Source organism: Halomonas sp. TP35, assembly GCF_052375975.1.
GTDB classification, from domain to species: Bacteria; Pseudomonadota; Gammaproteobacteria; order Pseudomonadales; family Halomonadaceae; genus Vreelandella; species Vreelandella citrativorans.
In genome coordinates, this window is record NZ_JBQSUZ010000001.1 from 1 (window position 1) to 230686 (window position 230686).

Below are 230686 nucleotides of genomic sequence, written 5' to 3' on the forward strand. Positions count from 1 at the left end.
GAGCCGCCTGCCTCAGCGAGGAAGGCGTATTCTACGCATTTCCTGTTGTTTGTCAACCGCTGTTTTTAGCGGGCGAAGCAAGCGATTAAAACTTCGCTAACCTCCTGACAAACCGAAGGTTTTCACCTTCACTCACCGCTGGTAACGCTGGGCGTCCCCGGCAGCGGATGCGTACTTTACGGATTCGCCGGACGTTTGGCAAGGGGCTTTGTGAAATATGTCTGAAAAACTTCAGTTCCCCCTTTAATCAGGCCGTGAAAGCACTTCGGCGAACCACGTATTGGCGGTTACACTACACGCAGCCACTTCATCTACCCACTTCGCCTTCTACTTCTAATATGAGGTCCATGATGAGCCCCCATCTGCTATCCGTTGACTCTTTAAACCGCGACAGCGTTAACCACCTTCTACGCGTTGCGGCCCAAATGGAGCCAATTGCCCAGCGCCGTCAGGTTACGCGCGTTCTTGAGGGCGCTGTCTTGGGCAACCTGTTTTTCGAAGCCAGTACGCGTACCCGGGTAAGTTTTCATACGGCGTTTTGTCGGTTGGGCGGCAGCGTATGTGATACCACAGGCTTTACTTTCTCATCCATGGCCAAAGGCGAGTCGCTTTACGATACCAGTCGGGTAATGAGTGGCTACTGCGATGCGATTGTCATGCGCCACCCGGACCAAGGCTCTGTTGCCGAGTTTGCGGCAGCGACCCATGTGCCGGTGATTAACGGCGGCGATGGCCCTGGCGAACACCCAAGCCAAGCGCTATTGGATATTTATACGATCGATAAGGAGTTTCAGCGGTTAGGCAAATCGTTTGGCGGAGCACATATTCTACTGACCGGCGACCTCAAGTATGGGCGTACGGTGCACTCTCTGATCAAGCTGCTTTCTTTATACGATCCGTTACGTATCACACTAGTATCGCCGCCCGGACTTGAAATGCCTACTGCACTGATTGACCTGGTCACATCACGCGGGCATCAGGTAGAAGTACGCGATCATTTAGCCACTGACTTCAGTGATCTGGATGTTGTGTACACCACGCGAATTCAGAAAGAGCGCTTTACCGAAGAAATGAACGAGAATTTCCAGGGCATCTCGGATGACTTTATAGTCAACAAGGTGTTTCTGGATCAACGCTGCAGTGAATCCACCATTGTTATGCACCCGCTGCCCCGCGATAGCCGCCCCGGCGCGAATGATTTGAACGTGGATCTTAACGGCGACCCGCGCTTGGCGATCTTTCGCCAGACAGATAACGGCATCGCCATGCGGATGGCCATCTTTGCCACGCTGCTGCACGTCGATTCTCTGATTGAGAAAGACCTTCGCTCGGTGCGCTGGTTTGTTCCCAGCCAGACCGGAACGCTGGATCGCTAAAGCCACTTATATACGCTAGAGAGCAGACCGCCCATCGGGAAGACCTTCCTGATGGGCAAACCAGCCTTCCAAAATCAACACCGCCGCAATGCCATCAACGCTCTCTTCGCGGTAGTTGCCTCGGTGCCCAGCTTCACGGGCAATCAGCTTGGCTTCGCGGGTAGAGCCACGTTCGTCTACCATCACGCAGGGTTTGCCGTAGCGCCCGTGTAAACGGTTGCCAAACTTGCGGGCACGCTTACTCATGTCCGATTCGCTGTCATCCATATTGAGCGGCAAGCCAACGACCAACAGGTCCGGCTGCCACTCTTTCAGCAGCTGCTCTACTTTATTCCAGTCGGGGATACCATCACGTGCAGTAAGTGGGGAAAGCTCGCGGGCGCTTTTTAAAAGCTCATTGCCCACGGCTACCCCAATGCGCCGCGTACCATAATCAAAGGCAAGAATTAAGCGTTGGCCAACCTCTGCCATTACGCGTGCCCTGCATCACGAGTCATCAGGTTTAGATCCACCCCTAACAATCCTGCAGCAGCCGTTAAGCGCTCAGTAGGTGGCGTGTTGAACAGCACTTCCGTCTGCCCCTCAACCGTCAGCCAGCTATTGTCCTTTAGTTCATCTTCAAGCTGACCGACTTCCCAGCCTGAACAGCCCAGGCAAATCAGAAAGTGCTCAGGGCCTTCACCATTGGCTAGCGCCTGCAGAATGTCCATAGAGGTTGTCAGTGCCACGCCTTCCTCTACCTGAACGCTGGAGTCCCACTCTTGGCTGTCACCAAGATGGAGGATAAAGCCGCGATCCTTGTGTGTAGGGCCACCGTAATAGACCGGAGCATTGCGGTGGGGGCTGTCTCCCCCCCCCAGCTCCAACTGATCAAACAGTGCATCCAGCGTAATATCCAACGGGCGGTTGGTGATAACCCCCATGCAGCCATTATGGTCATGATCACAGAGGTAGATCAGGCTGCCCACAAAGTCAGGATCATCCAGATGGGGCATCGCCATTAAAAAATGGTGTTTCAAACTTTGCATGCGTCTCCTACGATCTGCTGACATAGCCAGCAGACCTTCTATCATCAAGTGTGGATCAGGCGTATCAAGCAGCGCTCAAGCGGCGTTCGATGGCATCCAACAACAGGCCCGCGATATTCGTGCCGCGCTGGTCATCAATTTCACGCACACAGGTGGGGCTGGTAACGTTAATTTCAGTGATGTAGTCGCCAATCACGTCCAGCCCTACAAACATCAGGCCTTTTTCACGAATCATTGGCTGTACTTGCTCAATCAACCAGTAATCACGCTCAGTGAGATCACGTGCGACACCACGGCCACCGGCTGCCAGGTTACCGCGCGTTTCACCTGCCGATGGGATGCGCGCCAGCCCAAAGGGCACCGGCTCACCGTCCACCAGCAGGATACGCGTGTCGCCGTCTTTAATTTCAGGCAGGTAGCGCTGAACCATAATCTGGCGCTGACCACGCAGCGTTAGCTGCTCAATGACCGCGCCAATATTGCGGCCATCAGGGCCGATATGAAAAATACCGGTGCCCCCCATCCCGTCCAGCGGTTTGAAAATCACATCACCATGCTCGGCATGAAAGGCCCGCAGCACATCATCACGGCTGGCCACCATGGTGGGCGTACAGCACTGAGGAAACTGCTGGGCAAACAACTTCTCATTACACTGTAAAAGCGCTGAGGTTGGATTAACAATGAGCACGCCTTCACGCTCAGCAAAGCCCAAGAGGTGGACCGCATTGGTGAAGTCAGCATCCACCGGCGGGTCTTTTCTCATTAATACCACATCAAGCTCAGCCAGTGGCCGGGCAGCCGCTTCACCCAAGTCATACCAATGGTTAGGATCGCGATGCACGGTTAGTGGTCGCATTCGTGCGTAGGCTTGCCCCGCCTGTAAGAAAAGATCTTCCTGCTCCATATAATGCAGAGTATAGCCGCGTTCCTGGGCCGCCCACAGCATGGCTATGGTGGTATCTTTCTTGTAAGCGATGTCGCTGATGGGGTCCATCACGACGCCGAGATGCAGATTTGATTGACTCATCGGGGCACAATCCATACTTAAACAATAGGTAGGCAGTATGCCGTACTGCCCGTCAGGCTCCAACCATTGGCGCCGTTACGGGGCAAGCGCGCCCGGCACCAGCCGTATCGCATCAGGTGCCAGCGTAATCAGTTGCTGCTTATAAAGCCGCCCAATGGCTTGTTTAAACGCACTTTTACTTACCCCTAAGCGCGCCTTAATCGCATGGGCGTCACTTTTATCGCCCAGCGGTAGATAGCCGCCGCTTTCACGCAGTGCTTTCAGTATTTTATCGCCGACGACGTCTAATCGCGCCGAGCCTGGCGGCAGCAGAGAAATATCCAGCCGGCCATCCTCACGGCGCTGCTTGACGTAGCCTTTTAGCGTCTGCCCGCGGCGCAGCGGCTGAGAAATATCATCCTGATAGATTAGTCCCCAATAGCGGTGATCAACCGCTACTTTCATACCGAGGTCGGTGCGGTCAGCGACCACGACGCTCACCTCATTACCCTTTTCAAGCGCCCAGGCATCATCGGTTAAAAAGCGATCAAGGCGCATGGAGGCCACAGGACGCCCCTGATCATCTTCATACAGCATGACCAGCACCCGCTTGCCAGGGTCAGGCCGGAAGATTTGCTCGCTGTACGGCAAGAGAACGTCTTTGGGCTGCCCCCAACGCAAAAACGCGCCCGTGTTATTAACGGTCACAACAGTTAAATACGCCACTTCACCTAACCGGGCAGAGGCGTCGCTTGTAGCGCGAGGAGGAGTCGTTGATTCACGGACCATGGGTGCCGTCCTTAAAAAGTGAGTCTATAGTATGGCGCCTGAGGATCACCGAGCAAAGCAGCTGGCCCGCTACGTAGTGATGGCCGCTGCTTAACGCATGGCGGGCTAATGGCTACTCATTCACACTTGTGAAGCCTATAGCGAATGCTAACGCTAAAAAGCAGGCCATTGAGGAAGGGGATCAATGAAGATATTAGTAAGCGCTTACAAATCACCAAAGTAGTGCTGTAGAAGGGTCAAGGCAACCACCGGGGCTGTTTCCGTACGCAGAACGCGTGGCCCTAGCGTTAATGGCGTAAAGTCAGCTGCCTGAGCGGCTGCAATATCCGTCTCCGTTAAGCCACCTTCAGGGCCAATTAAAAGTGCGGCGGCCTCAGGGCGTTCCGGCTGATCAAATGCATTGCCTGTTGCCAAGTGCAGCATCAGGCGAAGCGGCTCCTGGCGGGCACTTAGCCACTCAACAAGGCTTAGCGGCGAGTGCACGGTCGGCACTACCGCCCGGCCACTTTGTTCGCAGGCGCTTGCCGCAACAGCCTGCCAATGGGCCAGCTTTTTGGCTTCACGGTCACCTTTTAAACGTACATCACCACGCTCTGTATACAGTGGCGTGATAGCAGCGACGCCTAATTCAACCGCCTTCTGGATCGCATAATCCATCCGGTCGCCTTTGGAGATCGCCTGGCCAAGGTGAACGGCAAAGGGCGATTCCCCCTCACCGGCCCAAACGGCGTCGATAACCGCCGTCGTATGCTTACGCCCTACGTCGGCCAAGCGGACGCCCGCTTCATTGCCCTGGCCATCGAACAGCACCAAAGGCGCGCCTTCACCCATGCGTAGCACGCGGGTGACATGGCGCGCCGGGCCTTCCGGCAGCACTATCTCCTGACCTACTGCAAAAACAGCCGGTACGTGGAGGCGAGGCATTTTGCCATGCAAGGCATACCAGTCAGCAGCGTGCATACTTAGTGTGTACTTACTTCGGCTTGGCTTTCCTGTTGCGCTTCGCGCTGCTTGCGCTGGGCGTACATGGCTTCGAAGTTCACCGGTGCCAACATCAGCGGCGGGAAGCCACCACGGTTGACCAGGTTATCGACACACTCACGCGCGTAAGGGAACAGCAGGTTGGGGCAGAACGCACCCAGTGTCTGCTCCAGCTGAGCGCCTTCGATGCCCGAAATACGGAATAAACCCGCTTGTTCAACCTCTGCAAGAAACGAGGTGGTGCCGGTTTCGGAATCGTTTACCTGAGCGGTGACTTTTACAACCACTTCATACTGATCATCAGCGATTTTAGTGCTGGTGGTATTAAGATCCAGATTCACCTTCGGCTTAAACGCCTGCTTGAAAACAGACGGTGAGTTAGGCGCTTCAAAGGAGATATCTTTTACATAAATACGCTGCAAAGAGAACTTCAGCTGGGGCTTATCGCCTGACGCTGCTGCATCAGCCTGCGGGGTGTTGTTATCTTCCGCCATGGGGAAACTCCTCATTGTTCATTGAATGAATAGTATAAAGGTGACAGCGCTTACTTCTTAACGACGGGGAGGCTATCGGCCTGCCACTGCGCCATGCCACCTTTCAATTTAGTCACACGCTCGAAACCTGCCTTGGCAAGCTTGGTTTGAACCGCGCCTGCACTTTGCCCATGCTTGCATACGACAATGATCGGCTGGTTTTTCACTTTATCCAGCTCGTTCATACGGTTATCAAGCTTGTTATGGGGAATGTTACGTGCGCCAGCAATATGCCCGGCTTTGAAGTCTTTGCTTTCACGAATGTCCAGCACAACCGCATCTTCTCGGTTGATGAGCTGGGTGGCCTGAGTTGAGGTCACCGCATTGGTTGAAGCACTACGCGTTTCATAAATAAGCCACGCTACTAGCACCAGCAAAAACGCCCCAACGAGCAGGGGGTGGTTCTGTACGAATTCGAACAGCTGATCGATCATCGCGAACACAATCTCTTGGTCTATGCAGAAAAAAGCGGCAACGCCGCCGTCAAAACGCGATAAGTATACACGTCACAGGGCACCCCGCGCAGGCCTTGCTCATGACGCCCGGCGGTCGCCTACGTTATGATGCCCCAAGCGTGCATCAGTCGCGACCCTGATCACAAGGTGTTGTTTGAAAATAACGTGAGTTGACTCACCTTTTTAAACCTCTTTACTTTCAAACAGCGCTTTCATTGCTGACTGTTTTACGCCGCTTGGATTACTCAACCGAACGAGGTTCTTATGGCTACGTCTACTCCGCGTCCCGTCGCGCTAATCATTCTTGACGGTTATGGACACAATCCCGATAGCGCCAATAACGCGGTAGCATCGGCCAACACGCCTGTGATGGATGCGCTTTGGGCGAATCGACCACACGCGTTTGTGCATACTGACGGCCACCACGTAGGCCTGCCCGATGGGCAAATGGGCAACTCAGAAGTGGGCCATATGAATCTGGGTGCCGGACGCATCGTTTATCAGGACTTCACACGGATCACCAAAGCCATTAAAGAGGGCGATCTGGATGTTAACGAAAACCTGACACAGCCGATTGATGATGCCGTGGCCAATGGCCGCGCCGTTCATCTGCTGGGCTTGCTCTCGCCTGGTGGCGTACATAGCCATGAAGATCATTTCATCGCGATGGCCGAACTAGCGGCTCGCCGCGGCGCGCAACGTATCTTTATTCATGCGTTCCTGGATGGCCGAGACATGCCGCCTCAAAGCGCGCTGGCTTCTATCGAACGTGCTAATGCCCGCCTGGCTGAGCTGGTAGGCGCTGAAAATGGTTTTGTTGCCTCCATTATTGGCCGCTTTTACGCCATGGACCGTGATAACCGCTGGGAGCGGGTAGAAAAAGCCTACCATCTGCTGACCGAGGGCCAGGCTGACATCTATGCCACCAGCGCCGAAACCGCGCTGCGCGACGCCTATGAGCGCGGCGAAACCGACGAATTTGTACTGCCAAGCTGCGTATTGCTCAACGACAAGTGCGTTACCTTGCAAGACGGTGACGCCGCCCTGTTTCTTAACTTCCGCTCTGACCGCGCGCGCGAACTTACCCGCGCATTTGTAGAGCCTGACTTCAGCGGCTTTTCGCGCAGGGCCTGCCCATCGCTGGCGGGCAAGGGCTTGGTCATGTTGACCCAGTACGCAGCGGACATTCCTGCACCGGCCGCGTTTCCGCCATTTGATCTCAATGACACCCTGGGCGAGGTCGTCGCCAAGCGCGGTTTGACGCAGCTGCGTATTGCCGAAACAGAGAAGTACCCCCACGTTACCTTTTTCTTCTCGGGTGGCAACGAAGCCGAGTATGAGGGCGAAGAGCGCATTCTGGTGCCCTCCCCTCGGGACGTGAAGACCTACGACGAAAAACCCGAGATGAGCGCTTACGAGATCACCGACAACCTCGTTGAGGCTATCGACAGCGGCCGCTTTGACTTCATCGTATGTAACTATGCCAACGGCGATATGGTGGGCCATACCGGCGACTTTAACGCGGCGGTAAAAGCCATTGAAACGGTCGATATCTGCGTTGGCCGCGTTATTGAAGCGATTGAGCGCGCTGACGGTGCTTGCCTGGTAACCGCCGACCACGGTAATGCCGAGCAGATGGTGCATCCGGTCACAGGCGCCCCCCAAACGGCCCACACCACCTTTGTGGTACCGCTGGTTTACGTGGGTGAGCGAGCCGGCACATTAAGCGATGGCCGCCTGTGCGACCTGGCACCCACACTCTTGGCCATGATGAATCAACCCGTTCCCGAGGCCATGACCGGGAACCCGCTGATTGATTTCACTTGATCATACCGTTGCGGCGTCCTGTGCGAACCGCGTTAGTACTTGGTGCGCTACTGGTCATTGTGTACTCACCGGCGGGTTTGGCCCAGTCGGATGAGCAGGCAACACGCCAGCAGTTAGATGCGCTTGGCCAGGAAATTGAGTCGCTTACGCAGCGGCTGAGTACAACAGGAGAAGCACGGGACAGCGCCGAACATGAACTACGCGAGGTTGAAACGGAGCTGGCCGACACTCACCAGCGCCTGGATGCCTTACAGGCCGAGCGGCGCCAGTTGGATGATGAAATGAACCAGCTGCGCCAGCATCGCGACCGCCTGGAGGACGAGCAAGCCAGCCAGTACGCCGCCCTCAGCCAGCAACTCGCGGCGCTTTACCGGCTAGGGCCGACGCCACAGCTCAAGCTACTGCTGAACCAGGGCGACCCGGCAGAGCTTGATCGTATGCAGGCTTACCTGAACCGCTTTACTCAAGCACGCAACGAACGTCTTGCCGAGATTGCCCGGCTGGATACCGCGCTTGCCGATACGGAGCAGGCCCTTAACGAGCGCCAAACACGCCTGGCAAGTGTCGCCACCGAACTGGATGCGCAGCGGGTGCGGCTTGCTGAGCGCACCACCAACCGGCGCAACGTCGTGGCCACGCTGGATGATCGCTATGGTAGCGAAGCTGATCGCCTAGCGGATCTTAACGATAACCGGGAGCAGGCCGAGCGTAAGCTGCGTGAAATTCAGGAGGAACTAGCACGCCTGGATGCCCCCACGCCCAGCACTCAGATTACCCGTACTCAAGGGGATTTGCCGTGGCCCGTGCAAGGTGCCATCACCACAACATTTAATCGTCGTGATGGCGTTCACTATAACGGTATCGTCATCCAGGCAAGCGCTGGTACGCAGGTAAACGCTGTGCACACCGGCCGGGTGGTGTTTGCCGACTGGATGCGTGGCTTCGGCAACCTGCTGATTATTGACCATGGCGACCAGATCATGACGCTCTACGCTCACTTGCAGCAGTTTAGCGTACGCCCTGGCCAGCAGGTCAGCCGTGGCGACGAAATTGGCCGCGTAGGCGACAGTGGTGGACAATCGAATAATGCGCTCTACTTTGAAGTACGTCAGAGTGGCAAACCAATTAACCCACAGCGTTGGATTGCGCGCCGCTGACGGGATAAGCTGAACCGTATCAGGTTCTGTCTGAAACGTTGCCGAACGCAGACACTTTTCAGACAGAACTGTAATGTCAACTTGGGGCAGTTTTAAACGCTGCCTAACGCCTTGCGGAGTCTGCATGACGCTATTTGTTAACGAAGTACCGGCCTCTGCCAAGCGCCTTCTGGTGACTCTGCTTCCTGTTGCGCTATTGTCGGCACCGCTACCGCTGTTTGCTCAGCCCGCCAGCCAGGCAACCGGCGATGAATTACCTCTTGAAGAGATCCAGACCTTTGCCGAGGTGTTTGAGCGCATCAAGCGTGGCTACGTTGAAGAGGTCGATGACCGCACGCTGCTGCGTAACGCCATGCGCGGTATGCTCAGCGAACTCGACCCTCACTCCGCCTACCTTGATGCGGAAGAGTATCAAAGCCTGAGAGAAACCACTCAAGGAGAGTTTGGCGGCATTGGTATAGAAGTCGGCATGGAAAACGGCCAACTACTGGTGATCACCCCGATTGATGATACGCCCGCCTCACGGGCTGGCCTGCTTCCTCGGGATGTCATCGTTGCCATTGATGGCACGCCGACTGAAAGCATGTCACTTCAAGAAGCCGTTACGCTAATGCGCGGCGAACCAGGCAGCCAGTTGCGTATGATGATTCTACGCACGGGTGAGGACGCCCCGCGTGAGTTCAACCTTACCCGTGAGGCCATCCGCAGCGAAAGCGTTAAACATGAGCTTCTTGAGCCCGGCTATGGCTACCTGCGAATTAGTCAGTTTCAGTCGCGTACGCCAGAACAGGCACGCCAGGCAATAGAGCGCATGACGCGCGAACAGCCGCTGGAAGGGCTGATTCTTGACCTGCGCAATAATCCCGGCGGTGTACTCCAAGCGGCGGCCGGTGTGGCAGACCTGTTTCTGGATAACGGCCTGATTGTGTATACCGAAGGCCGGCTTTCCGATACCGCCATGTCATTTTCAGCCTCACCCGCCACGCCCGCCAGTGATATTCCACTGGTCGTATTGATTAACAGCGGCAGCGCTTCGGCCGCAGAAATTGTGGCGGGTGCGCTTCAAGACCAACGCCGCGGCGTCATTATGGGCACAGACAGTTTCGGGAAGGGTTCCGTTCAGCAGGTCATGCCGCTGGGTAATGGTGAAGGTTTGAAACTCACCACCGCGCTTTACTACACGCCAAACGGACGCTCCATTCAGGCGCAGGGCATCGCGCCCGATGTAGAAGTAGTGCGGGGCCGTCTGGAAGTCGCCGAAAGCCGCCCGGAGCTTCGCGAGGCGGACCTGGGCGGCCACCTGGATGCACAGCAGCCCGCCACTCAGACACGTTCGTCCGCGACCGAGCGGCTACGTGATGACTACCAAATGAGCGAAGCGCTCAATCTTCTCAAAGCGCTTAATGTGGTCGACCGCCGCCGTTAGCGGCAGCTATGCGGCAAGCGCCCCCGCTCTCCGGTGGCCTGCCGCATAACGCTGCGTTTAACAGGGCTTAGCTGGTTCATACCGCTCATGCCGAGATTGCGGGCCAGTGTAAAGAGCGGCATTTGGGTACCAAACAGCTCCCTGAACCCTTTCATCAGCCCTAACATGGCACTGTTATCCAAGCGCCGCCTGCGCTCATAGCGTTTCAATGTGGTTAACTCACCCCACGGGGCGCCGCGCTTCCAGGCGCTAACCACTTCTTCAGCCAATACCGCGGCATCCATCAAACCGAGGTTAACGCCCTGCCCTGCCAATGGATGAATGCTGTGCGCCGCGTCGCCGATCAGCGCGAAGTGCGGCAATACATACTGCCTTGCATGACGCTGTACCAGCGGGAAACGATACGCACGATCACACACCTCCACCTCGCCCAGGCGATAACCGAATGCCTCGCCCAGCGCTTTCCCTAACTCGTCAGGCGTAAAATGGCTGAGCGCCAACGCGTGCTCGGGCGTGGTCGACCAAACAATCGAGCAGTAGCGTGCATCGTCCTCTAGCGTGATCGGCAAGAAGGCCAGCGGGCCGCTCTGGGTAAACGCTTGCCGCGCGGTGCTGCCGTGTACATGAGCACACTTGACGGTAGTGACCACAGCCTCTTGGCCCATATCGTCGCTGGTGATCTCTATGTCGGCCAGCTCCCGCAGGGTTGAACGCGCACCATCTGCCGCTACCAGCAGCGGTGCATGCAGCTTGCGCGCATCGTCCAGCACTAACCAACGGCCTGTCGCTGAGGTTTGTAGCGCCTGAACCCGGCAACCAAAAAAACACTCTACTCTGGGATGATCCAGTACCGCATCGTTGAGCGCCGCCTGAGTAATCGCATTCTCTACTATATGCCCCAGTACGGGCACCCCGGCTTCATCGGCCGAAAATTTGATTTCACCACTGCCTTCCGCATCCCATACCTGCATATAGCGATACGGCGTTACGCGACATTCGGCCATGGCGGGCCAAACGTCCAGATGGGTTAACAGGCGCTGAGATACTGGCGTTAATGCACTGACCCGGGGCGTGGGAAGCGTCTTGTTAACGGCTTTCCAGCACTGGGGTTCATGTCGCGCTTCCACCAGTGCCACACGCATACCGGCTTGTGCCAGCAAGGCTGTTAGCGCTGTTCCCACCATGCCTGCGCCCACGACAATAACGTCAAAATTTTCTGTCGGTGCAGTGTCTGTCGCGTGCGTATCCATAACGCTCCTATCCGAGCCCAGCTCTTAGAGCTTTGTTCCTGTTGAGCCAAATAGCTGGCTAAGCGTTTGGCATCTTTAATCTTAAACAGCGAGGCATGCCTAACGCTCCAGCCCCATCGCGCGGCGCGCCAGGCTGCGTCGCAACGGCCCTACAAGGTTAAGGCCGATAAGCCCGGCTGCCCGAGCGTGAGGCAGAAGCGGTAACGAGTGTCCGAACAGGCGCACCAACCCGTCGCTAAAGCGAATGACATTGCGGCGATCACGCGCACGCTTCTGCTCAAAGGCCTGCAGCGTCGTCATATCACCCAGTGGCAGCCCGGTCTGTTCGCCCTGCTCAAGCGCTTCAACGAGGTCCATAATACCGCGTAACGCCAGGTTAAAGCCTTGACCGGCAACAGGGTGCAGCGCATGAGCTGCATTTCCCAGGACCGCCAGCCCCGGACGAACCGGCTCTTCTGCTGTTACCAACGAAAGCGGGTAGCTGTAGCGTTTTCCTACGCGAGTGAAACGTCCCACCCGGTCACCAAAGGCGCTCTGTAACTGGGCAAGAAACTCACGGTCCGGGAGCGCCATTCGCGCATGTTCCTGACCGCTGGGGTGTGTCCATATCAGCTCCATTGCCTGGCCTGGCAAAGGCAACAAGGCAACCGGCCCCTCCTGAGTGAAGCGCTCATAGGCAATACCCTCGTGTGGTTGGCTGATGCCCACATGGGTAATGAGCGCTGTCTGCTCGTAGGAATTATGGCGACTGTTGATACCCAACTGCTCTTTAAGCCCCGAACGCCCTCCATCGGCCAGCACGGTTAAGGCGGCGCGCAGCTCGCTGCCGTCAGAAAGGCGCAGATAGTGCCCGCCACCTTCTGGGACAAGCTTTTCTACCTTGGCCGGGCAGTACCAATCGACCGGCAGCGTTTTAAGATGGTGGTGAAGGACACGGCCCATCCAGGCATTGGGGATAACATGGCCTAGCGCATCGACGCCTAATTCCTGAGCACTGAGCCGCGTCGCTCCCAAGCGGCCACGCTCACTGATATGAATATACCGAATAGGCGTTGCTTCGCCCTGCATCGCATCCCAAATGCCCAACTGTTGAAAACGCTGCGCTGAGCCTTCAGCAATGGCGCTTGCACGCGCATCAAAGCTCGGCTGCCAACTCTCTTCAAGCGGCGCTTCATTCATCGGCGTCGCTTCGATAATGGCGACTTTCCAACCATAACGCTTGATAAGCGGGGCCAGTGCACAGCCCAGGCTGGCGCCCACTAATCCGCCCCCCACAATCACGATATCGTGTGTGGTCGTCTTTACTGGCGTATCCGTCAACGACGGCATTAGCATCTCCTGTCACCTGGCGCACCGCCATATCGTAATGGCGTAACGTAAATTACATAATAGACATTCAGGCAATCAATGTGCGCTTATTATTTAACCATTAGCGCTTCAATGTCAGCCATGCCTTTAGGTACTCCCGCCGTCAGGTTTTCATACCCTTCGTCGGTCACTACGACGTTATCCTCAATCCTGATACCGATTCCACGATACGCAGGCGGAACATCCTCTGCGTCGGGAATGTAGAGTCCTGGCTCAATGGTTAACACCATGCCCGCGACTAAAGGTCGTGGCGTCTTTTCATCCAGCCGGTAGCTACCAACATCGTGGACATCCAGCCCCAGCCAGTGGGACGTAGAGTGCAGGTAAAAACGCCGGTAGCTTTCATCATCAATTCGGGCTTGAACATCGCCTTCAAGTAACCCCAACGCAATCAACCCAGCCGTTAAATCCTCAACGACGTTCTGGTGAACATCAACGAGCGTCGCCCCGGGTTTTATCGCGGCGACTGCGCGCTCCTGGGCGCTCAGTACGACTTGATAAAGGGCCCGCTGAGCCTCGCTAAACCGGCCATTTACCGGAAAGGTACGGGTAATATCGCCAGCGTAGAGTTCAAACTCGGCCCCGGCATCAATTAACACCAGGCTATCGTTGGTTAGCGCTGCACGATTCTCGATATAGTGTAATACGCATGCGTTCGCACCGCCGCCCACTATCGTACTGTAAGCAGGCCCGCTGCCGCCCTGCCAAACAAACTCATGTTCAAGCTCGGCCTGCAGCTGATACTCGTAAAGCCCGGGGCGCGATGCCTGCATGGCACGCACATGGGCCTGCGCTGAAATCGCCGCGGCATGGCGCAGCAGGGCAATCTCGGCCTCACTTTTTATTAGCCGCATCGCATGAATCAGCGCGCTGACATCCAGCCAGCCTTTGAGCGGGGCCCGCCCACGGCGCAGCCCCACTTGGGCGAAGGAGAAAGCCTCTTCGGCAATACCCAGCGCGTCGGGATTATCCAGGGGCACGTAAAGCAGTTCGCGGCCCTCCAGTAGCGCTGGCAGCTGTGCCTCGCGGTCAGCATTTTCAAACGCCTGGTCGATGCCATGCTCCGCTTCAACGCCCCGGGCGCCCAAACGGCGGCCTGTCCAGGCCTCCACCGTTGGGTCGCGGTCCTGGCAAAACACAATGCTCTGTCCGGCGTCATGACCGGGAAGCAGCACCAGCAGCGCATCAGGCTCAGTGATTCCGGTCAGATAGTAAAAATCACTGTTTTGACGAAACGTGTACTCACTGTCGTGTGAACGGGTAACCAGCGAAGCACCAGGCAGCACGACAGCGGCGTTTGCGGGCAACTGCGCGATCAAGGCGTCACGGCGAGCGCGATACTCTTCGTTGCCAATCGCAGGCGGCCGGGGAAGTAACTCAGGCAACATACAACCTCCGAAGAATTAGTGAACGGGCGCGTCGGCTTGCTCAACCTGGGGCTTGCCCGGGTGCTGCTCGGTATACAGCAGCATGGCTGCCATCCGCACGTGCTCCGTCAGAGCAAACAGGTCATTCTCATTTTCAGGGCTGTCGTCAATATCTGTTTCGATGTGGCCAATGCCTGCCAAATCGTCAATCGCCTCACTCAGCGTTTGTGACCAGCGCTCACGAAGCTCGCCATCCACCACTTCCTCGACGACTTCCATAAAGCCCAGCGTCCACTCTTTTAGCCCCTGGGCTTGCTCGCCCAGCGAGAACAGCTCATCGGGGAGTAGCGGCGCATAGTTCAAGTCGCTGGCGCTGAGCGCCTCCAGCGTTTGGCGCCGCCAACCCAGCAGGCGTTCTGCACTGGGCTGGTCACGCGGTTGCTCAACGCCCAGGCTTATGCAGACCTCTTCAAGCCATGCCTCGGCACTTACATCGCGCAGCGCTAAAAGGGCGCTTAAACGTCCGTCTAAAAAGGCCGGTGACTGCATACTTCCATGCAGCAAAAAAACATCGGCTACGTCAGAAAAGTCCTGGCGCTCATCAATCAATGACATAGTAATAACTCGCTGTGTAATAATGATTCATACGTTAATGCGCCCTGGACACTTGCGCGTTGACCCCGTACAAGCGCCTCTCTTATAGTGAGCGACGACTGTTTTCCTATGCCATGATGTTAACGCATTGGGCCCCTCGCTGGCCCGCGCTGGAGCTTTAAATGAGTAACGCCAAGCGGCCAACGAAAGAAATTACCCTTCTCGGGCGCAGCTATGTCATTGCCTGCGATACCGGGGAAGAAGCCAAGCTTGATCGTGCCGCTCGCTATCTGGACCGCGCCATGAACGGTATCCAAGCGCAAAGCGGCACCCTGGGCAGTGAGCGTGTCACGTTGATCGCGGCGCTTAATATCACTCATGAACTGCTTGAAGCGCTGGATGAGCACCGGGAAAGCGAAGCCAACTTGAACAAGCTAAATGACCGTCTTGAGCGGGCGTTGGAAAAAACCCGCCAGCCTTAGCCAACCTTTCACTCAATACTTTGGCATGGCCGCGGGCTCTGTTAGAATAGCGGGGTTCTCTGGGGTGTACGCCAGTCGTTATAGTCCCTCGAGCCTATGCGCAGTACCCAGGGGGCCAATTGCTAGCCAGACCCGTGTGCATGTCCGTGCGTCGGAAAGCCTGACGGTTTGGCTGCGGCCACCCACTCTGAACCAGTAGGTTCAGGGCCAGAATGACAGCGGCACTCTGGGGAACTCTTATTTATGGAAAGCCTGCATCATCCTGAGGCCAAGCGCACCCTGCGCCTTGCGTTACGCCGACAACGCCTCGCCCTTTCAAAACATGAGCAGCGCCAAGCCGCTCTACGCCTTTGCCAACAGCTCAAACGGTTGCCTGAAATTCAGCGCGCCAAGCGCATCAGCCTCTATTTACCGGTTAACGGTGAAATCGACCCTACGCTTTTACTACCCTGGCTCCGCCAGCGTAATGTCGACGTTTATCTCCCGGTTCTGCGCCCGCTAAGCGATAACTCACTGTGGTTCGTTAACTACCACGCGACGACGCCCATGGTAAAAAACCGCTTTGGGATTCTTGAACCGGATACCCGGTTTGGCGCTCACCGCCACAATCGGTTGCCCGCTTGGGCGCTGGATACGCTCATTGTGCCGCTGGTAGGGTTTGATGCCGAGGCGAACCGCATGGGAATGGGGGGCGGCTTCTACGACCGCAGTCTTGCGTTTATGCGCAGGCAAGGCCCGGCGCCTGCCTTAATTGGCGTTGCCCACGCCTGTCAGCGTGTCGAATCGCTGCCAGTTGAACCCTGGGATGTGCCGCTAACCGCCGTGGTTAGCGACGAGAGTATCGTGCGTGCTGGCAAAAAAAAGAGCTGACTCTCGTAAAGTCAGCTCACACTACCTTTTGGCAAATGGCTGCGATGCCTTAAGCGTTACGTTTAACTTCCCGATAACGCCTGTGCATAGCCAGTGGCGAGTACGCCTAACAAGAACACTACTGTTAATGCCATTACCATATCAGGCTTTTTCCGCCGCATGCCGATTCTCCAACGCCTTTCGCCAATGCATTAATGCATCACCCACCTGCGTTTTAGAAAGGGCGACGCACCACATAAATATCGTTGACGACTATAGGGCCATAAGGGCATCAATGACAACGACAAAACAGGCTGTTTTTTTGCTTATTTAGACATTTTGATAACTCATGAGCCCTTATTGGCCCTGAATTTTGCAGTTAGCGAGCACTTACCCACCTAGCAAAACACCCTAGGCCATGAACAGCTGGTAAGCCGGGTTGTCGCTTTCACGCCAGTAACGATAGCCAATCGCATCCAGATAATCTGCCACATGAGTTTGGTCACTGCCGGGAACCTGCATACCCACCAGGACGCGACCATAAGCCGCACCGTGATTACGATAATGGAACAGTGAAATATTCCAATCATGGGGCAGTTGAGTCAGGAAATTCATCAGTGCCCCCGGGCGTTCAGGGAACTCGAAGCGGTACACTTCTTCTTCAAAGCGCTCGCTGGGCCGGCCACCGCTTAGATGGCGAATATGCAGCTTGGCCAGTTCGTTATCGGTTAAATCTTCCACCTGATAACCACCATCGCGCAGCTTGGCGATCACGGCCTGACGATCTTCACCGCCCGGCTTTACTTGAATCCCTACAAAAATATGCGCGTCGCTTTCGTCCGCATAGCGGTAGCTGAATTCGGTCACCATGCGCTTACCCAGCGCCCGGCAAAACTTTTTAAAGCTGCCGGGTTTTTCATCAATGGTCACCGCTAAAATAGCTTCGCGCTGTTCGCCAAGCTCGGTACGCTCGGCAATATGCTGTAGTCGATCAAAGTTGGTATTAGCGCCGGAGTTAATACATAACAGCGTTTCTCCCTCAGCGCCGGTTTGCTGTACATATTTTTTCAAGCCGGCAAGCGACAGCGCTCCGGAAGTTTCAGCAACGGCACGGGTATCGTCAAAGATGTCCTTGACGGCGGCACACATCTCATCGGTATTCACCGTAATGACATCATCAACCAGGTCCTTCACCAGCGAGAACGGTGCCTCGCCAATTTGAGCAACCGCGACACCTTCGGCAAATACACCGACCTGGTCGAGCACGACGCGCTCGCCCGCCGCCAAAGCGGCTTTTAGACAGGCGCTGTCTTCCGCCTCTACACCAATAATCTTGATATCAGGACGCAAGTACTTCACGTACGCCGCCACGCCTGCAATCAATCCGCCGCCGCCGACAGGCACAAAAATAGCGTCCAGACGCCCGCTGTGCTGACGCAGAATCTCGACACCTATCGTGCCCTGGCCTGCAATCACATCAATGTCATCAAATGGCGGAATATAGGTGTAGCCGTGCTCTTTGATCAACTCGTGAGCATGCTCGGCAGCAGCGGCAAACGCATCGCCTTTCAGCACGACTTTTGCCCCTCGAGCACGTACCGCCTGGACCTTGATTTCCGGCGTAATACGCGGCATCACAATCACCGCTTTCACGCCCATCAGTTTTGCCGCCATGGCAAGACCTTGTGCATGATTACCCGCAGACGCCGCAATGACGCCTTTTTCCTTTTGCGCCTCGGTGAGCTGAGCCATTTTGTTATAGGCGCCACGAATCTTGAACGAGAACACCGGCTGTAGGTCCTCACGCTTAATCAGAATCTGGTTGTTAAAGCGACGCGACAAAAAGGGAGCGGGGGAGATCGGGGTCTCACAAGCGGCTTCGTAAACGTTGGCCTGGAGAATCTTTTTGACGGTAGCTTCAAGCATGCAGGTATCCAATGGAAAATCGTGAGTGAGAGTACGCGTTACGGCGAGGGGTTAAAACACTAACAAAGCCTGTATTGGTAGCAGATTACGCCTACTGACGTCTACTGTGTTTCCATCGGCAGCCAGCGCTTTGGTCGGTATACTAACGCAATAACCCTCCTCCTCTGACCTGGAAAAACACATGACTCAAGATGAACTCAAAGCCGCCGTCACAGATGCGGCAATTAAAGAGATTGAATCAGGATTGGAAAAGGACACCGTACTGGGCATTGGCACTGGCTCAACGGCTAATTTGTTCATTGATCGATTAGGGCCGTTTCGCGACCGTTTTAAAGGCGCGGTGGCAAGCTCAGAAGCCAGTGCCAAGCGTTTGGAAGGCCTGGGCATTGAAGTGTTTGAACTCAACAGCGTAGGCACCGTCCCCTTCTACATCGACGGCGCCGACGAAGTAAATGCTCACTTACACATGATTAAAGGAGGCGGTGCCGCACTTACTCGCGAGAAAATCGTGGCGGCCTGTGCCGAGCGTTTTATCTGCATCGCCGATGGTTCAAAGTACGTGGCAACGCTGGGCGATTTCCCTTTGCCAGTGGAAGTCATTCCCATGGCACGCTCTTACGTGGCCCGTGAGCTGGTGAAACTGGGTGTCGACCCGGTCTACCGTCAGGGCGTCGTCACGGATAACGGCAATCATATTATCGACTGTTTTGATTTTATGATTGAAGACCCGGTTGCCATGGAAGCGCGCATTAACGCCATTGTCGGCGTTGTGACCAATGGCTTGTTTGCCGCGCGCGGGGCCGATGTATTGCTGCTGGGTAAAGCAGGTGGTGTTGAGCGTATCGTGCGTTAAGGGCTTATCGTTCAGCGCGTGAGAGCGCCTCGAGGCCCTCCAGGGTGCGTGCAAGCGCACCCTGCTGCGCTTTGATAGCAGATTGGCCAGCCTGGCCTTCTTGAAGACAGCGCTTGGGGTCGACGAAGCGGCACTGCAAGGCATCGACCAGCGTATCGACATCCGCCACCAGAGTAAGTGCGCCAGCCGTTTCCAGCGGCTCGACCACATCAGCAAAGTTTTCGATAAAAGGACCGCTGAGCACGGGTTTACCCAGCGCTGCTGGCTCGAGCACGTTGTGCCCGCCTAGCGGCACCAGGCTGCCGCCAACAAATGCCACCTGGCCTGCACCATAAAGAACAGCCAGCTCACCCAGCGTATCGCCTAGATACACTTGGGTAGCCGGGGTAACAGGCTCGCCCTGGCTGCGCCGGCTTGTCTCCCATTTCTTTGCTTCACACAGTGCTGCGACCTCATCAAAGCGTTGAGGGTGGCGCGGTACAAGCACCAGCAGGGCGTCAGGAAATTGATGTAGCAATTGCCGGTGTGCTTCCAGCAGTAGCGCCTCTTCGCCATCGCGGGTAGAACCGGCGACCCAGACAGGTCGCCCTTCCCACTCTAAAAGTAAGCGCTCACTCTCAACCGACCCCCTTGATGGAAGACCTACTTCAAACTTTAACGACCCCACCACCGCCGTTTTATCGGGCGCAGCGCCTAGCGCTTCAAACCGCCTGGCATCATCAGCAGACTTGGCTGCCAGCCAATCGACATTGGCCAGTGTGCGGGCCATTAGCGGGGCAACTTTCTGATAGCGCTTGAACGCTCGAGGCGAGAGCCGCCCATTGACCACCGCAACCGGCGTGCCATGTTGCTGACATGCGTGAAGCAGATTAGGCCAAAGCTCGGTTTCAAACATGATGGCAAGCTCAGGCGCTACGCGGTGCACAAACCGTTTGGCCGCACCGGGAAAATCCAAGGGTAGAAAGCAGTGCGCGAGTCGGGGGCGGTGATCAAGCTGCTGTTCAATCAATGCCTGCGCCTGCTGTGCGCCCGTAGCGGTCATGGTGGTTAACAGCAGGCTATGGCGAGGGTAGCGAACGAGCAGGCCCTCTATCAGCGGGCGGGCCGCACGGACCTCACCTACCGAGGCACAGTGCAACCAAATACGCGGCGGCGTAGGCAGCTTACCAAGGCGCCTGCCCAGCCGCTGCCAACGTGAGTAAGTAGGTACTTGCTCACGCCAGATGCGCCAGCCAATCAGTGGTGAAAGCGCATAGAGCGCCGCAGAATAGCCAAGGCGCGGCCAGTTAATTCGCCCCATTATCCCTCGCGGTCCAAAATGGAGCTAATCATCGCCGAGGTGGATACGCCGTCCTCAAACCCGAGCACTTTAACGTCTCCTCCATTGGCTCGAACGGCGTCTCCACCGGCAATCTCGTCTGGGTGGTAGTCACCGCCTTTTACCAGGATATCGGGCAGAACGGTTTCAATCAGCGCTTGCGGCGTATCGTTACTAAACGGCACAACCCAATCGACCGCGCCCAGGCCAGCCAGCACCTGCATACGTCGATTAAGCGGATTAATCGGCCGCTTGGGCCCTTTAAGACGGCCAATGGAGGCATCGTCATTTACCGCCACAATCAGGCGATCACCGAGGCGTTTTGCCTGCTCCAGATAGGCCACATGCCCTGCATGCAGAATATCAAAGCAGCCATTGGTCATGACGACCCGTTCACCGCGTAGCTGTGCCGCACGCACAGCCTCAACGAGAGGCGCCGGCTCGATAACCCCAAACTCGGCGAGCCTATCGCCGTGTAGCGCGGTATAAAGCTCGGCTATTGAGAGTGTCGCGGTGCCTGGCTTGGCAACCACCAGACCCGCGCCCAGATTCGCCAGCATCATGGCTTCGGGCAAGGCATGACCCGCGGCTAACGCGAGTCCCATTAAGCCAATGACCGTGTCACCGGCCCCGGTGACATCAAACACTTCCTGGGCGCGCGTAGGTAAATGAATAGGCGGCTGGCCTTCGCAGATCAGGGTCATGCCTTTTTCGCTGCGGGTGACCAGCAGGGCTTCCAGCTCAAGCTCGGCGCGCAGTGCTTCACCGCGCTTGGCAAGCTCAGCATCGCTTGCGCAGTGGCCTACCACGGCTTCAAACTCTGCAAGGTTAGGTGTGATCAAGCTCGCGCCGCGATACTTACTGAAGTCTTGCCCTTTGGGATCAATCAGAACGCGCTTGTCATGCGCACGCGCTTGGGCAATCAGCCGCTCCACCTGGTTGAGCGTGCCTTTACCGTAGTCAGAAAGGATCACAACATCGCAGTCCGGCAACGCCCGTTCCACCTGGGCCAATAAATCGCCGGTGTCGATGTTATCCAGGCGTTGCTCAAAATCCAGCCGCAGCAGTTGCTGGTTACGACTCATCACACGCAGCTTGGTAATCGTGGGCACGTCGGGGCTGCGTTGAAAGTGAGTATTTACATTGGCTGTATGCAGCCGGTTTTCCAATAACACCGCGTTGTCGTCATCCCCGACAACGCCCGCCAAGGCTGCATGGCCACCTAAAGAGGCCACATTCAGCGCCACGTTGGCCGCGCCACCGGGGCGGTCGTCGGCCTCTTCAACACGCACGACCGGTACGGGGGCTTCAGGAGAAATACGCGACGTGCCACCGTGCCAGTAACGGTCAAGCATGACATCGCCGACGACCAGTATGTGGGCATGCTCTAACGCGGTTAAATCAACTTTCATGAGTAGATCCTGCAACTGTGTCTGACGCTGTATGCGCAAGAAGCGTATCCAGCTGGGCAATAACGGTCTCGGTTTTAATGAGCTGCATCGCATCCTGATGGCGCACCCGCTGCCCCCAGGCGACCTCGCCCACCGACTTATGTAGGTAGGCATGCACGGCATCCGGATACGCATTGACGGCGAAATCACGCCAGCAATAAGGCGCCGCCCGCTGCGGATTCGTGGTGGCGTACAACCCCAGAGTCGGCGTTCCCATCGCATTGGCCATGTGGGCGGGGCCGGTATCCGGCGCGATCACCGCACGCGCCTGGCCAATCAGGGCCAACACGCCTTTCAATGACGTGCCGCCTATCGCATTAATCACGCTGCCCGGCTGGCACAAGGCTTCAATCTGCTCGCCTATTTCGCGCTCAAGCGTACTGCTTCCCCCGGTCAGCACGCTTTTTAGACCATGGTGTCGCCAGGCGTGTTCGATAACGCTGGCGTAACCTTCCACCGACCAATTGCGAAAATTGCGCAAGCGGGCATTACTGCACGGGTTGATGACAAGATAAGGCGATTCACCACTGATGACGCGCGCCTCTTCATAGGCCATCGCGGGTACCGGCATGTTCCACTCCAGGTGGTCGTCCTTCACACCCAGAAGGCGAGCAAAATCCATAAAGGATTCCAGCACATGCGCCTTGGGATGCGGCGCCAGCTGATGCTGGGTAAACCAGTGCTGGGCATCCTTGGCGCGAGCCTTGTCATACCCTACGCGTACATTGGCTTTTAGGCCCAGAGAGAGCACGCTGGCGCGAATCGCCTGCTGCATATGCAGCAGTACATCAAAGCGTGTATCGGCAAGCTCGCGCCACAAGCGGCGCATTCCAGCAAGGCCGGTCGACTTGTCGTACACGACAAACTCGACCCCGGAAAGCCCCGCCAGTAGACTATGCTCCCCCTTACCGATAATCCAGGTAATACGCGCTCGTGGCCACTGGCGCTGCAATGCACGTACCGTCGGCACGAGATTGCACACATCTCCCAAGGCGGAGAGGCGCAAAATGGCAATGTGGTTGGGTTCAGCAGGCAACGAGGGCTTCATGCGCTTAACGGCACTCCGGCAAAAAAATAGTCTGATGTTACATGATGCAGACAGTTTAAGTGACGCACCGGGATCACACCAACTATCACACCCGATTGGGCCTGAGCTGTTCAGCGCGAATTACTGGCGCGGCAAGGACCTTGTGGTAGGTGAAGCGCCCGGCCGGGGCAGCAGCCTTTTCCTACAGGCAACGCCGACCCAGCAGTGGGTGCTGCGCCCCTATCGACGCGGCGGCATGGTCGCCAGGTTGAGTGAAAAGCGCTATCTATGGACAGGTGCCGAGCATACCCGCGCCTTTCGAGAACTGCGCTTAACCGCCACGCTGTTTGAACAGGGCCTGCCCGTTCCAGCCCCGGTTGCCTGCTGCGTCACCCGCTATGGCGTCACTTATGAAGCGGCGCTATTAACGGTAAGGGTCCCCGGCGCTCAGGCGTTAGCCGCGCTGCTTACTGAAAACAGCGCCGATAATGCGCTGCTTGCAAGGGTAGGCGCGATGATCAAACGCTTTCATGATGCAGGGCTTGATCATGTCGACCTTAACGCACGCAATATACTGGTCGATCCGGCAGGAGAACCGTGGTTGATTGATCTGGACCGCTGCCGCCTACGCCCACCAGGCAAATGGCAAACTGCTAATCTGGCGCGCCTCTCCCGCTCAGTGGCGAAGTTTAACGCACCTCACGCCATAACCCCTATCCGGCAAGGCTATGCTGAAGACGTAATAACGGATTAAGACTGCTAACAGTATTAAAGAATTTCGCAGACATAAGATGACACGAGCAATCATAGTGAATAAGGAAAATGGTTGATGGCGCGATGGAACAAGGCGCTTGGGCGCAGGCTGCTTGAACGCTGGTACGACTACACTCCCGACAGCTGGCAACCCGATACAGTCCGCAAGGCAGTCATTCTCTGCCCAAAATCGGTTGGCGACGGAATGGCTATTTACCCCATCATCAGGGCCTTACAGGCGCGCCATGTTGATTGGCTTTGTGTCGTAGCATCGCACAGAAACGCCCCGGTCTTCGAAACACTGAAAAGTGAGGGAGTTGAAGTTCAAACTGTACCCAGAGACAGGGACTATAAAGCGGTCAAAACGCTCGCGAGGAGCCTTCGAAAGCGCCATGGAAGTATTGATCTTTGCGTAGATGCAACGGGGCACGCCACCTCTCCCGGCATCTATTTTGTGGGCAAACTGAAAGCCCGTATGAACCTCACTTATAGCGCTTACAACATGCAGGCATTCGCTGACTTTGGCCAGCCAATCACGTATGACACATCGCTACCCACTCGCTGGTCCAAGCTGATTGAGGACGTCGGGTTAGGTAGTGTCGAAGGGCGCTTTGAGCTGCCGATCCCTGCCAATATCGATCAGGAAGTCCATCAGTGGGCGAGCGAGCTTGGCCCCTATGTACTGTTTAATCTTGATGGCGGCGCTGACTATCGCTGTATTTCCATGGCTAAAGCCAAGGCGCTTATGGATACTGTTCACAAAACCACAGGGTTACCGCTGGTTATTCCCTATGCCCCCAGTGGTGAACAAAAAGCCGTGCAGTTAGCCAAACAGTTTCCATTTGTTCACACATTTCCTGGCCCGTGCTCACTGTTGGTGTCAGCCGCTCTCGTCAAATATGCCGCCGTCGTTTTCTCACCCGACACCTCTATTGTGCATATCGCCAGCGCCTATAATCGCCCCACGGTGGGCGTGTATACGGTTATCGACAGCGCATGGCAACCCCAGGCAACACTCCATGAAATTATCCATTCAACGGATCATGTTGAGCAGGGGCTGACACCCGAGCGGCTGGCTGACGCATTCAAGCGGGTCTACCCTGCATCTGCCGAGATTTTGTAATACTCAATCAAGCGCTTTACATGCCGCTGGTTACTGAAATGCTGTTCAACACGCGCGCGGGCTGCCTTACCCATGGCATGACGCGTTGTTTCATCACGTACCATGGCCTCCATCGCTTTGGCCCACGCGTTAATATCGTGCGGGCCCACGAGCACGCCAGAGGCTTCATCGACCAGTTCGGGTAGCGACCCCGTGTTGGAGCCAATAATCGGCAATGCGCACGCCATCGACTCAATAATGGTCAAACCAAATGCTTCATTTTCCGAGGGGATACATACCAAATCCAGCGCGGGCAAGATCTCGGGTAGGTCACTGCGGTGGCCGAGAAAGCTGATTCTTTTCTCAAGCGGCGTGCCCGCAATCATCGCTTGCAGCTCGCTATAGAAACTTTCTTCCCCCCCGGACGCATAGTCAGTACCGCCTATCGACACGGCGTAAAAGGGCAACGCGGGATCAAGTTCCAGCAGTGCTTTAACCCAGACATCCTGGCCTTTACCAGGCGTCACGCGCCCAGGCAATCCGATAATAACGGCCCCTTCAGGCACTCCTAATTCTGCACGTTTGGTGTGAATAAAACGCTCATCATTGCAAGGGCGATACTTATTGATATCGACACCGTGAGGTAAGCAGACAACCCTTTCGCTGGGCAGCGGAAGATTGCGAATGTTACGAAGGTGGGTCGCCTGGCTAATCGACAGGACGCGTTCTACATTGGCATAAGCGAAGCGGTGGTAGAGACTTTTTTTGGGACGCTGCCCGCCCATGTGGTCGGTGTAGAACACTCGAACACTCGGCATAACCAGTTTTAAAAGTGCAGTTAAACGCAGGTCACTCGATTTATGGCAGTGGATAACGCGAACGTTCTCTTCGATCAACCATCGGCGGATGCGTAACACGTGCTTTAGCGCTTGGGTACTGCTTTTGAATGCCAGGTAAGGTATCTGATGACGCTGCATATAAGTATTAATCCGCGTGCCCTCAAGGCAGATGCCGATGACGTCAATCTGGGCCGCTTTTAAATCCTCGGTTATACGGTCAACATAAAACTCCATTCCGCCGTTACCCTTCGACAGACAAAGTTGCACCACCTTATTTACCATCGCATCCCTCACTTCGCCACGCACTGTTAAACAAGCCCTTCATTCTCTTGTAGTATACAGGCTGCAATTAACGGGGCACCCAAAATGGCGCAGAAAGTGCTGGTCGTACGTAATGATAAAATTGGTGATTTCATGCTGGCCTGGCCAGCGCTGGCCTGCCTAAAAAGCGCATCACCTACGCCGCATATTACGGTGCTGGTACCGGCTTACACTGCACCGCTAGCCAACGCGTGCCCTTGGGTGGATGAGGTCATTACCGACCCTGGTAGCCATGCTGACAAACACGCCCAGAAAGCGCTGCTTAAGCGCGTAAAATCCGCCCAGTTTGATGCGCTACTGACCCTGTTTTCAACGCCACGCATTGGCTGGCTAGGCTGGCGGGCAGGTATACCGCTTCGTGTTGCTCCTGCGACCAAGTGGGCTCAACTGTTTTACAACGTGCGCATTCGCCAGCGCCGCTCTCAATCGGCAAAGCCTGAATATCAGTACAACGTGGACTTGGCGTGCGAGCTGTTAGCCAAACTTTCGCTTAAGCTGACAGCACGGCCCGAACCGCCCTTTTGGCCACTGCCCAGAACACAAATGCAGGGCCAAACGCCGACAGAGGATATGACAGCCGAAGTATCTATCGTTGTGCATCCAGGCAGCGGTGGCTCGGCGGTTAATCTTTCAATTGATCAGTACGCGGGGCTTATTGCTCAAATAGACCAGCAGGTGAAAGAAGTGCCGCCTATTAATTGGTTGATCAGCGCCGGCCCCGGAGAAGAGGCACCTGCCCAAGCGTTAATCGACCGGCTTGCCAGCGCTGGCGTCACGGCCAGGCATCTACCCGAGAGCAGCAACGTTGCTGAGTTTGCCCACCGGCTTGCCGAGGCCGATATGCTGATTGCAGGCTCAACTGGTCCGCTGCATATTGCTGGATGCCTGGACATCGCCACCGCAGGATTCTACCCGGCTAAACGCTCGGCCACCCCACTGCGCTGGCAAACATGCAACAGCGCTGAAAAGCGGCTGGCCTTTAGCCCTCCGGCCACTGCAGGCCAGCAGGATATGTCGGCGATTGATATTGACGCTGCCGCTCAGCAAATTTCAGCGTTTATGCGGGGGTGATGTTCGGGTGCGGATCCATAAGTCAGCGTATTTGTTAAACGTAGAGTGCGCTGACAAAAGCGCTAGCAAGAACCCCTGCTTGCCATCCTTAAAGCCCGCTTTTAGCAGATACATCTTCACAAAGCAGGCAAGCCCATGTGTGAAACCGCTCGCCAGCGTGGCCGTTTTACCCTGAGCGGCCCGTTGCTCCGACCACGCCTGCGCATAGTGGGCAGATTTTTCCAGATAATGGCGCAAATCACGGTAGGTGTAGTGCAGCAAATCACCTGATAGGCGTTTGACCGCTAGACCATCGGGCACCACCAGTTTTTCATGTACCAGCGCTGCATTATAGGATGCCTGCCCTTTGGGATAGAGACGCGCGACCCAGTCCGGGTACCAGCCAGAATGACGAATAAACCGCCCGAAACACCAGGAAAGCCGCCCGAGACTAAAAACGGCTGGCCCCCCCTGCACAGCCTCCTGAATGCTTTTTTGCAGCGCTGGCGTAACGCGCTCATCGGCATCCACCATCAATATCCACTCGTGGCTGGCCAGCGCCTCGGCGCGCTGGCGCTGTACGCCAAAGCCCTGCCAATCCGTATTAACGCTTACGTTATCCGTATACTCGCGCGCAATCGCGCAAGTTTCATCCTGGCTCCCCGCATCCAGCACGACGATTTCGTCGGCCCAGGTGAGCGTATCAAGACATTCACGCAGATGGTGCGCTTCATTTTTAACAATCAACACAGCAGAAATTGGCAAGAGGATTTCTCAGCTTAAGAATTTTTCAAGGTAGCAGCATCATAGCTTTCACAAATCGCATGTGAAAATTAGCATCTTTTTAATTAGCATCTTGCTGTTTTCTAAACGACCTCTTCGTGGTGCTTCTTTATTTTTTGAGAGTATCTCAAGCTGTTTTTTTGCGGAAATCCACTTAGCATAGACAGGAACATTCTGACGCCCATTTTCTTCTTAAACATTCTAAAAAACAGCTTAAAGAATAATGCTATTTTAAGTAGAATCCGACCGGTGCGATTGTAGTGTTTATTTAGCAAGTGGTAATAGGAGATATAAAATTCTTGTTGCATCAGAAACCCTTGCTCTGTGCTACCACCCGCTTCATGAAATATCTGTGCTTCAGGAATAAAAAAAACTTTCCTATCAGATTCCCAAATTCTTTTAGCAATATCCTCTTCTTCACAGTAAAGAAAAAAGGCAGTATCAAAACCACCAATATCGCAAAAAGCATCTGCATTAAAAAACATGCAAGAGCCACTAACCACTTCAACCTGCGTGGGTTTATCTAACGTCACACGATTGCTTGGAAATTTAATCCTTGAAAATTTTCTTTGCACGCTGTTACCAAACAGCTGCTTTAAAAGATGGGGAAACTGTTTGTGCGAAGATGAATAATTGTTGTTGGCATCTACTATTTGAGCAGTTGCCAACGCCACCTCTGCGTTTGAATCCAGATACTCCTTTAATACGCCTGCCGTATTATTTAAAAGTTTGCAATCATTGTTAACAAAAAAGTAATACTGCCCACTCGCATGATTTACCCCTAGCATGTTGCCACTTGAGAACCCACTGTTGATGGAATTTCTAATTAATGTCACGTCATTTTTATCTTTCAGAAACTCTTTCAGACGTAAAAAATCTTTATCTTCAGAGGCATTATCAACAACAATAATTTCGTAAGATACGCTATCAGTATTCGACAAAATGCTATTAATTAACTCAGCTGTATATTGTGAAGAATTATAATTTATCGTAATAAATGACACTTCTATTTGTTTCATAAGGAACCACTGTGGTTGAGTTCAATTAAAAGAACACTTCATTACAATAAATGACGAATGCTTCTGATAGCGGTTGCAGATAGATGTATATAGTCAACCATTTAAATTCTACCGTAAGCCGCCATACTATTAAACATCGCTGCCAACCCGCCCTGGATCGATAAAGACCAACAGCTCACTCAGATAGCCACAGTAGGCTGCCTCAATGTGCTGCTATACAGCAAGCCAAACTTTCCCCCTGCCGACCAAGGGCATAAGACGGCAGATGGTTTTTCGGCGGCGCTTTAGCGTAACATTGCACTAGCACCAACAACGTTATTTTACCAAAATTGCAATAGCATTAGGATATGGCATGCCCTCTTCAAGGATACTGAAACTTACTCCCTGGCTGCCACTAGCGACCATTGGCCTTAGCCTGGGCTATGCCGCAACCGTGTTAACTCGCCTGCCCTGGTGGGCGCTCTTTCTCATCGCCGCTGGTTGGATCGGTACGGGGTTGAAGCTGAGCTGGGGTCGCCCAGCAAATGCTCGCTACCGCAAAGTATGGCCTTGGTCATTAGTGCCGCTAAGCTTGATGGGCGTGTACGTTTATTTAGCTGACAGCTTCGGCAATGTCGATTTAGGCGCTGTGTTTTTTCATTTACAGGCCGGTATCGCGGAGCACGGCGGCGCCAGCAAAATGGTGGTCGCGGTACTTTATACGCTGACTATGCTGGGCATTTTATGCTCCATTACGTGGCTTTCGCGCCATGACCAGCGCTGGCGACTAGCCGAGCGCTATTTTGCGATTATTTTGCTGGCGACCAACCCGTTACTTTATGGCTTGGGGCAACGCAGCGTTGCCGTCGTGGCTGATGATAGAGAGTGGTTAAATCGACGTTATATGCCGCCCATGACCGGCGAGCAGTCACACACGCCTAATCTGCTAATCATGTACCTGGAGAGCCTTGAGCGGACCTATAGCAACGAGGTTTTTGATGACGCTTATGCCGACTTGAACACGCTGGGCGAACAGGGTCTGGTTTTCGAAGGCATCCGACAAATGGAAAACACCGGCTGGACCATGGCGGGAATGATCGCCAGTCAGTGTGGTGTTCCGCTAATGCCTGCCGGGCTTTTACACGATACACAGTTTGAGCCATTGCAAAAGGTGGTGCCTGGCGTTGACTGCCTGGGTGATATTTTATCGGCTCAAGGATATCAATTAAGCTACCTGGGGGGCGCTAGTACACAGTTCGCGGGTAAAGGCCTTTTCTATCGCGGTCATCAGTTTAATAGCGTAAAGGGTAAAGAAGAGTTTTTACCCGACATGGAAGATCCAGAGTATTTAAATAGCTGGGGACTCCATGACGACACGCTTTATGATTTTACCGCTGATGAAATACGCCGGTTAAATGAAGAGGATAGCGGCCCCTGGGCAGTGGTGAATCTTAACCTGGCAGGCCATGCGCCGAGCGGGTTTCCGTCCCAAACCTGCCAGGACCGCCAGGGCACATTTGATGGCCAGGATATTCTGTATTCTGTGGAGTGCTCGGCTCATGAAGCACGGGTATTTATTGAGCAGTTACAGCGCGAAGGGCTTTTGGATAATACGTTGGTAGTTGTACTCAGCGATCACCTCACCATGCGAGTCTCCGTATGGGACCAACTGACAGCTCTGGACCGCGATAATACGCTGATTATGCTCGGCGACTATATTGCACCCCAGCGTATTCGCCGCGATGCCACGATGCTAGATGTGTTTCCAACGATATTAGAAGCACTCGGCTTTACCTTGAACGATCACCGAGCAGGACTGGGTGTCTCACTGCTCAGTGAAAAATCCACACTGGTTGAGGTGCATGGTATCGAAACACTCAACGAGCGCTTGCGTGAGGAAACCGCCCTGCAGCATCGCTTATGGGAAGGGCTAACGCCTCGACGCCGCGAAACAGAAGATACCCCGGCAGCTCAAGTGACAGAAACGCCAGCGGATCAGGCCGACGAAGTAAACATCACCCATTGATGATCAAGCCGCTGGCACGCTGCTGGTCGGCTCGCATCGCCTGATAGACCTGCTCTACCGCTAACTGATTAAGGCAGTTGGTATGTCCCAACGGGCAAACACGCTTAAAGCAGGGCGAGCAGTAGAGCCCCAAATAATGAATGACAGCGTTGTTGGTCAAGGGCGGCGTATAGTCCGGTGACGAAGAGCCGTAAAGCGCATGAATGCGCACGCCTACGGCAGCGGCCACATGCATGAGACCAGAGTCGTTGGTTACCACTTGCCGACAGTCGGCTAACAGGTCTACCGCATCGGCTAACTGCGTTTTGCCGCATAAATTATGCGCATGGGGCAAGCCTTTCACGATGCTCTCGCCTGCCGAATGATCTTTTGGCCCGCCCAGTACCCGAATTTCAAAACCATCGTTGATAAGCTGCGCGGCCAGGTCGTGAAAATAGGCCAGCGGCCACTGCTTGGCAGGCCCATATTCTGCACCGGGCATCATGCCAATGGCGGGCCGCGATGACAGCGCATGAGCCAAGCGCAAATTAACCAGGTTATCCCGGTCGATCATTAAACGCGGCTTGGGGACCGGAAAATCCCCGCTTAGCGCTTCATCAAGCGGCAAGCCCAGCGACACGAAGCGCTTTACAGTCTGATCCAGAACCTGCTTATCAAGCTTGCGACGCTCTTTTAAAAGCCCATAGCGATGCTCACCCAAAAAGCCTACCCGCTCAGGAATGCGAGCCATGAAGGGAATAAGGGCGGCTTTCCAGGAGCGTGGCAGCACAATGGCACGGTCAAAGCACCCTTTTAGCTGGCTGGAGAGTTCACGGCGATTAGCCAAACCAAACTCGCCGTGGCCAACGGCCAGAGGCAGCACTTCGTCGACCTCCGGCATACGCTCTAGAATGGGTTGTGACCACGCGGGCGCAACCACCCCAATGGTCGCATCAGGCTGACGCGCTTTAAGCGTCATAAAGAGGCTTTGCGCCATGACCATATCGCCCACCCATGACGGGCCAACCACCAGCAGACGCTTGGCGGAATTAGCCATTTAGCCACTCCAGGTAAGCGCCAACCCCTTGGGCCACGGTTTTGAACTCAACATCGCAGCCGGCTTCACGCAAATGACTGATGTCAGCACGCGTGTAGCTTTGATAACGGCCTTTCAACTCCTCAGGAAAATCGATGTAATTGATCTCGCCTTTGCCATAGAAGTCGATGACTGCTTCGCCAATCGCTTTAAAGGGCTCTGCTCGGCCAGTTCCCAGGTTAAAAATGCCAGACGCTTGAGGGTTATCCAAAAACCATAGATTGACGTCGACGACATCGCCCACGTACACAAAATCCCGGCTCTGCATGCCAGCCTCATAACCACCATAGGCGCCAAACAGTTTCAGGGTTTCGCCGTTACGGATTTGAAGATGGTTATGGTAGGCGACACTTGCCATCTTGCCTTTATGCTGTTCACGAGGGCCGTAGACGTTGAAGTAACGGAAACCAACGACCTGGGTAGTCAGCGACTCCCAGCGTGAGCGCACATGTTGATCAAACAGCAGCTTGGAGTAACCGTAGACATTAAGCGGTTTTTCGTACTCGGGCGCCTCTTTAAAGACGTCACTGCCGCCATAGGTCGCTGCGGATGATGCGTAGAGGAAAGGGATACCGAATTTCTCACAATAATTCAGCAGTACCTTCGAGTACTCGAAGTTATTTTTCATCATGTACTGGCCGTCCCACTCAGTGGTATCGGAACACGCCCCTTCATGAAAAATCGCCTCGATGTTTGGCAAGTCGGTGATCTCACCGCGCAACGCGGCCTCTATCTTGGCAAGAAAGTCATCTTTATCCAGGTAATCGGCCAGCGTACAGTCGGCTAAATTGACAAATTTAGTGCCGTCGCGCAGGTCATCCACCACCATGACATCATTACGGCCGCGCGCATTCAGTGCTTTCACGATGTTTGCGCCAATAAAACCGGCACCGCCTGTTACAACGATCATTTTGCTCTCCTTAACCAAAAGCGGTTCTGTTGGCTTATGTGCCTATAACCCATCTGCCTAGGATTGTATACTTGACGGCTTATGAATTCATGGCCAACGGTGCTTTCTGCGATGAGTGTCTCGACAAACCAATCGACACCTGATGTGTCGACCTTCCAAGGCTTGATCCTTGCTCTGCAACAGTACTGGGCAGAACAGGGCTGCGTCATTCTCCAACCTCTTGATATGGAAGTTGGCGCGGGCACCTTTCATCCCGCTACTTTCCTGCGCTCAATCGGCCCGGAAAGCTGGAACGCGGCCTACGTTCAGCCTTCTCGCCGCCCAACCGATGGCCGCTATGGCGAAAACCCCAATCGCCTGCAGCACTACTACCAGTTTCAGGTCGTCATGAAGCCATCGCCAAGTAATCTGCAGGACCTTTATCTTGGCTCACTAAAGCGTTTAGGCCTGGACCCACTGATCCACGATGTGCGCTTTGTTGAGGATAACTGGGAATCGCCAACGCTGGGCGCTTGGGGCCTGGGTTGGGAAGTATGGCTCAATGGGATGGAAGTTACCCAGTTCACCTATTTCCAGCAAGCGGGCGGTATTGAGTGCTACCCCGTTACCGGTGAGCTGACCTATGGTCTTGAGCGGATTGCCATGTATCTGCAAAACGTTGACAGCGTTTACGACCTGGTATGGGCGATTGCCCCGGACGGTAGCCAAGTCACCTATGGCGATGTGTATCTACAGAACGAGCGTGAGCAATCGACCTATAACTTCGAGCATGCCGACGTCGATCAACTGTTTGCCTCCTTCGATCACCAGGAGCGTGAGTGTACCAAGCTGCTGACCGCCAACCTGCCCTTACCTGCTTATGAGCAGGTACTCAAGGCATCACACACCTTTAACCTTCTGGATGCCCGTCACGCTATTTCGGTAACCGAGCGTCAGCGCTTTATTCTGCGCGTACGCACCATGGCGCGGGATGTTGCCCATACCTACTTTGAGTCGCGTAAAGCAGCAGGTTTCCCCATGGCTCCAGAAGCGCTTCGCCGCGAACTACTTGCCGATCAGGGAGATGCATAATGGCTGTTGATACGCTTTTATTAGAACTGGGCGCCGAAGAGCTGCCACCCGCGGCGCTGGATGCACTCTCTGACGCGTTTGCTGCGGGGATTGAAAAAGGCCTGCAAGAGGCCGAGATTCCTTTCCAGCACGTGACCGCTTACGCCACGCCTCGCCGTTTAGCCGTCAAGGTCAGCGAGCTTGCCGATAAACAGCCTGACCGCGAAGTAGAGCGTCGTGGGCCGGCGCTGGCCGCCGCCTTTAAAGACGGTGTTGCAAGCAAAGCAGCCGAAGGCTTCGCTCGTTCCTGTGGTGTTAGCGTCGATGAGCTAATTCACTTGGAAACAGACAAAGGCACCTGGCTTGGCTACCGCGAACAGCAGCAGGGTGAGAGCCTTCAAGCACTTCTGCCCGAGATTCTGCGTAAAGCCATTCAGGGCCTGCCTGTACCTAAAAATATGCGCTGGGGGGCATCACGTATTGAGTTCTCCCGCCCGGTACACTGGTTGGTCGCACTTTACGGCAGCGATGTCATTGCCGCAGAAGTGCTGGGATTACAGGCTAGCCGCACCACCTATGGCCACCGCTTCCACGCCCCCAATGCGATTCAGCTTGAGCACGCCGATGATTATCTGGCCACGCTCGAAAACGCTTACGTATTGGCGGACCGCAAGCTGCGTCGCGAACGCATTCGCGAGCAAGTACTAGCCGAAGCGGAAGTACAGGACGCCAATGCCGTTATCGACGAAACCCTGCTCGTTGAGGTCAGTGGTTTGGTGGAGTGGCCGGTCGCACTTACCGGCAGTTTCGATGAGCGCTTTTTGGAGGTCCCGGCGGAGTGTTTGATCTCCTCCATGAAGGCCAATCAAAAGTACTTCCACCTGCTGGATGACCAGGGCAAGCTCAAACCGCTGTTTATCACTATCTCCAATATCGATAGCGCTGATCCACAACAGGTAATTTCGGGTAACGAAAAAGTCATTCGTCCGCGCCTGGCGGATGCCGCCTTCTTCTACGATACCGACCGTAAGCAGAGCCTGGCTTCGCGCATTCCGCAACTTGAAAGCGTAGTGTTTCAGCAGCAGTTGGGAACACTAGCCGACAAAGCACGTCGTACCACCGCTATTGCCACTTTCATTGCTGAGAAGATCAACGGTGACGTTGCCAATGCACAGCGTGCTGTGGCACTTGCCAAGTGTGACCTTGTCACCGAAATGGTGCTCGAGTTCCCTGAGTTACAGGGCATTATGGGTCGCTACTACGCCGAGCAGGACGGCGAGCCTGCGGATGTTGCTCAAGCGATTGAAGAGCAGTACCTGCCACGCTTTGCCAGCGATGCTATTCCGCAAAGCCTGACCGGGCAAACGCTGGCCTTGGCGGATCGCCTGGACACCCTGGTAGGTATCTTTGGTATTGGTCAGCGTCCAACCGGCGCAAAAGATCCCTTCGCCCTGCGCCGCGCCTCAATTGGCGTGTTGAATATCCTGATCAAGGGCGAGCTGAATCTTGATCTGCGCGAGCTTTTAGATGCCGCCGCTCAGCAGCATCAGGGGCTGCCCAAGGCTGAGGGGCTGGTAGAGGACGTGCTGACCTATATGCTGGATCGCTTCCGCGCCTGGGGTCAGGAAGAAGGCATTAGCGCCGAGATGTACCTGGCGGTGCGTGCACGCCCGGTCACCAACCCGCTCGATTTCGCTCGCCGGCTGCGCGCGGTGAAAGCCTTTGCTCAACGTGAAGAGGCAGCTGCGTTAGCCGCCGCTAACAAGCGCGTGACCAATATTCTGAGCAAGCAGGATCACAACGGCAACCTTCAGGTTGACCCTAGCCTTCTGCAAGAGGAAGCCGAGCAGGTACTATTCAAGGCCGTTACCAGCCGCCAGGAGCAGGTAGCCCCGCTGTTTGGTACCGGTGATTATCAGCAAGCGCTGGATGTACTGGCGACGCTTCGTGAACCCGTTGATGCATTTTTTGATCAGGTGATGGTCATGGCGGATGATGAAGCAGTACGCAATAACCGTCTTGCTCTTTTGGCGAGCCTTCAGGCACTGTTCCTGGAAGTTGCTGATATTTCGCTGCTCCCCCAATAACGCTCTCTCGACCGTCTGCCGGTGGCTTTTATGCCACCGGCAGCACGCTTATCACTCCTTCCCCTACCTGCCTTTTAGCGCGCTCATTTCTGGCTGTGACGTATAATCGTGATGCTCCTCTTTGAAGGTCTCTTCACGCGCTGCTGGTTTGTTTCACGTGAAACACCGTGAAAAAATAATCGATTTTTACTAAAATAAAGTTTTCCTGATGCGTTAATTCCCCTTTATAGACGTAATGCGTGTTATTGCTTGGGTGCATAAGCACTCTGGAGTTGCCCTGTGTACGATCTCTTTCTACTGGACTCATTTCCCCAGCAACAGGCTAGCATGGCTTCCCATACGCTGAATGGCCAAAAGGTGTGGTTAAACCGTGCCGCCAAACGGAACTCGCAGCTTGCCTATGCGCCGCTCAAGTTATTGGCTGCATGGTTTAATATTGAAGCGTTAAAGCCGGTCCCCAACCTGGGCGGCGAGCAAAGTATTTTCACCGAGGCCCAACGGATTAGAGCCTTAAGTGAAGCAGGTATCTCCGTTCCCGTCATCCTGGCCGAAAATCCTCAAGCCCTTCTTTTAGCGGATGCAGGGTCGCCTGAACAACCCGCGGTGACACTGCTGGAAAAGCTCAAAAAGGCGAGCAGTGTTGAGGAAGTGGATAAAGCGCTTAGTCAAAGCATTCAGGCACTCAACGCGGTTCATGAGCGCAATTGCTACCTGAGTGAAGCGTTCGCACGCAATATCCTTATCACCCACGACCAAACTGTCTTTATCGATTTTGAAACGGATCCAGGTAAAGTACATACCCCAATCAACTGCATGGTGCGCGATTGGTACTGCTTTATCTTTTCACTCTATGGCAAACTCTCTAAATCACCGATGCAAATCGAACGTTTAACCCCTGCGCTGATTGATGGATTGCACAGCGCCCGGCAGGAAGTTCGAGAGCAGTTTAAAAAAACGCTGCCCAAACTACTCCGCTTGCAAAAAATCCCATTTAAATATCTGGGTAGTGATGGCCGCAAAATTAGCGTCACGTTGCAGGCGTTGGCGATGCTTAATCAGCGTCTTTAATGGAACGCGCAATGCCTATCTCCCCCGAGCAGCTGGTTATTCTTGATCGTGACGGCGTCATTAATCAGGATTCTGACGCCTATATAAAGTCACTCGAAGAGTGGCTGCCCTACCCTTCTTCCATCCATGCTATCGCTAAATTATCCCAAGCCGGTTACACCGTTGCGATAGCCACGAATCAGTCGGGCATTGGTCGCGGTTATTACGATGCAGGCGTTCTCGGTCAAATGCATGACCGTCTAAATGCGTTGGTCAATGCCGCAGGAGGAACCATTGCGCATATCGCTTATTGCCCGCATGGACCCGCCGATGATTGCGAGTGCCGCAAACCCTTACCGGGCTTGCTGCATGATATTCAGCGTGCGCTAAGTTTATCGAGCTTATCCGGCAGTTGGATGGTAGGTGATAGCCTGCGCGACCTGCAAGCGGGCGAAGCATGTGGCTGTCAGTCGGTATTAGTAAAAACTGGCAAAGGCGAGAAAACACTGACCAAGGGCGTGGGCCTGGAAAATGCCCACGTTTATACAGATTTAGCCGAGTTTGTCGATTGGCTGTTATCCCGTTCATCCGGCTAAATTTTATAGCTCAAAAAAATGCCGCTGGCTTTATAAGCCAGCGGCATTTTTCATTTCAAACAATGTTTCACGTGAAACATGTTATGCAAGCTTTCGCTCGGTGCCTTATACGTCCAGATTAGCGACCAAGGCATTGCTTTCGATAAAGTTACGCCGTGGCTCTACATCATCACCCATCAAGGTGTTAAACATCATATCGGCGGCGACGGCGTCTTCAACCGTAACACGCAGCATACGGCGGCTATCCGGGTCCATGGTGGTTTCCCAAAGCTGATCTGGGTTCATTTCGCCCAGCCCTTTATAGCGCTGTACCGAAAGGCCTCGCTGGCCTTCCTGCATTAGCCACTGCAGCACCTCAGAGAAGTGACCCACAGGCTTCTGACGCTCGCCACGGGAAATAAAGGCGCCCTCTTCAAGCAGCCCATTAAGGGTATCACCCAGCGCTGAAATAGCCCGATAATCCGCACTTTCAAAGAAGTCCAAGCCCCAGTCGTACTCGGTAGTCACGCCATGCGCAATAAGCGACACGGTAGGCAGTAACAAGCCACGCTCCTCATCTTCTTTCAGATAGAAGGTGTAACGCGGCCCGCCTTCATAGGCCACCATGTCATCCATGACTTTTTGCAGTTCAGCAATCCAGTTTTCCATGGTGACACGATCTTTAAGACTCGCCTCGCCCTGCAATCCTGTGACATGGATGATCTGCTTCAATACTTCAATCGGGTAAACGCGCGCCAGGCGATCGATACGCTTCATCACGTTACGATACTGGTTTACCAGGGCTTCCAGCTGCGAACCGGAGATACCCGGCGCGTCCGCATTCACGTATAGACCTGCGCCATCCAGCGCTGTCGTGGTCAAGTAATCGACCATGGCCTGCTCATCTTTAAGGTAGAGCTCTTGCTTGCCTCGCTTGATTTTATAGAGCGGCGGCTGGGCAATAAAAATATGGCCGCGCTCAATCAGCTCCGGCATTTGGCGGAAGAAGAAGGTCAGTAGCAAGGTACGAATATGTGAACCGTCGACATCCGCATCGGTCATGATGATGATGGAGTGATAACGGAGTTTATCGGGGTTAAACTCTTCGCGGCCGATACCACAGCCTAGCGCGGTGATGAGCGTACCCACTTCAGCTGACGAAAGCATTTTGTCAAAACGCGCTTTTTCGACGTTCAGGATTTTACCTTTAAGCGGCAAAATGGCCTGAGTGCGGCGGTCACGCCCCTGCTTGGCACTGCCACCGGCCGAGTCGCCCTCCACCAGGTAGAGTTCTGACTGGCTGGGGTCTTTCTCCTGGCAATCAGCAAGTTTGCCCGGCAGGCCTGCAATATCCAGCGCGCCTTTACGCCGCGTCATGTCCCGGGCCTTACGTGCCGCTTCACGCGCACGCGCCGCATCCAGCATTTTATTAACGATTGCTTTGGCTTCGTTAGGCTTTTCAATCAGGTAGTCAGAAAACAGGCGGCCCATTTCCTGCTCAACGGCTGTTTTCACTTCACTGGACACCAGCTTGTCCTTGGTTTGTGAAGAGAATTTCGGGTCAGGCACTTTGACAGAAACAATCGCCGTTAAGCCTTCACGAGCATCATCACCCGCCGTGCTTACCTTGGCTTTTTTGAGCAGGCCTTCCGCTTCGATGTAGTTATTCATCGTGCGCGTCAGTGCTGCCCGGAAGCCGGCCAAGTGAGTGCCGCCATCACGCTGAGGAATATTATTGGTATAACAGAAGATGCTTTCCGTAAAGACGTCGCTCCACTGCATTGCCACTTCGACTTCAACACCGTCCTCCCGCGAGGCAGTAAAGTGGAAAACAGGGTTCAGAACCGTTTTATTGGAGTTGAGGTGATCAACAAAGGCTTTCAAGCCGCCTTCGTAATGAAACAGCTCTTCCTTACCGCTGCGATCATCCATTAGCCGAATGGCAACGCCAGAATTCAAAAACGACAGCTCACGCAGGCGTTTGGCCAAAATATCGTAATGGAATTCAATATTAGCAAAGGTGTTCTGGGAAGGGCGGAAATGAACACGTGATCCGGTTTTTTCCGTTTTACCCACCACGCTAAGCGGTGCCTGAGGCACGCCATGGTGATAAATCTGCTCAAACACTTCGCCCTGGCGCCAGATGGTTAAGCGTAGCTCTTCAGAAAGCGCATTAACCACGGAAACACCCACACCATGAAGACCGCCAGATACTTTATAAGAGTTATCGTCAAACTTACCGCCCGCGTGCAACACGGTCATGATGACTTCTGCGGCAGAGACGCCCTCCTCTTCGTGCAGCTCGGTAGGAATACCGCGACCATTATCGCTAACGGTTACCGACTCATCGGCATGAATAACCACGCGAATTTCACTACAATGGCCCGCCAAAGCCTCATCGATGGAGTTATCCACCAACTCGAAGACCATGTGGTGCAACCCGGTGCCGTCGTCGGTATCACCGATGTACATACCAGGACGTTTGCGTACTGCATCCAGTCCTTTGAGCACCTTGATGCTTGATGAATCGTAAGCCTGTTCGCTCATTGACCACTCCGTCGTGAAGTCTGTCTTGTCCCGTATCGTCTACCCATCTTGTACCAACTGGCCAAGCCCTTGCGGGTCATGTTTCACGTGAAACATGCTAACCAGGGTTTTAGATTGCCACATAGGTTGTAATGCGGCGGGGTCGACGCTGGTAATAAATGCCTGACACTGCATCTCTTCAAGCAACTGACAGAAACGCTGTTGGTGTTGCACATCCAGCTCTGCTGGCAAATCATCAATTAAATAAATGCAGTGACGCTGTGCCGTTCTTTCCAGAAACCGCCCCTGGGCAAGCTTGAGTGCGCTTACCACTAGCTTTTGCTGGCCTCTGGAAAGTACTTCAACAGCAGGCTGTTTATTAAGCCTGATACGCAAATCGGCACGCTGAGGGCCTTGTTGGGTAAACCCCATTTGCTGATCGGTGACTCGGTTATCCTGAAGCACATCAGCCAGCGTTTTCTGTTTGTCCCATCCTCGAGCGTAGTTAAGTTTTAAGCCAGGTAACGGAAGAAGTACATTCAGAGTTTCTTCAAAGACAGGGAGAAACTCACTAAACCATTCAAACCGCAACCTATCGACTACCTCGCCCCATAGCGCCAATTCTTGCTCCCAGGCCGCCATTTCCTGTGGGTCTATTCTACCACGCCTGAGTAATGCGTTCCGATGTTTCACTGCTCGGCGTGTACGCTTCCATGCTTCCAGAAAGTGATGTTTCACGTGAAACACTCCCCAGTCAAGAAACTCGCGCCGTCCGGCTGGGGACCCTTCAAGAAGCCTAAAAGCGTCAGGATTGATTAGTTGCAAAGGCATCGCCTCGACCAGCTCGGCCAAGCGTACCCCCTTATCCCCACGCAAACGCAGCTCTAGTTCACGCTGAGCCCGTAACCGGCGCACCCCTATGGAAATCTCTGGTTCCCCTTCCAGGCGCCCGTAGAGCGTCATATGTGCCACATCAGATTGGATGGCATGCTTTAGCTGACGGGTACGAAACGAGCGCCCCATCCCCAAAACATGAATGCCTTCCAGCAGGCTGGTTTTGCCACTTCCGTTCAGCCCAGTGATGATATTGATCCCCCGAGAAGGATGCATATCCAGCGGCGCTAAATTCCGTAACCCTTGGAAGTTAAGCTGACTCAAGCTCATGTAAACACTCGGGTAAAAGGCGTAACCAACCCTCAAGAGAAAGCGGCGCCCCTGCTACCAGAAGCGCCGCCCCGTTTGGCATTTATGAAACGCTATATTACAACCGCATGGGCATAACAACATACAGCGCATCGCCACCACCCGGCTCTTCAAGCAGCGCACTGCTATTAGGGTCGGCCAGCGTTATTTGCACTCTGTCTTCATTTAGTACGCTAAGCACGTCAACCAAATAGCCCACGTTGAAGCCGACTTCCATCGCAGAGCCGTTATATTCGACGGCCACGTTCTCTTCGGCTTCTTCCTGTTCAGGGTTATTCGCCATGACCTTAAGGTTGCCCTCTTCCAGGTATAAGCGCACACCTCGATACTTCTCATTGGAGAGAATCGCCGTACGTGACAGCACCTGACGCAACTCGGCGCGTTCAGCAATGAGCACCTTATCGCCATTGCGTGGTACGACGCGCTCATAGTCAGGGAACTTCCCGTCAATCAGCTTGGACGTAAAGGTGAAGTCACCGGTATGAGCACGCACATGGGTTGAACCCAACGTCAGGCTTACCGGCTCATCGCTATCATCCAACAGGCGCGAAAGCTCAAGAATACCCTTACGAGGTACAATCAGCTTCTGCGGCTGGCTAACCGCGACATCAACAGGACGTGAACACATCGCCAAGCGGTGGCCGTCTGTCGCCACCGTGCGTAGCAAGTTACTTTGAATTTCCAACAGCATGCCATTGAGATAGTAGCGAACATCCTGCTGCGCCATGGCAAATGATGTGGTTTCAATAAGATGCTTTAACGTGCCCCGTGGAACGCTTAACTCCTGACTGCTATCGGCATCTTCAATATTGGGGAATTCAGCCACCGGTAATGTCGAGAGCGTAAAGCGTGAACGACCGCTGCGCAGCACCGCTCGGCCATCTTCAACGGTCAGTTGGATATCGGACTGATCAGGCAGCGATTTACAAATATCCATCAGCTTACGAGCAGGCACGGTTGCCGCCCCTGGCTGGTCAACCTGGCTTGCGACAGTACGCCCGATGAGTTCAACCTCAAGGTCCGTACCGGTTAGTGCGACCTGGTCACCTTCGACCTGAATCAGCACATTAGACAGTACAGGTAGCGTTTGGCGCCGTTCTACCACGCCTGCCACCAGAGTCAGCGGACGCAGCAATGCCTCTCGGGAAATGGAAAATTTCATCAACACTCCGGTTTATATCCTGAAAACCTGCAGACGGCAGGCCAATCCCATGGATGATTTAGCTGGTTAAAAGGCGCAACAGATTTTTGTAATCTTCGCGAATATCCGCGCTCTCCTCTTGCAAGGCTTTCACCTTGCGGCAAGCGTGAAGTACCGTTGTATGATCACGGCCACCAAACGCATCGCCAATTTCCGGCAAACTATGATTGGTCAATTCCTTGGCTAGCGCCATGGCCACCTGCCGGGGGCGAGCGACTGAGCGCGAGCGTCGCTTGGATAATAAATCTGCCACCTTGATTTTGTAATACTCGGCAACTGTGCGCTGGATATTATCTACACCCACCTGCTTATCTTGTAGCGCGAGTAAATCTTTTAGCGACTCACGAATAAAGTCCTGGGTAATCGGCTTACCCATAAAGTGTGAGTCAGCAATCACTTTTTTCAGTGCCCCTTCCAATTCACGTACGTTCGAGCGAATTTTTTGAGCAATAAAGAAGGCCGCATCATGAGGTAAATCAACTTTGGCCTGGTCGGCTTTTTTCATCAAGATGGCTACGCGGGTTTCAAGTTCGGGCGGCTCAATAGCCACCGTCAAGCCCCATCCAAAGCGCGATTTCAGGCGCTCCTCAACACCACTGATCTCCTTTGGATAACGATCAGAGGTGAGAATCATTTGCTGGCCGCCTTCCAAAAGCGCATTAAAGGTATGGAAAAACTCCTCTTGGGAGCGCTCCTTGCCAGCAAAAAATTGAATATCATCAATGAGTAACGCATCAACACTGCGATAAAAGCGTTTGAAGTCGTTGATCGCATTAAGCTGAAGTGCCTTGACCATATCGGCAACAAAACGCTCAGAATGCAGATACACCACCCGGGCATTTTCCCGGCGGCCAGCCAGCGCATTGCCTACGGCGTGCATCAAGTGCGTTTTACCCAGACCTACCCCACCGTATAGAAATAGTGGGTTATAGGCACCACCCGGATTTTCTGAAACCTGCCGAGACGCCGCACGCGCCAGTTGGTTGGATTTACCTTCCACGAAGGTATCAAACGTAAAATTGGGGTTCAGCCCACTGCCGTGCTTAAGACTACCTTCGACCTGGACCTGACGCTCGTTAGTCCGCCGGCGCGGCGTTTCTTCACGCTCACGCAGCTGATCAATTTCACGCTCATCGGCAATATCACCGCGCGGGGGCGTATGCACTGAAGGCGCCGAGGTTGAAGCGGAAACAGGATTACCCAAATCACGCGGCTGGGGGACTGCCGCTACTGGACGACGGCTACCTACGGTCAGGCTTACTTTGGGTGGTTTAGACGGCGCAAGCTCGCGGATCAGCTCACTGATTCGCTTGGCATACTTGTCACTCACCCAATCGCGCACAAAGCGATTAGGCGCCAGTAAGCGCAACTCATTGGACTCTCCTTCTTCTGCCTGCAAGGGACGTATCCAGGTATTGAATTGCTGAGAATTCAATTCGTCCTGCAGGTAGTCCAGGCACTGTTGCCAAAGCGCGAGTGACACTCATCTCACCATCAGTTGAAAACGGCCGACCATTGTAGCGCTCTAAAGCTTGGTTATCCACACGGGTTTGGCTAACAATTATGCCTGTGGACAACTTATCGTAAGCACGTGGGACAACCCGCTGATGGAGTGGGGACAGATCCGTTTTTAGCGTTTTTCCACATCTCTACGCACATCAAAACAACAGTTTATAGACCGCTTATACGACACTTATGCACATTGTTTTTATGATTTTATCATATTGATTAACCTATTTATTATTCACTTATCCACAAATAGTATCCCCACTATTAATAACAACAAGATTTAAAAACCTTATTAGTAATAATAGCTGTTTTGATTTTCGCGTAAAAAAGCCGGCAGGCCCCATGCCCACTGCCTTTTTGTTGGTTTTTATGCAAGGAAAAATTGCACCCGGCGCGGGAAGCCTCTACAATTTCCGGTCTTGAATTGAAACTCCCCGGCTAGTTTCCTCACTGGGCCGGGTCTTTTGGATTCACATCCGTCCTAAACCACGTGGGAATTACGAGTTATGAAACGCACTTTTCAACCCAGCGTTCTCAAACGCAAGCGCATGCATGGCTTCCGTGCTCGCATGGCAACCAAAAACGGCCGTGCCGTTATCTCTCGCCGCCGTGCGAAAGGCCGCAAGCGTCTGAGCGCCTGATCTCGGATTGCGTGTGCCGCCTCAAGGCTTTCCCCGGCGTTTGCGTCTTTTAAACGCTGGGGATTTTAGTCACGTGTTTGAACAAGCTGACCTTAAAGTTCATGGCAAAGGTATGATGGCGTTAGCGCGCATGACTACCCGAGGGCATCCTCGCATTGGACTAATCGTCAGCAAGAAAAATGCAAAGCGCGCTGTAGATCGCAACCGCTTTAAGCGTCTAGTCCGAGAGTCCGTCAGGCTTCGCCAGGATCACCTTCCCTCCATGGATATTGTGATATTAGCCAAGCGCGGTGTGCAGGATATCGACAATGAAACGCTTAGTCGGCAGTTGCATGGTATGTGGAAACGCCTTCAGCGTGACGCGCAAACGGTATCAATTGCACCACCGCTTGATGGCGTAACACGTGACACTTGACGACACACCTCGCCGTTCGACCTCGGCCTGCCGCTTGGCAGGCTTTCGTGTGTCATGGGTCGAGTAAATGACACTGCGCCATTAGCATGTTCATCACCCAGCGGGCAGAACCCTCATGGACGTAAAACGACTTCTCTTACTGATTCCAATGGCAGTACTTGCCTATCTACTGGTGATCCAGTGGAATCAGGATTATGGGCCGACAGATTACGACTCGACGCCTGAAATTACGCAAAGCAGTAGTGACGCCCCCTCAGCCAATGCTGAAAGCAGTAACGACCTGACGGTTCCGTCAACGTCGGCACCCAACAGTGCGGTAGACGACGGGCTGGCAAGCAATACTGAAAGCGAAACATCTAGCCGTGACTTTATTGCGGTGGCTACCGATGTTCTTGACGTGCGCATTGACCCGCACGGCGGCGACATTATTTATGCTGCGTTACCTCAGCATAAAATGACGCTGGATACTGAACGCAACTATGTGTTGCTCTCGGATAATTCAACGCGTAGCTATGTTGCACGTTCCGGCCTACAGCTAGACGGGCAAGCAAGTCGTATTGAATTTACCCCGGAAAGCAATGCCTATCGTCTGGCAGATGATGATGACCAGCTAGTCGTTGACTTACGGGCAGACGTTAACGGCGTTGATATTATCAAGCGTCTTACGTTCGAACGTGGGAATTACGCGGTCAATGTTGATTACTATATTGCCAATAATACCGATGCGCCGGTAAGTGCTCGTTTTATTGGCCAATTAGCGCGTGATAACAGCCCTGACCCGTCAAGCGGCGTTGCCATGGGTATGAAGTCCTATATTGGGGCAGCGTACTCAACGCCAGACGAACGTTATGAAAAGATCGATTTTGAAGACATTCAAAACCGTAACTTTGAAAATCGTGAAGCCCAGGGCGGCTGGATTGCGCTTATCCAGCACTACTTCGTTTCTGCCTGGGCACCGCCCCAAGACCAGCAAAACCTTTACTACGTCACCACTGACTCAAGTGACCGTAACGTGGTGGCGTTTGCTGGCCCTACCAGCAACATTGCGGCGGAAGGTGAAGCGACACTGGGCGCCACGCTCTACATGGGCCCCAAGGTTCAGGATCACCTTGAGCAAGTGGCACCCAACCTGCGCCTGACCGTTGACTATGGCTGGTTATGGTTTATTGCCAACCCACTGTTCTGGTTGCTGGATAAGATCCACGACATCGTGGGCAACTGGGGCTGGTCAATTGTTCTGCTGACGGTTGTGGTTAAGCTGGTGCTCTTCCCCCTGTCTGCCAAGGCTTATAAGTCAATGGCACGCATGCGGAAACTGGGCCCGGAAATGCAGCGTCTTAAAGAGACCTATGGCGATGATCGCCAGAAAATGTCTCAAGAGATGATGAAGTTCTACCAAAAGGAGAAGATCAATCCTTTAGGTGGCTGCTTACCCATCGTCATACAGATGCCGGTGTTTATCGCACTTTACTGGATGTTGCTGGAGTCGGTAGAGCTGCGCCATGCGCCGTTTATCTTCTGGATTCACGATCTATCGGTGAAGGACCCTTACTTCATCCTACCGATCCTGATGGGTGTATCCATGTATGTTCAGCAGCTGCTGAACCCGACACCTCCGGACCCCATGCAGGCGAAGATCATGAAGATGCTGCCCATTATCTTCACCTTCTTCTTCCTGTGGTTCCCGGCGGGTCTGGTGATCTACTGGGTAACCAACAACATCATTTCGGTCGCGCAACAGTACTTTATTACGCGCAGTATCGAAAAAGACCCCAGTGTGGGTAAAGGAATGCGAACCAAGTAATCCTTGTTAGCCATACTCCCAGACCCCCGCCCTTGAGCGGGGGTCTGGCGTTTTAGAGACGACAAATTCACAATGTACGCATCCATTAACGAGGCGCGCCATGGCTGAACGACTTTATACCCAAGATACGATTACTGCTCTGGCGACACCGCCTGGGCGTGGTGGCGTAGGGATTATTCGCGTCTCAGGGCCTGCCTGCCGCGATATCGCAGCGTCCGTACTCGGCCACTGCCCGGCTCCTCGCCATGCCTATCACGGCCCCTTTAAGGGCGCTGATAGCATTATTGACGAAGGCATCGCCCTGCTGTTCAGCGGCCCTCACTCCTTTACCGGCGAAGACGTACTGGAGCTACAGGGTCACGGTGGCCCCATTATCATGGACATGCTGCTGGAGCGCTGTGTGGCCCTGGGCGCGCGGTTAGCGCGTCCAGGTGAGTTTTCCGAACGCGCCTTTCTTAATGACAAGCTCGACCTTGCCCAGGCCGAAGCGATTGCTGACTTGATTGATGCCACCTCGCGATCAGCCGCGGAAAATGCCGTACGTTCACTGCAGGGCGAGTTTTCTACCCGCGTCTCCCATCTGGTTGAGCGGCTTATCGAGCTGCGTGTCTATGTAGAAGCCGCCATCGACTTCCCTGAAGAGGAGATCGACTTCCTGGCGGATGGTCATGTCGCCCAGCGTTTGGAAAGTGTTCAGCAAGCACTCAGCGATGTGCGCAAAGCCGCCGGTCAAGGAGCACTGTTACGCGAAGGCATGAACGTGGTCATTGCCGGTCGCCCCAATGCGGGTAAGTCCAGCCTGCTTAACGCGTTGACCGAACAAGAGACCGCCATTGTGACTGATATTGCAGGCACCACGCGGGACGTGCTGCGTGAGCACATCCATATTGATGGCATGCCGCTGCACATTATTGATACGGCGGGTTTACGCGATACCCCGGACGCCGTTGAAAAAATCGGTGTCGCCCGCGCCTGGGCCGAGATCGAGAAAGCCGACCGGGTACTGCTATTGGTGGACGCCTCTACCACCGAGGCGACCGACCCAATGATGATTTGGCCCGAGTTTGTCGCCCGCCTTCCCGATCAAAGCCGCTTAACGCTGGTCCGCAACAAAATCGATACCAGCGCTGAGCAGGCTGGAATTGATTTATCCACAGACACGCCCACGCTTCGCCTTTCCGCCAAAACCGGTGCGGGTGTGGATAACCTAAAAACCCATTTGAAAACCGTGATGGGTTTTGCAGCGACCACCGAAGGACGCTTCTCCGCACGTCGGCGCCACCTGGATGCCCTCGACCGGGCAATGGCAGCGCTTGATACCGGCCGTGCCCAGTTGGATGGCTACGGCGCAGGAGAATTGCTGGCCGAAGACCTACGCGACGCGCAGCAAGCACTGAGTGAAATTACCGGCGAGTTTAGCGCCGATGACTTGCTGGGCGAGATTTTTGGCAGTTTCTGTATCGGCAAGTAATACGCTCACTTTTTGGATCGGCGGGGGCGGCGTTGTAACCCCCGCACACCTTCCAGCACAAGTACCAAAACGGCCAACCAGATGGCGATATACGTTGGCCACTCTTCAGCGCTGATTGACTCACCGAGCATTAACGAGACGCCCAGTAGCAGTACGGGTTCAACGTAAACCAGCAAGCCAAACAGGCTTAAATTGAGCAGCGGGGCGGAGAGTGCCTGAAACCCCAAAGCAAGGGAGCTAAGCACTCCTAACCCCATAACGAGTCCGATCGTCTCGGCATTGAGCGCTTCCATCATGTGGCCGCCATCAAGAATAAAGTAAAGGCTGACCGGCAAGCTGAGCAGCATATCAAACCAGAGTCCACCAATATGGTTGGTATCCGTTTTACGCCGCAGCCAGAAATAGGCCGGATAGCCCAAGCACACCGCTAGGGTCGGCCAGGCCAGCGTTTGCGCTATGGCCAGTTGATTGATGATACCCACTACTGCAAACAGGCAAGCCATTTTCTGAAGGCGCGACAGGCGATCTCGGAAAGCGATTTGGCCAATAATCACCATGGTCATCGGCATTATAAAATAGCCCAGTGAGACCGCTAACCCATGGCCGTTGCCTGGTGCCCACATAAACAGCCACAGCTGAAAGCCCAACAAAAATGCTGATACTAAACGTGAAGCCCAGAAGCAAGGTTCGGCCAGTAGTCGACGCCCGATAGTCACTAGTTGCGCTCCGTAGCCTCGCCACAGAACAAAAACACTCAGGCAGGGAAAAGTCAGCAAGACACGCCAGCCGTAAATCTCCTCTCCTCCCATTACCGAGAGCAAGGACGTATAGGCAAACAGCAAAGCAAACAGCGCCGAGGCAATCACATTCAACGTGACGCCCAGTGTGGTGTGGTGATCCGTGCGCATAAATGACTTCTAGTCAGAAAATGTAGCGTTATTTTATTGCGGTATGCTTGATAAAGGCGCTTGTATTACCTACCGTCAGCGATAAATTTTCTCACCTGGCAGCGCAAATGATACTGGATAACTTTGACCAAAACCTGCTTGAGCTTCTGCAGAAGGATTGCCAGACGCCGCTTCGCGAGCTGGCTGAAACCGTTCATCTGTCAACGGCTTCTGTACAGCGGCGCATACAGAAGTTGAAAAGCAATGGGTTTATCCAGGCAAACGTAGCCGTGCTTGACCCAGACAAGCTGGGCCAGGTCATTACTCTTTTGGTGGAAGTACAAGCAGATAAAACCCACACCGCAGATCTAGAGCTCCTCAAGGCCCAATTTTCCGGGCCTGAAATTCAGCAGTGTTACTACGTGACCGGCGAGGCAGACTTCATGTTGATACTACTGGTGCCCAGCATGCGTCGGTTTCAGGAACTAAGCGACACGCTGTTTCACCATAACCCCAACGTTAAATGGTTCAGAACAATGGTGGTGCTGGAGCGTGTCAAAACGTCTCTAGAGGTGATCTAGCGGCAGCTACTCCTCAACCCACCACAGCGCATCAAAGTGGCTTTCACTTCCAAGGCAACGGGTTACCTCTACCATTGCGGTCTTTAGACGCTCATCAAGCCCCCAGGGCGGGTTAACGACCAACATACCGCTACCGTACATACCGTGCGTTTGCTTACCTGGCGCGCGCAGCAAAAGCTCGCTGCGCCATATTTTGCGTATACCGCTTGCCTTGAGCCCATCCAGTAGCACGTGGTGGTGCCCAGCGGGTAGCAGAGGGTACCACATCAGTAGTATGGCGTGGCGCGCCTTTTCAAGCGTGTATATCGCCGTATCAACCACTTCCTGGTACTCCGCTTTACGCTCAAAACTAGGGTCAATCAATACGCAAAGCCGCGGGGTAGACACCGGCAGCATGGCCGTTAAACCCGCTAAACCATCGCCATAGATACGTTTTGCCTGAGGAGGAAGAGACTGCGTGTTCAAGTGCTCATGCTCACCCGGATGAAGCTCAAAAAGGCGCAGCTTATCGTGCTCGCGCAATGATTGGCTTAGCCACCATGGGGAGCCGGGATAGTGCGTTAACGCACTGGTACTGGGCTGAACGCTGGTGACAGCATTTAACCAATCACAGAGTAACGGGTCGGTGAGTACCTCGCGTTCGTGCCATAGCGGCCAAATACCCTCACGATACTCCTGAAGCCGCTGCGTCTCTTTGGTGGCGAGTGGGTAAAGCCCTCTTCCCGCATGCGTATCTATATATGTAATGGGTGTTTTTTTACGTAATAAATAATCAACGACGGCGTAAAGCGTCAAGTGTTTGTGTACATCGGCAAAATTACCGGCGTGATAGGCGTGTTGATAAGACAGCATGGTAACTCGCAGATAAGTGAACGAAAAAAGCCCGCTATGGGATCATAGCGGGCTTTAAACGGTAATGCGCGGGGGAGTTATGTCTTACTTAGCCCTGGCCGTTACCGATTGGCGTCAGGGTGATTTCAACCCGGCGGTTTTGCGCCCGGCCCTGCTCGGTATCGTTGCTGGCAACCGGCTGGTTAGCGCCGTATCCCATGGTGTTAAGACGCGAGGAGGATACCCCGTTTTGACTTAAGTAGTTGCCCACTGACTGAGCTCGGCGCTCAGAGAGACGCTGGTTGTAGCTGGCATCCCCGGTGCTGTCGGTGAAGCCGGCAATATTAACCCGCGTATCGGTATACTGCTTGAGCACGTTAGCCACTTCATTAAGCGCACTGCGCGCATCGCCGGTTAGATCTGAGGAGTCAAACCCGAACGTCACGCTGCTGGGCATATTCAGTACGATGTCGTCGCCGCGACGGTCGATTTCAATGCGCGAGCCCTCCAGGTTCTGACGAAGCTGCTGTTCTTGACGGTCCATGTAAGCGCCAATACCGGCACCCGCAGCAGCACCCACGGCAGCACCAATCAAGGCACGATCACGACGGCTGGTACTTCCGCTACCCGAAAGTGCACCCGCAGCAGCGCCTACCGCCGCGCCAATCCCTGTTCCCATGCCGGTCGATGAACGTTGCGTCTGGCCACCATAAGGGTCAGAGGTGGCACAGCCCGCCACTAAGATCGCAGCAGCCAACGGGGTCAGTAGTCGAGAAATACGCATCACTCACTCCTTGTATATTTTTGCGCTTGAATTATTCGTCGCTGATAAAGGCCAGCAACTCATTCAAGAATAATAGACCTTGAGGCGATGCACGCAGCTTTTCGGGCATTTCCATCAAAAGTCCTTTTTTGGCGGCCGTGTGTAAACGCGCTAAAAGTGCTTCCTGCGGCTGGCCGGTATGCGCCGACCAGGCATGCATGGCAACCCCTTCGGTTAAGCGAAGCGCATTCATGGAAAACTCAAGCGGCAACTCGTCCGCCGCGATAGGCTGCTTGCCCGCCACGAAACCGCGTGGGTCATTATCACGCCGTAAGTAAGCATCCGGCTGGCGCGTTTTCCAGCGCCGTTCAATATGCCACTGCCCTTGCGGGTCAATCGTCGTCAGCTTACCGTGTGCACCGGCGCCAATGCCCAGATAGTCGCCAAACTGCCAATAGTTGAGGTTGTGCTGGCTCTGCTTGCCAGGTTTTGCATAGGCTGAAATTTCGTAGCGTTCAAAGCCCGCCTGCTCCAATCGCTGATGGCCAAGCTCCTGAATATCCCAAAGCGCCTCCTCTTCCGGCAGAACAGGTGGCTGTGAATGAAACGCGGTATTGGGCTCAAGGGTTAGTTGATACCAGGAGAGATGGTCCGGTGACAGCGCAAGCGCCTGGTCAATATCATCAAGCGCCAGGGAGGGCGTCTGGCCAGGCAAGCCATGCATCAGGTCGATATTAATATTATCAAACCCCGCCGCACGCGCCTGGCCTACCGCAGTAATAGCCTCTTCACCGCCGTGAATACGCCCCAAAGCCTTCAACTGAGCGGGCTGAAAGCTTTGAATACCCAACGAGAGACGATTGATACCCGCCTCACGGTAGCCCGTAAAGCGTGCCTGCTCGGTGGTACCAGGATTCGCCTCCATGGTGATTTCTATATTGGGCGCGAAGGGTAAGCGTCGGCGTATTCCATTAAACAGCCGTTCAAAGAACGTGGGCGACATCAGGCTTGGCGTACCACCGCCAATAAAGATGGTCTGAATCTGACGCCCAGCGGCTAACGCCAGATCGCCATCCAGATCATGAAGTAGTGCCTTTAAGTAAGTCGCTTCGGGTAACTCACCGTCAGGTTCATGAGAGTTAAAGTCACAATAAGGGCACTTGCGTACGCACCAGGGCGTATGAATATAGAGCGATAACGGAGGTAATGGCTTAGCCATGTGCCACCTTAAGTATATCAACCAACCCTTGAAGCGCCCGCCCACGGTGGCTTAGCCGATTTTTTAATTCACTGGGTAATTCCGCCACGCTCATTCCCTGGTCGGGTAGCCAGAACAGCGGGTCATAGCCAAAGCCACCCTCTCCACGTGGATGAGCAAGTAACTCCCCTTCCCAGCTGTGCTGAACAATAACCGGTACCGGATCAGCAGGATGGCGCAAATAGACCAGCACGCACCAGTAGCGACCGGTGCGCTGACCTTCTGCACAGTCACTAAGCGCGGCCAGCAGTTTTTCATTGTTACGCTGATCGCTTTTCGGCTCACCAGCGTAGCGTGCGGAGTAAATCCCTGGCGCCCCTGAAAGCGCATCGACCTCAAGGCCGGAGTCATCAGCAAGCGCCGGTAAGCCGCTAACCCGGCTCGCCTCACGCGCTTTTAACAGGGCATTTTCAACAAAGGTTAGCCCCGTTTCTTCAACATCATGTACCCCAAAATCTGCTTGTGGACGTACATCCAGCCCTAACGGTGCCAGCAGTTGATTGAATTCTTTCAGCTTTCCCGCATTGCCGCTTGCCAGAACAAGGGTATTTACCGTGACCATCATATTTTCTCCCGGCATAAATATGGCAGGCAGGCTGCCTGACTACATTATTGAGAAGGCTTTTTCTGCAGCATCCAACGTAAATTGGATATCCTCGGGCGTATGAGCACTCGACATAAAGCCTGCCTCAAACGCTGAAGGGGCCAGGTAAACGCCGTGATCCAGCATCGCGCCAAAGAAACGGCGGAACGCCTCCGGGTCACACGCGGTTGCCTGGGCAAAGTTATCCACACGGCGTTGAGAGGTGAAAAACAGCCCAAACATGCCACCCGCTGACTGTGTCATCATGGAGACACCTGCCGCATTAGCGCGCTCTTTCAGGCCGCTGCAGAGTGTTTCAACCCGCTGAGAAAGCGCGTCATGAAAGCCGGGGACCTGGAGCTTGGTTAATAACGCAATACCTGCCGCCATCGCCAAGGGGTTACCCGACAGCGTACCTGCCTGATAAACCGGCCCCATGGGGGAGATATTTTGCATAATCTCGCGCTTGCCGCCAAACGCACCGACTGGCATACCACCACCAACAATCTTACCCAGGCACGTTAAATCAGGCGTAATGCCGTAATGCGCCTGAGCCCCGCCCAGCGCAACGCGGAATCCGGTCATGACTTCATCGAAAATCAGGATGCTTTCATGCTCGTTACACACCCGGCGCAGTGTTTCCAAAAAGCCCGGCTGGGGAGGAATACAGTTCATGTTACCTGCAACAGGTTCAACAATAATGCAGGCAATCTGGTCACCGATTTCAGCAAAGCACGCCTCAACGCCTTCAATATCGTTATAGGAGAGCGTAATGGTGTGCTCGGCAAGTGACGCGGGAACACCTGGCGAGCTGGGTTCGCCATGGGTGAGCGCGCCAGAGCCCGCTTTTACCAGCAACGAATCTGAATGGCCGTGATAGTTACCTTCAAACTTAACGATCTTGTCGCGCCCGGTGGTGCCGCGTGCCAAGCGGATCGCCGACATGGTGGCTTCCGTACCGGAGCTGGTCATGCGCACCATTTCCATGGTGGGGATCATTTCGCAGATCAGGTCTGCCATGGTGGTTTCCACCGCGGTCGGGGTACCAAACGAGAGACCGTTGTCCAAACGAGCACGTACCGCTGCCAACACATCCTGGTCCGCATGACCGGTAATCATTGGGCCCCAGGAACCTACATAGTCCACGTAGCGGTTGCCTTCCACATCAAACAGATAAGCGCCCTGGGCGCGCTCCATAAATACCGGCGGACGGTGCAGGCCTTTAAACGCACGTACCGGCGAATTTACGCCACCTGGAATATGGCGGCTAGCAAGCTCAAACAGTTCAGCAGATGTGGTCATGGCGTCCTCAATATCAATGGCGTAGCGCGAATAAAATCAAAAGCGAACCGGCCGTGGCAAGCGATTAGGTAAACACTGCCCGCTAGGCGGCTGATATCCATGAGACAGACTCTCCCAGGTAAAGTGCTGAGCCTGTTCACAGGCCGTCGGCAAACGCTCACCGGCGGCCAGGCGTGCCGCAATGGCAGATGCCAAGGTGCAGCCTGAGCCGTGAAACGGTTCCGGCAGGCGTGGCCACTGCCATTGGCGCGTGGTATCCGGCGAGTGCAGTGTATTAACAACCTGCTGCTCGTTACCTGGAACAGGCTCATCGGTCGCGGTTACTAAAATAGCCTGGCAACCCTGGGATAAAAGTGCGACGGCGCGCGCCGTATCATCCAGGGGGCCGTCAATCTCTGGGGTGAGCTGCTTAAGCTCATAACGGTTGGGCGTTAAGATATCCACAAGCGGTAGCAGGCGAGCCGCATAGAGGCGTTGCAATTGGGGTGTGGATAACTCAGTACCGCCACCGGCTTTAAGTACTGGGTCGGCCACAACCGGGATGCCTGGGAAACGGCGAATAATCTGCTCGGCTGCTCTTAGCGTTGCTTCATCTGCCAACAGGCCCAGCTTGATCGCAGCAACCTGCATCCCGCTAAGCGCCTCTGCCATTTGGCGCATCAACGCGGGGTCGGCCGGAACGACATGGCTCACGTTATGGCAGTTTTGCACCGTTAACGCGGTGGGAATCGTCACTGCCCAACCGCCACAGGCGGCAATGGCTTCGCTATCTGCCACTAAACCCGCTCCGCCCGTCGGGTCATGGCCCGCCAGTACTAAAACAACCGGTGAAAGAGGTTGGTGCATCAAAAAGGTTTCACAACGGCAAGTAGAATAATCGCCACTAGCGCAATCACCGGCGCTTCATTGAACCAGCGAAAGAACGTGTGGCTTTTCGTACAGCGATCCTGGGCAAACTGCTTTAAGTAAATCAGGCAGACGTGATGATAGGCGATCAGCAATACCACAAAGGTGAGTTTAACGTGCATCCAGCCTTGGCTTAACCAGCCGGGCACCAGGTACAGCATCGCCCCGCCAAAGATAAGCACCAGTATCATGGAAGGCGTCATGATGCCGCGATAAAGCTTACGCTCCATGGTTTTGAAATAGGCGATAGCTTGATCGTCGCCTTTATCCCGTGCCATGGCGTGATACACATACAGCCGCGGCAAATAAAACAGGGCGGCAAACCAAGTCACCATGGTCATTAAATGCAGGGCCTTCAACCATAGATACATTGTCTCTCCTTATACGGGCGAATCATTCGCTTTCGGGTCAGTACGGGTATTTGGGTCAGCGTCGGTATTGGGATCAGAATAGTAATAATAACGCTCAATGGCACCACGGGTGATGATACCTGAAATTCGCTGCCGCTTTGGCCGATAACCGTGCACTACATAAAGCGCGCCCAAGGCATCGTCTTGAAGCTTTATAAACGCCTCTGACAGGGTGGCCTGTAGGCCAATCGGCGCAAGTTCCAGGCGCTGGCCCGGAATTTCAAGTAAATCGACGGATTCATTATCGGGAGGAGCATCGCCATCAAGCGCTTCATCGTGCTCCAAAAGCCACCGCGCCAGCGCCGACGCTTTTAACGCAAGTACCGATTTTTCTTCATTTGAACGCTCAATAATCAGCCAGACAGGGTTGGTTTCCAGTAGTTTGCGTGCCTGCTCAAACGTCACCTTGCGCTCAGTACGTACCAGGCTTCGCTCCATCACCGCAGGCACCGACACGCGGGAAAGCGCCTGCATTAAGGGCTGTTGAAGCGGGTGCAGCCCATAGCGTACGGAGCTAATAAAAAATCCTTCACAACCGGTAAGCTGGCGGGACGTCAGGCAGGCAACCACCACCACCAACATACCCGGCAACATGACATGAGGTGTATGAGTAAGCTCCAACAGCGCCATTAACGCCGCAAGCGGCGCTTGCAACACCGCCCCCATCATGGCCGCCATACCTAACATGGCGTAAATGCCAGGGTCTGAGGCTTTATCAGGCCATAGCCAGCCACCCAATATACCGCCCAGCGCGCCTGTCGCTGCGCCAATCACCAGCGTGGGGCCAATAATCCCGATGGGTACGCCACCCGATACGGTCAGGGCGGTAATCAAAAGCTTGGCAATCATCAGCGCCAGCAACACGTTAATGTCCAACTGATTATTAAGCGCCGCCGCTACACTGTCGTAGCCAATTCCCTGAACCTGCGGAAACCACCAGGCCACAACCCCGGTCGCCACACCCACACAAGCCAAACGAAGCCATAACGGCCATGCCTGCATGCGTTTGTTACGTGAAATATGAATAAACAGCCCCGCCAATAGCCCGACCACAAGGCCGAGTACAATGACCCACGGTAAATTCATGAGCGAACCCAGCACGACCTCGGGGATACGAAAAGCCGGCTCATTGCCATACACCATCTGCGCAATGAGCGCCGCCATCGTAGAGGCTAAAATCACCGGCATAAAGCTCATCAGGGTATACTCCATCATGACGACTTCCATGGCGAAGATGACCCCGGCAACCGGTGTATTGAACGATGCTGAAATCCCCGCCGCCGTTCCACAGGCAACCAAAACGCGCAGGCTGTTATTGGGCAACCGAAGCTTAACTCCCAGCCCGCTTGACGCGGCAGCGCCTAAATGAATAGCCGGGCCTTCCCGTCCGGCAGAGAGCCCACCAAGAACCGACACCACCCCCACCCACCATTGATTCAGCCAGTTTCGCATTGGAAAGCGGCCTTGGTGATAAGAGAGGCGCTCAATAACGTGCCCTACCCCCATCTTTTGGGCAGTGGCTTTTTGCCGATAAAGCAGCAGACCCAGCACGCTAACGGCAATAATAGGCAGCAGTGAGCGCAGCCACGGAGGCAGACCTTCAAATCCTTCCGGGTTTCCATCCGGCATATAAAACACTGCCCCCGCTTCGAGCAGTAGCCGGAAGGCGACCATCGCCGCCCCCGTAATGATCCCCGACACTAACCCCAATACGCACAGCTGAGGCAACGCATCAACATGGGCCAACTGGCGTCGAAAACCCTCGAGGGTAAAATCTGATCGGGAAAAACGCGCCACGACGACCTTCCTTTACGCATGTAGTGTAGTTCTCTTGTGTATCATAGCCCGATACGCTTCGACAGCCTGCGCCAATCTGTTTAGGCTGTTAATTATTACCCTGTCTCGAATGTGCAACGTGTAAGGAGTCGTTTGTGATTAAGGTCGGCATTGTCGGCGGTACCGGTTATACCGGCGTTGAGCTACTGCGGTTACTCGCCCAGCATCCCCATGTCAGCGTTGAAGCCATTACCTCGCGCTCGGAAGCCGGCGTAAAGGTATGCGATATGTATCCCAATCTGCGCGGCCACTACGACACATTGACGTTCAGTGAGCCCGATGCAAAGCAGTTGGGCGATATGGATGCGGTATTTTTCGCCACTCCCCACGGTGTTGCCCACGCCTTGGCAGGTGAGCTTTTGGACAAAGGCACACGCATTATCGACCTGTCGGCTGACTTCCGCCTGCGTGATGCCAAGGTATGGAGCGAGTGGTACGGCCAACCTCACGGTGCGCCTTCGCTGCTTGAAAAAGCGGTCTATGGCCTGCCCGAGATGCACCGCGAAAAAATCAAAACGGCGCGCCTAGTGGCCGTGCCTGGCTGCTACCCAACCGCTGTACAGCTAGGCTACCTGCCGCTACTGGAAGCCGGGCTGATTGATCCTCAACAGCTGATTGCCGACTGTAAATCGGGCGTGACGGGGGCAGGCCGAGGGGCCAAGGTGCCTTCACTACTGGCAGAAGCCAGTGAGTCCTTCAAAGCTTACGGCGCCTCAGGGCATCGTCATTTGCCCGAAATCCGCCAGGGCCTTGGCGATATGCAGGCGCACCCGGTGGGGCTGACCTTCGTTCCTCATTTAACACCGATGATACGGGGCATTCACGCCACGCTCTATAGCCAGCTCACCACCTCGGTGGACGACCTTCAGGCGCTGTTTGAAAAACGTTATGCAAGCGAACCCTTTGTTGATGTGATGCCTGCGGGTAGCCATCCTGAAACGCGCAGCGTTAAAGGCATCAACACCTGTCGCCTGGCCGTACATCGCCCGGAGAACAGCAACACGGTCGTGGTGTTATCGGTCATTGATAACCTGGTGAAAGGCGCCTCGGGCCAAGCCATCCAAAACCTCAACCTAATGTTTGGATTCGAGGAGAACATGGGCCTCACCGCCCCTGCCTTGATGCCATAAGCCACGTACAAAATCCCGGCAATAGTTGACCCTTTTGCTGGGAATTATCCATAATCATCTTCCAATGCTGATTATTCGTTCTTAAAGCTCGCGGGAGGTACCCATGAGCGGTGCAGAAGCCTTTGTTCCAACCCCATTAATGATGTCCGATAGCGCACGTAAACGTATCCGTGCCCTAATGGATGAAGAAAATAACCCTGCGCTAAAACTGCGCGTCTACGTCACCGGCGGTGGCTGTTCAGGTTTTCAGTACGGCTTCGATTTTGCCGATACGGTCGCCGAAGACGATACGGCCATTGAATTTGGCACGGCGACCCTAGTAGTCGACCCTCTCTCCTACCAGTATCTGGTTGGCTCGACGGTGGATTACGAAGAAGGCCTCGCTGGCGCACGCTTTCGCATTCAAAACCCCAATGCTACTACCACCTGCGGCTGCGGCGCCTCTTTTATGGTGTAGCCGCGTTATAACGCAAGCAAAGCGTTGGTACCCATGACTTGACGCCTTGGTGGTTTCTCGCCAAGGTTAAAAGGTCAACAATTGCTCTAACGCGGTGTGAAGAGAACGTCGTCTCTTCTTTTCACCGCTTCAGCGCTATAAAACATGGGGAAACCAATGAAAACCATACTAACGACAACTGCTATCGCTTCCTCCATCGCTCTGGGTTTAAGCGGCGCCTCTGTCGCCATGGCCCAAACGCCTTCTGTTAATGTCGCAACCGACCCAAGCTTTGTTCCTTTTGAAATGATGGATCCAGAAACTGGCGAGATGATCGGTTTCGATATGGACATTATCAATGCCGTTGCCGAGCGTGCCGGTTTTGAGGTCAACCTCACCACCATGGAATTTTCGGGCATTATTCCCGCCGTGCAAACCGGCAGTCAGGAAATTGCCATCGCAGGCACGACCATCACCGAAGAGCGTGCACAGGTCGTCGACTTTTCTGATCCCTACTACGATTCCGGTCTACAGATTATTGTTCGTGCCAACAACGAAGATGTCTCCTCTTTGGAAGACCTTCAGGGCCTGACCATCGGTACCAAAATCGGCTCGACAAGCTACGACTTCCTCCAGCAAGAGCTGGGTGAAGGCGCTGACATCACGCCTTATCCAGGCACCGCCGACATGTACATGGCCCTGCTGGGCCGCAACGTAGACGCCGTACTGTATGACGCCCCTAACGTTGCTTACTTCTCCCAAACCCGCGGCGAAGGACGTACCAAAGTGGTGGGGCCGCTTTATGAAGGCCAGCAATATGGCATTGTGTTCCATAAGGGCAGCGAATGGGTAGAACCCACCAATGAAGCCTTGGCCTCCATGCGTGAAGACGGCACTTACGACGAAATCTACAAAAAATGGTTCGGTGAAGCCACCAGCGAGTAACCCAGCGGCGCTATAGAGCTAACAGGTATTTATCACAGGGCCGGGCGGCCACCCTCCCGGCCCTTTGACGTTATACGTCGCGTGTTTTTTTGGAGATAAGGCGTGGATTTCGATTTTCAATTTGATTGGGCAGCCGCGTTTGCGTCGATCCCTTACCTGCTGCCTGGCATCCCCTGGACGCTGCTAATCTCATTTGGCGGTCTGGCGATCGGCTTTTTCATCGGTATTTTCTTTGGCCTGCTGCGTATTAGTCCGATCCGCTGGCTACGCTGGGTTGCCCTTTGCTACATAGAAGTATTCCGCGGTACGCCTATCCTCGTGCAGGTGCTGTTTATCTTCTACGGCCTGCCCCAGCTACTGGGCAGTCCTATCAATGCGCTGGTCGCAGGCATTGCCGCTATTGCGGTTAACTCGGGTGCGTATATTTCTGAAATTGTGCGTGGCGGCGTGCAATCCATTGAGCGTGGCCAGCGTGAAGCATCCCTCTCGTTAGGGCTTTCGCGCGCTCAGGCATTTCGCTATGTGATTTGGCCCCAGGCGTTGCGTCGTATGATTCCTCCGCTTGGCAATCAGGCCATTATCAGCATTAAAGATACCTCACTATTTTCAGTCATTGGGGTCAGCGAACTGGTACGCCAGGGGCAAATCTATATCGCGACAACCTTCAACGCCCTAGAGGTCTACTTTATGGTTGCGGTGATGTATCTGGCGATTACCTGGACCCTCTCTATTCTTCTGCGCCTGCTGGAGCGCAGAGGCATCGCAGGCTGATAAGGAAACGTACAATGACCGATACCGTGTCACCCACAACGCCCTCCATTGTGCGTATGCAAAAGCTGAATAAACATTTTGGCAGCCTGCACGTACTCAATGATATCGACCTTGAAATTATCCCCGGTGAAGTCGTCGTCATTATTGGCGCAAGCGGGTCCGGTAAATCCACGCTGATTCGCTGCATCAATGGGCTGGAGGAGTTTCAGTCGGGCATGCTGGAAGTAGATGGCAATACGCTAACGCCTAACGGCAAGAGCAGTAAAGCACTACAAACCATTCGTACAGAAGTCGGTATGGTGTTTCAGCAGTTCAATCTATTTCCCCACCTTAGCGTGATCGATAACATCACGCTGGCGCCCATGAAGGTACGTGGCTGGAACCGCGACGACGCAGTGGCAACCGCAAAACGCCTGCTGGATAGGGTCGGTATTGCCGACCAGGCCGATAAGTACCCCAGTCAGCTCTCAGGAGGTCAGCAGCAGCGTGTTGCCCTTGCCCGTGCCTTGGCCATGGAGCCTCGGCTTATGCTGTTTGACGAGCCTACCTCGGCGCTTGATCCCGAAATGATTGGTGAAGTGCTGGACGCCATGCGTGAGCTGGCTAAAGAGGGCATGACCATGGTGATCGTCACGCATGAAATGGGGTTTGCCCGTGAAGTAGCCGATCGCGTTATCTTTATCCATAAAGGTGTCATTGCCGAGCAAGGAGCGCCACAACAGCTGTTCGATTCGCCTCAAAATGAGCGCACTCAATCGTTTCTTGCCCGGGTGCTTAAACACTAATCTTAAGCACTAATACCTGCAAAATTACCCGCTTAAAAGCGTTTTTTATGGCCTGTCCTTGCGACAGGCCATTTTTTTCCCCTGTGGATAATTTTTTTATTCTATAACTCTACAACATGCCACAGCACCCATAGTGAGCGCCTTTAAGGTTGCCAGACACTGCTTTTTTGGTGTGTTCACAGGTGCGGTAACAACGTCGGTATGAGCAGGTGGATAAGACGTGGTTTTGTGGTGCTGTGGGTAAGTAGCACTTCCATCCACAGGGCCTGCACCGTTTCTACTCAGGTAATACGCTGCTTAACCACGCAAATACCAACATTTTAACAAGTTGAATTTTATAAATATAATTGGGTTATGCACAGAAACTGTCCACACTAATAATTACAGCATTAACAGAACTTCTCTTATTTATTTATATATTGTTATTAATAAATAGTGACTGGGCGTGTGAGATGTGGAAAAACCTGACGGTTACCCACAGGGGGTTTATACTGGCGGGCTTGTTTAACTACGCCGACACGTCTGAAACTGACGAAACGGCCACATCATTCGTGCCAATTGGCGCAAGACGAGGTGTCTCTTGAATTACCCCGACCGCTTTGACGTGATTGTCATCGGCGGTGGCCATGCGGGAACTGAAGCCGCACTGGCCTCTGCTCGTATGGGCTGTCAGACCCTGCTGCTCACGCACAACATCGAGACCTTGGGTCAGATGTCGTGTAACCCTGCCATTGGCGGCATTGGCAAAAGCCATCTGGTGAAAGAGATCGATGCGCTAGGCGGGGCGATGGGGCTTGCCACGGATTTAGGCGGCATTCAGTTCCGGGTATTAAACGCTCGAAAAGGACCGGCTGTACGTGCCACACGTGCTCAAGCAGACCGCGTTCGCTACAAAGCAGCGATCCGCGGCATGTTGGAAAACCAGCCAAATTTAACGATTTTCCAGCAGGCGGCTGGTGATCTGGTTGTGGATAACGATACGGTTCGTGGCGTCGTGACGGAGACCGGTATTCGTTTTTATGCCGAGTCCGTTGTGCTGTCGACGGGTACGTTTTTAGGTGGTGTGATTCACATCGGCTTGGATCAAAGTCGCGGCGGTCGAGCAGGTGATCCACCCTCAAATGCCCTGGCTGAGCGTCTGCGTGCCCTGCCGTTTCGGGTTGACCGGCTCAAAACCGGCACGCCACCGCGCATTGATGCCAAAAGCGTGAATTTCTCCCAGCTTGAAGAACAGCCTGGCGATACGCCAACGCCGGTCATGTCCTACCTTGGTTCGCGGGATATGCACCCTCAGCAGGTCAGCTGTCATATTGCGCACACCAATGAGCGCACGCATGAGCTGATTTTGGCGAATCTTGATCGTTCACCGATGTACTCCGGCGTGATTGAAGGCGTGGGTCCGCGCTACTGCCCATCGATTGAAGACAAGGTTCATCGCTTTGCCGATAAATCGAGCCACCAGGTCTTTATTGAACCTGAAGGTTTGGATACCCACGAGCTGTATCCCAACGGCATCTCGACCTCGCTGCCATTTGATGTGCAATTGCAGGTAGTACGCTCGATTAAAGGGCTGGAGAACGCGCATATCACGCGGCCAGGTTATGCCATTGAGTACGATTTCTTTGATCCCCGGGATTTAAAACACTCACTGGAAACCAAATTTATCCACAACCTGTTTTTTGCCGGGCAGATCAACGGCACGACAGGTTATGAGGAAGCCGGCGCTCAAGGCCTGCTGGCCGGGCTCAACGCCGCGCGGCGTGCCATGCAGCAGGATGCCTGGTATCCACGTCGTGACGAGGCCTATCTTGGCGTGCTGGTGGACGACCTGATCACGATGGGCACCAAAGAGCCTTACCGTATGTTTACTTCCAGGGCGGAATACCGATTATTGCTGCGTGAAGATAACGCCGACCTGAGGTTGACTGAAAAAGGCCGTGAGTTAGGCTTGGTGAATGACCAGCGCTGGACGGCATTTAGTAAAAAGCGCGAAGCGATTGCGCTGGAGACCGCGCGTTTAGCCAGTGTTTGGATTCAGCCAAGCAGCCCGGCTGCTGCAAAAATTGCTGAAAAAACCGGCAAACCGCTCTCCCGCGAGTATCGTTTGAGCGATCTTCTCAAGCGCCCAGAGCTAAATTATGCGGACCTTGCTGAACTGCCGGGTCTGGAAAGCGGCGTTATCAATGACGAAGCCGTTGCCGAACAGGTACAGATACAGGCGAAGTACGAAGGCTATATCGAACGTCAACAGTATGAAATTGATAAGCTTAAGCGCCATGAAGCAATGCCACTTCCCGCCGACCTGGATTACCAGCGGGTGGAAGGGCTCTCCAATGAGATTCGTCAGAAGCTGACCGACGTGCGGCCTGAAACGCTGGCCCAGGCGGCGCGTATTTCAGGCGTAACACCGGCCGCAGTGTCTATTTTGCTGGTGCATCTTAAAAAGCGTCGCCTGATCGCCTCACCCGAGGTCGCTAACGGATGAGCGGATTAACAGTGTTGGTAAGCAGCTTGCCTGCGAGCGTCGCTGCTCGACTCGATAATGGGTTAGCGCAGCTCGGCTTAAAGGTAACGGCAAGCCAGCGTGAACAGCTGCTTGGGTTTGTCGCCCTATTGCACAAGTGGAACAAGGCTTATAACCTCACGGCTGTTCGCGATATTGATGATATGGTGGCACGTCACGTACTGGATAGTGCGGCTGTCGCGCCTTATGTGCATGGCCCCAGATTGCTGGATGTGGGAGCGGGGCCAGGCCTTCCTGGTATCGTGCTGGCCATCCTTGATCCGGCGCTGTCCGTTACGCTGTTGGATAGCAATGGCAAAAAAGTCCGTTTTCAGCGTCAGGCTATAATGGAGCTTGGGCTAAAAAACGTGGTTGCAAGCCAGGCGCGGGTGGAGACGTTTAGTGACCAGCCGTTTGATCAGGTAATTTCACGCGCGTTCGCAAGCCTGGTGGACTTTGTCACCCTGACCCGTGAACTACCCACAGCGAACGGACAGTGGTTGGCCATGAAAGGCCCAGGTGCTGATGATGAGTTGCGTGAACTGCCCAGCGGCATTCGACTGCAAACACGTCACCTGCTAAAAGTGCCCTTCGATACGGCCGAGCGACAGCTGTTGATTCTGAACGTTGATTCTGAACCCCAGGAAGGAGTTGAGTAAGTGAGCCAGATCATTGCCCTGACCAATCAAAAAGGCGGCGTGGGCAAGACCACCTCAGCCGTTAACCTGGCGGCCAGCCTTGCTGCTCTTGATCGTCGAGTGCTGTTGGTGGACCTTGATCCTCAAGGGCACGCCAGCATGGGCAGTGGTATTGATAAACACGAACTCGATAAAAGCGTTCTGGATGTACTGCTCGGCGATGCAACAGCCACCGATACCATCGTGCGCGATCTGCCGGTCAAATATGATGTTCTGCCGGGTAACGGTGACTTGACCGCTGCGGAAGTCGAGTTGCTGGATCTTGATAAGCGCGAAAGCTGCCTGACTACGGCGCTTGGCTCGGTTGCTGGGAAGTACGATGTGGTGCTGATTGACTGCCCTCCTTCGCTCAACATGCTGACCGTTAATGCGCTGACCGCAGCGGATAGCGTGCTTATTCCGCTGCAGTGCGAGTTTTACGCGCTGGAAGGACTGTCAGCGCTGCTGGATACCGTTGAACAGATCAAGCAAAGCGTTAATCCTGATTTGGCGATTGCCGGTATCCTGCGCACCATGTACGACAAGCGCACCAGCCTAACGCGGGAAGTGGACAAGCAACTGCGAGACTTCTTTGGCGATGCGCTGATCAAGACGACGATCCCGCGCAACGTCAAAGTGGCTGAAGCGCCAAGCCACGGAATACCCGTGACGCAATATGCCCGCTTCTCACGAGGCAGCCAGGCGTACCGCGTACTGGCAAAAGAGATGATTCGTCGACTATCGCTATAACGTATTGATCCGTACGAGGGAAAGCGAATGACGCGTAAACGCGCGCTAGGACGTGGCCTGGATGCCCTAATTGGTGCGGGCGCTCGTCGCCGTGACAGCCTGGAACTTACCGGTAGCTCTACGTCGGAAGCCCATGATGAGGTGTCATCCGTGGTGGTGGCCTCGGATGTGGCTCCTGAGCGTTTGGAGCGCCTTCCGCTTGGCCAATTAACCCGTGGCAAGTATCAGCCGCGGCGTGATATCCAGCCAGAAGCGCTTGAAGAGCTTGCCGATTCTATACGTGCCCAGGGCGTTATGCAGCCTATTGTGGTGCGTCCTATTGGCGAAGATCGCTATGAAATTATTGCTGGTGAGCGGCGCTGGCGTGCAGCGCAGCTGGCCGAGCTCGACGTTATCCCCGCGGTTATTCGTGAGGTAAGTGACGAAGTTGCCTTGGCACTGGCGCTGATTGAAAATATTCAGCGTGAAAACCTCAATGCCATCGAAGAAGCGATGGCGCTTAAACGGCTGGGTGATGAGTTTGAATTAACCCAGCAGCAGATTGCTGACGCGGTCGGTAAATCCCGCACTCAGGTCGCCAACTTACTGCGCTTGCTGGCGCTGGATCCAGAAGTCCAAACGCTGCTAGAGCGAGGTGACCTGGATATGGGCCATGCACGTGCGTTGCTATCACTTAACAGCGTTCAGCAGCGCCAAGTGGCTCATGAAGTGGTGAATAACGATCTCACCGTGCGGTCCACCGAAGCGTTGGTTAAAAAGGTACAGGCCAGCCAAAGCGTTGAAAAAACGCCAAGTCGGCCAAATAAAACGGCGGATGTCTCGCGTCTAGAAACACAGCTAGGGGAACTGCTTGGCGCACCCGTTTCAATTGACCATGGTAATCGGGGTAAAGGCAAAGTGACCATCCGCTATACAAGCCTTGATGAACTCGACGGAATACTGGCGCATATTAAATAGGCTGCTTATTAATTAAATAGCAGGCTTATTAAGAAAACATTAAAAAGCAGCTAATTTTTACCCTTTGGTCGCAAGTTGTCCCTTAAACACGTTAAATACGAGCAACTTCGGTTGAAGGTGTGATAGCGCTTCCCTATAATCGCGCAAGATTTGTGCAGGTTGCTTATCAACAGCCTAAGCAACCATTCGCTGGCAGGGTGCTGGGCAATGGTAGAACGTGTTGAAACCCAGCGCAGGAAGGCGTATGTCATCCGGCTTTTTACCGCACAGCTAATCGTGACGGTAGTCGGCATGTTGATGGTCTACCCTATAGCGCGCATGCCGGGCGTTTTCTCCGTGGTAACAGGTGCGCTGGTGGCCTTGCTACCCCATGCTTTTTTTATACAGCGAATGGGCATATTGCACAGTAAGCGAACATCGCGCAGCGCTGTTCATTTGTTTCGTGCCGAAGGAGGCAAGTTTGGTTTGACGGTGGCACTGTTTAGCGCAGTGTTCGTAGTAGTGCCCCCCTCAAACCCCGCTTTCTTTTTTAGTGCTTATGTGGCGATTGTTCTGATGCATGGGCTAACGCCGTTGTTTATGCGCAGACATCGCACACTTTATTGAGGTGATATCTCTATGGCCGCAGGAAACGAAGTCTCGACGACTTATTATATCCAGCACCACTTGCAGAACCTGACCTTTGGGCATCACCCGGTGAATGGTTGGTCGCTGGCGCATTCAGCTCAAGAAGCGGGCGAAATGGGCTTCTGGGCGATCCATTTGGATACCATGGGCTGGTCAATCGCTATGGGGGTACTGTTTCTCTGGGTATTCCGTAAGGCGGGAAAAGCCGCGACCACTGGCGTGCCAGGCGGTCTGCAAAACGCGGTTGAAATGGTGGTCGAGTTTATCGACAACCTGACGCGCTCAACGTTCCATGGGCGTAATCCGCATATTGTCCCGCTGGCAATTACGCTATTCGTCTGGATACTGCTGATGAATAGTCTCAAGATAATTCCAGTCGATTACTTCCCGGTACTGTTTAGCAAGCTCGGTGTGGATTACATGAAAATTGTACCTACTACCGACGTAAATGCCACGCTAGGCATGGCGTTGGGCGTATTTGGCCTGATTCTGTACTACAACTTCAAAGTGAAAGGCGTTGGCGGTTTTGTCAAAGAGCTTTCCCTGACCCCGTTTAATCACTGGGCGTTGATTCCTTTCAACCTGGTGTTGGAAATTGTATCGCTACTGGTCAAGCCGTTCAGCTTGGCCATGCGACTGTTCGGTAACATGTTTGCCGGTGAAGTTATCTTCATTTTGATTGCTATGCTGCCGTTTTGGGCCATTTGGGTACTGGATGTGCCATGGGCAATTTTCCATATCCTGGTCGTCACGCTACAGGCCTTTATCTTTACCACGCTCACCATCGTTTATTTGAGCGCGGCGCACGAACACCACTAACCAAGCAACGCTAACGCTTTCATTAACCCACAACCCTTAACCAAAACTTAAACTCAGGAGCAACATCATGGAAATGGTTTATCTTTCGGCTGCCATCATCATCGGTCTAGGCGCACTGGCTACTGGTATTGGCTTCGCTATTCTGGGCGGCAAACTGCTTGAGTCTACTGCACGTCAGCCGGAGCTGGGCGACCAGCTGCAAACCAAAACCTTCATCATGGCAGGTCTGTTGGACGCTGTACCGATGATCGGTGTTGGTATTGCGATGTACCTGATCTTCGTTGTTGCCGGTTAATGATTGCTTTACCGGGCGGTTAACCGCTCGGTTTTGTTTCACTCCGGTCGCCACGAACTTGTCAGAGGTACATCCCTGTGAATATCAACATGACGCTTATCGGGCAGACGATCGCCTTCGCGATCTTTGTCTGGTTTTGCATAAAGTACGTGTGGCCTCCGATCAGCAACGCGCTTAACGAGCGTCAGAAAAAAATTGCTGATGGCTTGGATGCAGCCAGCCGTGCTACTCGTGATCTTGAGCTAGCTCAAGAGCGGGCAGAACAGACGCTGCGTGAAAGCAAGGAACAAGCTTCACAGATCCTTGAGCAAGCCAATAAGCGCTCTGCTCAGATGATCGAAGAAGCCCGCGAGCAGGCCCGCGCAGAAGGTGAACGTCTCATGGCGGGCGCACGCTCTGAAATCGAGCTTGAAGTAAATCGAGCGAAAGAAGAGTTACGTGCCCAGGTGTCTCATCTGGCCATCATCGGCGCTGAGCGTGTATTGGAAGCTTCTGTCGATGAAAATGCGCATCGCGAGCTGCTTGATAAGCTGGCTGCCGAACTGTAAGGAGGTGAATTATGGCGGAATTACTTACCGTCGCTCGTCCTTACGCAAAGGCGGCGTTTGAACACGCGCGTGATAATGATGTGCTTGATAGCTGGTCACAGGCGCTGGGTTTTTTGGGCACTGTTGTGGCCGATAGCGACGCTCGACGTCTGCTGGGTAGCCCCAAAATCGAGAATGCAAAGAAAGTTGCCCTTCTGGTTGAGATGCTTCCAGAACCGCAGGGTGATGCACTGTCTCGCTTTTTGGAGGCTGTGGCTGACCAGGACCGTTTAATGGTTCTGCCTTTTATCGCTGAACAGTTTGAGCGCCTGCGCGCTGAACACGAGCAGCGTGTAGAGGTAATGGTAACGTCAGCGTATAAACTGACAGCCGCACAAAAGACCAAGCTATCCAACGCGCTCAAGAAACGTCTGAATCGCGAAATCTCCATTACTACTCAGGTAGATAAGTCGCTCATCGGCGGTGTCATCCTGCGTGCTGGCGATACCGTCATTGACGGGTCGGTACGTGGTCGACTGAACCGCCTTTCCGAAGCGCTAACCGCTTGAGTCTGAGGGACATGGCATGCAGCAATTGAATCCTTCCGAGATCAGCGACATCATCAAGCAGCGAATTGAGAAGCTTGACGTCGCATCTGAAGCTCGTAATCAGGGCACCATCGTAGGTGTTTCCGACGGTATCGTGAAAATTCACGGCCTCGAAGACGCCATGTTTGGTGAAATGATTGAATTTCCTAACAGCGTTTTTGGCATGGTACTTAACCTGGAGCGTGACTCCGTAGGTGCTGTTGTCCTGGGCGACTACCTGCTGCTTGAAGAAGGCATGACCGCGAAATGCACCGGTCGTATTCTTGAAGTACCGGTTGGCCCTGAGCTGATTGGCCGTGTTGTTGATGCGTTGGGTAACCCCATCGACGGCAAAGGCGATATCAACGCTAAAATGACCGACGCGGTAGAAAAAGTAGCGCCTGGCGTTATTACCCGTCAGTCGGTTGATGAGCCGATTCAAACCGGCTTGAAATCCATCGATGCCATGGTGCCGATCGGTCGTGGTCAGCGTGAGCTGATTATCGGTGACCGTCAGATCGGTAAAACTGCCATTGCCATTGATGCGATCATCAACCAGAAAGGCAAAGGCGTTACCTGTGTCTACGTTGCCATTGGTCAGAAACAGTCGACCATTGCCAACGTTGTGCGCAAGCTCGAAGAGCATGGCGCGATGGAACACACCATCGTCGTTGCTGCGGGCGCTGCCGATCCGGCTCCGATGCAGTTTCTCTCCGCGTATTCCGGTTGCACCATGGGTGAGTACTTCCGTGACCGTGGCGAAGACGCGATGATCGTGTATGACGATCTTTCCAAGCAGGCAGTGGCATACCGTCAAGTATCCCTGCTGCTGCGTCGTCCGCCAGGCCGTGAAGCCTATCCCGGTGACGTGTTCTATCTCCACTCGCGTCTGCTTGAGCGTGCGGCACGTGTCAACGTCGACTACGTTGAGAAGTTCACCAACGGTGAAGTGAAGGGCAAAACCGGTTCCTTGACCGCGCTGCCGATCATCGAAACCCAAGGTGGCGACGTTTCTGCGTTCGTTCCGACCAACGTGATCTCGATCACCGACGGTCAGATCTTCCTGGAAACCAGCCTGTTTAACTCCGGTATTCGTCCGTCGATTAACGCAGGTTTGTCCGTATCGCGCGTGGGCGGTGCTGCCCAGACCAAGATCATCAAAAAGTTAGGTGGTGGTGTTCGTCTGGCCTTGGCTCAGTACCGTGAACTGGCTGCGTTCTCGCAGTTCGCTTCTGACCTTGACGAAGCGACCCGTAAGCAGCTTGAACACGGTCAGCGCGTCACCGAACTGATGAAGCAGAAACAGTATTCGCCGATGTCGGTTGCAGAAATGGCGCTGTCTCTCTACGCCGCTAACGAAGGTCACATGGATGATGTGAGCGTCGATAAAGTGTTGGACTTCGAACGTGCCCTGCACGATTACATGAAGTCTGAACACGGCGATCTGCTCGACAAAATCAACCAGACCGGCGACTACAACGGCGAGATTCAAGACGGCTTGAAGTCGGGTCTCGAGAAGTTCAAGGCGACTCAGAGCTGGTAATGTCCGGCCCGCCTGTGGGCGGGCTTGCCTACTTTCTGAGAGTCACGAACGAAAGGTAGATCGCTATGGCAGCTGCAAAAGAGATACGCACCCAGATCGGGAGCATCAAAAATACGCAGAAGATCACCAGTGCCATGGAAATGGTGGCTGCATCGAAAATGCGTAAAGCACAAGATCTGATGAAGGCTGGCCAGCCGTATGCCAAGCAGATTCGCAACGTCGTAGGCCACATTGCTGACGCTAACCCCGAATATCGCCACGATTACATGATCGAGCGTAACGAGGTGAATCGCGTAGGCTACATTGTGGTGTCTACCGACCGCGGTTTGTGCGGCGGCTTAAACGTCAACCTGTTCAAGGCCGTGGTGAAAGATGCCCGTGTCTGGAGCCAGGAAGGCGCTGAGCTGGACTTCTGTGCCCTTGGCGCGAAAGGCAGTGCTTTCTTCCGTAACTATGGCGGCAACTTGATTGCAGCCAAGAGCGGATTAGGTGAAGCACCCACGGTCGAGGGTCTGATCGGTAGTATCAAGGTCATGCTCGAAGCGTACGATGAAGGACGTCTTGATCGCCTGTACGTGGTGTACAACGAATTCGTTAACACCATGACGCAACGGCCGGTTGTGCGTCAGCTTCTTCCTCTGTCGCCTGATATGGGCGCAGACGCTAAACATGACGAAGAAAACGCCCGTCCCGAAAGCTGGGACTACCTGTATGAACCGGATGCCAAGGCGTTGCTAGACAGCCTGTTGGTTCGATTCATCGAATCGCAGGTGTATCAGGCGGTAGTCGAAAACGGTGCGTGCGAACAGGCCGCCCGGATGATCGCTATGAAGAGTGCCACTGATAACGCGGGCAACCTGATCGACGATCTGGAGATGGTTTACAACAAGGCCCGTCAGGCCGCCATCACCCAGGAAATTTCTGAGATCGTCGGCGGCGCTTCAGCCGTATAACGCCTAGGGAGCTGCCCAATAAAGCGGCTCCCGGCAGACAGGTTTCATTTGCAGGTTTTTGAGAGGAACCAAGATGAGCGGACGTATCGTACAAATCATCGGCGCGGTGATTGACGTAGAGTTTCCGCGGGACTCTGTGCCCAAGGTCTACGACGCGCTGAAGGTCTCTGAGAAAGAGACTGTCCTCGAAGTCCAGCAGCAGTTGGGCGACGGCGTGGTACGCACCATTGCCATGGGCTCCACTGAGGGCTTAAAGCGTGGCTTGGACGTAGCCAACACAGGTGCCGCGATTTCCGTACCGGTAGGTAAGGAAACGCTGGGTCGTATCATGAACGTACTCGGCGAGCCGATTGATGAAGCGGGTGAGATCGGTGAGCAAGAGCGTATGCCGATCCACCGTAAAGCACCCAGCTATGCCGACCAGGCAGCTTCTAACGAGCTTTTGGAAACCGGTATCAAGGTTATCGACTTGGTCTGCCCGTTTGCCAAGGGTGGCAAGGTTGGCTTGTTCGGCGGTGCGGGTGTTGGTAAAACCGTTAACATGATGGAGCTTATCCGCAACATCGCCACCGAGCACAGCGGCTATTCCGTATTTGCCGGTGTAGGTGAGCGTACGCGTGAGGGTAACGACTTCTATCATGAAATGACCGAATCCAACGTTATCGATAAGGTATCGCTGGTTTACGGTCAGATGAACGAGCCGCCCGGTAACCGTCTTCGCGTTGCGCTGACCGGTCTGACCATCGCTGAAAAATTCCGTGATGAAGGCCGCGACGTTCTACTGTTCGTCGATAACATTTACCGTTACACCCTGGCCGGTACAGAAGTATCTGCACTGCTTGGCCGTATGCCGTCTGCGGTAGGTTATCAGCCGACGCTAGCTGAAGAGATGGGTGTTCTGCAGGAACGTATCACCTCGACGAAATCAGGCTCAATCACCTCCGTACAAGCGGTATACGTACCGGCGGATGACTTGACCGATCCGTCTCCGGCAACCACCTTCTCGCACCTGGACGCGACCGTTGTACTGGCCCGTTCCATTGCTGAGCTAGGTATCTACCCGGCCATCGACCCGCTGGACTCAACGTCTCGTCAGTTGGATCCGCTGGTGGTGGGTGATGAGCATTATGCGGTTGCTCGTGGCGTACAGAACGTACTGCAGCGTTACAAGGAACTGAAGGATATTATCGCCATTCTGGGTATGGACGAGCTGTCTGATGAAGACAAGCTGGCCGTTTCTCGGGCGCGTAAAATTCAGCGTTTCTTGTCGCAGCCATTCTTCGTTGCCGAGGTATTCACTGGCTCACCCGGTAAGTATGTTTCTCTGAAAGATACTATCCGTGGCTTCCAGGGCATCCTCAATGGCGAGTATGACGATATGCCGGAACAGGCCTTCTACATGGTCGGCTCCATCGACGAAGCGGTCGAAAAAGCCAACCAGATGAAGAAGTAATCCCGTCCATTAGGGGGATTCGCTATGGCGAATAGCTTCACTTGCAATATCGTCAGCGCAGAGGCATCTATCTTCTCAGGCAGTGTTGAGCAGGTAGTTGCTTCCGGGATGATGGGTGACCTGGGTATTTTGCCGGGTCACGCCCCGTTACTGACGGAGCTTCAGCCGGGCCCGATTCGTGTCATTCACGACAATGGCAAGGAAGAGAACTTCTTTGTCTCGGGTGGCTTTATGGAAGTCCAGCCGGATGTCGTTACGATTCTGGCAGACGCCGCAACGCGGGCCAGCGACCTCAATGAGGCCGCTGCCGAAGAAGCGCGTCAGGAAGCGCTGAAAGCCTTTAATGAGAAGTCATCGGAGCTGGATTATACCCGTGCCTCCGCTGAACTTGCCGAAGCCGTTGCACAGCTGCGTACGATCCAGCAGCTGCGCAAAAAGGCAGGTAAAGGCTAACACTACGCGGTAAGCGTGAATAAAACGCCCCTTGAACCCGTTAGGGTTTAAGGGGCGTTTTTTTTGTCTGGTACACTTGTCATAAGCATTTAGTAGCATAATGCTTGTCAGCACTGACTCGTCTGCAGAGAAGGAGAACGCGATGTCATTGAACGATGAAATCTTGCAGGAATTAAAAACCGAGCTGCTTGACGAGCTGGTCAAAGAGGAACCGAAAAGAGAGCTATTATCCGAACGCTTGGCCGAAATTCGTTCGGCAGATATTGGTGAGGTGCTTGAAGAGCTTATCGAGGAGGACGAAGAGCTGTCCGCAGCGCTTTCAGTGCTCGATATACTTTCTACAGAACGCGCCGCTAATGTGCTTGGCTACCTGCCAGGTGAAAGCCAGCTGGAAGTCGTGGGTGAGCTAAAGGACACCCAGGTACTTAAGCTGTTGGAAGAGATGGGCTCTGACGAACGGGTGGACCTGTTCAATCTTCTGGATGAAGATCGCCGAGAAGCGCTGTTACGGCGCATGGCACATCAGGAGCGGGAAGATCTCAAGCGGCTAGCAGGCTACGAGGAAGGCACTGCAGGCGCCATTATGACCTCTGACTATGTGGCAATAGCCAGTGGCATGACGGTGTCTCAGGCAATGATGCGCGTACGCCAGACTGCTCCGGATGCAGAGACGGTCTATCAGCTCTATATCCTGGACAACGATGGCAGGCTGATTGGCACGATGTCCCTGCGTCAGCTGATGATTGCCAGGCCCGGCGCGTTGGTTGACGACATCATGATCAAGGATGTGATCAGCACCGCCGTGGATGAAGCGCAGGAAGAAGTAGCTCGCATCGTGGCTCGTTATGACCTCTTGGCGCTGCCGGTGATTGATGCCGAAAACCGTATGGTGGGTATCGTTACTCACGATGATGCGATGGACGTGGCAGAGTCGGAAGCCACCGAAGATATCCACAAGGGGATGTCGATTGGCCAGTTGGAAGATGGCGTTAGCCGTGTATCGCTGTGGAGCCTGTACCGTAAACGGGTGACGTGGCTGGTAGTACTGGTCTTTGCCAACCTGTTTTCCGGTGCGGGTATTGCTCACTTTGAAGATATTATTGCCGCCCAGGTGGCGCTGGTATTCTTCCTGCCCTTGTTGATTGGTAGTGGCGGTAACGCAGGCGCTCAGGCGGCAACGCTGATGGTTCGCGGTATGGCAACCGGTGATGTAGGCGTTAAGGACTGGAGTAAAATGCTCGGCCGAGAGCTGTTGGTAGCTGGCTCCCTGGGGCTGACCATGGCCATCGCCGTCGCTCCCATCGGGATACTGCGTGCAGGCAACGAAGTCGCTATTATCGTCTCCCTCAGTATGGTCACTATCGTACTGTTTGGCAGCCTGCTGGGCATGTGCCTGCCGTTTGTACTGGAGCGCTTCAAGGTCGACCCGGCAGCTGCCTCTGCGCCGCTGGTCACCACCTTGATTGATGCCACCGGGGTATTGATTTACTTCTCTATTGCAACGGCAATTCTTACTAGCTTATAGAGAACAGCCGGCTAGCGCTGCACCCAGCCACGGCGGATAAGCGGTGCGAACAGCCAGTGATAAAGGCGCTTGGCGACGTGCTCATAAACCGGTAGCACTAGCCAGGCGCGGTTGATACCCACCAGCACGGCCATAACGGCTGACAAAAGGGCAGCGCCTGCCATATCCTGGGGGAAGTGGACGCCCAAAAAAATCCTTGCCCAGCCAACGGGAATGGCCATGAGCAGAAGAAGGCTGCCGATACGTCGGGTGTAGCGGTGCAGCATCAAGCTAAAGGCCATGGTCAGAATGATCGTTAGATGATTGCTGGGGAAGGCCGGGGTTGGCGCATGGGCCATCAACGTGGTGCCTACCGGTACGGCAAAGGGCCGGGGCATAGGCCATAGCACCCCGATGATGCCACTTATCGCTAAGGCCAGCAGTGTCGCTATCAGCGCCTCCAGCAGTGGCTGCTTGAGCTGTTCACCGCCACGCAGCCAGCCGATTATCAGTAACGCAGGTAGTAGCCACATCAATTCAACGGCGCACCCATGAGCAAACATGACCAGCCACTCAGGGGTGCCAGCGGCGGCGTTGAGCCTTTCAAACAAGGTAAGGTTAAGCGTATTCATTACGTACTGAAACCATAAGGCCCGTCAGGTGGTTGAGTATTTGGCGTTTATCGAACGGCTAGCGTATCGCGCTACTGGCCGCTCGGGTGATAAACATGACTTCCACATGACCGAGCCACTCGATATCACTGGCGAGCGCTTTGAGCTGGCTAGCCAAACATTGCGGGGGCTGATGTACCGCATCGCCGATAATCAGCGATACGGATACCTTGTCATCCAGATAGTGCAGTTGAAGCTCGTTTAACGTGCGCCACACTGGATGCGCGTACCAGCGTTGATCAAGCGCGGCCTCAACCTCCGGACGTAGTGGCAGGCCGGGCATTCGGCTGGGGTCTCCTTCTCCAGCGTCATCTTCAGGGTCAACATGGAAAATAACATCGGTGAGTAGCGGAAACTCATGACGTAAACGGCGGCTGACCTCATTACCTATCTCATGGGCTTCTGAAACGGTGATTTTAGGCCCGACCACGACATGCAAATCCACCATTACCCAACCTGCTGATTGGCGAGTGCGAAGGTCATGCACGCTATCCACGCCTGGTACGCTACAAGCTACGTCGTGCATTTGGCGTTGGGTGTCTTCAGGCAGTGCGGTATCGACTAATTCCCGCGCAGATTCCCACAGTAAATCCCAGCCAACCTTGCCTACGAGCAGGCCAACCACAATGGCAGCGACGGCATCCAGCCAACCCAATCCAAACTGAGCGCCAATCAGTGCGACCAGTACCACCGCAGTAGAAAGGGCATCGCTACGAGAGTGCCAGGCATTAGCCTCCAACAGCTTGGATTTTACCCGCTTGGCGACGCGCATGGTGTAGCGAAAAATCCACTCTTTACTGATCAGCGCAATAAACGTAATCACAATCGCCACGATGCCAGGCGCGGTGACTTCTGTGCCACTAAACAAGCGGTCCAGGCTTGACCAGGCAATACCGCCTGCCACAAAGATCAGTACGCTACCCAACAGCAGTGTAGTGAGTGTTTCGATGCGCCCGTGACCATAGTGATGGTCATTGTCGGGTTCCTGACGCCCGTAATGAATGGCGGCCAGTACAAAGCCATCGGTGATTAAGTCAGAGAGCGAGTGGATGCCATCCGCAATCAGTGCGGCAGAACCCACCCAAAAACCTACCGCCACTTTGACAATACTAAGCACACTATCCAACCAGGCACCTATATAGGTGACGCGCTTGGCTTCCTGATTATCTAGCTCGTGGTTGGGAACCACTGGCGTTTCAACGGTCTGAGTCATGGAATACCTGACAAGGGAGCGCTTTCAATAAAGCATTATTGTAGCGCACTGCAATATGATCTCTTAAGCCCTTTACTTCTAAGTAGGCTAATACGCAATGCAAAACGATGGTAGGCATGGCGGACAATCCCCTAATGGAGGTGTATCCTTATGCGCCATTGTCATTCAACCACCCTTTTGATGTATAGGATGACCCATGGAGTGGCTACAAATAGTGGTACTTGCCGCTGTGCAAGGGATAACGGAATTCTTACCTGTCTCAAGCTCGGCGCACTTGATTTTAGTACCCGTATTAACCTCTTGGGAGGACCAAGGGCTTGCTTTTGATGTCGCACTCCACTTGGGCAGCTTAAGCGCGGTGGTGATCTATTTCCGGCATGAAATTTGGCAAATGATAGCGAGCAGCCTGGCAGCGCTGCGTGGCCGAGGGATCAATAAAGATGCCAAGCTCGCGATCTGGGTCACGCTTGCCACGCTACCTGTGTGTATCATCGGTTTTCTGCTTCGTGATGTTATCTCGGTGTATATGCGCTCCACGGTTATCATCGCGCTCAGCCTGATTGGCTTTGGCCTGTTACTGGGGTACGCCGACTGGAAAAAACGCGGTACTCGCAGTGAATACCAAATGCAGCTAAAAGATGTGCTGATCATTGGTGGCGCCCAAGCACTGGCACTCATTCCTGGCACATCACGCTCAGGGATTACCATCACAGCCGCCCTTCTGGTAGGTATGAGTCGTGAAGGGGCTGCGAGGTTTTCCTTTTTACTTTCCATCCCGGTGATCGTATTAGCCGGTGGGTTAGAAGCTGTTGAACTTTTACATCAGCCCCAGTCAGTCGATTGGCTATCCATGGCGGCCGGAACGCTATTGTCCGGTGCTATCGCGTACCTGTGTATTCACTATTTCCTCGTTATTATTAAAAAAATGGGGATGCAGCCTTTTGTTGTTTATCGCGTACTGTTTGGTGCGTGGCTCCTCTGGTTTTTTCACGTTTAGAGTAAGCTCATGACCCTATTTATGCCTGAATCAACACGGTTAACAGTAAAAGCGGTATGCGTTATGTCGCTGTTACTACTGGTTGGCTGTTCGGAAAAAGATCGCCCTTTGGAGTCGCCAGTCAGTTTAGAGGGCGGTATCTTTGGCACGTTTTATCAGGTAACCATTAGTGACCCGTTAACCCAGGAGCAGGCCAGCGATCTGGAAGCCGGTTTTTTGGAAGAGCTTGAACGTGTCGATGTGTCCATGTCGACGTATAAAGATGACTCTGAACTAAGCCTGTTTAACCAGGCACCGCTCAATGAGTGGCAGCCACTTTCCAACGAACTAATTGAAGTACTGGCGATAAGCCGCTCGGTGTCTGAACAAAGTAACGGCGCGTTTGATACGACCGTTGGTGGTCTGGTCAATTTATGGAGTTTTGGTCCTGAGGCTCGCCCGAAAGAAGTCCCTTCGGAACAGCAGTTGGCCGAGCGCTTGGCCGAAGTAGGCTTTGATGCTGTAGCGATCGATACTCAGGCCATGCAGGCGCGCCGTGAGCGTGACGTTTATGTGGATCTTTCCGGTGTCGCCAAGGGGCATGCAACCGACCGCGTGGCAGCATACCTAAACCAGCAAGGGATACAGGGTTATTTAATCAACCTGGGTGGAGATATGCTGGCGCACGGCTATCGTGATGATCAAGAGACGCCTTGGCGCGTAGGTATTGAAACGCCGCAAAGCGGCGCGCCACAAGCACAGCATATTGTGCCTCTTCACGATATGTCGGTAGCGACCTCTGGGGATTACCGCAATTACTTTGAGGCTGATGGGCAGCGCTTTTCACATACCATTGATCCACGTACTGGGCGGCCTGTCTCGCATAACCTTGCATCGGTATCGGTTTTCCATCCATCCAATGCCTGGGCCGATGCCTGGGCCACCGCGTTATTGGTAGAAGACAGCGATACGGGTATGGAAGTGGCCGTTGCGCAGAATCTGAGTGTATTAATGCTGATCCGTGATGGCGACCAGTGGCAAAGTATTGCAAGCCCTGCTTTTGTTGATGAATTTGGCGAAGAACTCATCAATGAAAGCGGTATTGGTCAGTGGGCGTCTCCTAACGTGCGTCACGCAGAAGAAGGGTAATGAGAATGCAAAAAGCGCTTGATGTAGTGATTCTCGCAGCGGGTAAAGGCACGCGGATGCGCTCACAAATGCCGAAGGTGCTTCACTCCTTGGCGGGCAAACCCATGGTGTCGCACGTGCTGGAAACAGCGGCGAGCCTAAGCCCTGCACGCACGCAGGTCGTCATTGGTCACGGCGCTGAGCAGCTGCGTCACGCATTGGCGGATGAAAACGTCACGTTTGCCGTGCAAGAAGAGCAGAAAGGCACGGGGCACGCCGCCGCTCAAGCATTGAAGGAACTTGGTGATGGCAATGTTTTGATACTGTATGGCGACGTACCGCTCATTCAAAGCGAAACGCTGACAGCGCTTTTGGCCCATGTGAACGAACAACAGATGGGGTTGCTGACGGTTACGCTGGAGGATCCAGCGGGGTATGGCCGTATTGTGCGTAATGCGGCGGGCGATGCAGTGGCGATTGTAGAGCAAAAAGATGCCAACGACGCCGAGCGTGCCATCACCGAATGCAACACCGGCATCATGGCGATGACCAGTGCCCAACTGGCGCGTTGGTTGCCTAAACTTTCTGCTGACAATGCTCAGGGTGAATACTACCTGACTGATGTGATCGAAATGGCGGCTAAAGAGGGGATTAAAGTCTGCACCGAGCAGCCAGCTCACGCCGTTGAAGTAGAAGGGGTTAATAACCGTGCCCAAATGGCGCGGTTAGAGCGCGTTTACCAAGCGCGCCAAGCGGACCTGCTAATGGAACAGGGCGTGGCACTGGCTGATCCTACAAGGATCGACGTGCGCGGAAGCCTCACCTGTGGTCACGATGTGTTTATTGACGTGGGCTGCATTTTTGAAGGTGACGTGGCGCTGGGTGATGGCGTTAGTGTAGGGCCTTACTGTGTGATCAAAAACAGCACTATCGGTGCTGAAAGCATCATTGATAGTCACACTGTTATTGATCAAACAAAGACGGCTGGCCATAACCTGGTGGGCCCTTATGCGCGCCTGCGCCCGGGGACGCGCTTGGCGGTTAACGCCAAGGTGGGGAATTTTGTAGAAACCAAAAACGCCGAGGTAGGCGAGGGTAGCAAAATTAACCACTTAAGCTATGTTGGCGATGCACGCTTGGGGCGCGACGTTAATATAGGTGCCGGTACGATTACGTGTAACTATGACGGCGCTAACAAACATCACACCGAGATAGGCGACCATGCCTTTATTGGCTCTAACAGCGCACTGGTGGCTCCGGTTACCGTAGGGGCAGGCGCGACCATAGGCGCTGGATCCACCATTGCAAAAGATGTCCGTGAGCATGCCTTAGCGGTGACGCGAGGCAAGCAGCTGGAAAAGGCCGATTGGGTGCGTCCTGTTAAAGCTGGCAAGTAAACGAGTGGTACATCGATACCTTTAATTTATCCTGGGAGAACGGTTTATGTGTGGCATCGTCGCTGCTGTAGCGCAACGTAACGTGCAAGACATACTGTTGGAAGGGCTTAAGCGCCTGGAGTATCGCGGTTACGATTCAGCGGGCATGACGGTGTTGAACGATCATAACCAGCTCACTCGTCATCGCGCAGTTGGTAAGGTCGCAGCCCTTGAGAGTGAGCTGAATAGTGCGCCGCTGCCGGGAGCTTCGGGGATTGCTCACACGCGCTGGGCAACTCACGGAAAACCTTCAAAAGCCAATGCCCACCCGCACCATAGCGGTGACTGCGTCAGCGTGGTGCATAACGGCATTATTGAAAACTACGAATATATAAAAGAGACGCTGCAGGCAAGTGGCTATACGTTTAGCTCGGAAACCGACACCGAAGTCATTGCTCATTTGTTGGCAGACAAGTTGCAGGGTGGTCTCAGCTTGTTTGAGGCAACCCAGCAAATTGTGAACGGCCTGGGCGGTGCGTATGCGCTGGGCGTTATGAGTATTAAGGAGCCGGGCGTAGTCGTAGGTGCACGCCAGGGAAGCCCGCTGGTGGTGGGGGTGGGTATGGGTGAAGCGTTTTTAGCCTCAGACCCACTTGCCTTGCTACAAGTAACGGATCGCTTTATTTATCTGGAAGAAGGCGATGTGGTCGAGCTGAGCGAAAAGGGTGCTATCCGGATTGTCGATAAAGATGGCAGCTCAGTCACACGGTCGGTACATGTTTTTGAGCATGGCGATGGTGTTGCCAGCAAAGGCAATTACCGCCATTACATGCTTAAAGAAATCTTCGAGCAGCCCACCGTGATTGAGGCGGCCCTGGAAGGGCGTTTGAGCGCGGACAGTGTGTTGGTCGAGAGCTTTGGCCCTGATGCTCAAGCGCTTTTTCAGAAAACCCGCCAGGTCCATATCATTGCCTGTGGCACCAGTTATCACGCGGCGATGGTGGCCCGCTACTGGCTTGAACGTTATGCAGGCGTGCCGGTACAGGTTGAGGTGGCCTCCGAGTATCGTTACCGCCATCCGGTCGTACCTGCCGATACGCTGTTCGTAACGCTCTCCCAGTCGGGTGAAACCGCTGACACGCTGGCGGCACTGCGTTTTGCCAAGACCCTGAACTATGTCGGCTCGCTGGCTATTTGCAACGTACCGGGAAGCTCCCTGGTGCGTGAATCAGATATGACACTGATGACCCGTGCAGGCCCGGAAATTGGCGTTGCCTCCACCAAAGCGTTTACCACTCAGTTGGTGGCACTATTGCTTCTGACGCTGGCGATTAGCAAAGCGAAGGGGCAGGAAGAGCATGTGGGTATTGTGAAGGCGCTGCATTCGCTTGCTGATATCTGCCAACAGGTATTGATGCTGGATGGTCAGATTGAGCAGCTCTCCCAGGCGTTTGCTGAAAAGCACCATGCGCTTTTCTTGGGCCGTGGTGCGCACTACCCGATTGCGCTGGAAGGCGCGCTTAAGCTTAAGGAAATCTCCTATATTCACGCAGAAGCCTATCCGGCTGGTGAGCTTAAGCACGGCCCGCTGGCGCTGGTAGATAGCGAGATGCCGGTGATATCCGTCGCACCCAATGACGACCTGTTGGAAAAACTAAAATCCAACCTGCAGGAAGTCCGTGCCAGGGGCGGCCAGCTATTTGTATTTGCCGATGAGAACGTGGGTATCAAGCCGCATGACAATATCCGGGTCATTGAGCTGCCGCATATTCACGAAGCCTTGGCACCGCTTTTATATACACTTCCTCTCCAGCTTTTGAGCTACCACGTTGCAGTACTTAAAGGCACCGATGTTGATCAGCCGCGTAATCTGGCGAAAAGCGTGACGGTCGAGTAAACCACTACCGCCTGGTATCAAATGGTTCGTTGAAGGCTCTTACGGCAATACCCTAAAGGTTGGATGAAGTGTCCAGCCTTTAGGAGCGAGAATGGTTCGCTGGTTAGCATGACGTTCAGTGTTACCCGCCTATTATTCTACGTTTTCGTTCGCTTCTAACGCGTACCGAGCCTCGAAAGTGGCGAGAGTACCGCGTGCCACACTTTTTCTTCCAAATGCGGCAGCTGGCTTTTCTCCAGCTCGGTTAGGCCGTACTCATCCGGGGTTTTCAGAACGTCATGGAATTTGACGATACGGCAGTCGTAGCTGTCATCATCACGTTTTGCATTGGCAATATAGATGGGTAAGGCTTTAAGGTTTGCCAATTCTATAGCATCGTAGACCTGCACAATGTCGAATTTAACAATATAGGCAAGCTTTGAATTGCGGCTTTCCGGGTGATAGCTGACGAAGTCACCGAACGCGTAAACCACCAGTGCATCTTGCTTGCCTTCGCGCGGGATAAGTTCCGCTGGCTGGCTGACATGGGCGTGATTGCCAAGAATCGTGTCAACGCCGCAGTCAATCACCTTATGAGCGGCTTTCCTGATATTCTCATGGGGGTACATCTCAAACTCCCACCCCCAGTGGCAGTAGGCGATAATCCAGTCCGCGCCCTTCGCTTTCGCTGCCACGACCTGCTTCTCAATAAGTGAGTAATCAGGTGCTGGATCTGCATCATTGAATCGAACGACATTAACCAGATAGGGCATATCGGCGGGAATATCTTTTTCGTAACCATTGAGGTCGAAGGTATATGCCAGCAAGGCGATCTTGATGCCATTTTTATTAACCACGACGACATCATCCTGGTCAGCTTGGCTAGTGGCTGTGCCGGAATAGTAGGCCTCTGAATCTTCAAGCACTTTCAGGGTTTCCTTGATGCCTTCTACGCCCCCGTCCATGGCATGGTTGGTTGCCGTGCTGAAATAGTTGATTTTGGCTTCGTTGCGAAACTTCTGGAACATTGCCTCAGATGTATTCATGCGCGCGGGTTGGCCAGGAGACTGGATACGCCCCACGGTATTATTCTTATCAATGGTGGCCTCCAGGTTGGCGCTTACGATGTCGGCAGTACTGTAGAAGCTATTGATATCATCAAAAAGACGCTGTGTATTGTTTGGGGTCAGTGCGTCCACAGCAAGTAAATCTCCTGCGCATGATACGGAGGCGCTTGCATAGGGCCCCTCTGTAGAACGTAGGTTTAGAAACTGAGACGCAAAAAAGTCTTCTAACCCCGACCCGGTTTCGGCAGCTTCAAGTTGATTGAACCAGTAGCGGTAAAGCCATTTGAGCTTTTGGAAGGAGTTTTCTGAAATATCATAAACGCCGGTTTCAGGCTGTGGGTAGTGGAACTCATCGTAGAAAATATAGCTTATCAGGAGAAGTGCTTGTCGGATTAAGTCTCGCCTATTTGTTTTAATTGTGTCGATAATATCTTTAGGTGGCAGTTCTTTAGGCATTACGCTTTCAATATCATTAAGCGTAATGCCTCTACTTAAAAGGTTAGGATCAGCCAATAGTGGCTGAAGCATCGCCAGGATCTGTGTTGGCCTCTTTGCTACCATCCAGCCGCAAAGCGCCCGAAAGAGCTCCTTTTCCTTTGGAGTGATGGTTTCGGGCATGTCTAAGTCACCATGTGCTGCGCTCTGCAGCGTTGCGAGCACCTCATCTTCATTCTCCTCAAGGTAATCCTTAAGTTTTTTCAAGATGTCATGGATATTGTCTAGATATGCATCCATCAGCGAGCTCCTTTTTTGCTTGATAGTCTTTTTAACAGGAGAGTATCTGCTCTTTAAGTACACGGGGGTACTTATCCAGCGGGCTATCGCGTTAGTGAGAGCGTGTTTATTAACGATGCAAGCGATTGATACAACAAGAAATAAAAATACGGTGGCGTTACACACACTAGCATCTTGTCTTAAGTAACACCGGCGTTGTTATAGATGCTGAGTTCGATGTATGACATATAGAAACACCTTAGCGGAAAGCTCTGGTGTTGCACTCAGTTTCTGCGGCCAAGCCCTATAAAACAGCGTTATAAGGTGCGACAATTAGGCGCACCTTGCGAGTCAGCGCTGCGTTGCAGCAGTTTATTAGCGTGCTTATCATGGTGGCACGCTCTCTCCCCACACCTGTCAGGATCACGCTGTCATGAAACCACAAAACGTCCTTGCACCTCGGCTCTCAGCTCGCCGGGTCGCTTGGTTGTTGATTGCTCTCTGTGCTGTTGTCTTTCCTTCTCTCTCTTATGCCGATGCAGGTCCACTGAATTTAACGCTCTCTCTTGCCGGTATTACGTGTGTCGGCATCTTTGTACTTGCCTACGCTCTGGTAATGTCTGAAGAGCTTCTCCACATGCGTAAATCCAAGCCAGTTCTGGTAGCGGCGGGGCTTATTTGGGCCATCGTGGCATGGGTGTATGTGCAGGCCGGTATGCCTGAAGAGGCAGAAATCGCTTTTCGGGAAACGTTGCTCGAATACACCGAACTACTGCTGTTTTTGCTGGTGGCGATGACCTATATCAACGCCATGGAAGAGCGACGTATATTTGACGCATTGCGTGCCTGGTTGGTGCGCAAAGGGTTTAGCTACCGCAGCCTTTTTTGGATTACCGGTTTTCTCGCATTTGGTATTTCTGCGATAGCCAACAACATGACCACGGCTATGCTGATGTGCGCGGTAATCCTGAAAGTGGCTGAAGGTGATAACAAGTTTATTAGCCTGTGCTGCGTTAACGTGGTGGTGGCCTCCAATGCTGGCGGCGCATTTAGTCCGTTTGGGGATATCACGACGTTGATGGTTTGGCAGGCAGGACAAGTGCCGTTTAGCGGTTTCTTTGTACTGTTATTACCCGCTATCGTTAACTTTATGGTGCCTGCGGTCATCATGAACTTCTTTATTGTTAACCGCCAACCGGCAGCACTTACTGAAAGCGTCTGGCTCAAGCGGGGCGCACGCCGGATCATTGCGCTGTTTTTGCTGACCGTTGCCATCTCCGTACTCTGCCACTCGATTCTACACCTGCCGCCTGCAATGGGCATGATGTTTGGTTTAGGACTATTGCAGTTTTTTGGATACTACCTGCGGCGCAGCCTGCCGCGCTCGTTAGAGCGTAAGCGGGTACGTTATTCACGCCGGGGCGACTGGAAGAAACTGGAGCAGTTAGGCAGTGTGGTGCCGTTTGATATCTTTAGCCGTATCGCGCGTTCTGAGTGGGATACGCTGCTATTCTTCTACGGCGTCGTACTGTGTGTGGGCGGGCTTGGCTTTATGGGGTATTTAAGCCTGCTGTCTGAAACGCTCTACGGCAGTTGGAATCCCATCTGGGCTAACGTTGTGTTGGGGCTGATTTCAGCCGTGGTGGATAACATTCCGGTAATGTTTGCCGTGCTTTCCATGGCGCCTGATATGTCTGAAGGCAACTGGCTACTGATTACGCTTACCGCCGGTGTTGGGGGAAGCCTGCTCGCCATGGGGTCAGCGGCTGGCGTTGCCTTGATGGGCCAAGCACGGGGTATTTATACCTTTATGGTTCACTTACGCTGGGTGCCGGCTATTTTTCTGGGTTATGCCGCTAGTGTAGCGACACACTTATTTATCAACGCCTCCATGTTCTAGCGGTTGGGTGTTAATCTTTAGGGATTAACACGGTATTGATAGAACACTAAAAAACGCCCCTTACCGTTTTTGGTAAGGGGCGTTTTAGATGATAAATACGTTTCACAACAACGAACGAGTGCTCTTAATTTTACAGGTCGTGACCGGTAATCACTTGGCAAATATCGGCAAAACTACGCGCTACGGGAACCACCGTACTGACTTGCTTACCCACGGTGTTTTGGATATCGGTGGCTGATATTAAACCACGAATGGTCAGTGCGTTATGATCGTCGTACTGAGTGATTAACAGGTGCTGTTCAGTCACGTCTTCCATGACCAGGACAAGGTCTTCAATCGTCAGCGCCGAGAGCTGTTCCAGCGTCATCGCACTGAGTTTGTCCCAGGAGGTCATGATCATATCCGCGGTTATTTCGTCGCGGTCAAGATTGCGCTGCTGCATGGCCAGATTAATACGGCGTGTGCCGATCAGCTCTTTAGCGGTAAGAATACCGATGCAGTGCTCATTTTTGTCGGTTACAAACAGAAGCCGCACACCGCTATAACGCATTTTGAGATGCGCCTCGTCAACAGGCGTGTCGGCGGCGACTGAATGAGGTTTCAGCGTTTGAAAGTCGGTAAGTACATCCAGCGCTGAACTTTCAGTCGTTAACCGCTTGGCACTTGGCGACTTAAGGCGTGGAGCGGCGCTGAATTTAATTAACGTTTTGGGTGCAAAAGCCACTTGATTCATCAGGGAACCTCCATTTTATTTGGCCAACTGCTTACTGCCAATCAGCCTGGTACCCTCAGAGTCACAGTTAATTCTTATCGGAACCTTAAGGCTTGAAAACTAACTTTGGCCGCTGTGGCGATTAAGCGTGACCTGTACGCGCAAACCGCCCCCTGGCGCATCATCAAATACCAGGCTGCCCGCATGCTGCGCCACTATCCGCTCCACAATGGATAACCCCAATCCTGACCCAGCGCCGGGGCCTGCGCGGTGAAAGCGCTCTGTAACAGCCTTGCGGGCTGATAAAGGAATCCCCGGGCCTTGGTCATCCACCACTAAAATAATGGCGTTCAATTCCGCCTTAAGCTGCACGTGGATAGTTCCTTGAGGGGGAGAGTGCTGAATGGCGTTGCCCACCAGGTTTTGCACGAGTGTTCCCAAGGTGCCAGGGACTTCGTTTAACGCCCACTGGTCTTGTTCATCAGCCTCTAGCTGCAGCATTTGCTGTTGTTGCTGGGCGAGGGGAAGTAGTTTGGCCAGCGCGTCACGCACCTCAAACAGCGCATCAACAGGGCGTAATGGCAGGCTTGTTTCATCCGGGTCAAGCCTTGCCAGCGTTAACAGTTGGCTGACCAAATGCGTCGAGCGGGCAACGCCTTGGCGCAAATAATGAAGCGACTCCTCACGGTCCTGTGGGCTTTCTGCGGTCAGGGCGTTTTGGGCATGAAGGTCGAGTACGGCAAGCGGCGTACGCAGCTCATGGGCGGCATCGGCGATAAAACGTTTTTCGCGCTCGCGTAAACGCTGGATGCGCATCAACAGGCGATTGAGTGCACCGGAAATAGTCGCCAGCTCATACGGCAGAGGCGAAAGCTTAAGGGGTTGAAGGTTATGTGGGTCTCGGTTGCGGATTTGTTCTGCCATTCTCGACAGAGGTGAAAGCCCCCAGCCGATGCTCCACCACAATAAAGACGTTAATACGATTAACCCAATAAATTCGGGCAGCAGCGTACGCAGCGCTACCTGCCTGATCAAACGTAAGCGGATGTCGTCACGCTCACCCACGATGACCCTGCGCCCCTCTGCAAGCGAAAGCGTATAGGTTTGCCACGTTTGCCCCTGGTATTGTTGCCGGGTGTAGCCACTTTGCGATGCGGCAAGCGGCGCTAATGGTGCATCGGTCGAGCGGAGCAGTAGTTCATCGCCTTCCCAAAGTTGAAAGACAAGCGCTTCAGGATTGCGCTGCTTGGTTTGCAGCGTATTTTCTACGCTTTGCAGAAGTGCCTGCTGATACGCGGGCGGAATAGGCGCTTGCATGAGTTCACCTAAAAGATGCGCGTGTCGGGCAAGGCTTGCATCGTGCAACTGCTGAATTTCGTGCGTGGCATAACGGTAGCTAACCATGCTAATGACCATAATACTGAGCAGAAACAGCAGCAGTGTGAGCCCTAACGTTCGCCGACGGATAGAGTTCACTGCTCGCCTCCCGGCGGCGCCTTATCCATCACATAACCAATGCCGCGTACGGTGCGAATCACCTCAGGAAACAGCTTGCGCCGTAAATGGTGAATATGGACTTCAATGGCGTTGCTTTCTACATCCTCATCCCAGCCATAAATCAGGCTGGTAAGTGTATCGCGGGTAAAGACCCGGCCCGGGTGGCCCATAAATTCCTGTAACAGGGTAAATTCGCGTCGTGAAAGGGTAATGACGTTATCCTGATAGCTGACGCTTAGGGTAAGCGGTTCCAGGCGGATGCCGCGACACTCTAGGTGATTATCCAATTGCCCCTGGCTGCGCCTTAGCAGTGCCCGCAAACGGGCCTTGAGCTCTTCCACTTCAAAGGGCTTGACCAGGTAATCATCGGCCCCAGCATCCAGCCCCGCTATGCGGTCATTGATACCGTCACGGGCGGTGAGTACCAATATCGGAATTTGGCTGCCTTGGCGGCGTACCGCCTTGATAATGTGTAGGCCATCCAGACCCGGCAAGCCCAAATCGAGAATGACAGCATCAAACGGCTCAGCCTCTTTAAGAGCCATAAGCGCGCTATTGCCATTATCCAGGTGGTCAACCGTATAGTGTTCCGGCTTGAGCGCCAGGCGAATGCCCGAAGACAAGCTGGCGTCGTCCTCAACCAGCAGTATGCGCATGGTGTCAATTACTCCTGTAACAACGGCCCAGTTAGAAGTAACAAAAGGTAGCATCGTTAGGGGGAGTCAGTCAGGATTAACATCAACGAAAGCAATGCAATGGCGCCATGATTACTAATGAAACCGATAGTCGATAGTGCTTTTGTGAGTATCTGCCCTTCAACGCAGCGTCGGGAAGCCCTGCTGCATCTAGCGGCGGTACATGAGCCGTCCTTGCAATCGACGCTGCATACCGCCTTGCGATCGGCCACGCAGGCAGCCTGGGAAGGACTATGGATCTATCAGCAGCGCGGCCGTATTAGCGGTGCGCTGTGGGTGCAGCCGCTAGCTCACGCCACCGCACAGCTATGGCTTCCTTGCCAGGATGACCCAGTAAGCCAGGCCTTGTTAAGCGCTGCTCATGATTGGGTAACCACGCAGGGAATAACGCTTTGCCACGTGGTATTGCCGCCCAGCCACTATGCGTGGGAGGCAACGCTGCTTGCGCATAATATGGTGCGCTTGGCCAAACTACACTATTTGTCCATTACGCTGGCGGCCACGGAGGCGGTACCTTCAACGGATTCGCCAATTCGGCTAGCGCCTTTTAGTGAGCTAAGCACCGCCGCGCAAACTGCCCTGATCGATTCCATTAGTCAAGGCTCGCTGGACTGCCCATCACTGCGAGAATCACTTTCCAGCGAAGCCCTGCTAGCCGGTTTTTATGACCAGGCACCTACGGCACCGAACCATTGGTATAGCGTTAACCTGGGCGATGAGCGGGTGGGCGTGTTGCTGTTAGCACCGCGGTCGGCTCACTGTTGGGAGCTTTTATTAATGGGCGTCACGGCGCAATGGCGCAGCAAGGGCATCGGTCGAAACGTGTTAACCGCGGCTTTTAACCTGGCGATTAACCAAGGGGCAAACGAGATGATATTGACCGTCGATGCTCGCAATACGCCCGCTTGGCGCCTTTATCAGCAGGCGGGGTTCATCGGTTATGCCGAGCAGCGTCTGCTTGCCTGGAAAAATGCCTAGCTTACCGCTTCAAGCCCATGATGAAGCACGAGAATTTCTCTGTTCAAAAGGTAATATTAAGTATGCTGTTTAATTTTTCTTCTATACTGTGAGCGCGGTATTGAGGGATGCTTCTTTTATTCATGGAGGAAACGTTATGAAAATTTTGCTGTGGATTATTATCTTTATTTTTGCCGTAGGCCTTCTTACCCTTACGGGCGTCTTTAAGCTGATCTTCTAAACGTAGGCCTTTAAATCACCGTTTAGACCCTTTTGTTATTGCATCACCCGATAGGTGGCTCTCACCTATCGCCCTCTGGCTATCTGTGAAAAAAAAGATATTATCTTCCCGGAATATTTTCCTGGAACACGGTTATCGATACAGGATTAAACGCCGCTATTATGGCGATAAACGCCAAGGGGGCAGGGTGAATTTCAAATGTATGCTGGGCGGGATCGTCGCGTTAGGGGTGCTATCGAGCGCCGCGCTTGCTGATGCAGAGGCCGAGGATGCAGCGCTTGCCGAGCGCCTTGCGCCAGTTGGCAAGCTCTGCCTGCAAGGACAAACATGCCAACGTGCGGTGGCCCAGCCTGAACCTGATGCTTCCTTGCCAGAGGAGCCTGAATCGGAAGATATCGCCGCCCAATACGATGGTGAAGCGCTGTATGCCAAGGCTGGCTGTGGCGCCTGCCATGCGGCAGGCATTGCGGGCGCTCCGGCAACGGGCGATAACGCCGCCTGGACCGCACGGCTCGCTCAAGGCACTGACACGCTTTACGCCAACGCCATTAAGGGGATTGGCGCGATGCCACCCAAGGGCGGTCGGTTTAATTTCAGCGATGATGAGATCAAGGCAGCGGTCGACTACATGATCGAAGAGGTCGAATAACCTATCCACAGGCGGTTCCGGCAATCCGCCTGTGGACAGCTTGGCCTGATCGTTACCCCAACAGAGAGCGCAACCCGGCAATTGCATCCTTGCCGCGCGCCTGCTTCTTGTCCGGGTCCTCTTTATCCGCCCGACCTTCCCACTCCAGGTCTTCCCCGGGCAGTTCATCCAGAAAACGGCTGGGCTGGCAATCCATCAGCTCACCGTAGGCTTTGCGCTGGCGGGCAAGCGTGAGCGTGAGCGTGCGCCGCGCCCGGGTAATGCCTACGTAGGCCAAGCGGCGCTCCTCTTCCACGGTGCCCATTTCAATGGCATTGCGGTGGGGCAGCAGATCCTCTTCAAGGCCCAGTAGGTAAACATGCGGGAACTCAAGCCCTTTTGATGCGTGCATGGTGAGCAGCTGTACGCGGTCTGAGTCATCCTCTTCGGCCTGCTGTTCCAGGATATCGCGCAGCACCAGCCGGGAAATCGCCGCCTCCACACTGTCGGTTTCGGTCGCCTCTGAGGCGGTATCCTCTTCCGGGTCACGGTTAAGCGACTTTTCCAACTGGTCGATCAAGATCCACACGTTGGCCATGCGCCGTTCAGCAATAGTCGGCGCACTGGCGTTCTGATAAAGCCACGCCTCGTAATCCATATCCCGCAGCATGTCGCGGATGGCGGCAATTGCATCGCCCTGATCCATGCGCTTGCGCACACCGTCAATAAAGTGGGTGAACCGGCTTAACCGCTCGACAGCGCGGGTGGGCAGCGTCTGCTCCAGGCCCATTTCATGACACGCTGCAAACAGGGAAATCGTCCGCTCGGTGGCATAGTTAGCCAGTTTCTCAAGCGTACCTGGGCCAATCTCACGGCGCGGTACGTTTACTATCCGCAAAAAGGCATTATCGTCGGCAGGGTTGATGAGTAGGCGGAGGTAGGCCATGGCGTCCTTGATCTCATTACGCGAGAAAAACGACGTGCCGCCGGACAGCTTGTAGGGAATTTGGTAATGCTGAAGCTTGAGTTCTAAAAGCCGTGCCTGAAAGTTGCCGCGATAAAGGACGGCAAAGTCGCGCCATTCAGCCTTTTCCTTGATACGCCGAGTCAGCATTTCGCTGGCTACGCGCTCAGACTCCGCTTCTTCATGGCGATTCACAATCACCCGAATCGGTGCGCCGTCGCCCATATCCGACCACAAGGTTTTATCGTAGACGTGCGGATTATTGGCAATCAGCGTGTTGGCCGCGCGCAGAATCGTCCCGGTTGAGCGGTAGTTCTGCTCCAGCTTGATCACCTTTAGGCGAGGAAAGTCCTCGCCCAGCGTGATCAGGTTCTCGGGACGTGCACCGCGCCAAGCGTAGATTGACTGATCATCGTCGCCCACCACGGTAAAGGTCGAGCGCTCGGCCATCAAAAGCTTCACCAGCAAATACTGGGACACGTTAGTATCCTGATATTCGTCCACCAACATGTAGTGAATCTTGCGCCGCCAACGCGCCAGTGCCTCGGCATCGTTTTTCAAGAGCACGACGGGCAGCAGGATCAGGTCATCAAAATCCACCGCGTTGTAGGCTTTTAGATGACGGTTATAGGCTTCATATACCCGAGCAGCAAAGTGTTCATCGTCATCGGCGGCAAATGAAAGCGCGTCGCTGGGCAACACCAGGTCGTTTTTCCAGGTGGATATTTTGCTCTGCACGGCATTGATCTGCTCGGCATCGACCTGGGCGTCCTTGTTCATCAGGTCACGTAGCAGCGCCTTGGCATCTTCCGGGTCGAACAGGGAAAACCCCGGCTTGTAACCCAGCGTCTTCAGCTCGCCACGAATAATATTAAGCCCCAGAGTGTGAAAGGTGGAGACGGTAAGGCCATGACCCTCCTTGCCTTTCAACATTTGCCCTACGCGCTCTTTCATCTCTCGGGCGGCTTTGTTGGTGAACGTGACCGCCGCAATCCGGCGCGCACTCATTCCACATTCCTGAACCAGATACGCAATCTTGGTGGTGATAACGCTGGTTTTGCCGGAACCCGCGCCCGCTAATACCAGGCAGGGGCCATCAATGTAGCGCACGGCTTCCTGCTGGCGCGGGTTAAGACCTTTAATGCGGCTAAGAATGGATTGCGGGGGCGAGGGCGTCATTAGGCACGTTATCCTTGGCGGTTTTTCATCTACAATCAGGCGTTTCTACGCGCACAACATGGATAGGCAGGTGGTGATGTTTGAAGTAGCGCTGTTTGAGCCGCGTATGGCACCCAATACGGGTAATATTATGCGCCTGGTAGCCAACAATGGCTGTCGTTTACATTTAATCGAGCCGCTGGGCTTTGATCTTGAAGAAAAAAAGCTGCGCCGTGCTGGGCTTGATTACCGCGATCTGGCTAATGTGACGCGTCATGCTGATTTTGCTGCGTTCCAAAAAGCTCTGCCTGAGCGGCGAATTTGGGCAATTACCACCAAGGGTACACGGCCCCACAGTGAGGCAGATTTTGCGGCTGGCGATATACTGCTGTTTGGCTCTGAAACGGCTGGTCTCTCTGCCGAGGTGCATCAGGCGCTGCCAGACGCCCAAAAGCTACGCATTCCCATGCAGCCCAATAATCGCAGCCTAAACCTTTCCAACGCGGTGGCTATTGTGAGCTATGAAGCGTGGCGCCAGCAAGGTTTTGCTGGCGCACTTGCTACTTAGCTAGGCGGCAATACCGTAGCGGTCACGATAAGCGCGCACGGCTTCTGCATAGGCGAGCATTTCGTCACCAGCATGCTCTTCAAGGTAAGTAAGTACTTGCTCAAGCGTGACGATGCTCACCACCGGCATGCCATACTCGGCCTGGACTTCCTGAATGGCGCTCTGCTCGCCTTGGCCGCGCTCCTGGCGGTCCAAGGCAATTATCACGCCGCCTGCACGGGAACCGCTTTGCTCAATCAGGCTCATGACTTCGCGGATGGCCGTACCGGCGGTAATCACATCATCAATGATCAGGATATCGCCCGACAGTGGTGCACCCACAATGTTGCCGCCTTCGCCGTGGGTTTTGGCCTCCTTACGATTAAACGCGTAGGGCATGTCTTGGTCATGATGATCCGCCAGTGCCGCAGCGGTCACTGCCGCCAGCGGAATGCCCTTGTACGCTGGGCCAAACAGCACATCGGCTTTCAAGTTGCTGTCGACAATAGCCTGGGCATAAAAACGGCCTAACTTGGCTAGTGCGCGGCCGGTCTGGAACAGTCCAGCGTTAAAAAAGTAAGGACTTACTCGCCCAGATTTAAGCGTAAATTCACCAAACTTGAGAACGCCCTGCTCGATGGCAAAGGCGATGAATTCGCGTTGGTAGGGTTGTAGAGTGGTAACCACGGCGTTCCTCATTAGGCGGGTGATTTATGTCAGCACAAAGGCGACAATAAAACGCAGGTAAATAGCAAGAATAAGAGGGTCTATTTACCCAAACGTCTAAACGTCGGGTATCATACAGCAGCGACGCAAAAGGGACGATTTATGAAAATTGCCAGCATCAATGTTAATGGTATACGTGATGCCGTCGACCGTGGCTTCCTGGACTGGCTGGCTCAGCAGGACGCCGATGTGGTTTGCGTGCAGAACATCAAGGCAAAAAGTTTTGAATTAGGTGACCATATTCTTTATCCGGAAGGCTATGAAGGCTATTTCCTGGATGCGGAAGAGGATGGGTTCGCCGGTGTTGGGCTTTACTGCCGCAAAATCCCCAAGGCGATCATGTATGGCTTGGGTTTTCCGCAGTGCGATCACGAAGGGCGTTTTCTGCAGGCGGATTATGACCGCTTCAGCATTGCCACCTTTTTGATGCCCGATGGCAGCGACCAGAAAGCCAAGCAGGCGTTTATGGAGCAGTACCAGGAGTACCTGACGAAGATGTCGCGCAAACGCCGCGAATACATCATCTGTGGTACCTGGAATGTGGCCCATAAAACGGTCGATTTGGCCAATTGGTCGGATAACCAGCTCACCTCTGGTTTTCGCCCCGAAGAGCGCGCCTGGATGGATCAGGTGCTTGGCCCAACAGGGTTTATCGACACCTTCCGCGAAATCAATCGCGATGCTGGCGAATACACCTGGTGGCCGAAGCTTGACCAAGAGGTGCCACGTAGCCGTCAAGAAGGGTGGCGGATCGACTATCAGTTAGTCGGCCCCAACTTCCGTCGTCACGTGGTCGACGCATGGATCGATAAAGAGGCAACTTTCTCCGAGTACGCCCCGCTAATTGTCGAGTACGATCTCGCCCTTTAAGCATCTTTCCCGCGTCGTCGTTAACCAATGAGCCGACCATGGTCGGCTCATTGCGTTGGCGATTAAACGGCCTAACCGCGAATACCCAGCGCCTCACGCTGATGCTCAAGTAGCTCAGAGCCCGCCTTTTCGGCCAGGTCCAGCATGGCGTTTAGCTCCATGCGGTTAAACGCGCCTGCCTCAGCCGTGCCCTGTACTTCAATCAGCTCGCCGCTTTCGGTCATCACCACGTTCAAATCGGTATCGGCCTTGCTGTCCTCGGGGTAGTCAAGGTCCAGCACCGGCATGCCTTTATAGATACCCACTGAAATCGCGCTGACCAACTGCTTGAAAGGATCGCTTTTAATCTTCTTCTCACGCTGCAGATAACGAATGGCATCCACCAGCGCGACACAGCCACCCGTAATTGATGCAGTACGCGTGCCGCCGTCTGCCTGAATGACATCGCAGTCCACGGTGACCGTGAATTCGCCCATCTTTTTCAGGTCGACCGCTGCCCGCAGGCTCCGACCAATCAAGCGCTGAATTTCCAGCGTGCGGCCACCCTGTTTGCCACGTGTCGCCTCACGCCCACTGCGTGAGTGGGTCGCACGGGGCAGCATGCCGTATTCTGCGGTGATCCAGCCCTGGTTTTTGCCGCGCAGCCAGCGCGGTACGCCCATTTCTACGCTGGCATTACACAGCACTTTGGTATCGCCAAACTCAACCAGTACGGAGCCTTCCGCATGACGGGTATAGTCACGGGTCAGGCGGATCTCACGCAGCTGGTTGGCCTCGCGACCACTGGGGCGAACAACTTCAGGACGCATAGCACCTCACAAAAAGCACTTCACAAAAAGCGCATAACTAGGAAAAGCCTTCCATTGTACACGTCTTAACGTTCAAGCCTGCCCTTATCGGGTAGACTGAGGAAAACGCGTTCTCAAAGGATAATCACCATGGCCACTTTACGTCGCGTACACAGCATGACCGCCTTTGCCCGTGTTGATGAGGCTGCTTCCTGGGGCACGCTGCACGTCGAAATTCGCTCGGTGAACCAGCGTTACCTGGAACCGCATTTTCGCCTACACGAAAGCCTGCGCGATCTCGAACCGATACTCCGTGAAGCCCTGCGAACCCGCCTGGCACGAGGCAAAGTAGAGTGCAGCATACGCTTTGAAAGCTCAGAAGCCGTACAGGCCCCTACGGTAAATACCGCACGCCTGGCCGCGATTTCTGATGCGCTTACGACGATCCAGCAGCACGTGCCCAGCGCCGTACCGCCCACCACACTTGAGCTTTTAAACCAGCCTGGCGTGATGGAAACCCAACACCTGGATCAGCTCGCCATCAAAGCCGCTGCCAAAACGTTGTTTGAGCAAGCGCTGGAGGAACTCATCGATGCCCGAGCCCGTGAAGGCGGCAAACTTGCCGAAATGATCAGCACACGCCTTACCGCGGTAAGCGAACAGGTCGCTACGGTCAAAAGCCTGCTACCCCAGCTATTAGAGCGCCAACGTGCCCAACTGCTGGAGCGTCTGGAAATGGCCAAAACCGAACTTGACCCCCAGCGGCTGGAAGCCGAGCTGGTACTGGTTGCCCAAAAAGCCGATGTAGACGAAGAGCTCGACCGTCTCACGGCCCATGTTGAAGAAGTCAGCCGCCAGCTCACTCAAGCCGGTCCTAAAGGCCGTCGTCTGGATTTTTTGATGCAGGAGCTAAACCGCGAAGCCAATACACTGTCATCCAAATCCATCGTGGCCGAAAGCACCCGCTGTGCGGTAGAGCTTAAAGTGCTGATTGAGCAGATGCGTGAGCAGATTCAGAATATTGAGTGATGTCGACGCTTGTCTACCATGATCCAGCTTAAGCCACCGCTAGGTGGGTATTAAACCCGCATTGACGCCGCGAGCGTCTATCCGCGAGAAGTGCTAGCCGCGCTGGCCTACAACGCGTCTGCCGTGATACTTGATACACCACCACCCCAGTGGTGACCCAGAACCAAGTGGCTCAGATAGGCAAATCAATGAGCGTCTAAAGGAAGCTCCGGGGCTGATGGATATTAAGGTGATTGATCATGTAGTGGTGGGAAGTGATGGGTGTAAGTCATTTGCGAAGATGGGATATTTGTAACTGATTAACTCTAAATGTGGCGCCGCTCCTGGGGGGCGATCCCATCTGTTGAGCTGTTTGTTTTGGCTAATATTCATAACCGACAAGAAGCCTTTTGCCTGCTCTGAGACGTCATCTTGAGCGCCGTATTTACCGCCATCGGCCTAGTCGTTGATGGCACTCGTTTTCCGGTAGCCTGGCACCCGCTTTTAGCATTGATCCCAAAGAGTCGGCCAGTTGGCTTGGCGAAAGAAAGGCATGAGCTTCCAGCTCATCTAATATCCAAAGTACACCACGAACCTCTAGTTTGCTTTGTTGCCCTGATTTTCTGAGCGCGCCGTCATTGGTCAGCAGCGTCCAGCCTCTTTCCTTGGCTAGGAAGTAGCACGACACATCCGCTAGTGAGGAATTACCCAATGTTTGGCGTAGCGTAAAAAGCGTTGCAACTTCCTCACCATTGAATGCCTCAACTACAAGGCCTAATCCCGTTAACTCTTGGCCAGGGGGCTTTTTCAACTCCCGCCACACAAAATCGGTGGTGACGAACTGGTGAGGTAGGGCAAACACGGTTTCAAGCAGGCCACTGCGGTGAAGATCTATCCAGATATTGGTATCAGAGACAAGAATTTTCGCTGACATGTTCACTGTCACCTGCCTGTCCGTTTGCCATTATTTCCTCAATCTCGCCGAGGCTTACACTGAGTAACTCCGCTGCTCTTGAAGGAGTAACCAGTCCTTCAGCCAGCGCCCTGTAAACCAATTGCTTCAGGCGATAGGATTTTTCAGGCTCTTGTCGACCTGGTTCACTTTTTCGAAAACCCTTCATCGACCATAGGCGAAAAGTGCTCTGATAAAAGCTCGAACTAACGATATCCAGGTCATATAATCGGCGCAAAGTGGCTTGAATAGAAATACCCCACTCCTCCTTGGCCAAAAGAAACTCTTGGAACAGCACCCGTTTGCGGTGCTCACCAAAGGTGACGCGCACTTGATTTGCAGGAAAGAGAAACGCCCCAGCAAAGCGGTGGCACCAGTTTTCTTCATCCCGAGTGCCATGAAGCTCCTCAGGTAATGACATAACCAAATGTCCTAGCTCATGGGCGAGATTAAAACGCTGACGTTCACCAGGACGCTCAGTATTACTGACAATAACGGCATCCGCGCCATCGTTGACGAGGGCGCAAAGCCCATCAAATTTCTCGTGAGCCTGAAGACTGACGACTTTAATGCCATTTTCTTCCAGGGTTTCAGTCAGATTGGCAATGGGGTTTAGCCCAAGCTGCCATTCTTCGCGCAGTTTATTAGCTGCCTGTTCAACCTCATCGATATTGGATACGGAAAAACGCTGATGCCATTTGGAAAATTCATCAGGTGATTGGCCGGTTTGGAACAGGCTCTCTGCCGCTAAATAGCGCTCAAGGTGCTCACGCACTTGCTCCTTGACGGCTTCTTGCTGGCGTTTTCCGAAGGCAGAGTGCTTACGGAAGTCTACTTTTCCCAGCTTTACTGAGTCTGAACGGAAAAAATACTCAGGGTTAACCCCAAGTGCGTCCGCTAGTTGGATCAAGCGAGTCGAATTGGGCGCGTCCTTGCCCTGTTCATATTTCGACAGAGCTTGCTTGGTTATGCCCCCCAGCAGATCGGCTAATTGCTGCAAGGTCATATTCTTAAGGACACGCGCACGATGTATACGATCATGCAGCATGATTTTCTACCTTATTTTAAGGTGGTTTAAGTTGACAATATGGTGATTGGGTTGGCGCCTGTCAACCTAATATGTAGGTTTAAACATAGAGACACTACATATAGTGGCTTCCTTACTAGAAAACTACTGCGAGAGAGACAAGGAAGCTGTCGTCGTAGTGCTCGAAAGCGGAGCCGGTGTTGTATGGCGGATCGATATAGATGCACTTAACCTGCCCAGCATAGTAGGGCAGCAGTGCCTTAAGAGCGTCGAGGTTATCGCCCTAGATGAGCATGTTTCCTGAATTCTGGTCACCGTAGCCAAGCTTGGGCTCTTCCTCCATCAAGCGATAGGGCACCTTTTCAACGGCGCGCACGTCTTCGTCTCGGGTTAACATCGCAGTATGGGCATGTATGTACTTGTGTATTCCTTAGCAGCGTGTGACTTGGGCTGGGCTCTTGGCCACATAATACCCTTTGTGGGGGACAACATCTAAAGCGACTAGCGTGTCCTGTTCAGCAGGCTAGAGAATGAGTTTTACGTGGATAACAGGAAAAAACGGGCCTATAATCTGCTTTACCGAATCGGCGCCTTGGAGGCAATCGTGAGCCAAAAAGAAACGAACAGAGAAGAACTATGCCGCTTTATTTGCCAGCAACTACCTCGTCATCATCTAAATCAATTGCTTGAAGGCATTGAAGTAGCTTTTAAGAATAGCGACAGCCACCTTAAAGAGACTTTCAAGTATGTACCGCTGGCTGGTCCAGGGCCGCAGTTACATCATTACACGGTGCAAGAGGCTATTCTTGGTTTGCAGGGCGATGAAAGCTTCGAAGTGAGCAATTATTCTACTCGCCCAGCAGGCGGGCACTATGCGCTCATTCAGGCTGGTTCTCTTTTAATTACTACCAGTGTCGTGACAAAGGATAAAGCGCAGCCTACTTCGGCTAAATATCGGCGTGAGTTCAGCGCTATTAACGAAAAGCTGGAAGCGCAGCATCCTGACTTGTTTCAATCTGCCACGCCTCCTCTCGGCCCGAATGATGACTCTTTGCACGCTTTATTACTGCCTTATACAGCAAAATGGACAGAAGGTGACCACAGTTCTCCCTTAGGCATCGTTGTAGCCGTTCCATTCAGTGATCCAAGCGCAGGGTTTCACTTGCGAATTAGTGCTGATGAGCTTTTACAGTATTACGACGAAATAGATGGTCTCGGTGATGTTGCTTATCCGAAACTGCGTGCTAGCATGCGTCGCGATGAGGAACGAGACCAACACGAAGGTGGAAGCGAGTGACATGAGAACAGGGGTTGATGGATTTCAAGGCCAACGGCTGAGCCAGCTGCGTATGGCCCAAAATTTGACCCTCGCGGAGCTGGGAGAGCAAATTGAACGCTCTTCCAGCACGATTTCGGCATGGGAAAAAGGTACCCAGCTACCTGAGGCTGAGTCCTTTGATCGCCTTTGCCACGTTTTTAATGTTTCACGTATGTGGTTTCTCAAGCCAATACCGCTAGCTTTCCAGAGAGAACAGCGCCCCCATTTTTTCCGCTCTCAAGCATCTGCTCACAAGCAGGCCCGTGAGCGGTCGCAGTTGTATTTAGCATGGCTTCAAGAGATTTCAGACTTCTTTCAGGATGCAATGGAGTGGCCTGAGGTCAATGTACCTATGCTTGATGCCGATGACTGTCGCCTGATCAGTGATGAAGAAATAGAAGATATCGCGCGCGAATGCCGTGAAGCTTGGAATCTCGGCACTGCCCCTATTCCGAATGTTATCCAGGTAATGGAAAATGCTGGAATCATTTGTACTCGTGCGACCCTGGGGCATGTCAAAATGGACGGTGTCTCCCATGTTTCCGTCTTGGATGGCCGACCCTATGTGCTGATCGCTGAAGACAAAGCGAATGCTATTCGTAACCGCTTCGACGCAGCGCATGAACTGGGGCATCTAGTACTACACTCGAAAATTCCGGCTTCACAATATGTGAAAAATGAGCTCTACGACCTTTTAGAAGGGCAGGCACACCGTTTTGCCAGTGCTTTTTTGATGCCTCCTGAGAGCTTTGCGCAGGAGGTCGTATGGCCAACGCTTGATAACCTGCTCTCGCTTAAATCTCGCTGGAAGGTCTCAGTAGCGTCAATGATCGTACGCTGTCGAGACCTATCATTGCTTTCGGATCAGCTTGAATTAAGGCTTTGGAAAGGACGCTCTGCACGTAAATGGACGAAGGGTGAGCCAGGCGACGATACCTTCGCTTTCGAGCAGCCCAAGCTCATGATGCGCGGCGCTCATTTGTTGGTAGATAACGGCATCTTCGAGCGCGCTGAATTGGTGTATCAGATTGGGTTGCCGCCAGAAACCATTGAGATGCTTTGTAGCCTACGACCTGGTTATCTAAGCCAACAGTCCAATGCTGGTGATAACGTGGTGCCTCTCAAGCTCAAGCACAATACCGTAAGGTCTGGTCGAGCTACCCGAGCGGATGTCCTGCCATTTCAGAAATAGAGGTGAGAGCGTTGCATTTCCATTGGTTCACGAGGGTAGGTGCTTGTAGTAATTTTTTTAGCCTTTCCAGGAGGCTTGAGCACTTATTATCCATATAAACATAGCCTAGTTCAGACATCGCCTGCATCAATTCGTCCTGCCAATTCTGTTACAAACGGTGATGGATTATTAGCACTGTAAATTATATGAATTTCCTCTTCCGCACGCGTGAAGCCTACATAGAACAGGCGACGTGCCTCTCTTATCTCTCCCTCTCCTGCATTATTGCGCGGTAGCTTGCCGTCATCCATACCGAAGAGAACGACAAAACGGAACTCGCGGCCCTTGGAGCTGTGAAGGGTTGTCAAGGTGATGCGATTGTTGCCCTCGCCATGACCGCAGAAAAGGCCGAGCGTGAAGCCGTCACAGGTGTTCCCGGGGGCACTTTTCTCTACAAATGTATTTAGTGTGTTGCGCTCGTCGCTCATAGTGCGGCTTCGGGCAAGGTGATCGTTCAGCAACTCTTGGCGGAAGGTCGTTAGCCAAGTATGAAGATCAAGCGTGCTGTCACGCCGTTCCCATAGGAAAGTAATTAGCTGTCGCTGGAATTCGTTTTGCTCTGTTTCGGAGGCGAGCGTTTCAGCGAACAGACGCTCGCCGTCAGCCACGAGCCTTGAGAAGCGAGGTGTTCCTGTTTGCCACCCGCTGCAGCACCACGTGGCACATTGCTCTAGCCAGCGCATCAGTCGGCTTGAGCGGGGGTAGTGTGATTTACTGTCCGCCCTGACTGTGCCATAGCCGTATGCCTGGGCAGCATCTGCAATATAGTCACCGAGCCATGCGGCTGGGTAGAGGATAGCAATGTCTCCCGATTCTAAGCCCGGTAGCCTAGCTATGGCATTGGGAATGAGCGTCTCGAAAATGTAGTACGCACGCTGTTCATAGCTGCCATGAAGGGGCTGAAAATAGATCGTCCCTTCTGCAGCGCCCGCCGGAGCCTCGTATCCCCTTTCCTCACCTAGCGCGAACTGCGAAGCGGTGACGATGCTTGATCCGCAACGGTAATTCAGGCGCAGCGGAACCGTTTCTACATCCGCGCGCTGAGCAAGCCTCCTTAGCAGTTCCGGTTTTGCGCCAATAAAGCCGTATATCGATTGATCCACATCTCCGACAGCGAAAAGTCGTATTCCGGTGCTGAAGCAAAGTCCTAAAACCATACTGTGCAATGCACTGCCGAGATCCTGATATTCATCTACAGCCAAAACGGGATATTTAGCGCGAATGGCGCAGCGGAGCCACTTGTTTTCCCTAAGCGCACGCAAGGCGAGTAATGGCATATCATCGAAATCGATCAATCCTTGCGCCCTCAGCTCTTCTTCGTAGGCAAGAACGAGTTGAGCACATGTGGCATCGTCGTCATGAAAGGCTGCTGCCGCACGGTTTAGATGAGATCGACGATAACGTTCCATGAGTCCCTTCCACATTCTGTGTGGATCCTCATCCCTTCCAATAACCCTGTCATAGGCGCGCTCCAGTGCGTCGCGTTGTTCCTGCAGATTTGCGACTGCAAAATCTTCTGGCAGGCCGAGCCTAGCCACCTTTGAGTATGGCAATATGATTTGCGTTAGCGAGAATGAGTGGACAGTGCCAATAAAAATCCGTTTGCCAGGTGCAATACCCAGGTCGTTGAGCCTTTGCTCAAGTTCACGCGCGCATTCGTTGTTATAGGTAATGCAGGCTAGGCCCCGAGGCTCTTCAATATCTTCGGCGAGCATACGCGCTAGCTTGATTGTCAGTGTCTTCGTTTTGCCGCTGCCTGGGCCTGCCAGCACGACACAATGACCATCCGATTCATAGGCAGCCCACTGTCCCGAATTGCCCCGTAGGCTTTCGGCAGCCTTGATATACGCTGAACGCTCAGACACGGTCGGCCACGTATCTGATGGCACGGTCGATATATCCTGGAGGGTCAATCTCCTCGCAGTGAGAGAGCAGTCTTTGGGCAAACCTCCCCTTGCCAATGCTATCTATCATCTTTAGAAGAAGGCGCTCATCCAAGTTGTTGGGATTTTCTTCCCAACGATTAACTTGGTCTTGGCGCTCCGCGCTGAACCTGTACTCACGCAGCACCCCTATGATCGCGTCCGCGAACCCTTCCTGAAAAAGGTCAGCCTCAAGGGTCTGCATATTGGAAAAAATGCCGAAGTCCTCACACCGCTTACGAAAATCTTCATAATCGCTGTGCCCGGCCAGTTCCGCGAGCACATCGTCCGGGCTTTCTCCGGTGCAATGTTCCGCAATAATCGCAATAAGTCCTCGGCTGCGATTGTAAGCAAGCGGTTTTTTCCCTTCTTGCGGATCTCGGTCCGTGATTACGGAAAACGGTATGCCGAGACCGCTCAGAAATTTTACATATGGTTTAAAATTAGTTCCTGAAACTGAGCAGACAGTTATACCTAACCTGTCTAGAGGTTGTCCGATTCGCTCCGCAAGGGCGGGTACAAGGAACTTCTCTGCATCACCTTCAACTAGAATAACGCCTCGCGCGAACAGCATTTCTGCGCGCGTCACATCTAGATACCGTGCAATATCGTCCGCTTCGTGGTCACTGAGATTGATCTCTTGAGCTGAATAGCCGACTGTACCTTTCTCGCCGGCGTCCTTTAGCAACACGATTGACCGTAATGGTGAAACGCTTGCGATGTGTGGAGAGTGGGTCGTCAAAATGACTGAGAGAGGCCCTGGCGTCTCTTCGCCATCGACCGACTCGAACATTTGCCGGTAAACCGAGCGCTGTAGATGTGGGTGCAGGTGCGCTTCTGGTTCTTCTATTGCGAGGAATGTATGGTCGCGACTGTTTTCACTGATCAGTTGCCTGATTTCTAGTGTTTTTAGACTGAGGAAAACCAGGTTGGCAGAGCCGAGACTGGCATCATCGATTCCTCGCGCGCCATCATCAATTAATAGGCGGATGGAACGATGCAGGCGAGTCGGGTCCGCTGGGCTGAATCCGATACCGGGTCGGATATTCTGGCGCGGCCCGCTTAACTCTAAAAACGCGTCTGCGATGCGTTGTTGTAGTAATTGGACTTCTTCGAATTGCGTTATCTTTCCGGTAACTTCCTCAATAGCCGCGCCGATGGCCACGAGATCATCTTGGTCGACGGTCCTGAATGCCTCTTCCACCAGTGGGCGTAGAGGTGAGCGCCGCCATACGGCGAGATCACTCTCGGCGTCGCGCAGCGCCGGAAGTACTTCCATTGCGATTCGGCGCCGTAATTTGTGACCATAAGTTTTTGTATCACTCTCCCCCCCATAGCAGAAGAATTCGAAATCTGCTGCAGATATAGGGGCGTCAACGTCGAGATCGGCTCTCGCCCGAAGTTCATAGGAAAGCCTCACGGTCTCGGGATCGTCATCGAGTCGAAAGTCTGTAAGGACGGCCAGAATATCCGGATCATGCTCAAAGTCTTTGATTTCGACGCTGACCACGATATTGTCATCCGCACTGAGCGTTTCGAGGCCGTCCCAGAAGTCTGACGGGGAGAGCTGACGTGCGCTATCCGGTAGATTGTGGTCAAAAATGAGCCGCAAAGCGTACAGAAGGTTGCTCTTTCCAGTACGATTCTCGCCTAGTATCACCGCGTTGCCACCGAGAGCAACGTCAAGAGTCTGGAAGTTCCTGAAATTTCTTATAAAAATTCTAGAAAGGCGCATGTCCCAAACTCTGCTCTTTTAGGCTTTGTTTGTAACCTAACATAGCTTAGCGCGTATCGACACTTTTGCGTTCTGAATGAAAAATTAGTGCATATGCATCGTTCAACGCGATCAATATGACTAGACGGTTGAAGCGATGATAAGCTTGCTTGCTGATTACGAGTAAGTGGCCTGCGATAAGTAAATTGTTGAATAATAAAGGATAATTTATTTATAGGTGTAGCAGAATATAATTCGTATTCCTTAAAGCTAGGTGGTTGTGCTCATAATTCTTTGCATATGTGATAATAAAAATCACTGAAGGCAAGCACCCTCCTGATAAGCAATGCAGATCCTTTCTTGAGGTGGCTACCTGCCCCATCGTTCGCACATACCTTTGGTTGAAATGCCTCTATTCACGATTTTATGCCCATGCAATGCGGGGAGTAGACTGGGGAGTATATCCATAATAATTTCCTATTATTTTTATAGTCTTATGTTTTTATTGATTTTTTATAAAATTATCAATATTCAGATTCAGAATATTGAGTGATGTCGACGTAACAATATGACCAAGCTCTAAGTTTTAGTCATTAGTAATAAGCGTGTTTACCATCTACGGTTGCAATAATTGTTAAGCCACCAGGAAAATAGTTTTCCACGCCATTGGTTGAAGCCCTTGGCTTCTTTGGTTTTTAAAAAGCTAACGTATTTAGAGAGAATGCCGCGAGTGGGAACTTGGCCCTTCGTGATAATAGCGTCGCTAGTGCGTTAGTCCCTGACACGTGGCGGCTTTTCGGGCCACTCTGAAAGGGCGATTTCGCCCTCGATAGCATCTATCACTACCTCAAATTCCTGCGGGCAGTGTTTCACGCCACACTCCCATACAACGATGACGCGCCATCCTTGAGCCTCTAGTTCGGCCTGTTTGCGTGCGTCTCTGCGTACGGTCTCGGCGAGCTTGTTCTGCCAGAACTCCTTTTGGCTGGCGGGCGTTGTCGCATAGAAGCAGCCTTCATGGCGGTGCCAAAAGCAGCCATTTACAAAAAGAGCGACCTGATAAACAGGAATCACAAGGTCTGGTTTACCGGGCAAGTGGTTCGCGTGGGCGTCAAAAGAAATATGTCGTTTCTCAAGCTCCGCCTGAACGAACCGCTCCGGGACAGTATTCTTGCCCTTGATTGAAGCCATCATTTTTGACCGGGTGGAACGATCAACTATGTCCGCCATGGTGGTGCCCGCGAATAAATTCGATGAAGCTGGATAGCGTCTCGACGCTGCCTTGAGCGTAAAACGGCTGCAGCGGCGATGGAATTACCAGTTGAACGCCAGCATCCCTCATTTCCGTAAGCTGATGCTCTGATACGCCGGGTTGAAGGGTCAGCAAGTGCTTTAAAGGAATACGCTGCGCTTCATTCAGAACCTGCCGCCAGCGGTCCTTGCAGGTGGTTTTGACGCCCAGCATATGAAGTTTTGAAGAAGGAAAGTCATCGTGTTGATACGCTTCACTGCTTGGAAACAGGAAGTCCGGCTTTGAGCGTTTCTCGGTTCTGGCGCCGCGCTCAAACGGTAACCCGTGCTTGCCAAATATCCACTCCAAGTGGTTCTCCAAGGCGTGCCCGGCTCTGGATTTTCTTCGGTTCTGAACACTGAGAGAGAAGCTGATAAAAGCATCTACATCGTTAGACCAGCCGTTGGCATGCTCTACCAGGTGTGCACTGACAATGTGGCGCTCCAGCTGCTTAAAGAGTATTTCTTCGCGCTCGATCAATGCCATCAACGTATCGTCAGGCGCGGAGACTGGATCAATATCATGTTGCAGCGTTTCAAGCGCCAGATCTGACAGTTTTCGAGTGGTGGGAAATTTTAGGTCGAATCTTTCAAGCAGTAGATCTAGCCAACTATCCTCATCAGCACCTGCTCTTGGGACGGCTATCCCAACTTCGTCAGCAATATAGTTGAACAGTGAAACCGGAACCTCGATGCGGGTTGGGTCGACGATTTCAAGCGTCGTACCAGGCTCCTCATACACACCAAACAGCCAGAGAAGCGCTGTTCGAAGCTCACTTTCCTGGGGAACGATAACCAGCAGCAGAGAACCATCAGGCCGGTGAGCATAAATCAGGGTGTCTCCCGCCGCCGCAGACTTCAGGGGCTCATTGCTGCTTTTATAGTACAAACGAAACTCTGCACTACGCGCCGGGTCATTCTCGCGTGCATCGTACCAGGTTAACGTCCCATTCTGAGAGAGCCTGTCGGCGTCATCATCACCCATATAGAGACATGTGCTCTCAATATAGAGCCGCTCATTTCCGAGAATTTGCCGGAGCTTCTGAACCCCTTGAAGTTCATGCTGGTTGGACTTTTTGGGGTTAACCTCAACCTCACTCAGCAGCTTTACGCCAACGCCTGTAAAGTGAGTGGACAGCTTTTCCATACGTCTATGGCCCCTGATATCTTGGCGTTCAAAACCCTGGCAAACCCGTTACTGCGCGAGGGGAATCTCTATCTGCTTTTGGTCTTCTTTCGCCTTGATAGACTCAATTTTTCGGGCAGCAAGAATGCGCGATTTCATTAGCTTTGCCACGGCTTCAAACACCGGAACAACCACCGAGTTACCAAACTGCCGGTAGGCTTGGGTGTCGGATACCGGGATGACGAAGTTGCTCTCACCCAGCTTATCAAAGCCCATTAATCGGGCGCACTCTTGGGGCGTCAGCCTTCTTGGCCGGTGCGTGAGGTTGTGTTCACTGTAGAAATCCAGTGCGTCATCAAAACCTCTATCTACCAAAATCTCCGAGCCATCCTTGTGATAACGGGCTGACAAGGTGCGGGCCACGTCGTGGGAGCGGGTCAAACCAAAGCCGAATCCGTTACCCTTTTCGCGGTGCTTCTGCGCGTACTTGTAAAGGTACTCCCACAGTTTAGGCGTCAGGATGTACTTGTCATCGACGTCCTTATCCAGGAGTTCGCCAAAAGAGGGGCGCTGCTTCGGATACATGTTGACGATGTCTTTTAGAGTGAAGCCATTATGAACATCAAGGTCTCGACGAAAGCCCACAAGCACAATCCGCTCGCGATGCTGAGGAAGGAAGTGTTTGGCATCGATAACCTTGGGGTCCTGGCCTTTGGGAGCGTTAACATCCGCCACTTCATAACCCAGCTCATCCAGCGTCTCACAGATCACACGGAAGGTTTTACCCTTGTCGTGGCTCTTGAGGTTTTTGACGTTTTCAAGCAGAAAAGCCGCCGGCCGCTTGGCGGCCAGAATTCGCGCAACGTCAAAAAACAGTGTTCCCTGGGCATCGCACTCAAACCCGTGTTTGAGGCCAAGAGAGTTCTTTTTTGAAACGCCTGCCAGAGAAAACGGCTGGCACGGAAAGCCTGCGAGTAACACGTCATGATCAGGAATCTGCTGATCAATGTGTTTATAGGCGGTATCTTCGTCAATCTCGAGATTTGAGCTCAGCGTGACTTCGCGGATATCTTCGTTGAATCGATGCGTAAGCGGATCGCAGAAATGATTCGCTTTATAGGTGCGTACGGCGTACTTGTTCCACTCAGACGTAAATACACATTCGCCACCAATGGCTTCAAACCCTTTTCTTATTCCCCCAATACCGGCGAACAGGTCAATGAATCGAAAAGACGGCTTGATATCATTGGGTTTAGGCGTTGGCAGCATGGACACCATGCGCTGGTAGGCGGCACGGGTAACCTTGGGTTCAGCCTTTCCTTTGGCCCAGCGATTGATGGTTTCTCGGCACCAGCTCCCCTTGTCAGCCTCGGCAAGTGCTTCTGCGATGGCTCTTTGATCGTAAATTTCCAACAGCTTGTTCAAAAGAGCTCTGTCATCAAGCCTCTCATAGGGCGATAGAGAAGTACCTGCTGGTTGAGAAGCCGCGTCTGAGTCAGCAGCGTTATCAATATCGAAAAGGAGAGTCATGAGGTTCTCTGGGTCAAATGTGTGACGATCTGCCACGATTGTAGGCCCATCATTCGGTTTTGGCGAGATCTTACTGCTGAATACGGCTGTTCTTTAACATCTGATCACTGGCCGGGCGATCCAAATGGCCAGTGGCAGAAAGATGAATGTTTTTGGCAATTTCTTCGACGGGATCGTCAAGCGTTCCCAGAAACTGGAACTCGGAAGGGGTAACGTAGCGCGCTTTTTGCTCATCTTTTCCGGTGAAAGATTGTTCCGCCCCCGTTGCCGATGAGCGTCTTTTCATTATCTCGCGCAAGGTCGTTTCATCCAATAACTTTGCCAATAGTACGACGTTCTTGCGATCCCCGATTCGGTTGAGTAGGTAGCCCGTGCCCAGGTTTTTGTTCCAGATCGGCTTCACCATAATCATGTGCAGCGTCTTGATGCCTCTCTGGGCCAACGCCAGCATAACCCTTAGCTGGCCGTTATTAATCCCAAAAGAGAGATTCTCGTCAGGGCCATCAATGCGCGGGAACTTGTGCTTAACCTCCAACTGCATGAAAGTGTTATCCGGTAGCCGTGCAAGGCTGTCTATATCCCACACGCCATCGAAAAAAGGCTGTATTGCACAGTTTTTGAACAAGCGATGGAGCACGACTCGCTTGAAAAGATCATCGCTATATTGGCTGGAAATACCCGCCCAGAACGCTTGTTGGGAGCGGTGTTCATCAATGACCGACGCCGCAGGAATCCTGAATTGAGGTACTGTCTGTCGCCGGTTCTTCAGCATAAAGGACTGAATGGGAATATGCGTTTCGCCGTTCCACTCCTTGATAAAGAAGTCTCTGGCCGACTCGTTGTAATAGCAATCAAACAGAAAACCGTCATGACTTCCTTTGGGCGCAAGAAGCTTGCGCAGCGCTGCTGCTGACGTGCACGCTTCTGAGTGGTCCCATATCCACCAGGCATTCACAAACGTTTTCCGCGTCGAATGGCGCTGGGCTTTCACCGTCAGTGTGCGAACCAGCGAGATCGGCAATACGTCAATCCCTTGCCCGGTAAGCTTGCTGAGATACTCGTTAAATACTGACTCAATAACGAGGCCTTCCAGCATCCGGCTCTTGTCGGAACGAACGAGAATTTCCTTTAGCTGCTCGATGTTATCAAGCGGAATATCCTGAAGGGGCCCAAACGGGGTCAGCAAGCTCATTGCCTATTATCCTGCGCTACGCGTGGAGGTTTGATATTGGCTGGGCAAGGAATAATTAGCAAGTGTTGAAGGAGCCGCTTGGGTCAACTTAAAAACTACTCCCAAGGCCATGGCGACTGTGAAGTTGAACTGCCCACATCGCGGCTGTTTTTTTAAAATACACCCAGTCCTATAACAGGTGCCTGATGCATCACCAGAATACTCAGTGATTCGATTCGGAGTGCCAAATCGCAGTCATGGCTATTTCATTCGCTATGTCTTGGGTGATCCCCGGCCCTTTTCGGAAAGCTGCATCGTCTGGCGGAAAGTAAGGGCATTATTTTGCTTACCAAGCCAGCACCGGGTATAACACCTAGTAGAGTAATAGAGAGAGTGATTTCCTACGTTAGAAGAGTAAAAGTCGCCCAAAAAGCACTTGAATTACTCGAACGCCAACAGTGTCGTGATCGGCAAATGATTTTCGACGTGCAAGACGAGATCGAAGAAAAACGTGATGCACTTATCGATGCTCTGGAGCGACAGATGCATCGAAAAAGCCAGACTAATCGGCTGTTCCAGATTCGCTGCGTAGGCGTTTAAGTACTCACGCGGCATTCACGGATTGACCCCAATCAACCAGCTGTTTACTCTTCTATGTGAACGCCCTCCACGCTTCTCGTCAGATCAGCGCACCATGGAGGGTTACTTTTTTGTATGGCCGATGATGGACGCAACACTGTCCTTGGCGACACCAATTAAGTTGCCCGACTACACGATACGTTATGACGTCCAACACGAAGCGCGTGCAGAGCGCTCCCCAATGATCATCGGTCTGCCCTAGCGGTTGCCCGAGCTTTTTCAATTATTCTAACTGTCGAGCTTTTCTCGTCAGTTGCACGATCTGATGGATACGAATCAATGGTTGCTACGACTGCAGACGGTCACAAGGAACGCTTTATCAAGCTGTTGCACGAGCTTTTTCAGCTCGATAAGCCAGAGTTGGATTTCGGGCTGTACCGCATCATGCATGCCAAAAGCGACCAGCTCTCCCGCTTTATCCGTGAAGACTTAGCCCAGGCGATTGAAGATGCCTTCGCCAAGCAGGGCGAGCAGCAACTATCAGCGATGCGTCATGACATTGATGAGAAGCGTAAACAAGCCGAAGAACTAGGTGCTCCAGATCCGGATAGCGCCCCTGCTGTGAAACAGGCTAGGGCGGCTTATCATGTGGCTAAACAGGAGCAGAGTGCTTCGGTAGATATCTACGACCACCTCTATCGCTTCTTCTCACGCTACTACGATAAAGGCGACTTTATGAGTCGCCGACATCACGTGGCGGAGAATGACAGCCGTGCGGCTCCCTACGCAGTGCCCTACGATGGCCGTGAGGTTTACCTCCACTGGGCCAACAAAGATCAGTACTACGTAAAATCTTCCGAAACCTTAGCCAATTTTACCTTCAACCTAAACGAAGCGTTAAAGACGCTGCAAGGCTCCGCGGCCCAAACAGGGTTAGCGTTTGATTCGACAGACGCTGCCCTCAAAGTACACTGCCGCGTGGTGGACGCCACAGAAGGTGAACATAACGATGTTAAAGAGAGCACCGAACGCTTCTTTATCATCCATCATGATGAACCCATTCGCTTGGATGGCGCCGACCTAGTGCTGCAGTTTGAATACCGCCCTGATCCAGAAAAGACCGGGCAGAGTGGCGTTTGGCAGAAAAAGCGGTTGGTGGAAGCTGAAGAGCGCATTATGGAAGCGCTGCGCGCCACTGATGGTGTCGTCGCCTACCGTGAAAACTTGGCCACCCGTGCACCCACCGACAAGCAGAAAGAGCGCACGCTGTTGGGCAAGTACTTGCAGCAGTACACGGCCCGCAACACGATGGATTACTTTATCCACAAAGACTTGGGTGGCTTCCTCTCCCGCGAGCTGGATTTCTATATTAAAAATGAAATTCTGCGGCTGGATGATATCGACGATGCGGATGTGCTCATCGTCGAGCAACAGCTTAAAAAAATTCAAGTGCTGCGTAAATTGGCTAAGGAAGTTATTGATTTCTTAGCGCAGTTGGAGAACTTTCAGAAAAAGCTTTGGTTGAAAAAGAAGTTTATTACTGAGGTTGGCTACTGTTTTACACTTGATCTAATGGAAGCTAATATAGATCTGGCAAGTATGGCTCTTTCTAATCCACGTCAGAGGTCAGAATGGGAGAAGCTGTACTGCCTTGATATTGGTATGTTAGAGCGTGATATAAAATCACTTGGCGTCTATGAAGTGATAAAATCTAAAAAATATTGCCACTTGATGGTGGATACTAATAATTTTGATTTTCAATTTTTCTATGATATTTCTTCATTGTTAGAAAGTCCTGGCTCCAATCTCGATGGTTTAGTAGTTAATGGTGAGAACTATCAAGCTTTACAGGCTTTTAAAAATAAGTTTGAGGGTGAATTTGATAGCGTTTATATAGATCCTCCCTATAATACAGATGCAGGGCCAATTAACTATAAAAATGGTTATAGAAACTCCTCTTGGGTTTCGTTGTTACAAGATAGGCTTTTTGTATCTAAGACTCTTATGAAAGAAGACGCTATCAACTGTGTTACTATTGATGACTATCAAGTCAATGAGTTATCGATGGTGCTGGACAGTGTGTACGGGGGTGATGCTCACCTTGGAACAGCAGTTATTCGCAACAATCCTTCTGGCCGATCTACAGTAAGCGGTTTTTCTATATGCCATGAATATGCAATTTTTCATTCGAATAGCGATGGTGCTCGCCTTTCGCGCCTTCCTAGGAATGAAAAGCAATTATCTCGATTTACAGTTGAAGAAGGTAAATATGTAGATTGGCGTAATTTTAGAAAAGATGGAGGAGCTGTGACGCATCGTAAGGAGCGTCCTAAACAATTTTACCCAATTTATGTAAATCCAGAAAAAATGACACTTCGTATTCCTGATCTTCAATGGGACTCAGCCTCTAAGTCATGGATTGAGCTTGAAAGCCTTGGAGATAATGAAGTCAAAGTTTTCCCAATTGATGATAATGGTAAAGAAAGAGTGTGGAGCCTTTATCATATATCCGCTAAGGAAAAAATATTTGATCTCGAAGTAGCCCTAACAAAAGCTGGTAATATCAAAATTATGCGTCGGCATGAGCCTGATTCAGGTGTGCTTCCTCGAACATGGTGGGATGATAAGCTTTATGCAGCTAGAGAATATGGTAGTGCAACTTTAAGAAATATGTTCTCAGTAGCTGAGTTCTCTTTTGCTAAGTCTCCGCATGCAGTGAAAGATTGCCTTTGGATATCTGGTGCTGATAAGAAAAATGCTCATGTTCTTGATTATTTTTCGGGTTCTGGGACCACTGGGCATGCTGTCATTAATTTAAATAGACAAGATTCGGGTAGTCGTAAATATTGTTTGGTTGAGGTGGGGGATTATTTTGAAAGCGTTTTAAAAAGCAGATTAAAAAAAGCTGCGTATTCTGAAAAATGGAAAGATGGGCATCCACAGGAAAGTACATCAGGTGGATACTTAGGTCTTTCACATGCTTTCAAATATTTTTGTTTAGAAAGCTACGACGATGCCCTCAACAACTTAGAGCTAGATGATAATCCCCAGCGCGATGCGCTGGTTGAGCAGAACTCTGACCTGCGCCGCAACTACACTCTCAAGTATCTACTCGACGTAGAAACTCGCGGCTCGGCCAGCCTATTGAATACCGAGTGGTTCCGTGACCCTGAAAGTTACATGCTGAAAGTGAAGCAGCCCGGTAGCGATGAAAGCCGTAAAACCGCAGTGGATTTGGTTGAGACTTTTAATTGGTTGATTGGCCTGCACGTATCCCATTTGGATAAACCACGCACCTACGTAGCCCGCTTCGAGCGCGAGGCCGACCCCGAGCTGCCGGAAGATCAGAACACGCGCCTGAAAGCTGTCAGCTTGCGAGAAAATGAAGATGGCGCGTACTGGATTCGCCAAGTGGAAGGTCACGTGCGCCGTATTCCGGGCAGCGACGAGGATTTGACTAAAGTGTTGGTGGTATGGCGCAAGCTAACGGACGATGCGGAAAAAGATGCCGCTGTGCTAGAGGCGCTGCTCGAAAAATATAAGATCGGCACCACGGATAGCGAGTTCGACACCATCTATATCAATGGCCCCCACGGCCTGAATTTGTCGGGCCGTGCCCGTGATCGTGTTCATAGCCTGGAAGAAACCTTCCATGCCCGCATGTGGGAAGGGTGTGATGATGACCTCTAAACCTGTTATGCCGACGTGTTGGATCGTTGCTGGCCCCAATGGGGCTGGCAAGACCACCTTTGCCCTGCATTATTTGCCGCAGGTGGCTAAATGTGCACGTTTTATCAACGCTGACTTAATTGCTGCCGGGTTGTCACCTTTAGCGCCTGAGCGTGAGCTGCTCTCTGCCAGCCGTATTTTTCTCAAGGAAATCGAGGACGCCATTATCGAAGGCGAAGACTTTGCTTTTGAGACAACGCTCTCCGGGCGGGGGTATCTCAGCCTGATAAAACGTCTGATGGAATCGGGGTGGCGGGTCGAGCTCGTCTATTTAGCGCTGCCTTCGCCCGAGATGTCGCGACTGCGTGTAGCTGAGCGTGTCTCTCACGGTGGCCACCATATTCCGCTGAAAGATATCCAGCGCCGCTTCCCCCGCAGCCTGAACAACCTATTGATGCTCTACGCGCCAAGCGTTACCCGTGCGCGCTGTTTTATGAATGCGGGCGGAGCCCCTGCGCCGGTTTTTGAGCAAGCGGGTGCGCAGCGCCAAGTGCTTGATGAGCGTTACTACACTTTACTCCTAAAGGAGTCTCAGCCATGACTCAGTTGACCCCCGATACTCACGAGATGCTAGAAAGCTTGCGCTCGGCTGTTGCCGAGACGCTCGAGCGTAAACGCCGCCTGGGTCAGTATGCTGTGGTCTGGGAGAACGATAGGCCAGTCCTCATAGGTGATGATGCGCCTACCCAACAGAGTGATGAGCAGAATCGACAGGATCGGGAGTCGCATTAATGGCAGGTAAGCCACGCCAAGCGAAAATCAGAGTACTCAGCGCCAAGAATGACTTTCTCAAAAAACTGGTGCTCAACCAGTGGGTGATGACCCGCTTTGGTATCGACCCGCTTGAGCAGTGCCGTGACAAGGGCAGCCAAGTGCGCCCTATCACACTGCTGAATAAAAATCTCAAAGAGAGTCAGCCAGGATTAACCGGGGACCGGCATCATCACTATCTGCACGCGCTGCTGGGTGGCTATCAATCAAGCTGGCAATACAGCGAAGAAGATTTAAAGCGCTTTGATGCCAATATCGTCGAACACACCGATGCGCTCAATCAGCAGCGTGAGGTGGAAGTCGAGTGGAAGTATTTCCAGTGGTTAACGCTGCTATTCGTGGAAATTTACTTATTCGAATATTTTCGTGACCGTGAGGCGCTAAAAGAGAGCCTTAACACCCAGGTGGATAGGTTTAACGCGTTTTGGCAAGGACAGGGCTACCAAACGGGCATTGGCCGCTATCAGGACGAAGACCTTAATAAACTCTGCCTGCAAAATGCCACCGGTTCCGGTAAAACGCTGCTGATGCACACCAACGTGCGCCAGTTTCGCCACTATGCCCGCCAATACCAACGTATTGGCGACTATGGACAGATTATCTTAATCACTCCCAATGAACGCCTCAGCGACCAGCATTTACTTGAGTGCCGCGAGTCTAGCCTAGAGGCGGAACGTCTTAGCCAAGATGGAGGAGATCTGTTCAGCGGAGAGCGACGGTCACTCAGCCGTGTTGCCATTAGCGAAATTACCAAGCTCGGCAATGAGCAGGGCAAAAAGAAAATGGCCGTCGATAGCTTTGGTGACGGCAATTTGCTGCTGGTTGACGAAGGGCACCGTGGGTTGGGCTCTGCCAGTGAGGAGAAAGGCTGGCTTTCGCACCGTAACAAACTGGCGGGGCGTGGCTTCACCTTCGAATATTCGGCCACCTTTAAAGAAGCGGTGGTGGCCGCTGGGGATAATGGGGTTGAGGAGTCTTACGCTAAAAATATTCTCTTTGATTATGGGTACCGCTATTTCTATGAAGATGGCTACGGTAAGGATTACCGGATCTTCAATTTGCCCGAAAAAGAAACGCGGCAGCGCTACACGTACCTGACAGCGGCGCTCTTGGCTTTTTACCAGCAGCAGCGATATTTCCACGAAGAGCACCGCCAGCTAAGCCAGTGGAACCTTGCCGTACCCCTATGGGTGTTCGTGGGTGCCAGCGTGGTAAAAGACGATGGCAGTAAAGAGAGCGCTAAAAATTACAATGAGCGTGCTTCCGATATCGCTCAGGTGTTGGACTTTTTAGCGTGGTTTTTGGGCGAGAAAGAGCAAGCTAAGCAAGCGCTCAGCGCCGTTTACCAAGGGGATGCAGCAAGTGCGGGCCTGATTGATAAGCAAGGCAATGAAATTTTCTCTGGTAGCTTTCCGGGGCTTAAGGAACAGCAACTCACCGTTGACGCTCTCTATCGGGATATTCTTACTCATACGTTCCATGCGGCAGGTGGCGGTACGCTCAACGTTGACCGGATTACCGGCGACTCTGGCGAGCTGCTGTTGAAGGTGGGGGAAGCGGAAAAACCCTTTGGGTTGATCAATGTGGGCGACGCCTTGGGCTTGGCTGAACACTTGGAAAGCCACGATATCAAGCACCTACAGGTTCGTAAGTCTGAATTAGCTAACTCTATTTTTGCTGAGGTTACCCGTGAAAGCTCGCCCGTTAATCTACTGATCGGCTCCAAAAAGTTTATTGAGGGATGGAACTGCTGGCGCGTGTCCAGCATGGGACTGATGAACACCGGCAAGAAGGAAGGCTCGCAGATTATTCAACTCTTCGGCCGTGGGGTGCGTCTTAAAGGGCGCGATATGAGCCTGATGCGTTCAAGTCGTCTTGATCCGATTCTTGCGCCCAAATACCTCTATTTGCTGGAAACGCTGAACGTGTTTGGCGTTGGCGCCGACTTTATGGCCACCTTCCGCGACTTTCTCAAAGACGAAGATTTGCCGGGTAACGATAACCCGGAAGTGCATACCCTCAAGCTCAATGTTATGGAAGACGTGGGTAAATCATTGAAGATGCTACGGCCTAAAGTGCGCCAGGATACCCGGCAGGCCTACAGCTTTCATCGTGATGGGCCATTGGTGCGTTTTGGGCATCCGGTGATTAGCAGCGATTTTTATAGCCCGCTGGGCCTAACACCGGATATCGTTCTAAAGGAGCGCCGGGTTGAACTAGATCGCTACCCTAGGGTAGATAGCATTCAAGCATCGGGTGTGAAAGAAGTCATGGCTAAGCCCGGCTTGGCGAAGCAACTGCCACGCTATTTCGATGATGACAGGCTTTTATTCATCGACATGGCCGCGCTGGCACGTGATCTGGAGCGTTATCGCCGTGCCCGTGGGTACGCTAACGTATTAATCGACGCTGAGCGTTTCCCCGAGTTATTGAAAAGCCAGATTTGGTACAGCTTGTTAGTGCCCGATGACCAATGGAAACTCCATGCAGATAACTTTCAGCGTTATCAGAGTATGGCGTTAGAGCTGCTATCGCTGCTGTTAGATCGTGTGTTCAACTATCACCGGCGTGCTTACCTAGAGCCACGCATGGAGTTGGTAGCACTTGAGGAAGCGCGCGGTAATTTGCCTAGCACCAATGAGTATCAGTTGGTGGTTGATGGCAGTGAGTTAGCGCTAATCGACGATATCAAACAAATGAAGGCGGCGATTGAGCAGCAGCAAAAAGTGGCCTATTGCTCATCCAAAGCAAACGGTGTCAGCGCCGTACAGATCGGTGCACATCTCTATAATCCGTTGTTACATCTTGGCAAAGATAGCCGGATTCGTGTTGAGCCGGTTGCTCTCAATGACAGTGAATTCCGTTTTGTAGAGGATCTCAAAGTATGGCTTAAGAGAAACCAGCAGGCCATCGCTAAGCGAGGTGAGCAGGTTTATCTGCTCAGGAACCTAGTACGGCAGGGAATTGGGTTCTTTGAAGCAGGAGGCTTTTACCCGGATTTCATCCTCTGGCATGTTAATCAGGATAGGCAGCGTATTGTCTTCGTTGACCCTCACGGCGTACGACATACTGGACCCAAAGATGAAAAGATAGAATTCTCTGAACGCATCAAGGATGTCCAGCGCCGCTTGAGGAATGAGTGTGTGGAGCTTGAAAGCTTTATTTTGGCCCCTTCCAGTACGACAAGCGCGTGGGTTAACAGTCACTGGGGTATGACTGCAGAGGAGCTCCGTGCTAAACATGTGCTGTTCATGTCTGATTCGGACTATCTGGATAGACTTATGCAAATGGTCACTGCCCCAGCAGTTCCCTGTTAGCTGCACCATGCCTCTCTAACTTGGTTAATGGAAACTGCGTGCAGGCTCTTAAAATTTGAATACTTTTCCTGAAACCAGTTTGAGAGTGCTCATAGCCTATGAAATTCGAGACGCAATGCGTCTCGAATTGCAAAATTAATAAGTAGCTGCGCATATCAAAGCTCTTATTCAGCCACCCATCAATTTCCTTGAACAATCCAAAGAAAACTATTCGCTCCTCATTCTTTAGCTTAGGTTTTAAGCTAAAGGTAATTTGTTAAGGAGTATTTTATGTCGGACTCATCCGTTAACTCAGTTCGCCGCGTTACCGCCCAGCACCCGGCACACCGCGATGATATTGGTGATCTGGTCACTCGGCGGCCATTGCCTGGGCCGGGTCTTGATCAGTTGGATCCTTTTCTGTTTTTGAATCATCACGGCCCGCAGGTTTATCCCGCCAATAATCAAGGTTTGCCGTTTGGCCCGCACCCGCATCGTGGCTTTGAAACGGTAACGTTCATTCTGGAAGGCTCGCTTGCCCATGCCGATAGCGCCAAGCATCAGAGCGTGATTCATAAAGGCGGCGTGCAGTGGATGACGGCGGGCAGCGGTATTGTGCATGCGGAAATCTCACCCGCTGAGTTTTTGCGTGACGGTGGCCCGCTGGAAATCCTTCAACTTTGGATCAATCTGCCTGCGCGTTTGAAAATGAGCGAACCGCGCTATATGGGCCTTCAACAGGATTCAATTCCGACAATTGCGCTACCAGGTGGCGGTGAGTTGAATCTGATCGCCGGGGAGTGGGGCGATACAAGCGGCCCTATCGAGACGTTAACCAATGTGTTTATGTCGACGCTTAAGCTGCCTGCCGGTGCGCGCGAGCAACTGCCCGTTGCCGCTGGGCGACAGGTGTTTCTGTATGTGGTGAGTGGCGACGTTACGGTGAGCGGTGAACCCACCAAGCCCCATCAACTGGTTGAACTGGACCGGGAGGGCGATAGCATTGTGATTGAAGCCGCAAGCGACGCTCAGCTGCTGTTTGGTCATGGCGATGTCATCGATGAGCCGGTTTACTCTCACGGGCCGTTTGTGATGAATACTCGCGAAGAGATCGAGCAGGCGGTCGAGGATTATCAGGCCGGTAAGTTTGGCGGACTGAACGCCTAAATGCTTTATTTTTAAACTGGCTCGCCGCGATAGTAGTGCCATAAAAACAGCGACCCCACGCTGCGCCAAGGCTCCACCAACTGGCGCGCCTGCTTGGGCGTGGGTTTGTCGTCTAAACCTTTTAAGCGGCCTAACGCTACGCGTAGGGCGAGGTCATCGGCAGGGAAGATATCCGGGCGTTTAAGCGAGAACATCAGGTAGATTTCAGCACTCCAGCGCCCAAAGCCACGCAGTTGGGTAATCGTGGCAATCACTTCCTCATCGCCTAGATGCTCAAGCCCGTCGGCACTGAAGGTGCCGGCAAGCTCCGCTTCGGCAAGCCCTTTAGCGTACTCGATTTTGCGCCACGAGAGCCCGGCATCACGCAGTGCCTGACCTTGTGTGTCGAGGACGGCTTGGGCGTGAAGCTCTGGTAGCAGGGTATTCACGCGGCTCATAATCGCACGAGCCGCTTCCGTGGAAAGCTGCTGGCTGACAATGGTGGAGAAGAACGTCGCAAAGCCTTTATTACGCACACGTGGCGAGGGCGCCCCTACCAATGGAAGGGCACGGGCGATATCCTGGTCGGCCTTGGCGAGCGCTTTTAGGGCCTTTTCAATGGTGTCAGGGGTCATATGACGCCTTATGGGTGCAGAGAGTTACTAGGGTTTGTACGAAAAGTCGCTGAGCGAAGGCCAGACAAGGCAAAAATCAGCGAAAAAGCGGACCGAGCTCGCGCACGAGTTTACATGTGTAAATGAGTATTTTGATCGGACTCGCGCACGAGCTGATTTTTAACGCCGTATGGTCGAGCGCAAGCAGTTTTCGTACAAAGCCTAAGGTGCTTTGTGGATTAAGCCTTTTAACGCAGGCCTGCTTCAAAGCGTAGTCTGTTAAAGTGAAACACTCGCCTGCTAATATTTCATTGAGCATATTTATACTTTCGTCTAATCCTGCGATCATCGCCCCACTATATGGCCGTTTGTTAAGCAGGCGTTTGGCGCGTCTGAGGAGAAAAAATGCAAGAGTCGCCCCAAGGGCTGGCGCGTAACCCGCGTTTGGCCGAATTCGCCTTGGCGCTAGGTGGGTTTGGTATTGGCACCAGTGAATTCGTCATAATGGGCCTGATGAACCGTGTCGCAAGCGACCTGGCGGTTAGCGTGCCGCAAGTTGGCTACGCGATCAGCAGCTACGCGTTAGGCGTTGTGGTCGGGGCTCCGTTGATTTCCGCATTGGCCGCGCGCGCGCCCAAGCGGGCGTTATTAATTGCGCTGATGCTGGTGTTTGCCATCGGCAATATTGCCAGTGCCATGGCACCAGGGTTCTGGTCGTTCGTGGGACTGCGCTTTGTGGCAGGTTTACCGCATGGCGCCTACTTCGGCGTTGCGGCATTAGTCGCCGCAGGGGCGGTGCCGGTTGATCAACGTGCCCGGGCCATTTCCCGTGTCATGCTGGGCTTAACCACGGCCATTTTAATCGGCGCGCCGCTGGGTACCTGGGCGGGCAATCTGTTTGGCTGGCAAATCGCGTTTTCCGGGGTCGGCGTTATCGCCTTACTAACCGCGCTATTAATTCGTACGTGGGTGCCGGTGCAGCCGTTTGATGCACTCGCAAGCCCGCTGCGTGAGCTATCGGCACTGGCCAAGTCTCGTGTTCTGGTCACCATTGCCATTGCCTGTATCGGCTGTGGCGGTATGTTTTCGATTTTTAGTTATGTGATGCCCACCCTGACGCAACAGGCGGGCATGAGCGAAGCCTTGGGGCCACTGGTACTGGTGATTTTCGGTGTGGGGTCGATTATTGGTAACCTGGTCGGTGGTCGCATGGCGGATAAGAACCTGATGCGGGCCATTCCAAAAATTCTGGTTTGGTGTGCCCTGATTCAAGGGCTTTATTATTTTGCTGCCAATAACGTATGGACAGGGCTTCTGTGCGTTGGGCTTGTGGGTACCTGTATGGCCCTTGCCCCTTCGTTGCAAACGCGCTTGATGGATGTGGCCGGGGATGCTCAAACCATGGCGGCCTCGCTTAATCATGCTGCGTTTAATGGCGCTAATGCATTAGGTGCTTGGCTTGCCGGGTTGGCGATTAGTGCTGGTTTGAACTGGTCGAGTACGGGGCTGGTGGGCACGGGCCTGGCGCTATGCGGGCTAGCGATTTTTGCGTGGGGGCGCTGGCTTGAGAAACGCACCGACAGCGTGGCTGTGGGGTTATAAAAGTGGCATAAATAGCCATTCATTCCTAGGGTGTAAGGGTGCAACCCATAAGGAGATGACTATGCATACTCAATTGATCAAGACATCGCGCGTTTTAACGTTGAGCGCTATTGCCGCATTAACGATTGGTTTAGCTGGCTGCGGTACGACAACGGGTGAACGCTCTGCGAGTGGCGCTGGGTTAGGTGCCGCTGTGGGGGCGGGCGCTGCCGCTGCCACGGGTGGCAGTGTCGCTGGTGGTGCCGCGCTAGGCGCAGGCGTTGGTGCTGCAACGGGCGCCCTGACCGATGAAGACGATATCAATCTAGACCGCGATTAATCGTGAAAGCCCACTGCTCGTTCATCATTGCCTATTTTTCTTAAGGGCCTGTTTCTCTTAAAGCACGGCGTTTTAACGACATAGCCTGAAGCCGCGCATGCCCATATGAAAATGATCGGCGTGCGCGGCGTTATAGTCAGGCCCCAATACGTTGCCAAACGTACTGCAAGCGCCATCGCGCGCTGCTCGCAAGAACTCTCCTGTTTCCCCTTTATCATCCCAGTGGTTGATCAGTGTTATACGTTGGCCGTTCTCAAGCTGAAACCCGATAACATCCAGTGCTTCCGCCGTGGCATGCTCGCTGCGCCGGTCGCTCTCACGATGGTAAATATTGCGGCAGGCAAAGCTGCCCACGTGATTTACCTGAACCACGCGGCTTCCCATGATTTCTTGCGCCGCAGGCTGAAGTTCGTGACGCTCGTACATCACCCAGGCAAGCGCTAGCGGGCAGGAAGCCACAAAGCTTTGGTTAAAGCGCACACTGCTGGCCTGCATACGTACAATATTAGTCAGTGGGCAGTTTGCGGTGGGGGAGTAATCGGCAAGGGGGGTATAGCTCAGCTCGCCTTCTGGCACGGTATTCAGCGCGGCTAAACAGGCATCTCTATTGTTGCTTAAACGTTTGATTTTTAGCTGAGTAACGGGCGTTATCGGATCATTGATATGAAGAGGAGCCCACGGTGCCCAGTGGCGAGGAATGTCAATAATGCCTTTTTGCACGGCCACACCAAGTGCAATAAAAACCAATATAACCAGCGTGCTGCGCATCCAACCTCCTTGTGTACTTACGCAAACTCTACAGTCCGCGCAGAGGGTGTGCGATACTGCGCACCTTAAATAAGTGTGTTGTTTTGTTTGCTCCGCTAACGATCTTTTTGCTAACTGTTTTCACTAACCGTTTTTTCGCTAACAAGGGAAGCGCTGTATGTCCCAAGGTACGCTTTTTATTGTTTCCGCCCCGTCGGGTGCAGGCAAAACCAGTCTGGTTCGCGAGTTGATTGAAAGCCTTGATGGCATTCAGGTCTCGGTATCGCATACTACACGCGTTAAGCGTGACGGTGAGGTGGATAGCGTTAATTATCATTTCACCACGGTGGCTGACTTTGAAGCGATGATTAAGCGTGGCGACTTTTTTGAGTATGCCAAAGTCTTCGATAATTACTATGGCACGTCGCGCGAGGCGGTCCAAACGCTGTTGAAAGCGGGCCAGGATGTTATTCTGGAAATCGACTGGCAGGGCGCGCAGCAGGTACGCGAACAAATGCCTGAGGCGGTATCCATCTTTATTCTGCCGCCATCGCTTGGCGAGCTGGAGCACCGCTTGGCGAATCGCGGTACGGATGAGCATGCAGTGATTGCACGGCGCATGCGTGATGCGGTTAGCGAGATGTCACACTTTAATGAGTATGACTACCTGGTAATTAACGATGACTTCACCACGGCGTTTCAGGAACTGCAGTCGCTGGTGATCAGTCGCCGCTTAACGCTTACCAAGGTTAGCGAGCGCCATGCACCGCTACTGGATGCGCTCTTGTCACAGGCGCCCAGCGTCGAGTAATCTATCAGGTTCTATTACTATTCTTTTTCTCGCTGGGTCGGCGGCGTTATCCAACAACGCCGGCCCAGCGTCGTCATTACAGGAAGGCCCCATGGCTCGCGTAACCGTTGAAGATTGTCTGGAAAATGTCGAAAACCGCTTCAAGTTGGTGATGATTTCCACCCAGCGCGCCCGCCAATTGGCACGTGGCTCGCGTGATGCCCAGTTGGCTTGGGAAAACGATAAGCCTACCGTGATGGCATTGCGTGAAATTGCAGCAGGCCTCGTGGATCACACCGTACTCGACGAACCTGTTGAAGCGCCTGTTCGCGTGCGTCCCGCCATGGCGCCCAGCGCCCAAATCGACGACTAAGGCTGAAACGAGCAGGGGCGCGGTAAATGTTCACCATTGATGACCTGGCCGATCGACTCGGCGGCTATTTACCCTCAGACGAGATCCAGCAGGTCAAGCGCGCCTTTTATTACGCTGAGCAGGCCCATGATGGTCAGCGTCGGCGCTCGGGTGAGCCCTACGTTACCCATCCGCTTGCTGTGGCCAATATTCTGGCCAATATGCACATGGACCATCAAAGCCTGATGGCCGCCATGCTGCATGATGTCATTGAAGATACCGGTGTTTCCAAAAAGGCGTTGGCGGCCCAGTTCGGCAACCCGGTGGCGGAGCTTGTCGATGGCGTTTCCAAGCTGACCCAAATCACCTTTGAAGATAAAGCCGTTGCCCAAGCGGAAAACTTCCAGAAGATGGTGTTGGCGATGTCGCGGGATATTCGCGTCATTATCGTCAAGCTTGCTGACCGCCTGCATAACATGCGTACGCTTGGTGCGCTCAGGCCGGATAAAAAACGCCGTATTGCCCGAGAAACACTGGAAATTTACGCTCGTATTGCCGGGCGGCTAGGCATCAATACGATTCGTATTGAGCTTGAAGACCTCTCGTTTCAAGCCATTCACCCCATGCGTTCAGAGCGTATCAAGCGAGCGGTCGCCAGCGCCCGGGGGAATCGGCGTAGCGCCATGCGTGAAATCCAGTCGTCACTGCAGCAAAGCCTGGATGAAGAGGCGTTGCAGGGCACGGTCATGGGGCGGCAAAAGCATCTGCTCTCGATCTATAAAAAGATGCGCGACCAGCGTAAACCGTTTGCTGAAATCATGGACGTATTCGGGTTTCGGATCATTACTGAGGATGTCGCCAACTGCTATCGTATCCTGGGCGTGGTGCATAATCTGTATAAGCCGGTGCCTGGGCGCTTTAAAGACTATATCGCCATCCCCAAGGCCAACGGCTATCAAAGTCTCCACACTACGCTGTTTGGGCCGCGCGGCATGCCGATTGAAGTGCAGATCCGCACCCGCGAAATGGAGGCCATGGCCAATAACGGTATTGCTGCTCACTGGCTCTATAAAGCGGGGCAGACCACGCATCCGATTGCCGAAGGCAGCCATGCGCGCGCCCGAGCTTGGGTGAAAGGCCTATTGGAAATGCAGCGCCACGCGGGGAACTCATTGGAGTTTATCGAACACGTCAAAAATGATCTGTTCCCCGATGACATCTACGTGTTTACCCCAAAAGGCGACATCATGGAGCTGCCCCAAGGCGCCACGGTGATCGACTTTGCCTACAGCGTGCATACCGATATCGGCAATAACTGTATTGCCTGCCGAATTGACCGTCATCTGGCGCCGCTGTCAACACGCGTGGAAAGCGGCCAAACGCTGGAAATTATCACCGCACCCGGCGCACGCCCCAACCTTGCCTGGCTTAGCTTTGTCTCGACGGCCAAAGCGCGCTCGGCTATTCGCCACGCGCTGAAGCATCAGCAGCAAACCGAAGCGATTACGCTTGGTCGGCGGCTCCTTAACAAGGCGCTGGCGCCGTTTGAAACCAGCCTGGAAGAGCTTGACGACAGCGTACTTCAGCAAGCGTTAAAAGAGCTGGAAATAGCCTCACAGGATAGCCTTCTGGAGTCGCTGGGCCTGGGCAACCGTATGGCGAATGTGGTCGCCAGGCGCTTGATAGATGTCGCTCATGATGATCTTCTCGATTCCCGTTCAGGTACCTTTGATGGCGGTAAAGCCGTGCTGATTAGCGGTAGCGAGGGCATGGTGATTAACTTTGCTCGCTGTTGCCACCCGCTTCCGGGCGACCCGGTGTTGGGTCACCTTTCCATGGGCAAAGGGCTGGTGGTGCATCGCGCCGAGTGCAGAAACCTGACAGAGCATAAAAACGACCCTGATAAGCTGTTTACGCTTGAGTGGTCTGATGCGATTGATGAAGATTTCCCGGTGGCACTGCGGATTGAAATTGAAAGCCACCGAGGCCTCGTCGCGGAGCTTGCAGGGCTGGTGACCGATGCTGATGCTAATATTGAGCGAATCGGCATTGAGGAGCGCGACGCGCGCCTCTCTACGGTTAATCTAACGCTGTCGGTCAAGGGCCGCGTTCACCTTGCACGTATTATCAAGCGCATTCGTAATTTGCCGAACGTCGTCAAAATTACCCGTATGACCAATTAAATCCATTTAAAGCGGCCTGGCCGAACTGCCATTCGGCACCGGCCACGTAACGCTATTGCGGTCATTAACCCTATTTTGGAAAAAAACAGTATCCCTTTTAAACCTTATACAAACACGCTGGTTGGATAATTAACGCTTAATAATGACTGGTACTGAATAACGACGAGTACTAAATAACTGAGGAGCGAAACACCGCATGAGCAATAAAGCCGTTATTAATACTGACAAAGCCCCTGCCGCGATTGGCCCTTACTCGCAGGCGATCAAAGCAGGTAATACGGTCTATCTCTCTGGTCAAATTCCGCTAGACCCAGCGACCATGGAGCTGGTCTCCGAGGATTTCGAAGCACAGGCACGTCAGGTATTTACCAACCTGAAAGCCGTTTGCGAAGAAGCCGCAGGCTCGCTTGGCGATGTGGTGAAACTGAATTTGTACCTGGTCGACCTGGATAACTTCGCCATCGTTAACAAAGTAATGGAAGAGTTTTTCTCTACACCGTTTCCTGCCCGCGCCGCGGTGGGTGTTAAAGCGCTGCCTAAAGGCAGCCAGGTAGAAGCCGAAGCCGTAATGGTCATCGGCGACTAAACCGTTAACGACGTTTCCGCTATAAAAAACACCGGCTGAGCGTTAAACGCCCCGCCGGTGTTTGCGTATTGATTATCTCGTCTGCTATCGACTGTTTTGCTATCTGAATTAACGCTTTTTTACCCGGAGTTTTTCAATCAGGCTTTCTGTGTCTCCAAAAAGCCGCCCTCTTTGAGTATCTGAGCGTAACCTTCACGGTAGCTGGGGTAGCTAAACTGATAGCCGGTTTCGAGGATACGTTGGTTGTTACAGCGCTTACTGGCCCGGCGGCGCAGCGGCGATTGCATGGTATCGGTTGATTCCACCTTCAGCTGCTTGCCGATCCAGGCCATCACGTTATGCAGCGTGACCGGCTCGCAGTCGCTACCCAGGTAAAGTTCCGCCAGTGATTGACCGCTTTCCTGACGGCGAATTAAATGCGCCAGAATACCGGTGCAGTCATCCCGATGAATGCGGTTGGAGTAGATAACGGGCGTAACCGCAGCGATACGGCCTTCCGCTACCTGATGAATCAAGCGGTCACGGCCAGGCCCATAAATGCCTGAAAAACGTACCACGGTGCCGGGTAGCGGATGGTTAAGCAGCAGTTGCTCCGCTTCATGCATCAGCATGCCGGAGAAGCTGGTGGGTCCGATTGGGCTATCCTCGGTCACCTCTTCGCCTTCCTGCTGACCATATACACTGGTAGAGGAGACAAAAAAGACCCGGCGCGGCGATTTTTTGTGCTGTTCCATCACGTTCAGTACGCGTTTTAGACCGTCCGGATAGGCGCTTTGGTAGGCGCTCTCTTCAAAGCGGTCAGCGCTTACGCTATAAATGACGTAGTCCGCTTGGGGGAGTGCAGATGCATTGGCCTCATCAAGATCATTAAGGTCAAGTGCCAGGGGTTCAATGCCGGTGTCTTTTAAAACAGCCGTTTTACGACGTACGCCAATGACGCGGTGCCCCTCATCAATCAGCTCGCGTCCTAAGGTAATGCCGAGATCGCCACAACCGATAATCAGTATCGTTAGCTTCACCTTGTCCACTCCTTTTGATAAATATTCCCTATTGGATACAAACTCGTTGCGAGATGTGACATCGTCATCAGGATTTCCTGTCCCTTTTCGTCCCGCTGACTGCCATGATATTCGTCATGAGCTGCTACGAGAGGATGCCCACTGGCGCCGTTATGACTTTAACAGAACTTCGCTACATCGTAACCCTTGCCCAGGAACGCCACTTTGGTCGCGCGGCTGAACGCTGCCATGTGTCGCAGCCCACGCTTTCTGTGGCGGTGAAAAAACTGGAGGAGGAGCTTGATATACCGCTGTTTGAGCGCTCCAAATCCACGATTCAGGTAACCCCCCTTGGTGAGAAGATCATTGCTCAGGCCCAGCGCGTGCTGGAGCAAAGCCGGCTGATTTATGAAATGGCCAACGCGGGTAAGGATCAGCTATCCAATCCACTACGCATTGGGGCTATTTACACGATTGGTCCCTACTTGTTTCCGCACCTGATTCCTGCTCTTGCTGATATTGCGCCGCAAATGCCGCTGTATATTGAAGAAGGTATGACCGGAACGTTACGTGCCAAGTTAAAAAATGGCGAGCTGGATGTCATTATTGTGGCACTGCCGTTCACGGACACCGATATTGTGACCAAGCCTATTTACGAAGAGCAGTTTGAAGTCTTGATACCGGCAAATCACCGCTGGGTAGAGCGCGAAGCTATTCGTAAAGAGGAGCTGCTGGAAGAGCGCTTGCTGCTGTTGGGTGAAGGCCACTGCTTTAGAGACCAGATTCTTGAGGCGTGCCCGGCGATTACCCAAAAGCTTAACAACCCGAATAACACCTTGATTGCCGAGGGTGGCTCGCTGGAAACCATTCGGCATATGGTGGCGTCACGGCTAGGCATTACCGTATTGCCGCAGTCAGCGTTAGGCACCGATCAGTATGAAAACGCGATGCTTGAGAGTCGGCCCTTTGTAGACCCTGCCCCTTCACGGACGGTAGCGATCGCCTGGCGAGCCAGCTTCCCGCGCCCTAAAGCGATCGATGCCCTAGTGGATGCCATCAGCCAGTGCAAGCAGCCTGCCCAAAAGGGTAAAGCGCGCTCATGAGCGATCTTAATGGCCCCGTCACTGCGCTTAAAGGCGTTGGTGAAGCGTTGGCGCTCAAGCTTTCGCGGTTGGGCATTGAACACGTGAGCGATCTGCTTTTTCACCTGCCGCTACGCTATCAGGATCGCACTCGATTAACGCCAATCGGCCTGCTACGCGCTGGGCAGGAAGCCGTGATTGAGGGTGAAGTGACTGCCTCGGACGTCGTTAAAGGGCGACGGAGAAGCCTGCTGGTGCGCCTGCGCGATGGTAGCGGTATTCTAAGCCTACGATTTTTTCATTTTTCGCCTGTCCAACAGCAGCAGTTACACCCGGGCGTTTCGGTTCGTGCGTTTGGAGAAGCGCGGGCCGGGGCCACCGGGCTAGAAATTTATCATCCCGAATATCGCTTGAATACGGCGGGTGAAACGCCGGTCGATGAGTATTTTACCCCCATCTACCCCGCCACCGAAGGCTTGAATCAAGCCCGCTTGCGAGCATTGACGCAGCAAGCGCTTGGCCTGCTGGATAGCGCGCCCGAAGCGCTACCCGATGTCATTCCTGACGCGCTGCGTCAGCGTTTTCACCTGCCGGGGCTGCACGCCTGCCTACATTTGCTGCATCAACCCCCGCCCGATGTGGACATCGAAAAGCTGACCAGCGGCCAGCATGCCGCCACGCGCCGTTTAGCGTTGGAAGAGCTTTTAGCGCATCAGCTTAGCCTGCGTGAAGTGCGCCTGCGTATTCAGGCCGACGGCGCCCCTCAGCTGCCTTCCGGGCGCAGCCTTCAGGCACGCTTTTTAGCTCAGCTGCCGTTTGCCTTAACGGGGGCCCAGAGGCGAGTGCTTGAGGAAATTGCGCTGGACTTAAGCCGTCCCGCCCCCATGCTGCGCCTGGTGCAAGGTGATGTGGGATCGGGGAAAACCGTGGTGGCCGCCATGGCAGCACTAGCGGCCCTGGCAGGCAATTGCCAAGCGGCAATAATGGCACCTACCGAAATCCTTGCTGAGCAGCACTACCGGGCGTTTAAAGCGTGGTTTGAGCCACTGGGCATTGAAGTCGCTTGGCTTGCAGGTAAATTAAAGGGCAAAACCCGCCTGGATGCGAAGGCAGCCATCGCCGATGGCCGCGCACGTATGGTGGTTGGCACCCACGCGCTATTCCAGGACGATGTTCATTTTCAGTGCCTAGGGCTGGCCATTATCGATGAACAGCACCGCTTTGGGGTTCACCAACGCCTGGCTCTGCGTGAAAAAGGCGAAGCGGGTGGGTTAACGCCACATCAGTTGATCATGACCGCGACACCTATTCCTCGCACGCTGGCCATGAGCGCCTATGCGGACCTGGATGTCTCGGTGATTGATGAGCTACCGCCGGGGCGTACGCCGGTTAAAACCGTGGTGGTGTCTGATGAGCGCCGCCCGGAGGTTGTTGAGCGGATTCGCCGTGCCTGCAGCGATGGTCGCCAGGCCTATTGGGTGTGCACGCTGATTGATGAGTCCGAAGTGCTGCAGTGCCAGGCGGCGGAAGTCACCTGTCAGGAACTAACCGATGCGTTACCGGAGCTTGCCATTGGCTTGATCCACGGGCGAATGAAGGCCAGCGAGAAGGCCGACGTGATGGCTGCTTTTAAAGAGGGCGAACTGGATCTGTTGGTAGCCACCACGGTGATTGAAGTGGGAGTAGATGTACCTAACGCCAGCCTGATGATTATTGAAAATCCGGAACGTCTGGGGCTTTCCCAGCTTCACCAACTGCGTGGTCGCGTGGGCCGAGGGAGCACGGAAAGCTTCTGTGTACTGCTTTATCACCCGCCGCTCTCCAAAAGCTCCCGCCAGCGCCTAAGTGTCATGCGTGAGACCACCGATGGTTTCCGTATCGCTGAAAAAGATCTGGAAATCCGCGGCCCGGGCGAGGTGTTAGGCACCCGGCAAACGGGCCTGGCGCAGATGAAAATTGCTGATCTGGAACGCGATGCTGACCTTTTAGAGCGCGTCACCGCGTTAGCGTGCGAGCTGCAAAGCGAACCGCAAATAACCGCCGTACTAGTGCGGCGGTGGTTGGGCGAAGCCGCAGGCCGCTACGGGCAGGTGTAGCGGTCAGTCACGATGCGTTTAAACGCTAGCGTTAGGACGGGTAGCTTCCTCGATGGAGGTTGATGTGCGGGTCAAGCGATTAGCCGCCTCGCCCAAAGGTGCTAGCTGTTCGGTGATGAGGCGTAGCTGGCTTTGAATAGGGCGATACATCACCATGGCCTGTTCGTCCGGGTTCGCCGCGCCGGACTCATCCAACTGTGTGAGTAGCTCGCTGACGGGCTCATTGAGCGGTGCAACCAGCTGACGCTTGTCCAACTGCTCGGCAAGCTGGTCAAGAAGTTCGCTGATCCGTTTAGCGGATGGCATCAAGGCGGCGTCATCCTCGCCTTCCAGCAAGCGGTGCCGGTGGGCGCCCAGGGCCGAGAGGTGACTAAGCAGCGTATTGGAGAGCACCAAAAAGCGTAGGCCATTATCGGCATCCTGTTTGCGGTAGTGGCCCGGCTCGTGAAGCATATTGGTGAGCAGGGTAGAAAGCGCGGCATCGGCATTGTGGGCATTGCGCCGTGCCAAGCGGTACGCAAGGTCGTCCTGCTTGCCCTCTTCATACTGATGAATGATTTCATCCAGATAGCGGCGGTGGTTGGTAATTGTCTTCGCCGCTTCCCGATACAGCCGGCGGCCCTGCCAATCGGGCAGAATAAAAAACACCGCTAGCCCTGCAATCAGCGAGCCAATTAAGGTGTCAAACAGGCGCGGCCAGATAAGGTCGAAGCCGTCGCCTACCTGGTTAAAGCTGCACAGCACCAGCAAAGTGATGGAGGCTGTCGCCACGACATAGCGTTTTTCCCGGTTGGCAAAAAAGGTGACGCCAGCGACCACCGCAATCACGCTCTGCACGCTTGGCTGGGGAAACAGGCTGATCGACACCCAGCCTGCCGTAAGGCCAAGTACCGTGCCCAAAATGCGTTGGGAAAGAAAGCGTCGCGTCGTGGCGAAGTTAGGCCGACATACAAACAGGGTAGTCAGCAAAATCCAGAAGCCTTGTTCGGGGTCCAGCCACTGAAGCAGGCCGTAGCCCGCGATGAGCGCGGTTGTCAGGCGTACCGCGTGGCGAAAGGTGGGGGAGCCAAGCGTAAAGTTGAGCTGTACTCGCTTCCACGCTTCCAGCAGGCTGGAGGGCGAACGATCATAGAGCGCGCTATCTCCGCGGTCGCTGGTGGTATCCGGATTATGAGCACTGGCGATCTGTGCTTCGAGCGTCGCGAGGTTGTCCGCCAGCGCATTAAGCGGGCGCATCAGTTTGCGCCATTCGGGTTTGCCGCGTTCGCTCAAATTATCGATAGAGGCCCTAAGGTCGGCCAAGGCTTGTTCACTCTGCTCATGGTCAAAAGGGCGCTTAAGCAGTAACGATTTGGCTAACTGACGACAGGCACGGCCCTGCTGATCCAAAAGCCGCTGGCAGCGAAACAGCACGTCGTGATGAAAAAATGCTTCGGTGAGGGCGCTGTAGGGGTAATGGGTCGAGCTTGCCCGTTCATGAATATCCTGAGCAATAAAGTATATCTGCAGGTAACGGTTAAGCTTTTGGCTTCCACGTTGGCCTTCCAGACGACGAAAAATCATCTCTTTTGCCTGGTTGAGGGCATCCACCACTTTCCCGTTCTGGCGTGCCAGCGCCACGCGACGGGCTTCTACATCGACCCCGCGTACGGGTTCAAACAGCGCTGATTTGAGAATCAGAAATTCGCCCAGCGCCTTGTACACGCGCGCCATGCTCTGCTTGACGGGTTGACGAGAAAAAAGAATACACCAGACAACGGAAATAACCCCGTACCAGGCCGCACCCGCCAGCAGCAGCAACTGGCGTGAGGCCACATCGGCATCCACACCGCCGTGCTGCTCAATATTGATCATTGAGTAGATCGATAAAATCAGCGTGCCTGAGGCAATCGTGGCGTATCGCTGGCCGATAGCGCCCAACATGATGAGGGTGAACGTGGATACTCCCAGCCCCAGCGCAAACAGCCATGGCCAAGGAAACAGCCACTGCACGATAAATGAGGCTGAGGTAAAACATACCAGGGTTACCAGCAGTGCCTGTAATCGGCCTTGCCAGCTGTCATCGGTTTCGGAGAGCGCGCAGGCGATAATGCCCAGAAACAGCGGTATTACCAGGGCGATGTCGCCAAAATAAAGGCTAAATAGCAGGGCTGCGCTGAATGCGATAAAAACGCGCAGGCTATAGGCAAACTTATCAAGTGTCCAAAGACGCCGAAGCGGCAGTGAAATAGGCATAGACGCTCTTATTGTCAGTTGCTGTTAGACTTTAGTATAAGCTCTTGGGCTGGTTCGTTGCTATGGCTTCGGGGTTATCACGTTATGCGTTTTTGGAGCAGATAAGCTCCTACCATTCGACCACACGCTTGCCTATATTATCGCCATTGAGCAACCCAATGAGCGCTGGAGCCACGCTGTCGAGTCCACCGCTTACTTTATCGAGCCGCCATGTGATATTTTTTTGACCAACCAAAGGCGCCATAAAGCGCTGAAAGTCGTTCCAATGCGTTAGATAATCGGGCACGACAAAGGGATGGATTGCGACCTTTTTTTGCCTCAGCTGCGCAAAATTATCCGGGCTTTTACGCGGGTTGCGAGTTTGATATTGGCTTACTAACCCGCAAAGCACGAGGCGTCCATTCGGTCTCATTGCGTCAATCGCAGCAGTAAAAGCGCTGCCCCCGATATTTTCAAAATTGAGCGTAATACCGAAAGGCGCCGCGTTATTGAGTTGCCTGGCGTAATCAGGACTGCGGTGATTAAGTACGGTCTTGAATCCCAAACGGTGCAGCCAGTCACGCTTGTCGGTACGCCCGGCCGTCACGATCACGTTTGCCCCTTGGCGCTGTGCAAGCTGTGCGGCAATAGAGCCAACCGCACCGGCAGCGGCACTTACCAGTACGGTATCTTCAGCGGTGGGCTGCCCCAGTAACTGCATACCTACCCAGGCAGTAAACCCCGTCATTCCTAGTGGATGCAAGTAGGCTTCGGGGTCACTGCCCGCCGGTACGCGTATTAGGTGCTGTCCGTCAGCGGCAATGAGCTCCTGCATGGGGAGGTGGCCCACGACGAGGTCGCCCTGCTTAAACCCCGGCTCACTGCTGATAACTACCTCGGCCATGGTCCAGCCTGATAGGGTGCTGCCAGCCTTCCAGCGCTCAATATAGTCATACCCGCTGGGCTGCATCCGCGTGCGCATGTAGGGGTCAACGCTGATCGCGAGAGGTTTTAGCAGTAATCGCGTTATGTCTGGCAGGCTAATCACTGTCTTTTCGATGTGCTCGCAACGCAACTCTCCCTCAGGCAAGTGGGCAATCGTTAAGCCTGTCGTTTTTTTCCTGGATACGGTCATAGCGGTCCGTTCATGGCATTAATAGCGCTAACGTTAGCGGGAATAAACGCAAAAGACCTGTTTAAAATGTGTTTAAAAAGCGCTGTGCAAACATTATGGCGGGAGAAAGGCAGGTGAAACGAGTAGGAACCCGCCACCTATGGGTGGCGGGTAGAACCGCTGGAAGAAGCGTTATAAATACTTCAGCAGTTTTTGCAGCTTGTTCATATCGGTGGAGTCACCGACAAGGCGTACCTCGCCGTTGAGCATTCCATCGAGGAAAGCTTGCTGCGTTGGCTTTCTAAGGATACGTAATGCGGCTTCCTGATCGCGAAAGCGCAATTCAAGATCCAAATCGACTGGCAGGCCTTTACCAGAAGAGATCCCTTTGGGGGCCATCCGGTAGTAGCGAGCAATGCTCAAGTCTTCTGTAGCAATGCCCCAGTCCAAGTGACGCATCCTTTCAAGCTGCTCACGAAAGCGCGGCTTGCGGCGCAGGGCACGTTTGAGCATTAGGCTCAATAGCCACAGCGTCAGCTTGAGTTTCATTAGGAAACGGCGTCCTTAAGCGCTTTACCCGGCTTAAAGGCAACATTTTTGCTAGCCGGAATTTGTAAAGGCGCACCCGTTTGCGGGTTTTTGCCGGTACGCGCTGCACGCTCACGTACGGTAAAGGTACCAAAACCAATCAATGCCACATCTTCGCCTTTCGCAACGCTGTTGGTGATTTCATCCAGAATAACATTCAGGACCTGGCCTGCTTTGTCCTTGGATAAGTCGGCACTCTCAGCGATGGCAGCGGCGAGTTCAGGTTTGCGCATAGGAAGTTCCCCTCATTAACGTTAAGCGTAAAGCATAGCGGTGTTGTTAAAAGTGCTCACTAGACTGGGCTAGCTTATCCAGCCTAGACGTGAGCGCGATAAAAATCAGCCCAGCAGTGCGGGAGCTGCCCGGGAAAGCTCCACTTTCCGTCTCACGCAGCCGCCTGTCAACGCAAAACCGACTAAATTCCCGTCTTTATCTTCGGCAAGCGCCGTCATATCACCCCCTTCGCCCTCAATTCGCCAGTGTTCGAGTATCGCCGAAGGCGGATAGGCCACTACGGGCAATAGCGGCGTTTTCACAATGATGGGCCAGGCGCCAAAGCTGACCTGCGTTGGTGAGCCGGTAAGCGTTGCCGAGAGTGCTTTGGCACTGGCTTGTAATGGCTGGACGTACATGGCATTGATGCCTTCTATGCAAGCAACATCGCCCAAGGCATAAATATGCGGGTGCGAAGTGCGCAAATATCGGTCTACCTGAATACCTTGTGGTGAAACGGCAAGCCCAGCGGCCTTTGCCAGCGCGGTTCTTGGCGTAAGGCCGGTTGCCAGTAAAATAACATCGGCGTTGACGATGTCATCGTTGCTAAGCGTTAGACGAACAGTGCTGTCATTATTCGGGGCTAACTCTTTAATCGTGCGGTGAAGCGCAAGCTTTATGCCGGCTTCCTGAAAGGCATCACTCAGCGCAAACCCCAGCGGTTCTGGTAATAGCTTGGGTAACGGCGTGGCCTCTGGAGCAATCAGGGTGACTTGATGGCCACCTGCATGCAGGTCGTTGGCAAATTCACAGCCGACTAATCCTGCGCCGATAACGGCAATGCGCGTGGGGCGCTCACTCAGCGCGTGATGAAGCAGACGATAGTCGTCGAGATCGTTAATGGTAAAGCAGTAGCGAGCAACGCTTTCTGGAATGTCAAAAGGCACCCGGGATTCAGCACCGATCGCCAGCACCAGTGTATCGTAGGCAAGTGTTTGTCCGTCGCTAAGCTGTACAGTGTGCGTGTCTGTTGTCACGTGCTCTACTGACGTATGGGTAAGCACATGGGCATCCAATTCATCGGCCAGTGCCGTGGCTGAATGCCTGGCCAACTGATTGGGCGAGAGGCGTTTTGCAAAGCCGGTAGATAACAGCGGCTTGCTGTAGTCCTCGCCGCTGTCTGCGCTCACCAAAATAATCGAGCGCTTATCGCCTTGGCGACGTAGCGCACGGGCAAGCCCAATGCCTGCCATGCCGGTACCAATGATGATCAACTCAGCGTGGCCAGTCGGGTTGCTAACCGGATGTGATGCAGGCATGCCATCCCCAAATAATCGGTGTCGTAAAAGCTTTTAAGACCACCATGTTACACTAGCTTCTCTGTTTTTTGCCCAGGAGTATCTGGTGGTGACGTTCTCTTTTCGGCAAGCGTATGCCTTTCCTGTTTGGCAGCCCGTGGCTGCGTTACGCCCCGCCATGAGCGCTGCCTGGTGGAAGTGGGTTGCGTCTACGGATTCGCTAACGGCTCGCTTACAAGCGGCAGGCGCAGGGCAACCATTCCGTGTTCGCCTGCTGCGCCAAGGCGCCGGCGTGCCTCTGCATGATGAAGCGCAGGCGTTGGGGATTGAGCTTCGTCGCTATGCCTGGTTAAGGGAGGTCGCCCTGTGCGTGGGTGATAACCCTTGGGTGGTCGCACGTTCGGTTGCCCCCTTAACACAGCTAAAAGGCCAGCGATTGGAGCAACTTGGTGAGCGCTCGCTGGGCAGTTGGCTGTTTCGCCAGCCAGATTTAGTACGCGGCCCTCTTGAAGCTACGAGCGGTGCGCCACGCTTTGCCTTCCCTCAGGTTGCTGGCGTGAAAAGTCGTTGGGGGCGGCGCTCAGTGTTTCAACATGGTGGGTTATCGCTACTTGTACAAGAGTACTTTTTATCCACCATGGCAGATGACCTTCGTTTGTCTTCGCGGTAGGCTTGCTCGGCATCTCTTCTTTACGTGAGGTAGGCATGGATCGTTCTTTGTTGCGGCCAGTCGGATGGGCGCGAGTCGCTGATTTTTTACACTTAATGCGCCTGGACCGCCCCATTGGTACCTGGCTATTGATGTGGCCTACCTTATGGGCGCTTTGGGTGGCTACAAACGGGGTGCCTGGTCGCAACGTGCTGCTTATTTTTGTGGCAGGTGTTTATGTTATGCGCGCTGCTGGCTGCGTTGTGAATGATTACGCTGACCGCCATGTTGATGGCCACGTTAAGCGCACGAAACATCGTCCACTGGCGACGGGGCGAATCAGTGAAACCGAAGCCAAACTGCTGTTTATTGGGCTGGTCACTGTTGCGTTTGTGTTAGTGCTGCTGACCAACTGGTTTACGGTGCTGCTGTCGATTGGTGGCGTGGTCCTGGCGTTTATCTACCCCTTTATGAAGCGTTACACCCATCTTCCTCAGGTGGTGCTGGGGGCGGCTTTTTCGTGGGCAATCCCCATGGCGTTTGGGGCGGTGCTGGGATATGTACCTGTGGAAGCCTGGTTGCTGTTTTTTGCGAACGTACTGTGGACGGTTGCTTACGATACCCAATACGCCATGGTCGACCGTGACGATGACCTAAAAATTGGTATTAAATCAACGGCGGTGCTGTTTGGCAGTGCAGACCGCTTGATGATTGGATTACTGCAACTGGCGACGTTGGTGCTGTTAGCCTTTGTGGGTGTTCGTGTGGGGCTGGGTGGTTTTTTCTGGCTGGGCCTTGCCGGTATGGCGGCCACCTTTATTCATCAACAGCGCCTGATTCGGCATCGTGAACGCGACCCGTGTTTTCAGGCTTTTTTGAATAACTACTGGTCAGGGCTGCTGGTTTTTGCCGGCATTGCGCTAAGTTGGTGGCCAGTGGCCGGGCCGCTCTAGCAAAGCGTGATTAGGCCTGTCATTCGTTCTTGTTATTGGCTATTGTCATATAAGTGTCATCAAGTCATGGTGTTATTGTCACTGAGATGTCATTGAATTACCTTTCATTGAGCACCGTGAGGCCCTGGAATGACCGCCAAGACCGTTTTGATTGTCGATGATGAAGCACCTATTCGCGAAATGATCGCAGTGGCGCTGGAAATGGCTGACTATCGCGTGCTTGAAGCGGATAACGCCCAGGATGCCCACGCGTTAGTCGTTGACCATCAGCCTGACTTACTGCTTCTGGATTGGATGATGCCAGGCACCAGTGGTATTGAGTTGGCGCGACGCCTTAAGCGTGAAGAAGCAACCGCCGAAATGCCGATTATTATGCTCACCGCCAAGGGTGAGGAAGACAATAAGATTCAAGGCCTTGAGGCGGGCGCGGACGACTATATCACCAAACCCTTCTCGCCCCGTGAGTTGGTCGCGCGCTTGAAAGCCGTATTGCGACGCACCACCCCACGTGGCGTAGAAGACCCCATCGAAATTAACGGCCTTCTACTCGACCCCGTCAGCCACCGTGTTAGTGCGCATGGCAAGGCGCTGGAAATGGGGCCCACTGAATATCGCCTGCTGCAGTTCTTTATGACCCACCAGGAGCGAGCCTATACACGCAGCCAACTGCTGGACCAGGTATGGGGCGGCAATGTGTATGTTGAAGAACGCACAGTGGATGTACATATTCGGCGCTTGCGTAAGGCGTTAGGCGATGTGCACCAAAACCTGATTCAGACGGTACGGGGTACCGGTTATCGTTTCTCAGCCCGGGTGTAACTGTGCGCCTATGGAGCCGTGAGCTTTGGCGTATTGCCTGGTTAGCGACCATAGGTGTTTGCCTGGGGTGGCTATTAGGTTCAGCGGGCCTTGGTTTGGCAACCGGGTTGGCCGTTTGCCTTTTTTACCATTTACGCCAACTGCGCGTCCTCTTTCAATGGTTAACCCTTAATCCTCATAACGAGCCCCCGGCTGCGGGTGGCATGTGGGGGGATTTGCTTGATCGTCTTTACCGCTACCAAAAAAGCCAGCGCATTACACAAGGTCGATTGCGGTCTACGCTTGCGCGTATCCAGGAATCCTCAGAGGCCATGCGCGACAGCGTGGTAATGCTCGACCGCCACGGTGATTTGGAGTGGTGGAACAGTGCAGCGACGGATATGCTGGGCCTACAAACCGCGCACGATCGTGGCCAGCACATTACCAATTTGTTGCGTGACCCACGCTTTATCAGCTACTTCAACGCCCGCGATTACAGCGAACCGCTTACGCTGACCTCACCCATTGATGAGCGCAGCATTCTGCAATACCAAATTACCTTGTATGGCGACGATGAGCGCCTGGTGATGGCGCGGGATATCACTCGTTTGCACCGCCTTGAGCAGATGCGCAGAGACTTCGTGGCCAACGTCTCCCATGAGCTGCGTACGCCGCTTACTGTTCTTTCTGGCTACCTCGAAACCTATGGTGACTTGGCTGAGCAGCTTCCGCCTCGCTTGGGCAGGGGGATCGAGCAAATGCAGGACCAGACGCAGCGCATGCAAAATCTGGTTAACGACCTGCTGCTTTTGTCACGCTTGGAAATTGATCAAGGCGGGCAAGACCATCAGGCGCTGTCGGTTGAGCAATTGCTTAATAGCGTCTGCCAGGATGCATTGGCGCTATCGCACCGTAAGCATGTTGTCCGTGTTGCTATTGAAAGTGACGCCCAGCTCATAGGGAGCGAGCAGGAAATACGTAGCGCCATTTCTAACCTGGCTTTCAATGCGGTGCGATATACCCCAGAGGGTAGCCAAATTATACTGCGCTGGGCGCCCATGGAAGATGGAAGCGGATGTATAGAAGTAGAAGATGATGGAGAGGGCATCGATCCTGTCCACCTCCCCAGGCTAACGGAGCGCTTTTATCGGGTTGATAAAGGCCGGAGTACCGCGACAGGCGGTACTGGGCTTGGTCTTGCCATCGTTAAGCATATCCTGCTGCGCCATGATGCTCAGCTTCAGGTTGAATCGCACCCTGGCGAAGGTTCGCTATTTCGCTGTACTTTCCCCGCCACTCGGCTGGCTGCTACCTCCTAGCCTCCTTCCTGGTCTTCTGTATAACCTTTATCCAAGCGTGCCATATGGACAAGTCATCTATGGTTCAAGTCTGCTCATGTGTCATTTTTAGTCAGTTATGGTGGTCCCTTATACACGATCAGCGAGCATGATTGGCACGCGGTATTTGTTTTAAGTTGTTTATTAATAAGAAATATTTTTTTATTTTTGTTTTTTGGCATCACATCTGCATTAAGCTGGGCAAGGAAGATTACCGCAGGAAATGGTACGCCAGGAAGGCACTTCCTTAAGGTAAGCGGTATCAACAGCGATCGAGGAGAAGGAACATGATGTCCAAGGAACTACTCAAGAAAGCTGGGATTTTAGGTGTAACATTCGGTTTACTGGCAAGCCCCTTCGCTTTTGCCCAAGAGCCAGTAGATCCGAGCCATGATATTACTGCTGATGAAGAACCCGTGCAGCCGCAATCATCTGGTACAGGAGCAGGTGGTGATGCATCTACCTATGATGCAGACGAGCTCTCAGATATGAACGGTGAAAGCGCAGGCGATACTACTCGCCCCGGTGCAGGTTCTTCTCAACATGAAACTCATAATGAGTCGATGGATGGTGGTCCAACGGGCGTAACAGGTGGCGGCGATACGTCATTTGAGCCGAGCGACCTGCCTGAGCAAAATAGCTCTGTGACCACTGGTCAAGATCAGTGACCAGCGGTTTAAACACTCAGCGCTAAAAATTTGTACTACAGTTTAGGAACGAGCACGGGATAAGGATGTCCCATCGCATGGATGCTCACCGATTCATGGATTGAATCAAGCGACAATCAGAGCGTTAGTCAGGGTAAATTCCAAGGTTGGAGTCCCGCAAAAGGAGTGGAAGCTAGCGCTAGTTATTGTCCATAGATGCGAGGTTAGGGCCCTGCCATGGCAGGGCCTAATCTTGTTATGTAGCCTTTGATGAGCAGTCGTGTTTGGCTGGTTTTAAAACTGAACCCCCCCTATCTACGTTTTTTTAACATTACACCCGCTCATAATAGTTTTTTTCACGATTCTCTTGTCCCACGGCGTGATGACCCCTTTCATGCTTTTTAAACGCAAAGGTTGATAACGAGCTTTTTAGCTTGTTCACCATGGTGCTGTGCCAACACTAAAAAAATGTTAGCTTGTTATTTACTTGGATAGCTTTATTTGTGTGGTCGTGTTTAAAAATATTTTTAATCATTCAGCATTTCACGAATTTGGGACGTTTGGGCACTTGGACCATAATCTTGCAGTCAAAGACACTGATCGCTTCTCACCCTTCAGTGCAATGGTATTTACGTTAGTGTGATAATAGCCAAGACAGGTGAGCGGCACCCCACATCAGGAGAGCGTTATGTCATTTAAAGCAGTTTTAAAAACGGCAGGTGTTTTAGGTATTTCTATCGGTTTGATTGCAAGCCCGCTAGCTTTTGCCCAAAGCTCTATTGAGCGTACTAAAGATCGTGCAGTCGGCAGCGATGTCATCGACATGCCGCAATCCACTAGCACGTCTAGTCCTCACTACTCACCCAGTGAGCTTAACCATAGTCAGCGTGATCATATGAACGGCAACTATGCACCGTCAAGCCAGCGGCAGCGGGATCAGGATGGCACCCAGCGTCGTAACACCCATTCGTTCGAATCGACCGAGTTAAATCACAAAGAAGGCGATAGCCTGGACTGGTAAACCACTACTGAAAGCATTAAAAAACCCGTTAAAGCGGGGTTTCGCGTCTAAAAGCGTAGAAAAAAGCATGGCTTTTCAGGTGTTATGAGGGCCGCTGGATCGTAAGCTCATTTGCCGTACGATAATATTGGTCCCACATGAGTACGGCTCCCGCTACGGCCCCCGGAATCAGAAAAAGATTGGCAAGCGGTATCCAGGTAACCAGAGTCACGAGCCCGCCGTAGCTGAGGCTTTGCCACCAGCGCCTGGAAAGCCGTTGACGCATATCCTTGAACGAGACTTTATTATTATCCATAGGATAGTCCAGATAGGTAATGGCCATTACCCATGCGGAGAACAGCCCCCATAGAATCGGCGCAAAGAGGTTGAGCCCTGGAATCCAGCTGATGATAAAGAGGGCAATGGCGCGTGGGGCGATATACGCGAGTTTGACCAGCTCTCGGCCTAGCGCATCAAGCGCCGTTTTGGTCAGCCCGCGATCATCCAGCGGTATACGGCCTGTTTCTTGAATTTCCACTTTAGCCGCTAAAAAGCCGTAAAACGGCGCCGCAATAAAGCTTGTTATCAGGGTAAAGGTGAAAAATACAATGACAATAAGGCTAACCACAAACAGCGGCCAGATCAGCCAGGAGAGCCAATCCAGCCAAGCAGGCACTAATGTCATCCAGTGATCAATCCAGCCCGAAAAGCGCGTAATCACAAAGCTGAACATGGCGGCATAAACAATAATATTGACGAGGATAGGAAGAAAAATATAACGCCGCAGGCCTTTTTGATAGACCAGCCGCGTACCTCGGCTAAGCGCTGTTATTGCATCCAACATTCAAGCAGTCCTCATCAATACAAACGTCCAGGCGGGTGTCCGCCCAGACGTATTGCAAGAGGAAATGCCTCATGGGTCAAGGCTTTTTCGTTACCCTCTGGTCGACGGTATCCAGGTCGCTATGTCGAATATCGAGCCCCTTCACGAGATACACAACGTACTCCGCCAGGTTGTCGGCATGGTCGCCGACGCGTTCCAACGCGCGCAGCACCCACATAATGCTGAGTATTGAACTAATTGAGCGCGAATCCTCCATCATGAAGGTCATCAATGAGCGCATGGCACTGCCGTACTCATCATCGACCGACTCATCTTCACGCACTACCTTCATCGCCAAGTCGGTATCGAAACGGGCAAAGGCTGTCAGCGCATCGCGCAGCATTTTACGTACATGTTCACTGATATGGCGAACTTCAATTAAGCCACGAACCGTGCTGTTGTTTTCGCTGATCAGGATTGCATTACGCGCAATCTTGCTGGCTTCATCGCCGATACGCTCAAGATCTGAAGTGGCGCGAATAACGGCAAGCACCAGGCGTAAGTCTGATGCTGCAGGCTGGCGGCGTGCCAATACACGGGTGCACTCTTCATCAATTTGCAGCTGAAGGTCGTTCACTTGCTGGTCGTTATCGCGCACTTTTTCAGCCAAGCGGGTATCGTTTTCCAGTAGGGCGAATACGGCATCCTGAACCTGTTTTTCCACCAGGCCGCCCATGGCCATCAGGTGGGTTTTTAGCTCTTCCAGCTCCTGGTTGAACTGGCGCGAGATATGCTGGCTGTGGGTATCGCTCGTAATATCCATTGAGCACTCCTGATGTTGGGTGAGTTAGGCCTGATGATTGACGACTACGTCATGCGGCCGGTGATGTAGTTTTCGGTGCGCTGTAAACGCGGATTAGTGAAGACCTGGTCGGTAGGGCCGTACTCAACCAGCTCTCCGTTGTGTAGAAAGGCCGTATAATCGGAGACCCGTGCGGCTTGCTGCATATTGTGGGTGACAAGGATAAGGGTTAGCTGTGATTTAAGGTTACGAATCAGCTCCTCAATCTTCAGCGTTGAAATTGGATCAAGCGCTGATGCCGGCTCATCCAGTAGTAGCACATCCGGTTGAACGGCTAGCGTTCGAGCGATGACCAAGCGCTGCTGCTGACCACCTGATAGCTGCCACGCCGAACGATGCAGGCGGTCTTTTACCTCATCCCATAGGGCTGCTGAGGTCAGCGCCCACTCGATAATGTCATCGCGTTGCCGCTTGGGTAGGCGATGCTGTAAACGCAAGCCAAAAGCGACGTTTTCATAGATCGACATGGGAAACGGATTGGGCGTTTGAAACACCATACCTACCCGGCGGCGTAGCTCGGTCACGTTCATCTGCGCGGCGTAAATATCTTGCCCTTCAAGCTGAATATGCCCACTGTGCTCCACGCTCTCGTTAAGGTCATGTAACCGGTTAATGGCACGTAGCAGTGTTGACTTGCCACAGCCTGAAGGCCCAATAAAGGCCGTTACCCGGTGGCGTGGCACACTCAACGTTAAATTACGCAACGCCGATTTCCCCGCATAGGCGAGGTTAAATTGGTCGATACTCAAGGCGCAGTGCTCGGATGAAAAGTGCGTCACCGGCGCCTGTGGGGCATTGGCTATATCTAATGACGCTAGCATTCGCTTCCTCGTTGGCGCCTAAAATAATGACGCAGAAATATGGCAGTTAGGTTAAGCACCAAAATAATAACCACTAAAAGGAGCGCCGTGGCGTAAACCAGAGGCATAGCGGCCTGTACATCCTCGCCATGAAAAGCAGTATCAAATAGATGATAGCCAAGATGCATAAATTTGCGTTCCAGATGCACATAAGGAAACTCACCGTCGACCGGCATTTGCGGAGCTAACTTGGCAACTCCCACCAGCATAAGCGGAGCGACTTCGCCTGCGGCGCGGGCGATAGCGAGAATAACGCCAGTTAGCATGGCAGGAGTAGCCATGGGCAGGACAATACGCGTTAGCATTTCCAGACGGGTGGCCCCCAGCGCTACTGCCCCCTCACGCTGGGCGTCGGGAATGCGAGCAAGCCCTTCCTCGGTGGCCACAATCACGACAGGAAGCGTCAATAGCGCGAGCGTTAAAGAGGCCCATAAAAGACCGCCGGTGCCGAACGTTGGCGAAGGCAGTGTATCGCTGAAGAACCAGCTATCCAGCGTGCCACCAATGCCGTAAACGAATACGCCAAGGCCGAATACGCCGTACACAATAGAAGGCACGCCTGCCAAGTTGCGTACGCCAATGCGTACTAACCGGGTTAGTCGGTTTTGATGGGCAATTTCATTAAGATAAATAGCGGCCAGTACGCCAAAGGGGGTGACGATTACGGACATTAAGATGACCATCAGCACAGTACCGAAAATAGCCGGCCATACGCCACCGCTGGTATTGGCCGCGCGTGGTCCCTCGCTTAAAAACTGCCAAACGTTAGTGCCCCAGGTGTGCGTTTTTTGCCACCAGGACATGGCGTTAGGCGCCAGTGCTTGGCTAACGCTGTCCAAAGATTGGCGTAACGTCTCGCCCTGTGCCGTGACCAGTAGCAGTTGCCCCGGCGGGCGCTGATTAGCCGGTAGGGTAAGCGCGTTGTTTAAATAGTCCCACGCTTCGCGGCCATGCAACGATTGTTGAGCGGTTTCTACTGCGGCCAGACGACCAATAAAACTGCCCCACGGAGCACGTTCCAGGCGGATTAGGTCGTGCGGTGTTGTACGTGAGGTAATATCGTCGATATCTACCCAGTGCCAACTGACGCCGTCTACATCACGGTTACCTTTAAAATAGAGGCGCTCAACCCCGGCTTCCTGAGGTAGTGGCGTTTCGCGGATAGCTTGCCCTGCAACAACGCTACCCGAGCGTAGTGTTATTTCTTCAAGCGTGGCGGGCCAAAAATGGCCTAACCCACGAACAAGCAATAGTGTAAGTAACGCGCTTAACATTAAAAGTGACAAGGCAACACTAGCGGCGCATAGCCACGGCCATAGTTTATCGAGCCGATGCTTGGAAGCGGAGGCGAATAGGCGGCTCATTAGTAATGCCCCACTTTATGGTAGCGGCGGCGCATACGTAAGCGCACCGCTTCGGCCAGGGTGTTTACTAAAAACGTAAATAGAAACAGTACCAGCGCCGCTAGAATCAGGTGATGATAAGTAAACCCGCCGGGGGAGGCTTCTGGGAGCTCAATCGCGATGGCGGCGGCCATTGATCGCATGCCTTCAAAGGGGCTGGCGCTCAGCAGAGCGGTGTTGCCACTGGCCATTAACACAATCATGGTTTCACCTACCGCACGACCCATACCTATCATCACCGCAGAAAAGATACCCGGCCCCGCCGCTGGTAGCGCGACTTTCCATAGCGCCTGCCAGCGGCTGGCCCCGAGCGCTTGGGCGCCTTCCATCAGGGAGGGCGGGACGTCGGCAAGGGCATCTTCGGCAAGAGAGTAAATGCTGGGTATTACCGCAAACCCCATGGCGATACCTACAATCAGCGCATTGCGAGTGACGTAGTCCATGCCCCAGCGTTGTTCTAACCAGCGGCGCAGATCGCCGCCCAGAAAGAGTTGCTCCAGCAAGGGCGTCAACCACACCGCCAGTGCCACCATGCCGATAAGCCAGGGTACAAGCCATAGCCCGGCCCAGGAAAACGGCAGTCGCCGATGCCAGCGAGACGAGGCCATGTACCAGAGTACGCCCGCAAGCCCCGCGCTGATTGGTAGCCATACCAGCAGCACCAGCGTACTGGCCAGGTTTCGCTCCACCCATGGAGCAAGTACTAAACCGGCAATAAATCCCACTACCACGCCGGGCATTGCCTCCATCATCTCAAGAGTCGGCTTAATCCGGCTGCGCAAGCGTGCTGACATGAACAGCGCCGAGTACATGGCGGCGCCCAAGGCGATAGGTAGCGCGAAGAGCGTCGCCGCCAAGGCCGCTTTAAGCGTTCCCCATACCAGTGGCGAGAGCTTATCGAAGGCAAAGGTCTTATCCAATGCCAACAGCGGCAGCGTTTCCCAAAATAGAAACACGCCAATCGCCAGAATCGCGAGCAGCACCGCGATGCCCCCCGCCGCAATAAGGCCGGTGGCGACACGATTTTTAAACTGGCGTAGCGGCTGATAAGAAGCAGGAACGCGAGGTGGGATCATATCAACATCATAGGGAAGGCATGGCCGTCGCGAAGATGGGTTGCATGGTGAGTTCTCCTTACTCTAAGACACTTTTATGACAATTGGATGATAGTGAACTACCAGCGTTGCTGATTTGTGAGTTCATCATCGGGCAGCGGTACAAAACCCGCCGCACGGGCAATTTGCTGGCCTTCTTCCGATAAAATAAACGCTAAAAATGCCTGCTCGGCGGCGGGTAGTAACTCACCTGGCGGTAAATTAACGTAGAGGTAAAGATCGCGTGATAGCGGGTACTCGTTACGCTGAACAGCCTGCTCGCTGGGTGCGATTTCTTCCCCCTCCTCGGTAACAAAGCGCAGCGCATGTACCATCGGTGTCAGGTGTTTATATCCGGCATACCCCATGGCGTTGGGCGACTCACCCACGGCCGCGACAACGGCAGAAGAGCCCGGGTGCTCGCTGATGTCGGGGCGGAACTGGCCATCACACAGCACCTCGGCCTGAAACAACCCATAGGTGCCCGATGCCAGGTTACGCCCATGCAGCGCGATATTTCCATAGGGCCACTCGCGTGTGGCGGCCAATTCGCTCCAGCGTCTTATCGGCTTTTCGGCGCCGCACGCTTGGCCGGTGGAGAAAATGGCATCGGCCTGTTGGCGCGTAATGGCCCGCAAGGGGTTATGACGATGAACGACCAGAATAAGCGCATCTCTGGCCACCTTAAGCTCTAGCGGTGGATAACCGTAGCGATCGATAAACGCTTGTCGCTCTTGGTCATTCATGGGGCGTGACATGGGGCCAAGCCGTGCAGTGCCCGCCGTAAGCGCTGGCGGTACGCTGGCTGAGCCAGTAGCCTGAAACTGCACGTTAATCTCTGGATAGCGCACGGCTAGCGCCTCGCCCCAGCGCAATATGAGTCCGGCCATGGTGTCGGAGCCAATCGCACTCAGGGTGCCGCTAACCGGTTGTGGTTGCCCCCAGGCAACTGATGCGAATAGCATTAGTACCGTGGTAAGCGTAAAACGCAGGCGATTTTTTTTCCCTGACGACAAACCAATGCGCTTCAAACGTATGCCCTCGTATGATTAACTAATGCCTTATGTTGCTATGCAGCAACCACACAACAATAACCCTATTAAGCGACCGACTTATGACACTTTTAGAAACCGACCTGGATGATGCTCCGGCCCCCCAAGGCCTGCTCACACTCAAATTACTGGCTTCTCGACAGGATACCAACCTTTACGGCGATATTTCGGGCGGGTGGCTGGTTAATCACATGGATCAGGCGGCAGAACTGGCAGCCGGTCGTGAGGCCGGCGGGCGTACTGCGACAGTGGCCATCGAATCGATGGATTTCTTAAGCCCTGTGCGCGTGGGTTCCATGGTGAGTGTTTATACTCATGTACAGGAAATTGGCCGCAGCTCTCTTAAGATCGATGTCGAAGTATGGGTGCGTATCCCTCATGGGCGGCGCCTTGAAGAGCGCCAAAAAGTCACTGAGGCGCGTTTCGTCATGGTCGCTCTGGACGATAATGGTCGTATCCGTGCCGTGCATGGTTAAGGCCTGCTGACCCTTCATCAGGTTGCACAATGGTTTGCAAAAAAAGGGCGCCTGGGCGCCCTTTTTATCAACCGTGGGTAGCGATTAACCGCCAACGGCATCACGACCTTTCAGGTAGGCATACTCGCCGATATCACTAAACGGGCGGATAAGGTTCTGGAAGTTAGCGTACGACTCATAAATGCGCCGTGAGTCTTCATCGCCCTCCACTTGGTTTTGGATCACGGTTTGCGAGGATTCGTAGAGTGCCTGAACAACATCGTCGGGGAATTCGCGTAGCTGAACGTTATGCTCATCAACCAGAGTCTCTAGCGCCTGCGCGTTGCGGTAAGCGAACTCCGTGTACATGGCCAGGTTGGATGCGCGTGCTGCTTCGCGAATAACGTCCTGCAGATCTTCTGGCAAGGCATTCCAGGCATCCAGATTGATCATCGTCTCGACGGTTGCGGTCGGCTCGTTCCACACCGTGGTGTAGTAGTAGTCGGCCACTTGATGCAGACCAAACGCCATATCGTTGTAAGGGCCTACCCAGTCGGCGGCATCCAGAACACCCGTTTGCATCGAGGTGAAAATCTCAGAGCCTGGCATATTCACGGTGCTGACACCGATGCCGTTCATGGCTTCACCGGCAAGTCCTGGCAAACGTAGTTTAAGTCCCTGCATGTCGTCCAGCGAGTTGATCTCTTTCTTGAACCAGCCCGCCATTTGAGGGCCAGTGTTGCCCACTGCGAACGGCTTAAGATTATGCTTGGCGTAAACCTCGTCCCACAGCTCTTGGCCACCGCCGTGATACAGCCACGCATTCATCTCTGTCGTTGACATACCAAAGGGCACGGCGGTAAAGAACTGGGCAGCCGGGAGCTTGCCACGCCAGTAATAAGGCGTGGAGTGGCCCATCTCTGCCGTTCCAGCCGATACCGCATCAAACACTTCCAATGCAGGTACCAGCTCGCCTGCGCCGTGTACGCGGATTTTCATACGGCCGTTGGAAAGCTGCTCAACGCGGCGAGCGAAGTCGTTGGCGCCAGTGCCTAGCGCCGGGAAGTTCTTCGGCCAAGAGGTCACCATGTCCCAGGTATACGTTTCATCTGCATGCGCGGTCGCTACAAAGGGGGCGGCAGCGACACCGGCAGCACCTAAGCCAGCGGTTTTTAAGAATTGGCGGCGTTGCATGGCGGCTATAACTCCGAATAAATACGATTATTATTGCGTTACGCGTGAGCGTACGTGTCCGCTCGCCAGTATGCGCTAACCCGGTTTTATTGGGCAACCTGTTAAGACACTTCCCCTTAACATAGGCGTTACAGCGGGATTAGCTTGGCAAACCCCAGCACTAGCCACTTAACGCCCTCGCCTTCAAAGCTCACTTGTACTCTGGCGCGTGCGCCTTCGCCTTCGGCATTAAGAATAATGCCTTCACCGAAGACGGCGTGGCCAACACGTTGGCCCACATGCAGGGCAGGTAAATCACCATCGCTTTCAACACGCTGCTGCGCAAAGCTGGTGCGGGCGGCGGTCACCGGGCGTGAGATATGGCCGCGCAGGCGAACCTCTTCAAGCAGGTGCGGCGGTAATTCACGCAGAAAGCGCGAGGGGCGCGGAAACACCTCTTTGCCGTGTAAGCGGCGAGTTTCTGCGTGGGTCAGGTAGAGTTTCTGCATGGCGCGGGTAACGCCCACGTAGCAGAGCCTGCGCTCTTCTTCCAAACGCCCCGGCTCTTCGAGCGACATTTTATGCGGGAACAGCCCCTCTTCCACACCGGCAATAAATACCACCGGAAACTCGAGGCCTTTGGCAGAGTGAAGCGTCATTAACTGTACGCTATCTTCAAACTCTTCAGCTTCATGGTCGCCCGCGTTAAGCGCCGCCTCGGAAAGAAATGCCTCCAGAGCGGCCATGCCTTCGCCCGCCTCGGGCGTTTCAAACGCATCGCCTTGGGTAAAGGCTCGGGCAGCAGTGACCAGTTCTTCGAGGTTTTCGACCCGCGCCTGGCCTTTCTCTCCGCGCTCACTCTTATGGTGCTCAATCAGGCCCGTGTGCTCGGTGACGTGGTCGATAATTTCGTAAAGGGTTAAGCCTGCCGCGTCGTTATCCAACTGCTCAATCAGGTTGGCAAACGTCTGTACCGCATTGGCCGCACGGCCCTTTAACGTACCGTCCTGAAGGGCATCATGCAGCGCCTGCCAAAGTGAAATACTCTGTTCGCGCGCGCGCAGGCGCAGAATTTCCACGGTACGTGTGCCAATGCCGCGGGTTGGCACGTTGATCACACGCTCAAGCGAGGCGTCGTCATCGCGGTTAAGCAGTAAACGTAAATAGGCGAGGGCGTTCTTGATTTCCAGGCGCTCGTAGAAGCGGTGGCCGCCGTAAATGCGATAAGGCATGCCTTGACGAATCAGCGTCTCTTCCAACAGCCGCGACTGGGCATTGGAGCGGTAGAGAATCGCAATATCACGGCGGTTAAAGCCTTCAGCGACCTTCTCTTTGATAGTGTCGACGATATAGCGCGCCTCTTCCAGGTCGTTAAACCCGGCATAGACGGAAATAGGCTCGCCCTCGATACCATCGGTCCACAGGTTCTTGCCCAGCCGGTCACTGTTGTGACTGATCAGCGCATTGGCAGCATCCAGAATGGCACTGGTTGAACGGTAGTTCTGCTCAAGGCGCACCGTCTGCGTTTGTGGGAATTCCTCCTCAAACCGGCGAATATTCTCGACCTTGGCGCCGCGCCAGCCATAAATGGATTGGTCGTCATCGCCCACTGCGGTCATGGGGGTTTGCATGCCGCTCAGCAGCTTTAGCCAGGCATACTGCAAGGTGTTAGTGTCCTGAAACTCATCCACCAATATGTGCCCAAAGCGCTCACGATAATGATTTAAAAGCGCCGGGTTATCCCGCAGAAGCTCAAGGCTTCTAAGCAGTAGTTCTCCGAAATCCACCAGCCCGCCGCGTTCACAGGTCAATTGATAGCGCTCGTAAAGCTCTACCATTTGCGCCATGTAGGCATCACCGTCCACGTTCACCTGGTGCGGGCGCAAGCCCTCTTCCTTGCAGCTTGAGATGAACCTCTGGACCTGACGCGGCGGAAAGCGCTCATCGTCAATGGCGTAATCCTTGAGCAGCCGCTTCACCAGCCGGAGCTGGTCATCGGAGTCAATGATCTGGAAGTTTTGCGGTAGCCGGGCGTCCTGCCAGTGGGTTCGAAGCAAGCGGTGAGCAATAGAGTGGAACGTGCCTACCCAAACGTGGCGTAAGGAGATTCCTTGCAGGGCTTCAAGACGCGTGCGCATCTCGCGGGCAGCCTTGTTGGTAAAGGTAACTGCCAGTAGTGCATAGGGCGACAGGCCCTCTGCCTGCATCAGCCAGGCAATCCGGTGAACCAGTACCCGGGTTTTACCGGAGCCTGCACCGGCCAGCACGAGAAGATTACCCTGAGGAGCGCTGACTGCCTCACGCTGGGCTGTGTTGAGCTGATCGAGTATCGCCGTGACGTCGTCCATAAAAGCCGCTGCCGGATCGAAAAGGGGCGGGTAGTTTAGCACAGCAGGTGAACTGGCTGTGCATACAGGCGTTAGCGTACGACGATTTAGTTGTCTTCAGGGTAGCGCAGGGTATTCAGACTTTTCTTCACCGATTTAAGCTGCTCAGCCAGCTTGGGGCCGCGGGTTTTGGCAACGCCCACGGCGAGCACATCAATTAACACCAGGTGGGCAATACGAGAGCTGAGTGGCGTGTAGATCTCGGTATCTTCGTGAACATCAATATACAGCGGCAGGCTGACTTCTTCTGCCAAGGGTGAACCGCTGGGGCACAGGCCAATCACCGTAGCGCCCGCTTCACGGGCCAAGCGTACGCTGGCGACCAATGCTTTGGTCCGGCCCGTTTGAGAAATAGCCACCACCACATCGCCCTCTTTAAGGGTCACCGCCGACATGTTCTGCATGTGCGGGTCAGCATAGGCCGATGTAGATATCTGTAAACGGAAAAATTTGTGCTGTGCATCAAACGCGACAGCGCCTGAGGCGCCAAAGCCGTAAAACTCAACCCGATTGGCCATCGCCAGCGCATTAACCGCTTGGCCCAGCGCGTCGTTATCGAGCCTGTCACGTACCGAAAGCAGGGTGCCGACCGTGGAGTCAAAAATACTGTGTGAGAACTCAGCAACGGAGTCACTGTCGTTCATTGAGAACTGCGCGAATTGGCTGCCAGACGCCAGCATTTGCGCTAACTGCAGTTTAAAATCCTGAAAGCCATTACAGCCCAGGGCGCGACAGAAGCGCACCACGGTAGGCTCGCTAACGTTGGCTTCGGTGGCGAGGTCAACGATCCGCATGTGGATAACCTCGTCAGGATTACGCAGTACGAAGCGTGCCACTTTTTGTTCGGAGCGGCGAAAGTGCTCCATGCGGCGTCTCATCTCATCGAACAGGGCGCGACTCACGTTCAGCTCCTCGATTATCCAGTGCGCGCGTTTTGCACTGCGCGCTTTGCTGTATTTGTCAGCATTTGCCACAGTATGCCTGAGTGATGGCATAAAAGGGCAGCGAAACGATGTTTAGGCGTGCGTTTAAAAGGCGTTAACGCATTTCGCCAAGTTTCGTCATCATACTGTCAAGTAAGGTATAGTAAGAAGTGAAGTGTCGCACTGCATCATTCAACAGTCGCCACAGATGCAGGTGGACGAAGGCATATTCACCTGGAGGCACGTCGATCATGAAAAACGTCGAACGAATTACCTCGGTCAAAAGCGAGTTGCTGGATATTTTTATGGGCATGGAAGTGGATGAGCATGCTCAGCGCCAGCGTAGCGCCGCACAACGCAATTTACGAGCTCGCCGAGGAATTGAGTTGCATCGGGAGTTTCAGAAGCTATACCGGGATATCGCCCCCCTGCCAGACGATGATGAACGGCAAGAGAGCGAGTTGCACTAACGGCATGTAGCTCGGTGTTTAAGCAGTACCCATATAGTGCAGCCCTGCCAAGCGGCAGGGCGTAGGTATCGCTAGATCAAGCCGGTCAGGAATACGATAATCACACCGAGTGGCGCCACGTACTTGGCGAGTAGATTCCACAAGGTGAAATCGTAGATATCTAACCGTAGCTCCTTGCGCGCTTCTTCTTTGTCCAAACATAGCGAGAAGAAAATTATCGCGCCCAGGCCCGTCAGCGGCAGCAAAATCTTGCTGGTGAAGGTGTCGAGGAAGTCAAAAATGTTGAGGCCGAATAACAGCACGTCGGACCACACATTAAATGACAGCAGTGCCGCCACACCGAGTACCCACACCGCAATACCGCTCGCCAGTGTCGATCCTATCCGGCTCAATGACGTGCGTTCTTCGAGTGTCTCAACGACCGGCTCCAGCAGCGAGATAGCCGACGTAAGTGCTGCAAACGTCAGCAGCAGGAAGAACATCAAACCGAGAATGGTGCCGCCCGCCATGTTGCCAAAGGCCAGGGGTAGCGTTACGAAGATGAGTCCCGGACCTTCGCCTGCGCTCAGCCCGTTGGCGAACACAATGGGGAAGATCGCAAGACCTGCAAGCAGGGCAATGACCGTATCCAGGATAATAACGGTACGCGCTGTGCTAATCAGGTTGACGTCTTCGCCCAGATAAGAGCCATACGCCATCATGATGCCCATACCCAATGATAGGGTGAAGAAGGCTTGGCCCATCGCCGCCAGTACGACACCACCGTCCAGTGCACCCCAGTCAGGGCTGAACATGAACGCAAGTGCTTCACCGAAGGAGCCGCTTGTTACGCCATAGCCGACCAGAATCAAAAGAAGCACGATCAGCGCTGGCATCAGAAGTCGTGAAGCGGCTTCAAGCCCCTTGGTCACACCACGTGCCACGATACCAACGACCAACACCATGAACGCGGTATGCCAAAGCAGAAGCGTTGTAGGGCTGCCCAGCAGATCGCCAAAAATAGCCCCGACGGCATCGGCATCCTGGCCGTTAAACGTCCCGATCACCGCCCCCAGCGTGTAATTGAGCGACCAGCCGCCGATAACACTATAAAAAGATAGAATTAAAAAGGCCGCCAGAACGCCACTAATACCGATAGTTGCCCAAGCCCTGGATCGCCCGTGACGCGTGGCAAGGTCGGCCATGGTGTTAATCGGATTTTTCTGGCCCCGGCGACCAATCATCCATTCCGCTACCAGAATGGGCAGGCCAACCAGCGTTACGCATGCAAGATAGACCAGAACAAAAGCAGCGCCGCCGCTTTCACCCGCCATATATGAGAAGCGCCAGATATTCCCTAAGCCTACCGCTGAACCGGCAGCTGCAAGCACAAAGCCCATACGCGATGACCATTGTGCATGTGCAAGTTTTGCCATACATCACCTACTGTTAGTTGAATTGTAATAAACCGCTATGCGCCCATTTACGCATATTCAAAAAGAGCAGATCGCTCTGCGCTTTTCAAAAGTATGCGCAATTTATCCGATCAAGAGACCTCGTGCCAGTTAGGTTAAATTAATATTAGCTTAAAACAACAGGTTTTGTGCCTCACCGGGGAAGGCACTAAGCGGGGGTAGGTCGGCAAGTTCGCCAAGCGCATTGTATAGCTGACGTGCCATCTCGGGAGACTCGCGATTATCAGCAGTATGCACAAATAAGAAAGGGGTTTTCCCCTGACTTATCCACAGGTTGAGGCGGGCTTTCCAAGGGGCGAAGTAGTGCGTATTAATCGTTTTGTCAATATGGCCAATAAAGCGAACGACCGGAAAATTACCTGTGGAAAGCACGTGTAACGGGAGTTTCGGCTTTTCCTGCTGAGCGTGCGCAAGGCCCGCGTGGCCCTCAGCAGGGGTTGAAAACACCGGACGCACATCCAGCATTACACGGTTGGCACAATAAGTTATCAACAATTGGTTAAGCGCTTTTTCAGCCGCGCCTTTGTGGAAAAAAACAGGATGACGAACTTCAACCGCGCATGGTAAGTGAGCGGGCCAGGCAGCCAGTAAGGCCTCTAGCTTTGGTAGCTCCTCGGGACCAAAGTCGCGCGGTAGTTGGACCATGGTAGGGCCGAGTCGATCATGCAGTGGCTCAAGTGCGGCTAAAAAGGACCAGACATCATCCAAATGGGTAAGCCGCTGGTCATGGGTGATATTGGCAGGTAATTTAAAACAGAAGCGAAAATGAGCAGGTGCCTGGCGAGCCCAGGCGGCAACGGTCTCGGCCTTGGGCGCGCCGCTATAAAAGGTCGTATTGCCTTCCACGCTTGAGAATACGCTGGCATAGTCGCTGAGCAGATCTGTCTTGGCGTGGCGGGCATACAGGCTGCCTTGCCAATCCTGGTTGGCCCACATGGGTAGGCCTAGGTAGAGGGTCATGGGGCATTCATCATCATGAGTTCTTCAGCGAAGCGTGGCTTATCATTCAATCCCTTCCATCATCACGCCTTAGTTCACGTCGTAATAGACGCGCGTATCTGAGCCGCTTTTTCGTGTAGAAGCGGCAAGTACTCCACCAGTAATGTATCCATATCAATGCGCGCTGCGTTCGTACTGATGTTGATTGCCCCAAGCAGTTGGCCGGATGCATTAAACGCAGGTACTGCCAATGAGCGCAGGCCCGAGTCCAACTCCTGGTCAGCGATGGCATAACCCTGTTCGCGCACCGTTTCAATCCGCTTTTTAAGCGCGCCCTTGTCGATAATGGTTTTATCGGTGTAGCGCTTCAGCGCGATACGTTCAAGATAGCTTTCCAGCGCCTGCTCAGAGAGCTGGGCAAGCAATACGTGACCCATTGAGGTATGAGCCGCCGGCAGACGTGTACCCACGGAAAGGGAGATTGCCATCAAGCGGTGGGGGGCGGCCGAGCGTGCGATATAGATAACATCGTCACCTTCAAGCTGGCCAAGCGATGAGGACTCACCAGTTTGCGCGGTAATATCTTCCAAGTACTGCTGGATAACGCTACGATAATTGTTCGCGGAAAGAAATGAATAGCCTAGCTGTAAGACCTTGGGCGCCAGCTCGAAATAGCGCTGATGTTTGCGAACATAGCCCAAGGCATGCAGTGTCAGTAGAAAGCGGCGCGCCTTGGCGCGGTTCATGTCGGTTCGCGCGGCGACCTCACTTAACGTCATGCGCGAATGCGTATCGTCAAACGCCAAGATAACATCCAGGCCACTGGCAAGCGCTGAAACAAAGTCACGGCTATCAGGTGTGAGAGTGTCTTCTTGTAAAGAGTCTTTCATAACGAATAATTCACCGCTTGGACACATTTTCAAAATTCCAATGTAACATGTTGTTCGAATGGCGAACAATTATTCGCTTAGTCTTTGCCACGGCGCATGTGCGCCTTACATGTGCTTTACTCGCCATTAGGAAAGCTACTTATGGGCCAACAAAAAGTAACGGTACTGCACGGGCCGAACCTCAACCTTTTAGGCACCCGGCAGCCCGAAATCTATGGTCATGAAACTCTGGATGACGTGAATAAACAACTGCGCGAGACAGCAGTGTTAGCAGGGTGGGAAATCAACTGTTTTCAAAGCAACCATGAAGGCGCACTGATTGATGCAATACACGCCGCCCGGCAGGACGGCAGTCAAGCGATAATTATCAACCCGGCAGCCTATACGCACACATCGGTTGCCATACTCGATGCGCTAAACGCGTTCGAAGGCACCGTCATTGAAGTGCATATCTCCAATGTGCACAAGCGCGAGAGTTTTCGTCACCATTCCTACGTGTCGCTGCGCGCCGACGGGGTGATCGCCGGGCTTGGGATCCACGGGTATCAGGCGGCTCTTGAAGCGATTATAAAGGCTCGCTAGGTGTTGTAAGAGCAGTAGTGCCACGCTACTGCTGACACCTTTCACTCTATCATCCTTACCGCATCAGGGTTGGGACGGCAAGGCGACAAGCTGTTCAATATAATAGGCCCGTAATGGCATAACATGAGGGCCGATCCGGTCAGCGCTCAGACGATCTGCGGTAAAAAAGCGAAACGCGTCCACGCCTTGGAATACAAAGAGATCCACGCCTGAGAGCGTTTTGGCTCCCGCCTGGGCGGCGGCGTTTAAAAGCTCGGTATGGGCGGGTATGTATACGGCATCAAATACCCAGTGCTGGCTGCCAAGGCCAGACGTGTCAATAGGGCACCCCGGGTGGTTGATATGACCGATGGGTGTGCAGTTGACCACGCCCTGCCAGTTAGGCAGGCCCTGTTGGGCTTGTTCTGGCGTGATGCACGAGGCATTAATGCCCATGGCGCTAAGATCGCGACATAGATTCTGTGCACGCGTCGTATCGTGCTCAAGAATATACAGGTGGCTAACGGCGAGCTCACCCAAGGCGCAGGCTACCGCACGGCCAACGCCGCCAGCGCCAATTAGGAGCACCTCGCCTGCGGGTTGGTTGCCAAACGAGTGGCGGTAGGCGCTGATAAAGCCGGTGTAGTCGGTATTCTCGGCGCGCAGCCCCTGCGCATCAAACAGCAACGTATTGGCAGTGCCAACTCGGAGTACGCCTTCGCCGCGGATATCGGCCAACTGCGCAGCTTTTTCCTTGAACGGGAAAGTAACGTTAGTGCCCTGATAGCCTTTAGTGCGCAGCGTTTGTATCGCCGCGGGGAAATCAAAATCTGCCACACCCAGGCTATCCACTAAATCGTAGCGTACAGGTAGGCCAAGCGATGCGCCCAGGCGTTCATGCAGGTCGGGAGATTGCGATTTGGCGATGCCTTCGCCGACCAGTCCGAGCTTGATCATGATGCGCTCTCATCTGTGTTGTGGTGCAGCGTTTCTGCCTCAAGGCGCTGCTGGGCCGTCACGCGTACAAAGGCATTGGGGGCGCCCAATCCTTGATAGCCGTCACGCTGTACCAGTTCAAAAAAGAACGCCTGGTGGGCAGGTTGCTGCGCATACAGCTGATGAAATTCGCCGCTGCCGTCCTGATCAAACAGGATGTGGTGGTCCTGCATCCACGTCTGGGTCTGCGACGGTAAATCAAAGCGTGCCGCCAGATCGCGGTAGTAGTTGCCGGGAATGGGCAGCACCGGTGTACCCGCCCGCTGCAGCGCGGCGCTGGTGGCACGCATCGACTCCGTGCGCAGGGCAACATGATGGATCCCCGAGCCGCCGTACTGGCGCACAAACCGGTTGCTGGCGGTATTGGGCGAGGCGCTGGCGTTAAGCGCCAGACGGAAACGGCCATTATAGTTTTGCAGTACCTGGCTTTGAATCAGCCCACGCGGGTCGGTGACATCGAAGGAGGGCGTGATCTCTAGCTGGAAAATAGCGCGGTACTGCAGCATCAGCGAGAGATAATCGTGATAGGAAAGCGCAACGCTGATGTGGTCGACATCGACCAAGGCGCCATTAGGCACGGGTTGCACATCCACCGGAAACTCACGATCCCAGGTGCGGCTGAGCTGTGAGTCGTCAATGATGTAGGAGAGGCTGCCGTCGACATTGCGCAGTGCGCTCATACGGTGGCTGGCGCCCACTTCTTCAGGCTCGACGATATCGTAACCGAGCTTGTCCGCCCGCTTGAAGGCTTCGTAGGCGTTGCTCACCTTCAGGCCGATAGCAGTAATCGCCGTGGCATCGCGCCCCGGCACACGACCCGTGAAACTCGCCTCGGTATTAAGCACCAGGTTAACGTCACCCGCGGCCCAGCGCTCCGCATTGAGCGTGTGATGACGCCCGACACACGCCATACCCAGCGCGCTGAGCAGCTCGCGTAGGCGCTGCAAATCCGCAGCCTCAACGGCAATTTCAAGAAACGCGACCGACTCAATGGACTGGGGAGCGGGAATGCCGCTGTCATCCTGCATGCTGCGCAGTAAATGATAAGAGCGCAAGCCATCGCGCGCCGTCTGGTCGCTGTGGCCCATGCGGAAAACATCGTTAAAAATTTCGTGAGATAGCGGGCCGTCGTAACGGGTCTCCTGCAGCATGGCCATGAACTTGTCCATTTGCAGTTCGCCCTGACCCGGGAAGCAGCGGTAATGGCGACTCCACGACAGGTGATCCATAGAGAGGCGCGGCGCATCGGCGGTTTGCACCAGAAAGATGCGGTCTCCTGGAATGCGCCCGATGGTACCCAGCTCCGTTTGGCGCGAGAAGATATGAAAAGTATCCAGCACTAAGCCAACATTGGGGTGCGCGGCGCGGCGCACCACTTCCCAGCTATCGCGGTAGTCGTGAATATGCCGACCCCAAGCCAGCGCCTCATAGGCCACGCGCATGTTACGCCGAGCGGCACGTTCGCCTAATTCATAGAAGTCATCGGCGGCGCGGCTCAAGCCGGGTAGCGAGTCGGGGTGCACTGTACTGCACGCCATTAATAGATCCGTGCCGAGCTCTTCCATCAGGTCGAACTTATGCTCGGCGCGGTCAAAGGCCCGCTCCCGCGCGCGCCCTTGTAAGCCTTCAAAATCACGGAACGGTTGAAGGGTGACTAGCTTTAGCCCACGCGAGCGAATCAGTTCGCCCGCTTCCCTGGGTGTGCCGGTAAACGCCGTAAGGTCGTTTTCAAAGAGCTCAACCCCTTCAAAACCGGCCTGAGCGATGGCGTCTACCTTCTCTTCCAGCGAACCGCTTAGGCAAACCGTGGCAATGGATGAGTACATGGCATTACGCTCCTTGCATTCAGTAAAATCAGTAGCCCAACAGGCGCGGCAGGAAGGTGACCAGCGCGGGTATAAATGTGATCAACAGCAGGATCAGGAACTGTACGCCGAGCATCGGCATAATGCGGCGGATAATGGCCCCCATTCCCACGCCGGAAACCGAGTCGGCGACAAACAGACAGAGCCCCATGGGTGGCGTGATCAGGCCCATCATCAGGTTGAAGATCACCACGATCCCAAAGTGCAGCGGGTCAATGCCCAGCGCCATGGCAATGGGGTGAAGAATGGGGACCAGCACCAGAATGGCTGCGATCCCTTCCAGAAACAGTCCTACTACCAGAAGCAGCAGAATGACGGCAATCAGGAAGGTCCACTGGGTATCGATACTCATCAGCGCCCACTCGGTGAGCATGTTGGGAATACGATTAAACGTCAGTACCCAGTTAGCGGCCGCAACGGCACCCATGATGACCATGATGACGGCGCTATCGCGCATGGCGCGAGCGAAGATGCCGGGCAGGTTAACCAGCTTGATATTACGGTAGAGCACCACGCCAAGAATCAGCGCATACACCACGGCAAAGGCCGCTGCCTCAGTTGGTGTCACGATGCCTGCCAGAATGGCACCCACCACAAAGACCGGCATGAGCGCGGGCAAAAGGCCATGCAGAAGCGCGTGACGGCGCGACTGCTGCCTTGACTGCGTGGCACCTAGGTCGCCGGCAAAAAAGTAGACGTAGATGGAAAGCCCCAGCGCCAGCAAAAATCCCGGTACGATGCCGGCCAAAAAGAGCCCCGGCACTGACACACCCGACACCGTGAGCGCGTAAATAATCACCGGAATGCTCGGCGGAATAATCGGGCCAATCACCGATGAAGCTGCGGTAAGGGCGGCGGCAAAATCACGCGGGTAACCCTCTTTTTCCATTGAGGGGATAAATACCCGGCCAAGGGCGGAAGTATCGGCAATCGCCGAGCCGGAAAGGCCGGCAAAAATTACCGAGGCCCAGATATTGACGTGTGCCAGCCCCGCCTTGAGGCGGCCAACAATGGCCGTGGCCAGGTTAATGATCCGATGCGTGATACCCGCTTCGTTCATCAGCTCGCCGGCCAGAATGAACAGCGGTATTGCCAGCAGCGGAAAAGACTCCATGCCGCCAAAAAACTGCTGCGACACAATGCGAATATGATAGGGAAGATCGCCGGTGCTCATCAGCACCGTGAGGGCACCCAAAATGGCAAAGGCAAACGGTACGCCCAGCAGTATGAGGGCTAAAAGCAGTACAAAAATCATGATGATGGCTCCTCATCAGAGTAGCCACTCAAACGCTGTGCGCCCATTACCAGTGCTGAAAGGCTGAGCAGACCGCCGCCCATCAGCATCGATGTTTGAAAGACCCACATCGGTATCCCGGTGCTTGATGAGGTGCGATTACCGCGAGCGGCGATAAATTCAATGGCCGACACCATCAAGCCAATGCCGACGGCCAACACCACAAGATCAATCGCCACCGCCTGCCAGCGCAGCCAGCGTGGAGGCAGCAAGCGGCGAAGAAGATCAAAGCCGATGTGCTTGTCCTGCAGATACGCCCACGCCATGCCAAACATCAAGCCGTAAATCATCAGATAGATGGCGGTATCTTCCCCCCAGCTAATGGAGCCGCCGTAGGTATAGCGCGCAAAGGCGTTGCCAGCGACCAGTAGAAAAATCAGCACCATGGCAAGGCCTGCCAAGCTGCCATTGAACAGGATCAGGCCACGATGTATCCGGGCAAGAAGATGAGGCATAAGGGCACCTTCAATCGGTAGTCAGGTACGCAGGAGCAGGAGCGGGCCATGCTGGCCCACTCACAAAGTGCTTTCTCACAAGTGCTTTGATCAAGCAGGCTTAGAAGCGCTCGGACGCCTCACTAACCGCGGCAGAAAGGCGGTCAATCCACTCTGCATCATCGCCAAGCTCGTCACGCAGGTACGCCTGAACCGGCGGTTGCGCCGCTTCCCGGAAAGCTTCCATCTGTTCAGCGTTGGGCTGGGTAATTTCCATGCCTGCGGCTTCCAGCTTGGCAATGCCTTCTGCGGAATTGAACTGCTGGATGGCGCGGCCGGTAGTACCCGCAACCACGGCGGCGCGTTTCACGGCAGCCTGTTCTTCTTCGCTAAGCGACTGGAAGATGTCGTCGTTGATCAGCAGGTGGTCAACGCCGTACACGTGGCGATCCAGCGTCAGGTAGTCCTGAAACTCGTAGAAGTTGTTGCCAAAAATCACCGAAATGGGGTTTTCCTGGCCATCTACCACGCCGGTTGCCAGGGCGGTAGGCACTTCACCCCAGGTAATGCCCTGTGGCTCGGCTCCCAGGCCACGCATCATTTCGATATAGAGCGGAATGGTTTGTACGCGGAATTTCAGGCCTTTCATGTCTTCCGGCGAGTTGATAGTGCGCACCGAGTTGGTGAAGTGGCGAAAGCCCGTCTCGCCGTAAGCCAGCGTGCGCAGGCCTGTCTGCTCCAGGCAGTGCTCAGCCAGCGCGGTGCCGAATTCGCCGTCCATTACCTGCCATGCCACTGGCGCTGAAGGGAAGGTATAAGGGATATCGGTCACGGCAACGGCGGGGCAGAAATTGGCGTAAGAGCCGGAGACCATGGCAATGCTGATAGTGCCATCCTGCGCGCCTTCAATCAGCTCGGTTTCACCGCCGAGCGACCCCGCGGGGTATAGCTCAACCTTGATGTCGGTTTCAGCTTCCACCAGGTTCTTGAATACTTGCCCGGCCGAGCCTTTTTTCGACGTGGTCCAGTCATCCGGGTCAACGTGGGCAAAGCGTAGTGTCTGGGCGGAGGCACTGGCACTGGCAGCGGCGGCAAGCGTAGCGGCGGCAATGGCGGCCGTAAGCATGCGTTGTATGGAAGTTAGCTTCATAGACATTGTTGTTGTCCTCTTGTCGTCGGGGCAGTTGTTATAAGGTTTCAAGAGCGTAAGCAACAGCGTGTTTTAGCTGTCTAAAAACAATGTACGAAATGGTACGTTCAGTCAAGCTGTGACATAGTAGACCAAAGACGATCATGATAATAAAAGGTAAGCCAATGCCAGCGAATCCCAACACATCCTCCATCACACGACGTAAAAACGATCCGGAATTTGTGCAGGCCGATATCTTGGCGGTGGCCACGCGTGAGTTTTCCGAAAAAGGCCTTTCTGGCGCGCGGATCGATGAAATCGCCGAAAAAACGCGCGCTTCCAAGCGTATGATTTATTACTACTTCAAGGACAAAGAGACGCTCTACCTGCACACCTTGGAAGCTGCCTATCAGAAAGTGCGCCTGCAGGAGGCCGAGCTTGATCTTGACCATTTGGCGCCACTCGAGGCGCTAAGTCGGCTTGTTCAATTTACTTTTCGCCATCACGCCCAGAACCCTGACTTCATCCGCCTTGTCATGATCGAAAATATCCATCATGGCCGCTATCTGGCGCAGTCAGCATTAATTCAATCGCTTAACGCAGGCGTAATCGACGTTCTGACCACTGTGTATGCACGAGGTATCGCCGATGGTTGTTTTCGTGAAGGCCTGGACCCGCGAGAACTGCACTGGCTGATCAGCGCCTTGTCGTTTTTCAACGTTTCCAATCAACACACCTTCTCGCGGATTTTTGATTGGCAACAGGCTGCACCGGAAAACCAGCGTAAATTGGAAGATCATGTAACCGAGATGGTGCTGCGTTACGTGCGTTGTGAAGACGCCACGCCTCGAACGTAAACAAGCGTCGCTGGCGCCAGCGCATCAAGCTGCCATAACGCCGTGTGTTACTGGCTAGTTAGCCCCTGCCCGTTTAATCTATAGTTCGAATAGCGAACATAAGTACGATTTTTCTGAATCATGCTCTTTGCGCTTTGTTCAGGCTCTGAACGACTTTATTAGGAGGCCTAGCGCCCATGCCCTCAGCATTTTTAAAGCACCCGTTTATGAATCAAAGTGCCTTGGCTGCCTGCGACGAGGACGCCATGGTGCACGCCATGCTGGCCTTCGAGCTGGCGCTAGCCGAGGTTCAGGAAGCCAGTGGTGCGGTGCCCGAAGGCACGAGTCAGCAGATGCGCGCTCAGTTGGAAAACGCCTCTTTCAATATCGTTGAGATGGCCGAGGGCATCGCCAGCGGCGGCAATGTCGCCATTCCATTCGTCAAGCAGGGCCGTGCGTTTCTTGCCAAGGACCTTAAGCGTTACTGGCATCAGGGGGCGACCAGCCAGGATGTCGTCGACTCTGCGTTGATGCTGTTGCTCAAACCGCGCCTGGCCGCGCTGGATAGACTGCTGTTGCGCTGCCGCGCGGCGGCGATAAATCTCATGAATACGCACAACCATACGCCCATGGTCGGACGCACCCTCATGCAGCAGGCGCTGCCGATTACCTTTGGCGTCAAGGTATCTCACTGGGCCGTGGGTCTTGAGCAGGCGCGTCGGCGTTTAGGTGATATTGAGCTACCCGTTCAGTTTGGTGGCGCGGTGGGTGTGCATTCCGGGTGGGATGCGCTGGGGCTTGAGTGGATGGATGCCTTGGCTGAAAAACTAAGTCTGGCAGCACCGGTATTGCCATGGCATACCGACCGCTATCCCATTCACGCGCTGGGTACGGCGCTGGATGCCGTAGCGGGCGCTGCCGAGAAACTGGCCCTGGATATATCGCTGCTTACCCAGACCGAAGTAGGCGAGGTGGCCGAGCCTTCAGCACCGGGGATGGGCGAGTCGTCCTCGATGCCCCATAAGCGCAACCCGGTGCGCAGCGCGCTGATCCGGGGCGCGGCTAGGCAGGTACATGGACATACCTGCGTGTTGCTGAACGCGGCTGCACAGCCGCTGGAGCGCGGTCTGGGCGAATGGCATGCCGAGTGGGCACCGCTGACGGAAAGCGCCTTACTTGTGGAAGGCGCGCTGGAACAGGTGGCCGTGCTGCTTGAGGGACTTGAAGTGAATCCCGGTAACATGCGACGCAACCTGGCGGCTACTGGGGGTGGCATCATGGCTGAGCCGGTGGCGCGCCTGTTGACCCCGGCACTAGGTGCAGATCATGCCAAAACGGTAAGTGCTGCGGCAGCGGAAACCTCGCGTCGCGAATCCCGGGATTATGCCGACGTGTTGATGGATTTACTGGCTGAGCACCCTGAGACAAACGGAATTATTGATAACGAATCACTGTGTAAAGCTTGCGATCCGGCTTTATACCTTGGTAGTAGTGTGGCTCAGGTGAAGCGTGCCAAGAAATGGTTGGATTGTAAATAATATCATTTAAAAACAAATGTTTATTTTATTTCATGAAATAGACAGGTGTCGTAATGGGGCGTTAGGCATGCGTGGTGGGGTTTGACCCCATTCACGTTCGGCAGTAACTTGTTCGTATAGAGGATTCATGTTCGCTTTGCGAACAATCTGTTAATTGCCACCAGTAAGTATGCCAACGACCCGCTAAGAGGCACCCATCATGGCCGAGTTTCTCAGCTTACATGACGCGGTAGCGCGCTACGTTCAAGACGGCGCTACCGTGGCCATGGAAGGCTTTACCCATCTCATCCCGTTTGCCGCTGGTCACGAAGTGATCCGTCAGCAAAAGCGTGACCTGACGCTGATCCGCATGACCCCCGATATCATCTACGATCAGCTAATCGGTGCCGGTTGCGCCAAAAAGGTGATCTTCTCTTGGGGCGGTAACCCAGGCGTTGGCTCATTGCACCGCCTGCGTGATGCGGTTGAGAAAGGCTGGCCGCACAAGGTTGAGATTCTTGAGCACAGTCACGCGGCCATGGCCTGCGCCTTTGAAGCGGGGGCTGCGGGTTTGCCGATGGCTGTTTTCCGCGGTTACATCGGCAGCGAACTGCCCAGCGTGAATGATCAGATCAAATTCATCGAGTGCCCGTTTACTGGTGAGCGCTTAGCCGCCGTGCCTTCGGTACGCCCGGATGTGTCCATCGTTCACGCTCAGCGTGCGGACCGCCAGGGCAACGTGCTGGTGGAAGGAATTGTCGGCGTACAAAAAGAAGCCATACTCGCCGCCAAACACAGCATCGTCACGGTCGAAGAGATCGTCGATGACTTGAAAGCGCATCCCAATGCCTGCGTGATTCCAGGCTGGGCGATCAGTGCCATTGCGGTGGCCGAGAAAGGCGCGCTGCCCTCTTATACTCACGGCTATTACGGTCGCAGTAACCGCTTTTATAAAGAGTGGGATGCCATTGCCCGCGACCGCGACACCTTTACTCAGTGGCTCGATGAGAACGTCTTTAAGGGTGTTCAAAGTCATGCAGGGGAGAACGTCTGATGAGTCTGGAATATACCTCTTCTGAAATGATGACCGTCACGGCGGCACGCGCGCTGGAAAACGGCACCACCTGCTTTGTGGGAATCGGCCTGCCTTCTGAAGCTGCCAACCTGGCGCGCCTTACCCATGCGCCGGACGTGGTATTGATTTACGAATCCGGCACGCTGCAAACCAAGCCCGACATTCTGCCGCTCTCCATCGGCGATGGCGAGCTGTGTGAATCAGCACTCACTACCGTGGCAGTGCCGGAAATGTTCCGTTACTGGCTACAGGGCGGCAAAGTGAACGTGGGCTTTTTGGGTACCGCACAAATTGACCGCTTTGCTAATCTCAATACCACGCTGATTGGTGATTACAAAGCACCTAAAGTACGCCTGCCGGGCGGCGGTGGGGCGCCGGAGATTGCTACCAACGCGGGTGAGGTATTTATCACCCTGAAGCACTCCAAGCGGGCGTTTGTGAAAGATGTCGACTTTGTTACCACGCTAGGCTTTGGCCGTGACGGCAAAGGGCGCGATAACGTGCCTAATATCGGTAAAGGCCCTACCCGGGTAATCACCGATTTATGCGTGATGAAGCCCGACCCTGAGACCAAAGAGCTTGTGGTGGTATCGCTGCATCCTGGAGTGACCCGTGAAGAGGTAATGGACGCGACCGGCTGGGAAGTACGCTTTGCCGACCAGCTTGAGAGCACCCCTGAGCCCAGCGAAAAAGAACTTGAGATCCTGCGCGAGCTGAAAGCCCGCACCGAACGCGCTCACACGGGCGAATAAGGAGTCGGTTATGACAAACGTTTATTTATGTCACCCACGGCGTACCGCCGTAGGCCGGTTTGGCGGCACGCTGGCAAGTGTGCGCCCGGATGATTTCGCCGCCACGATCTTCAAGGCCGTACTGGCCGACGCGCCGGATCTCGATCCTGCCGCGATCGAAGAAGTGTTTATGGGTTGCGCCAACCAGGCTGGTGAAGATAACCGCAACGTCGCGCGCATGTCGTCGCTCTTGGCAGGCATCCCCACCTCGGTCCCTGGCACCACCATGAACCGCTTGTGCGGCTCCGGAATGGACGCGGTAGGTACAGCGTTTCGGGCGATTAAAGCCGGTGAGATGGAGCTGGCGCTGGCCGGCGGCGTGGAATCCATGTCGCGCGCGCCTTACGTGATGGGCAAAGCCGACAGCGCCTTCGCCCGCGGGCAAAAAATCGAAGACACCACCATCGGCTGGCGGTTTATCAATCCGCTGATGAAGAAAGCCTATGGGGTGGACTCCATGCCCGAAACGGCGGAGAACGTCGCCGAGCAGTTCAAGATTTCCCGGGAAGATCAGGACGCTTTTGCATTGCGCTCCCAGCAGAAAGCGGCTGCCGCTCAACAGGCTGGGCGTTTTGCTCAAGAGATCACCGCCATCGAGATTCCTCGCCGTAAGCAGGAGCCATTGGTATTTGATACCGATGAGCATCTGCGGGATACCACGCTGGAGAAACTCGCGGCCTTGCCGACGCCCTTCCGTGATGGCGGTAGCGTCACAGCAGGCAACGCCTCCGGCGTCAACGACGGCGCGGCAGCCATGCTGGTGGCAAGCGAAGCGGCCGTTCAGCAGCACGGCCTGACACCCATGGCCAAGGTTATCGGCATGGCAACGGCTGGCGTTGAACCGCGCATCATGGGCTATGGCCCGGTACCGGCAGTACAGAAACTGCTTAAGCGCACCGGTATCTCGCTAGATGAAATTGATGTATTTGAATTTAACGAAGCCTTTGCTGCTCAGGCGCTGGCTTGCATGCGTGACCTTGGCCTGGACGATGATGACCCTCGGGTAAACCCTAACGGTGGAGCGATTGCTTTAGGTCACCCGCTGGGCATGTCCGGCGCACGGTTGCTGCTCACCGCCGCCCATGAGCTGCAAAACAGCGGCAAGCGCTACGCGCTATGCACCATGTGTGTGGGTGTTGGCCAAGGCATCGCCACACTGATCGAACGCGTTTAACGGAGGTCGCCATGGCATTTCATACCATCAATGGCCGCAGCGTGGCCTATCGGCTGCTCGGCATAGAAGCTAACCCCTTGGTAGTGCTGGCGCACCCCTTGGGCATGAGCCAAGCAGTGTGGGATGACATCATCCCGGTACTCTTGCCACGCTATCGCGTGCTGACTTGGGACCTACCTGGTCACGGGGCTAGTCAGGCGGTCAGTGGAGCACAGGTTACGCCCGCTGATCTGGCCGCCGAGGCCTTGGCGCTGGCAGAGCGTTCAGGCGCTGCGCGCTTTCACTTTGTCGGTACTTCCATTGGTGGTGTAATCGGTCAGCAGCTGATCGCTGAGCACAGCGACCGTTTGCTCTCTGCCACGCTCACCAATACCGGCGCGGTTATCGGCAACTCAGAGCTCTGGAACACTCGCGCGGGTCGCGTGCGTCAGGAAGGTCTCGCGGCGATGTCACAAGAGATTGTGCCGCGCTGGTTTGCGCCCACGGCCTTTGAAGCAAGCCCCGCGCTGAAAGCGGGCTGGTGCATTCAGATGGGCCGCGGCGACGACGAATCCTACGCTCAACTGTGTGAGATGCTGGGCCGTGATACGTTTACCGGGCGGCTATCCGGCAAGTCAGCCAAGGTGCAGCTATTCGGCGGCAGCGAGGACCTTGCTACACCGCCCACGACGCTTGACGCGCTGGCAGCAGAGCTTGACGGTGCGACATTGGAAATTTTTGACGGTGTCGGGCACGTGCCATCGATAGAGGCGCCAGCGCGTTTTGCACAGAAACTCCTGAGCGCCATGGCGGCAGAGCTGGGGGATGTGGCAAACCAGGGCGTGGCTTACGCCACCGGTCTGCAAACTCGCCAGCAGGTATTGGGCGAGGAGCATGTGGCGCGTTCAACCGCTAACGCTAACAGCCTGGATATCCCCTTCCAGCAGATGATTACCCGCCTGGCCTGGGGCGAGCTTTGGAGTAACGAGGACCTGACCCGCCGCGAGCGCAGCATGATTACCACCGGTATTCTGGCAGCTCTTGGTCGCGAGGAGCTGACGTTACACCTGAAAACCGCCAAACGTATTGGCCTGACGGAAGCCGAGCTTCGTCAGGTAATCATGCATGTAGCAATTTATGGCGGCGTACCGGCGGCCAACCATGCCTTTGCGCTCGCCAAAGAGCTGGGCTGGGGTGAATAATCGATCAGTTGTCTTCTGAACACTAATAACAATTCATACATCAAATGGAGCCATGTCATGACGTCAGTTCAACTATTAATCGACGGCCAACAATGTCCTGCTTCAGATAGCGCCACCTTCAAGCGCTGCAATCCGCTGAGCGGCGAAACGGTCTCTCAAGTGGCAGCGGCCTCGCTTGACGATGCCAACCGGGCTATCGAAGCGGCTCACGGCGCTTTCAAGTCCTGGTCTCAGACAGGCCCCGCCGCGCGTCGAGCGAAGCTGACTAAAGCCGCCGATTTAATGGAGGACCGCCAGCAAGAATTTATTGATGCCATGGTCGATGAAACGGGCGCTACACCGGGTTGGGCAGGCTTTAATGTCATGGTGGCGGCGAACTTACTGCGTGAATCGGCCTCCTTAACCACACAGATACAGGGCGATGTGATTCCCTCCAATGTGCCTGATAGCCTGGCCATGGGCATTCGCGTACCGTGCGGCGTGGTGGTGGGAATCGCTCCGTGGAACGCGCCTATCATACTGGGCACGCGGGCCATTGCCGCGCCCTTGGCATGTGGTAACAGCGTTATCCTTAAAGCTTCTGAAATGTGTCCGAATACGCACGCGCTGATTGGGCAGGTGCTGCATGATGCGGGCCTGGGTAACGGCGTGGTTAACGTTATCCATAACCAGCCCGAGCAAGCAGCAAGCGTGGTGGGCGCATTAATCGAGCATCCGGCGGTTCGGCGTATCAATTTTACCGGCTCTACAACGGTTGGGCGCATCATTGCGGAGAAAGCCGCTAAGCACCTTAAGCCCGTACTGCTAGAGCTGGGCGGCAAGGCGCCTTTTCTGGTGCTTGATGATGCCGATATTGACGCAGCGGTTGAAGCGGCCGCTTTCGGCGCCTTCTTCAATCAGGGGCAAATCTGCATGTCGACCGAGCGCTTGATCGTAGATGAAGCCGTTGCCGATGAGTTTGTCGAGAAGTTGGCGGCCAAAGCGAAGACACTGACAGCGGGGGATCCTCGTGCAGAAGGCAATGCACTGGGGACACTCATCAACCAGGAGTCTGGCTATAAGCTCAACGAGCTGATTGATGATGCCCTCAGCAATGGCGCCCGTTTAGCCTCTGGAGGAAAGGCCGAGGGTGTCGTGATGCAGCCAACGCTGGTGGATAACGTCACAAAGGCAATGCGGCTTTATTCGGAAGAGTCCTTTGGCCCTGTGGTCGCCATGATTCGCGTCAAGGGTGAAGAGGAAGCCATTCGCGTTGCCAATGATAGCGAGTACGGTCTTTCAGGCGCCGTGTTTACCCGCGATAGCGCACGCGGGCTGCGGGTTGCTGGGCGCATTGAAACAGGCATCTGTCATATCAATGCCCCAACGGTACATGACGAGCCGCAAATGCCGTTTGGTGGCGTAAAAAGTAGCGGTTACGGGCGCTTCGGTGGCAAGGCGGTCATCGAGGAGTTCACGGAACTGCGTTGGATGACGCTGCAAACTGGCCCGCGCCACTATCCTATCTAGCGCGTATAACGGCGGTTCAGAATGGCGCTCCAGGGCGCCGTTCTGACAACAAGGCCGTGCCGAGGCCAACAATCCCTAAACCTGTCGGATAAGTGTGCAGCGTAAATTTAACGATTTCCTTGTATGCGCTAATCAGCGAAGGTAGCGTCTTCTGTTTCGCTGATAATAGAAAGCTATGCTCAACGCCCGCATCAAACTACGCCACTTGATGGCGTTTCTAGAAGTTGCCAAGCGGCGCAGCTTTGCCCGTGCCGCTGAGGCGCTGGCGATTACCCAGCCGGGGATCTCCAAGGCGATACGCGAGCTTGAGGAGATCCTGCAAACGCCGCTTTTTGAGCGCACCTCGCAAGGGGTGTCGCTCACCCAAGCGGGCTTGACGCTGCTGCGCCATGCAGGCCCTGCCATGCGGGCGCTGGACGAAGGTGTCAGTGCCATCGGTGATGCGCATCATGGCGGCCGCTGGCTGCGTGTAGGAGCGTTATCCACCGTCGAGAGCCGCCTCCTGCCTGTGGCGATACAGCGCTGGCACAGTGCTTCAACGGGCCAGCACGATACCAGCGTCTCGGTAGTAACCGGTGCCAGTGCCTATCTACTTTCGCGCTTGCGCCTGGGCGAGCTTGATATGGTGGTCGGGCGAATGACCGAGGCGCGGGAAATTGGCGATCTCTATTTTGAACATCTTTACTATGAACCGCTGGTTATCGTGGCACGCAACGGTCATCCGCTTGCCCAGGTAACGCCGGTAGCCGCGAGCCAGCTCATCGCCTACCCTTGGGCATTGCCACCCCCGCAAACTACGTTGCGCCAACAGGTGGACAGCTTTTGTGTACGCCATGCCATCACGCTGCCACCGCTGTTGCTGGAGACCCTCTCGCTGCCGGTCAGCTACCGCTACACGCTGGAGAGTGACGCGCTCTGGATAGCTCCGCGGGAAGCGGTGAGCGAAGAGCTGGAGAGCGGTCTGCTCAAAGAGCTCGCATTGCCGTTTGAGGCGCAGGGTGGGTCTGTAGGCATTTGCACGAATGTGAGTATGACGAAGTCGCTGACCCGCGACGCTTTTTGCGAAACGCTACGCCAAGTGGCGGCGGAGCGTATTATACCAAGGTCGTAAAGCCGATAACCTATAGGTTATGAGTGGGGATGACTCTTCAATTGGCATGGCGGAGGCTACGCGGCACACTTGGCGAGTGAAAGTGCAAAGGGGGCAAGCGCCGCCCGATGCTTACCTCGCCATAAAGAGCATTTGCCATGCAGCCTAAATATAATCGCTTTGTAACCCGTGACCGTAACTGGCATCCGCCTGCCTATGCCCCTGGCTATAAAACCTCCGTTGCGCGCTCGCCCCAGCAGGCATTGATGAGCATGCAGCAGCCCACTGCCTCAGAACTGACAGGGCCTGATTTCAGCCATCTGCGGGTGGGGCCCTATGACAACGACCTGTTGATGAACTTCACGCAAGGCGAAGGGCTGCCTCAGGGTGAACGGATCATCTTGTTTGGCCGCGTGATGGACCAGTTTGGCAAGCCGGTGCCCCATACGCTGGTAGAAATGTGGCAGGCCAATGCGGGCGGGCGCTATCGCCACAAGAAAGATGCTTACCTGGCACCGCTGGACCCTCACTTTGGTGGTGTGGGCCGCTGCCTGACCGACGATCAGGGCTTTTACCGTTTTCGTACCATCAAGCCAGGCCCCTACCCTTGGCCGAATGATGTGAATAGCTGGCGGCCTGCGCATATTCATGTCTCGGTCATGGGGCCATCTATCTCTTCCCGGCTGATTACGCAGATGTACTTTGAGGGGGACCCCCTGATTCCGCTATGCCCCATCGTGCACACGCTGAAAGACCCCGAAGCCGTGGAAACGATGGTTGGCCGCCTAGATATGGCTAACAGCAGGCCGATGGATTGCCTGGCTTACCGTTTTGACATTGTGGTGCGCGGCGAGCTGCAAACCTTCTTTGAAAATCAATAGCTGAAAACCAATAAGGCAGGGGGATTGATGATGAAACAGCCTAACACCCAGCCGGTGAGCGAAATGATGCTGCGTGAAACCGCCTCGCAAACCGCTGGACCTTACGTGCATATTGGTTTGGCACTGGCCGCGGCCGGTAACCCCGAGCGCGACGAAGAGATCTGGAGCGAAATGGCCAAGCCCGATGCCTCGGGCGAGCCTATCGAGATTGTGGGCACCGTGATTGATGGTAACGGTGATCTGGTGCGTGATGCCTTCCTGGAAGCATGGCAGGCCGATGCCGAGGGGCATTATCAGGCCGATTACGACCTGCGCAAGCCATTCAACAGCTTCGGAAGAACCGCCACGATAGCCGAGCAGGGCAGCGAGTGGTCGTTAAAGACCATCAAGCCGGGCGCCGTCGCGCACCCTAACGGCAAGCTGATGGCGCCGCACATCAACCTGGCGATTTTTGCTCGTGGCGTGAATATTCACCTGCAAACGCGTCTCTATTTTGATGATGAGGTTGAGGCCAACCGCGAGTGTCCGGTGCTTTCGCGGGTTGAATCCGATAAGCGTCGCCAGACGCTGATTGCCAAACGCGAAGAGGCCGACGGCGTTATCCGCTATCGTTTTGATATTCGCTTGCAGGGGCCTGGTGAAACGGTCTTTTTTGACTTCTGACGCACGTTTCATGGGTGAGTATCAGTAAGCAAAAAGCGCCGGGGTTGAGTCCGGCGCTTTTTTGTTGGCGGCGATCAAGTGCTAGTAAGGCCGCTTGCTAAGCGTTAGTAATCGCGCACTCTTCTTTCAGGCCCATCGCCGTATCGTAGATCTCTCTGGCATTACCCCCTACCTCGTTTAAGTAGCTGTCGATGGTTTCCTGTAATACCGGACCCCAATCCGGGTCGTTAAGCGCATCTTCGATAACGATAAACTCATGCCCTGCCTCTTCAGCCTCTTGCCGGCCTTGCGCGATCAACGTGTCGTAGACCTCGGCGGCGCGCATCGACCACTCCATACCGCTATGTTCATCGATCACCTGCTGAAGCTCTGCGGGGAGGTTCTCGTAGTTACGCTGGTTCATGACCGCGAACAGTGACAGATCGTAGAGAGGTACTTCGGTATGGTACTGCGCCAGTTCATTGAGGCGGAACGTTTTCATCCCTTCCCAGTTGAAGCTCAAGCCATCCACGACGCCACGCTGCATTGACGTAAATACATCCGGAGCGGGCATACCGACGGCCTGTGCGTCGAGGCGCTCCATCATATCGCCTACCAAGGGCGTAGGCCTGCGCAGCCGCAAACCCGCCAAGTCGTCAGGCGTTTGAATCCGCTTCTCTTTGGTATGCAGATAACCCGGGCCCGTGGTGAAGAAGAATAGCGGATGGGTGTCGGCGTACTCTTGCTCCAGATAGCCCTGCTCAAAAAGCGACTGCAAGATACACGCCCCTTCCTGTGCACTAGAAGAGACCCCGGGCAGCTCAACGATCTGAGTCAGCGGGAATCGGCCGGCCGTGTAACCTTGAGCGGACGCACCGACATCAGCGATACCACGCGTCGTACTTTCGTACGTCTGTGCCGACTTGGCTAGCGTTTGGCTGGGAAACACCTCGACGTTAAGCTGGCCCTCTGAAGCCTCGCTAACGCTCTCTGCCCACGCTTCGAAAAGCGCGCTATCGATCATTGAGCCGCCGGGCCATACATGTGCCAAACGCAGCGTTGTCTGGGCCTGGGCGGCCGCCGGCAATAAAACGAGTGCGCTGAGCAGTGCGGCCTGGGTCACGGTTGTCTGGAGTTTCTTCATTGTAGTTATCCTTTGGACTATCCAATAGGCTATTAAAGTGGCTGGCGTATTACAGATCCAGTACAAGCACTTTGCTTTTAGAGCGTGAACAGCAAGGCGTGAACTGGTCATTGGCAGCGTGTTCATGATCCTCCAGGTAAAGATCACGATGATCCGGCTCACCCTCCAATACGCGTGTTAAACACGTACCGCAAACCCCCTGTTCACAGGAGACCATCACTTCAATGCCGTTCTCGGTGAGAACCTGATGAACGGTCTTGTCGGCGGGCACGGTAAAGCTTTCGCCGCTGCTGGCGATACGCACTTCGAAACTGCCATCTTGCGAGCTGTCGGTCTCGGCGCCGCTGAAATACTCGGTATGCACTTGGTCGCTAGGCCAGCCATGTGCTTTACAGGTCGTCATGACCGCATCAATGAAGCCTTTAGGCCCGCAGACATAGACGCGGGTATCAGCGTCTGGCTGGCCAAGCAGAGTGTCGAGATCCAGGTGCTGGCTTGGCTCGCCATCATCGAAGTGGAAATGTACCTGGGCGGCAAAATCGGCATCAACAAGGCGTTGATAAAAAGCGGTTCGCTCCCGGGAGCGCGTGCAGTAATGGAGCTCGAAGGCGCCATCAGTATGCGCCAAGCGCTCGGCCATGCAGAGCAGTGGTGTAATGCCGATACCGCCTGCCAGCAGTACAATGCGCGGGGCAGGCTTGAGTGCAAAGTGATTCTTAGGCGCACTGATCTGCACAAGATCGCCAACCTGTATCTCATCGTGCATGGCGCTGGAGCCACCGCGTGAAGCGGGGTCGCGCAATACGCCAATCAAGTAGCGGTCGCGCTCGTCTGAGTGGTTACAAAGAGAATATTGACGGATAACGCCGTCTTTAGCGCGCACATCAACGTGTGCACCCGCGCTAAAGGCCGGTAGCTCCCGGCCATGCGGATCAGCGAGCTCGAAGGTCACGATATCGAGCGCCTCATCATGACGTGCCTTGACCTCCACGATAAGCGAAGGAACTGTATGGGTCATGCGGTGGCCTCCGCTTTAGCCTCGCGCTCCTCGGTGAGGATGCGGTCAATGATGCGGCGCGCCTGCACACCACCGCCGTCGATATTAAGCTTCAGCAGCTGACGGTCCGGATAGCGAAGCAGGTTGCGTTGCTGCGCCTCGAGCATTTCAAGATCCTCTTCGAAAATCTTGCCCTGACCTTCACGGATTTTATCCGTCAGCGCCTGATCCTCAGGTTTGAAATTGCGCGCCATGCCCCAGAAATACCAGATGGAGGTGTCCGATTCAGGCGTAATAAAATCCACCACCACGCTTGAGGCTTTCTTGTCCGCTGGCGCATCAGCGCCGCCGTTGCCAGCATGCGCGACGCCGACTTCGATCAATACATGGCTAGGTGGGGTGAAGCGACAAACCTGCCAGCGATCCACTGGAACGTCGTCGGCGAGGCCGTTGCCACGCAGCGCTGCCTGCCAGAAAGGCGGCGCAGGAATATTCTCCATTTGGCGGCTGGTAATGACTTCATCACCATTCACCTTGGTATCGGGTGCTGCCTCCTCGATTTCAGGCTGCCCGATACTTGAGGCATGGACGTACGTCTCATGGGTCAAATCCATGAGATTATCGATCATCAGTCGATATTCGCACTTAATATGGTAGAGCCCGCCGCCATACGCCCAGTCAGGGTTGTTCGCCCACTCAAGCTTGGGAATGAGACTGGCATCCGCTTTGTCGGGATCGCCAGGCCAGATCCAGATAAAACCATGGCGCTCCTCAACGGGGTACGATTGCACGCTAGGGAAGCCGCGAACGCGTTGGCCAGGCATGCTGTCGCATTTGCCGCTGCAGTTCATTTCAAGGCCATGGTAGCCGCACACCAGCTTGCCATCGCGCACGAAGCCCAAGGAGAGGGGCGCCCCACGGTGGGGGCAGAAGTCTTCCATGGCAGCGACACGGCCCGCATCACCGCGGAAGAAAACGAGTTGCTTATTGCAGATAGTTCTCCCCAGTGGCTTATCGTCGAGTTCATCGGGAGTACAGGCAACGTACCACGTGTTTAATGGGTAGGGGGCTGGCTGAGTCACGGGCTACTCCTTGTCGGAATTAATTATTGGTTTTTGTTGGTTTTGGATCCAAAGTAAAGGCCATAGAGGTTTTTATCGTCAACCTAGACTTTGGTGTAGGGTTCTGGTTAAGCACCCCAATCGTTATGGAAATGAGAGAAGACAAATGAGTAATAACAATCAGAGCGTTGCCAGCCAGCTACGCAAGTTGATTGAGGATGGTCACTATGCCCAAGGGGGGCGGTTAGGTGAAGAGGCCGTCGCAGAACAGCTCGGGACCTCAAGGACGCCAGTACGCTTGGCATTCCGCACGCTTGAACAGGAAGGGTTGCTCAAGCGTGCGGGCAAGCGTGGCTTTATGGTGCGTGAATTTACCGATGCGGATGTGCACTGTGCGGTGGAGGTGCGAGGAGTGCTTGAAGGCCTCGCTGCACGACGCTTGGCGGAATATGGCGTATCTGGTCAACAGCGTAAAGAATTTGAGTTTTGGATCCAAAAAGGCAGGGAAGTGCTTGATAAGGGGCACCTGGTTGAAGAGGATATTCAACGCTGGATAGAGCTTAACTGGCATTTTCATGAGCTCATTGTGTGCTCGGCCGGTAGCGGCGTTATCGCCGATGCCATTTCACGCAATAACCATCTGCCTTTTGCGGCGGCGGCTTCCATCGTAATTGATAAAGGTAAGCTCTCGCATGAGTACCGCAAGCTTCAGCTTGCTCAACTCCATCATGAGCTTATTTTTCAATCGCTGGTAAATGGTGAAGGGGCGCGTGTCGAGATGCTGATGCGCGAGCATGCGCTAATTGGAATCCGTTACTCGGAACTGCTTTGATAACGGCGTTCTTTATTTCGTATAAAGCCAACATTAAATACGGGTGGAAAGTCATAAAGGGTGTTGACGTAGACCAAGGTCGATTAGCTCTAAGGCGGTTAGTGGATTAAAGTTGGTTTAGTGAAACGAACTAATATTCGTTATGCGAACATCGCATGCTCAAGGCTCGGAGTCCCCCCAATGAAAACGAAATTAACTCAGTGCGTGTTGGCAGCCGTCATTGCAGGTCTAACGATGAGTGCGGCACAGGCTTCGACGACCTTGCGTATGGCTCATTTCTGGCCGGGCGCATCAGGCGTCAACGAAGATATCCTACAAGTATGGGCCGATACAATTGCTGAAGAATCCGGTGGCGATCTGTCCATTCAGGTATTTCCGTCGGGTACGCTAGCTAAGCCTGACTCCATTTACGAAGCTGCCGCCAATGGTATCGCCGACATCGGTGCGACGGCACAGGGCTACACGGCGGGCCGCTTCCCACTGTCACAGATTGTTGAACTCCCTGGTGTGGCAAGTTCGGCTACCCAAGGCGCTTGTGTATTACAAAGCCTTTACGACGATGGCCATCTGGCCAGTGAATACGATGATACGCGCCCGCTATTCATGTTCACTACCGGGCCTGGTGGCATTCACACTATTGGTACCGATGTTCAAACACCTGCTGATCTGGAAGGACTACGTATCCGTCGTCCAACGGCGGTTGCCGGTCAAATGTTGGAGAACATGGGGGCAAACCCTGTAGGTATGCCAGCGCCAGATATTTATACCGCCATGCAGCGTGGCGTTATTGATGGTTTGAGCTTTCCTTGGGAAGGTTTAAAGGGGTTTCGTATCAACGAACTGGTGAGCTACCACACAGAAGTACCGTTTTATACGCTGGTGTTTGTTGCCACGATGAACCAGCGTACTTATGAGCGCTTATCTCCTGAGCAGCAAGCGGTGATCGACAACAACTCCGGTATGAAGTGGGCAGAAAAGGCCGGTGCCGTGTTCGACCGTATTGATGTAGAAGGTAAGCAGGAAGCCGTTGAAGCGGGTCATACCATTCGTGAAATCGAAAACCCGCTTGAGAACCCTGATTGGCAAGGCCCGCTGGAAGCCGGTATCGAAACGTACCTCAGCGAGCTGGAAGAGCGTGGTTTGAGCCAGGCCCGAGAGGTCTATGAGGCAGCATTGGTAGCCAGCGCCTCTTGCGCAGGCCCTCAGGAGTAATTGATGCAGACCTACCTGGAGAAGGCCAGCCACTGGCTGGCCTTGCTATGTCGCTGGGTCGCGGGTGTGGCATTGGTGGCGCTTTTATTGGTAACCATTGCGGATGTGAGCACGCGCTATCTTTATCGTTTAACGGAAGGTGCCATAGCGCTACGCGTGAGCGGAAGCGTGGAGCTAGTGAGTTACTTGATGCTCTGTTCATTGCTGGCTGCCATGGCGGCCAACGTGGAAAAGAGTCAGGTTGTTGTGGAAGCACTGTCGCATAGCCTTCCTCAGTGGATAAAAAACCGGCTTCAAGGTGTTTATCTAATTGGTTTTGCAGCGTTAGGTATGGTGCTGTTTATAGGACTTCTGGATTCAGCGGCGGCTGCTTCGCGCCATGGCGAGGTCACCCAGGATTTGCGCCTACCGATGGGCCCAATCTACTACGCCGCAGCAGTACTTAGCTTGCTGCTAGGCGTGCGAAGCGCGCTGCACGCCCTGTTGGGAGCGCTGTTTGGCGTTGAAGGAGAGGTTTCCAATGGGGAGTGAAATGATAGGGGCTATAGGCCTTGGTCTGCTGTTGGTGCTGATGGTGTTGCGGGTGCCCGTTGCTCTGACCATGCTATTGATTGGTGTGGGTGGCTTTGCTTGGGTGATCAGTTGGAGCGCTGCTATTGCCCAGTTAAAAACGGTACCTATCGAGGTGCTTTCCAATTACAGTTTCAGCGCTGTACCCATGTTCATCCTGATGGGGGTGCTGGCGGCGCACTCGGGCATGGCAGGTAAGCTTTTTGATGCCACGCGTACCATCTGTGGTGGCTGGAAAGGTGGCCTGGCTATTGCGGCAGTAGGCTCATGCGGCGTCTTTTCGGCAATTTCAGGCTCTTCGCTGGCGACGGCTAGCACCATGACGCGTGTGGCACTTCCCGAAATGGAGCGCTATGGCTACAACCGTGGCCTGGCCACCGGTGCGCTGGCCGCTGGCGGCACGCTAGGCATCATGATCCCTCCCAGTATTGCCCTGCTGATCTACGCCATACTCACTGAGCAATCGGTGGGCGACATGTTCATGGCGGGGTTGATTCCGGGGTTGATGGGGCTTGTCATGTATGCGCTGACGGTAACCGTTGTCATGCGGTTGCGTCCCTCGCTGGCGGTGGCAGGTGAGCCTACTTCGTGGCGAGCCAAGGTGGGCTCAATATCGGGGCTGATTCCCTTCTTCGCCGTTTTTTTGGTGATGATACTGGGCATCTATTTTGGTCTTTTCACACCTACGGAAGGAGCAAGTGTCGGGGCTTTCGCTACGCTGCTCTATGCACTCTTCAAGGGTATGCGCTGGGTAGGCTTTTGGCGAAGCGTTCAGGAGACGCTGGCGCTTTCTGCTGTCGTCTTTTTTATGCTGGTAGGCGCTGAAACGCTTGGCTACTTTATTTCTGTATCGCGTATCTCTTTTTCGATTAGCGACTTCCTGTATGGAACCGAGATGGCGCCTATCGTCATCGTGCTATGCATCCTGCTGCTCTATTTTATCCTTGGCATGTTCATGGACTCGATAGCGATGCTGGTGATTACCGTGCCTGTCGTCTATCCCATTATTCAAGCGCTGGGAATTGACCCAATCTGGTTCGGCATTATTACCGTCTTAACAGTCGAACTTGGGCTGATTACGCCACCAGTGGGCATGAACGTATTCGTCATCAAGGCTATGGCACCGCACGTTAGACTAGGCGAAATATTTAAGGGAGTGGCCCCCTTTATTGTCGCTGATTTCATTCGCTTAGCGCTGCTTATAGCGTTTCCCGTGCTTAGCACGTTCTTTTTGCTTTAAGCATGATCAGGGTGGGAGCGTTGTGACGCGTCTACTCGCTACCCAGCTGGCGCTGTCGAAATTCACGCGGCGCCAGCTGGGTATTGCGCTTGAAGAAACGAGTAAAATAGGCTGGTTCAGAAAAACCCAGGTTATCAGCCACTTGAGCAATTGTCATGTTGGTATAAGTCAGTTGACGCTTGGCTTCGAGCAAAAGACGTTCATGCAGAAGTTCCAGTGCACTGCGGCATGCAATCTTGCGACATAGCAAGTTTAGATGAGCACTGCTAATACCGACCTCTTTGGCTAATGCTTCAATACTTGGCTGTTCTCGATAGGCTTTTTCGATTAGTGCTTGAAAGTGCTCGAAATGCTGCTGCCCTTTCTCGCGCCGCTGTGGTCCTAGACGTTTGAGGCTTGCCTTTGGAGGCATTACTAAACGCTCAAGCTCTATTGTCAGGGCTCGGGCCAATGTGTCCAGAAGCTGCTTGCGGCCAACGGCGGGTTGCCGATACTCCTGATCGACCTGGTCAACCAGTGTGGCAATCCGTGCTGCGCTATTAGCAGAGGTGAGATGATAAAAACCGGCTTTTTTCAATATCCTTCCATTATCCAATGTGCCATGCAGATGATCCGCCAGTGGTTTTGCTAACGTAATAATATGCCCATCCACATCAGGTGAGAAACGGAAACCATGAATGGTCATGGCCGGCACAATAATGACGGACATGCCTTCCAGTGGGTGGCTGCTCCCTTCTAGCTCTAGTTCAACGCTGCCTTGGCTAATCAATAGAATATGGACAAGATCGGCATGTCTATGCGGATGAATATGCCAGTCATGCAGACGGCTACGCTCTGGAATTGACTCGCAGTGCAGAAGATCCGGGGTTGGCCAATGCTGCGTCTCGCCATAGAGTTTAAACACTGGAATCGTGGCGCTTGGTAGCATCGCTTGCCCCCTTGGGATATGCGACTAAGGTTGAGTGATAATACCTTAAAAGTCCAAATAGTGGTTTGTATACTGCCTTATTATGCCCTCCGTTTCATTGAAAAATACAAGTCATGTATTTAAGCCAATGATAACAATGAGGCATCCCCTATGAAGACACAGGTCGCCATTATCGGCGCGGGCCCCTCCGGCCTGTTATTGGGCCAATTATTACACCGTCAGGGTATTGATAACGTTATTGTAGAGCGCCGTTCAGGTGAGTACGTACTCAGCCGTATCCGGGCAGGCGTGCTGGAACAGGGCATGGTGGATCTGTTGCGCGAAGCTGGTGTGCATCAGCGCATGGACAGAGAAGGCGTGCCTCACAATGGTTTTGAGCTGGCGTTTAATAATCGACGAGTACGTGTTCCGCTGGATAAGCTGACCGGCGGCAGCAAGGTGATGGTGTATGGCCAGACCGAAGTCACCCGTGACTTGATGGAGGCCCGTGAGGCCGCTGGCGCAACAACGCTCTATGAGGCGGAAAACGTTCAGCCTTTTGATCTGGACAGCGACTCGCCTTATCTTACGTTCGAGCACAACGGCGAAACAGTGCGGCTTGATTGCGACTACATCGCCGGTTGCGATGGCTATCATGGCGTATCGCGCCAGGCGATTCCGCAAGACCGTATTACCGAGTTTGAGAAGATCTACCCCTTTGGCTGGCTCGGGATGTTGTCGGATACGCCACCCGTATCCGACGAGCTGATTTATGCACGCCACGAGCGTGGGTTCAGCCTATGCAGTATGCGTTCCGCTGCCCGCAGCCGTTACTATCTTCAGGTACCGCTAGACGAAAAAATCGAAGACTGGTCGGATGAGCGCTTTTGGGAAGAGCTTAAGCGCCGCCTGCCTGATGAAGTGGCAGAAAAGCTCGTGACCGGGCCATCGATTGAAAAAAGCATCGCACCGCTGCGCAGCTTCGTGGTGGAACCCATGCAGTACGGCAAACTGTTTCTGGTGGGCGACGCGGCGCATATCGTTCCACCCACCGGCGCCAAGGGGCTCAACCTGGCGGCCAGCGACGTGAATACGCTCTATCGATTGATGGTCAAGGTCTATCAGGAAGGTCGAACAGATTTGATCGAGCGCTATTCGCCAACCTGCCTGAAACGCATCTGGAAAGCGGAGCGCTTCTCCTGGTGGATGACGTCCATGCTGCACACTTTTTCAGAACAGGATGATTTTAATGGCCGCCTACAGTTGGCTGAACTCGACTACGTGACGAGCTCTGAAGCGGGGCTCACAACCATCGCGGAAAACTATGTAGGCTTGCCTTATGAGTCGCTTGAGTAGCGCCAAGCCTGATTCTGTTTGCTCTCAATGCCCAAGTGCGTGCTTGGGCCATTACGGTATTGTTTGCTAGCTGGCAACAGGCCCGCGAGATGCCAAGGCTATAAAAAAACGCTAAATTACTTGCAGGAGTTCAAACGTGAATAACGCTACTACAATAGGTAATGCCTTCGAGATTGATGAGATTAAACACGTCGTGCAGCTATATGTTGATGGCTTTCAAGGCGGTATGGAAAAGCTGCAGGAGGCCTTTCATAAGGATGCGTGGATATTTGCTGTGGATGCTGAAGGCATTCTAGCGACTGATCTGATCAGCGCTCGTTTTGAACGCTGGGCGAATAGCTACCGAAAGGTCACAAGCCGTTTTATTGCAGTCACCCAAGCCGGGGACGTGGCCAGCGTGCTACTGGGTTTTGATAACAGTGACAATCTTGCAGACTCTTGGGTCGATGTTATTGCCCTGGTGAAGGTCGACGGTACTTGGAAGATTACCAATAAAACGGCTGCCCACAGCACCCGCGCGGCGTGGGCCAAGCCAAAACCTTAACGGCTGTGCTGGTAGACCGTGGCCGTTAAGGTTGCAGTGACACTAGGCTAAATAGGCGAGAGCGCCGGTTGCCATTGCCTCAATACCGGTTCGCAACGTCACGTCATTACCCGGAAAATAGTAAGGTGAATGAGGCATTTCAAGGTGGCGCATTTTCTGCGACACGCTCGTTCCTAAGGTTTTTGCCCAGCGCTCGGCGGGCGTGGCGCCAATAAACCAGTAGACGTAGGGGATATCTTTGCCACCAAAACCGCTGGCTTCGGCGTTGCCAAGCAGCGGGAAATCCTCGCTGGCATTAAGGCGTGGCATGGCGAAAAGGTTGGCATCGCCAAAATATTCAGTGTGGGCATGGCGAACATGCTCTACCGCCATCGGATCGTTGTGCAGAGCGATAGTCTCGTTGAGTGTTCGGAATTCCGGCAGTTTGGGCGAGCGGCCCGCTTCGCATTCTGCGCGGATAATACGCTTAATAGATGCCACTACTTGGCTATGCAGCACATCATCAAAGCTACGGATATTAATCTCAAGTTCGGCGGAGTGGGGGATAATATTAGCTTGGGTGCCCGCGTGGAGCTTTCCTACGGTGACCACCACGGTTTCTTCCGGTGGTACTTCCCGGGAAACGATACTCTGTAGCCGGGTGACCACATGCGCTGCGATCACGACCGGATCTACCGTTTGTGCAGGCATAGACCCGTGGCCCCCAGCGCCATGAATAGTCACCGCCAAATTAGTACAGGCGGCCATGGCGCTGCCAGAAATATGCCCAACACTTCCTGCTAATGCTGGCATATTGTGTTGACCTAAAATGATGTCTGGGCGTGGGAAGCGTTCATAGAGGCCATCATTTAACATCGCTTTGGCACCGCCAAAAATCTCTTCTGCAGGCTGACAGATGAGCATCAACGTGCCGGACCAGTGTTTTTTTAGCGCTGCCATCACAGCAGCTGTTCCTACAATACAGCTGCTGTGTAGGTCATGCCCGCAAGCGTGCATCAGTGGTATTTCATTACCATCTGACGTAGTAGTGGTTTCGTTACTGGCAAAATCGAGTCCAGTCTCTTCCTTGATGGGGAGGGCATCCATATCGCCACGCAGCATGACCGTACGGCCGCTTCCGTTGTGCATTAGAGCGACGACGCCAGTGCCGCCTACGCCGCGTGTTACTTCATAGTCGAGGCTTTCCAAAGCGTCGGCGAGACGCGCACTGGTTTTATACTCCTGGAAGGGAAGCTCTGGCGTTCGATGCAACTCGCGATATAGCGTTTGGATATCTACGAACGTTGCCTCGGCCTGTTTGCTGATAGCATCTTTTAAATTGAAACATTCTGTTTGGGTAGCCATGTGTTTCTCCAGGCATTCAATGGGGAGATGTTGACGTAGAGGCCGCAAGGGTGGGGTTAACCAACCACTGCCAGGCAGCCACAGTGCCGACGTTGATCAGCATCGCCCAGATGCCAGCGTGCCAGCCAAGTGGAGAGCCCCAGGCGAATTCCATCAGCAAGTAGGCCAGGCTGCCGAATAGGGCGCCCGCCATGACGCTAGCGCGGCGTAGGCGTGGCATAAACAGCGCGCCAATTACCATCGGGAAGAGTTGAACAATTAAGCCATAGGCGCCGAGTAGGAGTAGTACCAGCGACGAGGGGTTGGCCAGTGCAAACAGGTAGGCGATCAACGACAAGCCGAGCACGCTGCCGCGTGTTGCGCTGATGATCACCTTCTCGCTTGCCCCTTTCATTATGGTGGGGCCAACCACATCACGCACCAACACTACGGCAGCGGTATGGGCTAGATTAGCGCCTGTAGACATGGCAGCGGCCAGCGCGCCAGAAAGCATCAAGCCGACCACCCAGGGTGAGAAGTTGGCCGCGTCCATTACCATACGCAGGAGCACCGTATCGGAGCGTTCTAAAGGAGAGCCGGAGAAGGTCAAAATGCCCGCAAAGCCGATAAACAATAGCGGCACCAACAGATAGGCGTAAAGCGGGTAAAAGACGCTAACCTTACGCAGCGTCTTACCGCTGTCCGCCGAATAGAACTTCATAAACAGATGCGGCCACATGGCACCGCCGAAAGCACTGACCAGCACCGCAGTACTGAAATAGCCCCAGTTCATACCAGTGGCCCCAGGCATGGTCAGGTATTCAGGCATGGTTAACTGGATCTGGCGGAACATTTCGCCCACGCCGCCGTAGAGGCGCTCAGAGATGGAGAGGCCCAGGAACCAAGCGATGACTATCATCATGATTCCTTGGAGTAGGTTGGTCCACCCGATGCCGTTCAGACCACTACAGAAGACGTAGGCGGCGACTACCAGGAAGGCTAGCAATGCCCCCAGCCAGAAGGGGATCAGGCCATCAGTAGCCGCCTGAAACAACAGGCCTGCACCGGCAATCTGAATCGTAAGATAGGGGACTAGCGCTAGCACACCGATCACGCCAGCCAGCATACCCAGCGTTTTGCTTTGATAGTGATCGGCAATCATGTCGCCTTGGGTGAGATAGCCCCGTTCTCGACCTAGCTTGGCCACTCGTGGTCCCATGGCCCAAATGGTGATGGGCATCAGCGACAGGTAAGCGAGAATATAGAAGGCTGGTGCACCATGCTGATAGCTCCAGCCCGGCGCGCCCAAGAAGGCAAAGGCGGAGAATATTTCGGCGCCGAGGATGAAGAACAAAATCACCACGCCAACATGGCGTCCACCTGCTACATAGCCCTCTAGGCTTGAATTTTTCTGACCGCGAGCGCGGAGTCCCACCCATAGCACCAGAGCGAGATAGGTCAGGGTGATGCCGACGACAATGATTGAATCATTCATGGCGATCACCTCCGTGGCGAATCACAAAGGCTACCCACATACCGACAAATAGAATCAGCATCCAGAGGATGTACCAGAAAAATAGAAAGGGCAGTCCGAGTACGGTGGGTTCGATACGATTGGCGATCAGTGCGCCGGGCCAGATCATTGCCAGGGTGCACACCGCAAAGTGCAACCCTGTTAGAAGGTGGTATGTCTTGTTCATCGGGTTTCCTGCTCGTCATAGCGAGTCTTGTTATGGATTGTTTATTCACTATGAAACAAGCATTGGGATATCAAAAATATATCTTTTAGATGTTAGATATACCATTTAGGTATGAATGGGCGGTATGGTTTAAAGTGTTGGTAGCTAAGCTGCTTTTACTTGTGGTTCACGGGCGTATGCGAGGTGTTGTCAAACCATGGAGTTTCGTCAACTGGAGTATTTTATTGCCGTGGTGGAGAGCGGATCGATTTCTGGGGCTAGCCGCAAGGTACACGTTGCACAGCCTGCGTTGACACGGCAGATGCGCCTGTTAGAAGAAAAGGTTGGTACACCACTTCTGGATCGCCACGCTCGCGGGATCCGATTGACAGTGGCGGGGCGTGCGCTTTACGACGATGCTACACGCATGTTAGACGAGCGTGCGAATATCAAGGCGCGCTTGTTAGCGCTGGGCAGTGGGCAAACAGGAAAACTTAGCCTTGGTATAACCGTGACGCATTTGTGGGTAACCGAAGTGGCCAAACTCATGGGCGACTATCGTAGCCGCTATCCCCATGTGGCGCTGGATGTCTTGCCATTGCTTTCCGGCCCTCAGTTAGAAAAGCTGCAACAGGGTAGTCTTGATGTCGGTATTATCTATCACGATGATCATGCTCCGTCGGGCATTGACGCACGTCTACTTCAGCAAGATCACCTAATACTCGCCGTACCCACCTCTTCGTCTTGGGCACGATTGCCTCCGACAAAACTTGCGGACCTTGCTGAGGCTGAGTTTGTATGGGGGTACCGCAGTATTTCTCCAGTCTATTATGATCGTGTGATTACGCACTTTGCACGGCTAAACTTTGAGCCTCGCGTGGTGCAGTATGGCGCGGATAACATTACCATTCTCAGTATGGTTTCGGCAGGATTGGGGATAGCGATTGTCCCGGCTGCCAGTCGCTGCCATCCCATGCCTGGCATCCATTTTATTGAGCTAGAAGAGTTAACAACCTGTGATATGCCACTTTGGCTGGCGTGGCGCAGGAGCAGCGCATCTCCCGTGCTTGATAATTTCATCCAAATGGCAGGAGATATATTTGGATGAAGTTGGCGCTTTTTCGTTGTAATTACTCGGAAAACATCGTGAACATCAGCCCACGCAACCACCGACTGCCTGGGTCCTGGTGAAAGCGGCGGTGCCAGAAAAGGTTGATCGGGATCTCGGGAAACGCCAATGGGTGCTCTCGAATCGTTAGCCCAAAACGCTCGCAGGTAGCTTCGGCCAATTTATCGGTCACCGTGACGATAAGGTCGCTGTTGCTGATGATATAAGGAATGGCGGCAAAATGCGGCAACGTTAACCTGACGGGGTGCGTGATTTTGGCACGTGCCAGCTGCTCTTCTACGATGCCGTGGCCGGTACCTTGTGCCATTACCACGGCGTGAGAGGCGGTGCGAAAACGCTCCACATCAAACTCGCCGGTGGCCAACGGGTGACCCTGGCGCATTAGGCACACATAGCGCTGCCCAAATAGCCGTTGTTGATAAAAACCAGCCCCAAGCTGTGGAATAAGGCCAACGGATAGGTCGATCTGGCCCGCCTCCATCTCCTGTTTCAGGTCGCTATTGCGGCTGCGCACGGTTGTCAGTGACACGCCCGGCGCTGCTTTTGAAAGATGCTCAAGCAAGCGCGGCAGAAAGACGATCTCGCCAATATCAGTCATGTTGATATTAAAGGTGCGCTCGCTCACCGCGGGATTGAAAACCTCGTTTATGTTCAAGGTATCGTTCACTCTTGCGAGTGCATCGGCGATGCCGGGATGCAACTGACTGGCGCGCGGCGTTGGCTGAAGCCCTTGAGAAGTGCGCTCGAAGAGTTCGTCCTGCAGTAAAAGCCTTAAACGCTTAAGCGCATGACTCACGGCAGGTTGGGTAATACCTAAACGTAGAGCGACCCGTTGGGTGTTCTGTTCCTGGTACAGAAGATCAAAAACAACCAGTAGGTTAAGGTCGATATCCGTAAGTTTTACCATCCCTCGATGCCTCGTCATTTGTTCGACATTGGTCTATTTAATTTAAATGAACTGATTCCAACTCATTGTTTCGTAATGTTATTAGCGCCGCTTATAGTTCGAATGAAGAGGGCTGTGTGGTGGCCGCTGTTTCATCCGAATAGCGTTAGGGCAAGAGCATAAAGCTCAACATGATAACGATAAATCTCTGACCGGAGTGACAATATGCAAGCCACACAGGTGCAACAAAAACGTCTTTCTATTGGTATTATCGGTGGTGGCATCGGTGGCGTGGCCTTTGCGGTTGCGTTATCCCGCGATAGCCAGCTTGATGTTCAGCTTTTTGAATCAGCCCCCCAGTTCTCTGAGATTGGTGCTGGAGTTTCCTTTGGCCCTAATGCTGTGAAAGCTATTCAACGGCTGGGATTGGAAGCCTCTTATCAACGTATTGCCGATTCTTCACCCGCGCCCTTTGAAGATGTGTGGTTTGAATGGCGGCGTGGCAGTGATGACACTTATTTAACTGCCAGCTTAGCACCAGGCGTTGGTCAATCCTCGGTGCACCGTGCTGATTTTCTGGATGCCATTGTTGCCAACCTTCCTGACGGCATCGCTCACTTCGGCAAGCGCTGTGTCGAGGTGCAGCAGGATGCCAAGAGTGCAACGGCTTACTTCAGTGACGGTACGCACTTCACCGGCGACGTGATTATAGGCTTTGACGGGATTAAATCAGCAGTGCGTCAGCACGTTTTACCCCCAGAGCAGTACGGCGAGATTACGCCGCTTTGGAGTGGTACTTACGCCTACCGTGGCATGATCCCGACAAGTGAACTAGAGACTACCTTAGAGGCTCACGGCAGCAAGAAGCGTTTAGCACTAGTACCTCAAATGTATCTTGGTAAAGATCGTCACATCTTGACGTTCCCAGTTAAACAGTCGCAATTGGTTAATGTTGTCGCCTTTATTACTGATCGTTCGACAACAAATCCCAAGCTACCCGAAGGTGAAGAGTGGGTACAAGCCGTAACTCACAAAGAAATGCTGGGGGTGTTTAAAGATTGGGGTCCTGCTTGCCAGGCTATCCTGGAATGTATTCCAGAACCAATGCGGTGGGCATTACATGAGTTACCTGAGTTAACCCGTTACCATCGGGATCGCGTGTTAATCGTTGGCGACGCTGCTCATGCGCTAGTGCCGCACCAAGGGGCTGGAGCCGGCCTGGCACTTGAAGATGCTTATGTGCTAGCCAGCCTGCTGACAGATACTAGTTGTGATCGCCATAATGTGAGTGATGTGCTGTCTGCCTTTGAGCAGGTGCGCTATGACCGCACCTGCAAGGCACAGCGAACATCCCATGAAGCCGGGGATATCTACGAATATGCCGGTGTTGGTAGTAGCGCCGATGAAACCAGGCTGATCGAAAATCTGGAAACCCGTTTCGAGTGGCTTTGGGACCATGACCCCTATGATGATGTGGTGGCAGCAAGACATAAATTAGCCTTAGCTCCCTAACGTTACCACCAAGTAAGCCGTGAAATGACGCTGATTCGGCAGTAGCGGCTTATTCTTTTGTCGCAAAAGATTCATAACTCAGTGTACTTTGAAGAAAGAAGATTACCGCTACAAGCCACAGTAAGGCATAGGTTTTCAGGTTCGTAGATACCTTATCTAGCAAGTAGCAGGAGCTGCTTGTGCAAGAAAACAGCTATTTTCCGTACGCTACGCCATCCAATTCTTGGGAATGAGTTGCTTAGTTGTCGGGTGTTTTCTCAAGAAATTGATAATTAACAAAAAATAATGGATGCCGGCAGGCTTTGGCAGTGACGAGAGTGAATCAATAATGGCGTCGGAACGCTAAAACTGCCGAGCTAATTACTCCCTGGTAATACCTCCTTGGTATGGCAAAGCACTTAAACAATATTGGTTCCGGCTGACAGCGCCAATCAAACTGATATTCAGTGAAATGATTGCCTTACGCCGGAGTTGCCATGTCAACCGTCATCCAACATATCGAGACGCTGCTAGTCGATCTACCGACTATTCGTCCCCACAAACTCTCCATGGCAACCATGGCCTGCCAGACCATGGTCATCGTGCGTATGCGCCACTCTGATGGTATCGAAGGGCTCGGAGAGGGCACTACTATCGGTGGCTTGGCCTATGGCCCAGAGAGTCCAGAAAGTATCAAACGCAATATCGATACTTATCTAGCACCTCTGCTGATTGGTCAGCCTTCTACTAACATCCACTCCCTGCGTACGCGGCTCAATCGGCATGCTCGCGGCAACATGATTGCCAAGTCGGCACTCGAAACGGCGCTGCTGGATGCGCAGGGGAAGCGCTTGGACCTGAGCATCAGCGAACTTCTCGGCGGCCATCAGCAAGCGCATCTCCCCGTGTTATGGACGCTGGCTAGTGGCGATACCGCCAAGGATATCGATGAAGCGTTACTACGCCTGGAGCAGCGCCGCCACTGTGATTTCAAGCTGAAGATAGGCGCTAACCCTGTCGACCAAGATGTCCGTCATGTGGCGGCGATTAAAGAGGCGTTAGGCGATCGTGCCAGTGTACGTGTCGACGTCAATCAGGCTTGGGATGAGTCCGTGGCGGTGCGTGGTATCCAGGCGCTTCAAGATGCTGGCATTGATCTGATTGAGCAACCTATCCCTGCACGGGAACACGCTGGTTTAGTGCGGTTAGCCAACCGCTTTAACGTTCCAATGCTGGCAGACGAAGCAGTGCAGGATGCGCGCGACGGGCTGGGCCTTATCTGTCGCGGCTTCAGCGGTGCCTATGCTCTCAAACTGGCCAAGGCTGGCGGCATTTATGGCGCCTTAGAGCTGGCCCACGTCGCTCAGGCCGCCGGTATAGGTTTATACGGCGGTACGCTTCTGGAAGGCACTATCGGCACAGCCGCATCACTTCACGCCTGGTCCATCCTCCCAGAAATGGCTTGGGGCACCGAGATGTTTGGCCCGCTTTTGCAAAAAGACGACATCGTCGTCGAGCCTCTCAATTACACCGAGTTCGGTGTCGAGGTGCCTAAAGGGCCGGGCTTGGGAATGACGCTGGACGAAGATAAATTGGCCCACTACGCCCGTAAATAACCCTTGTGTTCAAGTTGCCATCACTAAGCGTACACGTGATTTAGAAAGGAGATAGGCATGCTTTTTCAAGTAGAAATGACCGTCAAACTACCGCCCGATATGCCGGCTGAGCAGGCGGCCAGGATCAAGTCAACCGAAAAAGAGTATTCGCAAGAATTACAGCGTCAGGGCAAGTGGCGTCACTTATGGCGGGTAGCGGGCAGCTACTCCAATGTCAGTATTTTCGACGTTAAAGATAATGCTGAGTTACAAGAGCTCGTTAGCAATCTCCCACTATTTCCGTATATGGAGATCAGCGTCAAGCCCTTGTGCCGCCACCCCTCCTCCATTCGCGAAGATGATAGTTAAACAAATACGCACCACGTCAGCTTATTACTAATAGAACAATATCTTATAAAAATCTGAGGATTATATAATGACTGTGAAAATCTTCGACACGCCAGAAGTACAAGACTTCATTAACACGGTCGCCGGGCTCGACCAGGCTGGCGGCAATGGCCGTGCCAAGCAGATTGTCCATCGCCTGGTGGGCGATCTTTTCAAGTTGATCGATGACTTCGATGTCACTGAAGAAGAGTACTGGGCGGCGGTTAATCTGCTCAACGCGCTGGGTAGCCAGACCCAGTTCGGCCTACTCTCGCCGGGCCTTGGGTTCGATCACTTCCTTGATATGCGTCACGATGCCATCGATGCCGAGGCCCAGCGCACCGGCGGCACGCCGCGTACCATCGAAGGCCCGCTGTACGTGGCCGGTGCCCCGGAAGCTGAAGGGTTTGCGCGTATGGCCGACGAAACCACCGAAGGCGAGACCATGTGGCTGACCGGCCAGGTTCGGGACGTGGATGGCACCCCGATTGCCGGGGCCAAGGTTGAGATATGGCACGCCAACGACAAGGGCGGCTACTCTTTCTTTGACCCGTCGCAGTCCGAGTATAACCTGCGCCGCACGATCTACACCGATAGTGACGGTCGTTATACCGCTCATAGCGTCATTCCCTCCGGTTACGGCGTTCCCGAAGGCGCGCCCACCGATGTGGTACTCAAGTCGCTTGGCCGTCATGGCGAGCGCCCGGCCCATATCCACTACTTCGTTTCCGCCCCGGGCCATCAGCACCTGACCACCCAGATCAACTTGGCGGGCGACCCCTACACGTTTGATGACTTCGCCTTCGCCACTCGAGAAGAGTTGGTGATCCCCGCCGAGCGCATCGACGACCCGGCTGAAATCGCCCAGCGGGACCTGAGCGGTCCATTCTCCCAAGTAGTATTCGATGTTGAGCTGACACAAGTCTCTGCCCCGGAGCTTCAGGCACGCCACGCTCGGCCCCGTGCCAAAGAGGACGAGCAAGACCTGGCCAGTCAACTGGCGGGTACTGCCAAGGTATAAGTCCCTCGGCACAGCCCCTGACTGTCCACCCCATGAGAACGGCAGACTCCCCTGAAACCTGTCGTTCTCAAGTTCAACAGCACATCATAATAACCCCGAGGAGCGCGATCATGACCGTGAAGCTTGATCAACTTGAAGCCCGTGTTCGCAATGCCGTTCAAGATGACCCGGCCAACGGCCGGTTCCGCTGCCACCGCAGCATGTTTACCGACCCCGATTTTTTCGAACTTGAAATAAAGCACGTTTTCGAAGGCAACTGGCTGTTTCTGGCCCACGAAAGTCAGGTCGCCGAGCCAGGTGACTACATGACCGTCACTATGGGCCGCCAGCCGGTAATCATTACCCGCGACAAGCAGGGCGAGCTGCATGGCCTGATCAACGCCTGTGCCCACCGCGGCGCGACCCTGTGCCGCCGCAAGCGTGGCAACAAGGGCACGTTTACTTGCCCCTTCCACGGCTGGACGTTTAAGAACGATGGCCAACTGCTCAAGGCCAAGAACGAGAAAACTGGCGCCTATCCGGAGAACTTCAAGCAGGATGGATCTCACAACCTCAAGCGCCTGCCGCGTTTCGAGAACTACAAGGGCTTTTTGTTCGGCAGCTTAAGCGACGATGTTATGCCGCTTGACGAGCATCTGGGCGAAACCACCAAGGTAATCGACAACATTGTCGACCAGGCCCCGGAAGGCCTCGAGATTTTGCGCGGCACGTCTTCCTATACCTTTAACGGTAACTGGAAGCTGGGTGCCGAGAACGGCGCCGACGGCTACCACGTAAGCTCTGTGCACTGGAACTACGCCTCGACTATGGAGCGACGCAATTACGACGCCGGTGGCACCAAGTCGGTCGATGCCGACGGCTGGTCGAAGAGCAAGGGCGGTTTCTACTCCTACGAAAACGGTCACATGATGCTCTGGACGCAGCTGCTTAACCCGGATGTTCGTCCGGTCTATCAGAGTAAGGACTGGATCAAGGAGCAGTTTGGCGAGGCTCGTGCCGACTCAATCGTCAACCAGACGCGCAACCTCTGCCTTTATCCGAACGCTTATCTGATGGACCAGTTCTCCACGCAGATTCGCGTGATTCGTCCTCTCTCCGTGGACAAGAGCGAAGTCACGATCTACTGCTTCGCCCCTAAGGGAGAGTCGGCGGAGGACCGTCGGTTGCGTATTCGCCAATACGAAGACTTTTTCAACGTTTCTGGCATGGGCACCCCAGATGACCTTGAAGAATTCCGTGCCTGCCAGGAGGGCTACGACGGCGCCCTAGCGGAATGGAATGACCTCTCTCGCGGTGCTCAGCAGTGGATCGAAGGCGCTGATGAAAACGCCCAGGCGATTGGCATGAAACCGCTACTCAGCGGGGCCTCCCCGGAAGACGAAGGGCTCTACGTGCTGCACCACAAGCACTGGGTCCACGAGATGCTGCGCGCCATCGATAAAGAGCGTAGCCAGTTTATCGCCACCGCGTCCGCCTGAGTGTCTGTGAAGAGAGGGAAAAGACCATGAGCATTAGCTATCACGAACTCCAAGCCTTCCTGTACCGCGAAGCGCGACTGCTGGACGATCGGGAATGGGACGAATGGCTCGCGCTTTACCGCAAAGATGCCGAGTACTGGATGCCCGCCTGGGATGACGACGATCAGTTGACCCGCGATCCGCACAGTGAAATTTCGTTGATTTACTATCCCAACCGCGAAGGGTTGGAAGATCGTGTTTACCGAATCAAAACCGAACGCAGCGGAGCGAGTATGCCGGAACCGCGCACCACCCATCAGGTTACCAATATTGAGATTTTGTCTCAGGACGACGACACGGTGGAGTTGCGTTTCAACTGGCACACGCTAAGCCACCGTTACAAGAAGACCGACAGCTTTTTCGGCAGCTCGTTTTATACGCTGGACGTGTCGGGTGAGATGCCGTTGATCACAAGAAAAGTCGTGCAGCTTAATAACGACTATATCCATCAGGTTATCGACGTTTATCACGTCTGACCCGATGGTAGAGGAGAGTTAATCATGAGCTATACCATTGCCCTCAACTTTGAAGACGGAGTGACTCGCTTCATCGGCTGTAAAGAAGGGGAAACCGTTCTGGATGCCGCTTACCGGCAAAAAGTTAACCTACCCATGGATTGCTCAGACGGCGTGTGTGGCACCTGCAAGGGTCACTGCGAGCAGGGCCAATTTGATATGGGTGATGAGTACCTGGAGGAAGCGCTTTCCGATGAGGAAGCCGCTGAGGGACAGATACTTACTTGCCAAATGGTGCCTTCTTCGGATTGTGTGATCCAAGTGCCAGTGGCCTCCACGCTGTGTAAAACACAAGTAGGCAAGCTTGAAGGCACGATAGCAGCGGTTGAGCAGCTCTCCGAAGACAGTATTGAACTGGTGGTCGATCTGGGTGATGAAGGAGGCCTCGCTTTTTTACCTGGCCAATACATTCATATTGATGTTCCCGGTACTGAAGTACACCGCTCCTATTCATTTAGCTCGCAGCCCGGTCATAAGCGTGCCACTTTCTTAATTCGTAATATTCCCAATGGGGTAATGAGTGGCTATTTGACTGAACGTGCCGCGGTGGGCGACAAGCTTACGCTCACTGGTCCACTGGGCAGCTTCTATCTACGCGAAGTGACACGTCCTGTCCTTATGTTGGCGGGCGGCACGGGATTAGCGCCATTCCTTTCCATGCTTGAGCAGATGGTCGAGAAGGGCTGTGATGCACCGATCCATATGATTTACGGTGCCAATAAAGATGATCATTTGGTCAAAACCGACGCGTTAGATGCCTTCGCTGAGAAGTTATCAAACTTCAGTTACGCCACCGTCGTCGTCGACGAAGCCAGCGAGCATCCACGTAAAGGGTATGTGACGCACCATATGGATGCCAGCGTAATGCATGACGGCGATGTCGACATTTACTTGTGTGGCCCACCCCCGATGGTAGATGCCGTTCTAAAGCACTTCGACGCAGAAGGCATTGAACCGCAAAGCTTTCACTATGAGAAGTTCACCCCTAACCAAGTGGGAGAGGGCGCATGAGCAATCAACGTTTCGCGAGTGCGCGTTTTCAAGATCGAATAATGGTGATCACCGGAGCTGCTCAAGGGATTGGGCTACGAGTTGCCGAGCGCGCAGCCGCTGAAGGCGCGCGTTTGGTACTGATAGATCGCGCTGACGCTATCCACGAAGTTGTCGCTGAAATTAGCAAGCAAGGAAGCGAAGCGATTGCGGTACAGGCTGACTTGGAAACGTGGCGAGGCGCTGAGCAAGCGATGCATACGGCGCTCGCTCACTTTGGCCGTATCGATATTCTGGTGAACAACGTAGGCGGAGCGATTAACTTCAAGCCATTTACCGAGTTTACCGAAACGCAGATTACAGCGGAGATCAACCGCTCGTTGATGCCCTCGCTTTGGTGCTGTCGAGCAGTGCTGCCAGCCATGGTAGCTCAAGGGCAAGGTGTGATCGTCAATGTTTCTTCAGCGGCAACCCGGGGTATTCATCGTATTCCTTATTCGACAGCGAAGGGCGGTATTAATGCATTAACCGCGTCGCTAGCATTTGAGTATGCCGAGCACGGTATTCGTATTGTTGCAACGGCACCTGGTGGCACAGAAGCACCACCAAGGCGTATTTCGCGTGGAACGCCAGAGCCAACGAACGAGACGGAAAAAGAATGGTTTCAAGCCCATATCGATCAGACGAAGCAGAGCTGCTTAATGGGACGTTATGGCACGCTGGATGAAATGGTCGCTCCTATTCTATTCCTTGCATCCGATGAGGCCAGTTATATCACCGGCAGCGTGCTTCCTGTCGCAGGCGGTGACCTCGGTTAACGAGTCGATTAAAAATAAATCTGTATAAGTGTTAACAATAACTCTAAGCACAATAATTCCCTGGAGCACACCGTGAAACATATCGAGAAGGGTGTCAGCTTAAGACATGCGCCCCGTGATTTTCTGCGCGATCTCAATGCCGACAATGCCAGTACGGGGTTGGTAGCGGGTATATTAGGGCTCGGCGTCGGCGTCGTTCACATCAGTGCGGGCACATCGGCCGGCCTCGACCCCTCCTTCATCATGATCTGGGTTATCAGCTACTTGATGATCAATGGCCTGTTTGGGCTTTTCATGCCCGCTTACTACCGTTTGCCGCTTCCCATGGCTAACTCCATTCCCGGGGCATTGATGTTTGCCGCGGTTATTCCGGTAATTGGCTTGGAAGCTGCCTTGGGCGCTAGCTTTATTGCTGGGGCTATCACGCTGGTTGCCGGTGTGACGGGGATAATGGGGATCGTCATGCGCTTGATACCGATGCCGATAGTGATGGGCATGGTGGGTGGAATGCTGCTTAGTTTCGGTCTCAATATGGTCAAGCCGCTTGAAAGTGCCATTGTACCAGCGTCGATCATGATACTGGCGTTCTTTATCTCTTCTCGGCTCTTTCGCAAGATTCCGCCATTGATCATTTCGATGGTGGCTGGTCTTGTCTATCTAACCGTGACAGGCGTTGATTTATCCGGCATCGACGCCACTATTCGATTCCCTGAGTTCATCATGCCTGCGTTTACGTTGGAAGCTTTCCTAACGTATGGCTTACCACTTGCTATCATCCTGATTGGAATGGAGACCCCTGCGGGAGTCGGTTTGATAAAGGGGATGGGCTATAAAGATGCGCCAGCGAATGCGATTACCGCTGTAGGGGGCTTAGGTACCATGGTGTCGTCATTCTTTAATCTGCATAGCACCTGCATTGCGGCGCCCATGACCGGCGTATGCGCTTCTCCAGAAGCGGGAGCCCCCGATAAACGTTGGGTTGCTGCCGTGATAGCAGGAGCTATTTTCGTAATTGCCGCGCCATTCTACGGTTACGTGGTCAGCTTACTGGAGGCTACGCCGCGCTATTTCATCGCCATTATTGCGGGATTGGCGCTAATGCGCGTGATTACTTCCTCGATGGCCATCGCCTTTTCTGGCAGAAAGCATGAAATAGGCGCGTTGTTCGCCTTTCTGATCGCCGCTTCCGGTATTCAGATTCTTGGCATTGGCGCCACGTTTTGGGCGTTAGTGCTGGGTGTCGTTGTTTCGGCAATCGTCGAAACCAAAGACTTTGACGTCATTTTTACTCGTGGAGCAGCTGACCTCTCGCCTTGAAACTCACCTCGGCGTTGCTTGATACGGCCTCAGTAAGCAGATGCTTGCCGGGGCCGTTGGTTGCTCGTTAAATACTGACACGGGGAAGTGTGTTGCATGCAATTTCATAAGCAATTGCAAAAGGATTTGTCGATCCCTGCCATCACTGCTGGTTTTGTGGCGGTGCTAATTTCTTACTCCGGGCCCTTGGCCATTTTTTTCCAAGCGGCTCAGAGTGCCGAAATATCCAGTGCCATGATGACGTCCTGGGTGTGGGCTATCTCTATCGGCGCAGCTATCTCGGGTATCTTTTTAAGCCTGTGGTTAAAAGTGCCGGTGGTGACCGCTTGGTCGGCGCCGGGGACTGCGCTGTTGGTAACGCTGTTCCCGGGGTTGACGCTCAATGAAGCGGTGGGCGCCTACCTAACAGCCGCTGTGATCATTTTTCTGATCGGCGTTACAGGCACTTTTGACCGCATTATCCGAATGATACCGCCAGGTATCGCCAGCGCGATGATGGCAGGCATTCTGTTCCAATTCGGGGTGGGCGTCTTCGTCTCTTTAGAGAGTGTGCCGGCGCTGGCGATTGGTATGATTATCGCTTATTTGCTCTTTAAGCGACTTACTCCGCGCTATAGCCTGGTACTGCTATTAATTGCTGGTATCACGTTAGCCGTCTTGCTGGAGGGCGCGAGCCTGGAGGGAGTGGCACTCCAGCTTGCCGAGCCTCAGCTTATTCGCCCTGAGTGGTCCTGGAATGCGACCCTGAGCTTGGCTATTCCCTTGGTACTGGTGAGTTTGACGGGACAGTTCCTACCCGGCATGGCGATTCTACGCGCCTCTGGGTATTCGACCCCGGCCAGACCAATCGTTATCGTGGCTAGCGCAACGTCCTTTTTCACCGCTTTTTTTGGCGGTATCACCACGGTAATCGCAGCGATTACCGCGGCAATCTGTACCAGTAAGGAAGCTCACGAAGATCCTGCTAAGCGCTATGTTGCCGGGGTGGCAAATGGGGTTTTCTACCTGTTTGGTGCTATTTTTGCAGACACTATTGTAGCGCTATTTACGTCGTTGCCAGGGGAGTTTGTGGCGGTACTCGCAGGCCTTGCACTGCTTGGCGCGATTAGTAGCAATATCAGTGCGTTTGCGGCCGAAAAGAGCCATCTGGAAGCCTCTGTCATTACGTTTATTGCCACCGCCTCTGGCATTAGTTTTCTAGGCTTAGGCTCCGCCTTCTGGGGAGTGATCGTTGGGGCGCTTGCCTATAACCTGCTGCATCGACGTTTTAACTCGCTTAACCATAAAACCTAATAACCGTGATACTGCTTACGCGGTAGTGGGGTGGACCATGGAAAAGATCGTTGTGGCGGTTGATGGATGATAGTGAAAGTGCTTTGCATGCCTTGGCATTTGGGCAAATATTTGCGGCCCAGCTTGGGGTGGCGGCACAGCGGACTCTATCGTCAGCTATTTGGCAAGTCGTCATAATACGATGCTTGCCATGACAACCCATGGACGTAGTGGTCTTTCGCAAGTAGTGGCTGGCAGCGTTAGTCACGAAGTGCTGCACGAAGCGGCTTGTCCGGTCGCCATACTGCGCCCATAAAGGGTGGTGCTATGGGTAACGGCCAGAACGGCGATTTTCCACGAGCACCTCTAAGATAGCGTTGGCTTCCTGCATTAGAGGCGAGGGTTTTTCTCCTCGCCGACGACTGCAGATAACGGGGGAGGTTATGGTCTTGTCTGCCAATGCTACATAGGTAATACCGTCACGTTGAACGCGTTTTACTTGCTCTGGGACCAATGTAATGCCTATACCGGAGGCGACAAGGCTAAGCGCTGTCTGTACTTCGTTCGCCTCCTGTACCACCTCAACCTTTAAACCTTGGCGTCGGAAAATACCTAGTATCATATCCGCAAGACTGGGACGTGGTTTTGCGGGGAAAACAATGAGGGGATAGCGAGCCAGCTCCTCGCAGGTCGGGGTCGTACCCTCGAGTGGATGGCCGCTCGAGAGGGCTGCAATCAACGGTTCATCGAAGAGAATATCCTGCTCTACGTCTGGATCATCAATGCGAATGCGTCCGAATCCCATATCGATGCGGCCTGCTTTGAGTGCTTGAATTTGTTGTACTGTTGTGAGTTCTGCCAGTGTAAGTTCAACATTCTCAATGCGGCGTAAGTCACGGACTAATGTCGGAAGCTGTCCATAAAAAACAGATGGCACAAAACCAATACCGAATAGCGCACGCTTGCTGCGCGCCATATGTCGCGTGGCATCGATGGTGACTTCCACTTTTTCTAATATCTGCAAAGCGTGCTGCTGAAAAAATACACCAGAAGGCGTTAGGCGCAACCCTCTTGAGCTTCGCTCAAACAATTCGGCACCCACTTCCTGCTCTAGCTGCTTAATTTGGCGCGATAGAGGCGGTTGCGACATGTGCAATCTTTCAGCAGCACAGGTGAAATTAAGCTCTTCGGCCACAATGCAAAAGTATCTAAGGTGGCGTAGCTCCATGATGCCTCCAAGGTATAAGCGACAACTTAACATTACCTTTATGAACTTAGCTGTTGCCAAGCCAGCAACTGGGGCATTTTTCAGCCAATCGTTTAGGCATTGTAATAAAGTCGTATACCCTACCAGTATTCAAACGATGAGCTGGCTACGACTTTAGTCAAGGTAAAGGCAACGCTTATAGGCAGGCTGGTCTTGAGAAAGGGACCTGAGAGAGTCGGGATATTAGGCGCTGGACGTGAAGCTCAATGCTGACGCCTAAAAGCCACAATGTAACTTGGCACATTGTGGCGTGTAACGTGGCTAAAGCGCTGCGCTAACACTCAATCGCATTAACCGCCAACCCACCCTTGGACGTTTCCTTGTACTTGTCCAGCATGTCTTTGCCGGTATCACGCATGGTGCGGATAACTTTATCTAAAGAGATAAAGTGAGTGCCGTCGCCGCGCAGGGCCATTTGGGCGGCGTTGATCGCCTTGACGGTGGCAATCGCGTTGCGCTCGATGCAGGGCACCTGAACCAGCCCGCCTACTGGGTCGCAGGTCAAACCGAGGTTGTGCTCAAGACCTATTTCAGCCGCGTTTTCGACCTGCTCAGGCGTAGCGCCCATCACCTCGGCCAAGCCTGCGGCGGCCATGGCGCACGCTGAGCCCACCTCGCCCTGGCAGCCCACTTCGGCGCCGGATATGGACGCATTTTTCTTGCACAGAATACCGATGGCACCGGCGGCAAGCAGGAAGTCCACCACATTGCGGTCATTGGCACCCGCCTGGAACTTCATGTAGTAGTGCAGCACGGCGGGAATAATACCCGCTGCCCCGTTGGTTGGGGCCGTCACCATGCGCCCTCCCGCAGCGTTCTCTTCGTTCACCGCCAGTGCAAAGATGTTGACCCACTCCATGGCGGAAAAGGTTGTGGCGATCAGGCAGTCGTTCTGCTCGGCCGCCTGCAGGCGCTGATGCAGCTGCCTTGCCCGGCGTTTGACGTTAAGCCCACCGGGTAGAATGCCTTCGTGGGTTAGGCCGTTATCGATGCACTCGCACATGACCTGCCAGATGCGCCACAGCTCGTCTCTTACTTCCTGCTCGCCGCGCCAGGTTTTCTCGTTCTCCATCATCAGGCGGCTGATGCTCATGCCTTCACGCTTACAGATGGCGAGTAGTTCTTCGGCGGAGTTAAAGTCGAAGGGGATCTTGGCGGTGTCCATGTCTTCAAGCTTGGCATCCACCTGGTTTTGGTCAACCACAAAACCGCCGCCTACCGAGTAGTACGTGTTGGCGGTCAGTAGGCTGCCATCTTCGGCAAAGGCGCAAAGTTTCATGGCGTTCGGGTGATGGGGCAGGCTCTCTTCATGAAAGATAATGTCCTGGTCCCATTCAAACGTGACATCTTTCTGGCGCCCCAGCGATAGGCTACGCGTCTCTTTCAACGCCGCAATCGTGGTGTTGATAATCGAAGGATCGATGGTGTCCGGGCGTTCGCCCAACAAGCCCATGATAATGGCATGGTCGGTTCCATGGCCGATACCCGTGGCGGAAAGCGAGCCATACAGATGCACTTCCAGGCGGCTCACCTGGTCGAGCAACTGGCTATCGCGCAGAACGGCCGAAAACTTGAAGGCCGCCATCATGGGGCCGACCGTGTGTGAGCTGGAGGGGCCGACGCCAATTTTGAAAAGGTCGAAGACACTAATAGGCATGGAAGACCTCTGAATGGGAAATAAAAAGTCGACTCACCCAACGTTGGACAGGGGAATCGCGAATTAATGCCGCGTAACCTGGTCCTGGCGTCGATTAATGAGCAGACTTGATGATTGTTCTGTGGATGAAAGGAGTAGCGTCAAGCAAGCGCGGCTAGTTGCCAAATACCACCGTGCGCCCATTGTGCAGAAAGACTCGCCGCTCAAGGTGATAGCCAATAGCGCGGGCGAGCGTCAGACACTCTATATCGCGCCCTTTGGCGACCAGGTCCTCAGGGTAGTGTGCATGATCAACTGGCTCCACTCCTTGAGCAATAATCGGCCCCTCGTCGAGGTCGTTATTAATGTAGTGCGCCGTAGCGCCTACCAGCTTAACGCCTTTTTCGTAGGCCTGGTGGTAGGGCTTGGCACCTTTGAAGCCCGGTAGTAGTGAGTGGTGAATGTTGATGGCTCGCCCGCTCAAAAGCTCGCACATGCTCGGTGACAATACCTGCATGTAGCGCGCCAGAATTACTAGCTCCGCCCCCGTATTCTCAATAATATCGAGTACCTGGGCCTCCTGTTCTGCCTTGGTCTCGGGCGTGATAGGCAGATGATAGTAAGGCAGATCATGCCAGCTCGCTAAGGGCTCAAGATCCGGGTGATTGGAGATAATCGCCTTGATATCCAGTGGCAACTGCCCGGTACGGTAGCGGTAGAGCAGGTCGTTTAAGCAGTGATCTGCCTTGGATACCAGAATGACTGCACCCGTGCGCTTGGCCGGAGGGGTCAGTTCAAACGTCATGTCGAAATCGGTGGCGCGCGGCAGAAAATTTTCCTGAAACGCCTGCTCATCAAACGCTTCTCGCTCGGGACGAAACTCCGCTCGAATAAAAAAGCGTTCACCCAACCGGTCATCAAATGAGCTCAGTTCGGTGATATAGCAGTGCTGCTCTTTTAAAAAGCGGGTCACTACATCGACCGTGCCCAGAATGCTGGGGCATTGGGCGGCAAGTATCCAGGTATCCGTCATTCGGCTCATGGCGCTTCTCTTTCATCAGCTTGATCAGCAGTCAGGGCAGGCCGGTGGTGCCGGCCTGCCGGCTTATTATTGTGTGTCGATACCATATTCCGCCGAGGCGTCGAGCAGCCAACGGTAGCAGTAGTCGGCAAAGCTGCGGCGCACCACCAATTCCCAGTGTGTCTCGGAAGGGCGGCGCAAAACCACGGTGGCCTTGGCAAACACGGTGGTTACCCCCTTGCCCACGGTAAATGTGCTGGGATGTACGTCATAGGAGATCGACTTCATCAGCACCTCGCGGGCATTGTCGCCGCTAAGCGTTAGCACTGTCTGGCCGCCGCTTGCATTGACGATGCTCACGTGGGCATCGCCCAAGGCCTGGCGCAGCGCACTTTCTAGCGCGCACTCTTCGCCGCCCGGCACAATCACTAGCCATTCGTCGGGCGAGAGCCACTGGATTGTGCGCTCGCCGCTATCGTCGTGTTCCAGGGCATTGGGCTTGGCCGGTAGGCTCATGCCAAGCGTGGCGCGAACCGCTTCATCGAGCACGATGGCCCCGCCGCGCAGCACCAGGTGGCCCAGCAGTGCTTTTTCACGCAGGACAACGCCTGCCTGACCATTAGTGCGGGGCACCGGGTGCTGCTGGTAGCTCCACGCCAGAGGAGATTCGACCTGCGGATTGCCGTCGGGCACGGTGTTGAACTCGCAAACGTTAGGTACACTCGCGTTAGACATGCTGGCGCTCTCCTTTCGGGTCGATGAAGACAGGGCTTACGATTTCAGCTTCATGCACTGTGCCATCGGTCATGGGAATATAGACGGTCTGCCCCATTCGCTCGTGACCACCCATTACCACGGCAAGGGCGAAGCCGTGTTTGAGCGAGGCGCTGTAGTAACTCGACGTTACGTGCCCCTTCATGTCCATAGGGATCGACTGCTTGCCGTCAAAGACGACCTGGGCGCCTTCCTCCAGTACCACGCTTGGGTCTTTGGGTTTCAGGCCGACAAACTGCTTGCGGTCCGTACGGCGGGTGTCGGGGCGTGACAGGGCGCGCTTGCCGATCCACGGGAAGGGCTTGTCGTAGCCGATCGCCCAGCGCATTCCAAGGTCTTCCGGCGTCACCGAACCGTCGGTATCCTGGCCGACAATGATCAGGCCTTTTTCCGCACGCAGGACGTGCATGGTTTCGGTACCGTAAGGCGTCAGGTTGTACTTTTTACCGTGCTCGAAAAGCTTCTTCCAGACGTGCATGGCGTAGTTGGCTTGCACGTTGATCTCGAACGCCAGCTCGCCGGTGAACGAAATGCGGAAGATGCGCGCGGGCACCTCGGCGACCGTGGCATCGCGCCAATCCATGAACTTGAAGTTCTCTTTATCAAGATTCATGTCGGTCAGCTCGGACAAAAGCTTGCGGGCGTCCGGGCCGGTCACGGTCATGGTTGCCCAGTGGTCGGTCACCGAGTTGAAGTAGACCTGAAGCTCCGGCCACTCGGTCTGGTGCCACAGCTCCAGCCACTCGAGTACGCCTGCCGCGCCGCCGGTGGTGGTGGTCATCAGGAAGTGGTTATCACCCAGGCAACTGGTGGTACCATCATCCATCAGCATGCCGTCGTCTTTACACATCAGGCCGTAACGCACGCGGCCAGGGGCGAGCTGGGCCCACTTGTTGGTATAGACGCGACCCAGGAACTCGCGGGCATCCGGGCCTTGAATATCAATCTTGCCAAGCGTCGAGGCATCCAGAATGCCCACGCCTTCGCGCACCGCCAAGCACTCGCGGTTGACTGCATCGTGCATGGTTTCTTTCTTGCCATTCACGGTGCGAGGGAAGTACCACGGGCGTTTCCACTGGCCGACATCCTCGAACTCGGCTCCGTTTTCCACGTGCCACTGGTGCAGCGCGGTGTAGCGCTCAGGGTCAAACAGCTCGCCGCAGTGACGGCCAACGATGGCGCCAAAGGTCACCGGCGTATAGTTGGGCCGGAACACGGTGGTGCCTACTTCGGGAATCGAGCGTTTCAGGCAGCGTGCAGCAATCGCCATGCCGTTGATGTTGCCAAGCTTCCCTTGGTCGGTACCAAAGCCCAGCGCGGTGTAGCGCTTGACGTGCTCAATGGATTCAAAGCCTTCGCGGGTGGCAAGCTCAATACCCGCCGCGGTGACATCGTTTTGCAGGTCAACAAACTGCTTGGGCGCGCGTAGGGCGCTCTTTTCATGCGGCACTTGATAAAGCGCGCAGGAAGGCGCATCACGCCGCGCTCGCGTGGCGGGCAGGGCAGCTTCCTCGGCGCTGTTAAAGCCGCACTCCAGCGCTGCCTGACACCCAATGCGAGCGCCATCGGCAAGCGTTTCGCCGAGGGCATAATAGCCCGCCACGCCGCCAGCCGACTGCATGCCCTTGACCGTGCCGGGCACAAAACCTAATAACTCTTCGTCCCATGCCGGGCGTGTGCCGGTGTGTGAGGAGAGGTGGATCACCGGGCTATAGCCGCCGGAGGTGGCGATGGTATCGCACTCAAGCTCTTCGGCTTTGCCGGTCACCACGAAACGCTCAAGATCAACGGCCGAGACGCGTGCGCCGGTAACACGCTGATTACCGCGTGCTTCGATGACGGCACTGCCAGTGATCACGCGAATACCGCTGTCGCGTGCCTGGCGAACCAGGTCGCCATCAGGGTTGGCGCGGGCATCGACAATGGCGACGACCTTACGTCCGGCTTCTTTCCAGTCGAGAGCTGCGCGGTAAGCGTGGTCGTTGCTGGTGGAAAGCACCAGGCTGTTGCCGGGCACCACCGCGTAGCGGCGAATATAGTTGGAAACGGCGCCTGCGAGCATGGTGCCCGGCAAGTCGTTGTTGGCGTACACCAAGGGGCGTTCGTGGGCGCCGCTGGCCAGCACCACTTGGCGGGCGCGCACGCGGTGAAGACGCGCACGTGATTCACCGGGGAAGCCCGCTTCACGGGCGGTATCGGCCATATGCTCGGTACGCCGCTCGTGCAGCGTGACAAAGTTGTGGTCGTGATAGCCGTTGGCGGTGGTGCGTGGCAGCAGCGTCACGTTATCCATCGCGCCAAGCTCTTTTACTGTTTGCTCAACCCAGCGCGTCGCTGAAACGCCATCCAGGGTTTCGCGGCTATCCAGTAGCGAGCCGCCCATCTCTTCCTGTTCATCACACAGGATCACACGCGCACCGGAACGCGCACCGGAACGCGCGGCAGAAAGCGCCGCGGCAAGCCCCGCTGGGCCCGCGCCGATCACCATCACATCGCAGTGGTGATGCATGTGATCATAAATGTCCGGATCGGACTCGGTCGGTGCACGACCTAGCCCCGCGCCCATGCGGATATACTTCTCATAGGTCATCCACATTGAGGCAGGGGCCATAAAGGTCTTGTAGTAGAACCCTGGCGGCATAAAACCACCGCCCAGCTTGCCTACCCAGCTCATTACGTCACGCTGAACGTTGGGCCAACCATTGGTACTGCGCGCCACCAGGCCGTTGTACAGGCCCTGCTGGGTAGCGCGGACGTTGGGCACTTGGGTGTCATCCTTGGCGCCCAACTGAACGACGGCATTGGGCTCTTCGGCACCGGCGGCGACAATGCCGCGAGCGCGTGAATACTTGAAGCTACGGTTGACGATATTCACGCCGTTGGCGAGCAGTGCCGAAGCGAGCGTGTCGCCTTTCAGACCCTGGTAACGCTGGCCGTTAAAGGTGAATTCAAGCACTTGGGAACGATCGACACGCCCGCCGGCATCAATACGATTTTTCTGGGTCATGGCGAGGCCTCCTCATTCAGTGCTTTGTTTTCAGGCCGTGCGCCCACGGTCTGCCAGCCGCCATCGGCCACTTGAACACCTTGTTCGTGACGAACATCGGGCGTTGCCGCCGTAATGCTTGGCTGCTCACCCATGGGGTAGGTTTCGAGAATTTCGTAGGTCACCGTATTGCGGGTGATATTGAAGAACTTGCGACAGCCCACCGAGTGCACCCACATTTCGTGGTGAATACCGCGCGGGTTGTTGCGGAAGAACAGGTAGTCACCCCACTCCTCGTCGCTGGTATTGTCCGGGTCGGAAGGGCGCATCAAGTGGGCCTGGCCGCGAGGGTGGAACTCCTCTTCCTCGCGGTGCTCCTTGCAGTAGGGGCAGAAGATATAAAACATGATGGGCTCTCCTCAGTGCGCCACGCCAGCGGCGCCGTGTTCATCAATCAGCGCACCGGTATTGAAACGGTCGATGGAAAAAGGCGCAGCGATGGGGTGCATTTCACCCTTGGCCAGGCTTGCGGCGAAAACATGCCCGGATCCGGGGGTCGCCTTGAAACCACCGGTGCCCCAGCCACAGTTGAAATACAGACCTTTAACCTTCGTTTTGGACAGGATCGGGCAAGCATCCGGGCAGGTATCGACGATGCCGCCCCACTGGCGGTTCATACGCACCCGAGAGAACATCGGGAACATCTCGACGATGGCCTGAAGGGTGTGCTCAATGGTCGAGTAGCTGCCGCGCTGGCCGTAACCGACGTAGCCGTTGATGCCCGCCCCGATGACCAGGTCGCCCTTGTCGGACTGGCTGATGTAGCCGTGAACGTGGTTGGACATGGTGACGGTATTGAGGACCGGCTTGAGCGGCTCGGACACTAATGCTTGTAGCGGATGGGATTCCAACGGCAGCTTGATGCCCGCCATGTTAGCCAATACGCCGGAGTTGCCCGCCGCCACGCAGCCCACGGTATTGGCTTCGATATCACCGCGGTTGGTGTGGACGCCCAGCACCTTGCCATCGCGAATCTTGAAGCCGGTGACCTCGGTATTTTGCAGAAGATCCACGCCGAGAGCATCGGCACCACGCGCATAGCCCCAGGCCACCGCATCGTGGCGCGCCACGCCGGCACTCTTCTGCCAGGAAGCGCCCATGATCGGGTAGCGGGCACGGCTGGAAATATCCAGTTGAGGCTCGATCTCCTTGATCTGTTGCGGAGTGACTACCTCGCTGTCGATACCGTTCAAACGGTTAGCATGAACGCGGCGCTGAATATCACGCATGTCCTGCAGGGTGTGGCCCAGATTGAGTACACCGCGCTGGGAAAACATCACGTTGTAGTTCAAATCCTGGGAGAGGCCCTTCCACAGATCCAGCGAGTGGTTGTAAAGCCGCCCTGATTCATCCCATAGATAGTTAGAGCGTACGATGGTGGTATTACGTGCGGTGTTGCCGCCGCCCAGCCAGCCCTTTTCAACCACGGCGACATTCTTGATGCCGAACTCTTTCGCCAGGTAGTAAGCAGTGGCTAGTCCGTGACCGCCACCACCGACAATGATGACGTCGTAGCGCTTCTTGGGCTCAGGGTTGCGCCACTGGCGCTCCCAGTTTTCGTGATGTCCAAGCGCATGTTTGACCAGTCCGAAGCCGGAATAACGTTGCATAAAGTTTCTCCTTGATCGGCTCCGCGGAGCCGGCTGGCGGCTATCGTCAGGCGATTGAGGCGCTATCGGCTACGTGCTCACTGGTGGTTTGGGCTTGGCCATATACCGGGTAGTGGGCACACAGGTCGGCGACGTTTTCACGTACCTGGTTTTCTACGTCAGTGGTGTCCTGCTGGTCGGCCAGTACGTCAAGAATGTCGCAAATCCAGCCTGCCAGGTGCTCACAGTCTGCCTCAACCATTCCGCGGGTGGTTACCGCCGGAGTGCCAATGCGCAGGCCCGAGGTAACGAAGGGGCTTTGCGGGTCGTTGGGCACGGTGTTCTTGTTGACCGTGATATGCGCGCGCCCAAGGGCTGCGTCGGCATCTTTACCGGTAATGCCCTGTTTGATCAGCGAGACCAGGAACAGGTGATCGTCGGTACCGCCGGAAACCACATCAAAACCACGCTCAACGAAGATGCGCGCCATCGCACGGGCGTTGGCGATAACCTGACGCTGGTAGTTAACGAAGTCCTGGTTCATGGCCTCTTTGAACGCCACCGCTTTGGCCGCGATCACATGCATCAGCGGGCCGCCCTGCTGGCCGGGGAATACCGCGCCATTGAGCTTCTTGTAAAGCGTCTCGTCGCCATCGGCGGAGAGAATCAGGCCGCCGCGCGGGCCGCGCAGTGTCTTGTGGGTCGTGGTCGTCACGACATGGGCATAGGGCAGCGGGCTCGGGTAGAGACCAGCAGCTACCAGGCCCGCTACGTGGGCCATATCGACCATCAGATAGGCGCCGACTTCATCGGCGATGTTACGGAAACGGCGCCAGTCGACCACGCGTGAATAGGCCGAGAAACCCGCAATGATCATTTTCGGCTTATGCTCTCGCGCCAGCCGCTCTACTTCGTCGTAGTCGATTTCGCCGGTGCCTTCGACCAGGCCGTACTGGATAGCGTTGTAGTGCTTGCCCGAGAAGTTGGGGGCTGCACCGTGGGTCAGGTGGCCGCCGTGGGCCAGGCTCATGCCCAGAATAGTGTCGCCAGGACTTACCAGCGCCATGAATACCGCCGCATTGGCCTGAGCGCCGGAATGGGGCTGTACGTTGGCATAGTTGGCACCAAACAGGCTGCAAGCCCGCTCGATAGCCAGCGCTTCCACCTTGTCGACGAATTCACAGCCGCCGTAATAGCGCTTACCGGGATAGCCTTCGGCGTACTTGTTAGTCAACTGGGTGCCTTGCGCTTCCATCACCAGCTTGCTGGTGTAGTTCTCAGAGGCGATCAGTTCGATGTGGGCTTCTTGACGCGCTGTCTCTTCAGCGATTGCCGAGGCAAGGGCCGTGTCGTAGTTGGCCAAGCGGGCTTCGGGAGAAAAGTTATTGTGAGTCATCTGGGTCTCCAGGCTAGTCGCTTATATTCGGTCTGGGAGTTTGTTAGCGTCAGGAATGGCATCACCATTCACGCTATCGTGCCGCGATAGTATCGCTGGGCTTGCCCCCCAAGATGCTTACCGACGTCACCGCTCGGCGTATTTGCGACATTGACGTGAATTTTTTATGGGCCTTTATAAGGCGTCGCTCATTTATTGCTCGACGTCGTTTATAAGTAATTGCGGGTAGGCCGGGTGCGTCATGCTGCGGCAACAGGCTAATCTTTAATTGGCCTGCTGATCAGGAAGCGTTTCTCGAAAGCGCTTCACATACGCCAGCTCGATTTAAAATAATGATGCCAGCGCAGTTGTTGGAGTGGCCCTTGATAGCGTCCTTGAGACCGCTCTCTGAGAAAACCTCTTGAGACTGCGCCAGCACCCGGAAGAGAGGATTTCGCATGTCCAACAATCGTGGTGTTGTTTATATCGGCGACGGTAAAGTCGAAGTTCAGGATATCGCCTACCCGAAAATGGAAACCCCCCATGGCAAGCCCATTGATCACGGTGTCATTCTGAAAGTAGTGTCCACGAATATTTGCGGCTCCGACCAGCACATGGTACGCGGACGCACCACGGCGCCTACCGGTATGGTGCTGGGGCACGAGATCACTGGTGAGGTGATCGAAAAAGGCAAGGGCGTCGAGTTTCTAAACATTGGCGATATTGTATCCGTTCCCTTCAACGTCGCTTGCGGCCGCTGTCGCACCTGTAAAGAGGGCCACACCGGTCTTTGTCTACATGTTAACGATGACCGAGCGGGCGGTGCCTACGGCTATGTTGATATGGGTGGCTGGGTGGGCGGTCAGGCGCACTACGTAATGGTGCCCTACGCTGACTTCAACCTGCTCAAGTTCCCGGACCGTGATCAGGCCATGAGCCAGATTCGCGATCTAACCATGTTGAGCGATATTCTTCCGACCGGTTTCCACGGCGCCTTGAAAGCGGGCGTTGGTGCGGGTTCCACCGTGTACGTAGCGGGCGCAGGCCCTGTAGGGCTGGCTGCTGCCGCCTCGGCACGCCTGTTAGGCGCAGCGGTAGTGATGATTGGCGATTTCAACAAGGATCGCCTGGAGCACGCCCGCAAGATGGGCTTTGTACCGATTGATCTAAGCAAGCATGACCGTTTGGGCGAGATGATTGCCGCGGTGGTTGGCGAGCCCAGTGTAGACAGCGCCATTGATGCGGTTGGTTTTGAAGCTATTGGGCATGGCGGTAAAGAGCAACCGGCAGTAGTGCTTAACCAGATGATGGAAGTAACGCGCGAAGGCGGCTCTATCGGCATTCCAGGCCTATACGTAACGGAAGACCCGGGTGCGACCGAGAAAGCCGCACAAACCGGTAGCCTGAGCCTGCGCTTTGGCCAGGGCTGGGCCAAGGGGCTCTCGTTCCATACCGGCCAGACGCCGGTAGTGCAGTACAACCGCCAGCTGATGCAGGCCATTCTGCACGGGCGTTTGAACATTGCCGAGATCGTTAACGCCCAGGTGATTTCGCTGGAAGATGCGCCAGCAGGTTACGAGCAGTTCGATGCGGGCGTGGCCAGCAAGTTCGTGCTTGATCCGCATGGATTGCTTGGTGTTGCCTGATTAAGCGCTAAAAGAAGCGGGTAACCAACGCTAATAACGCTCATGGCTACGTGCCATGGGCGTTTTTTTGTGTCCGCTTAAGGCGAGTGTACGCCACAAAAAAACGGATACCGAGGAACTCAGTATCCGTTTTGGGTCGGGCTAGTGGTGAGTGAGGGGCTACCGCATTAGAAGTCGACTACCAGGTCACCTTTCGGTTTGCTGCAGCAGGACAGAATGTAGCCCTCTTCAATATCTTCGTCGGTGATACCGCCGTTATGCTCCATTTCCACCTCGCCAGATTTCAGCTCCACTCGGCAGGTGCCGCAGATGCCCATACCGCAAGCCTTGGGAATATGCAGCCCCAGCTTGGCGGCTGCGGCGTGAACCGTTTCGCCTGCTTGTATACGTACACTTTTGCCCGACTGGGCAAATTCGATGTTGATCAGATCCTCAGGCTCTGCTAGCTCGGCTTCCACTTCGGCCTGCTCGGCAAGCTCCAGGACGTCTTCCTGAACGTCAACCGGCGTCTCGCCAAACAGCTCTTCATGGTAGTGGTCCATGTTGTAGTTGTTGGCGCGCAAAATCGCTTTGATGGCATTCATATACGGTACGGGGCCGCAACAGAAGATCTCCCGCTCAAGGAAGTCCGGTGCCATCAGCTCAAGCATGGGCTGGGTTAGAAAACCGCGGTAGCCAGCCCATGCCTCACCGATATCTTCTTTCTTCTCGCACACGATATGGAGCTTGAATTCGGGTATACGCGAGAACATGTGCACCAGCTCGCGATGGAAAATGACATCGCGCGGGGCGCGGGCGCTGTGGATGAATTCCACGTCGACGTTGGCGTTGGTATCGAAGAGCCAACGCGTCATCGACATTAGCGGTGTGATGCCTACACCGCCTGAGAGAAGCAGCACCTTTTCGGCAGGAAAGTCGATGGAGTTGAAGTTGCCCACCGGACCATGGACCACCAGCTCGTCGCCTACCTTTAAATTGGCATGCAGCCAGTTGGAGACCTGGCCTCCCGGCACCTGTTTGACCGTGATTGAAAAGCTGTAAGGCACGGAGGGAGAACTTGAAATCGTATAGGAGCGCATAACGGGCTGATTATCGATTTCGAGCTCTAGTGTCACAAATTGGCCCGGCTTGAAGAAGAACATTACCGGCTGTTCAGCCATAAAGCAGAACGTGCGAACGTCCCAGGTTTCCTGAATGATCTTGACGCACCGCACATGGTGGCGGCCGTTGGTCCAGGTTTGGGTCGTGACGGGATTAAAGAAGTTCGTTGTCATCGTCGTCTCAATATGGCCGTGCTATCGCGTTGCCTTCACCGGCCCGTCCTGTCTGCACGGTCCAGCACCATTAACCTGCATTCTGAGTACGCGCTTTATGACCAGCTTGCCTGTTAGCGACACGCACTTACCTTGCGGCACCTTCGGCCTATCAAAAATCTCCGCTCACGTCGTCGCCACGCCACATAGTGTCGTGGGCAGACAATTGAAAGCAAATGGCGTGGACCACAATCCATCAACAAGTAGCAAGCGCTGCGCGCTTCACACAATCGCCAGGTTCAGCAACTTAACAACAAGACAATTACGTTTGGTTAATGACTCTGTCGCCACCCTGGGTAAGGGAGGCGGTATTTAAAAGGATATCTGGTATGAACAAGACAATGGATGACACACTCAACGACCCTCTGGCCGCCATGCGTGAAGCGACGGTTGATATGCTGCAGTCCCGTGCGCACGCCTTTTCTCTACCCCAGCCGTTCTATAACGATGCCCGCTTGTTTGCGCTCGATATGCAGGAAGTCTTTGAAAAAGAGTGGCTATTCGCAGGGATGACCTGCGAGATACCGGCCAAGGGCAACTTTATGACCTTGGAAATCGGTAATAATCCCGTTGTGATTGTGCGTGGCGGTGAAGGACAGATTCATGCGTTTCATAACGTATGCCGCCATCGTGGCTCACGACTGTGCACCAAGGACAAGGGAAAAGTCGCAAAACTGGTATGCCCCTACCATCAGTGGACTTACGAGCTTGACGGCCGCCTGCTGTTTGCCGGAAGCGACATGGGTACGGACTTCGACCTTAACCAGTTCGGGCTGAAGCCGGTTAGCGTGTGCACTGCGGGGGGCTTTGTGTTTATTAATCTGAGCGATAACCCGCCCGCCATCGACGATTTCCTGGTGACGCTTGAGCACTACCTTGAGCCGTACCAGATGGACAACGTCAAGGTCGCTGTAGAGTCGAGTATTATTGAGCAGGCCAACTGGAAGCTGGTCATCGAGAATAACCGCGAGTGTTATCACTGTAATGGTGCGCACCCAGAGCTTTTGAACTCGCTAATCGAGTTTGACGATACCGAAGACCCGCGCGCGACGGACAAGTACAAAGACCTGGTATTCCGCAAGCAGGCCGATTGGAACGGCGAGCAGGTGCCTTGGCGGCTCAAGCGCTTTGACAAGCGTAACCGCCTGACGCGCACACCGCTACTTGATGGCGTGGTGTCCATGACCATGGATGGCAAGCCAGCGTGTAACAAGCTGATGGGCCGGTTGACCAGCCCGGACATGGGCTCGCTGCGCATTCTGCACCTGCCCAACTCCTGGAACCACTTCATGGGCGACCATGCCGTCGTGTTCCGTGTATTGCCGCTTGGTCCGCAGAAAACCATGGTCACGACCAAGTGGCTGGTGCACAAGGACGCGGTAGAGGGCGTGGATTACGACCTGGAAAACATGCGTCGCGTATGGGACGCCACCAACGATCAGGATCGCCAGCTGGCGGAAGAGAATCAGCGCGGTATCAACTCCAAGGCCTACCAGCCCGGCCCCTATTCACCAACCTACGAGTTTGGCGTCATCGACTTTATTGATTGGTACTCCGAGCGCATGCTCAGCAATCTGGGAAGCGATAGCGTATCGCTGCAGTTGGCGCAGGGCTAACTGCACGCTGATGATGGGCTGGCCCGCTTTGGCGGGCCAGCCTGCGTTTAGCAATTGCCAATCCGTTCATCAACGCATTAATCAATCAGCTCATGCCCTTACTCAAAGGGCAGAAAACGCTCAATAGCGTGGCGTACCGAAGGCAGCAGAATGTCCTTTTGATCGATAAGCTTGCGCACCAACGTTGGCAGCTCGGTAACCGCCTGCTTGCGATGGGCCTCAGCGGCGATTTGAGCACATGTATCGGGGTCGGCGTTCTCTGGAATATTGATACCCAGCGCGGTCAGCTGTGCCCGAAAATCATCACCATCAATCAGTTCGACAATCATCATGACGGCATCCTCTCTTGTGTTGGTTGTTGGTCTGTCAGTGTACCTATAAATCGGCCGGCAATAGCGCTGGCAACGCGGCAATAGCTATGCCGGGGTCGGTTTTGAATAACTGCGCAAGTGAGTATCGCCTAAAAATTTAAACGCCCTATCCGCCACCTCGGCGGTTAGCGTACAGAAAAAAATAACAACGAGGATAACCTATGGACCATGATGATCCTGTTTTGACCCCCGGTCAGGATAACAAGCAGGTGATGGGGCTGGATTTCCATAACCCCGTCTTTCCGCTCTCCGCACTCGCCATTCTGCTGTTTATTCTTTATGCGCTGATCTATCCCGATGCTGCGAATACCCAGCTTGGCCTTGCCAAGAACTGGTCGATTGAGCATTTCGACTGGCTGTTCATGATTGCGGGTAATATTTTTGTAGTGTTCTGTCTGGCGCTTATCTGTCTGCCGGTTGGGCGGATACGCTTGGGCGGAAGTGATGCCAAGCCGGAATACTCGCGCACCTCCTGGTTCGCCATGCTGTTTGCGGCGGGCATGGGTATCGGGCTGATGTTCTGGAGTGTTGCTGAACCAGTGGCCTACTACACCGATTGGTACGGTACGCCCTTGAATATTCCCGCAGGTACACCGGAGGGCGCTAGCGCCGCCATGGGCGCCACCATGTTTCATTGGGGGCTTCATCCATGGGCGATCTATGGCGTTGTCGCGCTATCCTTGGCTTTTTTTACCTACAATAAAGGCTTGCCGCTAACCCTGCGCTCTGCTTTTTACCCGATTTTGGGTGAGCGAACGCGCGGCTGGGCAGGCCATGCCATTGATATTCTTGCCGTATTGGCAACCATCTTTGGCTTGGCAACGTCGCTTGGCTTTGGCGCTACCCAAGCGGCTGGCGGGCTTGCCTATCTTTTCGACATACCCAATACCCTTGGAACGCAGATGGCAATCATCCTGGTGGTTACAGTGATTGCACTGTTTTCGGTATGGCGGGGAATCGACGGTGGCGTCAAGCTGTTCTCGAACATCAATATGGTGGTCGCGGCAGTGCTGCTGCTGTTTGTGGTAATCGCCGGACCGACGCTAATGATTATAACGGGAATTGGCACCACTGCAGTGGACTATGTCAGCCATATCCTGCCGCTTTCGAACTGGATTGGCCGCGATGATGATGTCTGGTATCACGGCTGGACCATCTTCTACTGGGCGTGGTGGATCTCCTGGTCGCCGTTTGTGGGGATGTTTATTGCCCGCGTATCCCGGGGCGTACGGTACGCGAGTTCCTGATTGCGGTGCTGTTGGTGCCGACGCTGGTCACGCTGGTATGGATGAGCACCTTTGGCGGCGCGGCACTGTTTCAGGCCGAAAATAGCATGGGCGAATTAGCCAACGGCATCAGCGACGTTTCGCTTGCCATGTTCCACATGCTGGAGCTACTGCCGTTCACTGGCATCACCTCGACGCTGGCGATTGTGCTGGTGCTGGTCTTTTTCATTACCTCGGCGGATTCTGGTTCCCTCGTCATCGACAATATCACCGCGGGCGGGAAAACCGATGCGCCCAAGGGGCAGCGGGTGTTCTGGGCCGCGCTTGAAGGCGTCATCGCTGGTGTGCTGCTTTACGGTGGCGGTAGCGCGGCGCTTAGCGCGCTGCAAGCAGGCGCGGTGGCGACAGGGTTACCCTTTACGCTGGTGCTTCTGCTGATGTGTTTCAGCCTTTATAAAGGGCTTCACAAGGAGTGGCGCGAGCTCAATGCGGTGCCCAAAATAGCGCGATAGTCAGATTTTTTGCTGTACTTTGTTGTTGCCAATAGGGGCGCCATTTCAATGGCGCCCCTATTGGTTAGCGGATATCGTGTCGTGATTCCTGCATGCGTTGCCGCTAATAGCAAAGAGTAGACAGCCAAAGCGTTGCACCATGGCTAAACAATATTAATAACCTGACGGCTATTCTCATGATTTACACCATCGCAATACTGCTCAGCCTGGTGGGCTACTTTGTTATCGGGCATCTCGCCGGACGGCGCGTAAAAGGTCTGGATGATTATCTGGTTGCTGGCCGCAATGCCCCCACTTTTTTTATCCTGGGTACGCTGGTAGCAAGCTATCTCAGCACCAGCGCGTTTCTCGGTGAAACGGGTTTTGCCTATCAGGGCTATCCGTTTGTGATGCTGATCTTCGCGGCCGTCAGCACCTCGGGATGCCTGCTGGGTGCGCTGGTGTTTGGGCGTTACCTTCGGCGCAGCGGGGCACGTACCGTGCCGGAATTTTTTGGCAAGCGCTTTGCCTCGCGCCGTGTTCAGGTGATTGCCGGGCTGACCACGATTATCGGCCTGGGCGCGTATCTATTAGGCGTTATGCAGGGCGCGGGCATCATGTTCTCTGAGCTGACCGGTATGCCGTACTGGGTCGGGTTGGTATTGGTGTGGGCAACGTATACGGGTTTTATTCTCTATTCGGGATCGCCCGGTGTCATGCTCACCGACACCATCATGTTTGTGATCTTCTCGCTGGCAGCCTTGGGCGGTTCGATCTATGTGATTCAAGATTTGGGCGGGTGGAACGGTGTGGTGGAAGGCCTGCTTACCCAAACCGACAAGCCCGGCATTGCGCTATGGCACGGCGTGCTGGAAGGGCCTGAGGCCAACTTCTCCTCGCCTGGCGAGGCGCTTACCTGGGGACTAACACTCGGCCTTGTGTGGGCAGCGGTGCTGGCGGCGAGTCCTTGGCAATCCAGCCGTTACCTGATGGCCCGCAATGAGCACGTGGTAATGCGTTCGGCCATGTTGACGGCAGTGGCGCTGGCCATCTTCTACGCATTGATGATGATGACCGGGGCGGCCATCAATCTTTACGATGCCGGGCTGGACCCGGAGCGCTCCATGATTTGGGTGGCGCTCAACGTGCTGCCAACCTGGCTTGGTGTGGTCATTCTAACGGGCGTCTTTGCGGCGGGGCTATCGTCTTGCTCGACGTTTCTGTCGATCATCGGCTTTAGCCTCTCCAACGATATCCTCTCAGCCTCGCAAGATGAGACGTCGGCCATGCGAAAAAGCCGTATTGCGGTGCTCGCTGCGGGCTTGATAGCACTGCTGCTGGCGCTGTTTCAACCGCCTGCGGTTATGTCAGTGGTATGGTTTGCCGCCACGCTATTTGCCTCTTCCTGGGGGCCGGTTGCTTTGATGAGCATCTGGAGCAAGCGGATTACCGCCGCAGGCGCGGGCTGGGGCTTGGCGGTGGGCTTTGTGGGTAACGTCGCGCTGTCGATGATGATTCAGGCCGAGTGGCTTAGCCTGCCGGTATATTTGCACCCGGTACTGCTAAGCACCTTGATGGCGCTGGTGGCGATTACGCTGGCTTCCAGGTTTACCCATGTCAGCCAGGCCGAGAAAGAGTACCAGACGTTTCTGCATACATTTGATGCTCAGGCCGTCAGTGGCTGGGTGACAGGCACCCGTGTGATTGCGCTGTGCACCATGCTTTCCGGTGGCGCCATTGGGGTATTTCTCTGGCAACAGTACGCGGTCACGCTGGCCGGGTTCGCCGAGCAGTTCAGTGTGCCTGGCAGTGCCGTGCAGGGTGGCTATATGCTGGCGGTCGGCTGCGGGAGCATGTTGCTGATGGCGGGAGCCGTAGGGTTCTGGGTAGTTCGCCCTCGCCAGCACAAGGCTTCAACTGCGTCGGTGGCCGTGTCACCTGGCCGTTAACACGGCCTGGGCCGTGAGCCTGCGCTCAACTGTTACGCTTAACCGCTCACCCATGGGTGAGCGGTTATCTTTTTCTGCCAACCGGGAGTCAATATCATGCAGTTAAGTGGTTATCAGCGCGGTCTGTTGATGGTGGTACTGGGGGTGGTGTTTCTCAGTTTCGACGGCCTGCTGATCCGCCTTGCCGATACCGAGGGTTGGACCATCGTCTTCTGGCGCGGCTTTTTGATGTTCTGTGTGCTGGGGCTTGCGTGTTGTCGAGGCAACCGACTGGCCACGCTACGCGTGAACCCTTTTTCATCGCTGGTTTCGGCAATACTGTTGGGGCTGATTTCGGCGCTTTTCGTACTCGCGGTGATGAACGCCAACGTAGCCAACGTGGTGGTGATCCTTAGCACTGCGCCGCTGTTCGCCGCCCTGTTTTCACGGGTGTTTCTCAAAGAACGTGTCGCTTTGCGCACGCTGGTTGCGATCGCCGTCTGCATGCTGGGCATGAGTTTGGTCTTTATGGGCGAGGGCGCTCACGGCATGCTGGTAGGCAATCTTTATGCGCTGGCGGCGGCAGCGGCGATTGGCGGTAATTTGACGGTGCTGCGCCACTTTCCGAGCATTGATCGCATCGTAGTGATTGCTGGCGGGGGCTTGCTTTCTGCGGCTATCGCGCTGCCTTTGGCTTCGCCGTTTGCGCTGGATGCCCCGCGCTATGGCGTCCTCGCGGTGATGGGGCTTATTCAGATGCCGCTGGCCACCGTGCTGATCAACAGCGCTACCCGCTATCTGCCGTCGACGGAAGTGGCGTTGTTCTATCTGGTTGAAACCGCGCTGGGTACGCTTTGGGTATGGTGGTTGTTGGGCGAGCAGCCCACAGCCTCAACGCTTGCGGGCGGGGCAGTGGTGATCAGCGTGCTGATGGTACATGCGGGGATTGGCCTGCATTTGGAAAGGCAGCGCCTGCGGCTATACCCGGGCTTTATGGGGAAGTAGTACGTTTGACCGTTTGCCGCTTGTGAACCTGGACTAAAAAGCCCGCCGAGAAGGCGGGCTGACAGTATCGTTATCATGAAGCAGTGCGCCTAACGCAGTACTCCTTCCTCCTTGAGCAGTTTGAAGATCGCTTCGGCACCCTGTTCTGGGGTGACGTCGTTAAGCGTCTGCCCACCACCACCGCCGGACTTGGCAGCGGCGGCTTTGAAACGGTCACGCGCCGATGATGACTTAACGATCTTAAGCCGCTTGGGACGCTTGCGCGCTGGCTGGAACTGCCAAGTGCTTAGTGCTTCATCAAGCTCGCTGGCCGCTTTTTGATGGGCTAACTCACCGCGCCTGGCGGGGCCAAAGGCACTTTGGCGGGCCGCAGGCGCGCTGCTGTCCACCGTGGCAAGCGCCGGTAGACGAATGCGCAGGCGCCGCCGCTTGCCGCGCGGCAATGCTTGCAGCACCGTGATCACTCCCTGCTCGACCTTTTCTACCGCCGCTAGACCGGTAATGATCGGCCAGCCAAGCGCCTCGGCCAGTAGGTAGGGCGTTACACCCGAGGCCTCGCCGGTTTCGGCGCGAGTACCGGTCAGCACCAGCTGCGGGGCGCTGGCGCGTAACGCGTTGGCCAGCGCGGGGATTACATCGGCGTGGGGTTGCTGCTCGATCAAGCCAACAGAGTTGATACCCATGCCGAGATAGCCGCGGATGGCCTCTTCATGATCGCTATTTTGCTGGCCGGCATGTAGCAGGCTGACCGAGGCGTTTTCCAGCGTCAGGGCCATTTCTACCGCTCGGGCATCCTGGTCGGCGCGGCGTGCGCGCGCGGTCAGTGGGTGTTGGCCTACCGAAACCAGTACAGCGACGTTCAGCGCGTTGGCGGTTGATTGCTTGGCACTTTTGTTACTGACATCATGCGGCATCGCGATTCTCCTGCTGTTCAGCGCGGTACTGCTCAACCTGTGTAACAAGGGCAGCGAGTATCTGGCTGGCATCGCCGATCACTGCCAGGTCGGCACGTTTGACCATATCGCAGCCTTCATCGAGGTTGATCGCCACCACCTTCTCGCAGCTCTGAATGCCCTGAAGATGCTGGATAGCGCCGGAGATTCCTACCGCTACATAAACGCGGGCAGAGACCCAGGTGCCGGTGGCGCCCACTTGGCGGTCGCGCGGCATAAAGCCGTCATCCACCACCACCCGTGAGGCGCCTTTGGTGGCGCCGAGCACCTCGGCAGCGTGATGATAGCTATCCCAGCTTTTCACGCCATTGCCAGCAGAAAGGATAAATTCTGCTTCCGCGAGCGATACGCTGGCCGGGTCCACCGCGACTTCGCCCATGTCCTCAATGCGGCCGAGTATTTCGGGAAGCCCGTTAGAAAGTGTGATCGGCTCAGCCGCGTGGCGGGTTTCGCTGACCGGGTCGGCGCACTCGGCCAAGGCCAGTACGATACGGGGCAGGGCGCGGGTAATGTCGTTTCTACCTGCCGCACCACGTGCGGTACAGCGCCAGCCGGTAGCGCTTTCAGTGTCTGCCTCGACCTGCCAGACCTGAGCGGCCGGGCGCTCGCCAAGCCTTGTGGCGAGGCGCCTGCCGAGCTCACCGCCAACGCTTGAGTCGGGTAGCAGCCAGTAGCGGGGCGTCATTTCACGATCTACGCTCTGTAGGGTGGCGACGCTAAGCTCCGGTAGGTAGCCCGAGAAACGCTCGCCTTCCAAGTGCAGTAGCCGGTCAATACCCGCCTCGTCAAAGGTGGTTTCTTTATGCTCGCCAAACACCACGGCCAGTACGGCACCAGGCTGGGTCGGGTCGGCATCGGCTAGCTGGCGGGCAAGCCCTAACAGATCACGGTCGTGGGAGGAAAGGCGCCCACCAGCCATATCCGGTACGACCGCCACCATAAAGGCGGGAGTATCGATAGTGACCGGTGTCCTCGTATCCTTGGCCTCAACGCTGCGCCCTGGCGCCTGTGCCGCCTGCTGGACGCCGCTACGATCAATGCGCCGAATGCCGTTGGGACCGATGAAGCCGACCGCATGGGGGTTGCGGCGCATCACGCCGTTAGGCCCCATCCATTCGCTGGCTACTGCGCCGCCACCCAGTTCGGCAAGCATCTCCAGATGTTGCGGGTGCAGGCGGTTGCGGGCGATCCACTCTTTACGAGGGTCACGACGAACAAGCTCGCTCATGGCATTACCTCCAGGGTGGCGCGCGGTGATGCTGGCGCGGGCTTACTTTGGGTCGCCTTTTCGTCAGGCGTTGTGATGATCAACGCGTCGGCGACCAGTTCGGCGATATCCTTGATGTCAGCGCGGGGTTCTACCACGCCTTCAAGCATCGCAGTGCACTGTGGGCAGCCTACCGCGACCAGGTCAGCACCGGTTTCGCGAACATCTTCCATACGCATATCGGGAATCCGCTGCTTGCCAGGAATATCGGTGATCGGTGCACCGCCACCGCCGCCGCAGCAGCGCGAGCGATAGCCAGAGCGAGCCATCTCCTTAACCTCAATCCCTAGCGCCTTGAGCACCGCGCGTGGGGCTTCGTATTCACCGTTATAACGGCCCAGGTAGCAGGGGTCGTGATAAGTCACGTTGCCGCCTTTCCAGGCTTTGAACGTGAGCTTGCCGTCGGTGACGAGCTGGTTGATATAGGTGCTGTGATGGAAAACCTCATACCGGGAAGGCATGTCGGCGGTGCTTAGATCGGCGTACTCGTTTTTCAGCACGTGGAAACTGTGCGGGTCACAGGTAACGATGCGTGCGAAGCGGTACTGGCTCAACGTCTTAATGTTGCGCCGCGCCAAACTCTGGAAAGTAGCCTCATCGCCCAGACGGCGGGCGACATCGCCGCTATCACGCTCTTCATTACCCAGTACGGCGAAATCGATCTCGGCAGCACGCAGCACACTGATAAACGCGCGTAGCGTGCGCTGGTTGCGCATGTCAAACACGCCGTCGCCCAGCCACAGCAGCACCTCGGCTTCGCGCTTGTCGGCCATCAGCGGCAGATTGAGGTCTGCCGCCCAGTGCAGGCGTGAGTCAGGTTCGAAGCCGCCGGGGTTGTCGGTCGCAATCAGGTTGTCTAGCACTTCGGCGCCCTTATTGGGCGTATTACCGTGCTCCAGGGTCAGAAAGCGGCGCATATCGACGATGGCATCAACGTGCTCAATCATCATGGGGCACTCTTCAACGCAGGCGCGGCAGGTCGTGCAGGACCACAACGTTTCGGCATCCACCAATGCGCTACCCGTGCGGGCAACAATCGGGTCGTGGGGGCTGCCGCCATGCTCGCCGACCGGCTTGCCGGGGTAGGGCGAGCCTGCATAGTGGGCGTCGGTGCCGCCTGCCATGCCGACCACCATGTCCTGAATCAGCTTCTTGGGGTTGAGCGGCTGACCGGCGGCAAAGGCCGGGCAGACGGCTTCACAGCGCCCACACTGAACGCAGGCATCAAAGCCTAACAGCTGGTTCCAGGTGAAGTCAGCCGGTACCTCAACGCCGAGCTTGGCACTTTCGTCATCCAGCGCCAACGGTTTGAGCCCGGTTGAGCGGTGCTCTCCGCCAGCGCGCTTGGAAAAACGCTCGGGGCGGCGATGAAAGGCCAGGTGCAGGGCGCCGGCAAAAGCGTGTTTCATCGGCCCGCCCCAGGTCATGCCGAAGAACATCTCGCCAAGGCCCCAAGTGATGACACCGGCCAGCACCAGTGCAGCCAGCCAGCCTGCTCCGCTTTGGAAAAAGCCTTCTGGCAGAATGCCGGCAGTGGGTAGCGTCACCACGAACATGCCGATGGAGAACGCCATTAGGCTCTTGGGCAGGCGCATCCACGGCCCTTTGGAAAGCCGTGAGGGTGGCGGGCTGCGCCGCTTGGCAACCACTAAACTACCCAGGAACATGCTCACCGTGGCGGCCAGCAATACCCAGGCCAAGATAGTGCTATCAAGCCCAAAGCCATGCACCACAATCGCCAGTAATGCGGCCAGCACAAAGCCGCCCGCGGTGGCCACGTGGGTATGGGAGATGAGTTTATCCCGCTCGACAACGTGGTGTAGATCCACCAGGTAGCGCCTGGGTACCTGCATCAGGCCGCGGATAATCGGTGCAGGAGAGGGCCGCCCCTGGCGCCACAGACGCACACGGCGCACAGCACCAATGGCAGCCAGTAACAGCGCAGAAAACAGCAGTATCGGTAGGAGGGTATCAAGCATGGCGTCTCTCCTCTCAGAGACACCGTAAGTACGAAATGTCATGAGCCTGATGGCCCATGACATTCAGCTTACAGCGTTAGTGGGTCAGAAGTCCTTGCATAACCGCAGCGCGTCATAAATGGCGGCATGCGTGTTGCGTGGCGCGGTGCAGTCACCCAGACGGAACAGCACGAAGCCATCGCCGCTTTCAGACAGGCAGGGCTGAGGCTTGATCGCGTAGAGCGCTTTGATATCGGTCTGGCCCTTGTTACGCGACTGCTCCTTGAGGCTGTAGTAGAGGGCTTCATCCGGGCGCACGCCGTTTTCTACCACCACCTGATCCACCACCCGCTCTTCTAACGCGCCGGAGTACTCGTTTTCAAGCACCGCCACCAGTGAGTCGCCTTCGCGATATACCTTATGCAGGGCGAGATCCGAGGTCATGATCACCTCTTTCTCGTACAGGCTGCGGTAGTAGGTCGGGAAGGTGGTGCCACCCACCGCGGCACCCGGCTTGATATCGTCGGTAACGATCTCGACCTTTGATCCCTTGTCTGCCAGGTAGTCGGCCGCTGAAACGCCGGAGAACTCGCAGATAGTGTCGTAGACCAGTACATTCTTGCCCGGCGCTACGCTGCCGCTAAGAATGTCCCAGGTGCTGACCACCAGGCTCTTGCCCAGGTCGCTGTCGTAACCCCACTCCGGTACCTGAGAGAGGAACGGCTGCCCACCGGTAGCCAGAATTACTATGTCCGGGCGCAGATCAGCAATGGTCGCTTCGTCGGCACGGGTATTCAGGCGCAGGTCGATCTCAAGGCGTGCCAGCTCCAGCTGGTACCAGCGAGTGATGCCAGCAATCTGATCGCGCTGGGGGGCTTTCGAGGCCAGAGTGATCTGACCACCGAGCTGATCCTGGGCTTCAAACAGGGTGACATCATGACCGCGCTTGGCACATACGTGTGCCGCTTCCATGCCCCCCGGGCCACCGCCCACGATGACTATCTTGCGTTTGGGGCCTTCGCTTTTCTCGACAATATGCGGCAGCCCCATGTATTCACGTGCGGTCGCGGCGTTCTGAATACACAGCACGTCGAGTCCTTGGTACTGCCGGTCGATGCAGTAGTTGGCACCTACGCACTGTTTAATCTGGTCGATCTGGCCCATCTTGATTTTGGCGATGATGTGCGGGTCGGCAATATGAGCACGGGTCATGCCCACCAGGTCCACGTAGCCACCTTCAAGAATACGCTGGGCCTGATTGGGGTCCTTGATGTTCTGGGCATGGATGACCGGCACATTGACCACTTCCTTGATGCCCGAGGCCAGGTGCAGGAAGGGCTCCGGCGGAAACGACATGTTCGGAATGACGTTGGCCAGGGTGTTGTGGGTATCACAGCCAGAGCCTATCACGCCGAAGTAGTCGATCATGCCGGTGGCGTCATGATAGGCCGCGATGCGCTTCATTTCCTCGTGGTCGAGGCCATCGGGGTGGAACTCGTCCCCGGTAATGCGCAGGCCCACCACGAAGTCATTGCCCACCTCGGCGCGCACCGCCTTGATCACTTCCATGCCAAAACGCATGCGATTTTCGAAGCTGCCGCCCCACTCATCGGTGCGCTTGTTGACGCGCGGGCTCCAGAACTGATCAATCAGGTGCTGGTGTACGGCAGAGAGCTCAACGCCGTCGAGACCGCCTTCCTTCGCCCGGCGCGCGGCCTGGGCGAAGTCACCGATAATGCGCCAGATCTCTTCTACTTCGATCGTCTTGCAGGTCGAGCGATGCACTGGCTCGCGAATGCCCGACGGCGATACCAGCGTCGACCAGTCGAAGCCATCCCAGCGTGAGCGACGGCCCATGTGGGTGATCTGGATCATGATCTTGCCGCCATGCTTGTGCACGGCATCGGCCAGGTTCTGAAAGTACGGGATGATGCGGTCGGTCGAGAGATTGACCGAACTCCACCAGCCCTGGGGGCTGTCGATGGAAACAATCGACGAGCCGCCACAGATGCACAGGCCGCAGCCGCCCTTGGCCTTCTCTTCGTAGTATTTGACGTAGCGGTCCGTGGTCATGCCGCCGTCGGTCGCGTGCACCTCGGCGTGGGCCGTACTGACCACACGGTTACGAATAGTTTGGTTGCCGATCTGGATCGGCTTGAACAGTGCCTCAAATGCCATGGCAGCGATCCTCAGTTCTTGGGCGTGACAACAAACAGGCCGTACTCACAGCCCTTTTCGGCGCCGCTTTGGGTCTGTTCGGCAACCGTGCGCAGCGAGCTTCCACGCGCACTCAGAATCTGGTCCATGGCACCGGCAAACCAGCCGGTGAACATGTACTCGATTTTACGGTCCACTTTGCCCATCTGATACACGAAGGCGCTGTGTTCAAGGCGTACGCGGGCCGTGCCTGCATTCAGGTCAATCTCTTCGGTCACGAAGATGCCCCAACCGCGCTGCGAAAGACGCTTCATGTAGTGTTCGAACACGTCCACGCCTTCCATACCGTGGAGTTCGGCCTCTTTTTCACACCAGTGCCAAGCGCTTTTATAGCCCGCTTGGTAGAGGATGTCGGCGTATTTTTCAGCACCCAGGGCCTCTTCAATGGCGACGTGGTTGTTGACGAAGAAGTGGCGCGGGACATACAGCATCGGCAGCGCGTCGGTTGTCCAGATACCGGTTTCGCTGTCGACGTCAATCGGGAGTTCGGGGGCGGTTTTGGTCACGGTTGTATTCCTTACACTTATATTTATTCAAAAGACATTGAGTTATTCAGTGGCTTCCAGGGTCTCATCGAACGGCAGTACAGGCTGTGCATGTACTTATTCGCCCCACACATCCTTCAAGGTTCTAACCCAGTTCTCGCCCATGATTTTTCTGACCTGAGATTCGCTCAGGCCGCGCTTGAGAAGCGCCTCTGTCAAGTTGGGGAATTCGCCGATAGTACGGATACCTTCGGGATTAATGATCTTGCCGAAGCTGGTCAGGCGGCGGGCATAGCCCTTGTCGTGGGTCAGCCACTCAAAAAAGTTCTGGTCATGGCCTTGGGTGAAATCGGTGCCGATACCGATGGCGTCTTCACCCACGATGTTCATGATGTACTCAATCGCTTCGCAGTAGTCGTCGATGGTCGAGTCAACGCCCTTCTTGAGGAACGGGGTGAACATGGTGACGCCGACAAAGCCGCCGTGGTCGGCGATGAACTTGAACTCTGCATCCGACTTGTTGCGCGGGTGTTCCTTGAGTCCGGAGGGCAGGCAGTGGGAGTAGCACACCGGCTTTTTGGACTCAAGAATGACTTCTTCAGAGGTCTTGGCGCCTACGTGGGAAAGATCGCACAGCATACCCACACGGTTCATTTCGGCAACGATCTCGCGGCCAAAGCCGGACAGCCCGCCGTCACGCTCGTAGCAGCCAGTACCGACCAGGTTTTGGGTGTTGTAGCACATCTGCACAATGCCCACGCCGAGCTGTTTGAAGATCTCGACATAGCCGATCTGATCTTCAAAGGCGTGCGCATTCTGGAAACCAAAGATGATTCCGGTCTTGCCCTCTTCCTTGGCGCGCATGATGTCGGCGGTGGTACGCACCGGGCGAACCAGGTCGCTGCACTCTTCCATCAGTTTGTTGGAGGCGACAATATTGTCCACCGTTGCCTTGAACCCCTCCCAAACCGAGACAGTGCAGTTGGCTGCCGTCAGGCCGCCACGGCGCATGTCTTCCAGCAGTTCGCGATTCCATTTGGCAATGATTAGGCCGTCAATGACGATGGCGTCCTGGTGTAATTCGGCAGGGTTCATAACGTGGCTCCTGAATTGTTTATGTAGGGAGCATAGCGCTGAGGTGGTGCCTATCTGCTCTTGGAAACGACGATGGAAATTCCAAAAGCGTCATCATGAGAAATGCAGGCACAGGAAGCCTGGTGAATAAGCAGAAAACACGGTACAAAAAAAAGAGCCGCCTTGCGGCAGCTCTAGTTCAGCGGTGGTACACCCGTTTAGCCAAGCGGAACGCTGGCAAAGGTGGGTTCGCCCTGGGCATAGGCCAGAGCCAGCAGCGCGCTTGATGCCGGCTCGTTGCTGACAGGTTCTGCTCCCCAGCGCTTCAGCAGCGGAGGAATTTTTTCCGGCGCTTTTTGGCGTGTATGGATGCCCAGGCGCTCATCGCGTGGCGGAATACCAAAACATTCCCGATAGCACTTGGAAAAATGCGGGGTAGAAACAAAGCCGCATACCGAGGCAATCTCAATGATCGAGAGAGGCGTTTGTTTGAGCAGTTGGCGTGCCCTGACCAGGCGCAGCTTTAGGTAATACCTGGAAGGCGAACAGTGTAAGTAACGCTGGAACAGTCGCTCCAGCTGGCGGCGGGAAACATCGACATAGCTTGCCAACTCATCAAGCTCAAGCGGCTCTTCAAGGTTGGATTCCATCAACGCGACGATTTCCAGCAACTTGGGCTGCGTCGTACCCAGCACGTGTTTTAACGGCACGCGCTGCTGATCCTGCTCGTTGCGCATACGCTCATAGACGAACATTTCGGAAATACCGGCGGAAAGCTCCTTGCCGTGATCGTGAGCGATCAGGTTGAGCATCATATCCAGCGGCGCCGTGCCGCCCGAGGCAGTGAAACGGTCACGGTCAATGGAAAACAGCCGCGTCGTCAGGACGACTTTCGGAAAGGCTTCCTGAAGAGAGGCCAGGCACTCCCAATGAATGCTGATTTCATAATGATCCAGTAAACCCGCCTGACCCAGCGCCCAGCTACCGGTACAGATAGCACCCAAGCGTCGCAACTGGCGCGACTGAGCCTGTAGCCATTGAATATGCTCGCGGCTAACACTGTGCTGAGGAGCGACCCCGCCACATACGACCACCCAATCAAGTGAGAGTGGCGCATGGATAGAGGCGTCCGGCGTCACATTAAGGCCGTCGCTGGCGCGCACCGGTGCACCGTCCTGAGTCAAGGTATACCAGCGGTAAAGCTCTCGCCCCGCCAACTGGTTTGCCATACGCAGTGGTTCAATCGCTGACGCCAGCGAAATGAGGGTGAAGTTGTCCAGCAGCAGAAAACCGAGCGTTTGCGGTATGTGCGAGTGACCTACTGGCATGGTTTTTTTGGATTGATCGGTGGTCATGGTCTTTACCTCTATCACCTAACATCATTGATGTTCTTTTTATTATCGTTCTATGTCGCTGGTGTCTTGTTTTGAGTCCCTGCGCTAGATACGTGCTGCTTGCCTGCATATTGGCACGAATGACGCTTATACTGACAAAGCAATCTGAAAGGCAATGCAACGGGTGTTGCAAATAGAATGCTTGAGGTCGTTTTAAAGGCGGTAAATACCGATACTAAGCGGGTGTCAGTGATTAGCGAAACGTTTTTTCAACATTCAGTGTCGTTTTAATAAGTCATTGAACCCAAAGGCTTTTCACGCAAAATCGCTATAAGCTCATAACCTGAATACGCAAGGAGGCATCAATGGCGAGGTTTTTCAAGGAGTTCCGCGAGTTCGCCGTTAAAGGCAATGTGGTAGACATGGCGGTGGGCATCATTATCGGCGGCGCGTTTACACTGATTGTGCAAAGCCTGGTAAAAGATGTCATGAATCCGGTGATCGGCCTGTTGGTCGGCGGTATCGACTTCTCTAACCTGTTTGTCGTGCTTCGAGAGGGAGCAACGTCAGCGCCGTACCCCACACTTGCGGCGGCTCAGGAAGATGGTGCGGTGACCCTCAACCTTGGCCTGTTTATCAATGCGGTCGTCAGTTTTACGATTGTTGCCTTTGTGGTCTTCATGCTGGTGAGGACTATCAACCGCTTAAAGCGTGAAGAGGTAGAGGCGCCCAAAAGTCCGGTCGAAAAGCCCTGCCCCTACTGCTATATGACGGTGCCTATCAAAGCGACCCGCTGCGGACACTGTACGTCAGAGCTGCCGGTGCCTACGGAGGCTGAACAGCAATCTCTCAAGGACGCATCGCCTTAAATTTTTTTAATTCATTGCTTTTTTTGCGCCCGGCGTGTGGTTTAAGCACCGGGCGTTTTTATTTGCAGCTATTTCAAAATCACTACTTAACTCTTTATACCCTCTGGATTTGTAGAGCAAAGGGCGAGCTTATCGTTAACCTGCTAAACAAGATGTCATGTACTAGACTGACTGAATTAGCCCGATATCTAACAATAAAAATACCGTGATTTAACAAAGCAAAGAGGAGCAGGTCCGTGAGTCTTAAAAATGAATCGCGCCGACGATTTATGCAGGGAGCGTTAACCAGCATTCCTGCCATCACCTTGGGGAGCGGCGTTTCACTCACCGCTTCCGCCAGCGAACCGCCAGAACAGTTAAGTGACTATCAGCCGGTCTTTTTTGATGCAGACGAATGGGTTTTTATGCTCGCGGCCTGCGACCGGTTGATTCCCAGCGATGGGCCTG

The 230686-nt window shown here is 54.3% G+C and carries 209 protein-coding genes, 1 other RNA gene and 1 pseudogene (1 of these 211 cut by a window edge); 111 read left to right on the plus strand and 100 right to left on the minus strand.

Features of this window, described 5'->3' with window-relative positions; translation table 11 throughout:
- The first annotated feature begins 350 nt into the window (after positions 1 to 350).
- Positions 351 to 1376 (plus strand): aspartate carbamoyltransferase, encoded by a 1026-nt coding sequence (gene pyrB, locus ACT3RU_RS00005; protein ID WP_192526918.1) that lies wholly within the window; start codon positions 351 to 353, stop codon positions 1374 to 1376.
- Between the two features lie 15 nt (positions 1377 to 1391).
- Here pyrB and ruvX read toward each other — a convergent pair whose 3' ends face one another.
- The 7 genes from ruvX to ACT3RU_RS00040 all read right to left on the minus strand — a co-directional run bounded on the left by ruvX (position 1392) and on the right by ACT3RU_RS00040 (position 6147).
- Positions 1392 to 1847 carry a Holliday junction resolvase RuvX gene (gene ruvX / locus ACT3RU_RS00010; protein WP_087106910.1) on the minus strand — a complete coding sequence of 152 codons (456 nt, stop codon included), beginning with the start codon at positions 1845 to 1847 and terminating at the stop codon, positions 1392 to 1394.
- On the minus strand, positions 1847 to 2404 hold the full coding sequence (locus ACT3RU_RS00015) for a YqgE/AlgH family protein (protein ID WP_192526732.1): 558 nt from the start codon (positions 2402 to 2404) through the stop codon (positions 1847 to 1849). The genes ruvX and ACT3RU_RS00015 overlap by 1 nt, the downstream gene beginning before the upstream one ends.
- 64 nt (positions 2405 to 2468) lie before the next feature.
- Positions 2469 to 3431, minus strand: coding sequence for a glutathione synthase (gene gshB, locus ACT3RU_RS00020; RefSeq protein ID WP_192526733.1), 963 nt, complete (start codon positions 3429 to 3431; stop codon positions 2469 to 2471).
- Between the two features lie 75 nt (positions 3432 to 3506).
- On the minus strand, positions 3507 to 4199 hold the full coding sequence (locus ACT3RU_RS00025) for a CvfB family protein (RefSeq protein ID WP_192526734.1): 693 nt from the start codon (positions 4197 to 4199) through the stop codon (positions 3507 to 3509).
- 204 nt (positions 4200 to 4403) lie between these two features.
- Positions 4404 to 5159, minus strand: coding sequence for a 16S rRNA (uracil(1498)-N(3))-methyltransferase (locus ACT3RU_RS00030; RefSeq protein ID WP_192526735.1), 756 nt, complete (start codon positions 5157 to 5159; stop codon positions 4404 to 4406).
- A 2-nt stretch (positions 5160 to 5161) separates the two neighbouring features.
- Complete coding sequence (secB, locus tag ACT3RU_RS00035; protein WP_192526736.1) at positions 5162 to 5674, minus strand: protein-export chaperone SecB; 513 nt, start codon at positions 5672 to 5674, stop codon at positions 5162 to 5164.
- A 50-nt stretch (positions 5675 to 5724) separates the two neighbouring features.
- Positions 5725 to 6147: a rhodanese-like domain-containing protein gene (locus ACT3RU_RS00040; RefSeq protein ID WP_172118918.1), complete on the minus strand. Its 423-nt coding sequence runs from the start codon at positions 6145 to 6147 to the stop codon at positions 5725 to 5727.
- A 285-nt stretch (positions 6148 to 6432) separates the two neighbouring features.
- Here ACT3RU_RS00040 and gpmI point away from each other — a divergent pair, with 285 nt between their 5' ends.
- The 3 genes from gpmI to ACT3RU_RS00055 all read left to right on the plus strand — a co-directional run bounded on the left by gpmI (position 6433) and on the right by ACT3RU_RS00055 (position 10578).
- Positions 6433 to 7995, plus strand: coding sequence for a 2,3-bisphosphoglycerate-independent phosphoglycerate mutase (gene gpmI / locus ACT3RU_RS00045; protein ID WP_192526737.1), 1563 nt, complete (start codon positions 6433 to 6435; stop codon positions 7993 to 7995).
- A 20-nt stretch (positions 7996 to 8015) separates the two neighbouring features.
- Complete coding sequence (locus ACT3RU_RS00050; protein WP_087107067.1) at positions 8016 to 9152, plus strand: murein hydrolase activator EnvC family protein; 1137 nt, start codon at positions 8016 to 8018, stop codon at positions 9150 to 9152.
- Positions 9153 to 9276: 124 nt separating this feature from the next.
- Complete coding sequence (locus ACT3RU_RS00055; RefSeq protein ID WP_087106924.1) at positions 9277 to 10578, plus strand: S41 family peptidase; 1302 nt, start codon at positions 9277 to 9279, stop codon at positions 10576 to 10578.
- Here the strand turns inward: ACT3RU_RS00055 and ACT3RU_RS00060 are convergent.
- The 4 genes from ACT3RU_RS00060 to ACT3RU_RS00075 form a co-directional block, all read right to left on the minus strand.
- A complete protein-coding gene (locus ACT3RU_RS00060; RefSeq protein ID WP_192526738.1) occupies positions 10575 to 11828 on the minus strand; it encodes a UbiH/UbiF/VisC/COQ6 family ubiquinone biosynthesis hydroxylase in 1254 nt (417 codons plus the stop codon). The genes ACT3RU_RS00055 and ACT3RU_RS00060 overlap by 4 nt on opposite strands.
- 99 nt (positions 11829 to 11927) lie before the next feature.
- The gene (gene ubiH, locus ACT3RU_RS00065) at positions 11928 to 13157 is read right to left on the minus strand and encodes a 2-octaprenyl-6-methoxyphenyl hydroxylase (protein ID WP_192526739.1); all 1230 of its coding nucleotides are present in this window, start codon (positions 13155 to 13157) and stop codon (positions 11928 to 11930) included.
- A gap of 89 nt (positions 13158 to 13246) precedes the next feature.
- Positions 13247 to 14584 (minus strand): Xaa-Pro aminopeptidase, encoded by a 1338-nt coding sequence (pepP, locus tag ACT3RU_RS00070; protein ID WP_192526740.1) that lies wholly within the window; start codon positions 14582 to 14584, stop codon positions 13247 to 13249.
- Between the two features lie 15 nt (positions 14585 to 14599).
- The gene (locus ACT3RU_RS00075) at positions 14600 to 15178 is read right to left on the minus strand and encodes a UPF0149 family protein (protein WP_087106933.1); all 579 of its coding nucleotides are present in this window, start codon (positions 15176 to 15178) and stop codon (positions 14600 to 14602) included.
- Positions 15179 to 15339: 161 nt separating this feature from the next.
- Here ACT3RU_RS00075 and ACT3RU_RS00080 point away from each other — a divergent pair, with 161 nt between their 5' ends.
- The 3 genes from ACT3RU_RS00080 (at position 15340) to ACT3RU_RS00090 (ending at position 16509) form a co-directional block, all read left to right on the plus strand.
- Positions 15340 to 15639, plus strand: coding sequence for a cell division protein ZapA (locus tag ACT3RU_RS00080; protein WP_192526741.1), 300 nt, complete (start codon positions 15340 to 15342; stop codon positions 15637 to 15639).
- A gap of 53 nt (positions 15640 to 15692) precedes the next feature.
- Positions 15693 to 15876, plus strand: a non-coding RNA gene (ssrS, locus tag ACT3RU_RS00085) — 6S RNA.
- Between the two features lie 6 nt (positions 15877 to 15882).
- Positions 15883 to 16509: a 5-formyltetrahydrofolate cyclo-ligase gene (locus tag ACT3RU_RS00090; RefSeq protein ID WP_192526742.1), complete on the plus strand. Its 627-nt coding sequence runs from the start codon at positions 15883 to 15885 to the stop codon at positions 16507 to 16509.
- 390 nt (positions 16510 to 16899) lie between these two features.
- On the opposite strand, the gene ilvA is transcribed toward ACT3RU_RS00090, so the two are convergent.
- Entirely contained in the window at positions 16900 to 18414 is a 1515-nt protein-coding gene (ilvA, locus tag ACT3RU_RS00095; RefSeq protein WP_172118926.1) for a threonine ammonia-lyase, biosynthetic, read from the minus strand.
- A 181-nt stretch (positions 18415 to 18595) separates the two neighbouring features.
- Between ilvA and rpiA the strand changes: the two genes are divergently transcribed.
- A complete protein-coding gene (gene rpiA, locus ACT3RU_RS00100) occupies positions 18596 to 19267 on the plus strand; it encodes a ribose-5-phosphate isomerase RpiA (RefSeq protein ID WP_192526743.1) in 672 nt (223 codons plus the stop codon).
- 4 nt (positions 19268 to 19271) lie between these two features.
- Here the strand turns inward: rpiA and waaA are convergent, their stop codons facing one another.
- From waaA to ACT3RU_RS00115, 3 genes are read right to left on the minus strand one after another with little or no spacing between them, the layout of a single operon-like run.
- On the minus strand, positions 19272 to 20567 hold the full coding sequence (waaA, locus tag ACT3RU_RS00105; RefSeq protein WP_192526744.1) for a lipid IV(A) 3-deoxy-D-manno-octulosonic acid transferase: 1296 nt from the start codon (positions 20565 to 20567) through the stop codon (positions 19272 to 19274).
- Complete coding sequence (hldE, locus tag ACT3RU_RS00110) at positions 20567 to 21997, minus strand: bifunctional D-glycero-beta-D-manno-heptose-7-phosphate kinase/D-glycero-beta-D-manno-heptose 1-phosphate adenylyltransferase HldE (RefSeq protein WP_192526745.1); 1431 nt, start codon at positions 21995 to 21997, stop codon at positions 20567 to 20569. Before hldE ends, waaA begins: the two co-directional genes overlap by 1 nt.
- Positions 21987 to 23084 (minus strand): glycosyltransferase family 9 protein, encoded by a 1098-nt coding sequence (locus ACT3RU_RS00115; protein ID WP_192526746.1) that lies wholly within the window; start codon positions 23082 to 23084, stop codon positions 21987 to 21989. The genes hldE and ACT3RU_RS00115 overlap by 11 nt, the downstream gene beginning before the upstream one ends.
- Between ACT3RU_RS00115 and ACT3RU_RS00120 the strand changes: the two genes are divergently transcribed.
- Both ACT3RU_RS00120 and ACT3RU_RS00125 read left to right on the plus strand, forming a co-directional pair.
- Positions 23083 to 23817: a 3-deoxy-D-manno-octulosonic acid kinase gene (locus ACT3RU_RS00120; RefSeq protein WP_192526747.1), complete on the plus strand. Its 735-nt coding sequence runs from the start codon at positions 23083 to 23085 to the stop codon at positions 23815 to 23817. The genes ACT3RU_RS00115 and ACT3RU_RS00120 overlap by 2 nt on opposite strands.
- Before the next feature lie 75 nt (positions 23818 to 23892).
- On the plus strand, positions 23893 to 24939 hold the full coding sequence (locus ACT3RU_RS00125) for a glycosyltransferase family 9 protein (RefSeq protein WP_192526748.1): 1047 nt from the start codon (positions 23893 to 23895) through the stop codon (positions 24937 to 24939).
- Here the strand turns inward: ACT3RU_RS00125 and ACT3RU_RS00130 are convergent.
- On the minus strand, positions 24912 to 26039 hold the full coding sequence (locus ACT3RU_RS00130; protein ID WP_192526749.1) for a glycosyltransferase: 1128 nt from the start codon (positions 26037 to 26039) through the stop codon (positions 24912 to 24914). The two genes, ACT3RU_RS00125 and ACT3RU_RS00130, sit on opposite strands and share 28 nt — an antisense overlap.
- An 84-nt stretch (positions 26040 to 26123) precedes the next feature.
- Between ACT3RU_RS00130 and ACT3RU_RS00135 the strand changes: the two genes are divergently transcribed.
- The gene (locus ACT3RU_RS00135) at positions 26124 to 27149 is read left to right on the plus strand and encodes a glycosyltransferase family 9 protein (protein ID WP_192526750.1); all 1026 of its coding nucleotides are present in this window, start codon (positions 26124 to 26126) and stop codon (positions 27147 to 27149) included.
- Here ACT3RU_RS00135 and ACT3RU_RS00140 read toward each other — a convergent pair.
- Positions 27129 to 27893 carry a glycosyltransferase family 2 protein gene (locus tag ACT3RU_RS00140; RefSeq protein WP_192526751.1) on the minus strand — a complete coding sequence of 255 codons (765 nt, stop codon included), beginning with the start codon at positions 27891 to 27893 and terminating at the stop codon, positions 27129 to 27131. The two genes, ACT3RU_RS00135 and ACT3RU_RS00140, sit on opposite strands and share 21 nt — an antisense overlap.
- 101 nt (positions 27894 to 27994) lie before the next feature.
- Entirely contained in the window at positions 27995 to 28930 is a 936-nt protein-coding gene (locus ACT3RU_RS00145; protein ID WP_192526752.1) for a glycosyltransferase family 2 protein, read from the minus strand.
- 352 nt (positions 28931 to 29282) lie between these two features.
- Between ACT3RU_RS00145 and ACT3RU_RS00150 the strand changes: the two genes are divergently transcribed.
- Positions 29283 to 30935, plus strand: a complete 1653-nt coding sequence (locus ACT3RU_RS00150; RefSeq protein WP_192526753.1) for a sulfatase-like hydrolase/transferase — start codon at positions 29283 to 29285, stop codon at positions 30933 to 30935.
- On the opposite strand, the gene waaF is transcribed toward ACT3RU_RS00150, so the two are convergent.
- Positions 30925 to 31971: a lipopolysaccharide heptosyltransferase II gene (waaF, locus tag ACT3RU_RS00155; RefSeq protein WP_087106964.1), complete on the minus strand. Its 1047-nt coding sequence runs from the start codon at positions 31969 to 31971 to the stop codon at positions 30925 to 30927. The genes ACT3RU_RS00150 and waaF overlap by 11 nt on opposite strands.
- Positions 31964 to 32920, minus strand: a complete 957-nt coding sequence (gene rfaD / locus ACT3RU_RS00160) for an ADP-glyceromanno-heptose 6-epimerase (protein WP_192526754.1) — start codon at positions 32918 to 32920, stop codon at positions 31964 to 31966. The genes waaF and rfaD overlap by 8 nt, the downstream gene beginning before the upstream one ends.
- Positions 32921 to 33031: 111 nt before the next feature.
- Between rfaD and glyQ the strand changes: the two genes are divergently transcribed.
- The 4 genes from glyQ to gmhB all read left to right on the plus strand — a co-directional run bounded on the left by glyQ (position 33032) and on the right by gmhB (position 37700).
- Positions 33032 to 33991 (plus strand): glycine--tRNA ligase subunit alpha, encoded by a 960-nt coding sequence (gene glyQ, locus ACT3RU_RS00165; RefSeq protein WP_192526755.1) that lies wholly within the window; start codon positions 33032 to 33034, stop codon positions 33989 to 33991.
- Positions 33991 to 36057 (plus strand): glycine--tRNA ligase subunit beta, encoded by a 2067-nt coding sequence (gene glyS / locus ACT3RU_RS00170; RefSeq protein ID WP_192526756.1) that lies wholly within the window; start codon positions 33991 to 33993, stop codon positions 36055 to 36057. The genes glyQ and glyS overlap by 1 nt, the downstream gene beginning before the upstream one ends.
- 279 nt (positions 36058 to 36336) lie before the next feature.
- Positions 36337 to 37125, plus strand: coding sequence for a BUD32 family EKC/KEOPS complex subunit (locus ACT3RU_RS00175; protein ID WP_192526757.1), 789 nt, complete (start codon positions 36337 to 36339; stop codon positions 37123 to 37125).
- A gap of 11 nt (positions 37126 to 37136) precedes the next feature.
- On the plus strand, positions 37137 to 37700 hold the full coding sequence (gene gmhB / locus ACT3RU_RS00180; protein WP_192526758.1) for a D-glycero-beta-D-manno-heptose 1,7-bisphosphate 7-phosphatase: 564 nt from the start codon (positions 37137 to 37139) through the stop codon (positions 37698 to 37700).
- 105 nt (positions 37701 to 37805) lie between these two features.
- Here gmhB and gyrB read toward each other — a convergent pair whose 3' ends face one another.
- The 4 genes from gyrB to dnaA form a co-directional block, all read right to left on the minus strand.
- Positions 37806 to 40226: a DNA topoisomerase (ATP-hydrolyzing) subunit B gene (gyrB, locus tag ACT3RU_RS00185; RefSeq protein ID WP_172118748.1), complete on the minus strand. Its 2421-nt coding sequence runs from the start codon at positions 40224 to 40226 to the stop codon at positions 37806 to 37808.
- 39 nt (positions 40227 to 40265) lie between these two features.
- The gene (recF, locus tag ACT3RU_RS00190) at positions 40266 to 41369 is read right to left on the minus strand and encodes a DNA replication/repair protein RecF (protein WP_192526759.1); all 1104 of its coding nucleotides are present in this window, start codon (positions 41367 to 41369) and stop codon (positions 40266 to 40268) included.
- A gap of 97 nt (positions 41370 to 41466) precedes the next feature.
- Complete coding sequence (dnaN, locus tag ACT3RU_RS00195; RefSeq protein WP_087106978.1) at positions 41467 to 42570, minus strand: DNA polymerase III subunit beta; 1104 nt, start codon at positions 42568 to 42570, stop codon at positions 41467 to 41469.
- 58 nt (positions 42571 to 42628) lie between these two features.
- Positions 42629 to 44092, minus strand: a complete 1464-nt coding sequence (dnaA, locus tag ACT3RU_RS00200; RefSeq protein ID WP_192526760.1) for a chromosomal replication initiator protein DnaA — start codon at positions 44090 to 44092, stop codon at positions 42629 to 42631.
- A gap of 532 nt (positions 44093 to 44624) precedes the next feature.
- Between dnaA and rpmH the strand changes: the two genes are divergently transcribed.
- From rpmH to mnmE, 4 genes are all read left to right on the plus strand, one after another.
- On the plus strand, positions 44625 to 44759 hold the full coding sequence (rpmH, locus tag ACT3RU_RS00205; RefSeq protein WP_172118745.1) for a 50S ribosomal protein L34: 135 nt from the start codon (positions 44625 to 44627) through the stop codon (positions 44757 to 44759).
- 13 nt (positions 44760 to 44772) lie between these two features.
- On the plus strand, positions 44773 to 45174 hold the full coding sequence (rnpA, locus tag ACT3RU_RS00210) for a ribonuclease P protein component (protein ID WP_192526761.1): 402 nt from the start codon (positions 44773 to 44775) through the stop codon (positions 45172 to 45174).
- Between the two features lie 115 nt (positions 45175 to 45289).
- Positions 45290 to 46978, plus strand: coding sequence for a membrane protein insertase YidC (yidC, locus tag ACT3RU_RS00215; protein WP_192526762.1), 1689 nt, complete (start codon positions 45290 to 45292; stop codon positions 46976 to 46978).
- A 100-nt stretch (positions 46979 to 47078) separates the two neighbouring features.
- Entirely contained in the window at positions 47079 to 48449 is a 1371-nt protein-coding gene (mnmE, locus tag ACT3RU_RS00220; protein WP_192526763.1) for a tRNA uridine-5-carboxymethylaminomethyl(34) synthesis GTPase MnmE, read from the plus strand.
- 5 nt (positions 48450 to 48454) lie between these two features.
- Here the strand turns inward: mnmE and rarD are convergent, their stop codons facing one another.
- Positions 48455 to 49357 carry an EamA family transporter RarD gene (gene rarD / locus ACT3RU_RS00225; protein WP_192526764.1) on the minus strand — a complete coding sequence of 301 codons (903 nt, stop codon included), beginning with the start codon at positions 49355 to 49357 and terminating at the stop codon, positions 48455 to 48457.
- Between the two features lie 107 nt (positions 49358 to 49464).
- Between rarD and ACT3RU_RS00230 the strand changes: the two genes are divergently transcribed.
- Positions 49465 to 49917, plus strand: a complete 453-nt coding sequence (locus ACT3RU_RS00230) for an Lrp/AsnC family transcriptional regulator (RefSeq protein WP_192526765.1) — start codon at positions 49465 to 49467, stop codon at positions 49915 to 49917.
- 6 nt (positions 49918 to 49923) lie between these two features.
- On the opposite strand, the gene ACT3RU_RS00235 is transcribed toward ACT3RU_RS00230, so the two are convergent.
- From ACT3RU_RS00235 to ACT3RU_RS00270, 8 genes are all read right to left on the minus strand, one after another.
- Positions 49924 to 50769 carry a 23S rRNA (adenine(2030)-N(6))-methyltransferase RlmJ gene (locus ACT3RU_RS00235; protein WP_192526766.1) on the minus strand — a complete coding sequence of 282 codons (846 nt, stop codon included), beginning with the start codon at positions 50767 to 50769 and terminating at the stop codon, positions 49924 to 49926.
- Positions 50770 to 50857: 88 nt separating this feature from the next.
- Positions 50858 to 51532, minus strand: a complete 675-nt coding sequence (locus ACT3RU_RS00240; protein ID WP_192526767.1) for a YiaD family glycine zipper/OmpA-like lipoprotein — start codon at positions 51530 to 51532, stop codon at positions 50858 to 50860.
- A gap of 31 nt (positions 51533 to 51563) precedes the next feature.
- Entirely contained in the window at positions 51564 to 52730 is a 1167-nt protein-coding gene (gene hemW, locus ACT3RU_RS00245) for a radical SAM family heme chaperone HemW (RefSeq protein ID WP_192526768.1), read from the minus strand.
- Entirely contained in the window at positions 52723 to 53331 is a 609-nt protein-coding gene (rdgB, locus tag ACT3RU_RS00250) for an RdgB/HAM1 family non-canonical purine NTP pyrophosphatase (RefSeq protein ID WP_192526919.1), read from the minus strand. The genes hemW and rdgB overlap by 8 nt, the downstream gene beginning before the upstream one ends.
- A 42-nt stretch (positions 53332 to 53373) precedes the next feature.
- The gene (gene hemL, locus ACT3RU_RS00255) at positions 53374 to 54654 is read right to left on the minus strand and encodes a glutamate-1-semialdehyde 2,1-aminomutase (RefSeq protein ID WP_192526769.1); all 1281 of its coding nucleotides are present in this window, start codon (positions 54652 to 54654) and stop codon (positions 53374 to 53376) included.
- A gap of 36 nt (positions 54655 to 54690) precedes the next feature.
- The gene (gene thiD, locus ACT3RU_RS00260) at positions 54691 to 55500 is read right to left on the minus strand and encodes a bifunctional hydroxymethylpyrimidine kinase/phosphomethylpyrimidine kinase (protein ID WP_192526770.1); all 810 of its coding nucleotides are present in this window, start codon (positions 55498 to 55500) and stop codon (positions 54691 to 54693) included.
- Positions 55500 to 55931 carry a protoporphyrinogen oxidase HemJ gene (hemJ, locus tag ACT3RU_RS00265; protein ID WP_192526771.1) on the minus strand — a complete coding sequence of 144 codons (432 nt, stop codon included), beginning with the start codon at positions 55929 to 55931 and terminating at the stop codon, positions 55500 to 55502. Before hemJ ends, thiD begins: the two co-directional genes overlap by 1 nt.
- Before the next feature lie 9 nt (positions 55932 to 55940).
- A complete protein-coding gene (locus ACT3RU_RS00270) occupies positions 55941 to 57767 on the minus strand; it encodes a chloride channel protein (protein WP_192526772.1) in 1827 nt (608 codons plus the stop codon).
- 134 nt (positions 57768 to 57901) lie between these two features.
- Here ACT3RU_RS00270 and argC point away from each other — a divergent pair, with 134 nt between their 5' ends.
- The 19 genes from argC to mgtE all read left to right on the plus strand — a co-directional run bounded on the left by argC (position 57902) and on the right by mgtE (position 75542).
- On the plus strand, positions 57902 to 58936 hold the full coding sequence (gene argC / locus ACT3RU_RS00275; protein ID WP_192526773.1) for an N-acetyl-gamma-glutamyl-phosphate reductase: 1035 nt from the start codon (positions 57902 to 57904) through the stop codon (positions 58934 to 58936).
- 103 nt (positions 58937 to 59039) lie between these two features.
- Positions 59040 to 59393 carry an iron-sulfur cluster insertion protein ErpA gene (erpA, locus tag ACT3RU_RS00280; RefSeq protein ID WP_087107018.1) on the plus strand — a complete coding sequence of 118 codons (354 nt, stop codon included), beginning with the start codon at positions 59040 to 59042 and terminating at the stop codon, positions 59391 to 59393.
- 156 nt (positions 59394 to 59549) lie between these two features.
- Entirely contained in the window at positions 59550 to 60317 is a 768-nt protein-coding gene (locus tag ACT3RU_RS00285; protein WP_192526774.1) for a transporter substrate-binding domain-containing protein, read from the plus strand.
- A gap of 102 nt (positions 60318 to 60419) precedes the next feature.
- Positions 60420 to 61088: an amino acid ABC transporter permease gene (locus ACT3RU_RS00290; protein WP_192526775.1), complete on the plus strand. Its 669-nt coding sequence runs from the start codon at positions 60420 to 60422 to the stop codon at positions 61086 to 61088.
- Between the two features lie 14 nt (positions 61089 to 61102).
- Positions 61103 to 61873 carry an amino acid ABC transporter ATP-binding protein gene (locus tag ACT3RU_RS00295; protein ID WP_192526776.1) on the plus strand — a complete coding sequence of 257 codons (771 nt, stop codon included), beginning with the start codon at positions 61103 to 61105 and terminating at the stop codon, positions 61871 to 61873.
- A 580-nt stretch (positions 61874 to 62453) separates the two neighbouring features.
- Positions 62454 to 64358: a tRNA uridine-5-carboxymethylaminomethyl(34) synthesis enzyme MnmG gene (gene mnmG / locus ACT3RU_RS00300; RefSeq protein WP_192526777.1), complete on the plus strand. Its 1905-nt coding sequence runs from the start codon at positions 62454 to 62456 to the stop codon at positions 64356 to 64358.
- Positions 64355 to 65035, plus strand: coding sequence for a 16S rRNA (guanine(527)-N(7))-methyltransferase RsmG (gene rsmG, locus ACT3RU_RS00305; RefSeq protein WP_192526778.1), 681 nt, complete (start codon positions 64355 to 64357; stop codon positions 65033 to 65035). Before mnmG ends, rsmG begins: the two co-directional genes overlap by 4 nt.
- Positions 65036 to 65803, plus strand: coding sequence for a ParA family protein (locus ACT3RU_RS00310; RefSeq protein ID WP_192526779.1), 768 nt, complete (start codon positions 65036 to 65038; stop codon positions 65801 to 65803). It abuts the gene before it with no gap.
- Positions 65804 to 65830: 27 nt separating this feature from the next.
- The gene (locus ACT3RU_RS00315) at positions 65831 to 66760 is read left to right on the plus strand and encodes a ParB/RepB/Spo0J family partition protein (RefSeq protein WP_192526780.1); all 930 of its coding nucleotides are present in this window, start codon (positions 65831 to 65833) and stop codon (positions 66758 to 66760) included.
- Positions 66761 to 66967: 207 nt separating this feature from the next.
- Positions 66968 to 67366 (plus strand): ATP synthase subunit I, encoded by a 399-nt coding sequence (locus ACT3RU_RS00320; RefSeq protein WP_087107034.1) that lies wholly within the window; start codon positions 66968 to 66970, stop codon positions 67364 to 67366.
- A gap of 12 nt (positions 67367 to 67378) precedes the next feature.
- Positions 67379 to 68206, plus strand: coding sequence for a F0F1 ATP synthase subunit A (gene atpB, locus ACT3RU_RS00325; protein ID WP_087107036.1), 828 nt, complete (start codon positions 67379 to 67381; stop codon positions 68204 to 68206).
- A gap of 67 nt (positions 68207 to 68273) precedes the next feature.
- On the plus strand, positions 68274 to 68501 hold the full coding sequence (gene atpE / locus ACT3RU_RS00330) for a F0F1 ATP synthase subunit C (RefSeq protein ID WP_018918432.1): 228 nt from the start codon (positions 68274 to 68276) through the stop codon (positions 68499 to 68501).
- Positions 68502 to 68578: 77 nt separating this feature from the next.
- The gene (locus ACT3RU_RS00335) at positions 68579 to 69049 is read left to right on the plus strand and encodes a F0F1 ATP synthase subunit B (RefSeq protein ID WP_087107038.1); all 471 of its coding nucleotides are present in this window, start codon (positions 68579 to 68581) and stop codon (positions 69047 to 69049) included.
- An 11-nt stretch (positions 69050 to 69060) separates the two neighbouring features.
- A complete protein-coding gene (locus ACT3RU_RS00340) occupies positions 69061 to 69597 on the plus strand; it encodes a F0F1 ATP synthase subunit delta (protein WP_087107040.1) in 537 nt (178 codons plus the stop codon).
- 16 nt (positions 69598 to 69613) lie between these two features.
- On the plus strand, positions 69614 to 71158 hold the full coding sequence (gene atpA, locus ACT3RU_RS00345) for a F0F1 ATP synthase subunit alpha (protein ID WP_087107042.1): 1545 nt from the start codon (positions 69614 to 69616) through the stop codon (positions 71156 to 71158).
- A 65-nt stretch (positions 71159 to 71223) separates the two neighbouring features.
- Complete coding sequence (gene atpG / locus ACT3RU_RS00350) at positions 71224 to 72111, plus strand: F0F1 ATP synthase subunit gamma (RefSeq protein WP_087107044.1); 888 nt, start codon at positions 71224 to 71226, stop codon at positions 72109 to 72111.
- Positions 72112 to 72184: 73 nt separating this feature from the next.
- Positions 72185 to 73564 carry a F0F1 ATP synthase subunit beta gene (gene atpD, locus ACT3RU_RS00355; protein ID WP_087107046.1) on the plus strand — a complete coding sequence of 460 codons (1380 nt, stop codon included), beginning with the start codon at positions 72185 to 72187 and terminating at the stop codon, positions 73562 to 73564.
- Between the two features lie 24 nt (positions 73565 to 73588).
- Entirely contained in the window at positions 73589 to 74017 is a 429-nt protein-coding gene (locus ACT3RU_RS00360) for a F0F1 ATP synthase subunit epsilon (RefSeq protein ID WP_087107048.1), read from the plus strand.
- 142 nt (positions 74018 to 74159) lie between these two features.
- Entirely contained in the window at positions 74160 to 75542 is a 1383-nt protein-coding gene (gene mgtE / locus ACT3RU_RS00365) for a magnesium transporter (RefSeq protein WP_087107050.1), read from the plus strand.
- 11 nt (positions 75543 to 75553) lie between these two features.
- On the opposite strand, the gene ACT3RU_RS00370 is transcribed toward mgtE, so the two are convergent.
- On the minus strand, positions 75554 to 76153 hold the full coding sequence (locus tag ACT3RU_RS00370) for an undecaprenyl-diphosphatase (protein WP_192526781.1): 600 nt from the start codon (positions 76151 to 76153) through the stop codon (positions 75554 to 75556).
- Positions 76154 to 76211: 58 nt separating this feature from the next.
- Entirely contained in the window at positions 76212 to 77405 is a 1194-nt protein-coding gene (locus tag ACT3RU_RS00375) for a cation diffusion facilitator family transporter (RefSeq protein ID WP_192526782.1), read from the minus strand.
- Positions 77406 to 77601: 196 nt separating this feature from the next.
- On the opposite strand from ACT3RU_RS00375, the gene ACT3RU_RS00380 reads away from it, so the two are divergent.
- From ACT3RU_RS00380 to glmS, 4 genes are read left to right on the plus strand one after another with little or no spacing between them, the layout of a single operon-like run.
- Positions 77602 to 78402: an undecaprenyl-diphosphate phosphatase gene (locus ACT3RU_RS00380; protein WP_192526783.1), complete on the plus strand. Its 801-nt coding sequence runs from the start codon at positions 77602 to 77604 to the stop codon at positions 78400 to 78402.
- A 9-nt stretch (positions 78403 to 78411) separates the two neighbouring features.
- Positions 78412 to 79530 carry an FAD:protein FMN transferase gene (locus ACT3RU_RS00385; RefSeq protein ID WP_225733708.1) on the plus strand — a complete coding sequence of 373 codons (1119 nt, stop codon included), beginning with the start codon at positions 78412 to 78414 and terminating at the stop codon, positions 79528 to 79530.
- Between the two features lie 5 nt (positions 79531 to 79535).
- Positions 79536 to 80906, plus strand: a complete 1371-nt coding sequence (gene glmU / locus ACT3RU_RS00390; protein WP_192526921.1) for a bifunctional UDP-N-acetylglucosamine diphosphorylase/glucosamine-1-phosphate N-acetyltransferase GlmU — start codon at positions 79536 to 79538, stop codon at positions 80904 to 80906.
- A 46-nt stretch (positions 80907 to 80952) separates the two neighbouring features.
- Entirely contained in the window at positions 80953 to 82782 is a 1830-nt protein-coding gene (gene glmS, locus ACT3RU_RS00395; protein ID WP_087107062.1) for a glutamine--fructose-6-phosphate transaminase (isomerizing), read from the plus strand.
- A gap of 155 nt (positions 82783 to 82937) precedes the next feature.
- On the opposite strand, the gene ACT3RU_RS00400 is transcribed toward glmS, so the two are convergent.
- Positions 82938 to 84563: a CapA family protein gene (locus ACT3RU_RS00400; protein WP_192526784.1), complete on the minus strand. Its 1626-nt coding sequence runs from the start codon at positions 84561 to 84563 to the stop codon at positions 82938 to 82940.
- A 412-nt stretch (positions 84564 to 84975) separates the two neighbouring features.
- Between ACT3RU_RS00400 and nhaD the strand changes: the two genes are divergently transcribed.
- A complete protein-coding gene (gene nhaD, locus ACT3RU_RS00405) occupies positions 84976 to 86442 on the plus strand; it encodes a sodium:proton antiporter NhaD (protein WP_192526785.1) in 1467 nt (488 codons plus the stop codon).
- 130 nt (positions 86443 to 86572) lie between these two features.
- Here nhaD and ACT3RU_RS00410 read toward each other — a convergent pair whose 3' ends face one another.
- The 3 genes from ACT3RU_RS00410 to ACT3RU_RS00420 all read right to left on the minus strand — a co-directional run bounded on the left by ACT3RU_RS00410 (position 86573) and on the right by ACT3RU_RS00420 (position 89307).
- A complete protein-coding gene (locus ACT3RU_RS00410; RefSeq protein WP_192526786.1) occupies positions 86573 to 87175 on the minus strand; it encodes a CBS domain-containing protein in 603 nt (200 codons plus the stop codon).
- A gap of 99 nt (positions 87176 to 87274) precedes the next feature.
- Positions 87275 to 88630: an ATP-binding protein gene (locus tag ACT3RU_RS00415; RefSeq protein WP_192526787.1), complete on the minus strand. Its 1356-nt coding sequence runs from the start codon at positions 88628 to 88630 to the stop codon at positions 87275 to 87277.
- Entirely contained in the window at positions 88627 to 89307 is a 681-nt protein-coding gene (locus ACT3RU_RS00420; protein WP_087110223.1) for a response regulator, read from the minus strand. The genes ACT3RU_RS00415 and ACT3RU_RS00420 overlap by 4 nt, the downstream gene beginning before the upstream one ends.
- A gap of 117 nt (positions 89308 to 89424) precedes the next feature.
- On the opposite strand from ACT3RU_RS00420, the gene ACT3RU_RS00425 reads away from it, so the two are divergent.
- Both ACT3RU_RS00425 and ACT3RU_RS00430 read left to right on the plus strand, forming a co-directional pair.
- Positions 89425 to 90324: a GNAT family N-acetyltransferase gene (locus tag ACT3RU_RS00425; protein ID WP_192526788.1), complete on the plus strand. Its 900-nt coding sequence runs from the start codon at positions 89425 to 89427 to the stop codon at positions 90322 to 90324.
- Between the two features lie 407 nt (positions 90325 to 90731).
- Positions 90732 to 91193 (plus strand): c-type cytochrome, encoded by a 462-nt coding sequence (locus ACT3RU_RS00430; protein ID WP_287078138.1) that lies wholly within the window; start codon positions 90732 to 90734, stop codon positions 91191 to 91193.
- A 52-nt stretch (positions 91194 to 91245) separates the two neighbouring features.
- Here the strand turns inward: ACT3RU_RS00430 and rep are convergent, their stop codons facing one another.
- The gene (rep, locus tag ACT3RU_RS00435) at positions 91246 to 93315 is read right to left on the minus strand and encodes a DNA helicase Rep (RefSeq protein WP_087110229.1); all 2070 of its coding nucleotides are present in this window, start codon (positions 93313 to 93315) and stop codon (positions 91246 to 91248) included.
- 76 nt (positions 93316 to 93391) lie between these two features.
- Between rep and ACT3RU_RS00440 the strand changes: the two genes are divergently transcribed.
- Entirely contained in the window at positions 93392 to 93862 is a 471-nt protein-coding gene (locus ACT3RU_RS00440) for a tRNA (cytidine(34)-2'-O)-methyltransferase (protein WP_087110231.1), read from the plus strand.
- Here ACT3RU_RS00440 and pyrE read toward each other — a convergent pair whose 3' ends face one another.
- Entirely contained in the window at positions 93863 to 94528 is a 666-nt protein-coding gene (gene pyrE / locus ACT3RU_RS00445) for an orotate phosphoribosyltransferase (RefSeq protein ID WP_192526789.1), read from the minus strand. It abuts the gene before it with no gap.
- 141 nt (positions 94529 to 94669) lie between these two features.
- Between pyrE and ACT3RU_RS00450 the strand changes: the two genes are divergently transcribed.
- A complete protein-coding gene (locus ACT3RU_RS00450; RefSeq protein ID WP_087110235.1) occupies positions 94670 to 95437 on the plus strand; it encodes an exodeoxyribonuclease III in 768 nt (255 codons plus the stop codon).
- A 71-nt stretch (positions 95438 to 95508) separates the two neighbouring features.
- Here the strand turns inward: ACT3RU_RS00450 and rph are convergent, their stop codons facing one another.
- A complete protein-coding gene (gene rph / locus ACT3RU_RS00455) occupies positions 95509 to 96246 on the minus strand; it encodes a ribonuclease PH (RefSeq protein WP_192526790.1) in 738 nt (245 codons plus the stop codon).
- 129 nt (positions 96247 to 96375) lie between these two features.
- Between rph and ACT3RU_RS00460 the strand changes: the two genes are divergently transcribed.
- The gene (locus ACT3RU_RS00460) at positions 96376 to 97254 is read left to right on the plus strand and encodes a YicC/YloC family endoribonuclease (protein ID WP_192526791.1); all 879 of its coding nucleotides are present in this window, start codon (positions 96376 to 96378) and stop codon (positions 97252 to 97254) included.
- 130 nt (positions 97255 to 97384) lie between these two features.
- Positions 97385 to 97549, plus strand: a complete 165-nt coding sequence (locus ACT3RU_RS00465) for a JAB domain-containing protein (RefSeq protein WP_441316934.1) — start codon at positions 97385 to 97387, stop codon at positions 97547 to 97549.
- A gap of 129 nt (positions 97550 to 97678) precedes the next feature.
- Here ACT3RU_RS00465 and ACT3RU_RS00470 read toward each other — a convergent pair whose 3' ends face one another.
- Both ACT3RU_RS00470 and ACT3RU_RS00475 read right to left on the minus strand, forming a co-directional pair.
- Entirely contained in the window at positions 97679 to 98167 is a 489-nt protein-coding gene (locus ACT3RU_RS00470; protein WP_192526792.1) for a PIN domain-containing protein, read from the minus strand.
- The gene (locus ACT3RU_RS00475; protein ID WP_192526793.1) at positions 98142 to 99233 is read right to left on the minus strand and encodes a helix-turn-helix domain-containing protein; all 1092 of its coding nucleotides are present in this window, start codon (positions 99231 to 99233) and stop codon (positions 98142 to 98144) included. The genes ACT3RU_RS00470 and ACT3RU_RS00475 overlap by 26 nt, the downstream gene beginning before the upstream one ends.
- A 520-nt stretch (positions 99234 to 99753) precedes the next feature.
- Here ACT3RU_RS00475 and ACT3RU_RS00480 point away from each other — a divergent pair.
- Together ACT3RU_RS00480 and ACT3RU_RS00485 are read left to right on the plus strand one after the other, a co-directional pair.
- Positions 99754 to 100509 (plus strand): hypothetical protein, encoded by a 756-nt coding sequence (locus ACT3RU_RS00480; RefSeq protein WP_192526794.1) that lies wholly within the window; start codon positions 99754 to 99756, stop codon positions 100507 to 100509.
- 1 nt (position 100510) lies between these two features.
- Positions 100511 to 101722 (plus strand): helix-turn-helix domain-containing protein, encoded by a 1212-nt coding sequence (locus tag ACT3RU_RS00485; RefSeq protein WP_192526795.1) that lies wholly within the window; start codon positions 100511 to 100513, stop codon positions 101720 to 101722.
- A gap of 110 nt (positions 101723 to 101832) precedes the next feature.
- On the opposite strand, the gene ACT3RU_RS00490 is transcribed toward ACT3RU_RS00485, so the two are convergent.
- The 6 genes from ACT3RU_RS00490 to ACT3RU_RS00515 all read right to left on the minus strand — a co-directional run bounded on the left by ACT3RU_RS00490 (position 101833) and on the right by ACT3RU_RS00515 (position 110535).
- A complete protein-coding gene (locus ACT3RU_RS00490) occupies positions 101833 to 103650 on the minus strand; it encodes an ATP-dependent helicase (RefSeq protein ID WP_287078144.1) in 1818 nt (605 codons plus the stop codon).
- Positions 103619 to 105418 carry an ATP-dependent nuclease gene (locus ACT3RU_RS00495; protein WP_192526796.1) on the minus strand — a complete coding sequence of 600 codons (1800 nt, stop codon included), beginning with the start codon at positions 105416 to 105418 and terminating at the stop codon, positions 103619 to 103621. The genes ACT3RU_RS00490 and ACT3RU_RS00495 overlap by 32 nt, the downstream gene beginning before the upstream one ends.
- Positions 105419 to 106168: 750 nt before the next feature.
- Positions 106169 to 106627 carry a very short patch repair endonuclease gene (locus ACT3RU_RS00500; RefSeq protein ID WP_192526797.1) on the minus strand — a complete coding sequence of 153 codons (459 nt, stop codon included), beginning with the start codon at positions 106625 to 106627 and terminating at the stop codon, positions 106169 to 106171.
- Positions 106611 to 107834 (minus strand): type II restriction endonuclease, encoded by a 1224-nt coding sequence (locus ACT3RU_RS00505; protein ID WP_287078148.1) that lies wholly within the window; start codon positions 107832 to 107834, stop codon positions 106611 to 106613. The genes ACT3RU_RS00500 and ACT3RU_RS00505 overlap by 17 nt, the downstream gene beginning before the upstream one ends.
- Positions 107835 to 107882: 48 nt before the next feature.
- On the minus strand, positions 107883 to 109343 hold the full coding sequence (gene dcm, locus ACT3RU_RS00510) for a DNA (cytosine-5-)-methyltransferase (protein ID WP_192526925.1): 1461 nt from the start codon (positions 109341 to 109343) through the stop codon (positions 107883 to 107885).
- Between the two features lie 70 nt (positions 109344 to 109413).
- Positions 109414 to 110535, minus strand: coding sequence for a hypothetical protein (locus ACT3RU_RS00515; RefSeq protein ID WP_192526798.1), 1122 nt, complete (start codon positions 110533 to 110535; stop codon positions 109414 to 109416).
- Positions 110536 to 110907: 372 nt separating this feature from the next.
- Here ACT3RU_RS00515 and ACT3RU_RS00520 point away from each other — a divergent pair, with 372 nt between their 5' ends.
- The 6 genes from ACT3RU_RS00520 (at position 110908) to ACT3RU_RS00545 (ending at position 120056) form a co-directional block, all read left to right on the plus strand.
- Positions 110908 to 111114 (plus strand): hypothetical protein, encoded by a 207-nt coding sequence (locus tag ACT3RU_RS00520; RefSeq protein ID WP_192526799.1) that lies wholly within the window; start codon positions 110908 to 110910, stop codon positions 111112 to 111114.
- A gap of 318 nt (positions 111115 to 111432) precedes the next feature.
- Positions 111433 to 114783, plus strand: a complete 3351-nt coding sequence (locus ACT3RU_RS00525) for a site-specific DNA-methyltransferase (protein ID WP_192526800.1) — start codon at positions 111433 to 111435, stop codon at positions 114781 to 114783.
- A complete protein-coding gene (locus ACT3RU_RS00530) occupies positions 114770 to 115363 on the plus strand; it encodes an ATPase (protein ID WP_225733711.1) in 594 nt (197 codons plus the stop codon). Before ACT3RU_RS00525 ends, ACT3RU_RS00530 begins: the two co-directional genes overlap by 14 nt.
- Entirely contained in the window at positions 115360 to 115554 is a 195-nt protein-coding gene (locus ACT3RU_RS00535; RefSeq protein WP_179914907.1) for a hypothetical protein, read from the plus strand. Before ACT3RU_RS00530 ends, ACT3RU_RS00535 begins: the two co-directional genes overlap by 4 nt.
- On the plus strand, positions 115554 to 118910 hold the full coding sequence (locus ACT3RU_RS00540) for a DEAD/DEAH box helicase family protein (RefSeq protein WP_483392487.1): 3357 nt from the start codon (positions 115554 to 115556) through the stop codon (positions 118908 to 118910). Before ACT3RU_RS00535 ends, ACT3RU_RS00540 begins: the two co-directional genes overlap by 1 nt.
- A 270-nt stretch (positions 118911 to 119180) precedes the next feature.
- Entirely contained in the window at positions 119181 to 120056 is an 876-nt protein-coding gene (locus tag ACT3RU_RS00545) for a pirin family protein (RefSeq protein WP_192526802.1), read from the plus strand.
- Positions 120057 to 120067: 11 nt separating this feature from the next.
- Here ACT3RU_RS00545 and ACT3RU_RS00550 read toward each other — a convergent pair whose 3' ends face one another.
- The gene (locus ACT3RU_RS00550; RefSeq protein WP_192526803.1) at positions 120068 to 120670 is read right to left on the minus strand and encodes a DNA-3-methyladenine glycosylase family protein; all 603 of its coding nucleotides are present in this window, start codon (positions 120668 to 120670) and stop codon (positions 120068 to 120070) included.
- A gap of 384 nt (positions 120671 to 121054) precedes the next feature.
- Between ACT3RU_RS00550 and ACT3RU_RS00555 the strand changes: the two genes are divergently transcribed.
- Both ACT3RU_RS00555 and ACT3RU_RS00560 read left to right on the plus strand, forming a co-directional pair.
- The gene (locus ACT3RU_RS00555) at positions 121055 to 122251 is read left to right on the plus strand and encodes an MFS transporter (protein WP_193054066.1); all 1197 of its coding nucleotides are present in this window, start codon (positions 121055 to 121057) and stop codon (positions 122249 to 122251) included.
- Positions 122252 to 122312: 61 nt separating this feature from the next.
- Positions 122313 to 122570, plus strand: coding sequence for a YMGG-like glycine zipper-containing protein (locus ACT3RU_RS00560; RefSeq protein WP_087110268.1), 258 nt, complete (start codon positions 122313 to 122315; stop codon positions 122568 to 122570).
- A 72-nt stretch (positions 122571 to 122642) separates the two neighbouring features.
- Here ACT3RU_RS00560 and ACT3RU_RS00565 read toward each other — a convergent pair whose 3' ends face one another.
- Positions 122643 to 123338 carry an extensin-like domain-containing protein gene (locus tag ACT3RU_RS00565; RefSeq protein WP_192526805.1) on the minus strand — a complete coding sequence of 232 codons (696 nt, stop codon included), beginning with the start codon at positions 123336 to 123338 and terminating at the stop codon, positions 122643 to 122645.
- A gap of 157 nt (positions 123339 to 123495) precedes the next feature.
- On the opposite strand from ACT3RU_RS00565, the gene gmk reads away from it, so the two are divergent.
- The 4 genes from gmk to ACT3RU_RS00585 all read left to right on the plus strand — a co-directional run bounded on the left by gmk (position 123496) and on the right by ACT3RU_RS00585 (position 127228).
- Complete coding sequence (gmk, locus tag ACT3RU_RS00570) at positions 123496 to 124128, plus strand: guanylate kinase (RefSeq protein WP_192526806.1); 633 nt, start codon at positions 123496 to 123498, stop codon at positions 124126 to 124128.
- A 91-nt stretch (positions 124129 to 124219) separates the two neighbouring features.
- Positions 124220 to 124480 carry a DNA-directed RNA polymerase subunit omega gene (rpoZ, locus tag ACT3RU_RS00575; RefSeq protein WP_087110274.1) on the plus strand — a complete coding sequence of 87 codons (261 nt, stop codon included), beginning with the start codon at positions 124220 to 124222 and terminating at the stop codon, positions 124478 to 124480.
- A 26-nt stretch (positions 124481 to 124506) separates the two neighbouring features.
- Positions 124507 to 126642 carry a bifunctional GTP diphosphokinase/guanosine-3',5'-bis pyrophosphate 3'-pyrophosphohydrolase gene (spoT, locus tag ACT3RU_RS00580; RefSeq protein ID WP_087110276.1) on the plus strand — a complete coding sequence of 712 codons (2136 nt, stop codon included), beginning with the start codon at positions 124507 to 124509 and terminating at the stop codon, positions 126640 to 126642.
- Positions 126643 to 126838: 196 nt separating this feature from the next.
- Positions 126839 to 127228, plus strand: coding sequence for a RidA family protein (locus ACT3RU_RS00585; RefSeq protein ID WP_087110278.1), 390 nt, complete (start codon positions 126839 to 126841; stop codon positions 127226 to 127228).
- A gap of 137 nt (positions 127229 to 127365) precedes the next feature.
- Here ACT3RU_RS00585 and ACT3RU_RS00590 read toward each other — a convergent pair whose 3' ends face one another.
- Positions 127366 to 128247 (minus strand): SDR family oxidoreductase, encoded by an 882-nt coding sequence (locus tag ACT3RU_RS00590; protein ID WP_192526807.1) that lies wholly within the window; start codon positions 128245 to 128247, stop codon positions 127366 to 127368.
- Between the two features lie 152 nt (positions 128248 to 128399).
- Here ACT3RU_RS00590 and ACT3RU_RS00595 point away from each other — a divergent pair, with 152 nt between their 5' ends.
- Together ACT3RU_RS00595 and recG are read left to right on the plus strand one after the other, a co-directional pair.
- Positions 128400 to 129329 carry a hydrogen peroxide-inducible genes activator gene (locus ACT3RU_RS00595; protein ID WP_192526808.1) on the plus strand — a complete coding sequence of 310 codons (930 nt, stop codon included), beginning with the start codon at positions 128400 to 128402 and terminating at the stop codon, positions 129327 to 129329.
- Positions 129326 to 131404 (plus strand): ATP-dependent DNA helicase RecG, encoded by a 2079-nt coding sequence (gene recG, locus ACT3RU_RS00600; RefSeq protein ID WP_192526809.1) that lies wholly within the window; start codon positions 129326 to 129328, stop codon positions 131402 to 131404. The genes ACT3RU_RS00595 and recG overlap by 4 nt, the downstream gene beginning before the upstream one ends.
- Before the next feature lie 18 nt (positions 131405 to 131422).
- Here the strand turns inward: recG and yccS are convergent, their stop codons facing one another.
- The 5 genes from yccS to ACT3RU_RS00625 form a co-directional block, all read right to left on the minus strand.
- On the minus strand, positions 131423 to 133639 hold the full coding sequence (gene yccS, locus ACT3RU_RS00605) for a YccS family putative transporter (protein ID WP_192526810.1): 2217 nt from the start codon (positions 133637 to 133639) through the stop codon (positions 131423 to 131425).
- A 109-nt stretch (positions 133640 to 133748) separates the two neighbouring features.
- Positions 133749 to 134753: an MDR family NADP-dependent oxidoreductase gene (locus ACT3RU_RS00610; RefSeq protein ID WP_192526811.1), complete on the minus strand. Its 1005-nt coding sequence runs from the start codon at positions 134751 to 134753 to the stop codon at positions 133749 to 133751.
- 171 nt (positions 134754 to 134924) lie between these two features.
- Positions 134925 to 135281 carry a hypothetical protein gene (locus ACT3RU_RS00615; RefSeq protein ID WP_087110291.1) on the minus strand — a complete coding sequence of 119 codons (357 nt, stop codon included), beginning with the start codon at positions 135279 to 135281 and terminating at the stop codon, positions 134925 to 134927.
- Entirely contained in the window at positions 135281 to 135553 is a 273-nt protein-coding gene (locus ACT3RU_RS00620; RefSeq protein WP_018918476.1) for an HU family DNA-binding protein, read from the minus strand. Before ACT3RU_RS00620 ends, ACT3RU_RS00615 begins: the two co-directional genes overlap by 1 nt.
- 105 nt (positions 135554 to 135658) lie before the next feature.
- On the minus strand, positions 135659 to 136852 hold the full coding sequence (locus ACT3RU_RS00625) for an NAD(P)/FAD-dependent oxidoreductase (protein WP_192526812.1): 1194 nt from the start codon (positions 136850 to 136852) through the stop codon (positions 135659 to 135661).
- Positions 136853 to 136937: 85 nt separating this feature from the next.
- Here ACT3RU_RS00625 and ACT3RU_RS00630 point away from each other — a divergent pair, with 85 nt between their 5' ends.
- From ACT3RU_RS00630 to ACT3RU_RS00655, 6 genes are all read left to right on the plus strand, one after another.
- Entirely contained in the window at positions 136938 to 137501 is a 564-nt protein-coding gene (locus ACT3RU_RS00630; protein WP_192526813.1) for a chorismate--pyruvate lyase family protein, read from the plus strand.
- Positions 137502 to 137536: 35 nt separating this feature from the next.
- A complete protein-coding gene (gene ubiA / locus ACT3RU_RS00635; RefSeq protein ID WP_192526814.1) occupies positions 137537 to 138433 on the plus strand; it encodes a 4-hydroxybenzoate octaprenyltransferase in 897 nt (298 codons plus the stop codon).
- 129 nt (positions 138434 to 138562) lie between these two features.
- Positions 138563 to 139252 (plus strand): phosphate regulon transcriptional regulator PhoB, encoded by a 690-nt coding sequence (phoB, locus tag ACT3RU_RS00640; RefSeq protein ID WP_087110299.1) that lies wholly within the window; start codon positions 138563 to 138565, stop codon positions 139250 to 139252.
- A 2-nt stretch (positions 139253 to 139254) separates the two neighbouring features.
- Complete coding sequence (gene phoR, locus ACT3RU_RS00645) at positions 139255 to 140550, plus strand: phosphate regulon sensor histidine kinase PhoR (protein ID WP_192526815.1); 1296 nt, start codon at positions 139255 to 139257, stop codon at positions 140548 to 140550.
- 305 nt (positions 140551 to 140855) lie between these two features.
- On the plus strand, positions 140856 to 141236 hold the full coding sequence (locus ACT3RU_RS00650; RefSeq protein WP_192526816.1) for a hypothetical protein: 381 nt from the start codon (positions 140856 to 140858) through the stop codon (positions 141234 to 141236).
- A 667-nt stretch (positions 141237 to 141903) separates the two neighbouring features.
- The gene (locus tag ACT3RU_RS00655) at positions 141904 to 142236 is read left to right on the plus strand and encodes a hypothetical protein (RefSeq protein ID WP_192526817.1); all 333 of its coding nucleotides are present in this window, start codon (positions 141904 to 141906) and stop codon (positions 142234 to 142236) included.
- Between the two features lie 82 nt (positions 142237 to 142318).
- On the opposite strand, the gene cysZ is transcribed toward ACT3RU_RS00655, so the two are convergent.
- The 6 genes from cysZ to ACT3RU_RS00685 form a co-directional block, all read right to left on the minus strand.
- Complete coding sequence (cysZ, locus tag ACT3RU_RS00660; protein ID WP_172116799.1) at positions 142319 to 143059, minus strand: sulfate transporter CysZ; 741 nt, start codon at positions 143057 to 143059, stop codon at positions 142319 to 142321.
- Positions 143060 to 143135: 76 nt separating this feature from the next.
- Positions 143136 to 143861 carry a phosphate signaling complex protein PhoU gene (gene phoU, locus ACT3RU_RS00665; protein ID WP_192526818.1) on the minus strand — a complete coding sequence of 242 codons (726 nt, stop codon included), beginning with the start codon at positions 143859 to 143861 and terminating at the stop codon, positions 143136 to 143138.
- A 44-nt stretch (positions 143862 to 143905) separates the two neighbouring features.
- Positions 143906 to 144721 (minus strand): phosphate ABC transporter ATP-binding protein PstB, encoded by an 816-nt coding sequence (pstB, locus tag ACT3RU_RS00670; RefSeq protein ID WP_192526819.1) that lies wholly within the window; start codon positions 144719 to 144721, stop codon positions 143906 to 143908.
- On the minus strand, positions 144715 to 146124 hold the full coding sequence (gene pstA, locus ACT3RU_RS00675; protein ID WP_193054064.1) for a phosphate ABC transporter permease PstA: 1410 nt from the start codon (positions 146122 to 146124) through the stop codon (positions 144715 to 144717). The genes pstB and pstA overlap by 7 nt, the downstream gene beginning before the upstream one ends.
- Positions 146124 to 147239, minus strand: coding sequence for an ABC transporter permease subunit (locus ACT3RU_RS00680; protein WP_193054063.1), 1116 nt, complete (start codon positions 147237 to 147239; stop codon positions 146124 to 146126). Before ACT3RU_RS00680 ends, pstA begins: the two co-directional genes overlap by 1 nt.
- 98 nt (positions 147240 to 147337) lie before the next feature.
- Positions 147338 to 148288 (minus strand): PstS family phosphate ABC transporter substrate-binding protein, encoded by a 951-nt coding sequence (locus ACT3RU_RS00685; RefSeq protein WP_412767871.1) that lies wholly within the window; start codon positions 148286 to 148288, stop codon positions 147338 to 147340.
- An 83-nt stretch (positions 148289 to 148371) separates the two neighbouring features.
- Here ACT3RU_RS00685 and ACT3RU_RS00690 point away from each other — a divergent pair, with 83 nt between their 5' ends.
- On the plus strand, positions 148372 to 148785 hold the full coding sequence (locus ACT3RU_RS00690) for an acyl-CoA thioesterase (RefSeq protein WP_087110319.1): 414 nt from the start codon (positions 148372 to 148374) through the stop codon (positions 148783 to 148785).
- An 84-nt stretch (positions 148786 to 148869) separates the two neighbouring features.
- Here ACT3RU_RS00690 and ACT3RU_RS00695 read toward each other — a convergent pair whose 3' ends face one another.
- The 3 genes from ACT3RU_RS00695 to hexR all read right to left on the minus strand — a co-directional run bounded on the left by ACT3RU_RS00695 (position 148870) and on the right by hexR (position 153226).
- A complete protein-coding gene (locus ACT3RU_RS00695; protein WP_172116804.1) occupies positions 148870 to 149958 on the minus strand; it encodes a TRAP transporter substrate-binding protein in 1089 nt (362 codons plus the stop codon).
- Positions 149959 to 150086: 128 nt separating this feature from the next.
- Entirely contained in the window at positions 150087 to 152285 is a 2199-nt protein-coding gene (gene uvrD, locus ACT3RU_RS00700) for a DNA helicase II (RefSeq protein ID WP_192526821.1), read from the minus strand.
- Between the two features lie 86 nt (positions 152286 to 152371).
- Complete coding sequence (hexR, locus tag ACT3RU_RS00705) at positions 152372 to 153226, minus strand: transcriptional regulator HexR (protein WP_087111253.1); 855 nt, start codon at positions 153224 to 153226, stop codon at positions 152372 to 152374.
- Between the two features lie 272 nt (positions 153227 to 153498).
- Here hexR and ACT3RU_RS00710 point away from each other — a divergent pair, with 272 nt between their 5' ends.
- On the plus strand, positions 153499 to 153717 hold the full coding sequence (locus ACT3RU_RS00710; RefSeq protein ID WP_087110325.1) for a PA3496 family putative envelope integrity protein: 219 nt from the start codon (positions 153499 to 153501) through the stop codon (positions 153715 to 153717).
- Positions 153718 to 153788: 71 nt separating this feature from the next.
- Here ACT3RU_RS00710 and ACT3RU_RS00715 read toward each other — a convergent pair whose 3' ends face one another.
- The 3 genes from ACT3RU_RS00715 to ACT3RU_RS00725 form a co-directional block, all read right to left on the minus strand.
- Positions 153789 to 155132 carry a sodium-dependent transporter gene (locus ACT3RU_RS00715; RefSeq protein WP_192526822.1) on the minus strand — a complete coding sequence of 448 codons (1344 nt, stop codon included), beginning with the start codon at positions 155130 to 155132 and terminating at the stop codon, positions 153789 to 153791.
- Positions 155133 to 155282: 150 nt separating this feature from the next.
- Entirely contained in the window at positions 155283 to 156131 is an 849-nt protein-coding gene (locus ACT3RU_RS00720) for a DUF72 domain-containing protein (RefSeq protein ID WP_192526823.1), read from the minus strand.
- Between the two features lie 74 nt (positions 156132 to 156205).
- A complete protein-coding gene (locus tag ACT3RU_RS00725) occupies positions 156206 to 157000 on the minus strand; it encodes an IclR family transcriptional regulator domain-containing protein (RefSeq protein ID WP_192526824.1) in 795 nt (264 codons plus the stop codon).
- A gap of 141 nt (positions 157001 to 157141) precedes the next feature.
- On the opposite strand from ACT3RU_RS00725, the gene aroQ reads away from it, so the two are divergent.
- Positions 157142 to 157582, plus strand: a complete 441-nt coding sequence (gene aroQ, locus ACT3RU_RS00730) for a type II 3-dehydroquinate dehydratase (protein ID WP_192526825.1) — start codon at positions 157142 to 157144, stop codon at positions 157580 to 157582.
- Between the two features lie 63 nt (positions 157583 to 157645).
- Here aroQ and ACT3RU_RS00735 read toward each other — a convergent pair whose 3' ends face one another.
- From ACT3RU_RS00735 to ACT3RU_RS00755, 5 genes are all read right to left on the minus strand, one after another.
- Positions 157646 to 158518, minus strand: coding sequence for a shikimate dehydrogenase family protein (locus tag ACT3RU_RS00735; protein WP_192526826.1), 873 nt, complete (start codon positions 158516 to 158518; stop codon positions 157646 to 157648).
- Positions 158515 to 160383, minus strand: coding sequence for a bifunctional sugar phosphate isomerase/epimerase/4-hydroxyphenylpyruvate dioxygenase family protein (locus ACT3RU_RS00740; RefSeq protein WP_192526827.1), 1869 nt, complete (start codon positions 160381 to 160383; stop codon positions 158515 to 158517). The genes ACT3RU_RS00735 and ACT3RU_RS00740 overlap by 4 nt, the downstream gene beginning before the upstream one ends.
- A gap of 28 nt (positions 160384 to 160411) precedes the next feature.
- Complete coding sequence (locus ACT3RU_RS00745; protein ID WP_192526828.1) at positions 160412 to 161677, minus strand: TRAP transporter large permease; 1266 nt, start codon at positions 161675 to 161677, stop codon at positions 160412 to 160414.
- Positions 161674 to 162171, minus strand: coding sequence for a TRAP transporter small permease (locus tag ACT3RU_RS00750; protein WP_192526829.1), 498 nt, complete (start codon positions 162169 to 162171; stop codon positions 161674 to 161676). The genes ACT3RU_RS00745 and ACT3RU_RS00750 overlap by 4 nt, the downstream gene beginning before the upstream one ends.
- A gap of 100 nt (positions 162172 to 162271) precedes the next feature.
- Positions 162272 to 163306 (minus strand): DctP family TRAP transporter solute-binding subunit, encoded by a 1035-nt coding sequence (locus tag ACT3RU_RS00755; RefSeq protein WP_226913505.1) that lies wholly within the window; start codon positions 163304 to 163306, stop codon positions 162272 to 162274.
- 158 nt (positions 163307 to 163464) lie between these two features.
- On the opposite strand from ACT3RU_RS00755, the gene ACT3RU_RS00760 reads away from it, so the two are divergent.
- The 10 genes from ACT3RU_RS00760 (at position 163465) to pcaG (ending at position 173996) form a co-directional block, all read left to right on the plus strand.
- Positions 163465 to 164136, plus strand: a complete 672-nt coding sequence (locus tag ACT3RU_RS00760; RefSeq protein WP_192526830.1) for a TetR/AcrR family transcriptional regulator — start codon at positions 163465 to 163467, stop codon at positions 164134 to 164136.
- A gap of 176 nt (positions 164137 to 164312) precedes the next feature.
- Positions 164313 to 165653: a class-II fumarase/aspartase family protein gene (locus ACT3RU_RS00765; RefSeq protein WP_192526831.1), complete on the plus strand. Its 1341-nt coding sequence runs from the start codon at positions 164313 to 164315 to the stop codon at positions 165651 to 165653.
- A gap of 199 nt (positions 165654 to 165852) precedes the next feature.
- Positions 165853 to 166686, plus strand: a complete 834-nt coding sequence (locus tag ACT3RU_RS00770) for a CoA transferase subunit A (RefSeq protein WP_192526832.1) — start codon at positions 165853 to 165855, stop codon at positions 166684 to 166686.
- Positions 166686 to 167459, plus strand: coding sequence for a CoA-transferase subunit beta (locus tag ACT3RU_RS00775; RefSeq protein ID WP_192526833.1), 774 nt, complete (start codon positions 166686 to 166688; stop codon positions 167457 to 167459). The genes ACT3RU_RS00770 and ACT3RU_RS00775 overlap by 1 nt, the downstream gene beginning before the upstream one ends.
- Before the next feature lie 10 nt (positions 167460 to 167469).
- The gene (gene pcaF / locus ACT3RU_RS00780; protein WP_192526834.1) at positions 167470 to 168672 is read left to right on the plus strand and encodes a 3-oxoadipyl-CoA thiolase; all 1203 of its coding nucleotides are present in this window, start codon (positions 167470 to 167472) and stop codon (positions 168670 to 168672) included.
- An 11-nt stretch (positions 168673 to 168683) separates the two neighbouring features.
- Positions 168684 to 169853 carry an alpha/beta fold hydrolase gene (locus tag ACT3RU_RS00785; RefSeq protein ID WP_192526835.1) on the plus strand — a complete coding sequence of 390 codons (1170 nt, stop codon included), beginning with the start codon at positions 168684 to 168686 and terminating at the stop codon, positions 169851 to 169853.
- Between the two features lie 57 nt (positions 169854 to 169910).
- On the plus strand, positions 169911 to 171362 hold the full coding sequence (locus ACT3RU_RS00790) for an aldehyde dehydrogenase (RefSeq protein ID WP_192526836.1): 1452 nt from the start codon (positions 169911 to 169913) through the stop codon (positions 171360 to 171362).
- A gap of 175 nt (positions 171363 to 171537) precedes the next feature.
- Entirely contained in the window at positions 171538 to 172473 is a 936-nt protein-coding gene (gene pcaQ / locus ACT3RU_RS00795; RefSeq protein WP_192526837.1) for a pca operon transcription factor PcaQ, read from the plus strand.
- A 137-nt stretch (positions 172474 to 172610) separates the two neighbouring features.
- The gene (gene pcaH, locus ACT3RU_RS00800; RefSeq protein WP_192526838.1) at positions 172611 to 173333 is read left to right on the plus strand and encodes a protocatechuate 3,4-dioxygenase subunit beta; all 723 of its coding nucleotides are present in this window, start codon (positions 172611 to 172613) and stop codon (positions 173331 to 173333) included.
- A 30-nt stretch (positions 173334 to 173363) separates the two neighbouring features.
- Complete coding sequence (gene pcaG / locus ACT3RU_RS00805) at positions 173364 to 173996, plus strand: protocatechuate 3,4-dioxygenase subunit alpha (protein WP_192526928.1); 633 nt, start codon at positions 173364 to 173366, stop codon at positions 173994 to 173996.
- Positions 173997 to 174093: 97 nt separating this feature from the next.
- On the opposite strand, the gene ACT3RU_RS00810 is transcribed toward pcaG, so the two are convergent.
- From ACT3RU_RS00810 to ACT3RU_RS00820, 3 genes are read right to left on the minus strand one after another with little or no spacing between them, the layout of a single operon-like run.
- Entirely contained in the window at positions 174094 to 175119 is a 1026-nt protein-coding gene (locus ACT3RU_RS00810) for a TRAP transporter substrate-binding protein (protein ID WP_192526839.1), read from the minus strand.
- Positions 175120 to 175168: 49 nt separating this feature from the next.
- Positions 175169 to 176137 (minus strand): PDR/VanB family oxidoreductase, encoded by a 969-nt coding sequence (locus tag ACT3RU_RS00815; protein WP_192526840.1) that lies wholly within the window; start codon positions 176135 to 176137, stop codon positions 175169 to 175171.
- Positions 176134 to 177198: an aromatic ring-hydroxylating dioxygenase subunit alpha gene (locus tag ACT3RU_RS00820; protein WP_192526841.1), complete on the minus strand. Its 1065-nt coding sequence runs from the start codon at positions 177196 to 177198 to the stop codon at positions 176134 to 176136. The genes ACT3RU_RS00815 and ACT3RU_RS00820 overlap by 4 nt, the downstream gene beginning before the upstream one ends.
- Positions 177199 to 177343: 145 nt before the next feature.
- Here ACT3RU_RS00820 and ACT3RU_RS00825 point away from each other — a divergent pair, with 145 nt between their 5' ends.
- From ACT3RU_RS00825 to ACT3RU_RS00840, 4 genes are all read left to right on the plus strand, one after another.
- Entirely contained in the window at positions 177344 to 178009 is a 666-nt protein-coding gene (locus ACT3RU_RS00825) for a GntR family transcriptional regulator (protein WP_192526842.1), read from the plus strand.
- 180 nt (positions 178010 to 178189) lie between these two features.
- Positions 178190 to 179221: a TRAP transporter substrate-binding protein gene (locus ACT3RU_RS00830; RefSeq protein WP_192526843.1), complete on the plus strand. Its 1032-nt coding sequence runs from the start codon at positions 178190 to 178192 to the stop codon at positions 179219 to 179221.
- A 3-nt stretch (positions 179222 to 179224) separates the two neighbouring features.
- Positions 179225 to 179752, plus strand: a complete 528-nt coding sequence (locus tag ACT3RU_RS00835) for a TRAP transporter small permease (protein WP_192526844.1) — start codon at positions 179225 to 179227, stop codon at positions 179750 to 179752.
- On the plus strand, positions 179742 to 181031 hold the full coding sequence (locus tag ACT3RU_RS00840; protein WP_192526845.1) for a TRAP transporter large permease: 1290 nt from the start codon (positions 179742 to 179744) through the stop codon (positions 181029 to 181031). The genes ACT3RU_RS00835 and ACT3RU_RS00840 overlap by 11 nt, the downstream gene beginning before the upstream one ends.
- Positions 181032 to 181062: 31 nt before the next feature.
- Here ACT3RU_RS00840 and ACT3RU_RS00845 read toward each other — a convergent pair whose 3' ends face one another.
- Entirely contained in the window at positions 181063 to 181959 is an 897-nt protein-coding gene (locus ACT3RU_RS00845) for a helix-turn-helix domain-containing protein (RefSeq protein ID WP_192526846.1), read from the minus strand.
- A gap of 150 nt (positions 181960 to 182109) precedes the next feature.
- On the opposite strand from ACT3RU_RS00845, the gene pobA reads away from it, so the two are divergent.
- Positions 182110 to 183294, plus strand: coding sequence for a 4-hydroxybenzoate 3-monooxygenase (gene pobA / locus ACT3RU_RS00850; RefSeq protein WP_192526847.1), 1185 nt, complete (start codon positions 182110 to 182112; stop codon positions 183292 to 183294).
- Positions 183295 to 183430: 136 nt separating this feature from the next.
- Complete coding sequence (locus tag ACT3RU_RS00855; RefSeq protein WP_192526848.1) at positions 183431 to 183838, plus strand: nuclear transport factor 2 family protein; 408 nt, start codon at positions 183431 to 183433, stop codon at positions 183836 to 183838.
- 42 nt (positions 183839 to 183880) lie between these two features.
- Here ACT3RU_RS00855 and ACT3RU_RS00860 read toward each other — a convergent pair whose 3' ends face one another.
- The 3 genes from ACT3RU_RS00860 to ACT3RU_RS00870 are packed head-to-tail and all read right to left on the minus strand — an operon-like array spanning position 183881 to position 186861.
- Positions 183881 to 185182 carry an amidohydrolase gene (locus ACT3RU_RS00860; protein WP_192526849.1) on the minus strand — a complete coding sequence of 434 codons (1302 nt, stop codon included), beginning with the start codon at positions 185180 to 185182 and terminating at the stop codon, positions 183881 to 183883.
- 16 nt (positions 185183 to 185198) lie between these two features.
- Positions 185199 to 186656, minus strand: coding sequence for a sodium:solute symporter family protein (locus ACT3RU_RS00865; RefSeq protein ID WP_192526850.1), 1458 nt, complete (start codon positions 186654 to 186656; stop codon positions 185199 to 185201).
- On the minus strand, positions 186649 to 186861 hold the full coding sequence (locus ACT3RU_RS00870; protein ID WP_087110367.1) for a hypothetical protein: 213 nt from the start codon (positions 186859 to 186861) through the stop codon (positions 186649 to 186651). Before ACT3RU_RS00870 ends, ACT3RU_RS00865 begins: the two co-directional genes overlap by 8 nt.
- Positions 186862 to 187057: 196 nt before the next feature.
- On the opposite strand from ACT3RU_RS00870, the gene ACT3RU_RS00875 reads away from it, so the two are divergent.
- Entirely contained in the window at positions 187058 to 187948 is an 891-nt protein-coding gene (locus ACT3RU_RS00875) for a LysR family transcriptional regulator (RefSeq protein WP_192526851.1), read from the plus strand.
- Between the two features lie 22 nt (positions 187949 to 187970).
- On the opposite strand, the gene ACT3RU_RS00880 is transcribed toward ACT3RU_RS00875, so the two are convergent.
- A complete protein-coding gene (locus tag ACT3RU_RS00880; protein ID WP_192526852.1) occupies positions 187971 to 188876 on the minus strand; it encodes a LysR family transcriptional regulator in 906 nt (301 codons plus the stop codon).
- Between the two features lie 204 nt (positions 188877 to 189080).
- On the opposite strand from ACT3RU_RS00880, the gene salA reads away from it, so the two are divergent.
- From salA to ACT3RU_RS00935, 11 genes are all read left to right on the plus strand, one after another.
- The gene (salA, locus tag ACT3RU_RS00885) at positions 189081 to 190367 is read left to right on the plus strand and encodes a salicylate 1-monooxygenase (protein ID WP_192526853.1); all 1287 of its coding nucleotides are present in this window, start codon (positions 189081 to 189083) and stop codon (positions 190365 to 190367) included.
- A 476-nt stretch (positions 190368 to 190843) separates the two neighbouring features.
- Complete coding sequence (locus ACT3RU_RS00890; RefSeq protein WP_192526854.1) at positions 190844 to 191962, plus strand: muconate/chloromuconate family cycloisomerase; 1119 nt, start codon at positions 190844 to 190846, stop codon at positions 191960 to 191962.
- A gap of 57 nt (positions 191963 to 192019) precedes the next feature.
- Positions 192020 to 192310 (plus strand): muconolactone Delta-isomerase, encoded by a 291-nt coding sequence (gene catC, locus ACT3RU_RS00895; protein ID WP_087110376.1) that lies wholly within the window; start codon positions 192020 to 192022, stop codon positions 192308 to 192310.
- 67 nt (positions 192311 to 192377) lie between these two features.
- Positions 192378 to 193349, plus strand: a complete 972-nt coding sequence (catA, locus tag ACT3RU_RS00900; RefSeq protein WP_192526855.1) for a catechol 1,2-dioxygenase — start codon at positions 192378 to 192380, stop codon at positions 193347 to 193349.
- 110 nt (positions 193350 to 193459) lie between these two features.
- Positions 193460 to 194827, plus strand: a complete 1368-nt coding sequence (locus tag ACT3RU_RS00905) for a Rieske 2Fe-2S domain-containing protein (protein ID WP_192526856.1) — start codon at positions 193460 to 193462, stop codon at positions 194825 to 194827.
- Positions 194828 to 194853: 26 nt separating this feature from the next.
- Positions 194854 to 195342, plus strand: a complete 489-nt coding sequence (benB, locus tag ACT3RU_RS00910; RefSeq protein ID WP_192526857.1) for a benzoate 1,2-dioxygenase small subunit — start codon at positions 194854 to 194856, stop codon at positions 195340 to 195342.
- Between the two features lie 24 nt (positions 195343 to 195366).
- Positions 195367 to 196392 carry a benzoate 1,2-dioxygenase electron transfer component BenC gene (gene benC, locus ACT3RU_RS00915; protein ID WP_192526858.1) on the plus strand — a complete coding sequence of 342 codons (1026 nt, stop codon included), beginning with the start codon at positions 195367 to 195369 and terminating at the stop codon, positions 196390 to 196392.
- The gene (benD, locus tag ACT3RU_RS00920; protein WP_087110386.1) at positions 196389 to 197189 is read left to right on the plus strand and encodes a benzoate diol dehydrogenase BenD; all 801 of its coding nucleotides are present in this window, start codon (positions 196389 to 196391) and stop codon (positions 197187 to 197189) included. Before benC ends, benD begins: the two co-directional genes overlap by 4 nt.
- Before the next feature lie 72 nt (positions 197190 to 197261).
- A complete protein-coding gene (locus tag ACT3RU_RS00925) occupies positions 197262 to 198506 on the plus strand; it encodes a benzoate/H(+) symporter BenE family transporter (RefSeq protein WP_192526859.1) in 1245 nt (414 codons plus the stop codon).
- A gap of 96 nt (positions 198507 to 198602) precedes the next feature.
- Positions 198603 to 199799, plus strand: coding sequence for a benzoate/H(+) symporter BenE family transporter (locus ACT3RU_RS00930; protein WP_192526860.1), 1197 nt, complete (start codon positions 198603 to 198605; stop codon positions 199797 to 199799).
- Positions 199800 to 199908: 109 nt separating this feature from the next.
- The gene (locus ACT3RU_RS00935) at positions 199909 to 200094 is read left to right on the plus strand and encodes a universal stress protein (protein ID WP_287078264.1); all 186 of its coding nucleotides are present in this window, start codon (positions 199909 to 199911) and stop codon (positions 200092 to 200094) included.
- 9 nt (positions 200095 to 200103) lie between these two features.
- On the opposite strand, the gene ACT3RU_RS00940 is transcribed toward ACT3RU_RS00935, so the two are convergent.
- From ACT3RU_RS00940 to glyA, 8 genes are all read right to left on the minus strand, one after another.
- On the minus strand, positions 200104 to 201006 hold the full coding sequence (locus ACT3RU_RS00940) for a LysR family transcriptional regulator (protein WP_192526861.1): 903 nt from the start codon (positions 201004 to 201006) through the stop codon (positions 200104 to 200106).
- 313 nt (positions 201007 to 201319) lie between these two features.
- Positions 201320 to 202702, minus strand: coding sequence for an L-serine ammonia-lyase (locus ACT3RU_RS00945; RefSeq protein WP_192526862.1), 1383 nt, complete (start codon positions 202700 to 202702; stop codon positions 201320 to 201322).
- A 154-nt stretch (positions 202703 to 202856) separates the two neighbouring features.
- Positions 202857 to 203723, minus strand: coding sequence for a formyltetrahydrofolate deformylase (gene purU, locus ACT3RU_RS00950; RefSeq protein WP_192526863.1), 867 nt, complete (start codon positions 203721 to 203723; stop codon positions 202857 to 202859).
- A gap of 66 nt (positions 203724 to 203789) precedes the next feature.
- Positions 203790 to 204437: a sarcosine oxidase subunit gamma gene (locus ACT3RU_RS00955; protein ID WP_192526864.1), complete on the minus strand. Its 648-nt coding sequence runs from the start codon at positions 204435 to 204437 to the stop codon at positions 203790 to 203792.
- Positions 204430 to 207483 carry a sarcosine oxidase subunit alpha family protein gene (locus ACT3RU_RS00960; RefSeq protein WP_192526865.1) on the minus strand — a complete coding sequence of 1018 codons (3054 nt, stop codon included), beginning with the start codon at positions 207481 to 207483 and terminating at the stop codon, positions 204430 to 204432. The genes ACT3RU_RS00955 and ACT3RU_RS00960 overlap by 8 nt, the downstream gene beginning before the upstream one ends.
- A complete protein-coding gene (locus ACT3RU_RS00965) occupies positions 207480 to 207869 on the minus strand; it encodes a sarcosine oxidase subunit delta (protein ID WP_192526866.1) in 390 nt (129 codons plus the stop codon). The genes ACT3RU_RS00960 and ACT3RU_RS00965 overlap by 4 nt, the downstream gene beginning before the upstream one ends.
- 12 nt (positions 207870 to 207881) lie before the next feature.
- Positions 207882 to 209132 carry a sarcosine oxidase subunit beta family protein gene (locus ACT3RU_RS00970; protein ID WP_192526867.1) on the minus strand — a complete coding sequence of 417 codons (1251 nt, stop codon included), beginning with the start codon at positions 209130 to 209132 and terminating at the stop codon, positions 207882 to 207884.
- Positions 209133 to 209178: 46 nt separating this feature from the next.
- Complete coding sequence (gene glyA, locus ACT3RU_RS00975) at positions 209179 to 210507, minus strand: serine hydroxymethyltransferase (RefSeq protein WP_192526868.1); 1329 nt, start codon at positions 210505 to 210507, stop codon at positions 209179 to 209181.
- 437 nt (positions 210508 to 210944) lie between these two features.
- Between glyA and fdhA the strand changes: the two genes are divergently transcribed.
- Positions 210945 to 212132 carry a formaldehyde dehydrogenase, glutathione-independent gene (gene fdhA, locus ACT3RU_RS00980; RefSeq protein ID WP_192526869.1) on the plus strand — a complete coding sequence of 396 codons (1188 nt, stop codon included), beginning with the start codon at positions 210945 to 210947 and terminating at the stop codon, positions 212130 to 212132.
- Between the two features lie 167 nt (positions 212133 to 212299).
- On the opposite strand, the gene ACT3RU_RS00985 is transcribed toward fdhA, so the two are convergent.
- Positions 212300 to 213406 carry a glycine betaine monooxygenase reductase subunit gene (locus ACT3RU_RS00985; RefSeq protein WP_192526870.1) on the minus strand — a complete coding sequence of 369 codons (1107 nt, stop codon included), beginning with the start codon at positions 213404 to 213406 and terminating at the stop codon, positions 212300 to 212302.
- A gap of 368 nt (positions 213407 to 213774) precedes the next feature.
- On the opposite strand from ACT3RU_RS00985, the gene ACT3RU_RS00990 reads away from it, so the two are divergent.
- Positions 213775 to 215061, plus strand: a complete 1287-nt coding sequence (locus tag ACT3RU_RS00990) for a glycine betaine monooxygenase oxygenase subunit (protein ID WP_192526871.1) — start codon at positions 213775 to 213777, stop codon at positions 215059 to 215061.
- A 98-nt stretch (positions 215062 to 215159) separates the two neighbouring features.
- On the opposite strand, the gene ACT3RU_RS00995 is transcribed toward ACT3RU_RS00990, so the two are convergent.
- Positions 215160 to 215393: a hypothetical protein gene (locus ACT3RU_RS00995; protein ID WP_192526872.1), complete on the minus strand. Its 234-nt coding sequence runs from the start codon at positions 215391 to 215393 to the stop codon at positions 215160 to 215162.
- A 200-nt stretch (positions 215394 to 215593) separates the two neighbouring features.
- On the opposite strand from ACT3RU_RS00995, the pseudogene ACT3RU_RS01000 reads away from it, so the two are divergent.
- From ACT3RU_RS01000 to ACT3RU_RS01010, 3 genes and pseudogenes are all read left to right on the plus strand, one after another.
- Positions 215594 to 217170 (plus strand): annotated as a pseudogene (locus ACT3RU_RS01000) (BCCT family transporter).
- 176 nt (positions 217171 to 217346) lie between these two features.
- Positions 217347 to 219098 (plus strand): sodium:solute symporter family protein, encoded by a 1752-nt coding sequence (locus ACT3RU_RS01005; RefSeq protein ID WP_192526873.1) that lies wholly within the window; start codon positions 217347 to 217349, stop codon positions 219096 to 219098.
- Between the two features lie 96 nt (positions 219099 to 219194).
- Positions 219195 to 220082, plus strand: a complete 888-nt coding sequence (locus tag ACT3RU_RS01010; RefSeq protein WP_192526874.1) for a DMT family transporter — start codon at positions 219195 to 219197, stop codon at positions 220080 to 220082.
- Positions 220083 to 220171: 89 nt separating this feature from the next.
- Here the strand turns inward: ACT3RU_RS01010 and etfB are convergent, their stop codons facing one another.
- The 7 genes from etfB to ACT3RU_RS01045 form a co-directional block, all read right to left on the minus strand.
- The gene (gene etfB / locus ACT3RU_RS01015) at positions 220172 to 220996 is read right to left on the minus strand and encodes an electron transfer flavoprotein subunit beta (RefSeq protein ID WP_192526875.1); all 825 of its coding nucleotides are present in this window, start codon (positions 220994 to 220996) and stop codon (positions 220172 to 220174) included.
- Positions 220986 to 222263 carry an electron transfer flavoprotein subunit alpha gene (etfA, locus tag ACT3RU_RS01020; RefSeq protein ID WP_192526876.1) on the minus strand — a complete coding sequence of 426 codons (1278 nt, stop codon included), beginning with the start codon at positions 222261 to 222263 and terminating at the stop codon, positions 220986 to 220988. Before etfA ends, etfB begins: the two co-directional genes overlap by 11 nt.
- Complete coding sequence (locus ACT3RU_RS01025; RefSeq protein WP_192526877.1) at positions 222260 to 224281, minus strand: (Fe-S)-binding protein; 2022 nt, start codon at positions 224279 to 224281, stop codon at positions 222260 to 222262. The genes etfA and ACT3RU_RS01025 overlap by 4 nt, the downstream gene beginning before the upstream one ends.
- Before the next feature lie 84 nt (positions 224282 to 224365).
- Positions 224366 to 226438 (minus strand): dimethylglycine demethylation protein DgcA, encoded by a 2073-nt coding sequence (dgcA, locus tag ACT3RU_RS01030; RefSeq protein ID WP_192526878.1) that lies wholly within the window; start codon positions 226436 to 226438, stop codon positions 224366 to 224368.
- An 11-nt stretch (positions 226439 to 226449) separates the two neighbouring features.
- The gene (locus tag ACT3RU_RS01035) at positions 226450 to 226983 is read right to left on the minus strand and encodes a DUF5943 domain-containing protein (RefSeq protein ID WP_192526879.1); all 534 of its coding nucleotides are present in this window, start codon (positions 226981 to 226983) and stop codon (positions 226450 to 226452) included.
- 96 nt (positions 226984 to 227079) lie between these two features.
- Entirely contained in the window at positions 227080 to 228057 is a 978-nt protein-coding gene (locus ACT3RU_RS01040) for a dipeptidase (RefSeq protein WP_192526880.1), read from the minus strand.
- A 197-nt stretch (positions 228058 to 228254) separates the two neighbouring features.
- Positions 228255 to 229391, minus strand: coding sequence for a choline metabolism transcriptional regulator GbdR (locus ACT3RU_RS01045; protein WP_444627349.1), 1137 nt, complete (start codon positions 229389 to 229391; stop codon positions 228255 to 228257).
- Between the two features lie 344 nt (positions 229392 to 229735).
- Between ACT3RU_RS01045 and mscL the strand changes: the two genes are divergently transcribed.
- Both mscL and ACT3RU_RS01055 read left to right on the plus strand, forming a co-directional pair.
- Entirely contained in the window at positions 229736 to 230239 is a 504-nt protein-coding gene (gene mscL / locus ACT3RU_RS01050; protein WP_192526881.1) for a large-conductance mechanosensitive channel protein MscL, read from the plus strand.
- Positions 230240 to 230475: 236 nt separating this feature from the next.
- Positions 230476 to 230686, plus strand: the start of a protein-coding gene (locus ACT3RU_RS01055) for a gluconate 2-dehydrogenase subunit 3 family protein (RefSeq protein WP_172116832.1). It continues 494 nt past the right edge of the window; 211 of the gene's 705 nt are visible here — the first part of the coding sequence; it begins with the start codon at positions 230476 to 230478; the stop codon falls past the right edge of the window.

What these genes read in the sequence shown, in the direction of transcription:
- catA (WP_192526855.1), top strand. Translation starts at nt 192,378, where the DNA reads ATGACTGTGAAAATCTTCGACACGCCAGAAGTACAAGACTTCATTAAC.
- ACT3RU_RS00040 (WP_172118918.1), bottom strand. Translation starts at nt 6,147, where the DNA reads ATGATCGATCAGCTGTTCGAATTCGTACAGAACCACCCCCTGCTCGTT.
- ACT3RU_RS00315 (WP_192526780.1), top strand. Translation starts at nt 65,831, where the DNA reads ATGACGCGTAAACGCGCGCTAGGACGTGGCCTGGATGCCCTAATTGGT.
- ruvX (WP_087106910.1), bottom strand. Translation starts at nt 1,847, where the DNA reads ATGGCAGAGGTTGGCCAACGCTTAATTCTTGCCTTTGATTATGGTACG.
- ACT3RU_RS00440 (WP_087110231.1), top strand. Translation starts at nt 93,392, where the DNA reads ATGTTTGAAGTAGCGCTGTTTGAGCCGCGTATGGCACCCAATACGGGT.
- ACT3RU_RS00995 (WP_192526872.1), bottom strand. Translation starts at nt 215,393, where the DNA reads ATGATGATTGTCGAACTGATTGATGGTGATGATTTTCGGGCACAGCTG.
- rarD (WP_192526764.1), bottom strand. Translation starts at nt 49,357, where the DNA reads ATGCGCACGGATCACCACACCACACTGGGCGTCACGTTGAATGTGATT.
- ACT3RU_RS00120 (WP_192526747.1), top strand. Translation starts at nt 23,083, where the DNA reads ATGCGCTTAACGGCACTCCGGCAAAAAAATAGTCTGATGTTACATGAT.
- ACT3RU_RS00750 (WP_192526829.1), bottom strand. Translation starts at nt 162,171, where the DNA reads ATGCCTCATCTTCTTGCCCGGATACATCGTGGCCTGATCCTGTTCAAT.
- recF (WP_192526759.1), bottom strand. Translation starts at nt 41,369, where the DNA reads ATGAGCTTGAGTCAGCTTAACTTCCAAGGGTTACGGAATTTAGCGCCG.
- dcm (WP_192526925.1), bottom strand. Translation starts at nt 109,343, where the DNA reads ATGACTCTCCTTTTCGATATTGATAACGCTGCTGACTCAGACGCGGCT.
- dgcA (WP_192526878.1), bottom strand. Translation starts at nt 226,438, where the DNA reads ATGGCATTTGAGGCACTGTTCAAGCCGATCCAGATCGGCAACCAAACT.
- ACT3RU_RS00485 (WP_192526795.1), top strand. Translation starts at nt 100,511, where the DNA reads ATGAGAACAGGGGTTGATGGATTTCAAGGCCAACGGCTGAGCCAGCTG.
- ACT3RU_RS00720 (WP_192526823.1), bottom strand. Translation starts at nt 156,131, where the DNA reads ATGACCCTCTACCTAGGCCTACCCATGTGGGCCAACCAGGATTGGCAA.
- ubiH (WP_192526739.1), bottom strand. Translation starts at nt 13,157, where the DNA reads ATGCCGTCGTTGACGGATACGCCAGTAAAGACGACCACACACGATATC.
- ubiA (WP_192526814.1), top strand. Translation starts at nt 137,537, where the DNA reads ATGGATCGTTCTTTGTTGCGGCCAGTCGGATGGGCGCGAGTCGCTGAT.
- ACT3RU_RS01045 (WP_444627349.1), bottom strand. Translation starts at nt 229,391, where the DNA reads ATGACCACCGATCAATCCAAAAAAACCATGCCAGTAGGTCACTCGCAC.
- ACT3RU_RS00295 (WP_192526776.1), top strand. Translation starts at nt 61,103, where the DNA reads ATGACCGATACCGTGTCACCCACAACGCCCTCCATTGTGCGTATGCAA.
- ACT3RU_RS00735 (WP_192526826.1), bottom strand. Translation starts at nt 158,518, where the DNA reads ATGATCAAGCTCGGACTGGTCGGCGAAGGCATCGCCAAATCGCAATCT.
- ACT3RU_RS00400 (WP_192526784.1), bottom strand. Translation starts at nt 84,563, where the DNA reads ATGGATGCATATCTAGACAATATCCATGACATCTTGAAAAAACTTAAG.
- ACT3RU_RS00320 (WP_087107034.1), top strand. Translation starts at nt 66,968, where the DNA reads ATGGTAGAACGTGTTGAAACCCAGCGCAGGAAGGCGTATGTCATCCGG.
- ACT3RU_RS00545 (WP_192526802.1), top strand. Translation starts at nt 119,181, where the DNA reads ATGTCGGACTCATCCGTTAACTCAGTTCGCCGCGTTACCGCCCAGCAC.
- ACT3RU_RS00865 (WP_192526850.1), bottom strand. Translation starts at nt 186,656, where the DNA reads ATGAATGATTCAATCATTGTCGTCGGCATCACCCTGACCTATCTCGCT.
- hemW (WP_192526768.1), bottom strand. Translation starts at nt 52,730, where the DNA reads ATGGCTAAGCCATTACCTCCGTTATCGCTCTATATTCATACGCCCTGG.
- glmS (WP_087107062.1), top strand. Translation starts at nt 80,953, where the DNA reads ATGTGTGGCATCGTCGCTGCTGTAGCGCAACGTAACGTGCAAGACATA.
- atpA (WP_087107042.1), top strand. Translation starts at nt 69,614, where the DNA reads ATGCAGCAATTGAATCCTTCCGAGATCAGCGACATCATCAAGCAGCGA.
- ACT3RU_RS01005 (WP_192526873.1), top strand. Translation starts at nt 217,347, where the DNA reads ATGATTTACACCATCGCAATACTGCTCAGCCTGGTGGGCTACTTTGTT.
- ACT3RU_RS00760 (WP_192526830.1), top strand. Translation starts at nt 163,465, where the DNA reads ATGCCAGCGAATCCCAACACATCCTCCATCACACGACGTAAAAACGAT.
- ACT3RU_RS00940 (WP_192526861.1), bottom strand. Translation starts at nt 201,006, where the DNA reads ATGGAGCTACGCCACCTTAGATACTTTTGCATTGTGGCCGAAGAGCTT.
- salA (WP_192526853.1), top strand. Translation starts at nt 189,081, where the DNA reads ATGCAAGCCACACAGGTGCAACAAAAACGTCTTTCTATTGGTATTATC.
- ACT3RU_RS00125 (WP_192526748.1), top strand. Translation starts at nt 23,893, where the DNA reads ATGGCGCGATGGAACAAGGCGCTTGGGCGCAGGCTGCTTGAACGCTGG.
- ACT3RU_RS01010 (WP_192526874.1), top strand. Translation starts at nt 219,195, where the DNA reads ATGCAGTTAAGTGGTTATCAGCGCGGTCTGTTGATGGTGGTACTGGGG.
- ACT3RU_RS00905 (WP_192526856.1), top strand. Translation starts at nt 193,460, where the DNA reads ATGACCGTGAAGCTTGATCAACTTGAAGCCCGTGTTCGCAATGCCGTT.
- ilvA (WP_172118926.1), bottom strand. Translation starts at nt 18,414, where the DNA reads ATGCTTGAAGCTACCGTCAAAAAGATTCTCCAGGCCAACGTTTACGAA.
- ACT3RU_RS00870 (WP_087110367.1), bottom strand. Translation starts at nt 186,861, where the DNA reads ATGAACAAGACATACCACCTTCTAACAGGGTTGCACTTTGCGGTGTGC.
- ACT3RU_RS00825 (WP_192526842.1), top strand. Translation starts at nt 177,344, where the DNA reads ATGAGTAATAACAATCAGAGCGTTGCCAGCCAGCTACGCAAGTTGATT.
- ACT3RU_RS01025 (WP_192526877.1), bottom strand. Translation starts at nt 224,281, where the DNA reads ATGCTTGATACCCTCCTACCGATACTGCTGTTTTCTGCGCTGTTACTG.
- atpD (WP_087107046.1), top strand. Translation starts at nt 72,185, where the DNA reads ATGAGCGGACGTATCGTACAAATCATCGGCGCGGTGATTGACGTAGAG.
- ACT3RU_RS00765 (WP_192526831.1), top strand. Translation starts at nt 164,313, where the DNA reads ATGCCCTCAGCATTTTTAAAGCACCCGTTTATGAATCAAAGTGCCTTG.
- ACT3RU_RS00970 (WP_192526867.1), bottom strand. Translation starts at nt 209,132, where the DNA reads ATGCAACGTTATTCCGGCTTCGGACTGGTCAAACATGCGCTTGGACAT.
- fdhA (WP_192526869.1), top strand. Translation starts at nt 210,945, where the DNA reads ATGTCCAACAATCGTGGTGTTGTTTATATCGGCGACGGTAAAGTCGAA.
- ACT3RU_RS00965 (WP_192526866.1), bottom strand. Translation starts at nt 207,869, where the DNA reads ATGTTTTATATCTTCTGCCCCTACTGCAAGGAGCACCGCGAGGAAGAG.
- ACT3RU_RS00235 (WP_192526766.1), bottom strand. Translation starts at nt 50,769, where the DNA reads ATGCTGTCTTATCAACACGCCTATCACGCCGGTAATTTTGCCGATGTA.
- ACT3RU_RS00550 (WP_192526803.1), bottom strand. Translation starts at nt 120,670, where the DNA reads ATGACCCCTGACACCATTGAAAAGGCCCTAAAAGCGCTCGCCAAGGCC.
- ACT3RU_RS00285 (WP_192526774.1), top strand. Translation starts at nt 59,550, where the DNA reads ATGAAAACCATACTAACGACAACTGCTATCGCTTCCTCCATCGCTCTG.
- glyQ (WP_192526755.1), top strand. Translation starts at nt 33,032, where the DNA reads ATGAGTGTCTCGACAAACCAATCGACACCTGATGTGTCGACCTTCCAA.
- gmhB (WP_192526758.1), top strand. Translation starts at nt 37,137, where the DNA reads ATGCCTATCTCCCCCGAGCAGCTGGTTATTCTTGATCGTGACGGCGTC.
- hldE (WP_192526745.1), bottom strand. Translation starts at nt 21,997, where the DNA reads ATGAAAGTTGATTTAACCGCGTTAGAGCATGCCCACATACTGGTCGTC.
- ACT3RU_RS00370 (WP_192526781.1), bottom strand. Translation starts at nt 76,153, where the DNA reads ATGAATACGCTTAACCTTACCTTGTTTGAAAGGCTCAACGCCGCCGCT.
- ACT3RU_RS00055 (WP_087106924.1), top strand. Translation starts at nt 9,277, where the DNA reads ATGACGCTATTTGTTAACGAAGTACCGGCCTCTGCCAAGCGCCTTCTG.
- ACT3RU_RS00840 (WP_192526845.1), top strand. Translation starts at nt 179,742, where the DNA reads ATGGGGAGTGAAATGATAGGGGCTATAGGCCTTGGTCTGCTGTTGGTG.
- waaA (WP_192526744.1), bottom strand. Translation starts at nt 20,567, where the DNA reads ATGGGGCGAATTAACTGGCCGCGCCTTGGCTATTCTGCGGCGCTCTAT.
- ACT3RU_RS00230 (WP_192526765.1), top strand. Translation starts at nt 49,465, where the DNA reads ATGATACTGGATAACTTTGACCAAAACCTGCTTGAGCTTCTGCAGAAG.
- ACT3RU_RS00625 (WP_192526812.1), bottom strand. Translation starts at nt 136,852, where the DNA reads ATGCCTGCATCACATCCGGTTAGCAACCCGACTGGCCACGCTGAGTTG.
- glyA (WP_192526868.1), bottom strand. Translation starts at nt 210,507, where the DNA reads ATGACTCACAATAACTTTTCTCCCGAAGCCCGCTTGGCCAACTACGAC.
- ACT3RU_RS00890 (WP_192526854.1), top strand. Translation starts at nt 190,844, where the DNA reads ATGTCAACCGTCATCCAACATATCGAGACGCTGCTAGTCGATCTACCG.
- ACT3RU_RS00150 (WP_192526753.1), top strand. Translation starts at nt 29,283, where the DNA reads ATGCCCTCTTCAAGGATACTGAAACTTACTCCCTGGCTGCCACTAGCG.
- rep (WP_087110229.1), bottom strand. Translation starts at nt 93,315, where the DNA reads ATGACGCCCTCGCCCCCGCAATCCATTCTTAGCCGCATTAAAGGTCTT.
- ACT3RU_RS00745 (WP_192526828.1), bottom strand. Translation starts at nt 161,677, where the DNA reads ATGATTTTTGTACTGCTTTTAGCCCTCATACTGCTGGGCGTACCGTTT.
- ACT3RU_RS00525 (WP_192526800.1), top strand. Translation starts at nt 111,433, where the DNA reads ATGGTTGCTACGACTGCAGACGGTCACAAGGAACGCTTTATCAAGCTG.
- glyS (WP_192526756.1), top strand. Translation starts at nt 33,991, where the DNA reads ATGGCTGTTGATACGCTTTTATTAGAACTGGGCGCCGAAGAGCTGCCA.
- uvrD (WP_192526821.1), bottom strand. Translation starts at nt 152,285, where the DNA reads ATGGACGACGTCACGGCGATACTCGATCAGCTCAACACAGCCCAGCGT.
- ACT3RU_RS00815 (WP_192526840.1), bottom strand. Translation starts at nt 176,137, where the DNA reads ATGACCCATACAGTTCCTTCGCTTATCGTGGAGGTCAAGGCACGTCAT.
- hemJ (WP_192526771.1), bottom strand. Translation starts at nt 55,931, where the DNA reads ATGTATCTATGGTTGAAGGCCCTGCATTTAATGACCATGGTGACTTGG.
- ACT3RU_RS00985 (WP_192526870.1), bottom strand. Translation starts at nt 213,406, where the DNA reads ATGACAACGAACTTCTTTAATCCCGTCACGACCCAAACCTGGACCAAC.
- ACT3RU_RS00690 (WP_087110319.1), top strand. Translation starts at nt 148,372, where the DNA reads ATGACACTTTTAGAAACCGACCTGGATGATGCTCCGGCCCCCCAAGGC.
- benC (WP_192526858.1), top strand. Translation starts at nt 195,367, where the DNA reads ATGAGCTATACCATTGCCCTCAACTTTGAAGACGGAGTGACTCGCTTC.
- pcaG (WP_192526928.1), top strand. Translation starts at nt 173,364, where the DNA reads ATGAAACAGCCTAACACCCAGCCGGTGAGCGAAATGATGCTGCGTGAA.
- ACT3RU_RS01040 (WP_192526880.1), bottom strand. Translation starts at nt 228,057, where the DNA reads ATGAACCCTGCCGAATTACACCAGGACGCCATCGTCATTGACGGCCTA.
- etfA (WP_192526876.1), bottom strand. Translation starts at nt 222,263, where the DNA reads ATGAGCGAGCTTGTTCGTCGTGACCCTCGTAAAGAGTGGATCGCCCGC.
- yidC (WP_192526762.1), top strand. Translation starts at nt 45,290, where the DNA reads ATGGACGTAAAACGACTTCTCTTACTGATTCCAATGGCAGTACTTGCC.
- rpiA (WP_192526743.1), top strand. Translation starts at nt 18,596, where the DNA reads ATGACTCAAGATGAACTCAAAGCCGCCGTCACAGATGCGGCAATTAAA.
- ACT3RU_RS00930 (WP_192526860.1), top strand. Translation starts at nt 198,603, where the DNA reads ATGCAATTTCATAAGCAATTGCAAAAGGATTTGTCGATCCCTGCCATC.
- ACT3RU_RS00450 (WP_087110235.1), top strand. Translation starts at nt 94,670, where the DNA reads ATGAAAATTGCCAGCATCAATGTTAATGGTATACGTGATGCCGTCGAC.
- recG (WP_192526809.1), top strand. Translation starts at nt 129,326, where the DNA reads ATGAGCGATCTTAATGGCCCCGTCACTGCGCTTAAAGGCGTTGGTGAA.
- mscL (WP_192526881.1), top strand. Translation starts at nt 229,736, where the DNA reads ATGGCGAGGTTTTTCAAGGAGTTCCGCGAGTTCGCCGTTAAAGGCAAT.
- ACT3RU_RS00790 (WP_192526836.1), top strand. Translation starts at nt 169,911, where the DNA reads ATGACGTCAGTTCAACTATTAATCGACGGCCAACAATGTCCTGCTTCA.
- catC (WP_087110376.1), top strand. Translation starts at nt 192,020, where the DNA reads ATGCTTTTTCAAGTAGAAATGACCGTCAAACTACCGCCCGATATGCCG.
- waaF (WP_087106964.1), bottom strand. Translation starts at nt 31,971, where the DNA reads ATGGCTAATTCCGCCAAGCGTCTGCTGGTGGTTGGCCCGTCATGGGTG.
- ACT3RU_RS00810 (WP_192526839.1), bottom strand. Translation starts at nt 175,119, where the DNA reads ATGAAGAAACTCCAGACAACCGTGACCCAGGCCGCACTGCTCAGCGCA.
- rdgB (WP_192526919.1), bottom strand. Translation starts at nt 53,331, where the DNA reads ATGGTCACGGTAAATACCCTTGTTCTGGCAAGCGGCAATGCGGGAAAG.
- ACT3RU_RS00875 (WP_192526851.1), top strand. Translation starts at nt 187,058, where the DNA reads ATGGAGTTTCGTCAACTGGAGTATTTTATTGCCGTGGTGGAGAGCGGA.
- benD (WP_087110386.1), top strand. Translation starts at nt 196,389, where the DNA reads ATGAGCAATCAACGTTTCGCGAGTGCGCGTTTTCAAGATCGAATAATG.
- ACT3RU_RS00130 (WP_192526749.1), bottom strand. Translation starts at nt 26,039, where the DNA reads ATGGTAAATAAGGTGGTGCAACTTTGTCTGTCGAAGGGTAACGGCGGA.
- pcaF (WP_192526834.1), top strand. Translation starts at nt 167,470, where the DNA reads ATGACAAACGTTTATTTATGTCACCCACGGCGTACCGCCGTAGGCCGG.
- gmk (WP_192526806.1), top strand. Translation starts at nt 123,496, where the DNA reads ATGTCCCAAGGTACGCTTTTTATTGTTTCCGCCCCGTCGGGTGCAGGC.
- rph (WP_192526790.1), bottom strand. Translation starts at nt 96,246, where the DNA reads ATGCGTCCTGAAGTTGTTCGCCCCAGTGGTCGCGAGGCCAACCAGCTG.
- secB (WP_192526736.1), bottom strand. Translation starts at nt 5,674, where the DNA reads ATGGCGGAAGATAACAACACCCCGCAGGCTGATGCAGCAGCGTCAGGC.
- ACT3RU_RS00135 (WP_192526750.1), top strand. Translation starts at nt 26,124, where the DNA reads ATGGCGCAGAAAGTGCTGGTCGTACGTAATGATAAAATTGGTGATTTC.
- ACT3RU_RS00565 (WP_192526805.1), bottom strand. Translation starts at nt 123,338, where the DNA reads ATGCGCAGCACGCTGGTTATATTGGTTTTTATTGCACTTGGTGTGGCC.
- purU (WP_192526863.1), bottom strand. Translation starts at nt 203,723, where the DNA reads ATGAGCCGAATGACGGATACCTGGATACTTGCCGCCCAATGCCCCAGC.
- rpmH (WP_172118745.1), top strand. Translation starts at nt 44,625, where the DNA reads ATGAAACGCACTTTTCAACCCAGCGTTCTCAAACGCAAGCGCATGCAT.
- gyrB (WP_172118748.1), bottom strand. Translation starts at nt 40,226, where the DNA reads ATGAGCGAACAGGCTTACGATTCATCAAGCATCAAGGTGCTCAAAGGA.
- gshB (WP_192526733.1), bottom strand. Translation starts at nt 3,431, where the DNA reads ATGAGTCAATCAAATCTGCATCTCGGCGTCGTGATGGACCCCATCAGC.
- erpA (WP_087107018.1), top strand. Translation starts at nt 59,040, where the DNA reads ATGAGCGGTGCAGAAGCCTTTGTTCCAACCCCATTAATGATGTCCGAT.
- ACT3RU_RS00410 (WP_192526786.1), bottom strand. Translation starts at nt 87,175, where the DNA reads ATGAATCAAGTGGCTTTTGCACCCAAAACGTTAATTAAATTCAGCGCC.
- ACT3RU_RS00375 (WP_192526782.1), bottom strand. Translation starts at nt 77,405, where the DNA reads ATGACTCAGACCGTTGAAACGCCAGTGGTTCCCAACCACGAGCTAGAT.
- ACT3RU_RS00960 (WP_192526865.1), bottom strand. Translation starts at nt 207,483, where the DNA reads ATGACCCAGAAAAATCGTATTGATGCCGGCGGGCGTGTCGATCGTTCC.
- ACT3RU_RS00015 (WP_192526732.1), bottom strand. Translation starts at nt 2,404, where the DNA reads ATGCAAAGTTTGAAACACCATTTTTTAATGGCGATGCCCCATCTGGAT.
- pcaH (WP_192526838.1), top strand. Translation starts at nt 172,611, where the DNA reads ATGCAGCCTAAATATAATCGCTTTGTAACCCGTGACCGTAACTGGCAT.
- ACT3RU_RS00585 (WP_087110278.1), top strand. Translation starts at nt 126,839, where the DNA reads ATGAGCAATAAAGCCGTTATTAATACTGACAAAGCCCCTGCCGCGATT.
- ACT3RU_RS00360 (WP_087107048.1), top strand. Translation starts at nt 73,589, where the DNA reads ATGGCGAATAGCTTCACTTGCAATATCGTCAGCGCAGAGGCATCTATC.
- ACT3RU_RS00620 (WP_018918476.1), bottom strand. Translation starts at nt 135,553, where the DNA reads ATGCGCAAACCTGAACTCGCCGCTGCCATCGCTGAGAGTGCCGACTTA.
- ACT3RU_RS00115 (WP_192526746.1), bottom strand. Translation starts at nt 23,084, where the DNA reads ATGAAGCCCTCGTTGCCTGCTGAACCCAACCACATTGCCATTTTGCGC.
- ACT3RU_RS00530 (WP_225733711.1), top strand. Translation starts at nt 114,770, where the DNA reads ATGATGACCTCTAAACCTGTTATGCCGACGTGTTGGATCGTTGCTGGC.
- ACT3RU_RS00710 (WP_087110325.1), top strand. Translation starts at nt 153,499, where the DNA reads ATGAAAAACGTCGAACGAATTACCTCGGTCAAAAGCGAGTTGCTGGAT.
- ACT3RU_RS00830 (WP_192526843.1), top strand. Translation starts at nt 178,190, where the DNA reads ATGAAAACGAAATTAACTCAGTGCGTGTTGGCAGCCGTCATTGCAGGT.
- ACT3RU_RS00500 (WP_192526797.1), bottom strand. Translation starts at nt 106,627, where the DNA reads ATGGCGGACATAGTTGATCGTTCCACCCGGTCAAAAATGATGGCTTCA.
- ACT3RU_RS00835 (WP_192526844.1), top strand. Translation starts at nt 179,225, where the DNA reads ATGCAGACCTACCTGGAGAAGGCCAGCCACTGGCTGGCCTTGCTATGT.
- ACT3RU_RS00515 (WP_192526798.1), bottom strand. Translation starts at nt 110,535, where the DNA reads ATGAGCTTGCTGACCCCGTTTGGGCCCCTTCAGGATATTCCGCTTGAT.
- rpoZ (WP_087110274.1), top strand. Translation starts at nt 124,220, where the DNA reads ATGGCTCGCGTAACCGTTGAAGATTGTCTGGAAAATGTCGAAAACCGC.
- ACT3RU_RS00340 (WP_087107040.1), top strand. Translation starts at nt 69,061, where the DNA reads ATGGCGGAATTACTTACCGTCGCTCGTCCTTACGCAAAGGCGGCGTTT.
- spoT (WP_087110276.1), top strand. Translation starts at nt 124,507, where the DNA reads ATGTTCACCATTGATGACCTGGCCGATCGACTCGGCGGCTATTTACCC.
- phoU (WP_192526818.1), bottom strand. Translation starts at nt 143,861, where the DNA reads ATGGATATTACGAGCGATACCCACAGCCAGCATATCTCGCGCCAGTTC.
- mgtE (WP_087107050.1), top strand. Translation starts at nt 74,160, where the DNA reads ATGTCATTGAACGATGAAATCTTGCAGGAATTAAAAACCGAGCTGCTT.
- etfB (WP_192526875.1), bottom strand. Translation starts at nt 220,996, where the DNA reads ATGCCGCATGATGTCAGTAACAAAAGTGCCAAGCAATCAACCGCCAAC.
- ACT3RU_RS00425 (WP_192526788.1), top strand. Translation starts at nt 89,425, where the DNA reads ATGAAACCGATAGTCGATAGTGCTTTTGTGAGTATCTGCCCTTCAACG.
- benB (WP_192526857.1), top strand. Translation starts at nt 194,854, where the DNA reads ATGAGCATTAGCTATCACGAACTCCAAGCCTTCCTGTACCGCGAAGCG.
- rfaD (WP_192526754.1), bottom strand. Translation starts at nt 32,920, where the DNA reads ATGATCGTTGTAACAGGCGGTGCCGGTTTTATTGGCGCAAACATCGTG.
- ACT3RU_RS00505 (WP_287078148.1), bottom strand. Translation starts at nt 107,834, where the DNA reads ATGGAAAAGCTGTCCACTCACTTTACAGGCGTTGGCGTAAAGCTGCTG.
- pstA (WP_193054064.1), bottom strand. Translation starts at nt 146,124, where the DNA reads ATGAGCCGCCTATTCGCCTCCGCTTCCAAGCATCGGCTCGATAAACTA.
- ACT3RU_RS00880 (WP_192526852.1), bottom strand. Translation starts at nt 188,876, where the DNA reads ATGGTAAAACTTACGGATATCGACCTTAACCTACTGGTTGTTTTTGAT.
- ACT3RU_RS00595 (WP_192526808.1), top strand. Translation starts at nt 128,400, where the DNA reads ATGACTTTAACAGAACTTCGCTACATCGTAACCCTTGCCCAGGAACGC.
- ACT3RU_RS00680 (WP_193054063.1), bottom strand. Translation starts at nt 147,239, where the DNA reads ATGATCCCACCTCGCGTTCCTGCTTCTTATCAGCCGCTACGCCAGTTT.
- ACT3RU_RS00380 (WP_192526783.1), top strand. Translation starts at nt 77,602, where the DNA reads ATGGAGTGGCTACAAATAGTGGTACTTGCCGCTGTGCAAGGGATAACG.
- ACT3RU_RS00025 (WP_192526734.1), bottom strand. Translation starts at nt 4,199, where the DNA reads ATGGTCCGTGAATCAACGACTCCTCCTCGCGCTACAAGCGACGCCTCT.
- ACT3RU_RS00945 (WP_192526862.1), bottom strand. Translation starts at nt 202,702, where the DNA reads ATGCCTATTAGTGTCTTCGACCTTTTCAAAATTGGCGTCGGCCCCTCC.
- ACT3RU_RS00860 (WP_192526849.1), bottom strand. Translation starts at nt 185,182, where the DNA reads ATGGCTACCCAAACAGAATGTTTCAATTTAAAAGATGCTATCAGCAAA.
- ACT3RU_RS00145 (WP_192526752.1), bottom strand. Translation starts at nt 28,930, where the DNA reads ATGAAACAAATAGAAGTGTCATTTATTACGATAAATTATAATTCTTCA.
- hemL (WP_192526769.1), bottom strand. Translation starts at nt 54,654, where the DNA reads ATGACCACATCTGCTGAACTGTTTGAGCTTGCTAGCCGCCATATTCCA.
- ACT3RU_RS00610 (WP_192526811.1), bottom strand. Translation starts at nt 134,753, where the DNA reads ATGACCGTATCCAGGAAAAAAACGACAGGCTTAACGATTGCCCACTTG.
- ACT3RU_RS00715 (WP_192526822.1), bottom strand. Translation starts at nt 155,132, where the DNA reads ATGGCAAAACTTGCACATGCACAATGGTCATCGCGTATGGGCTTTGTG.
- ACT3RU_RS00695 (WP_172116804.1), bottom strand. Translation starts at nt 149,958, where the DNA reads ATGCAACGCCGCCAATTCTTAAAAACCGCTGGCTTAGGTGCTGCCGGT.
- ACT3RU_RS00955 (WP_192526864.1), bottom strand. Translation starts at nt 204,437, where the DNA reads ATGTCTAACGCGAGTGTACCTAACGTTTGCGAGTTCAACACCGTGCCC.
- ACT3RU_RS00090 (WP_192526742.1), top strand. Translation starts at nt 15,883, where the DNA reads ATGGAAAGCCTGCATCATCCTGAGGCCAAGCGCACCCTGCGCCTTGCG.
- gpmI (WP_192526737.1), top strand. Translation starts at nt 6,433, where the DNA reads ATGGCTACGTCTACTCCGCGTCCCGTCGCGCTAATCATTCTTGACGGT.
- rsmG (WP_192526778.1), top strand. Translation starts at nt 64,355, where the DNA reads ATGAGCGGATTAACAGTGTTGGTAAGCAGCTTGCCTGCGAGCGTCGCT.
- ACT3RU_RS00560 (WP_087110268.1), top strand. Translation starts at nt 122,313, where the DNA reads ATGCATACTCAATTGATCAAGACATCGCGCGTTTTAACGTTGAGCGCT.
- ACT3RU_RS00470 (WP_192526792.1), bottom strand. Translation starts at nt 98,167, where the DNA reads ATGTCAGCGAAAATTCTTGTCTCTGATACCAATATCTGGATAGATCTT.
- ACT3RU_RS00075 (WP_087106933.1), bottom strand. Translation starts at nt 15,178, where the DNA reads ATGTCATTGATTGATGAGCGCCAGGACTTTTCTGACGTAGCCGATGTT.
- pcaQ (WP_192526837.1), top strand. Translation starts at nt 171,538, where the DNA reads ATGCTCAACGCCCGCATCAAACTACGCCACTTGATGGCGTTTCTAGAA.
- ACT3RU_RS00535 (WP_179914907.1), top strand. Translation starts at nt 115,360, where the DNA reads ATGACTCAGTTGACCCCCGATACTCACGAGATGCTAGAAAGCTTGCGC.
- ACT3RU_RS00725 (WP_192526824.1), bottom strand. Translation starts at nt 157,000, where the DNA reads ATGAAAGACTCTTTACAAGAAGACACTCTCACACCTGATAGCCGTGAC.
- pepP (WP_192526740.1), bottom strand. Translation starts at nt 14,584, where the DNA reads ATGTTGCCTGAGTTACTTCCCCGGCCGCCTGCGATTGGCAACGAAGAG.
- dnaN (WP_087106978.1), bottom strand. Translation starts at nt 42,570, where the DNA reads ATGAAATTTTCCATTTCCCGAGAGGCATTGCTGCGTCCGCTGACTCTG.
- ACT3RU_RS00495 (WP_192526796.1), bottom strand. Translation starts at nt 105,418, where the DNA reads ATGCGCCTTTCTAGAATTTTTATAAGAAATTTCAGGAACTTCCAGACT.
- mnmE (WP_192526763.1), top strand. Translation starts at nt 47,079, where the DNA reads ATGGCTGAACGACTTTATACCCAAGATACGATTACTGCTCTGGCGACA.
- ACT3RU_RS00775 (WP_192526833.1), top strand. Translation starts at nt 166,686, where the DNA reads ATGAGTCTGGAATATACCTCTTCTGAAATGATGACCGTCACGGCGGCA.
- atpG (WP_087107044.1), top strand. Translation starts at nt 71,224, where the DNA reads ATGGCAGCTGCAAAAGAGATACGCACCCAGATCGGGAGCATCAAAAAT.
- ACT3RU_RS00615 (WP_087110291.1), bottom strand. Translation starts at nt 135,281, where the DNA reads ATGAAACTCAAGCTGACGCTGTGGCTATTGAGCCTAATGCTCAAACGT.
- atpE (WP_018918432.1), top strand. Translation starts at nt 68,274, where the DNA reads ATGGAAATGGTTTATCTTTCGGCTGCCATCATCATCGGTCTAGGCGCA.
- ACT3RU_RS00770 (WP_192526832.1), top strand. Translation starts at nt 165,853, where the DNA reads ATGGCCGAGTTTCTCAGCTTACATGACGCGGTAGCGCGCTACGTTCAA.
- ACT3RU_RS00540 (WP_483392487.1), top strand. Translation starts at nt 115,554, where the DNA reads ATGGCAGGTAAGCCACGCCAAGCGAAAATCAGAGTACTCAGCGCCAAG.
- ACT3RU_RS00990 (WP_192526871.1), top strand. Translation starts at nt 213,775, where the DNA reads ATGAACAAGACAATGGATGACACACTCAACGACCCTCTGGCCGCCATG.
- ACT3RU_RS00785 (WP_192526835.1), top strand. Translation starts at nt 168,684, where the DNA reads ATGGCATTTCATACCATCAATGGCCGCAGCGTGGCCTATCGGCTGCTC.
- ACT3RU_RS00385 (WP_225733708.1), top strand. Translation starts at nt 78,412, where the DNA reads ATGACCCTATTTATGCCTGAATCAACACGGTTAACAGTAAAAGCGGTA.
- cysZ (WP_172116799.1), bottom strand. Translation starts at nt 143,059, where the DNA reads ATGTTGGATGCAATAACAGCGCTTAGCCGAGGTACGCGGCTGGTCTAT.
- ACT3RU_RS00240 (WP_192526767.1), bottom strand. Translation starts at nt 51,532, where the DNA reads ATGCGTATTTCTCGACTACTGACCCCGTTGGCTGCTGCGATCTTAGTG.
- ACT3RU_RS00650 (WP_192526816.1), top strand. Translation starts at nt 140,856, where the DNA reads ATGATGTCCAAGGAACTACTCAAGAAAGCTGGGATTTTAGGTGTAACA.
- ACT3RU_RS00060 (WP_192526738.1), bottom strand. Translation starts at nt 11,828, where the DNA reads ATGGATACGCACGCGACAGACACTGCACCGACAGAAAATTTTGACGTT.
- ACT3RU_RS00080 (WP_192526741.1), top strand. Translation starts at nt 15,340, where the DNA reads ATGAGTAACGCCAAGCGGCCAACGAAAGAAATTACCCTTCTCGGGCGC.
- ACT3RU_RS00845 (WP_192526846.1), bottom strand. Translation starts at nt 181,959, where the DNA reads ATGCTACCAAGCGCCACGATTCCAGTGTTTAAACTCTATGGCGAGACG.
- phoB (WP_087110299.1), top strand. Translation starts at nt 138,563, where the DNA reads ATGACCGCCAAGACCGTTTTGATTGTCGATGATGAAGCACCTATTCGC.
- ACT3RU_RS00655 (WP_192526817.1), top strand. Translation starts at nt 141,904, where the DNA reads ATGTCATTTAAAGCAGTTTTAAAAACGGCAGGTGTTTTAGGTATTTCT.
- ACT3RU_RS00555 (WP_193054066.1), top strand. Translation starts at nt 121,055, where the DNA reads ATGCAAGAGTCGCCCCAAGGGCTGGCGCGTAACCCGCGTTTGGCCGAA.
- ACT3RU_RS00475 (WP_192526793.1), bottom strand. Translation starts at nt 99,233, where the DNA reads ATGCTGCATGATCGTATACATCGTGCGCGTGTCCTTAAGAATATGACC.
- yccS (WP_192526810.1), bottom strand. Translation starts at nt 133,639, where the DNA reads ATGCCTATTTCACTGCCGCTTCGGCGTCTTTGGACACTTGATAAGTTT.
- ACT3RU_RS00740 (WP_192526827.1), bottom strand. Translation starts at nt 160,383, where the DNA reads ATGTACTCATCCATTGCCACGGTTTGCCTAAGCGGTTCGCTGGAAGAG.
- nhaD (WP_192526785.1), top strand. Translation starts at nt 84,976, where the DNA reads ATGAAACCACAAAACGTCCTTGCACCTCGGCTCTCAGCTCGCCGGGTC.
- pyrB (WP_192526918.1), top strand. Translation starts at nt 351, where the DNA reads ATGAGCCCCCATCTGCTATCCGTTGACTCTTTAAACCGCGACAGCGTT.
- glmU (WP_192526921.1), top strand. Translation starts at nt 79,536, where the DNA reads ATGCAAAAAGCGCTTGATGTAGTGATTCTCGCAGCGGGTAAAGGCACG.
- ACT3RU_RS00420 (WP_087110223.1), bottom strand. Translation starts at nt 89,307, where the DNA reads ATGCGCATACTGCTGGTTGAGGACGACGCCAGCTTGTCTTCGGGCATT.
- aroQ (WP_192526825.1), top strand. Translation starts at nt 157,142, where the DNA reads ATGGGCCAACAAAAAGTAACGGTACTGCACGGGCCGAACCTCAACCTT.
- pobA (WP_192526847.1), top strand. Translation starts at nt 182,110, where the DNA reads ATGAAGACACAGGTCGCCATTATCGGCGCGGGCCCCTCCGGCCTGTTA.
- thiD (WP_192526770.1), bottom strand. Translation starts at nt 55,500, where the DNA reads ATGCACCAACCTCTTTCACCGGTTGTTTTAGTACTGGCGGGCCATGAC.
- ACT3RU_RS00030 (WP_192526735.1), bottom strand. Translation starts at nt 5,159, where the DNA reads ATGCACGCTGCTGACTGGTATGCCTTGCATGGCAAAATGCCTCGCCTC.
- pstB (WP_192526819.1), bottom strand. Translation starts at nt 144,721, where the DNA reads ATGCTAGCGTCATTAGATATAGCCAATGCCCCACAGGCGCCGGTGACG.
- atpB (WP_087107036.1), top strand. Translation starts at nt 67,379, where the DNA reads ATGGCCGCAGGAAACGAAGTCTCGACGACTTATTATATCCAGCACCAC.
- ACT3RU_RS00460 (WP_192526791.1), top strand. Translation starts at nt 96,376, where the DNA reads ATGGCCACTTTACGTCGCGTACACAGCATGACCGCCTTTGCCCGTGTT.
- ACT3RU_RS00755 (WP_226913505.1), bottom strand. Translation starts at nt 163,306, where the DNA reads ATGTCTATGAAGCTAACTTCCATACAACGCATGCTTACGGCCGCCATT.